Origin of the sequence: Methylotuvimicrobium buryatense 5G, assembly GCF_000341735.1 — a bacterium.
Taxonomy (GTDB): Bacteria; Pseudomonadota; Gammaproteobacteria; order Methylococcales; family Methylomonadaceae; genus Methylotuvimicrobium; species Methylotuvimicrobium buryatense.
The window spans coordinates 2922891-3153576 of record NZ_KB455575.1; the positions used below are offsets into that span (position 1 = coordinate 2922891).

At 50.1% G+C, this 230686-nt stretch carries 199 protein-coding genes, 2 tRNA genes, 2 pseudogenes and 1 riboswitch (2 of these 204 only partly in view); of the genes and pseudogenes, 90 read left to right on the forward strand and 113 right to left on the reverse strand.

Annotation, left to right across the window (positions count from 1 at the left end):
- The 4 genes in view from METBU_RS0113125 to mnmG are tightly spaced (at most 7 nt apart) and all read right to left on the reverse strand, a layout consistent with a single transcriptional unit that may run on beyond the window.
- Positions 1–835, reverse strand: the 5' portion of a protein-coding gene (locus METBU_RS0113125) for a ParB/RepB/Spo0J family partition protein (protein WP_017841062.1). It extends 38 nt beyond the left edge of the window; 835 of the gene's 873 nt are visible here — the first part of the coding sequence; its start codon is at positions 833–835; the stop codon falls past the left edge of the window.
- 7 nt (positions 836–842) lie between these two features.
- Complete coding sequence (locus METBU_RS0113130; protein ID WP_026130214.1) at positions 843–1610, reverse strand: ParA family protein; 768 nt, start codon at positions 1608–1610, stop codon at positions 843–845.
- Positions 1611–1614: 4 nt separating this feature from the next.
- The gene (rsmG, locus tag METBU_RS0113135; protein ID WP_017841064.1) at positions 1615–2244 is read right to left on the reverse strand and encodes a 16S rRNA (guanine(527)-N(7))-methyltransferase RsmG; all 630 of its coding nucleotides are present in this window, start codon (positions 2242–2244) and stop codon (positions 1615–1617) included.
- Positions 2244–4112 carry a tRNA uridine-5-carboxymethylaminomethyl(34) synthesis enzyme MnmG gene (gene mnmG, locus METBU_RS0113140; RefSeq protein ID WP_017841065.1) on the reverse strand — a complete coding sequence of 623 codons (1869 nt, stop codon included), beginning with the start codon at positions 4110–4112 and terminating at the stop codon, positions 2244–2246. Before mnmG ends, rsmG begins: the two co-directional genes overlap by 1 nt.
- 76 nt (positions 4113–4188) lie before the next feature.
- Between mnmG and METBU_RS24085 the strand changes: the two genes are divergently transcribed.
- Positions 4189–4404 carry a DUF7230 family protein gene (locus METBU_RS24085; protein WP_017841066.1) on the forward strand — a complete coding sequence of 72 codons (216 nt, stop codon included), beginning with the start codon at positions 4189–4191 and terminating at the stop codon, positions 4402–4404.
- A 144-nt stretch (positions 4405–4548) separates the two neighbouring features.
- Here the strand turns inward: METBU_RS24085 and METBU_RS0113150 are convergent, their stop codons facing one another.
- A complete protein-coding gene (locus METBU_RS0113150) occupies positions 4549–4890 on the reverse strand; it encodes a TraR/DksA family transcriptional regulator (protein WP_017841067.1) in 342 nt (113 codons plus the stop codon).
- Between the two features lie 197 nt (positions 4891–5087).
- Between METBU_RS0113150 and METBU_RS0113155 the strand changes: the two genes are divergently transcribed.
- The 4 genes from METBU_RS0113155 to METBU_RS25305 all read left to right on the forward strand — a co-directional run bounded on the left by METBU_RS0113155 (position 5088) and on the right by METBU_RS25305 (position 9430).
- Positions 5088–5993, forward strand: a complete 906-nt coding sequence (locus METBU_RS0113155) for an AAA family ATPase (RefSeq protein WP_017841068.1) — start codon at positions 5088–5090, stop codon at positions 5991–5993.
- Positions 5990–6934: a DUF58 domain-containing protein gene (locus METBU_RS0113160; protein ID WP_017841069.1), complete on the forward strand. Its 945-nt coding sequence runs from the start codon at positions 5990–5992 to the stop codon at positions 6932–6934. Before METBU_RS0113155 ends, METBU_RS0113160 begins: the two co-directional genes overlap by 4 nt.
- A 3-nt stretch (positions 6935–6937) precedes the next feature.
- Positions 6938–8899: a transglutaminase TgpA family protein gene (locus METBU_RS0113165; RefSeq protein WP_017841070.1), complete on the forward strand. Its 1962-nt coding sequence runs from the start codon at positions 6938–6940 to the stop codon at positions 8897–8899.
- Between the two features lie 147 nt (positions 8900–9046).
- Complete coding sequence (locus METBU_RS25305; RefSeq protein ID WP_051056245.1) at positions 9047–9430, forward strand: hypothetical protein; 384 nt, start codon at positions 9047–9049, stop codon at positions 9428–9430.
- 522 nt (positions 9431–9952) lie between these two features.
- On the opposite strand, the gene METBU_RS24095 is transcribed toward METBU_RS25305, so the two are convergent.
- On the reverse strand, positions 9953–10237 hold the full coding sequence (locus METBU_RS24095; RefSeq protein WP_017841072.1) for a LapA family protein: 285 nt from the start codon (positions 10235–10237) through the stop codon (positions 9953–9955).
- A 182-nt stretch (positions 10238–10419) separates the two neighbouring features.
- Here METBU_RS24095 and METBU_RS0113180 point away from each other — a divergent pair, with 182 nt between their 5' ends.
- Entirely contained in the window at positions 10420–11379 is a 960-nt protein-coding gene (locus tag METBU_RS0113180; RefSeq protein WP_017841073.1) for a GNAT family N-acetyltransferase, read from the forward strand.
- A gap of 357 nt (positions 11380–11736) precedes the next feature.
- Here METBU_RS0113180 and METBU_RS0113185 read toward each other — a convergent pair whose 3' ends face one another.
- The 15 genes and pseudogenes from METBU_RS0113185 to METBU_RS29030 all read right to left on the reverse strand — a co-directional run.
- Complete coding sequence (locus METBU_RS0113185) at positions 11737–11955, reverse strand: hypothetical protein (protein ID WP_017841074.1); 219 nt, start codon at positions 11953–11955, stop codon at positions 11737–11739.
- 51 nt (positions 11956–12006) lie between these two features.
- Entirely contained in the window at positions 12007–12693 is a 687-nt protein-coding gene (locus METBU_RS0113190; protein WP_017841075.1) for an endonuclease/exonuclease/phosphatase family protein, read from the reverse strand.
- A gap of 21 nt (positions 12694–12714) precedes the next feature.
- On the reverse strand, positions 12715–14934 hold the full coding sequence (locus METBU_RS0113195) for a Piwi domain-containing protein (protein WP_017841076.1): 2220 nt from the start codon (positions 14932–14934) through the stop codon (positions 12715–12717).
- A gap of 148 nt (positions 14935–15082) precedes the next feature.
- Positions 15083–15346: a PDDEXK nuclease domain-containing protein gene (locus METBU_RS29025; RefSeq protein WP_201764899.1), complete on the reverse strand. Its 264-nt coding sequence runs from the start codon at positions 15344–15346 to the stop codon at positions 15083–15085.
- On the reverse strand, positions 15343–16017 hold the full coding sequence (locus METBU_RS28430) for a PDDEXK nuclease domain-containing protein (RefSeq protein WP_017841078.1): 675 nt from the start codon (positions 16015–16017) through the stop codon (positions 15343–15345). The genes METBU_RS29025 and METBU_RS28430 overlap by 4 nt, the downstream gene beginning before the upstream one ends.
- Positions 16018–16234: 217 nt before the next feature.
- Positions 16235–16423, reverse strand: a complete 189-nt coding sequence (locus METBU_RS0113205) for a UPF0175 family protein (RefSeq protein ID WP_017841080.1) — start codon at positions 16421–16423, stop codon at positions 16235–16237.
- 198 nt (positions 16424–16621) lie between these two features.
- The gene (locus METBU_RS0113210; RefSeq protein ID WP_017841081.1) at positions 16622–18088 is read right to left on the reverse strand and encodes an ATP-binding protein; all 1467 of its coding nucleotides are present in this window, start codon (positions 18086–18088) and stop codon (positions 16622–16624) included.
- The gene (locus tag METBU_RS28435) at positions 18088–19284 is read right to left on the reverse strand and encodes a restriction endonuclease subunit S (RefSeq protein WP_017841082.1); all 1197 of its coding nucleotides are present in this window, start codon (positions 19282–19284) and stop codon (positions 18088–18090) included. Before METBU_RS28435 ends, METBU_RS0113210 begins: the two co-directional genes overlap by 1 nt.
- Complete coding sequence (locus METBU_RS0113220; protein WP_017841083.1) at positions 19281–20855, reverse strand: type I restriction-modification system subunit M; 1575 nt, start codon at positions 20853–20855, stop codon at positions 19281–19283. The genes METBU_RS28435 and METBU_RS0113220 overlap by 4 nt, the downstream gene beginning before the upstream one ends.
- 165 nt (positions 20856–21020) lie before the next feature.
- A complete protein-coding gene (locus METBU_RS0113225) occupies positions 21021–24410 on the reverse strand; it encodes a DEAD/DEAH box helicase family protein (protein WP_040575674.1) in 3390 nt (1129 codons plus the stop codon).
- Positions 24411–24456: 46 nt separating this feature from the next.
- Positions 24457–25971, reverse strand: a complete 1515-nt coding sequence (locus tag METBU_RS0113230; RefSeq protein ID WP_017841085.1) for a sigma-54 interaction domain-containing protein — start codon at positions 25969–25971, stop codon at positions 24457–24459.
- Between the two features lie 281 nt (positions 25972–26252).
- Positions 26253–26329 (reverse strand) — tRNA-Arg (locus METBU_RS0113235).
- Positions 26330–26367: 38 nt separating this feature from the next.
- A complete protein-coding gene (gene rep / locus METBU_RS0113240) occupies positions 26368–28371 on the reverse strand; it encodes a DNA helicase Rep (protein ID WP_017841086.1) in 2004 nt (667 codons plus the stop codon).
- Between the two features lie 436 nt (positions 28372–28807).
- Positions 28808–29038, reverse strand: coding sequence for a type II toxin-antitoxin system HicB family antitoxin (locus METBU_RS0113245; RefSeq protein ID WP_017841087.1), 231 nt, complete (start codon positions 29036–29038; stop codon positions 28808–28810).
- Positions 29016–29159 (reverse strand): annotated as a pseudogene (locus METBU_RS29030) (type II toxin-antitoxin system HicA family toxin); the annotation flags it as partial. The gene METBU_RS0113245 and the pseudogene METBU_RS29030, both read right to left, overlap by 23 nt.
- A gap of 258 nt (positions 29160–29417) precedes the next feature.
- Between METBU_RS29030 and METBU_RS28770 the strand changes: the two are divergent.
- Positions 29418–29575: pseudogene (locus tag METBU_RS28770) on the forward strand (ISNCY family transposase); the annotation flags it as partial.
- Between the two features lie 99 nt (positions 29576–29674).
- Here the strand turns inward: METBU_RS28770 and METBU_RS28135 are convergent.
- Positions 29675–29836: a hypothetical protein gene (locus METBU_RS28135; protein WP_017841088.1), complete on the reverse strand. Its 162-nt coding sequence runs from the start codon at positions 29834–29836 to the stop codon at positions 29675–29677.
- A 193-nt stretch (positions 29837–30029) separates the two neighbouring features.
- On the opposite strand from METBU_RS28135, the gene METBU_RS24110 reads away from it, so the two are divergent.
- Positions 30030–30935: a transposase gene (locus METBU_RS24110; protein WP_083877721.1), complete on the forward strand. Its 906-nt coding sequence runs from the start codon at positions 30030–30032 to the stop codon at positions 30933–30935.
- A gap of 112 nt (positions 30936–31047) precedes the next feature.
- Here the strand turns inward: METBU_RS24110 and METBU_RS24115 are convergent, their stop codons facing one another.
- Positions 31048–32883, reverse strand: a complete 1836-nt coding sequence (locus METBU_RS24115) for a S8 family serine peptidase (protein WP_017841089.1) — start codon at positions 32881–32883, stop codon at positions 31048–31050.
- 84 nt (positions 32884–32967) lie between these two features.
- Positions 32968–33053: riboswitch (cyclic di-GMP riboswitch) on the reverse strand.
- A gap of 792 nt (positions 33054–33845) precedes the next feature.
- On the opposite strand from METBU_RS24115, the gene METBU_RS0113265 reads away from it, so the two are divergent.
- Entirely contained in the window at positions 33846–34799 is a 954-nt protein-coding gene (locus METBU_RS0113265; RefSeq protein ID WP_017841091.1) for a bile acid:sodium symporter family protein, read from the forward strand.
- A 588-nt stretch (positions 34800–35387) separates the two neighbouring features.
- On the opposite strand, the gene METBU_RS0113270 is transcribed toward METBU_RS0113265, so the two are convergent.
- Positions 35388–36206, reverse strand: coding sequence for an MlaA family lipoprotein (locus METBU_RS0113270; protein ID WP_017841092.1), 819 nt, complete (start codon positions 36204–36206; stop codon positions 35388–35390).
- 1006 nt (positions 36207–37212) lie between these two features.
- On the opposite strand from METBU_RS0113270, the gene METBU_RS0113275 reads away from it, so the two are divergent.
- The gene (locus METBU_RS0113275; RefSeq protein ID WP_017841093.1) at positions 37213–38583 is read left to right on the forward strand and encodes a cation:proton antiporter; all 1371 of its coding nucleotides are present in this window, start codon (positions 37213–37215) and stop codon (positions 38581–38583) included.
- Between the two features lie 373 nt (positions 38584–38956).
- A complete protein-coding gene (locus METBU_RS28140; protein ID WP_017841094.1) occupies positions 38957–39112 on the forward strand; it encodes a hypothetical protein in 156 nt (51 codons plus the stop codon).
- A 203-nt stretch (positions 39113–39315) separates the two neighbouring features.
- Here METBU_RS28140 and METBU_RS0113285 read toward each other — a convergent pair whose 3' ends face one another.
- The 4 genes from METBU_RS0113285 to METBU_RS0113300 form a co-directional block, all read right to left on the reverse strand.
- Positions 39316–39804 carry a PepSY domain-containing protein gene (locus METBU_RS0113285; protein WP_017841095.1) on the reverse strand — a complete coding sequence of 163 codons (489 nt, stop codon included), beginning with the start codon at positions 39802–39804 and terminating at the stop codon, positions 39316–39318.
- Positions 39805–40322: 518 nt separating this feature from the next.
- On the reverse strand, positions 40323–42521 hold the full coding sequence (locus METBU_RS0113290; RefSeq protein ID WP_235726409.1) for a TonB-dependent receptor family protein: 2199 nt from the start codon (positions 42519–42521) through the stop codon (positions 40323–40325).
- Between the two features lie 450 nt (positions 42522–42971).
- Complete coding sequence (gene hemH / locus METBU_RS0113295; RefSeq protein ID WP_017841097.1) at positions 42972–44051, reverse strand: ferrochelatase; 1080 nt, start codon at positions 44049–44051, stop codon at positions 42972–42974.
- 65 nt (positions 44052–44116) lie between these two features.
- The gene (locus METBU_RS0113300; RefSeq protein ID WP_040575679.1) at positions 44117–44896 is read right to left on the reverse strand and encodes a pentapeptide repeat-containing protein; all 780 of its coding nucleotides are present in this window, start codon (positions 44894–44896) and stop codon (positions 44117–44119) included.
- 385 nt (positions 44897–45281) lie between these two features.
- Between METBU_RS0113300 and METBU_RS0113305 the strand changes: the two genes are divergently transcribed.
- The gene (locus tag METBU_RS0113305; RefSeq protein WP_017841099.1) at positions 45282–46586 is read left to right on the forward strand and encodes a hypothetical protein; all 1305 of its coding nucleotides are present in this window, start codon (positions 45282–45284) and stop codon (positions 46584–46586) included.
- A 293-nt stretch (positions 46587–46879) separates the two neighbouring features.
- Here METBU_RS0113305 and rdgB read toward each other — a convergent pair whose 3' ends face one another.
- The 3 genes from rdgB to METBU_RS0113320 form a co-directional block, all read right to left on the reverse strand.
- On the reverse strand, positions 46880–47473 hold the full coding sequence (gene rdgB, locus METBU_RS0113310; protein WP_017841100.1) for an RdgB/HAM1 family non-canonical purine NTP pyrophosphatase: 594 nt from the start codon (positions 47471–47473) through the stop codon (positions 46880–46882).
- Positions 47474–48193 (reverse strand): ribonuclease PH, encoded by a 720-nt coding sequence (gene rph, locus METBU_RS0113315; protein ID WP_026130216.1) that lies wholly within the window; start codon positions 48191–48193, stop codon positions 47474–47476.
- Positions 48194–48265: 72 nt separating this feature from the next.
- Complete coding sequence (locus METBU_RS0113320) at positions 48266–49165, reverse strand: serine/threonine protein kinase (protein ID WP_017841102.1); 900 nt, start codon at positions 49163–49165, stop codon at positions 48266–48268.
- Between the two features lie 54 nt (positions 49166–49219).
- Between METBU_RS0113320 and METBU_RS0113325 the strand changes: the two genes are divergently transcribed.
- From METBU_RS0113325 to METBU_RS0113370, 10 genes are all read left to right on the forward strand, one after another.
- The gene (locus METBU_RS0113325; protein ID WP_017841103.1) at positions 49220–50077 is read left to right on the forward strand and encodes a YicC/YloC family endoribonuclease; all 858 of its coding nucleotides are present in this window, start codon (positions 49220–49222) and stop codon (positions 50075–50077) included.
- A gap of 17 nt (positions 50078–50094) precedes the next feature.
- Positions 50095–50787, forward strand: coding sequence for a beta-ketoacyl synthase chain length factor (locus METBU_RS25315; protein WP_017841104.1), 693 nt, complete (start codon positions 50095–50097; stop codon positions 50785–50787).
- 54 nt (positions 50788–50841) lie between these two features.
- Positions 50842–51105, forward strand: a complete 264-nt coding sequence (locus METBU_RS0113335) for a phosphopantetheine-binding protein (protein WP_017841105.1) — start codon at positions 50842–50844, stop codon at positions 51103–51105.
- Positions 51102–51350, forward strand: coding sequence for an acyl carrier protein (locus METBU_RS0113340; RefSeq protein ID WP_017841106.1), 249 nt, complete (start codon positions 51102–51104; stop codon positions 51348–51350). The genes METBU_RS0113335 and METBU_RS0113340 overlap by 4 nt, the downstream gene beginning before the upstream one ends.
- Complete coding sequence (locus METBU_RS0113345; protein WP_017841107.1) at positions 51350–51901, forward strand: COG4648 family protein; 552 nt, start codon at positions 51350–51352, stop codon at positions 51899–51901. Before METBU_RS0113340 ends, METBU_RS0113345 begins: the two co-directional genes overlap by 1 nt.
- Positions 51891–53585, forward strand: coding sequence for an AMP-binding protein (locus METBU_RS0113350; RefSeq protein WP_017841108.1), 1695 nt, complete (start codon positions 51891–51893; stop codon positions 53583–53585). Before METBU_RS0113345 ends, METBU_RS0113350 begins: the two co-directional genes overlap by 11 nt.
- The gene (locus tag METBU_RS0113355) at positions 53582–54316 is read left to right on the forward strand and encodes a glycosyltransferase family 2 protein (protein WP_017841109.1); all 735 of its coding nucleotides are present in this window, start codon (positions 53582–53584) and stop codon (positions 54314–54316) included. Before METBU_RS0113350 ends, METBU_RS0113355 begins: the two co-directional genes overlap by 4 nt.
- A complete protein-coding gene (locus tag METBU_RS0113360; protein ID WP_017841110.1) occupies positions 54313–55236 on the forward strand; it encodes an LpxL/LpxP family acyltransferase in 924 nt (307 codons plus the stop codon). Before METBU_RS0113355 ends, METBU_RS0113360 begins: the two co-directional genes overlap by 4 nt.
- Positions 55229–56758: an HAL/PAL/TAL family ammonia-lyase gene (locus METBU_RS0113365; protein ID WP_017841111.1), complete on the forward strand. Its 1530-nt coding sequence runs from the start codon at positions 55229–55231 to the stop codon at positions 56756–56758. The genes METBU_RS0113360 and METBU_RS0113365 overlap by 8 nt, the downstream gene beginning before the upstream one ends.
- Positions 56759–56929: 171 nt before the next feature.
- Positions 56930–57358, forward strand: a complete 429-nt coding sequence (locus METBU_RS0113370; RefSeq protein ID WP_017841112.1) for an acyl-CoA thioesterase — start codon at positions 56930–56932, stop codon at positions 57356–57358.
- Positions 57359–57883: 525 nt separating this feature from the next.
- On the opposite strand, the gene METBU_RS0113380 is transcribed toward METBU_RS0113370, so the two are convergent.
- From METBU_RS0113380 to METBU_RS0113440, 12 genes are all read right to left on the reverse strand, one after another.
- The gene (locus METBU_RS0113380; RefSeq protein WP_017841114.1) at positions 57884–59131 is read right to left on the reverse strand and encodes a tetratricopeptide repeat protein; all 1248 of its coding nucleotides are present in this window, start codon (positions 59129–59131) and stop codon (positions 57884–57886) included.
- A gap of 2 nt (positions 59132–59133) precedes the next feature.
- Positions 59134–59763, reverse strand: coding sequence for an energy transducer TonB (locus METBU_RS0113385; protein ID WP_017841115.1), 630 nt, complete (start codon positions 59761–59763; stop codon positions 59134–59136).
- Positions 59760–60164: an ExbD/TolR family protein gene (locus tag METBU_RS0113390; protein ID WP_017841116.1), complete on the reverse strand. Its 405-nt coding sequence runs from the start codon at positions 60162–60164 to the stop codon at positions 59760–59762. The genes METBU_RS0113385 and METBU_RS0113390 overlap by 4 nt, the downstream gene beginning before the upstream one ends.
- Before the next feature lie 116 nt (positions 60165–60280).
- Positions 60281–60799: a MotA/TolQ/ExbB proton channel family protein gene (locus tag METBU_RS0113395; RefSeq protein WP_017841117.1), complete on the reverse strand. Its 519-nt coding sequence runs from the start codon at positions 60797–60799 to the stop codon at positions 60281–60283.
- Positions 60783–62165 (reverse strand): MotA/TolQ/ExbB proton channel family protein, encoded by a 1383-nt coding sequence (locus METBU_RS0113400; RefSeq protein ID WP_017841118.1) that lies wholly within the window; start codon positions 62163–62165, stop codon positions 60783–60785. The genes METBU_RS0113395 and METBU_RS0113400 overlap by 17 nt, the downstream gene beginning before the upstream one ends.
- Entirely contained in the window at positions 62162–62941 is a 780-nt protein-coding gene (locus METBU_RS0113405) for a DUF3450 domain-containing protein (RefSeq protein ID WP_017841119.1), read from the reverse strand. Before METBU_RS0113405 ends, METBU_RS0113400 begins: the two co-directional genes overlap by 4 nt.
- A 374-nt stretch (positions 62942–63315) precedes the next feature.
- Positions 63316–63591 (reverse strand): hypothetical protein, encoded by a 276-nt coding sequence (locus tag METBU_RS24125; RefSeq protein ID WP_017841120.1) that lies wholly within the window; start codon positions 63589–63591, stop codon positions 63316–63318.
- A gap of 503 nt (positions 63592–64094) precedes the next feature.
- Positions 64095–64508 carry a type II toxin-antitoxin system VapC family toxin gene (locus METBU_RS0113420; RefSeq protein WP_017841122.1) on the reverse strand — a complete coding sequence of 138 codons (414 nt, stop codon included), beginning with the start codon at positions 64506–64508 and terminating at the stop codon, positions 64095–64097.
- Positions 64505–64756: a type II toxin-antitoxin system Phd/YefM family antitoxin gene (locus METBU_RS0113425; RefSeq protein WP_017841123.1), complete on the reverse strand. Its 252-nt coding sequence runs from the start codon at positions 64754–64756 to the stop codon at positions 64505–64507. Before METBU_RS0113425 ends, METBU_RS0113420 begins: the two co-directional genes overlap by 4 nt.
- A 240-nt stretch (positions 64757–64996) precedes the next feature.
- Positions 64997–66271, reverse strand: coding sequence for a PepSY-associated TM helix domain-containing protein (locus METBU_RS0113430; protein WP_017841124.1), 1275 nt, complete (start codon positions 66269–66271; stop codon positions 64997–64999).
- A 134-nt stretch (positions 66272–66405) separates the two neighbouring features.
- Positions 66406–67620 carry a PepSY-associated TM helix domain-containing protein gene (locus tag METBU_RS0113435; RefSeq protein WP_017841125.1) on the reverse strand — a complete coding sequence of 405 codons (1215 nt, stop codon included), beginning with the start codon at positions 67618–67620 and terminating at the stop codon, positions 66406–66408.
- A 124-nt stretch (positions 67621–67744) separates the two neighbouring features.
- Entirely contained in the window at positions 67745–69973 is a 2229-nt protein-coding gene (locus tag METBU_RS0113440; protein ID WP_235726410.1) for a TonB-dependent receptor domain-containing protein, read from the reverse strand.
- A gap of 12 nt (positions 69974–69985) precedes the next feature.
- Here METBU_RS0113440 and METBU_RS28775 point away from each other — a divergent pair, with 12 nt between their 5' ends.
- A complete protein-coding gene (locus tag METBU_RS28775; protein ID WP_235726411.1) occupies positions 69986–70135 on the forward strand; it encodes a hypothetical protein in 150 nt (49 codons plus the stop codon).
- Between the two features lie 380 nt (positions 70136–70515).
- Here METBU_RS28775 and METBU_RS0113445 read toward each other — a convergent pair whose 3' ends face one another.
- The 3 genes from METBU_RS0113445 to METBU_RS0113455 form a co-directional block, all read right to left on the reverse strand.
- Complete coding sequence (locus METBU_RS0113445; protein WP_017841127.1) at positions 70516–71043, reverse strand: REP-associated tyrosine transposase; 528 nt, start codon at positions 71041–71043, stop codon at positions 70516–70518.
- A 121-nt stretch (positions 71044–71164) separates the two neighbouring features.
- On the reverse strand, positions 71165–72184 hold the full coding sequence (locus tag METBU_RS24130) for a FecR family protein (protein ID WP_017841128.1): 1020 nt from the start codon (positions 72182–72184) through the stop codon (positions 71165–71167).
- Positions 72185–72416: 232 nt separating this feature from the next.
- On the reverse strand, positions 72417–72920 hold the full coding sequence (locus tag METBU_RS0113455; RefSeq protein ID WP_017841129.1) for an RNA polymerase sigma factor: 504 nt from the start codon (positions 72918–72920) through the stop codon (positions 72417–72419).
- Between the two features lie 392 nt (positions 72921–73312).
- On the opposite strand from METBU_RS0113455, the gene METBU_RS0113460 reads away from it, so the two are divergent.
- On the forward strand, positions 73313–73819 hold the full coding sequence (locus METBU_RS0113460) for a sigma-70 family RNA polymerase sigma factor (RefSeq protein WP_017841130.1): 507 nt from the start codon (positions 73313–73315) through the stop codon (positions 73817–73819).
- Here METBU_RS0113460 and METBU_RS29035 read toward each other — a convergent pair.
- On the reverse strand, positions 73810–73938 hold the full coding sequence (locus METBU_RS29035) for a hypothetical protein (protein WP_017841131.1): 129 nt from the start codon (positions 73936–73938) through the stop codon (positions 73810–73812). The two genes, METBU_RS0113460 and METBU_RS29035, sit on opposite strands and share 10 nt — an antisense overlap.
- Before the next feature lie 29 nt (positions 73939–73967).
- Between METBU_RS29035 and METBU_RS0113470 the strand changes: the two genes are divergently transcribed.
- The 5 genes from METBU_RS0113470 (at position 73968) to METBU_RS0113490 (ending at position 80692) form a co-directional block, all read left to right on the forward strand.
- On the forward strand, positions 73968–74912 hold the full coding sequence (locus METBU_RS0113470) for a FecR family protein (protein ID WP_017841132.1): 945 nt from the start codon (positions 73968–73970) through the stop codon (positions 74910–74912).
- A gap of 316 nt (positions 74913–75228) precedes the next feature.
- A complete protein-coding gene (locus METBU_RS0113475) occupies positions 75229–76239 on the forward strand; it encodes a DUF4351 domain-containing protein (RefSeq protein ID WP_017841133.1) in 1011 nt (336 codons plus the stop codon).
- A gap of 203 nt (positions 76240–76442) precedes the next feature.
- Entirely contained in the window at positions 76443–79025 is a 2583-nt protein-coding gene (locus METBU_RS0113480) for a TonB-dependent siderophore receptor (RefSeq protein ID WP_017841134.1), read from the forward strand.
- A 141-nt stretch (positions 79026–79166) separates the two neighbouring features.
- Positions 79167–79448 carry a hypothetical protein gene (locus tag METBU_RS28145; protein WP_017841135.1) on the forward strand — a complete coding sequence of 94 codons (282 nt, stop codon included), beginning with the start codon at positions 79167–79169 and terminating at the stop codon, positions 79446–79448.
- Entirely contained in the window at positions 79448–80692 is a 1245-nt protein-coding gene (locus METBU_RS0113490) for a PepSY-associated TM helix domain-containing protein (protein ID WP_017841136.1), read from the forward strand. Before METBU_RS28145 ends, METBU_RS0113490 begins: the two co-directional genes overlap by 1 nt.
- A gap of 247 nt (positions 80693–80939) precedes the next feature.
- On the opposite strand, the gene METBU_RS29040 is transcribed toward METBU_RS0113490, so the two are convergent.
- Positions 80940–81143, reverse strand: a complete 204-nt coding sequence (locus METBU_RS29040; RefSeq protein WP_201764900.1) for a BrnA antitoxin family protein — start codon at positions 81141–81143, stop codon at positions 80940–80942.
- 40 nt (positions 81144–81183) lie between these two features.
- Here METBU_RS29040 and METBU_RS27575 point away from each other — a divergent pair, with 40 nt between their 5' ends.
- The 4 genes from METBU_RS27575 to METBU_RS0113510 all read left to right on the forward strand — a co-directional run bounded on the left by METBU_RS27575 (position 81184) and on the right by METBU_RS0113510 (position 83623).
- A complete protein-coding gene (locus tag METBU_RS27575; RefSeq protein WP_138767064.1) occupies positions 81184–81393 on the forward strand; it encodes a hypothetical protein in 210 nt (69 codons plus the stop codon).
- A 103-nt stretch (positions 81394–81496) separates the two neighbouring features.
- Positions 81497–81751 carry a type II toxin-antitoxin system ParD family antitoxin gene (locus METBU_RS0113505; RefSeq protein WP_017841139.1) on the forward strand — a complete coding sequence of 85 codons (255 nt, stop codon included), beginning with the start codon at positions 81497–81499 and terminating at the stop codon, positions 81749–81751.
- Positions 81748–82113, forward strand: coding sequence for a type II toxin-antitoxin system RelE/ParE family toxin (locus tag METBU_RS29225; protein WP_201764861.1), 366 nt, complete (start codon positions 81748–81750; stop codon positions 82111–82113). Before METBU_RS0113505 ends, METBU_RS29225 begins: the two co-directional genes overlap by 4 nt.
- A complete protein-coding gene (locus tag METBU_RS0113510) occupies positions 82100–83623 on the forward strand; it encodes a phytoene desaturase family protein (protein WP_017841140.1) in 1524 nt (507 codons plus the stop codon). Before METBU_RS29225 ends, METBU_RS0113510 begins: the two co-directional genes overlap by 14 nt.
- Positions 83624–83648: 25 nt before the next feature.
- Here the strand turns inward: METBU_RS0113510 and yfbR are convergent, their stop codons facing one another.
- The 5 genes from yfbR to METBU_RS0113540 all read right to left on the reverse strand — a co-directional run bounded on the left by yfbR (position 83649) and on the right by METBU_RS0113540 (position 90318).
- Positions 83649–84233, reverse strand: a complete 585-nt coding sequence (gene yfbR / locus METBU_RS0113515; RefSeq protein ID WP_017841141.1) for a 5'-deoxynucleotidase — start codon at positions 84231–84233, stop codon at positions 83649–83651.
- A gap of 276 nt (positions 84234–84509) precedes the next feature.
- On the reverse strand, positions 84510–84662 hold the full coding sequence (locus METBU_RS28150; RefSeq protein WP_017841142.1) for a hypothetical protein: 153 nt from the start codon (positions 84660–84662) through the stop codon (positions 84510–84512).
- A 431-nt stretch (positions 84663–85093) separates the two neighbouring features.
- Positions 85094–85498: a large-conductance mechanosensitive channel protein MscL gene (mscL, locus tag METBU_RS0113525; RefSeq protein WP_017841143.1), complete on the reverse strand. Its 405-nt coding sequence runs from the start codon at positions 85496–85498 to the stop codon at positions 85094–85096.
- Positions 85499–85700: 202 nt separating this feature from the next.
- Positions 85701–87575, reverse strand: coding sequence for an ATP-dependent zinc metalloprotease FtsH (gene ftsH, locus METBU_RS0113530; RefSeq protein WP_412768468.1), 1875 nt, complete (start codon positions 87573–87575; stop codon positions 85701–85703).
- 1093 nt (positions 87576–88668) lie between these two features.
- Positions 88669–90318: an alpha/beta hydrolase gene (locus METBU_RS0113540; RefSeq protein ID WP_017841146.1), complete on the reverse strand. Its 1650-nt coding sequence runs from the start codon at positions 90316–90318 to the stop codon at positions 88669–88671.
- A 312-nt stretch (positions 90319–90630) separates the two neighbouring features.
- Between METBU_RS0113540 and METBU_RS0113545 the strand changes: the two genes are divergently transcribed.
- The 5 genes from METBU_RS0113545 to METBU_RS0113565 all read left to right on the forward strand — a co-directional run bounded on the left by METBU_RS0113545 (position 90631) and on the right by METBU_RS0113565 (position 95263).
- Complete coding sequence (locus METBU_RS0113545) at positions 90631–91527, forward strand: DNA/RNA non-specific endonuclease (protein WP_026130221.1); 897 nt, start codon at positions 90631–90633, stop codon at positions 91525–91527.
- A 607-nt stretch (positions 91528–92134) separates the two neighbouring features.
- Positions 92135–92578 (forward strand): ferritin-like domain-containing protein, encoded by a 444-nt coding sequence (locus METBU_RS0113550; protein WP_014146791.1) that lies wholly within the window; start codon positions 92135–92137, stop codon positions 92576–92578.
- Between the two features lie 32 nt (positions 92579–92610).
- Entirely contained in the window at positions 92611–94014 is a 1404-nt protein-coding gene (fumC, locus tag METBU_RS0113555) for a class II fumarate hydratase (RefSeq protein ID WP_017841148.1), read from the forward strand.
- A 40-nt stretch (positions 94015–94054) separates the two neighbouring features.
- Complete coding sequence (locus METBU_RS0113560) at positions 94055–94489, forward strand: GlcG/HbpS family heme-binding protein (protein ID WP_017841149.1); 435 nt, start codon at positions 94055–94057, stop codon at positions 94487–94489.
- 39 nt (positions 94490–94528) lie between these two features.
- Complete coding sequence (locus tag METBU_RS0113565) at positions 94529–95263, forward strand: MBL fold metallo-hydrolase (protein ID WP_017841150.1); 735 nt, start codon at positions 94529–94531, stop codon at positions 95261–95263.
- 681 nt (positions 95264–95944) lie between these two features.
- Here the strand turns inward: METBU_RS0113565 and METBU_RS0113570 are convergent.
- The 3 genes from METBU_RS0113570 to METBU_RS0113580 form a co-directional block, all read right to left on the reverse strand.
- Positions 95945–97408, reverse strand: a complete 1464-nt coding sequence (locus METBU_RS0113570) for a helicase HerA-like domain-containing protein (protein ID WP_017841151.1) — start codon at positions 97406–97408, stop codon at positions 95945–95947.
- Positions 97409–97498: 90 nt separating this feature from the next.
- Complete coding sequence (locus tag METBU_RS0113575) at positions 97499–100657, reverse strand: HD domain-containing phosphohydrolase (protein ID WP_017841152.1); 3159 nt, start codon at positions 100655–100657, stop codon at positions 97499–97501.
- Between the two features lie 319 nt (positions 100658–100976).
- Positions 100977–101618, reverse strand: coding sequence for a SagB/ThcOx family dehydrogenase (locus METBU_RS0113580; protein WP_138767061.1), 642 nt, complete (start codon positions 101616–101618; stop codon positions 100977–100979).
- Between the two features lie 75 nt (positions 101619–101693).
- Between METBU_RS0113580 and METBU_RS0113585 the strand changes: the two genes are divergently transcribed.
- Positions 101694–101948, forward strand: coding sequence for a DUF504 domain-containing protein (locus tag METBU_RS0113585; protein ID WP_017841154.1), 255 nt, complete (start codon positions 101694–101696; stop codon positions 101946–101948).
- Between the two features lie 409 nt (positions 101949–102357).
- Here the strand turns inward: METBU_RS0113585 and cydX are convergent, their stop codons facing one another.
- Positions 102358–102501 (reverse strand): cytochrome bd-I oxidase subunit CydX, encoded by a 144-nt coding sequence (cydX, locus tag METBU_RS26435; protein ID WP_017841155.1) that lies wholly within the window; start codon positions 102499–102501, stop codon positions 102358–102360.
- Between the two features lie 191 nt (positions 102502–102692).
- On the opposite strand from cydX, the gene METBU_RS0113595 reads away from it, so the two are divergent.
- From METBU_RS0113595 to METBU_RS0113610, 4 genes are all read left to right on the forward strand, one after another.
- Positions 102693–103127, forward strand: a complete 435-nt coding sequence (locus METBU_RS0113595) for an archease (protein WP_017841156.1) — start codon at positions 102693–102695, stop codon at positions 103125–103127.
- A 43-nt stretch (positions 103128–103170) separates the two neighbouring features.
- Positions 103171–104601, forward strand: coding sequence for an RtcB family protein (locus METBU_RS0113600; protein WP_017841157.1), 1431 nt, complete (start codon positions 103171–103173; stop codon positions 104599–104601).
- Positions 104586–104975 (forward strand): DUF72 domain-containing protein, encoded by a 390-nt coding sequence (locus METBU_RS0113605; protein ID WP_017841158.1) that lies wholly within the window; start codon positions 104586–104588, stop codon positions 104973–104975. The genes METBU_RS0113600 and METBU_RS0113605 overlap by 16 nt, the downstream gene beginning before the upstream one ends.
- Before the next feature lie 355 nt (positions 104976–105330).
- Entirely contained in the window at positions 105331–106605 is a 1275-nt protein-coding gene (locus METBU_RS0113610; RefSeq protein WP_017841159.1) for a diguanylate cyclase, read from the forward strand.
- A 397-nt stretch (positions 106606–107002) separates the two neighbouring features.
- Here the strand turns inward: METBU_RS0113610 and METBU_RS0113615 are convergent, their stop codons facing one another.
- The 9 genes from METBU_RS0113615 to METBU_RS0113655 form a co-directional block, all read right to left on the reverse strand.
- On the reverse strand, positions 107003–108217 hold the full coding sequence (locus METBU_RS0113615; protein ID WP_017841160.1) for an IS1096 element passenger TnpR family protein: 1215 nt from the start codon (positions 108215–108217) through the stop codon (positions 107003–107005).
- A gap of 111 nt (positions 108218–108328) precedes the next feature.
- Positions 108329–108802, reverse strand: a complete 474-nt coding sequence (locus METBU_RS0113620; RefSeq protein WP_017841161.1) for an RES family NAD+ phosphorylase — start codon at positions 108800–108802, stop codon at positions 108329–108331.
- Positions 108799–109248, reverse strand: coding sequence for a type II RES/Xre toxin-antitoxin system antitoxin (parS, locus tag METBU_RS0113625; RefSeq protein WP_017841162.1), 450 nt, complete (start codon positions 109246–109248; stop codon positions 108799–108801). The genes METBU_RS0113620 and parS overlap by 4 nt, the downstream gene beginning before the upstream one ends.
- A gap of 129 nt (positions 109249–109377) precedes the next feature.
- Positions 109378–110367, reverse strand: a complete 990-nt coding sequence (locus METBU_RS0113630) for a 1-phosphofructokinase family hexose kinase (protein ID WP_138767060.1) — start codon at positions 110365–110367, stop codon at positions 109378–109380.
- 10 nt (positions 110368–110377) lie between these two features.
- Complete coding sequence (locus METBU_RS0113635) at positions 110378–111604, reverse strand: beta-ketoacyl-ACP synthase (RefSeq protein WP_017841164.1); 1227 nt, start codon at positions 111602–111604, stop codon at positions 110378–110380.
- On the reverse strand, positions 111598–112323 hold the full coding sequence (gene fabG, locus METBU_RS0113640; protein ID WP_017841165.1) for a 3-oxoacyl-ACP reductase FabG: 726 nt from the start codon (positions 112321–112323) through the stop codon (positions 111598–111600). The genes METBU_RS0113635 and fabG overlap by 7 nt, the downstream gene beginning before the upstream one ends.
- 182 nt (positions 112324–112505) lie before the next feature.
- Entirely contained in the window at positions 112506–112946 is a 441-nt protein-coding gene (locus tag METBU_RS0113645; protein ID WP_017841166.1) for an ApeP family dehydratase, read from the reverse strand.
- On the reverse strand, positions 112943–114124 hold the full coding sequence (locus METBU_RS0113650; protein ID WP_017841167.1) for a beta-ketoacyl-ACP synthase: 1182 nt from the start codon (positions 114122–114124) through the stop codon (positions 112943–112945). Before METBU_RS0113650 ends, METBU_RS0113645 begins: the two co-directional genes overlap by 4 nt.
- A gap of 4 nt (positions 114125–114128) precedes the next feature.
- Positions 114129–115364: an NAD(P)/FAD-dependent oxidoreductase gene (locus tag METBU_RS0113655; protein WP_017841168.1), complete on the reverse strand. Its 1236-nt coding sequence runs from the start codon at positions 115362–115364 to the stop codon at positions 114129–114131.
- A 1039-nt stretch (positions 115365–116403) separates the two neighbouring features.
- Between METBU_RS0113655 and METBU_RS0113660 the strand changes: the two genes are divergently transcribed.
- From METBU_RS0113660 to METBU_RS0113705, 10 genes are all read left to right on the forward strand, one after another.
- Complete coding sequence (locus METBU_RS0113660) at positions 116404–116643, forward strand: acyl carrier protein (RefSeq protein WP_017841169.1); 240 nt, start codon at positions 116404–116406, stop codon at positions 116641–116643.
- A complete protein-coding gene (locus tag METBU_RS0113665) occupies positions 116640–117971 on the forward strand; it encodes a hypothetical protein (protein ID WP_017841170.1) in 1332 nt (443 codons plus the stop codon). The genes METBU_RS0113660 and METBU_RS0113665 overlap by 4 nt, the downstream gene beginning before the upstream one ends.
- 202 nt (positions 117972–118173) lie before the next feature.
- Entirely contained in the window at positions 118174–119619 is a 1446-nt protein-coding gene (locus tag METBU_RS0113670) for an amino acid adenylation domain-containing protein (RefSeq protein ID WP_017841171.1), read from the forward strand.
- The gene (locus METBU_RS0113675; RefSeq protein ID WP_017841172.1) at positions 119620–120696 is read left to right on the forward strand and encodes an acyl-CoA dehydrogenase family protein; all 1077 of its coding nucleotides are present in this window, start codon (positions 119620–119622) and stop codon (positions 120694–120696) included.
- A gap of 601 nt (positions 120697–121297) precedes the next feature.
- Positions 121298–121471, forward strand: coding sequence for a YezD family protein (locus METBU_RS26440; RefSeq protein WP_014146765.1), 174 nt, complete (start codon positions 121298–121300; stop codon positions 121469–121471).
- Positions 121472–121574: 103 nt separating this feature from the next.
- Positions 121575–123047, forward strand: coding sequence for an alginate export family protein (locus tag METBU_RS0113685; protein ID WP_017841173.1), 1473 nt, complete (start codon positions 121575–121577; stop codon positions 123045–123047).
- 21 nt (positions 123048–123068) lie between these two features.
- A complete protein-coding gene (locus METBU_RS0113690; protein ID WP_017841174.1) occupies positions 123069–124073 on the forward strand; it encodes a sulfate ABC transporter substrate-binding protein in 1005 nt (334 codons plus the stop codon).
- 558 nt (positions 124074–124631) lie between these two features.
- Positions 124632–125459 carry a sulfate ABC transporter permease subunit CysT gene (cysT, locus tag METBU_RS0113695; RefSeq protein WP_017841175.1) on the forward strand — a complete coding sequence of 276 codons (828 nt, stop codon included), beginning with the start codon at positions 124632–124634 and terminating at the stop codon, positions 125457–125459.
- Positions 125460–125470: 11 nt separating this feature from the next.
- Positions 125471–126337 (forward strand): sulfate ABC transporter permease subunit CysW, encoded by an 867-nt coding sequence (gene cysW, locus METBU_RS0113700; protein WP_017841176.1) that lies wholly within the window; start codon positions 125471–125473, stop codon positions 126335–126337.
- Between the two features lie 264 nt (positions 126338–126601).
- A complete protein-coding gene (locus METBU_RS0113705) occupies positions 126602–127645 on the forward strand; it encodes a sulfate/molybdate ABC transporter ATP-binding protein (RefSeq protein WP_017841177.1) in 1044 nt (347 codons plus the stop codon).
- A gap of 312 nt (positions 127646–127957) precedes the next feature.
- Here METBU_RS0113705 and METBU_RS0113710 read toward each other — a convergent pair whose 3' ends face one another.
- Together METBU_RS0113710 and METBU_RS24150 are read right to left on the reverse strand one after the other, a co-directional pair.
- The gene (locus METBU_RS0113710) at positions 127958–128590 is read right to left on the reverse strand and encodes an RBBP9/YdeN family alpha/beta hydrolase (protein ID WP_186005682.1); all 633 of its coding nucleotides are present in this window, start codon (positions 128588–128590) and stop codon (positions 127958–127960) included.
- A complete protein-coding gene (locus METBU_RS24150) occupies positions 128590–129459 on the reverse strand; it encodes an EAL domain-containing protein (protein WP_017841179.1) in 870 nt (289 codons plus the stop codon). The genes METBU_RS0113710 and METBU_RS24150 overlap by 1 nt, the downstream gene beginning before the upstream one ends.
- A 257-nt stretch (positions 129460–129716) precedes the next feature.
- On the opposite strand from METBU_RS24150, the gene METBU_RS0113720 reads away from it, so the two are divergent.
- The gene (locus METBU_RS0113720; protein WP_017841180.1) at positions 129717–130616 is read left to right on the forward strand and encodes a LysR substrate-binding domain-containing protein; all 900 of its coding nucleotides are present in this window, start codon (positions 129717–129719) and stop codon (positions 130614–130616) included.
- Between the two features lie 184 nt (positions 130617–130800).
- Here METBU_RS0113720 and METBU_RS0113725 read toward each other — a convergent pair whose 3' ends face one another.
- The 5 genes from METBU_RS0113725 to METBU_RS24160 form a co-directional block, all read right to left on the reverse strand.
- Positions 130801–132336 (reverse strand): hypothetical protein, encoded by a 1536-nt coding sequence (locus tag METBU_RS0113725; RefSeq protein ID WP_014146756.1) that lies wholly within the window; start codon positions 132334–132336, stop codon positions 130801–130803.
- A 454-nt stretch (positions 132337–132790) separates the two neighbouring features.
- Positions 132791–134554, reverse strand: coding sequence for a 5-bromo-4-chloroindolyl phosphate hydrolysis family protein (locus tag METBU_RS25320; RefSeq protein WP_017841181.1), 1764 nt, complete (start codon positions 134552–134554; stop codon positions 132791–132793).
- Between the two features lie 172 nt (positions 134555–134726).
- On the reverse strand, positions 134727–135674 hold the full coding sequence (locus tag METBU_RS0113735) for an SPFH domain-containing protein (RefSeq protein WP_017841182.1): 948 nt from the start codon (positions 135672–135674) through the stop codon (positions 134727–134729).
- Positions 135671–136594: an SPFH domain-containing protein gene (locus METBU_RS0113740; protein ID WP_014146752.1), complete on the reverse strand. Its 924-nt coding sequence runs from the start codon at positions 136592–136594 to the stop codon at positions 135671–135673. Before METBU_RS0113740 ends, METBU_RS0113735 begins: the two co-directional genes overlap by 4 nt.
- 9 nt (positions 136595–136603) lie before the next feature.
- Positions 136604–137107 carry an NfeD family protein gene (locus METBU_RS24160; protein WP_014146751.1) on the reverse strand — a complete coding sequence of 168 codons (504 nt, stop codon included), beginning with the start codon at positions 137105–137107 and terminating at the stop codon, positions 136604–136606.
- A gap of 497 nt (positions 137108–137604) precedes the next feature.
- Between METBU_RS24160 and METBU_RS0113755 the strand changes: the two genes are divergently transcribed.
- Positions 137605–137991, forward strand: a complete 387-nt coding sequence (locus METBU_RS0113755) for a hypothetical protein (RefSeq protein WP_014146750.1) — start codon at positions 137605–137607, stop codon at positions 137989–137991.
- Positions 137992–138246: 255 nt separating this feature from the next.
- A complete protein-coding gene (locus tag METBU_RS0113760; protein ID WP_017841184.1) occupies positions 138247–138432 on the forward strand; it encodes a putative motility protein in 186 nt (61 codons plus the stop codon).
- Positions 138433–138726: 294 nt separating this feature from the next.
- Here the strand turns inward: METBU_RS0113760 and METBU_RS0113765 are convergent, their stop codons facing one another.
- The 4 genes from METBU_RS0113765 to METBU_RS27580 all read right to left on the reverse strand — a co-directional run bounded on the left by METBU_RS0113765 (position 138727) and on the right by METBU_RS27580 (position 141903).
- On the reverse strand, positions 138727–139536 hold the full coding sequence (locus METBU_RS0113765; protein WP_017841185.1) for an alpha/beta fold hydrolase: 810 nt from the start codon (positions 139534–139536) through the stop codon (positions 138727–138729).
- Complete coding sequence (locus tag METBU_RS0113770) at positions 139529–140545, reverse strand: M14 family zinc carboxypeptidase (RefSeq protein WP_026130224.1); 1017 nt, start codon at positions 140543–140545, stop codon at positions 139529–139531. The genes METBU_RS0113765 and METBU_RS0113770 overlap by 8 nt, the downstream gene beginning before the upstream one ends.
- Before the next feature lie 350 nt (positions 140546–140895).
- On the reverse strand, positions 140896–141309 hold the full coding sequence (locus tag METBU_RS0113775) for a hypothetical protein (RefSeq protein ID WP_014146746.1): 414 nt from the start codon (positions 141307–141309) through the stop codon (positions 140896–140898).
- Between the two features lie 396 nt (positions 141310–141705).
- Positions 141706–141903: a hypothetical protein gene (locus METBU_RS27580; RefSeq protein ID WP_138767059.1), complete on the reverse strand. Its 198-nt coding sequence runs from the start codon at positions 141901–141903 to the stop codon at positions 141706–141708.
- 16 nt (positions 141904–141919) lie between these two features.
- Between METBU_RS27580 and METBU_RS0113780 the strand changes: the two genes are divergently transcribed.
- Entirely contained in the window at positions 141920–143308 is a 1389-nt protein-coding gene (locus METBU_RS0113780) for an esterase-like activity of phytase family protein (protein WP_017841187.1), read from the forward strand.
- Between the two features lie 687 nt (positions 143309–143995).
- Here the strand turns inward: METBU_RS0113780 and METBU_RS0113785 are convergent.
- The gene (locus METBU_RS0113785) at positions 143996–144634 is read right to left on the reverse strand and encodes a DUF47 domain-containing protein (RefSeq protein WP_175421651.1); all 639 of its coding nucleotides are present in this window, start codon (positions 144632–144634) and stop codon (positions 143996–143998) included.
- Positions 144635–145006: 372 nt separating this feature from the next.
- Between METBU_RS0113785 and pssA the strand changes: the two genes are divergently transcribed.
- Both pssA and METBU_RS0113795 read left to right on the forward strand, forming a co-directional pair.
- Positions 145007–145519: a CDP-diacylglycerol--serine O-phosphatidyltransferase gene (pssA, locus tag METBU_RS0113790; RefSeq protein ID WP_026130226.1), complete on the forward strand. Its 513-nt coding sequence runs from the start codon at positions 145007–145009 to the stop codon at positions 145517–145519.
- Positions 145520–145528: 9 nt separating this feature from the next.
- Positions 145529–146197: a TVP38/TMEM64 family protein gene (locus tag METBU_RS0113795; protein ID WP_017841190.1), complete on the forward strand. Its 669-nt coding sequence runs from the start codon at positions 145529–145531 to the stop codon at positions 146195–146197.
- Positions 146198–147647: 1450 nt separating this feature from the next.
- On the opposite strand, the gene METBU_RS0113805 is transcribed toward METBU_RS0113795, so the two are convergent.
- The 3 genes from METBU_RS0113805 to METBU_RS0113815 form a co-directional block, all read right to left on the reverse strand.
- A complete protein-coding gene (locus tag METBU_RS0113805; protein ID WP_017841192.1) occupies positions 147648–148265 on the reverse strand; it encodes an inorganic pyrophosphatase in 618 nt (205 codons plus the stop codon).
- Positions 148266–149016: 751 nt separating this feature from the next.
- On the reverse strand, positions 149017–150708 hold the full coding sequence (locus METBU_RS0113810) for a choice-of-anchor I family protein (protein WP_017841193.1): 1692 nt from the start codon (positions 150706–150708) through the stop codon (positions 149017–149019).
- 540 nt (positions 150709–151248) lie between these two features.
- Positions 151249–153033 carry a GspE/PulE family protein gene (locus tag METBU_RS0113815; RefSeq protein WP_017841194.1) on the reverse strand — a complete coding sequence of 595 codons (1785 nt, stop codon included), beginning with the start codon at positions 153031–153033 and terminating at the stop codon, positions 151249–151251.
- Positions 153034–153694: 661 nt separating this feature from the next.
- Here METBU_RS0113815 and METBU_RS24165 point away from each other — a divergent pair.
- The 3 genes from METBU_RS24165 to METBU_RS0113830 are packed head-to-tail and all read left to right on the forward strand — an operon-like array spanning position 153695 to position 158911.
- Positions 153695–155764: a peptidase domain-containing ABC transporter gene (locus METBU_RS24165; RefSeq protein ID WP_017841195.1), complete on the forward strand. Its 2070-nt coding sequence runs from the start codon at positions 153695–153697 to the stop codon at positions 155762–155764.
- A gap of 13 nt (positions 155765–155777) precedes the next feature.
- Positions 155778–157109 (forward strand): HlyD family secretion protein, encoded by a 1332-nt coding sequence (locus tag METBU_RS24170; RefSeq protein WP_017841196.1) that lies wholly within the window; start codon positions 155778–155780, stop codon positions 157107–157109.
- 26 nt (positions 157110–157135) lie between these two features.
- A complete protein-coding gene (locus tag METBU_RS0113830) occupies positions 157136–158911 on the forward strand; it encodes a TolC family protein (protein ID WP_017841197.1) in 1776 nt (591 codons plus the stop codon).
- Between the two features lie 61 nt (positions 158912–158972).
- Here the strand turns inward: METBU_RS0113830 and METBU_RS0113835 are convergent, their stop codons facing one another.
- The gene (locus tag METBU_RS0113835) at positions 158973–159824 is read right to left on the reverse strand and encodes a hypothetical protein (protein ID WP_017841198.1); all 852 of its coding nucleotides are present in this window, start codon (positions 159822–159824) and stop codon (positions 158973–158975) included.
- 1178 nt (positions 159825–161002) lie between these two features.
- On the opposite strand from METBU_RS0113835, the gene METBU_RS0113840 reads away from it, so the two are divergent.
- Entirely contained in the window at positions 161003–162322 is a 1320-nt protein-coding gene (locus METBU_RS0113840) for a saccharopine dehydrogenase NADP-binding domain-containing protein (RefSeq protein ID WP_138767058.1), read from the forward strand.
- Positions 162323–163077: 755 nt separating this feature from the next.
- On the opposite strand, the gene METBU_RS0113850 is transcribed toward METBU_RS0113840, so the two are convergent.
- From METBU_RS0113850 to METBU_RS0113860, 3 genes are all read right to left on the reverse strand, one after another.
- Positions 163078–163554, reverse strand: coding sequence for a DUF3368 domain-containing protein (locus METBU_RS0113850; RefSeq protein WP_017841201.1), 477 nt, complete (start codon positions 163552–163554; stop codon positions 163078–163080).
- Positions 163539–163877, reverse strand: a complete 339-nt coding sequence (locus METBU_RS0113855; RefSeq protein ID WP_017841202.1) for a UPF0175 family protein — start codon at positions 163875–163877, stop codon at positions 163539–163541. Before METBU_RS0113855 ends, METBU_RS0113850 begins: the two co-directional genes overlap by 16 nt.
- A 120-nt stretch (positions 163878–163997) precedes the next feature.
- Positions 163998–164873 (reverse strand): helix-turn-helix transcriptional regulator, encoded by an 876-nt coding sequence (locus METBU_RS0113860; RefSeq protein ID WP_017841203.1) that lies wholly within the window; start codon positions 164871–164873, stop codon positions 163998–164000.
- A gap of 317 nt (positions 164874–165190) precedes the next feature.
- Between METBU_RS0113860 and METBU_RS0113865 the strand changes: the two genes are divergently transcribed.
- The 7 genes from METBU_RS0113865 (at position 165191) to METBU_RS28445 (ending at position 173316) form a co-directional block, all read left to right on the forward strand.
- Positions 165191–165667, forward strand: coding sequence for a formate dehydrogenase subunit gamma (locus METBU_RS0113865; RefSeq protein WP_017841204.1), 477 nt, complete (start codon positions 165191–165193; stop codon positions 165665–165667).
- Complete coding sequence (locus METBU_RS0113870) at positions 165664–167217, forward strand: formate dehydrogenase beta subunit (protein WP_017841205.1); 1554 nt, start codon at positions 165664–165666, stop codon at positions 167215–167217. The genes METBU_RS0113865 and METBU_RS0113870 overlap by 4 nt, the downstream gene beginning before the upstream one ends.
- Before the next feature lie 19 nt (positions 167218–167236).
- The gene (gene fdhF, locus METBU_RS0113875; RefSeq protein WP_017841206.1) at positions 167237–170092 is read left to right on the forward strand and encodes a formate dehydrogenase subunit alpha; all 2856 of its coding nucleotides are present in this window, start codon (positions 167237–167239) and stop codon (positions 170090–170092) included.
- On the forward strand, positions 170085–170942 hold the full coding sequence (gene fdhD / locus METBU_RS0113880) for a formate dehydrogenase accessory sulfurtransferase FdhD (protein WP_017841207.1): 858 nt from the start codon (positions 170085–170087) through the stop codon (positions 170940–170942). Before fdhF ends, fdhD begins: the two co-directional genes overlap by 8 nt.
- Before the next feature lie 187 nt (positions 170943–171129).
- On the forward strand, positions 171130–171342 hold the full coding sequence (locus METBU_RS0113885; protein WP_014146724.1) for a formate dehydrogenase subunit delta: 213 nt from the start codon (positions 171130–171132) through the stop codon (positions 171340–171342).
- A gap of 160 nt (positions 171343–171502) precedes the next feature.
- On the forward strand, positions 171503–172588 hold the full coding sequence (locus METBU_RS28440) for a Druantia anti-phage system protein DruA (protein WP_051056247.1): 1086 nt from the start codon (positions 171503–171505) through the stop codon (positions 172586–172588).
- Positions 172579–173316 carry an ISAs1 family transposase gene (locus tag METBU_RS28445; RefSeq protein WP_138767055.1) on the forward strand — a complete coding sequence of 246 codons (738 nt, stop codon included), beginning with the start codon at positions 172579–172581 and terminating at the stop codon, positions 173314–173316. The genes METBU_RS28440 and METBU_RS28445 overlap by 10 nt, the downstream gene beginning before the upstream one ends.
- A gap of 789 nt (positions 173317–174105) precedes the next feature.
- On the opposite strand, the gene METBU_RS0113900 is transcribed toward METBU_RS28445, so the two are convergent.
- On the reverse strand, positions 174106–176274 hold the full coding sequence (locus METBU_RS0113900; RefSeq protein WP_017841210.1) for a sodium-translocating pyrophosphatase: 2169 nt from the start codon (positions 176272–176274) through the stop codon (positions 174106–174108).
- Positions 176275–176490: 216 nt separating this feature from the next.
- Here METBU_RS0113900 and METBU_RS24185 point away from each other — a divergent pair, with 216 nt between their 5' ends.
- On the forward strand, positions 176491–177207 hold the full coding sequence (locus METBU_RS24185; protein WP_017841211.1) for a retropepsin-like aspartic protease family protein: 717 nt from the start codon (positions 176491–176493) through the stop codon (positions 177205–177207).
- A 185-nt stretch (positions 177208–177392) separates the two neighbouring features.
- On the opposite strand, the gene METBU_RS0113910 is transcribed toward METBU_RS24185, so the two are convergent.
- Positions 177393–178214 carry an alpha/beta hydrolase gene (locus tag METBU_RS0113910; protein WP_017841212.1) on the reverse strand — a complete coding sequence of 274 codons (822 nt, stop codon included), beginning with the start codon at positions 178212–178214 and terminating at the stop codon, positions 177393–177395.
- A gap of 750 nt (positions 178215–178964) precedes the next feature.
- On the opposite strand from METBU_RS0113910, the gene METBU_RS0113920 reads away from it, so the two are divergent.
- From METBU_RS0113920 to METBU_RS0113930, 3 genes are all read left to right on the forward strand, one after another.
- The gene (locus tag METBU_RS0113920) at positions 178965–179477 is read left to right on the forward strand and encodes a hypothetical protein (protein WP_014146719.1); all 513 of its coding nucleotides are present in this window, start codon (positions 178965–178967) and stop codon (positions 179475–179477) included.
- Between the two features lie 637 nt (positions 179478–180114).
- On the forward strand, positions 180115–180357 hold the full coding sequence (locus METBU_RS0113925; RefSeq protein ID WP_014146718.1) for a DUF6868 family protein: 243 nt from the start codon (positions 180115–180117) through the stop codon (positions 180355–180357).
- Between the two features lie 42 nt (positions 180358–180399).
- Complete coding sequence (locus METBU_RS0113930) at positions 180400–183315, forward strand: UvrD-helicase domain-containing protein (RefSeq protein WP_235726413.1); 2916 nt, start codon at positions 180400–180402, stop codon at positions 183313–183315.
- A gap of 48 nt (positions 183316–183363) precedes the next feature.
- On the opposite strand, the gene METBU_RS28575 is transcribed toward METBU_RS0113930, so the two are convergent.
- Positions 183364–183510, reverse strand: a complete 147-nt coding sequence (locus tag METBU_RS28575; protein WP_017841216.1) for a hypothetical protein — start codon at positions 183508–183510, stop codon at positions 183364–183366.
- 517 nt (positions 183511–184027) lie between these two features.
- Positions 184028–184300 carry a PBPRA1643 family SWIM/SEC-C metal-binding motif protein gene (locus METBU_RS24190; protein WP_083877729.1) on the reverse strand — a complete coding sequence of 91 codons (273 nt, stop codon included), beginning with the start codon at positions 184298–184300 and terminating at the stop codon, positions 184028–184030.
- Between the two features lie 312 nt (positions 184301–184612).
- Between METBU_RS24190 and METBU_RS0113945 the strand changes: the two genes are divergently transcribed.
- Positions 184613–185086 carry a hypothetical protein gene (locus METBU_RS0113945; RefSeq protein WP_017841218.1) on the forward strand — a complete coding sequence of 158 codons (474 nt, stop codon included), beginning with the start codon at positions 184613–184615 and terminating at the stop codon, positions 185084–185086.
- A 43-nt stretch (positions 185087–185129) separates the two neighbouring features.
- Here the strand turns inward: METBU_RS0113945 and METBU_RS28160 are convergent, their stop codons facing one another.
- Together METBU_RS28160 and lexA are read right to left on the reverse strand one after the other, a co-directional pair.
- A complete protein-coding gene (locus tag METBU_RS28160) occupies positions 185130–185273 on the reverse strand; it encodes a hypothetical protein (protein WP_017841219.1) in 144 nt (47 codons plus the stop codon).
- A gap of 29 nt (positions 185274–185302) precedes the next feature.
- Complete coding sequence (lexA, locus tag METBU_RS0113955; protein ID WP_017841220.1) at positions 185303–185929, reverse strand: transcriptional repressor LexA; 627 nt, start codon at positions 185927–185929, stop codon at positions 185303–185305.
- A gap of 125 nt (positions 185930–186054) precedes the next feature.
- On the opposite strand from lexA, the gene METBU_RS24195 reads away from it, so the two are divergent.
- The 3 genes from METBU_RS24195 (at position 186055) to METBU_RS0113970 (ending at position 187555) form a co-directional block, all read left to right on the forward strand.
- Complete coding sequence (locus tag METBU_RS24195; protein WP_459560736.1) at positions 186055–186558, forward strand: LexA family protein; 504 nt, start codon at positions 186055–186057, stop codon at positions 186556–186558.
- A 172-nt stretch (positions 186559–186730) separates the two neighbouring features.
- Positions 186731–187177, forward strand: a complete 447-nt coding sequence (locus tag METBU_RS0113965) for a hypothetical protein (RefSeq protein WP_017841222.1) — start codon at positions 186731–186733, stop codon at positions 187175–187177.
- Positions 187178–187479: 302 nt separating this feature from the next.
- Positions 187480–187555, forward strand: a tRNA-Thr gene (locus METBU_RS0113970).
- 317 nt (positions 187556–187872) lie between these two features.
- On the opposite strand, the gene METBU_RS0113975 is transcribed toward METBU_RS0113970, so the two are convergent.
- From METBU_RS0113975 to METBU_RS0113985, 3 genes are all read right to left on the reverse strand, one after another.
- The gene (locus tag METBU_RS0113975) at positions 187873–188577 is read right to left on the reverse strand and encodes a hypothetical protein (protein WP_017841223.1); all 705 of its coding nucleotides are present in this window, start codon (positions 188575–188577) and stop codon (positions 187873–187875) included.
- 67 nt (positions 188578–188644) lie between these two features.
- Positions 188645–189919: an AAA family ATPase gene (locus METBU_RS25335; protein WP_017841224.1), complete on the reverse strand. Its 1275-nt coding sequence runs from the start codon at positions 189917–189919 to the stop codon at positions 188645–188647.
- Between the two features lie 468 nt (positions 189920–190387).
- On the reverse strand, positions 190388–190735 hold the full coding sequence (locus METBU_RS0113985; RefSeq protein WP_017841225.1) for a hypothetical protein: 348 nt from the start codon (positions 190733–190735) through the stop codon (positions 190388–190390).
- A gap of 520 nt (positions 190736–191255) precedes the next feature.
- On the opposite strand from METBU_RS0113985, the gene METBU_RS0113995 reads away from it, so the two are divergent.
- Both METBU_RS0113995 and METBU_RS0114000 read left to right on the forward strand, forming a co-directional pair.
- On the forward strand, positions 191256–191594 hold the full coding sequence (locus tag METBU_RS0113995; protein WP_017841227.1) for a helix-turn-helix transcriptional regulator: 339 nt from the start codon (positions 191256–191258) through the stop codon (positions 191592–191594).
- Positions 191584–192849: a type II toxin-antitoxin system HipA family toxin gene (locus METBU_RS0114000; RefSeq protein ID WP_017841228.1), complete on the forward strand. Its 1266-nt coding sequence runs from the start codon at positions 191584–191586 to the stop codon at positions 192847–192849. Before METBU_RS0113995 ends, METBU_RS0114000 begins: the two co-directional genes overlap by 11 nt.
- A gap of 230 nt (positions 192850–193079) precedes the next feature.
- On the opposite strand, the gene METBU_RS0114005 is transcribed toward METBU_RS0114000, so the two are convergent.
- The 17 genes from METBU_RS0114005 to METBU_RS0114090 all read right to left on the reverse strand — a co-directional run bounded on the left by METBU_RS0114005 (position 193080) and on the right by METBU_RS0114090 (position 219003).
- Positions 193080–193733 carry a metallophosphatase domain-containing protein gene (locus METBU_RS0114005; RefSeq protein WP_017841229.1) on the reverse strand — a complete coding sequence of 218 codons (654 nt, stop codon included), beginning with the start codon at positions 193731–193733 and terminating at the stop codon, positions 193080–193082.
- A gap of 76 nt (positions 193734–193809) precedes the next feature.
- Positions 193810–194700, reverse strand: coding sequence for a hypothetical protein (locus tag METBU_RS0114010; RefSeq protein ID WP_017841230.1), 891 nt, complete (start codon positions 194698–194700; stop codon positions 193810–193812).
- A gap of 139 nt (positions 194701–194839) precedes the next feature.
- Positions 194840–195595: a DISARM system phospholipase D-like protein DrmC gene (gene drmC / locus METBU_RS0114015; RefSeq protein WP_026130229.1), complete on the reverse strand. Its 756-nt coding sequence runs from the start codon at positions 195593–195595 to the stop codon at positions 194840–194842.
- Between the two features lies 1 nt (position 195596).
- Complete coding sequence (gene drmB, locus METBU_RS0114020; protein WP_017841232.1) at positions 195597–197447, reverse strand: DUF1998 domain-containing protein; 1851 nt, start codon at positions 197445–197447, stop codon at positions 195597–195599.
- Entirely contained in the window at positions 197444–201487 is a 4044-nt protein-coding gene (gene drmA / locus METBU_RS0114025; protein WP_017841233.1) for a DISARM system helicase DrmA, read from the reverse strand. The genes drmB and drmA overlap by 4 nt, the downstream gene beginning before the upstream one ends.
- 61 nt (positions 201488–201548) lie before the next feature.
- Complete coding sequence (locus METBU_RS0114030; RefSeq protein ID WP_186005683.1) at positions 201549–204719, reverse strand: RNA-directed DNA polymerase; 3171 nt, start codon at positions 204717–204719, stop codon at positions 201549–201551.
- Between the two features lie 27 nt (positions 204720–204746).
- Complete coding sequence (locus tag METBU_RS0114035; RefSeq protein ID WP_017841235.1) at positions 204747–206030, reverse strand: type IIL restriction-modification enzyme MmeI; 1284 nt, start codon at positions 206028–206030, stop codon at positions 204747–204749.
- Between the two features lie 252 nt (positions 206031–206282).
- Positions 206283–207863: an IS66 family transposase gene (gene tnpC, locus METBU_RS0114040; RefSeq protein WP_040575328.1), complete on the reverse strand. Its 1581-nt coding sequence runs from the start codon at positions 207861–207863 to the stop codon at positions 206283–206285.
- Positions 207864–207918: 55 nt separating this feature from the next.
- Positions 207919–210702, reverse strand: a complete 2784-nt coding sequence (locus METBU_RS24205) for an Eco57I restriction-modification methylase domain-containing protein (RefSeq protein ID WP_017841237.1) — start codon at positions 210700–210702, stop codon at positions 207919–207921.
- Entirely contained in the window at positions 210699–213842 is a 3144-nt protein-coding gene (gene drmD, locus METBU_RS0114050) for a DISARM system SNF2-like helicase DrmD (RefSeq protein WP_138767051.1), read from the reverse strand. The genes METBU_RS24205 and drmD overlap by 4 nt, the downstream gene beginning before the upstream one ends.
- Entirely contained in the window at positions 213823–214317 is a 495-nt protein-coding gene (locus METBU_RS0114055; RefSeq protein WP_201764862.1) for a very short patch repair endonuclease, read from the reverse strand. The genes drmD and METBU_RS0114055 overlap by 20 nt, the downstream gene beginning before the upstream one ends.
- Positions 214318–214335: 18 nt before the next feature.
- The gene (locus METBU_RS0114060) at positions 214336–215394 is read right to left on the reverse strand and encodes a DNA cytosine methyltransferase (RefSeq protein WP_017841240.1); all 1059 of its coding nucleotides are present in this window, start codon (positions 215392–215394) and stop codon (positions 214336–214338) included.
- Positions 215395–215715: 321 nt separating this feature from the next.
- Entirely contained in the window at positions 215716–215976 is a 261-nt protein-coding gene (locus METBU_RS0114065; protein WP_017841241.1) for a CopG family ribbon-helix-helix protein, read from the reverse strand.
- A 75-nt stretch (positions 215977–216051) separates the two neighbouring features.
- Positions 216052–216261: a WGR domain-containing protein gene (locus METBU_RS24210; protein ID WP_017841242.1), complete on the reverse strand. Its 210-nt coding sequence runs from the start codon at positions 216259–216261 to the stop codon at positions 216052–216054.
- A gap of 855 nt (positions 216262–217116) precedes the next feature.
- Positions 217117–217719, reverse strand: coding sequence for a hypothetical protein (locus tag METBU_RS25340; RefSeq protein ID WP_017841244.1), 603 nt, complete (start codon positions 217717–217719; stop codon positions 217117–217119).
- A gap of 43 nt (positions 217720–217762) precedes the next feature.
- Positions 217763–218512 (reverse strand): P-loop NTPase family protein, encoded by a 750-nt coding sequence (locus METBU_RS24220; protein ID WP_017841245.1) that lies wholly within the window; start codon positions 218510–218512, stop codon positions 217763–217765.
- A complete protein-coding gene (locus tag METBU_RS0114090; RefSeq protein WP_017841246.1) occupies positions 218512–219003 on the reverse strand; it encodes a hypothetical protein in 492 nt (163 codons plus the stop codon). The genes METBU_RS24220 and METBU_RS0114090 overlap by 1 nt, the downstream gene beginning before the upstream one ends.
- A gap of 383 nt (positions 219004–219386) precedes the next feature.
- On the opposite strand from METBU_RS0114090, the gene METBU_RS0114095 reads away from it, so the two are divergent.
- The 10 genes from METBU_RS0114095 (at position 219387) to METBU_RS0114150 (ending at position 230037) form a co-directional block, all read left to right on the forward strand.
- Positions 219387–219803 (forward strand): hypothetical protein, encoded by a 417-nt coding sequence (locus METBU_RS0114095; RefSeq protein WP_017841247.1) that lies wholly within the window; start codon positions 219387–219389, stop codon positions 219801–219803.
- Positions 219800–220846, forward strand: a complete 1047-nt coding sequence (locus METBU_RS0114100) for a hypothetical protein (RefSeq protein ID WP_017841248.1) — start codon at positions 219800–219802, stop codon at positions 220844–220846. The genes METBU_RS0114095 and METBU_RS0114100 overlap by 4 nt, the downstream gene beginning before the upstream one ends.
- A gap of 319 nt (positions 220847–221165) precedes the next feature.
- The gene (locus METBU_RS0114105; protein WP_040575718.1) at positions 221166–221366 is read left to right on the forward strand and encodes a helix-turn-helix domain-containing protein; all 201 of its coding nucleotides are present in this window, start codon (positions 221166–221168) and stop codon (positions 221364–221366) included.
- Positions 221363–224038 (forward strand): hypothetical protein, encoded by a 2676-nt coding sequence (locus tag METBU_RS0114110; protein ID WP_017841250.1) that lies wholly within the window; start codon positions 221363–221365, stop codon positions 224036–224038. Before METBU_RS0114105 ends, METBU_RS0114110 begins: the two co-directional genes overlap by 4 nt.
- Positions 224039–224521: 483 nt before the next feature.
- On the forward strand, positions 224522–225271 hold the full coding sequence (locus METBU_RS25345; RefSeq protein WP_017841251.1) for a hypothetical protein: 750 nt from the start codon (positions 224522–224524) through the stop codon (positions 225269–225271).
- Positions 225261–225743: a hypothetical protein gene (locus METBU_RS0114120; protein ID WP_017841252.1), complete on the forward strand. Its 483-nt coding sequence runs from the start codon at positions 225261–225263 to the stop codon at positions 225741–225743. Before METBU_RS25345 ends, METBU_RS0114120 begins: the two co-directional genes overlap by 11 nt.
- On the forward strand, positions 225740–226567 hold the full coding sequence (locus METBU_RS24230; protein ID WP_017841253.1) for a hypothetical protein: 828 nt from the start codon (positions 225740–225742) through the stop codon (positions 226565–226567). Before METBU_RS0114120 ends, METBU_RS24230 begins: the two co-directional genes overlap by 4 nt.
- Before the next feature lie 142 nt (positions 226568–226709).
- A complete protein-coding gene (locus tag METBU_RS0114130; protein WP_017841254.1) occupies positions 226710–226982 on the forward strand; it encodes a hypothetical protein in 273 nt (90 codons plus the stop codon).
- Positions 226983–227366: 384 nt separating this feature from the next.
- Positions 227367–228917 carry an IS66 family transposase gene (gene tnpC, locus METBU_RS0114140; RefSeq protein WP_017841256.1) on the forward strand — a complete coding sequence of 517 codons (1551 nt, stop codon included), beginning with the start codon at positions 227367–227369 and terminating at the stop codon, positions 228915–228917.
- A 559-nt stretch (positions 228918–229476) separates the two neighbouring features.
- Positions 229477–230037, forward strand: coding sequence for a recombinase family protein (locus tag METBU_RS0114150; protein WP_017841257.1), 561 nt, complete (start codon positions 229477–229479; stop codon positions 230035–230037).
- A 5-nt stretch (positions 230038–230042) separates the two neighbouring features.
- Here the strand turns inward: METBU_RS0114150 and METBU_RS0114155 are convergent, their stop codons facing one another.
- Positions 230043–230513: a hypothetical protein gene (locus METBU_RS0114155; RefSeq protein ID WP_017841258.1), complete on the reverse strand. Its 471-nt coding sequence runs from the start codon at positions 230511–230513 to the stop codon at positions 230043–230045.
- 8 nt (positions 230514–230521) lie between these two features.
- Positions 230522–230686, reverse strand: partial view of a hypothetical protein gene (locus tag METBU_RS0114160; RefSeq protein WP_017841259.1) — the 3' portion only. Its footprint extends 873 nt past the window's final position; 165 of the gene's 1038 nt are visible here — the last part of the coding sequence; its start codon lies beyond the right edge, outside the window; it ends in the stop codon at positions 230522–230524.

Here is a 230686-nt window from a genome sequence, read left to right on the forward strand (position 1 = left end):
CGATAATCCCGTCCAATTGTTCCAAACTCGAATAAGCCACCACCAGTTTGCCGGAGCCGTTTTTCTTATGATTGATCGAGACTTTCGCGCCGAGTTTCGACGTTAAATCGTCCTGCAGTCGAAGGGTATCGCGGTCGACTTCAACCGGTTCGTTTTTCTGCGGCTCGGTCTGCAAATCCCTGATCAGTTTTTCCACCGCCCGAACCGAAAGGTTTTGTTTCGCAATTTTCTGCGCCGCCTGAATCTGCAAGTCGCGGCTCAGCGGCAATAAGGCCCGGGCATGTCCCATTTCGATTTGTTTATCGATTAAAAGCTGCTTGACTTCCGGCTGTAATTCCATCAAACGAAGCAAGTTGGTCACTGTCGCGCGGGATTTGCCGATCGCATCGGCGATTTGCTGATGCGTCAGCTCAAATTCCTCAAGTAGCCTTTTTAAGGCTTCGGCCTCTTCAAGCGGATTCAAATCTTCGCGTTGAATATTTTCGATCAACGCGATAGCCATCGCGCCTTTGTCGTCGATATCGCGCACGACTACCGGCACTTCTTGCAAACCTGCCAATTGCGCTGCGCGCCATCGCCTCTCACCGGCAACAATCTCATAACGCTCATCGCCGATCTTACGCAAAACAATCGGTTGGATGATGCCCTGTGCCTTGATCGAATCGGCTAATTCCTTAATTTTTTCCGGATCGATATCTTTTCTGGGCTGAAATTTTCCGCGCTGCAACCATTCGATCGGCAGTTTTTGCAATTCGTTTTTTTTCTCTGTCGCAGGTGGCGCATCGCCCAATAACGCATCAAGCCCCCGGCCTAAACCTCTTTTTTGTACCGCCATAATTATCTTATTTTTTCTCTTTTCTAATCATTTCACCGGCCAATGCAATATAAGCCAACGCGCCACGCGACGACTTATCGTATTGCATCACCGGCAAGCCATGACTCGGCGCCTCGGCCAAGCGAATATTGCGCGGAATCGTAGTGCGAAAAACCTTATCGCCGAAATATTCAACCAATTGATCGGAGACGTCTTTGGTCAAGCGACTTCTATTGTCGAACATCGTTCTTAAAATACCTTCGAGATGCAACCCGGGATTCACCGAACCTTGGATGTTTCTCAATGTCGACATCAGCGCCGACAAGCCTTCCAACGCGTAATATTCGCATTGCATCGGTATCAGCACGCTATCGGCCGCGACCATCGCATTCAAGGTCAACATATTCAATGACGGAGGACAATCGACCAAGATATAGTCGTACTGATCCTTGATCGGCTGCAAGGCTTCGGCCAAGCGACGCTCCTTACGATCGACCTGCAGCATATTAACTTCGGCCGCAGTTAAGTCCGAATTGGCCGGAATGATCGAAAAGCCGCAAGACTCCTGCTTAACGACGGTCTCGGCCGCCGGCACATCCTCCAACAACAGGTCGTAACTGGAATATTGCACCTCGTCTTTATCGACGCCGCACCCCATCGCCGCATTACCTTGCGGGTCGAGATCCACCAGCAATACTTTCCGTTTCGCGCCCGCCAAAGCCGCGGACAGATTAACACTGGTCGTCGTTTTACCGACCCCGCCTTTTTGATTGGTAACTGCTATCACCTTTCCCACTCGTTCACTCCCGCTGCGTAGGCTTGTTAATTTGAATCAGGCATCGCTGCGCTTCTATTCCCGGAACCCGTATCGGTATCACTGTCGCGTCACCTCCGATTTGCTGCAACTCCTGCTCGGGATACTGACCTTTCATCGCCAACAATACGCCGCCCGGCGCGATCAAATGCCCGGTCATTTTCAGCATGTCGGGCAAATTAGTAAACGCTCGCGTAATGACCGTATCGAACAAATGTTCAGACGTAAAACTCTCAACTCGGCCATGACAAACCTGAACATTGGCCAATTTCAACTCCAAAACGGCCTGCTGCACGAAACGGGTTTTTTTGCTATTGCTATCCAATAACGTGAAAGTTTTATCCGGCCGGCAAACGGCCAACGGAATGCCTGGTAATCCTGCGCCCGTCCCGATATCGATGACCGTTTGCCCGGTAACATAAGGTAAAACCGCAAGACTATCGAGCAGATGCAGACTTACCATCGCTTCTTGGTCACGGATCGAGGTTAGATTGAATGCTTTATTCCATTTATCGATCAGTCCGATGAACCTCAACAAGCGGTCGGTCTGTTCGTCGCTAAGCGTTAAGTTTAATTCATCGAGACCGGCCTGAAGTCGTTTCCGGCAAGTATCCATCAGGCGCTTTTCTTCTTTAAATGGACCAGCAACAAGGATATCGCCGCCGGCGTCACGCCGGGAATTCGCGAAGCCTGTCCCAGCGTTTCCGGCTGTTGTTTTCTGAGTTTTTCACAAACTTCGTTTGAAAGCCCCGAGACGTTCCGGTAATCGATCGTTTCCGGCAAACGTAAATGATCGTAACGCTTGGTCTTGTCGATTTCAGTCTGCTGCCTGTCGATGTAACCCGAATATTTGGCCTGTATCGCGACTTGCTCGGACACCTGCCCCGGAGTTTCATCCCGCTCGATAAAGGTCAACAGCCTCTCGATATCCACTTCGGGACGGCGCAGCAAATCCATCAAGTTGACTTCGCGCTGCAACGGCTTGCCCCAAAACGCTTCAGCTTGTTTGGCTTCTTCCGTTTCGGCCCGAAGCCATTTTTTCGACAGTTCTGTTCGCAAAGCACCAATTTGTTCACGCTTATGTTCGAAAGTGCGCCAACGCTCGTCGCCGACCAAGCCTAACTCGCGGCCGATTTCGGTCAAGCGTAGATCGGCGTTATCTTCGCGCAGCAACAGCCGGTATTCGGCACGACTGGTAAACATCCGGTACGGCTCTTGCGTGCCGCGCGTGATCAAATCGTCGATCATAACGCCGATGTATGCCTCGTCGCGAGCCGGACACCAACTTTCCTGGTCGCGAACCAAGCGCGCAGCATTGAGCCCTGCGATCAAGCCTTGCGCGGCAGCTTCTTCATAGCCGGTCGTGCCGTTGATTTGCCCGGCAAAAAACAAACCCGGCATATGCTTGGTTTCCAATGACGACTTAAGATCCCGCGGGTCGAAAAAGTCGTATTCGATCGCATAGCCCGGACGAATGATTTCGGCGTTTTCGAAACCGAGCATCGATCTTACGAATTCGTATTGCACATCAAACGGCAAACTGGTTGAAATACCGTTCGGATAAATCTCGTTCGTATTCAAGCCTTCCGGTTCAATGAAAATCTGATGCGAATCGCGATCGGCGAAACGTACGATCTTATCTTCGATAGACGGACAATAGCGCGGCCCGATGCCTTCGATCACACCGGTGTACATCGGCGAACGGTCCAGACCGGACCGAATGATGTCATGCGTTCGGCTATTGGTTCGCGTGATAAAGCAAGGGATTTGACGCGGGTGCTGCTCGCGTTTGCCCAAAAACGAAAAAACCGGAACCGGATCGTCGCCGAATTGTTTTTCCAATCGACTGTAATCGATCGTGCGACCGTCGATGCGCGGCGGCGTGCCGGTTTTCAATCGGTCCACTCGGAATGGCAACTCGCGCAAACGCTCGGCCAACTCGACCGAAGCCGGGTCGCCGGCACGCCCGCCGGTATAATTTTCCAGTCCGATATGAATACGTCCGGCTAAAAACGTCCCGGCGGTCAAGACTACGGCGCGCGCGCGAAATTCGAGCCCCATTTGGGTTTTAACACCGGCAACCCGACCGCCTTCGACGATCAAATCGGCAACCGTTTGCTGAAACAAGGCCAAATTCGCTTGATTTTCCAATGCACTACGCACGTATTGCTTATAAAGACTACGGTCGGCTTGCGCGCGAGTCGCTCTGACCGCAGGACCTTTACTGGCGTTTAGAATACGAAACTGAATGCCGGCATGATCGATCGCCTCGGCCATGATGCCGCCGAGCGCGTCGATTTCCTTGACGAGATGCCCTTTCCCGATACCTCCGATCGCCGGATTACAGCTCATCTGCCCCAAGGTATCGATATTTTGGGTGAGTAATAAGGTTTGCGCGCCGCTTCGGGCGGCCGCCAATGCGGCCTCGGTTCCGGCATGACCGCCGCCGATCACGATGACGTCAAAATTTTTTTTGAATTTCACAGGCTTTTAATGCTCAAATAAAGCGCTATTTTAAATAGTAAAGAGGCGTTGTCCAAAATTATTCAGGAGTTTATTTATGAAAAAGCCTAAAAAACCGGCACCCAACGCGCAAAACAACTTGGTTGCCAAGCACGCACATCAGTTTAACAAAGCCCAAATATTCCGCGACAAAACCCAATACCGCCGCAAAGCCAAACACCAAGGCAGGGAGCCTTTACCGATAATGTCCATGGACGCTATCGGTAAAGGCTTCTCCATCGAAAATACCTTTTTATACTCAAAAATTGGTTAAATTTATGAAGGTATGGGGTGTGGCTAGCGAGGATGTCGGCAGCAAGGCAGATTTTTGCTTCTCGGTAATTACTGAGTTACATGGATGTAGAGAAGTTATTTACGACCAAATCCGTAGACAGTTTTTTCAATCAAAAGGATTTAGCTATCGTTTTTCCGCTTTTTCCGCGCATTGAATGCACAAATTGGCAAAAGGTAAAACCTTCAGCCGCTCCTTGTTAATCTTCACCCCGCAGTTTTCGCAAGAACCGTATTCGCCATCGTCTATCCGATCAATCGCATGCCTGACTTTAAACATCTCCGCCCGGGTCGTATTGCCTAAATAATCCAATACTTCATCATTCTCGGTTTGTACGGCCTGTTCACCGAAATCTTGCGATAACGGCTCATCGGTATGTTTGACGTCCTCGGTAATTTTGCTCAGCCGCTCATCAAGTTCCTCGAGCATTTCGATCAAATTTTCGCGGACTTCCTCGTATTCACTCACAGCTCTACCCTGACATTAATTTTAAACTATAGTTGTAAATAGCATAGTACCATTAACTTCGGCATTCATTCTCATGAGACTTTATCTTATCAACAATTCCCAGTTTGAGCAGTTTCGCCGATCTTAGGGAGTGGGGTATGTCTATCGAGGTACGCCGAAAAAATTAATAATCCACTTCGCACAACAATCATCTCCTCATGCAAAACCCAATCGCTCCTTTACTGGACTCCGCCAATCGAATCATTCTCGGGAAACAACATCAAATCCGTTTAGCCTTATGTTGCCTGTTGGCTCGAGGCCATCTACTGATCGAAGACATACCCGGCGTCGGGAAAACCACACTGGCGCATACGCTGGCTAAATTGCTGGGATTGAATTATCAACGCATTCAATTTACCAGCGATATTCTGCCGTCCGATATTATCGGCGCCTCGATCTTCGACCCTGAAGATCGCAGCTTCAAGTTTCATCCGGGACCGATCTTCAATCAAATGATTCTGGCCGATGAAATCAACCGCTCGACGCCTAAAGCACAAAGCGCCTTACTGGAAGCCATGGAGGAACAACAAGTCACGGTCGAAGGCAAAACCTATCGCCTGCCCTCGCCGTTTTTCGTGATCGCAACGCAAAACCCCGCTCATCAAATCGGCACATTTCCCTTACCCGAGTCGCAACTGGACCGTTTTTTGATGCGCATCGAACTGGGTTATCCGGACCGCAACGCGGAACGAGAATTATTGAGCGGACAGTCGCGGTATCATTTGATTGAAAATCTTAAAACCGAATTACCGCCCGAACCGCTCAAAAACATCCAACAGCAGGTCAACACCGTACATGTTTCAAGTGCACTACTGGATTATATGCAGAATATCATCACATTTACCCGCGAATTCCCCGACTACCCTTGCGGTCTGTCGCCGCGTGCCGGCTTATCCCTGCTCAATGCCGCTAAAGCCTGGGCGTTCATGGACAGCCGCGATGCAGTGTTACCCGAAGATGTACAGGCGGTACTTCCGGCTGTCGCCGGCCACCGCCTGCGTTCCGCCAGCCAGGATTCCGCCGCGGTCGTCGCACCGATACTCGAACGCGTGAACGTGCTTTGAATACTCTGTCGCTCAAGGACCGTTTCCGGTTAAGCCGTTTTTTTGCCGGCGAAAAACCGTCCGATGAGGCCATTTTACTGAACCAGCGCCGAATCTTTATTTTGCCGTCCAAGCGCGGCCTGAGCTTTGTCGTATTAATCCTACTGTTGCTGCTGATCGCGTTCGTCTATAACAACAACCTCGCCTATTTTCTCACTTTCTTGCTGGCCAGCGTATTTTTTATCGGCATCCTACATAGTTACAAAGCCTTAGCCGGCCTGCTGATTCGAAAAGGACAATGCAAGCCGGTATTCGCCGGCGAACGCGCCGTATTCCAAATTCATATCGACAATCCGACCCCTGTTCCACGGCCAAGCCTCGAAATCGATTTGTATGACAAAACCCAAACGACCCTTGAGCCCTACGAGAAAAAAACCGCCAGACTGTATGCTCCGACCGAACATCGAGGCCATCAAACCTGCGGAACGATTACCCTATCGAGCGGTTATCCGCTCGGCCTCTTCCGCGCCTGGTCGCCATTGCGTTTTAATCTATCGGTGTTGGTTTACCCGAAACCCTGGCCGCAGGAAATTCCCTTTCCCGAAACCGGCGGCGGCTCATCGGATCAAGGTAAAACCGAAAAAGGAACCGACGACTTTTACGGCCTCCAAGAATATCAACGCGGCGATTCGATCAAACGCATCCACTGGAAAGCTTACGCCAAAGGCCAGGGGCTTTTCAGCAAGCAATACAGCGGCGAGCAAGGCGATGAACTGTGGCTCCATTACGAAGCCAGCGCAGGTTACGGCAACGAGGAACGCCTGAGCCGGCTGTGCCGCTGGGTTCTCGATGCGGAAAAAGCGGGGCTTCGTTACGGCCTTAAACTACCCGGCCAAAAAATCGGCCTCGGCATCGGTCCTGCTCACCTGACTCAATGCCTCGAAGCTCTCGCCCTGTTTTAGATTATGCCCGTCGATATCGAAAAAAATATCTTATTGTTTCTACTGATTTCGGTCGGATTGATTGCGCTACCGCATATCTATCACATTCCGGCTTCGACTTTCGGATTCTTCGCATTACTGTTGGCCTGGCGCTTCATCGGCATTTGGAAGCCAAGCTGCTTGCCCGGCAAATTCTTGCTGTTTTTGTTGACCGTAGGCGGCCTCGTCCTGCTTTATTCGCAGCATCAAGGCCTCTTCGGCCGTGATGCCGGAACCCGGCTGTTCATGACCGCACTGGCATTGAAACTTCTCGAAATCAAACAAGAACGCGATCTATATTTGATTGTTTTTCTGGCATTCATCGTTGCCGCTTCGCAATTTTTATACGAACAAAGCATCGCAATGGCGGGCTATATTCTGTTCGTTTGCTGCGTGCTACTGGGCACGCTGGTCGCAATCAACAGCCGCCGGCAAAACACCTTAAACGCACTGAAAACAGCAGCCGTCATCCTGGCGCAAGCTTTGCCTCTTGCGATCGTGCTGTTCGTTTTTTTTCCGAGAGTCGAAGCGCCTCGCTGGATGCTTTTCGAAGATAAAAGCCGCGCCAAAACAGGGCTCAGCGACAGCATGGAGCCCGGCTCGATCAGCGACCTCAGCTTTTCGGACGAACTGGTGTTCCGCGTCCGTTTTCAAGGTCAGATACCGCCGAATAGACTGCGCTATTGGCGCGGCCCGGTGTTTTCCGTCACCGACGGCAAACGCTGGACCGCAGCGAAACACTATACCTATACGGCCGCCGCCGAACCGGATTTCAGCGAACCGGCTTATCGCTATACGTTATTACTCGAACCTCAAAATAACAACTGGGTATTCGCGCTGGAAATGGCCGGAGACTACCCGCCGCAACTGCGCATGAATTCGGAATATCTGCTAACTCGAAGCGGCAACCCCGACAAGCGCGCCGAATACCCCATCACATCTTATCCCAGCTACCGCACCGGAACGCTCGAAGCCCATAAGTTACGCACCAATACACAACTACCGGGACCGACATCTCAAAAAATAACCTCGCTAGTCAAACGACTCGGCGGTTTCGATAAACGGCCCGAACAATTCGTCGACCGTGTCCTACAACATTTCAATCAAGAAAATTTCAGCTACACGCTGACGCCGCCGTTAATGGAAAACAACCCGATCGAAACTTTTTTATTCGAGACCCGAAGCGGGTTTTGCAGCCATTATGCAGCCGCCTTCACCTACCTGATGCGTGTTGCGAACATTCCTGCACGCGTCGTCACGGGCTATCACGGCGGGGTCTTGAACCCGGTCGGCAATTTTTTGGAAATAAGACAAGCCGACGCCCACGCCTGGACAGAAGTCTGGTTGAAAAACCGAGGCTGGGTGCGCGTCGACCCGACGGCCGCAGTGGCCCCGGAAAGAATCGAACAAAACGTCAATATCGAACAACAAATTGCCAGCCGAAACATCAGCTTTTTCTCTGCCGACAGCGATTTGGCTCGGCAGCTCGACTGGCTTAAACAAGCCCGGCAATTATGGAGCAGCGTCGATTACAACTGGCAGCGCTGGGTCATCAATTATCATTCCGCCAATCAGACCCAATTTTTAGCCTCGCTCGGAATAGAATCGTTAAAACAAATGCTATTTTGGCTGATCGGACTTGGCGCTTTATTCACCGCGATACTCAGCTGGCTATTGTTATCGCGTAAAGAAAAAACCGCCGACAAAGTATTGCGCTGCTATCGCCGGTTCTGCGCCCGGCTCGGCAAGGCCGGCCTAAAAAGAAAAGCTGGCGAAGGACCTATCGATTTCGCTAAACGGAGCAAGGAAGCGTATCCGGATCAAGCTGCGGCGATAGACGAAATCACCGGTTTATTCATTAAATTGCGCTATCAAAAAGAATCGTCGCAAGCAGACTTGAATCGGCTAAGCGAACGAGTCGACCGACTTAAGATTCGCCGAAGATAACCAGAAAATAAATTTTTCCCGTTGTCGACATGACAATTTCCATAAAGCTTTGAAACGATTAAAATGCATCGCCAGTATTGCAATAAGTCGCGAAGATGATATTAATGCATTTTTATTAAATAGTTAGCTAAGCGGGAAGAACACACGATGGACACGCTAGACATGTTGATATTTTATTCCTTTAATTTAGGAATTTTTACGCTCATTTTTTTTATCGCCGGCCTAATTAAACCGAAATGGCCACTGTTTTTTATGAAAGAACCGACTCGGTTTACAGTTGTTATTATTACAACCGTCATGATCATGGTAGTCATGACCATGTACGGAGAAGGCAATCGTAAAATTCGTGCGGAACAAGCCAGGCTTGAACGATCCAAGATGGTAGGAACGAGCCAAGAACCCGAAACGCCGAGCCCATCGGAAGTAAAACCCAAAAAAACCAAGCCGAAAAAACAGGCTGCCCCAGAGGATGAAATTCCTCAGTTTGATTCGGTGCAAGATGCTATCAAGGCCTTTGAAGAACGACAATGATCGCATCGGTCGCTCTGCCACTAAGTTAACGTAAATCCGTCATTCCGGCAGGGATTACCGCCGCCAAGCCTACACGGCACTGCCATTAAGTTAAGGACTTTTCCGTTCGCCCTGAGCCCTTCGGTTGCGCTCAGGAGAGCCTTGTCGAAGGGTGAATGGAGAAGTCCGAGTCGATAAGTTAAGCCGTCCATGGCTCGACAGGCTCACCACGAACGGCTTAACTTAGTGGCATTGAAGCCTACACGGACATACTCACCCAGCCCCTAACTTCCATAGCCCATTGGCTATGGATACCTTTCGCACTTCAAATTTCGGCAGTGCCGGAGGGAGCCTCGGGTGCTCGGCCCCTCACCTAACGCTAGGCGAGGGACCGGCATGGAGCTGGCATAGCGCCTACAGGGACGTATTCACGGTGTCCTTTGACGGGCTCCCCGGAGCCGAATTTTGATCTCCGATGGGTATACTTTAGTTAGGTGATTTCAAATTCAATGAAACTCACCTGCCCAACCAAACCGCAATCCTCTAATCTTCGCCGGCTTTCTGATCAGCTTTTTCACCATCTTTATCCCCCTCCTTATCCTTCTCTTCGTTCTCCGATTTAGCTCCCTGTATCAATACCCGCAGCAGCGACAACAAAGATCCCCCCGTCACCATGCCCAGAAAATAGATCACGATAACCATCAATGACACCGGCATCGTAACGCTAACCGACAACAAAGAAACCGTCACGACTTCCAGGTTTTGTATTTTGAACAACAAAACAGTCAAACTCACCAACACAATCAAGCCAATATAAACATATCTCATACCTTACCCTCCTTACACAGAAACGATTCATCAAGTTTTTATTTTTAGCAGCTTAATCGAATTTAGCCCATTTGAAAAAAACAATAGCTCAACGCCATCGATTTTGGCAGCATAGACCATTCAAGCAGATGATCTCTTTAAATGACTCAACAACTCAATGACCCAACAAGCTCCGGTGATTTATGAAACTGTCCGACTACCGCATCGAACCCGCCGATTATAAAGCCGATTTCAAGGATCTTCGCGCCGTGCGCGACTCGGTTTTTATAATCGAACAACACATCCCCGCCGACCTCGAACAAGACGACAAAGACCCGCATAGCCATCACGTCATCGCCCGCGACAATCATCATAATCCGGTCGGCACAGGTCGACTGACGCCGGAAGGACACATCGGCCGAATCGCCGTGTTACATCAATGGCGTAATCAGGACGTTGGCCAATCGCTATTAAGAGCGCTCATCGAAAGAGCGCAAAAGCAAGGACTCACACAAGTAACCCTAGATACACCAACGAGCGCTAGCGGATTTTTTCAAAAGTTCGGATTTGTCGGCGAAGGTAAAGTATTTAGCGTAGCCGGCAACGAATTTCAGCGCATGAGCATGACGCTTACGCCGCTTGCCAAAAGAACACGGCCGTCAGCCAAGCCGCGCAAGCCATCGGTTCCGACAGAAAAACTTGACAACCTGGAAGCCCACCTCGAGTCGGCCATTCGACTCATAGCCGAAGCACGACGCCAAATCTGCATTTATACCCGCGATCTGGAACATGTTTTATACGGACACAACGACGTCGTTGAAGCGTTTAGACAATTCGCGATCAACAGCCGTGACGGTTGCGTACAAATCATCGTGCAAGACACGTTTACCGCACGCGGCAAACCCCACCCGTTAATCGACTTGGCGCAAAGACTGCCTTCGTCGTTTCAATTCCGAACACCGGTCGAGCGAGAAGACCTGCAATACTCGTCGACATTTCTAATCAACGACCGAGACGGTTACTTATTCCGTCTAAGTGCAGAACGCTACCAAGGCGAATGGAGCCCCAATCATCCCGCCCGAAAAAGACAGCTCTACGAAGAGTTCGACCGCATCTGGCAACGCAGCCGACCCTGCACCGAATTTCGGGCGCTCGGAATATGAAGATTAAACCGCAGATTAGATCTCAGCTTTTTTGACTATATCATGCACAGCGAGCATCTTCCGACAAAAACCCGGGTTCGGTTCCTTATTCCAGAGATTCCCAGTTTGAGAAATTTCGCCCTATCCAGGGTGGGAGGTATGCCCATAGGCGCCAACATAAGGAAAAACGCGTCATTCCGCCAGGGATTGGCGGAATCCAGGGCCAGGGATGGCAATGCTTATCTTCACAATCATGTCACCTGGATATCGGCAATCCATGTCGATATGACGAATAAAGCCACAAATGCGCCATAGAGTAGGCACTAAGTTGGCACCTATGGGGTAAAGGTCGAAACCTTTAACTGACCTCAATCGATTTTAAGGCTCTTCCGGATTTCCCATCACGATGCCAATAAATGTTCCTAAAATACCCAACGAGGTTAACAAAGTCGCTGAATAATTAACGAACACATGTCCTTTACCTATTTTGCGAAAATAAACCGCGACAAATAAGCACAACACTATAAGCCAGAAAAAAATCTCTGTGATAATGCTAGGCTCAGCACCTTGTAGTAACGACTCCAAGTATTTGGACATTAGTTTTCCTTATCTTTTTATTTTTTTTAAAATTTTGTTACTAAAAATAGATTAATTTAGGTCGACAATCAGCGGCATATGATCACTAAGTTGAATCCAGTCAGAAAAGTTACCGACCGTAACGACGGGGTTTTTTGTCAAATTCTGAAAAAGATAATCAATGTGATAGCCTTTGTTTGAATTCTTCGTATGAAAGAATGTTGAGAGGCTTTCCTGGCCGGTTGATTCATCGCTGAAAAGGTGATAACTGCTCATCAAGCCTTGGTTAACCAGGCAGCTCTCGATTTCAGCAAATTTATTGTTACTTCTTGGCGTATCCCATATTTTGGAATGATTGAAATCCCCGCCGACAATAACGTTTTCCGCATCAAGCCAAGGTTGATAATGATTAAGAGCTGGTAATAGATAACCTTGATATTCATCACCAAACTGTTTACTGGCGCGATGATTGTATGCCCATGTTGCCAAGATTTTTAACCGACCACCATCGATATTCACTGGCAGGCAATAGATAAATTTATCGCTGAAAATATTATCAATCTCGGCTTGATGGTTAAACATGATAACCCCCATACCCTTTTTTGGATTGCGCCCAGTCCATAAATAAGTGGCGGCTGGGAAGTGATTACGGTCAAGTTGCTCACATTCCTGAATAATTGCAATATCCGGTGCTAGTGCTTCAATCGAGTCGAATTTAGCATTTAATTTCAAATTACAGTTCCATGTAATAATTCGCATGTTTTCCTGTTGGGGATGGGATTACAGATATACCGGACACAACCTGTCCATTTTTGAAAGGGCGTCGATACAAGTTTCTTGTCGTAGCGTTGCAAAGCGGTCGGCATGATGCGTCGTAACCGGCAAGCGAGGGTGGCGGTAGAGTGATGCGCCATGAATGCGGCTTAAGACCAAGACTTGATGGGCGAGAGTCTCTAAGGACACGTCTCCGTAGCGTTTGCGTAACCGTAGTGGTCTAACGCTGACTTTGTCACCCCAGATCTTGCCTAACTCTTCACCGCTATATGTCGATAAAATCATTTCATGATCCGATAGGTAAATTGCATCGCCCACATTGGGGTTGCTGAATTCTTTTGTGCCATCGGCCATCCGGCTTCGCCGATAAAGCACGGGCGCACCGGATTTTAAAACCTCCAATACATCGACTTTTACTCCATGCTTTTGCTCAAATTGTTCGATGACTTCGATAGACTCGTAGAATTTGCCGTCCCTGTGCAAAGTGATGCGTTTAGGCAGTTCACCTGAGCATGAACGCAGATAAGTCGTCAGGCTTTTATCCAGTAAACTCATTAATGCTTCGTCCTGCATCCTTTCGCCTTGCTGTTTATCGGCCAATTGCCAGCCCAACTGAGCGCCCGATCTCAGAAACAAAAACGCAAAACCGGGTGCGCGGACACTGATACCGCCCATGTCAAGTCCGATAAACAAATCGGTTTCTCCCGGCATGTCATCGATTGCGCATAACTGGCCGCCGCCTTTGCTGAATAATCCTGCGGCGACATTATTGAAATATGAAGGACTATATACATTCGGCCTATGATCGAGCCGCATGAACTGAGTTGCCAAGCCATAACTGAACGCAGTATCGCGTATTGCCACCTTGTCGGATTTGTCGATTAAGCCGATCAACAAGATGGCATTTGGGGGACATCTTTCGTTCAGCCGGGCATCCAGTTCAGCGGCGTTTTCAACAGGATTGGGAAATTTCGTAAAGGGGGGGAGTTCCGTAGTGGTTAATTGTTGCAAAGCTTGATAGGCATTGCAGAGCAATTGTTTATTCTGTTCAGTATTGTTTTTTTCGCCGGCAATTAACGGTATTACTTGAGTTCGGGTCATATTGCCAAATGCCTTGTGTCTCAAGACATCTTGTTCCCGACTAGATTTTGCGCCATTGGCGAACTGCAGCATCTGTTGATGATTCAAACGCTGTCTATGCAGAATTTGGTAATCCACTTGCTCCAGCTTACAGTTGAAATTGGGCAAATAAAGTCCTTTCACCATTTTTGCACTAGTTCTGATACGGTCATTCAGCGACCATTTCAAGTCCTTAGCCAATTTATTCAAAAAGATAGAGTCGATTTTGCTTAGGGTATCAAAATCGAACATAGGCTCGACTAGGCTTGCAATATGGTCGGCTTCGTTCTTACCGTATTTGACTTTAATCAGTACCGATTTAGTCGCTTCAGCCAATTGGCGCTCTGATAATAATCCTTTTGCCTGATGGTAACTGACCAATGATTGGCCCATATGAGGTAACACGCTATTGCCATTGAGCGAATCTTCTACTCTCAAGAATTCGGCAACCAACGGCGCTTTACCCGGATCGAAGTACCGGTGACGCACTTTTTTAATCGATTGCAGCCAGTCAGGCCTTTTGTCGATGATCCATTGCAACGAAATATCAGACTTGGCTACCAGATTGTGTTTAAGATGCAAACCAATTAAAACGGTGCCATTGGCTAAAACTTCCGGGCTAAGTTGCAGCGAACAAAAGGCGTCCAGATAGGTGGCGCGTGCATTAATCCGTGTGGAATGGATCGGTTCAAAAATTTCCGTATTGCCGCTGGCGGCTTTTTTATAATCTAATTTGCCTTGGCTGGATTTCTTTAGTTTCCAGGCTGCTTTGTTGATATCCTGGTTGACTAGCCTTTGCAATGCTTGTTGATGTTGCTCGATGCTGCAATCGAGTTCCAAGTCGCCGTCTTCTATCAAATTAGCCTGCAAATGAGTGGATTCGATGCCGCGTTGTGAAATTGGTTTTAAGGAAACGATGTGCTGATTACCCAGATTAGTCAGCAACGCAAAATCATTGGCTTTCTGTATTTCATAAGCCGCCTTCCGGGCTAACTGTTCTCCAGGTATGGTTTCATCGCGCTTTTGATAAACAATCCGGTAACGGCAAACTATATAACGATCGAGTTTTGAATCCAACTGTAGGGCGCTTAACGCTAAATTCTCCATTAATCGGTCCTTGTGTCCTGAAATTTAAGAAAACTTGTCAACAAAATATTTCTTATAACTCCAAACGGTTATAAAAATATCGGTGTAAAAATGCACTATCTACGCAAGCAATCAATGCCATTAAGTTAAGCCCTTATATCGGCATGGATTACCGACATCCAGACTGCATGGATGTATTCAATGCTTGCCATCCGTGGCACTGGATTTCGCCGATACTGGGCAACTGATTTTCCAGGTCCGCCGGCAATACTTGGGCTAACTGGTATTCGGCGACGCCGATCGGCTTATTGTTATCTCGCAAGGCGTATTCCGCGACCAGCTTGTTTCGTGTTTTACATAACAGCAAACCGATGCTTGGAGCATCCTGTTCGCTTTTTACCTGCGCATCTACCGCGCTTAAATAAAAGCTCAGTGCCCTGCGTGTTCCGGTTTAAAATCGCCGGTTTTGAGTTCCACGACGACATAGCAGCGTAATTTTAGATGGTAAAACAATAAGTCCAGATAAAAATCGTCGCCGCCCACATTCAATTCCACCTGTCTGCCGACAAAGGCAAAGCCGGCGCCCAATTCCAGCAAAAATTGGGTAATATGCCGGGTCAGCGCTTGCTCTATGTCGCGTTCATGAGCTTCCGAGCCTAGGCTTAAAAAATCGAAAATATAGGGATCTTTCAACGTGGCTTGAGCCAGTTCAGATTGCGGATTGGGTAAGTTTTGGTCGAAATTACTGATCGCCCGACCCTCTCGCTGCATTAGTCCGCTTTCAATCTGATGCACCAGCACATTGCGCGACCAGCCATGCTCTATCGTTTTGCGGGCATACCATAGCCGCTGCTCCGATGTTTTCAGCTTGCTTAACAGCACCAGATTATGGCCCCAGGGAATTTGTGCAACAGGCTGTTGCACAATTGAAGGTGATCCGGATGTTATGGGCCAGGCTTCCGCGAAAGCGCGCATATATTTGATATTTCGCGCTGAAAATCCTTTTAAATCAGGAAAGGCTTGCGACAAGTCTTTGGCCAGCCGCTCAATCACTTTACTCCCCCAACCTTGTTCGGCCTGGCACTGTAAAATGTCTGAGCCCATTTGCCAGTACAACTAAATCAGCTCTTGATTAACGGCCAAGGCGGCGCGCTGCTGGGCGGAGGCAATCTGTTGTTTCAGCGACGCCAACCATTGAGGGTAGATATCGGGGAGCTCGGTTTTATTCATGCTGGTTATTGTTGATTATTGAATCCGCGTCCAGAATAATCAGGCCACTTGTGTTTGAAATCATCTCAGGCATTCGAAATCCTGCAGGATGTCATCGGCGTACTGATACCTGATAACGCCCTAATAGCTCCATGAAGGCACGTATGGAGAACCCCGCCATTTGCGCCGCCTGGTCTACTGATAACACACCTTTTTCATACAGCTTGCTGGCAAGTAGCATTTGGATTTCCTGGGCATCTATATTGATAGTGTCAGGAAGTTGTATTTGTAGGTTTTGCATAGCCTTTCCTTTAGTGGTTTGTTTTTGTAGTTCGGGTTACGCTAACCCGAACTACGCGGCTAATCCATCTGGCTAGACCGAATTCAATCAAGCAACAGTCAAGCATGTCACACTCTTTTTTTCTATATTCGTCATGTAGTTACTGGTAACCGCTTGCAAATTCCCTTTAACCCAGTCAAGCAACAGTCAAGCAAATGTTTAAGCCCAAAAGGGTACATAACGCATCGCTTTAGTTCCTGCATCAGCATCGTAAGGCCTGATGACCCCGGCATCGGTAGCCTGCTTGATAATCCGACTGACCATTGCACTGTTTTTTACATCAACGCCTAAACGATCCCTAAACGATGTGTTATTCATTGACTCACGATTTACATATTTAAGGCAGCAATGCAGATAGCATGCACGAATGCGGTCTTCCTTATCCATATCCTTGAAATCCTTATGCCCGAATAATATTGCCCTGGTGTGTTCTGTCGTCACTTCGAACGCAGGGGCCGGCAATTGGTAAAACTCCGTTAGGGATACTACCTTGTCTATGCCGCTACCGCGCTCTTCGCAAATACCAATTCGACGCAGAAATGAAGCCAATGCTTCATTGCGGCTGCGTGGTGGGCTATCCAGAAAACGTTGCGTGTCTACCAATGGAATGCCAGGGTTGGTGATTTCCATTCGATCATTAAATATCTCGATCATCGGGCCAGTGCCAGTTAAGGCAAAATCCTGATGAATAAGAGCATTGGCCACCAACTCACGAATCGCAAGTTCTGGAAACATCGGCACAGACTTGCGTAGCGCCTGACCTATCACTTCGTTTTCGGGGAGCAAATTGTTGATAAAACCGATCAATCCTTCAAATCCGGTGGCATAGCCTTTGGTGCCGGGAATTTCACGGATGGTTTCCACACGGCTATTGCCCCGGTACAAAACTACTCTGACGGCCTTACGGCTTAAATGCGAAAAATACTCTAATTTGCGGGCAAACAAGACCGCGCCCAAATTAGCAATATGCCATTGGCCACTGTCACTTTTGACGATTAATCCATCTGCTTCCAAGCCACTTAAAATACCGGCACGGTTATCGGGCAGCGGTAACTTAACTAAATCGAAATATGCTGGGTAATCAAGAAGATTTAAAATCTGCTCGCTGCTTTGATTATCTGCAGCTATTTGACGCTCAAAAGGCACCCGATCGAACATGCGCCATAGCTCACGTTCCTTAGCTGAATGATCTTTAAGCTTTTTAGTGTAAGAACCCACCCGGATATATTCCACCCCATCAAATTGCACGGGTGTATGGTTAGCGGCTGCTATTTCCAGAATCACAAATGCTAGCTCTTCGACGCTAAATTCCAGAAATTGAAAATGAATCTTCGGTGTGATTTTTTGCAGCAACCAGCTTTCCAATTCCTGCTGTTTATGGCGGGCTGTTGAAGGCTTAAAGTCCGTGCCATGCAAGGCATGATCAGCATCAGCTACACCCCAAACCACATAAGCAGATTGCTTGCCCAACAACGCAGCTGAATTAGCTAATGCAGAAATGTATTCGCCGATCATTTGCGGATCGTCGTTATTTAACTTGAACTCGATCCACTCGGTTTCTTTGGGGAGTTTGCACAATTCGCGCAGCAGATTGGCAAGTTGCTCGGTAGATAACTGAATAGACATTACAGTTCACCGCTGAAGGCTTTTTGGCTGAGTGATTTAAAAAGAGATTCCGAAAATTGCAATGATTCTTGTTTATAGTTAATTGAAAAAGTTACTTTTTTATATAGTTCTTCATATTTATTTTGTAGTTCAATCGGCGGCAACAAAATATTCAATGTTCTAATGTCAGTAAAATTCAATCCAGCCTTTACCGCAGACTTATTTTTTGCTTTAAACTGTGTAACACCTGCCTCAGAAGAAAGATATGCAGCAAGATATCTTGGATTCAATTTATTTTGCTTAACCCTTAATAAAGCTAAATGTTGATTTATATAACTACCTGCAATTTCCTCAATAACAACAGCTGCTCTTCCTAAATCAGCAGTTATAGAAAGTAAAACATCACCAATTTGAGTTTTAGTTCTATTAGCTTCAGCTCCATCTGGAGCATTTACGTAGGCTAAATCATTTAATAACAGCTTGTTCTTTGAAACATTTTGTATCCGGATGAATTTATCTCCGGAGCCGCTGTAATGTTTAGCCCAACCGCGCGCTCCACTAGTTAAAAAAATTAAGCAATAATCTAATTCTTTGACATCCCACCCCTTCGGATTAGTCACCGGATCGCCGAACATGTCCAAAAACACCGCGCGGAGAAATTTGTCGGCGAGTTGGATGGCTTGCTGGTTTTTACGGCGCAGGCTGTCGGCTTTGTCGAGTATCGCGGCGATGCGTTTTTGCTCGGGTAGTGGGGGGAGTGGAATTTCTAATTTTGCCAAATTACCTCTGGATATTCGCTGCCTAGTTGTCCCAGTTACAAAATTAAGAATGTGGTTATTGAATTTCTTTGAATTGATTGTATGCATAAGCCATCTTGAATCAACATCGCTAGATAACGGACGCATAATACATACATCAACAACTGTTACACAGGGCTTATTTGATCCAGGAAAGATGCAAGCTCTGCCAATTGGGTCGGGCATCCGAGCAATTAAAATATCGCCCGGCTCAAGAAAAGTGCAGCGTAACAACTTCGCTTTATCCATAGTCATAAATCGGTTTGATTTGTCTACGAATTCTCCTGTACCTATGTCTGCGAGCTGGATAAGTCGAACTTCGCCATTGGGATCTTGGTCTTTACTTTCTACCCAATCGCCATCGGCGAAAAGGCCATTTTGTGAAATCAGAGATTGAAGTTTTCGAATCTGTAAACTCACAACATCCCCTCTAATTCCTTCAATTCATCCTGAATCTCATCCACCAAACTCATCCACTGCTGGAGTATTTCCTTGGGATCTTCGTATTCTTCTTCCTGATGCACGGTTTCCTTGTAACGGTTCACTGACAAGTCATATTTATTGGCGACAATCTCGGCTTTACTGATCCAGAAACAGGCTTGGGTTTTGTCGTTGGCAGCGGTGTCGGCGATGGCTTTGTCCCGCTTTTGATAAGCTTCCAACACTTTGGGCAAGTCACCGGCGAAACCCAATGGATTGCCCTGTTCGTCCTGATACAGCGGGTCGCGCTTGTCGTCGAGAGAGAAGCCGTCGTCCTGCACGTCGTAAAACCAGACGTGATCGGTCGCGCCGCCTTTGACGAAGATTAGAATCGCGGTGGCAACGCCGGCATAGGGTTTGAATACGCCGCTGGGCAGATTGATCACCGCTTCGAGCTGGTTGTTTTCGATCAGCAGTTGACGCACGGTTTGGTGCGCCTTGGACGAGCCGAACAACACGCCTTGCGGCACGACGGTGGCGCTACGGCCGCCGATTTTCAGCATTCTAAGGATTTGGGCGATGAACAGCAGCTCGGTCTTTTTGGTTTTGACCAGGCGCAGAATCGGCGGATTGATGGTGTCTTCGTCCAGGCTGCCTTTGAACGGCGGATTGGCCAGGATAACGTTGAAGGCGTTTTGTTCCAACGCCGGAAACTTGTCGGCAAAGCTTTGCGCCAGAGAATCCTGATAATGAATGTCCGGGTCTTCGACGCCGTGCATGTAAAGGTTCATCGCGGCGATGCGCAGCATGGTGCTGTCGAAGTCGAAGCCGTGGAACATTTGCGTTTTGATATGACGCCATTGGGTTTGGTCCAGCAAATCGCCGGTATAGGTTTTTTGGACGACGGCTTTGCCTTTGTCGTCGGTGATGCTTTCCACCAAGACGCCCTGCTCGCTGCTGTAGGTTTCCAGCAGATGTTCCATGACCGCGACCAAGAAGCCGGCAGTGCCGCAGGCCGGGTCGGCGATGATTTCGTCCGGTTGCGGATCGAGCAGACGCACCATCAGTTTGATGATATGGCGCGGCGTGCGGAACTGGCCGTTGATGCCGGCGGTAGTTAGTTTGCTGAGCAGATATTCGTACAAGTCGCCTTTGGTATCGCCGGCTTCCAGCGGCAGCGCGTCGATCATTTCGATGGCTTTGACCAACAAGCTGGGTTTGTCGATGGCCAGACGAGCGTCCTTCATGTAATCGCCGAAACGACTGTCGCCGGTATGGGTGCGGAAATGTAAGAAGACTTCATCACGCACCACTTTAATCAGCCGTTCGGCGTCTTCGATATGGCTGAACTGGCTCCAGCGCAGGTGCTGTTCGTTGTCTTTAAAGCGCCTGGTAAAACCGCGGCTGGTACGGTCGGCACGTTTTTCGTCTCGGCTTTCGTTGATGTCCAACAGTTTGGCAAACATCAGGAACGTAATTTGCTCGATGACGGTCAACGGATTGGCGATGCCGCCTTGCCAGAATTCCAGCCAGAGTTTGTCGATTTTGTTTTTCAGTTCGCCGGTGATCATTTAATTGTTTTTAAAGTTTATCTAATGGTTGTACGTGTTTCTAGTTCCAACGGTTTCCGTGGGAATCTATTTATAAATGCTGCGCGTTCCGTGACGCAGAGCATCACTGTATGCATTCCAACGCAGGAGCATTGGAACGAGAAAAAACGCGAAGCTATCGTTGCGTTAAGTTTCGTTTGCTTGCCTGGTTGATTGTTGTTGCGGCTGTTTACCGAAGCTTTCAACGATCGCCAGCAAGTCGTCTATTTGCTCTGCGTTGCTGAATACGCTGTCCGGTTCGCCGATAGCGGCAAACGGCATTTCGTATAGATTATCGATTTCGATCGCGCCGCTTTGGGCGATTTGCCGTTTCAATAGACTTAAAAACTGTACTTGCCGAGCGCTCAAGCTTGGGTATTGTTGAATGAAAGCGGCAAAGCGTTGATTGACCGTATTGCCGTCCATGCCGACGATGGTGCGCAGGATTTGGTCCATTGGTGCGGCAGTACCGTAGAATTTTTTCAACGTGTTCAAGTCGATATCCGGGTGCTGGGTATGTACCAGCGCATTGAGGTTTTCCAGTTCCCGCTCACTGACCGCCTCGCCGTTACGGATTTTCTGCAAGATAGGGTTCCGTTCGAACAATTCCTGCAAGGCTTGCTCGACTTTGACCCGATAGGCAACCATATCTACTGAATTCAGATAGGAGCTTTGTTTTTCCCGCACTTCTTCGCTGTCGGTGATGTCGATGATTGGCGCTTCAGTTTTGGGGATATCGCCTTTGTTGCGGTATTGCATGATACCGCGCAATTCCTGCCGCATCTGCTCCAACTCATCGAGCGAAGCCTTTTGCCACCATTCCGTCTCTCGGCATTGTTTGATCCATTCGGATTTGGCTTTGACCTGATTCAAATTCATTTGCAGTTGCCAGAGCTGATTGATGGCGCGTCCAGCCAGATCATCGAAAGCTGCGGCTTGTTTCAGTTTTTGTTGCTGAATCTGACTGACCAACAAATCCCACTGATAGGCATCGCTGTGGCCGCGCACATCCAGCCATTGCATCAGCGGCGCGATTTCACTTTCCAACAGGGTAACGGTGTTGGCGCCGAATTGGCGCAAGGTTTCCAAGTCGCTCATTTGCTGTTTGGTTTTCCATTTGTCGCAGACCGCGATGGTTCTGTCGTCCAGGCTGTTGATGGTTTTGTGCAGCCACCCCGCCATCGTTTCGAAAAAATCCGCTTCGGCGTGATGCAGGGCGGTTTTCGCCAACTCCAGACGATTTTCAAACAATTGCTGCATCAACGATTTGGATTGGCTGACTGTTACCTCGCGTTGCTTCATGCCGTGATATTCAACGACGCCCCAATGATCGAAAATCAGAAAATGCGTTTTGTGTTTGCCGGGACCGAACAGGTTTTTACACAGGCGGGTTCCCCGTCCGACCATTTGCCAGAACTTGACCGGCGATTTGACCGGGCGGGCAAACACCAGATTAACGATTTCCGGCACGTCGATGCCGGTGTCGAGCATGTCCACTGAAATCGCGATGGTGAGCTGCTCGTTGCTGCCTTCGCCTTTGAAGTCGTCGATCAGCTCTTCGGCACGCGGGTCGTAGTTGTCGATGACCTGGCAGAATTTGCCGCCGTATTGCGGATAAAGTTCGTCGAACAGTTGTTCGAGCAGTTTGGCGTGTTTGTGATTGCGGGCGAAGACGAGGGTTTTACCCAAGGTTTGCCCGTCGGCCTGACGGATGCCGTTTTCCATCAGGTTTTGCAAAATCTTGCGATTGGTGTCTTTGTTATAAATCGCGCGGTCAATTTGTTCGGCGTCGAAATCCAAGGTGTTGGGGTCAATGCCTTTGTCTTCCAGTTCGGCAAGTTCTTCGGCACTCAAGGCATGGCCCTTGATGCCGTCACGCAGGAATTTGGTGGTGTGTTTGACCACTTGATACGGTACCAGATAGCCTTCTTCGACGGCCGTTTCCAGCGTGTAGTTGCTGGTCGGTTGTTTGAAGTCGCAGCCGAATAATTGGCAAGTGGAGCGGCTGACCATTTCCACCGGCGTTGCTGTCAGACCGACTTGCAAGGCATCGAAGTAACGAAATAGGTCGCCGTAAATGTTGTATATGCTGCGATGGGATTCATCGGCAATGATCAGGTCGAAAAAACCGGTATCGAGTTGTTCGTAGACTTTCATCATCGCCGGATAGGTCGCGACAAAGATGCGGTTATGAGTGTCTTGGGCGCTTTTCGTCGTTAACACGCTGATCGGCGCAGACAGAAATTCGCTGAAGGCGTTCTTGGCTTGCTTGCGCAATTCACGGCGGTCGCACAGAAACAGCACCCGCTTGACCCAGCCGGCTTTCATGCAAGAATCGGTAAGGGCAATCGACAAGCGAGTTTTACCGGTGCCGGTGGCTTGTACCGCCAGGGCTTTGCGTTGTTTGGTTTCAAAGCGTTCGCAAATGCGTTTTAAGGCTTCATGCTGATACAGCCGTTCGCCTAAAATATCGGTTTTGGAGGACACGGTGTTTAACGCTTTGCGCTCGCTACGTTGCCGGATCAGGTATTGCAGACTGGATTTGGCATAAAAGCCGTATAATCGGCGCGGCGGATAATGTTGCGCCGGGTGATCGTCCCAGATCCAGATATCATGACCGTTGGTGTAAAAAATCACGGGGCGTTGACCGTGCATTTTCTCTAGGCCATCGGCATAATGTTTGGCTTGATGCCGGCCTTTTTCGGCATCGACAGCGGTTTTCTTGGCTTCGATGACGGCGAGGGGTTTGCCGTTATCATCCTTCAAAACATAATCGGCAAAGCCCTCGCCACTCGCCGTGGGTTGATAAAGCACTTTTTCTTCCAATGCGACTTGTTCGCCATTGCTCAGGCCCCAACCGACTTGCGCCAGTTGCAGGTCGATCAACTGTTTGCGGGTGGCGGCTTCGTCGAAATGCAAATCGTTGGCGACTTGCTGTCCTTTGCTGGCCGCTTGTTGCTGCAATTTGCTCAGTTCCTCGGTCGTTCGTTTCAACTGCGCGGCTTTTTCCCGTTCCGCTTCCAGCTCGGCCAGCATCGCCTGCATGCGGGCTTCTTGCTTGGCGTATTGCTCTAGCAGGGCCTTGCGTTCTCTTTTGTATTCGGCTTTAGCGGAGTGAGTAATTTTGGGAGTTTCGAAGTCTTTGACGCTCGCGAGGTCGCCATTGGCGTAGGTGGCAAACAGCCAGCGGCCGATATCGAACGCTTCTTTTAGCAGCCATTGCGCGTTTTCTGCGCTAATTTTATCGCCATGCGCGGCTTTGTTGCCGTGAATGCGTAGAGCATGCAATTTATCGAGCACGACTTGAGGTGTCACCGATTCGAAGGCATCATTACTGAGCATTTCCATGAATTTCGCCATCGGCGGCTTGGGTAAACCCAGTTGGCGATAAACGGCGTCGACAGTACGCTCGGCGAAATTACGCAGCTTGGTCAAGGCGCTTTGCGGGTCATCAAGGGCGTAATGTTCCGCAAACCCTGCCAATGCGGACAATTCCGGCCAGCTGGTCTTTAGAAACTCAAAATTTTGTGATTGCATATTGTCGATTCTTTCCATGCTTTCTTCATAGCGATGAGCGTGCCATTTATTCTATCGTTAATTTTTCCATCCAGTTGGACAGCGTCTGATAATTCGGCAAATTTAAAAGCTCCGCTGCTTTTTTCTTATTGCCAGCCGCCTGATTCAAGGCTTGTGACACATATTTTCTTCGTATATCGTCCAAAATTTCTTGTATATCAATGCCGGTTCCCAGTTCCGGCAATTCGCCGGAGTTATTGGTAGAAGGCCTTATCAACATGGCTTCTCTAATATCTATTTCATCGATTTGTTCACCTTCCGCCCAGATGGAAGCTCGAAGTAGTGTGCCATAAAGTTCCCGTATATTACCCGGCCAACCGTGCGATAAGACAATATTTCTTGCTTTTACAGAAATTTTTTTATTGATATAGCCGGGTTGATTCGAAGCTTCCTGATTGATTTTGTCCATTAGGTGATCGGCCAGCAGGGAAATGTCTCCGCTTCTTTCCCGTAACGGCGGTAAAGTAATCAAGCCGACAGTGACCCGATAAAATAAGTCTTCGCGAAAACGGCCATTGGCAATTTCAGTCGACAAGTTGCGATTGGCGGCGGCGATTATCCTAATATCTACATGGCGGGTTTTGCTGTCCCCGACTTTGCTGATTTCTCCGGATTGCAGAACCCGCAGCAATCGAACTTGGGCGTCAGCCGGTAATTCGCCAAATTCATCCAGAAACAGCGTACCGCCATCGGCGGCTTCGAAATAGCCGGTTTTGTTGGTGATCGCACCGGTAAAAGCGCCTTTCACATGCCCAAATAATTCCGAATCAATCAAATCCTTGGGGATCGCTCCGCAATTGACCGTAATAAAAGGCTTTCCTGCACGAAGACTGGCCGTGTGGATGGCTTTGGCAAACAGTTCCTTGCCGGTGCCTGATTCGCCCAGTATCAATGCCGGCACATCACGAAGCGCGATTTTTTCGGCTTTGCGAATGAGCCGCAACATTTCCGGGTTTTGGGTAATGATATCGGAAAAAGCAGCCGATGCAGGTGCGTCTGAAACGGAGAGTTGCGTGAGTTTTTTATCGGCTTGTTTGACTAATTGCGGAATATACTCGGCGGAGATATCGAACGGAATGCTGACAAATTCACCGCCTTTGTCCTTGGTCGATTGAACGAAGCGGGTGTTGTATTTGGTTTTGCCCAACAGGATCGAGACGGCGGCCATCGAGGGAGTGCCGGGAGAAAGGTGCAAGCTAATATCGGGAGAGGAACTGTTGTGGGTTAAGCTTTGTAAATGCTTGTTCAGCCCATGGTAGATATCGCCGAAATCGATTGGGCTGCGTAGTTTTGTTTTAACGAGTACCGTTTTTATTGAATGCTTAGTATTAAGCCATTGCGAATAGGCTTCCGCGGTTACCAACTCTTGATCGAACAGCAAATGTAATTCGTCAAAACGCAAGGTTTTCAATGCGCCGAGGACCGGACCGTGGCCGATAGATTCCGTCGGTTTTGAATCCTGCAACTTGGCCGCTTTCAAGTCTGTAATGCCCAACCAGGATACGAGTATTTTCTTGCTCATTTATTGATGAGGTTTAATTCAATAAAGCAAGAGTATAGCGGGAATCGGGTCAGGACAACGGACCCATAACGTTTTTTATGGGAATAAAATTAATGGCTCATTATCAATTCAAAAAACTAACTTCAAAACCGTGCTGATTTATTTTGATATGGACGAAATGCGTAATCGAGGGTAAAGGTCGAAATCTTTAACTGACCTCAATCGATTTTAAAGGGCATGGCACAGATAGGGCGCATACAGAGCACGGAGCAAAAATGGCCGTTTTGGGGTAGATGTCAAAATGGCGCGCCCGAGAGGATTCGAACCTCTGACCTCGGCCTCCGGAGGGCCGCGCTCTATCCAGCTGAGCTACGGGCGCTTGTTTGGGATGCGTATTCTAACCGATCGCGGCGATAATTACGATAGCATTGTTTTCAAATGCGCAAGACTGGCCTTGCCACGTTCTTTGATCACGGCCGGATCAAGCTGTTTTTTGTTGGCCCACTCCAAATCGTCGGACGGCAATTCGCCCAAAAACCGGCTCGGTTCACATTCGGAAATTTCGCCATAGCGCTTTCTGTGCGTGCAATAACTGAAGGTCAGCGAACGCTGCGCGCGCGTGATGCCGACATACGCAAGGCGGCGCTCTTCCTCGATATTATCGGTTTCGATGCTGTTTTGATGCGGCAACAGGTTTTCTTCCATGCCGATTAAGAAAACATGTGGAAATTCGAGACCCTTGGCCGCATGCAGCGTCATCAGGCTGACCTGGTCGCCGGCCTCTTCTTCCTGATTGCGCTCGAGTATGTCCATCAGCATGATTTTCGAGACGATTTCAGACAATGATTTCTCGCTGCCTTGGTCTTTGTCGGCGATGCGCTTCAACCAGTCGATCAGTTCGTAAACATTTTGCATTTTGCGTTCGGCCGATTGCGGCGTTTTCGCATTTTCACGCAGCCAGGCTTCGTAACCGATTTGGCTTATCATCTGTTCGATCACTGCGAAAGTATCGCCTCGCTCCATGCGATCGGCGGTATCGTTCACCCAGTCGGTAAATTTTTGTAACCGCTGTCGCGCCTTGTCGGACAGCCGCTGCATTAGACCCATTTCGGTGCTGGCCTTAAACAAACTGACATGCCGCTCGTTCGCATAGGCGCCGAGGTTTTCCAGCGTGGTCGGACCGATTTCGCGGCGCGGCGTGTTGATAATGCGTAAAAACGCGGCATCATCGTCCGGATTCACGAACAAGCGCAGATAACTGAGCATGTCTTTGATTTCGGCGTATGCGAAAAACGACGTGCTGCCGCTGATGAAATACGGCACATTGTTTTCGCGTAGCGCGCGTTCGAACAGCCTCGATTGGTGATTGCCGCGGTACAGAATCGCGTAATCCTTGTAGCTACTGCCGGTTTTGAATTTGTGATGAATGATTTCCGAAACGACCTGCTTCGCTTCGATGGTTTCGTCCTTATGACTCAACACGCGAAGCGGATCGCCGAAGCCCAAATCGCTCCACAAGCGCTTTTCGAAGGTATGCGGATTGTTTGCGATCAATTGGTTCGCGACTTTCAAAATCCGTCCGGCCGAGCGGTAATTTTGCTCAAGCTTGATCACTTTTAGGCGCGAGAAGTCTTTTTGCAATTGCGCCAGATTTTCCGGTTGCGCGCCGCGCCAGGCGTAAATCGACTGATCGTCGTCGCCGACCACGGTGAAACGCCCGAGGTTGCCGGCCAACAGTTTCACCAATTGATATTGCGTGATATTGGTATCCTGATATTCGTCGACCAGTAGGTAGCGAATCTTGTTCTGCCATTTTTCGAGAGCCTCGGCATGCTGTTGGAACAACAGCACCGGCATCAGGATCAGGTCGTCGAAATCGACCGCATTGTAGGCTTTTAAGCTGCGCGTGTAATCGGTATATAGATGCGCAGCTGGAGCTTGCTCTTGCGTCGCATTAGATAAGGCCTGTTCCGGCGTCACGAATGCGTTTTTCCATTGGCCGATCTGCCAAGCGTAATGATCGGCCTTATCGATATCGCATTCCTTCCCGTTGTGCATGATCAGGTTTTTAAGCAACGTTTGCTTGTCCTGCTCGTCGAACAGCGTCAACGCGGCCTTGTAACCGAGCGTCTTGTGTTCCTTGCGGAGAATATCCAATCCGAGTGAATGAAAAGTCGACACGGTCAAGCCGCGAATGTCTTTGTCGTTCAGCAGTTTCGAAACGCGCGATTTCATCTCGCGCGAGGCCTTGTTCGTGAACGTTACGGCAGCGATATGCCGAGCCGGCGTGCCTTGCTTAACCAGATAAGCGATCTTTTCGGTGATCACGCGCGTCTTGCCGCTGCCGGCGCCGGCCAGCACGAGCAAAGGCACATCGACGGTGCGCACCGCGGCGAGTTGTTGGGGATTGAGTTCGGCCATGTTGTTTAACGCAATGAGATGAAAAGCTTTCGAGGATTACTGTTTGGAATAGGAATAGACTGGTTCTTACGGCCATCCGTTCATCGTTATACACATCATTATGTTAGTCACGTCTGCCGGCAGGGATTGCCGGAATCTTGGCTACATGGATGTATTTGGCTTGCCGTCCTTGGTACTAAATAACCGCGTCCCGGCAGGTATGATGGCACTTGTGTATAACGACGAGCTATCATCCGTGGGAAGCCATATGCGTATTTTAAGCTCTGCATGCATTCCCTAGCAGGAGAGACCGTGAAAGCATTGGCGAATACATCATAAAAAAATTTATTCACCATGAAGAACATGAAGGCAATGAAGAAAAAGAATATAAAATCAACAGCCTAATTCTTCATGTTACTTCATGCTCTTCATGGTTATTTCGCAGTATTGAATACATTCACAGCATCAGGAGAGTGGGAACGAGTAAAACCCGTTCAGCAATAGTTCTGCTTGGCAGAGGGATTGCGTCGCCATCTTGAAGCGTTCCTTCTATATGAAATTCGATAGCTTCCCGAATTTGCTCTTCAACTTCCTGAATGCTAGATCCTGTAGCGACACAACCAGGAAGATCAAGAACAAAAGCAGAGAAATTCGATTCGGCTTTTTCAATAACGACGGCATATTTCATAGAATACCCACCTCCAACCGGCTTGTTTAAAAATACTGTTCAATGTTCCAGGAGCTAAATCATCACCCGGCTTACCTGGAACTGTCACTCGTCCGGGTTTATTCGGGTGTTTAAATTGACGGTGGCTTCCGCATGTTGCCTATAAATACCACCCATCCTTTTGTAGTTTGAGGAGAATATCAGAAACTTTCATCCGGTAAATTATTCCCTGGCTTCATTGCCCGAAATTATAGCATTCTTGCCAAACCGTTTGTGAAACAGGGCGAAACGTTACATAAAAAGGTAAAAAGTCAGCAATTCCCAATTTAAAACCCTGATTAAATAAGGGGCACTTAAAACTAATCAATCGCAACATTAATAAAGCCATCGGTAGATACAAATGGACTTGGAAATAATTGACTTGATACGTCGCACCTTCGAAGACTTACCGGACTCCCGTAAACCCGGCAACAATCGGAAATACAGGATAGAAGATGCCGTTCTGACGCCTTCTCGGTGTTCTTCACGCAAAGCCCGTCTTTTCTGGATTATCAGCAACGGATAGAAAAACTCCACAATCGAAATATACCCGTCTTAGATCAAAATTCGGCGCCAGGGTGTCCGCTAAAGGACACCGTGAATACGTCCATGTAGTCTCTATGCCAGCTCCATGCTGGCAAAGCCTTTATGAACGCCATGGATGGCGTGAATGTCGATTTTGCAGGAGCGAATATCGACCGGACACCCAGGCGCCTCCTCGGGCACTGCCGAATTTTGAAGTGCGAAAGGTATAACGCACAATCGATTTTTGGTGTTCATCAAATTCCTTCGACCAGCAAATCGGCAACTTGCTGGATCCCATTGCATCGGAAACACTCTATCCGGTGTTGGCCGAAGTAGGTGACAGATTGTACACACAAGGTTGCCTGAAGCCGTTCGTGAGTGTTGGCGGTACCCTATTGGTAGCGCTGGACGGCACCGATTCCTTCAGTTCGGAAAAAATTTCCTGTCCATGCTGTACCCAACAAACGCTGAAAAACGGTCAGATCTTATACCGTCACACGCGGGTGACACCGGTCATTGTGGCTCCCGGACAAAGTCAGGTAGTACCTTTGCCGCCGGAATTTGTTCGCGTCCAAGACGGCGTGGACAAACAGGATTGCGAACTGGCGGCGGCCAAGCGTTGGCTGACGAATTGGGGGCTCATTACGCGCCGCGCGGCATCACTGTGCTGGGTGACGATTTATATTGTCACCAGTCGTTTTGTGAGGCCGTGCGTGCGCAGCACATGGATTTTCTGTTCGTCTGCAAGCCCGATTCCCATGAGCTATTGTACGAATGGCTCGACGATTTTACCCGAACCGGTGAGATTCAAACGCTCGAGAAAAGCCGTTGGAACGGTAAACAACGAATGACCGAACGCTATCGGTATTTCAACCAAGTCCAAGTCCAAGTTCCACTCCGCAACAGCGACGATGCGTTAATGGTCAATTGGTGCGAAGTGACGACCCTCAATGCCAAACAAGAAGCGGTCTACCGCAATGCCTGGACAACGTCACACACTCTCGACGAACACAATGTGATCGAGATGGTCGCCGCGGGCCGCGCCCGTTGGAAAATAGAGAACGAAAACAACAATGTCCTCAAGAACCATGGCTATCATTTCGAGCATAACTTTGCCCACGGGAAGCAGCAGTTGTCCAACTTCTTGGCCACCCTTAACTTATTGGCTTTTCTCACCCATACCGCTCTTGAATGGCTGGACGAGGCTTACCGTGCCGTCCGCAATGACGCGCCTTCCAGGCGGACATTCTTCGAACAATTCCGAACCTTGCTTCAATTTATGCCTTTTGATAATTGGCAGCATCTGATGCGGTTCATGCTCTATGGTGAAAATCAAATACCTAGGAAAACGTAAGGTTTTAAATTGGGAATTGCTGCTAGGATTACTGAATACAGAACCTTATAAAAATCCAGCCAAAAAAACGCCGACTGACGCCGGCGTTTTTGGTTGCAGATTTTAGTTTTGCTTATTTGAAAACTGTAATGGTATGTTTAGCCGTTTTATTTGAAGTATCGGTCGCGATCGCTTCAATGATATAGGTACCTCGGCTTTCTCGATTGGTATTCCAATTGTGGGATAAACTACCGCCATCAACTGAACTTACCATTCTGCCGTTAATGAATAACCGGATATTGGCAACCGCTACGTCGTCTTCGGCTGAAACGTCTATTTTAACTACCTTCGTTACTCGGCTGCCGTCGGCTGGATTACTGATAGCTACGGTTGGAGCTGCAATATCTTCAATTACTTCTTCGACAGGTTCATCAACAACCTCTTCGACTTGTTCGATCGCATTTTTGACCGTTACATTAACATCGCTTGAAACCCCTTCATTACCCGCCGCATCGATCGCGGTTGCACTCAAGGTTACAGAACCATCTGCGATTTGGCTTGAATCCCAGCTAAATTGGTAAGGTGCGGTCGTATCGGTACCGACATAGAGACCATTGGCATACAGCGTCACTTCGCTTACACCGACATTATCGGTGGCGTTGACCTCGACTTCAACCAAGCCGCTGACGGTACTTCCCCCTGTTGGTGAGAAAATATTGACTGAGGGTGCCTCTTTATCGACAGTGACATTCACCATGCTTTGCGCCATTTCAACCCCTACGGCGGCATTCACCCGCCCATGACCGTAATAGGGATGAAAATCACCGGCAATTTTATCGGCAGAAGCTTTCAAGATTTGTTCGACTTCATCGGGCGTCAGCGTTGGATTCGCGCCTTTAATCAGGGCAACCACACCGGCAGTTACCGGAGATGAGAACGATGTGCCGTTCCAATTACCATAACCGCCGCCCCGCGAAGTGGTTTGAATCGATGCGCCCGGCGCCGCAACATCGATGAACGCGCCGTAATTCGACCAAGAAGCTTTAGCATCCGAGCTGGTAGTCGCAGAAACGCTGATCATATAAGGATTGTCGGCAAAGCCAGGATCGATGCCGTCGTTACCTGCCGCCACCACGACCAAGCCGTTTTTGCTGCGCATGTATTGCGCCGCATTGGTAACCGCAGAGCTGTTGGAAACGCCATAACTGATGTTCGCGACATCGGCACCTTGATTTGCCGCCCAGTTCAAGCCGCGAGCAATATCGCTGAAATAAGCGGCACCGTCGCTACGATTGGATATTCTTACCGGCAATATTTGGGCATTCCATGCGACACCCGCAACGCCGTTGGCGTTATCGGTTGCGGCGCCTGCAACCCCCGCTACCGCTGTACCATGACCGTTAATATCGGATGTATCGCCGCTGCCATCGACCGAATTCCAGCCCGGAATTAGCTTGCCGGACAAATCTGAGTGCGAACTATCGACACCAGTGTCTAAAATCGCAATGACGGTATTGTCGGCCTTGGAAGAGCTCCAAGAAGTGGGCGCTTGAATTTTCGGTAAATGCCATTGATTTCCATATCTTGGATCGTTAGGTGTAACGAAACTCAATTCGACCGCCATATCGAGTTCGGCAAACTCAATATGAGGATTTCTGGAAAGCGCCCGTACGACGGCTTGTTCTGCTTGAGCAGGCACGCTGACAATGTGAACGTTTAAGTTACCGATGGCGCCTTTGCCTTGCCCATTGTTTCGTTTTAATATTCTGTCAAACTCGATGTCCGATAATCCGGCTTTCGGTTTGACCAGAATTTGACCTTCTTTCCAAGGTTTATCGGGTGCTGCATACGTTGTTCCGCTTGCGCCGCCGAATACGCCAGCAATCAATACCGCCGCTAAGGCCTTGGAAAGTTGAGTTGGTTTGAATGTGTTTTGATTTTTTTGACTTCTTCGGCTGTTAGAGTTCATGACCCCACTCCTTAATTTTAATAAAGGTCCGAAGGAGTTCCTTGAAGTTGAATATAAATTGGCGTAGGTTTTGCGTTATGCCAATTTAGCAATCCCACTGTCATAGGAGTAACTCCGTTAGACTGGAAACTTTGCGTCACCACCTTTCGATGGTTTTGCCCTGTTATGATTTTCGATTGACTGAAGCCTCTAAAAGCACTTTGAAAGCTTTTTTCGTTCCGGTTGGGTTACAGTGTATAAATTTCAGAAATAATTGATGTGATTTGCTTAGCAAAAATTTATTTAGAGAAATCATCTTGTTATTGTTAATATCGATTTCAGTGAATTGCTAAGCACTTTTCGCGTTGCCCATGTCGACTCGCCCACAAAAACCTTTTGAGTTTTTGGCCATTCGTTCATCTTTATTACGCGCAATGGCCGAAGGTTCGTATGATTAAACCGCCTAAGAAAGAAATTTCTTTTTAGGCGGTTTTTTGTCAGCAATAGATTACATAAGTAAGCTTATTTTGACCTTAATTCAGATAAGCGCTTGACCTAAATTCGCTAGTTATCTCTATCGTAAACGGAGTTCACAGTCATAGGCGCCAACTTAAGAAAAAAACACGTCATTCCGCCATGAATTGGCGGAATCCAATGTCAGGGGTGGCAATGCCTAGCTTCACATCCATGTAACCTGGATATCGGCAATCTATGCCGATATGACGAATAAAGCCGCAAATGCACCATAGAATAGGCATTAGGCTGGCGCTTATGGGCTTAAAACCTCGCACTTAAGGTTTCGTTCAGGGCCAAATCAATTCGAAACGTTCGGGGCGGATTGAATAACCCGCCCCGCGCTACACCATCGCTAGAATGGTATGCCGGAATTTTTATAATCAATTTATAAGCTCTGGTTTGATCAACAGCAAATACGCCCATTTGAAGTATACTTGTCGCCATTCATTTATTCGGTTTAAAACGACGTGCTTCGCTTACTTAATTTGCTCGCCAATCTTTTTCCTTTTTGGGTCATTACCTGTAGCGGCTTAGCATTATTTTTTCCTGCTTGGTTTACTTGGTTCAGCGGTCCGATGATCGTTTGGGGCTTGGCTATTATCATGATCGGCATGGGCATTACCCTAAGCTTCGAGGACTTCCGCCGGGTAACGCGCACGACTCGACCGGTTTTAATCGGTGTCGTTGCACAATTTCTCGTAATGCCCCTTTTGGGTTGTGCCATAGCTTATGGATTTTCTCTCGATCCGCAATTGGCGGTCGGCCTGATACTGGTGGCATGCTGTCCCGGCGGCACCGCATCTAACGTGGTCAGCTACATTGCTCATGCCGATGTCGCGCTATCGGTATTGATGACGATGTGCTCTACATTCGCCGCCGTTGTCATGACACCGCTATTGACTCACTGGCTAGCCGGAGCCTATGTGCCAGTGGATGCTTGGAGCTTATTCTTCAATACTCTACAAGTGGTGATTCTGCCGGTTTTGTCGGGTATGTTGTTGAATCGTTATACGCCGCGATTGGTTCAGGCTGTAACACCTGTCGCACCGCTCGTTTCGGTGATCGTCATCGCTTTGATTTGCGCAAGCATCATTGGTGCAAATGCAGGCACGATAAAGGATTCTGCTTTACCGTTATTGAGCTCGGTTGCTTTGTTGCATTTAGGCGGGTTTACAATCGGCTATGCAATGGCGCGTTTGATGAGGCTTGAAGAAAACGCAGCCCGCACAATTTCAATCGAGGTGGGCATGCAAAACTCCGGTTTAGGCGCGGTACTTGCTCAATCCAGCTTTGCACAAATGGCCCTGGCACCAATACCCTCGGCCATTTCGGCAAGTTTTCATTCGATTATCGGCAGTGTACTGGCGGCCTGGTGGCGTATAAGACGAATTAAGAAGATAGATGAGAATAATGCCGAATGAATTATTTGCTTTTTGCTCCTCGGCAATTTCCGAGTTACAAAAATGGTGCGAATGCAGAAAATGCATTACGTCACGGATGGCGCGTATTAGGGCATACCCTTTGCTTGTCAAATTTCGGTGCCGGGGTGTCCGTCAAAGGACGCCGTAAATACGTCCATGTAGCATCCATGCTATCAAAGCCTTTGCCGAGCAGCATTCCCCATAAGCGCCAAATTAGTGCCTTTACTATGGTGTATTTGTTGCTTTATTCGTCATATCGGCATGGATTGCCGATATTCAGGTTACATGAGTGTGAACTAAGCATTGCCACCCTGACCCTGGATTCCGCCAATCCCTGGCGGAATGACGCGTTTTTCCTTAAGTTGGCTTTATTTTGGCAGCCCCCAACATCATCGTCTAAGAGCCCTTTACTACACGCCATCTTTGGCGTTATGCAAACCCAACACCTAAATTCCATAGTCCATTGGCTATGAATAACAATCTTGGTAATTTAGGACTGGGTCTTTGCGGGCATACAGGCAATGAAATTTGACTGCAAAATGTATCTCAACAATCGCCTGCTTATGTAATTTTAATCAGCCTGTCGTACTATTTATCGGCGGGACTATCCAATTGCAAGTGATGACTGGTATCTTCATCGTCAAAATAGCCGTCCAGATCATCGAACAAATCATCATGATCGTCCGGCGACATAACACCGTCCCTAACCAAGTATTCGCGGCGTTGGAAATAAGCGGTCTTGATGAACTCGTAACGATCGACTGCGGCTTCATCTAAAATCTTCTCCGAAGACAACAATCCTGCACGCTTATCGACACCCTCTATCGCATTGGCCGCAGTACTCGCTGCGCTAATCGCTGCTCCGGCAAACATTGTATAAGTCAACGGATCCATCAATGCATCGCCAACCAGACCGACTACACCTCTCGGAGAACCGGGGCCGATGAACGGCAGCACCAAATATGGACCGGTTGGTACTCCCCAATAACCGAGGGTCTGATCAAAATCTTCAATATTTTTGGGCAATTCGACTTCGCTTGCTACGTCGAAAAAGCCTCCCAAGCCTAATGTAGTATTAAGAAAGAAACGTCCGGTATCTTTTCCAGCCTGAGCCAATTTCAATTGAAAAATATCGTTGAGAACCACGCCAATATCGTCGATATTGCTAAAGAAATTGGTGATCCCTTGACTGACCGGCTCAGGCGTCACGTACTCATAGCCCTTGGCGATTGGCTTCATGATGTAATGATCGAGATCTTCATTAAACGAATGTACGCTACGATTCCAACCCTCCCATGGATCGTCCGGGTTGGCGGGAGTCGCAGCACAGCCGCTCAACAGGACCGTACATAACAAGCCTGCTGTTGTAAAAGTATGAGGCCCGGAGGCAAGTAGTTTAAGGCGCATAGTCTTCTTATTTAGTTATTCATTAAATAAATCGGCGTCATTTTAGCAGTAATTCCTAATTGTTATGAGTTCTTATTGCTGATTCTGCCAACTGCTGACGATAAAAAAGAATAAATCCTGCTGTACCCCCCCGGATTGTCCAGTAAACAATGTTAATCAAGACCCGAAAGGCTGCGGCGTTAATCATCGAATATAGCGTTACGCAATCAATATTCAGTGCCGTTTCGCGCCTGAAATGATTCGGCAAAAACCATTACTCACTTTATATTCGAAAAATTTATACCCATCGCACTTCAAATTTCGGCATTGACGCATGGAGGCGCCGGGGTGTTCGGCAAAGGCTTTGACAGCAGGGATGCTGTCACAGAGCCTACATTGACGTATTCACCGCGTCTTTTGACGGACCCCCCGGCGCCGAAATTTGACCAGCAAAGGGTATACTAACTTTTTCGATCAAATAAAGAGTCAATCCCAAATCGATGAGCACTAGCATAGCAGACTGAACTTACTATGAGCTTTCAATTTAACAAAGGTCATTATTCACCCCGTTTTAACAGTAATTCCCAGTTTGAGCAGTTTCGCCGATTTTAGGGTGTGGGGTATGCCTGTCGAGGAGCGCCGTAAACCCATCCATGGGGGCTTGGCGGCAGCTAAGCGCCAAGGATGGTGTGAATGCAGATTTTGCAGGAGCAAAAATCTGCCCCTGCTGCCGACATCCTCGCCAAGCATACCCCACCCCCTTTTTGATCTCCAAATTGGGAATTGCTGCCGTTTTAAATTCATAATCTAAACGACAACTTAGAATAACTTATACTTCACACAATCACATTTACGGTTTTTAGCACGCTCTATTCACTCTTGTTAACAATACTCCTCTCGTGCACATAGCTTGGTTACAACGTTAATCACAAAAGCAAAATAAAAGATACCTTATTCAATTATTTGACTCTAAAAGTGTTATGGACATAAGGTATAAATAAAATCACCAAAATTAGGAGATACACGAATGAATCGACAATGGCTTTGGTCTTTTATCTTTATTGCACTGCTCGCAGGCCCTGCTTTTGGCGCATCGCCGACGATAGACGGCAGCGATCCGATCGATGCCCGCAGTTTTTTATTCATCGCTATCTTACTTATCGGCGCAAAAACCTGCAGCCTAATCGAAAAAGTCGGGCAACCGGCTATTTTGGGCGAGTTGCTTTTAGGCCTTGCGCTCGGCAATCTAGGACTCATCGGCATCGAATTTTTCGAAGCAGTAAAGCTCGATCAGCACATTTTGTTTTTCGCCGAACTGGGCGTGGTTATTCTCTTGTTTCAAATTGGTTTGGAATCCAATATCAGCGAGATGATGAAAGTCGGCCCCCGCGCTTTGCTGGTGGCGTTGATCGGTGTTGTCGTCCCGTTCGTGCTGGGCGCCTTCGTCGCGGGACCTTTGCTGATGCCGGGACTTGAACATCATGTTTATTTGATGATCGGCGGTGCTCTGACGGCAACGTCAGTGGCTATCGCAGCCAGTATTTTCCGAGACATGAAGATGCTCGACTCTCAGGAGGCCAAAATTATTTTGGGCGCTGCGGTATTCGACGATGTCCTTGCATTGATCGCATTTTCGATCGTCATGGCGATCGGTACGGTCGGCAGCATCAGCTCGGGAGAAATCGCCGGCATTTTCGGCGAATCCTTCTTGTTTTTATTCGGCGCTGTGATTCTCGGTCACTATACGGCATCTCCGATCGGACATGCATTGTCCAAAATCAGTTCCGGCGTCGGTATGAAATTCGGCTTAGCAGTCACTTTCTGCTTATGTTTCGCTTATTTCGCGCATGTTGCAGGACTTTCACCAATTATCGGGGCATTTGCAGCAGGCTTGGTGCTCGATCAAGTACATTTTCGTTTTTTCCATGACCCTGAAATCGTCACCGACTTAAAAGCTTGCGTGCAACACGAAACGGGAGAAATTAGAGACAATGTCATGAAAGTCGTCGACATGCATGCCGAAAAGCATGTCGAGGATTTAATGAACCCGCTATATCACTTTTTTACGCCGATTTTCTTCGTGTTGACCGGTATGAGTGTAAAACTCGATACTTTATTCGACACGCAAACTTTATTGACCGCATTAATTCTGACCGTGGTAGCGGTCGTCGGTAAACTGGTTGCGGGTTTGGGTGCGGGCTCCGCTAAAAAAATGGTCGTCGGCATAGGCATGGTACCGCGCGGCGAGGTTGGATTAGTGTTTGCTATGGCCGGCCACACCGCCGGCATCTTACCTGCCGAAGTCTTTTCGGTGATCGTGCTGATGGTAATCATCACCACACTGATGACGCCGCCCTTGTTGTCTTATTTACTGAAAAAACACGTTGATAGTAATTGATGGCACAGAGGCGCAGGGTAGGCTGTCGAAAAAAAAGCAAAATATCTTGGAAATTGTTGATGATCATAAGTTATAAAGCGCCAGTTATTTTCTCAAAATCCATAAAACAGTCATTTTTGCTGATCTGAAAATCGGTAAATTTCGACAGCCTAGGCGCCACTGCCATTAAGTTAAGCCATCACAGAAATAAGTAATGCTTGCATCAGGCTCTAATGTACCTCAAAAGCTTGCCATCCATGGCACTGGATTCCGCCAGTCCATGGCGGAATGACGGGTTTCCGTTAACTTAAGGCAGTGCAGGGTCGCGGAAATTAAAAGAGCAGGATAGCAATGATGCAGGAATGCGGGTGTCTCGTTTACTACGAGAGAAGTCATGATGTCCGAGCTCTCGGGAAAGTCGGGCATAGGACTTGTGCAACAAGCTGCTGAATGTGGCTGTCACCCATTGAAAGCCACGTTGTATGAGTCGTTTTATAAATTCTCCGCGCCCCTGCGCGATATTGCTTTTAATCCTAAAAAGAACAACTGAGCGCCTCAAACTACCGTTCGCCCTGAGCCCTTCGGCTGAGCCTTGTCGAAGGGTGAACGGTAGTTTGAGGCTTCACCAAGCCGGTGAAAGTGTTGTAGACCCTTCATGCTTCGACTTGGCTCAGCACGAACGGTCTACAACACATGCCAACTGCTCTTTTTAGGTTAATTGACCGCCCGGCGCGCTGGTGCTATCTATAAAAATCAATCATCCTCGGCCTTGATGATTTTACCGGTTCCTGCGTCGACTTCGACTTCCATTTCGCGTCCATCCGCCATTTTTATTTCGAATTCATAGACCGCAAAACCGTCGGTATTGATTTCATATTCCACTTCGCTGATCGTGCCCGGATAGGCTTCTAGCGCTATTTTTCGGGCCTGCGCTTCGTCGATTTTCTTCAAGGCCGCAAAAGCCGGATGATCGGCGCTCGACAATTCTTGTTCTTTTTCGAAAATATTGCCGGTTTTATCGCATTTAAACTCCCACTTAGCGCCGTCAGCCGATTTTGCCTTGATCTTGTAATACTCGACGCCTTTTTTGTTTTTAAACTTCATTTTGACAATCGGGTCTTGCGTTACTTCGCCGACAGCTTTCCGACAGGCGTCGAAGCCCGTATTGTCTTGTGCAACGGCTGCTGTGCCGAATAAACCCAGCAAGGCACTCAAACAAATAATTTTATAATTATGGTTCATGATAGATAGACCTCATTAATTAACATAAAAAGTTGAAGGGGCATCAACCGTAGAGGGTACGTACCTGATAGCATAGTCTAGGCTTTCCGCTATACCCCAAGCCTCAAAAAAGGTACGCGATGCATACCTACCTGGCTATCGAAGCCGCTAACGCTCAAGCAACAATGGCCTTTCTGCTGTTTCCCAAGCTCCTGCTTGGGAAACCAATACGTGAAGCTCTAGCTTCGCGATACCAGTGAAAAAGAAGCTAATATTCTTTCGCTTGCAGCAATTACAGCGAAGAAAAGCCCAATCGCTCCAGTAGGTTTCGGGAAGCCAGTGCTTCCGGCTTTTACTTCCCAAGTTAGGGCTTGGGAAGTAGCGAAATTAAAAGTTTCCGTTAACTTAATGACAGTGACGGCACGGAGCGTGGGAACAATGACAAAGTCATTGTGTTTTCGGCATTAGTTAGGCGGCCTTATCGGCCGTCTTTATCTTACACAGTCAATCTTAGCTGTCGCAACTTTAAAAAATCACCGTTAGAAAGTCCACTTCACACCGCCCATCATTTGAAACCCCTGGCCCGGGTGAATACCATCTACACGGCTGGCTATAAATTTTTTGTCGCTCAGATTATAGCCGTTCATAAATACATTGACGTTTTTGACAACTTGATAATTTGCCGAGACATTGAAAACCGTATAACCGGGAATAATGCCTTCTTGTCCGTTCGCATTCTCTTCTCGGGTATTTTCAATGTCGACATATTGCTGACTAACGCTTTGAATACCAAAACGTATATCTAGACCCCAAGGCGTTTCGACACCGACATTGGCGTTGATTAAATGCTCCGGTGCATAAGGTAAACGATTATCTCTAACGATCCCCGCCCTGGCTTCGTTACTGGCAAAATATGCATCGAGATAGGTGTAAGACGTTGTTAAATAATAATTATAATCGGTACCAAATAATTGATTGGAATCCAAACGAAAACCGGTTTCCACCCCTTGGTGTACAGTTTCGCCGACATTGACAAATCGAGTATCTTCGACCGTTATGTCTTCCACAATTTGATTTTCAAAATCGATTCGGAAATAGGTCATTTCCAGATTAACACCCGGTGTAGGCGAGGTTCGAACACCGGCTTCGTAATTCAAACTTAATTCGGGCTCTACTTGGCTAAGGATATTTTTCGTCGGATCGACGAAATCACCGATTCTGCCTGGCGCGAAACCTCGATGAACCCCGGCAAATAGCGTGGTGTTATCTATGCCATTATAGGTCACGCCAACGCCAGGAAGGGCTTCCGTCCTAACTAAACTTTCCGTGGCTCCGTCGATATTGTTGATATTGTCTTGATAATAATGCTCGACACGAACCCCCGGCGTTACGGTAAAGTCGCCGAGAAAGAAGCGATTTTGTGCGAAAAATGATAGCGCTTGGGTTTCTAATGAATTGTCTTGGTAACGATTTCGTCCGTGATTGTTGTTTTCCCTGCCTTGAGTGGTATCTCTCGGCCCGGCATTACCGACATAACGTTCGCGGTCGGCCCATTCAAAATGCCCGCGTATACCCAGCGTGGTTTCGCTCTGTAGGCCGAATGCGTCATGCATGAACACCAGCTTGGGTTCTATGCCAAACACATTGTAGGTCCTGGGCCGCTGTTCATTCCCGCAGGTCGGCGCCACATCGGCGGAGATCGGTTCGCGTCGATTAGCACAGTTATTCATTTGCGAGGAATCGTTAGCCTGCCGAATCGACTCCCGGAACATATGATTTCCGTAGATATTGGTGCTGAATTGCATCGTATCGGAAATATCGAATTCATAGAGCGCTTGCCCTGCATAACGGCGCACTTCGAAACTATCGTTCCGTAACGGATTGGTGCGCTGGTTGCGTCGGTACATTTCGCTGGTTAGGCCGGCCTCGCCCATATCCGCATCTTCATGAGTCAATATCCCTTTTAGCATCAGACGTTGACGGTCATCGATTTTAATCAAGGCTTTGAGCGCCAAATCATCCACTTCTTGATGTTGGCCACTGCGGTTGCCGTCCGATTCCTGCCGAATGTAATCCAAAGACAGGCCGACATTATCGAGCGTGCCGCCCAATCTTAAGTGAGTATCGTAATAGCCGTTATTGCCGCCGGCCGCCGAAATCGATCCGCCAAACTCCTCAGGAATCGGCGCACTAACAAAATTGACCGCGCCGCCGACAGTTTGCGGCCCGTACATGATTTGTCCGGAACCTTTCAAGACTTCGATACGATCAATACGTTTATTGGTTGGGATGTAGTGATTACTGGGATCGCTATAAGGCGCCAATTGTATCGGCGCACCATCTTCCAGTAATTGCGTGCGAACCGATCGCCTTGGATCCAATCCTCGTATGCCTAAATTAAAACGCCGTCCCAACACGTCCTCGTCAACGATGTGAATACCCGGAATGGTGCGCAATGCATCCTTCGTCGACAATGGACCTTGCCGATCGAGTGTCGTTTTATCGATGACGAAGCCGGAGCCAGGAATATGCTCTAATTGCGAAGGTTCTTCACCGATAATTTCCAGAGGAGGCAGTTTTACGGCCGGTGGACGATCATCTACTTTAGCCGCATTAGCATTCACGGCGGCCAACACGGCTACCGTCATTAAGCACATGCGGAACGGCGCTATTTGGCCTTGCCCGCTACCCGTCGCATTCTGATTAGATTCGATTTTTATTATAGAAGTTAAAGACATTGCGCTACCACTCATAAGCCACTTTTTTGAAAGCGGCCATTTTAGTGAGCGTTATCCCTTTTACCTATAGGAAAAACTCCTGAATTTTTTTGTTGGGGAACTTTTGTGCAGTGAGCGGTTAGCGGTTAGCGGTTAGCGGTTAGCGGTTAGCGGTTAGCGGTTAGCGGTTAGCGGTTAGCGGTTAGCGGTTAGCGGTTAGCGGTTAGCGGTTAGCTGGATTGTGAGGCATGTTATACGCTTGTCTAGCACTATTTTCTACTTCACAGCCATCAAGTTAAGCCATCATAGAAATAAGGAATGTTTGCATTCAGGCTCTAATGTAGCTCAAAAGCTTGCCATCCATGGCACTGGATTCCGCCAGTCCATGGCGGAATGACGGGTTTCCGTTAACTTAATGGCAGTGAACATGTGCTTACTGCTCACTGCTTACCATTAACCGCTAACTAAACCCTAAACCTTCGCCCCCAACGCTTTCGCCAAACGATCGCGCTTCTCTGTATCGTGTTCGATTTCCCAGCCTTGAAGGTGTTGCCGAATCAATTGACCCAGCGCGTCGATATGCCCTGGCTCGGCATTAAGCGCATCAATGTATTCGTAATGATCGCCACCGCTGCTCAAAAAATACGCCCGATTTTCGACGCCGATTTCTTCGATCGTTTCGAGACAATCGGCGGCAAAGCCCGGACAGAAAATTTGAACCGACTTACAGCCTTGTCCCGGCAGAGCCTTCAGCGTCTCGTCGGTATAAGGTTTAAGCCATTCCTCCCGGCCGAAACGAGACTGAAACGTTGTCATGTATTCGTCCGGAGCCAGTTCTAGCGCTTCGGCGATCAATCGAGACGTTTTGTAGCATTCGCAGTGATACGGATCGCCGTTATGTAGATAGCGCAGCGGAATGCCGTGATAAGAAAAAATCAATTTATCGGTACGGCCATGTGCATGCCAATGATGCCGGATATGATCGGCCGCGGCTTGAATGAATGGGTCGAAATCGTGATAGTGATTGATGAAGCGCAATTCCGGCAACCAACGGCGCTTTTTGAATTGATCCGCCAAGGCGTCGAAAGTCGAGGCGGTCGTCGATGCAGAATATTGGGGATATAGCGGTAGCACCAATAATTTTCGGACGCCTTGTTGCAATAGTTTATCCAATACCGATGCGATCGACGGAGTCCCATAGCGCATCGCGAAATCGAGCACCAGATCGCCCCCCCAATCCGTCTGTAGATTTTTTTGCAAGGCTTCGGCTTGATGTCGGGTGTGAAACATCAAGGGCGATCCTTTGTCGGTCCATACCGACTTATAGGATTTTGCCGAACGCCTGGGCCGAATTCGCAGAATGATAAAGTTCAAGACGAACCACCAGATGAACCGGGGAACCTCGACGACCCGAGGGTCGGACAAGAACTCCTTAAGATAAACGCGCAACTCCTTCGCGGTCGGCGCTTTCGGCGTACCGAGATTGGTAATCAAAACACCGACTTTATCGTTTTGTTTATGCGTAAATTCGGGACTGCCTTTAAATTTCATACTTTTTCGCTTTGGAATATTGTTTTATTGAAGTTTGTTAACTCAGCCTTATTGACAAAGCAGAATCAATCGAACAGCGCTTGATCTAAATTTTTACTCTTTTCTAAACCTTTAAGTTCCGCTTTATCTTTAATGCCATGAAATTTCGTGCCGGCAAGGTTGGCTTGTGAAAAATCGGTATCCAGCAGTTTGGCTTCGGACAAATCGGCACCCGACAAATCGGCGCCGGTGAGGTCTGCACCGGCCATGTCGGCGACCATTAAATTAGCGTTTTGCAGATTGGCTCCCTTCAATTTGGCCAAACGCAACATTGCCCGACTCAAATTGGCGCCGGCTAAATTGGCATCGGTCAAATCGGCGCCCTTCAAATTGGCTCTCATCAAACCCATCGGCTGATTTTTCATATCCGCGCCCCAATTGGCTTCTCTCAGATCGGCCCCTTTTAAATTTGCGCCGTCCATCACGGCAATGAAACGGCTGCCTCTTAGATTAGCCTTGCTCAAATTGGCCTTGACTAAACTGACGCCGAACACGCTGCTATTCGAAAGATCGGCGCCGGATAGATTGATGCCGGTCATCACGGTCAAATCCAATACCAAACCGGACAAATTACTATTGCTAAAGTCGGCCTTTCTCAAATCGGCACCCCATAAATCGGCATGGCGAAAATCCAAGCCGGATAAATCGACTCCGCGTAAGTCCTTCCGGCGCAAATCGGCCGGTTTCTCTTTTGTGGCCGTGCTTAGCAATTGTTCGATTTGCGCACGGTCGAGATCGGCCGCTAGCGTCGAGGAAGTATTGAGTGCCAATAAAAACAACGAGGTAAATAGGGTAGGTATTTTCATCGTATCATCTCCTAATGCGTTGGCTTGATCAAAACGCATTATATACTCTGAGCAAGGGCATGTTCCGTTTTCTAAAGCGCCCATTACAAACGAAATGCTTTGTTTCTGACGTTCCGATATTTCTGAGTTAAACTACACCTTTAGAACTTCAAATTTCGGCAGTGCCTAAAGAGGCGCCGGGGTGCTAGGTCGATTTTTGCTCCTGCAAAATCGACATTCACGCCATCCATGGCGCAAGCAAAGGCTATGCCAGCATGGATCTGGCATAGATCCTACATGGACGTATTCAGGGCGTCCTTTGACGGGCACCCCGGTGCCGATTTTTGATTTACGATGAGTATAATCTCCTTTTCTACTCTCCCTGCATTTGTCTCAAAACGCACTCATGACTTCTTGTAACGATCCGGCATGCGCCAAAAAAGTCGAATTACTAAATAGCGAATGCCGCTGCGTGTCGCTCGACCGTCATGCTTTGCGGGATGAATTGCTGGCTCTTAACGACCTCAATCTATTCCGCATGCTCACCGAGGAGCGGCCACATTTATTCGCGGAATCGGCCGTGTTTGTCGATGAGCCCTGCTTACGGCGGCAATGGGAGATTATCGCGGCATTGGAAAAAGTGATCGATTTACCGGCTTATCAACAGCGGGTATTGGCTTATGCGCCTGAAACCGCCCTTTTTACGCCGAAAGCCCGAGGCGTTTTTTTGGGTTACGATTTTCATATTGGGCCCAGCGGGCCGCAATTAATCGAAATCAATACGAATGCCGGCGGCGCCCTGGTCAATGCGATCCTGGCACGCGCCCAAATCGCTTGTTGCGATCAGGCAGGCGACAGGCGTCCGGGTCAATTGCCCGGGGTTGAAATACAACAATCGCTTGAACAAGTTTTCATCGATATGTTCCTCGAAGAATGGCGGCAGGAGCGGGGCGAGCAGACATTAAAAACGGTTGCCATCGTCGATGAGCAACCGGCCGAGCAATATATGTATCCGGAGTTTTTACTATTCGAAAAACTCTTCGAGCGGCACGGTATCGAAGCGGTCATTTGCGATCCGTCGGAGTTGACCTTCAGCAACGGCAAGCTGTTATGTCGAGAGCTTCACATCGACCTCGTTTATAACCGTCTGACCGATTTCAGTTTGGAAGAAATTGCCTCGCAAGCTTTGCGCAATGCCTATTTAGACAATGCCGTAGTCGTGACGCCTTATCCCAGAAATCACGCATTATATGCCGATAAACGCAATTTGGCCGTGTTAACCGACACAGCGGCTTTAGAAGAAATCGGCGTGGATGCTGCCACTCGCGAGATTTTGCTGTCCGGAATTGCGCAAACCGTCGTTGTGCGAGAACAAGACGCGGAAAAACTTTGGTCCGACCGAAAACGTTTATTTTTCAAACCGGCCAAAGGTTACGGCAGTAAGGCTGCTTATCGCGGCGATAAACTCACTCGGCGAGTATTCGGAGAAATCCTACAAGGCGATTATGTCGCGCAACAATGGGTAGCGCCAAGCGAAAGGCACTTGGAAGTCGACGACACGGTGATGGGTTTTAAATTGGATTTGCGTAATTATGTTTACAACGGTCAAGTGCAGTTAGTCAGCGCAAGATTGTATCAAGGCCAAACGACTAACTTCCGTACACCCGGCGGAGGATTCGCGCAGGTTGCCGTCGTCGATCCGGGCGGATAGCGCTCGACTTTAAGGCTACTCACTTAACGCGGAACAGTTTAAGGTCAATCCGTTCGTGGCGAGCCCTTCGGCTGCGCTCAGGGCGAACGGTTATACCTTTCGCACTTCAAATTTCGGCGATGCTTAAGGAGGCGCCGGGGTGCTCGGCAAAGGCTTTGCCAGCATGGATGCTGGCATAGAGCCTACATGGACGTATTCACGGCGTCCTTTGACGGGCACCCCGGTGCCGAATTTTGATCTACGATGGGTATAATTCTTAGTGCTTTTGTCCCGCCTTAAGTGGGAAGCCGACTTTAAAGAGCCGATGCCAAAATGCTTAGCGCCTTGCCTCGATGACTGATCGCATTTTTGACTTCAGACGCTAACTGCGCCGAAGCGCATTCGTACTCGGGTACCCAAAATACAGGATCGTAACCGAAACCGTTGTCTCCGACCGGCTCATCCAAGATACGGCCTTCCCAAATCCCTTGCGCGATGACGGGACAGGGATCTTCGGCATGCTCGATGAACACGATCACGCAGATGAAGCGCGCGGTTCGCTGTTCAAACGGCACGCCGGCCAATTCCTTCAACAACTTATCGACATTATCTTGATCGTTGGCATCCGAACCCGCATAACGCGCCGAGATCACTCCCGGAGCGCCGTGCAAATAATCCACCGCCAACCCGGAATCGTCGGCGATTGCAGGCAATCCCGAATGGAATGCCGCATTACGAGCTTTCAAGAGCGCGTTTTCGACGAAGGTCTTGCCGGTTTCATCGGCTTCCGCGATTTGAAATTGCGACTGCGGCACAATCGGATGGCCGGCCAAAATCGCCTGAATTTCCCGGATCTTACCGGGATTACCGCTGGCCAGAACGATCGGTTGGGATGGATTCGATAACATTTAAAAGTTTTCCAGGGCTTTGGCTTGTTTTTCCAGCAATTGTTTGATGCCATGCTCGGCCAGGCTCAGCATCGCATCGAGCTCGTCCTTACGAAACGCGTGACCTTCTGCAGTACCTTGCACTTCAATGAATGCCGAAGCGTCATTCATGACGACATTCATGTCGGTTTCGGCATTGCTGTCTTCGGCATAATCCAAGTCCAAAACCGGCACGCCTTTGAAAATCCCGACTGAAACCGATGCGACTTGACCGTGCAGCGGGTTTTTCTTGATTTGTTTTTTAGCGAGCATTTTTTGTACCGCCAACGACAAGGCAACAAAGCCGCCGGTGATCGATGCCGTTCGCGTTCCGCCATCGGCTTGCAGCACATCGCAGTCGATCGTGATGGTGTTTTCACCCAGCGCCTTCATATCGACCGCGGCTCTCAGCGAGCGCCCGATCAAACGTTGAATTTCCTGAGTACGTCCGCCTTGTTTGCCGCGACTCGCTTCGCGCCCCATTCGGTCGTGCGTGGATCGGGGCAACATGCCGTATTCGGCGGTAATCCAGCCTTCGCCCTTACCCTTGAGAAATCGCGGCACGTTAGTCTCGACACTGGCCGTGCATAATACACGCGTGTCGCCAAACTCTACCAGCACGGAACCTTCCGCATGCTTGGTGTATCCACAGGTAAACTTAATCTCTCTCAATTGCTCAGGGTTGCGTCCGCTTGGTCTCATAGTGTTACTCATGATTTAAATAGCGAAACAGTATAACCGAAAGCATCCACTTTAAAGAGGGCTTTTGAGCATTCAACTCGCGGTCAGCTCTTTTAGATAATCGGCCACCGATTGCGGACGATCGGACGGCTTAACCGCCATCGCCCAATCGATAGCCGCCAACAGTTTTTTGGAATATTTTTTTTTGTGCGCCTTCACGGCAGGAGTCAGCGAGTCATTCTGAGCGCGCTCAGTTGCTTGAGGCGGCGACTTATAGTCGAGGCAAGCCCGCATGCTCGCGCCGATCGCATACAGATCGGTCCAAGGCCCGAGCGGTTTATTGCTTAAATATTGCTCGACTGGAGAAAACCCGTTAGTCAATACCTTGCTTTGTTTGTGCCGAGCCGGATTAGGAAAAGTTTGAATCGCGCCGAAATCCAGTAATACAGGATCGTTTCCGGGCCGAATTAAAATATTGGCCGGCTTAATATCCAAATGCACGAGATTATGCTGATGAATAAACCCAACGCCATCTAAGAGTGCAACGAAAACTTGCACTAAAAACTCCTCGCTAATATCCAGCAATCTTTTTTGCAGGATTTTTTCCAAGGTAAGCCCGTAGTCGTAAGTCATCACCATATACACTGTCGAATTTTCTTGAAAAAAATTGATGACTTCAACAATATTCGGGTGTTTTAACTTCGCCAATACCATCGCTTCTTCGAAAAATAGCGCCCTACCTCGCTTAAACAAAGCTTTGGTTTCCTCGCTGTTAGCCACGACTTGATTATTCCAGGTTCTATGAGCTAGTTTTCTAGGCAGATACTCCTTGATCGCGAATTGAACCTGATCCAATCGCCGGCGGGCCAAGTAAACGGAACTAAAGCCGCCGCGCGCCAATTCCCGCTCGATCATATAGTCGTCTATAATGGTGCCGGATTGGAGATAATTCCATTGCTTAGGATAGTTATCCGGATCGTAGTATTCAGCCACTGAGTCGCGTCATTGGGTTAATTCGTGTAAAAACACGGCAATTATAGGTGAAAAATGATCAGAAGTATGACGGCATTTGCCGGAGATGAGGCAGTCATCGAAAATTTAACCGTTCTTTGCGAACTGCGTTCGGTTAATCATCGCTATTGCGACATCACTGTCAAGCTACCCGAGCGTCTACGTTTTGCCGAAGCGCCGATACGTAGCGCGATTGCCGCAAAAATCAAACGCGGCAAAGTAGAATGCGCATTAAATTATAAAAAGCTTTCGCAAAACTTTAACGTCGACCTACAGGCGGCTGAAGCACTTTTAAACGCAGCCCGCGCTATCGAATCTCTAATGCCCGAGCACCGAACTTTTTCGGCTCTCGACATTTTAGCTTATCCCGGCATTCAACAAGAAATCGGCACCGATAACGCCGCACTCAGCCAAGGTATTTTTGATTTAGTCGACCGAACTCTCGATCAAATGCTCGAGGTCAGAAACAGGGAAGGCGAGCAATTGGCAAGTATCATTGATGAACGTTGCCGAAAGATGCACGAATTAGTCATTGCAGCACGCAACAGAATGCCTGAAGTATTGAGTCATCTGCGGGAAAAACTGAAACTACGAATTCACGATTTAGTTATCGAACCCGATTTCGACCGACTGGAACAGGAATTAGTATTTTTGACCCAAAAACTGGATGTCGAAGAAGAATTAGACCGTCTCGAAACTCATGTCAACGAGGTGTTACGAACCCTAAAAGACCAAGAGCCTGTCGGCCGCAGACTGGATTTTTTAATGCAAGAAATGAACCGCGAAGCCAATACCTTAGGCTCTAAGTCCGCCGATAAGGAAATGACCGGCATTGCGATAGACTTGAAAGTGTTAATCGAACAAATGCGCGAACAAATTCAGAATATCGAGTGAATCTAAAGAGAGCTCGAATGCAATCGGATTTCATCTTATCCAAATGGTCGGTTTGGCCGCCTTTGCCTCTCCAACCGGCCAACCCCGCCCAATGGCTTGCCAACGTTCCGCCGATGCTGAAAAGGCGCTTGACACCGCTGGCCAAGACCGTATTCTGTGCCGTTGCTCAATGTCTTGACGAAGACGTTATGGTGCCTGCAGTATTCAGTTCCGCTCACGGAGAATTGACTAAATCCTTGTCGATGATGGAAATGCTCGAAGCCGGCGAGGAAATTTCGCCGACCGGGTTTAGCCTGTCGGTTCACAATGCCATTGCCGGTTTATTTTCGATGGCCTGGAAAAACAAACTTCAATGCACCGTACTCGCCCCCGGAGAGGAAGGCATGGCGCCGGCATTTATTGAAGGATTAGGTTTGCTTCAGGAAGGCGCGGAACGGGTGTTGCTGGTGTTTTACGATGAGCCGTTGCCAGCCTTTTATCCTTCTTCCCCTTATCGCTTGTCTTCGGATACGAGTTGCGCGCTGGCATTGATGATTGCAAAAAGCGGCGCGGGACAAGCGCTGACAGTGTCTTCTTCAGCATCAACCGGAAATGACGGCGAACAACCGGTACAATTGCCGGCCTTTATTCGCTTTTTGACCGAGCCGCAGACTCGGCTGACCTTCTGCATGCCGCGCCGGAATTGGAGTTGGGAAAAACGTCCCGACTAAGCGAAGCCTGAATTTCGGCGGCGACCGCTATTGATATAATTTTTAGAGAAATGTATGAGCAGTTTGGAAAATGAATTAAAAAAATTGATTATCGAGTCGCTCGATTTGGAGGATATCGGCGTTGACGATATCGATAGTCACGAAGCCCTGTTTAACGAAGGCTTAGGGCTGGACTCGATCGACGCTTTGGAACTGGGACTCGCGATCCGAAAGAAATACAATATCCGGATCGATTCGGAAAAAGACGACGTGGTAAATATTTTCGCCTCAGTTGCCGCGCTGGCTGAATTCATTGATTCCGAGCAGAGGGCAGCATGAACGATCGCGATGACATTCTGCAAATGATCAGGGACATCATGCAGGAGATGTTCGAGATAGACGCGGACGACGTGACGCCGGAAGCCCGTCTTTATGAAGACCTCGATTTCGACAGCATCGATGCGGTCGACATGATCGTCAAACTGAAGGAACTGACCGGGAAGGCGGTGAAGCCGGAAGATTTCAAGAACGCACGCACCGTAGGCGATGTCGTCGAAGCCGTCGATAAACTCATCAATACCTGATGCGCAAATGGCTTAACGGCGTCATCGCTGTCTTGACGCTGTTATATCCGCTGGCCGTTTATTTCGGCATTCGATCGGTGCAGCCCTGGCAAATTGCCATGGCCTTGGCCTCGCTGTTGCTCGTGCGCTTGGTTTGCGGACGAACTACCGGAGCGGCCAATCAAGGCTTGATCATCGCCGCGCTGCTGTTTTGCGGCCTGGCCGTCTGGAATAACAACGAAATCACGCTGCGTTTTTATCCTGCTTTGATGAATCTGGGCTTGCTACTGGTGTTTGCGTCGAGCCTGTATTTTCCGCCGCCGGTGATCGAACGGCTGGCGCGTCTTCAGCATCCCGATTTGCCGCCGCAAGGCGTGCTTTACACCAGACGAGTCACCCAAGTCTGGTGCGTGTTTTTTTTGCTGAACGGCCTGATCGCCGCCGCGACCGCGCTCTGGTGCAGTTTTGCCTGCTGGAGCCTGTATAATGGCCTGCTGGCTTATGCATTGATGGGTTTATTGATGGTGATCGAATATTGGGTGCGAATCAGGACGCAGGATCATGTGCGCTGAACCGATTCCGCTGAGCCGCTGCGCATTACCCGCGCACCCCGAACGGACTGTTGCCGTGCATACCGGGCAAATGTTGGACCGGCAACGCTTCTGCGCCGATGTCGCGGCCGTGGCCTCGGCATTACAGCATCAGGCACAGCCTTGCTATGCCCTGTATCATGAAGACTGCTATCCGTTCGCGGTACTGCTGTTTGCCTTGTGGCATGCCGGCAAAAAGGTCGTCATTCCCGGCAATAACTGTCCCGCGACCGCCGATGAACTGGCCGGGCAGGGCTGCGCATTGATCGGCGCCTGGCATGGGCGCGAATCGATATTGGCCAGCCCTGCCGAAGTAAATATCGAATTGCATGCGCTAAACCCGGCCGATACGTCTGTGACTCTTTTTACTTCCGGCTCGAACGGCAGACCTAAGGCCATCGTCAAGACCTTGCCGCAATTGCAACGCGAGGTCGATGCCCTGGAAGCCCAGTGGGGCCTATTGTTGGGAGTGTCGGCGGCGGCCGCGACCGTCAGTCATCAGCATATTTACGGATTGTTGTTCAGATTGTTATGGCCGCTGGCGTCGGGGCGCTGTTTTCACAGCCAGCTATTTTTGAGTCCAGAGCCGATGTTGAAAGCCTTGGCCGGCCAGCCCGCCTATTGGGTCGCAAGCCCCGCGCAATTGAAAAGACTCGATGAACTGACCGATTGGGCTCAAATAGCCAAGTTCAGCGCCATTTTTAGTTCGGGCGGGCCGCTTCCGCCCGATGCCGCAGCGCAAATCGAGCGGCTTTGCGGGCAGAGGGTCATCGAAGTCTACGGCAGCTCCGAAACCGGCGGCATTGCGTGGCGCCGCTCCGCTCAAGATACGCGATGGACGCCCTTTGCCGGTATCGGACTCAGTCGGAGCGAGGATGGCCGCTGTTTGCTGACATCACCGTACTTGCCCGACGCTAGCGCCTACCCGATGGATGACCGGATTGAGCTGCACAACGACGGACGCTTTAGCTTGTTGGGCCGGCTCGACCGCATCGTCAAGGTGGAGGAAAAACGCTTATCGTTGGATGCATTGGAAAACGCCTTGAGTCAATCCGATTGGGTCGAACAGTCGCATTGTTTGCTGCTCAGCAACCGGCGGGACCGTGTGGCAGCCGCTATCGTGCTGACTGAAAGCGGCTTGGCGGCTTTACGCTACCAAGGCCGCGCGGCCATATTCAAGTCATTACGGCGCCAATTGCAACGGGCTTTCGAATCGGTGGTGTTACCGCGCAAATGGCTGTTCTTCGACAGCTTGCCGATGACCCGACAGGGTAAACTCGATCATGCCTTACTTCGGCAATTGTTCGCGTTGGACTCGGCCAAATATCCGCAATTGCTATACTGCCGGATCGCGATCAACAGCGCCGAACTGGAGTTTCGCATTCAACCCGAACTGGTCTATTTCAACGGCCATTTTCCGGGCATGCCGATTCTGCCGGGCGTGACGCAATTGGCTTGGGCCGAACATTACGGCAAATTGTTTTTTTCGATCGAACAGCCTTTTCTGACGATGGAAGCGGTCAAATTTAAAAAAATCATTCTACCGGATGCCTTAATCAAGATGGCGCTGGAATGGCGAGACGAGGCCGGCAAGCTCTATTTCGATCTGAGTTCGGTCAGCGAATCGCACAGTTCCGGACGAATGTTGTACGGAGCACGCCCATGAAGGCTTGCGTCATTATCCCGGTTTACAATCACGAAGACGCGGTCGGCACGGTCGTCGAACAATTGAAACCCTACGGCCTGCCTTGCTATTTGATCAACGATGGCAGCGCGCCGTCCTGCAGTTCGGTGTTGAAGCGATTGGCCGAACGTGAACAGGATTGGGTCGTGTTATACGAACGCGCAGAAAACGGCGGCAAAGGCGCGGCGGTCATCGACGGTTTGCGCCTAGCGATAGCCGATGGCTTCAGCCATGCGCTGCAGGTCGATGCCGACGGACAGCACCGGCTCGAGGACATCGATCGCCTGCTTAAGGCGACCGAACGACACCCAAACCGGCTGATTCTCGGCAAGCCTCGTTTCGATGACACCGTGCCCAAGGGGCGCTTGTACGGGCGTCAATTCACGAACCTGTGGATTTGGATCAATACGCTGTCGTTTTCGATCGCCGACGGCATGTGCGGTTTTCGCTGCTATCCGCTCGTAGCGGTCGATCCCTTGCTGAAATCGACCCGAATGGGCCTGCGCATGGACTTCGACATCGAAATCGCCGTGCGCCTTTATTGGCAAGGCGTCGATGTGGTCAATGTCGAAACCGAAGTGCGTTACCCGCTGGACGGCATATCGCATTTCGACATGTTGCGCGATAACCTGTTGATTTCGAGAAAACATGCGCATTTGTTTTTCGGCATGTTAGTGCGCTTGCCGCGCTTGCTGATGAGGCATTGGCGATGAAACATTGGGCCAACATGGAAGAACGCGGCGTCATCTGGGGCATGCAATTGCTGCTCAAGGTCTATCTGTTGTTCGGACGCAGGGTATTGCAAGTGTTTTTATATCCGGTAGTCAGTTATTACTGGCTAATCAACGGCAAGGCACGCGCTGCCAGCATCGATTATTTGCGGCGCGTGTCGGCGTTTTGGCCTGCGGGAACGATCCGAACCGAGCGCTACGGCAGTTATCTGCATTTCATCGCTTTCGCGAATGCGATCATCGATAAACTGGCGGCCTGGAGCGGCGCGATCTCGTTGAACGATGTCGAATACCATGGCCGAGACGCTATCGTCAGCCATCTCGAACACGGGCAAGGTGTTTTGATCCTGGGCTCTCACCTGGGCAACATGGAAGTGTGCCGGGTCATCGCGAAGCTGCGCAAAAACTTAACGGTCAATGTTTTGGTGCACACCAAGCATGCCGAAAAATTCAATGCACTGCTAAACCGTTATGCCGAATCCGGGCGCATGAATCTAGTTCAAGTCACCGAAATGAACGCCGCGACGGCAATGCTGCTGCAAGACAAAATCGAAGCCGGCGAACTGGTCGTGATCGCAGCCGACAGAATTCCGGTCACAGGCCAAGGGCGTGTCGCCAAGGCGCGCTTTCTCGGCGCAACGGCGCTGTTTCCGCAAGGACCGTATATTTTGGCGTCGCTGCTGAAATGTCCGGTCTATACCTTGTTTTGCTTAAAACGACTCGACAAACAAATTATTTATTTCGATCATTTCAGCGACGGATTGAACCTACCCAGAAAACAGCGCGACGAGCGTGTTCAGCACTATGCTCAGAGCTATGCCGACCGCTTGCAGCACTATTGTCAGCTGGAGCCGCTGCAATGGTTCAATTTTTACGATTTTTGGCAAGATGGAAATGACTAAATCAAGGGTAATCGTCGACGGACAAGACTTGACGATCGAAGACATTGCCGCGCTTGCGAACCGCTCGCATCGACTCGAATTGAGCGATGCGCCGGCCTTTGTTGCGCGGATCGACAAGGGCGCTGAATTCATCGAAACCTTGCTGCGGGAAGAAGGCTTTGTCTACGGCGTCACGACCGGTTACGGCGACTCCTGCACCGTGTCGATCCCGCTGGACAAAACCGGCGACTTGTCACGCCATCTTTATACTTTCCACGGCTGCGGTCTCGGCGCGCATTTCGACGAACAACAAACCCGCGCGATTATGGCAGTGCGCCTGAACAGTTTGGCGCGCGGCTTTTCCGGCGTTCGTTACCGCTTGCTGCAACAAATTGCCGAATTACTGAAACATGATGTGCTGCCGTTGATTCCGCAGGAAGGCTCGGTCGGCGCCAGCGGCGATTTGACTCCGCTGTCTTATCTCGCGGCGGTGCTAGCCGGCGAGCGCGAAGTGCTCTATCGCGGCGAGAAGCAGGACGCCGCGAAAGTGCTGGCGACATTGGGCATCGCTCCGTTGACGCTGAAACCGAAGGAAGGCCTTGCGATCATGAACGGTACCGCGGCGATGACGGCAGTAGCCTGTCTGGCCTATCAACGCGCGGCTTATCTGTCGCAATTGTGTACGCGCATCACCGCGCTGGCTTCGGTCGCGCTGAACGGCAATGCCTATCATTTCGACGAAAAACTGTTTTCGGTCAAGCCGCATACAGGGCAAATCCGGGTCGCCGCGCGCATCCGAGACGACCTACATGTCACCGAACAGACGCCGCGCAACGATACGCGCCTGCAGGACCGCTATTCGCTGCGCTGCGCGCCTCATGTGATCGGCGTGCTCGAAGACGCGCTGCCGTGGCTGCGGCAATTCATCGAAAACGAATTGAACAGCGCTAACGACAATCCGATTATCGACGCCGAAGGCGAGCATGTATTGCACGGCGGACATTTTTACGGCGGCCATATCGCGTTCGCGATGGACAGCCTGAAAACGGCGGTCGCGAATCTGGCCGATCTGATGGACCGGCAGATGGCGCAATTGATGGACACCAAGTTCAATCACGGCTTGCCGGCCAATTTATCCGGCGCGAGAGGCGACGAGGCGATGCTGAATCACGGTTTCAAAGCCTTACAAATCGCCGTGTCGGCCTGGACCGCCGAAGCGCTTAAATTGACGATGCCGGCCAGCGTGTTTTCGCGTTCGACCGAATGCCACAATCAAGACAAAGTCAGCATGGGCACGATTGCCGCGAGAGACTGCGTGCGCATCATCGAATTGACCGAGCAGGTCGCGGCGGCCGTTTTGATCGCGGTCGTGCAGGGCGTCGAATTGCGTGGGGGACGGTCGGGTTTGAGCGCAGGCCTCAAGCATACGCTGCAACAGGTGAGGGCCAAGATCGGCTTTCTCGACGCCGACCGGGCATTGGAGCGGGAATTGCGCCTCTGCTTGCAACTGATCCGCGACCGGCATTGGAATCTATATGACTAAGAAAGATGCACAAAATAACTGCTACCAGTAGTCGGCTTTGCAGCGATTCGGTGACTCGCTTGACAGGACGCCGTGAATACGTCCATGTAGGCTTGACGGCGGCTATCCCTGCCGCCGACACCTGTCAATCGAGCCACCGAACCCCCTTCCAACAATTGTCGAAGTTATTTCATGCTCGTTCCTAAGGCCATCGTCTCCTGCGAAGTCGAAATCGAAGTGCCGTTTTTCGATGTCGATCTGATGGAAATCGTCTGGCACGGCCATTATCTGAAATATTTCGAAATCGCCCGCTGCGCTCTGCTCGACAAGATTGGCTACGGTTACATGCAAATGCGCGAATCCGGCTATGCCTGGCCGGTCGTCGATGTGCGCGTCCGCTATGCGAAGCCTGCGAAATTCCGCCAAAAAATCATCGTGCATGCCGAATTGACCGAGTGGGAAAACCGCATGAAAATCAATTACCTGATTCTCGATAAACAAACCGGCGCGCGCTTGACGCGCGGTTATACCTATCAAGTCGCGGTCGAGATCGCCACAGGAGAAATGTGTTACGAGTCACCGCCGGTTTTGTTTGAAAAATTGGGGCTATCTGATTTCTGAAGTTTTTATACCCTTTGCTAGTCAACTTTCGGGCCAGGTTGCCCCGTCAAAGGTCTAGCACCTAAATTATCCAAGATAGTTAACCATAGCCAATGGGCTATGAAATTCTGGTGCTGGATTAATACGTCCATGTAGGCTTGACGGCGGAATCTGATTGCCATGGATGGAGTGTAGTAGAGCAATGCAAGAGCAATTGCTGAGAAGCAAAAATCTGCCCTGCCGCCGGCACCTGTCAATCGATCCACAACAGTCGTCAACATTATTTCATGCTCGTTCCCTAGCTTTGTAGCTTGAATGCTACGAAGTGTAATCCGGGATAATCGAGGCCACGCCCTTCCCGTATTCCGCTGCTCTGCATAGGGGCTACATCTATTTGCCGGGCATTTTATACCCTTTGCTGGTCAAAGGACGCCGTGAATCCGTCCCTGTAGGCTCTGTGACAGCATCCCTGCTGTCAAAGCCTTTGCCGAACACCCCGGCGCCTCCAAGCGTCAATGCCGAAATTTCAAGTGCGATGGGTATATTCTATGAATCCACTTTTTGCTGACTTTTGATTTGCATCAGCCAGCGCTGCGCCTGGCCTTTGGTCTGATGGTGCTTGCAGGCGCGCGTGAAGGCGCTCTCGGCGTAGTCCATGCGGCCGCTGTTGTAGTAGACGATGCCGAGCATCAATTGCGCTTGCTGTCGGTTTTTCAGATTATTGGTCGCCAGGGCTTTATTCAGCATCCCGGCCGATTCGTTCCATTTTTCCCGACTCAATAAAATGTGGGCGCAGCGCAGATACAGATTGCCGTCGTTGCGCATTGCCGCCAACTGTTTCAGTATCGTGAATTCCTTGTCGTGTTCACGCGCCATCGCCCAACTATTGGCTAGTAATTCCATATTGGCCGCGTTGCGCTCGATGCGTCCGCGCTCCATCTCGCGGGTCAGTAATTTTGCCGCAAGATAAGGCGTGTTTTTATGCATATACAACTGCGCAAGCCGGACGATCTGGTCTTTCGGCAAGTCGAATTTCCGATGCGCCAACTCCAATACCGACAGCGCTTTTCCGTAATCCTTCAACATCAAATGCACGTCGGTCAAGTTCAGCCACCAACTTTGTTCGTTCGGCGCTTGCGCGATCAATTTGTTCAACAACGGCACCGCTTCCCGGTATTTATTCTGTTCCAGGACGATACTCAGCAATAAGATTTGCCAATCTTGCCTTTCCGATATGGCCAAGGCCTTTTTCAGATAATCCGCCGAACGATCGAATCGTTTGATTTTATGATGTGTCAAAGCCCGCAAGTACCAGGCTTCGGCCGACGGGCGCGGCTCGCTGGCGAACCAAAGATCCAACTGTTTGATCGCTTGTTCGAAACGTTCGGCCTGTACCGCGGCCTGCGCCAGGTTGTAGCGTAAATTGTGGACCGTATCCGGCGGCAGCGTATCGGCGCCGCGTAACGTTTCTTCAAGGGCGATGACGGCCTGAAGATAGTCGTGCCGTTCGAGATGGGTATAGGCCAGATGCTGATGGATCAAGGCGCGTTCGTAGTGGTTGTCGGCCACTTTCGGCAATTGCGCTTGCAACAGCGATAAGGCTTTGCTGAAGCGCGATTGATCGCTCAATTCGCGGGACTGATTCAGCACCTTATAGGTTTCGGGCGAAACGGCATATTTTTTGGACTCGTCCGTTTCGGTCTCCGCCCTACCCTGCAAACTCAATAGTGCAAGTAGCACGCCAGTGATTAATCGCCGATTGACATTCCCGATGCGTGTTCTGTTCCAGTGCATGATTATCTTTCCAGGTTGAAATAGATCGTCTGAACGCTTTGCCAGCGGACGGCCTGACCGTCCACTTTCTTTTTCTGGAATTTCCAGTGACGAATCGCGCGTAACGCGGTGCTGTCGAAAACGCCTTTCGGCTCGGAAACGATGACTTGCGGATCGACGACCGTGCCCTCCTCGGTGACCGTGAACAGGATTTTCACTTTGCCTTCGATGCGTTTGGCCAACGCGCTGGGCGGATACAGCGGCGCGGTTCGAATCAACGGCATCGCTTCCTGAATCGAACCGAGTCCGCCGCCGCCCATTTCGCCTTTGAACGGTTGACCGGCGATGTTCAACGCCAGATCCATTTTCGGCACATTCATCGCCACCGGATTGACTTTGACCGGTTTGGGGCTCGGCACCGAGAGCTCCGGCACTGTCAGCGGTTCGTTTTTCGGTTGCTTGGGCTTCACTCGCTCTTTCAATTGCGGCACCGTCGGTTCGCGTTTGAGTCTGACGAAATCGATCACCAAAGTTTCGGTCGGCATTTTCAATAAAACCGGTTGTTGCGTTGCCATGCGCTCCATGACGGCAAACAGCAGCACATTAATAAAGACGGCACCCAATCCGATGACGGTATGACGTTTCGCGATCATTCGGAAAACGCCGCGATCGAGACGTTGGATACGCCTGCCAAACGCGATTGATCCAGCGCCTGTACCAATAGTTCGGTGCGTGCGTCACGGTCGGCGGCTATGACGACAGAGCCTTCCGGATTTTCGGCATGCAGGCGTTCGACGTTTGCGCGTAGCGCATTGACGTCGACTTTGCGCCGGTCTATCCAGATTTCACCGGCCTTAGTCACTGAAATAATGATATTGCCTTTTTCCTGACGCTCAGCCGTTTTCGCCGAGGGCCGGTTGACCTCCATGCCGGACTCCTTGACGAACGACGAGGTCACGATAAAAAAGATCAATAAGATAAAAACCATGTCGATCAATGGGGTCAGATCAATGCCGTTGCCGTTGAATTCTTCGTCTTCGCTGTGTATTTTCATAGAAATAATGTTGCTTCGTTATTTTGTTTGCGTAGCCCGTATGCAGCGTAGCGGAATACGGGACTTCGCGGCTTCGGCCTTCCCGGATTGCGCTGCGCTCCATCCGGGCTACGATGCTATTCCAACTCGTCCGCAGCGAGGTCCAACAAGGTTCGGATGCGTTCGTGCAGGTCGCTGCTGAAATACAGGCCGGACAACGCGGTAACCAGTCCCGCCATCGTCGTCAATAAGGCTTCGGAAATACCGCCGGCCAAGCCGCGCGCATTGCCGTTGCCGAACACCGCGATCACGTCGAAGGTGTCGATCATGCCGAATACGGTACCCAGCAAGCCGAGCAACGGCAACACCTTCGACGCACTGCGTATGCCTCCGAGACTGGCGTCGGCGGACAGGCTCAACTGCTCCAAAAGACGGCCGCGCAGGCGTTTGGCTACCTTGGCGGGCCGGCGCTTGTAGTGCTGCCATTCGCGTTTGATCGCTGCCAATTGCCGAGGATAAGCGCAGTACAGATACCAATAGCGTTCCAGAATCATCGCCCACATCGCCAGTGATACGACGAAAATCGCCCATAGCGCGGGACCGCCTTTGTCCATGAAGGCACGGGCGATGTCGATCGTTTCAGCCGGTGACAACACGAACTTGTCCTCCACGGCTCGCCACCAACGCCGCGCTTTCCTCGTCCAACAAATAGATCAGTTTTCGGGTATTACCGTTCAACCAACTATGCAGCAATAACAAGGGAATCGCGACAACCAAGCCCATTTCCGTCGTCACCAACGCGCCGGATATACCGCCCGACATCAATTTCGGATCGCCGGTGCCGAATAGCGTAATGGCTTGAAAGGTCTCGATCATGCCGGTGACGGTACCCAGCAGACCCAACAACGGCGCCACCGATGCGAAGATCGCGATGGTTGGGAGAAAGCGTTTGATTTTCGGGCGTTCGCCGAGTATCGCCTGATCCAATTTGAGCCCCAACGCGTCGGCATCCAGTTTCGGATGTTCCTGAGCGACTTCGCGCAAACGACGGATCGCCGTATCGATTTCGGCTTCGGAATCGCTCCTCTGTTCTTGCATCTTCCGGTGCAGACGCGTCAGCGAAAACGTACGCTCGGCGGCCAGCAACAAACCGATGAGTCCCAATCCGATAATCAAATAACCGATCACGCCGCCCTGTTCGATATGTTCCGACCAATCCGGCTTTTGCACCATCAACGACAAGATCGCGCCGCGCGACGGATCCAACGCGACAGGGCTAATGCCGTCTTTGCTCTCTTCCAAGGTTTTCGCCAGAGTTAAGAAACGCGCTTGAGGTTGACGGCCCAGTTCGACCAAACGTCCGGTTTCCGGTAGATAACGCAGATATAAGCCGTCGGAAACCGCATTGAACGCACCGATACGCACCACTTCGCGCCGGCTTTCCTGACCGTCGGCGGTGATCACCGGTGCTACGAAACGAGCGACTTTGCCGGCTTGCACCATTTCATCCAGCAACAAATGCCAGAATTTCTCCAACTCCTGGATGTTCGGATTGCTTTTCCGCTCGGCCAGCAATTTCGCGGTCTCTTTGCGGTCGGGTAATTGCGCGGATATGATCGACGCGCTGAACAGGCTCAGCATGTCTTTCGACGTTTGCCGGACAATGCCGAACAATTCGCCCAATGCGCCCATGCGCTCGTGCAAGCGTTCGGTCTTGTCCTTGATTGCCGGCTCGTTGGTTTCGTAACGGTTTTTAAGTTCCGCGCCCCGCTGCCGTTCGGCCGCCAATTTAGTCTTGACCGACTGCAACAAAGCCGCCTGCCGGTCGCGCGCATTGCGAAATTCGCGCTCGCGTTCGGCTAATTCCCGGCTTTCCAGGACGCTATCGGAGCGCACTTGCTTGATCAATTCATCCAGCGTTTTCGGACTATCGGCCATGACGGCCGGTACAGCGGCAAAGCACAGGCATAATACCCATAGCGCTTGTCTGATGGAATTCAGGTTTCGAATCGTCGATTTCATCGTGCCGTCTCCGGTGCCGATACCGGCAATTTGAGCAATTCGGGTGCCGCCTGTTTTTTCGCGACACGCAAGGATTGTCCGATCGGAGTGCGGTATTCGCTCGGCAGAATTCGCCATTCTTTGTTTTCCTTGTCCCAATAGCCGCATTCGTTGCCGTCCAATGTCAAATAATACAGACCGACGCGGCCGAAGCGCAGAAACTCGACGGTACGATTGCCGCCGCCCTTCGGCAGTTCGCCGCTGTAGGCTTCGATCGTGCGCCCGTAATCGGTTTCGACCAAATAGGCATCGATCAAACGATGAAATTTCTCGGCCAGACCGACGTCGGAACGGTCCAACAAATGCTCCAGCTCCTCGACTCGCAATGTGCGTTCCTGCTCGAGAAACGGCGCATCCAATTCGACGAATTTGCGCAGCACCGCTTGCATGCGCTGCATTAGCGGAATGATATTGCGCTGGGTTTCGTCGATCTCGTCCATTTGCCGGTCCAGCTCGGCGATTTCCCGGTCTTGGCTATCGACGATCTTGGCCAATTGCGTATGATAACTTTTCAAGTTTTCGAGCTCCCGAATCGCTTCGCGGTACTCGGCGAGCATCTTTTGCTGTTGGTCGTCCAGTTTTTCCACGGTAACCTGCGAACGACGGGCGCTTTCCAGCCGCTCCTGTTGAACTTGTACCGCGCTGTCCAGTTGCGCGCCCGTTACCGCTGCCGGCATCAAAGCCGGCAATAACAACCCGATACTCAGCGCGCGGAGGCGGGACCGATTACATATCATTACGTTTATCCTCTGAAATTTTATTTTATTGTAACTATTCAGTCCCCCGGCAATTTTCGTTCCCACGCTCTGCGTCACTGCCATTAAGTTAAGGTAAGCCCGTCATTCCGCCATGGACTGGCGGAATCCAGTGCCATGGATGGCACGCTTTTGAGGCACATTAGAGCCTGAATGCAAGCATTACTTATCTCTGTGACGGCTTAACTTAATGGCAGCGACGCTCTGCGTGGGAACGCCTGAGTACCGCGCCAGCGGTACGAGACGCCAGAGCGTCTCGGTCTTCATTCCCACGCCGGAGCGGGAACGATTGGGGGGTGTGAAAAATTACAGTTATTCGCTTTAATGAATTTTTTAGACCCGAAATCCGCGACCGATCAACCGGCCGACATTTCGGAAGCCGTTAGACTATTCAATAAGTCCAACGCCTTATCGAGCTTTTCCTCCAACTGAACGGCATACAGCCTAAGCTGAATGATTTCTTTTTGCATCGTTTCGACATTACTGTGAACATGCTCGAAATGCACTTGAAAATAGCGCGGCATCGGAAACGATTCGATTAATTGGCCGCTGAATTTTTTTAGTTCGGACTCAGTAGCCGTTCGATCTGTTATTGACGAAGAAAAATACTGTTGTTTGTCTAGATCTATCATGGCGAATTCCTTACTCGGGCGTCGAACCCGGGTTGTTTAATTCCAACACTCATTGCTAATCATGCCCCAAGCTGATCGACATAAGGCTTTACGATCGAATAAAAATCCGTCCCTGGAGTTGTCGCTTCCATTGTCTTCATAACACTCATACAGGAAACAAAATCCGAATTGCGGGAGGATGTTAAATAACATTGACCGGTTTTTTTTGCTTCCGCTTATTAAGACGTTTCAATCGCCAAAAAACCTCACCGTTATTTTGAATTTTTTTCGATGAATGATCATTCGGCACAATCTACAACGCCGAGGTGGGCTTTTTTTTGATAGTTCGTGCGGAGTAATTTAGTTTCATTAATATATCGGCGAGGCAAATTCGAGATAAATTTCGTAGTTTCGTAGCCCGTATGCAGCGCAGCGGAATACGGGAATGGCGCGGCTTCGAACGTCCCGGATTGCGCTATGCTCCATCCGGGCTACGGGGCTGGTAAATCGGATAGTTCGAAAACTCAATCTCGCCAGGGATTGATGACATCGAGCTCAGGGTAACTGAAGTCGCGAACATTGCGGGTAACCAGCTTCAATCCATGCCTAAGCGCTGTAGCCGCAATCAGGCTGTCGATCGCTGGAATGGGACGCCCTATTTGAGCAATCAATCGTCCCCAGCGGTCAGCTACATCAGCATCCACGCTCAAAATCCGACCGGAAAAAAACTGGGGCAGTTCTACTTCCAGCCAATCCAGTAGTTTGAGCTGTCGATCGTCATTGTTCAGCAAATCGATACCTTTACGGATTTCTCCCAAGGTTAGTACGCTGAGGTAAAGCGTGCCGGCTGGACGTTGTTCGAACCATTCGATGACGCCCTGATTGGGTTCACGGCGACGCAATTCCGATAACACGTTGGTATCGACCAGATAACTCATAGTTCGAATTCACGGGTCAGACTGGCATCGCGTTCTATGATGAGATCGTCCTGATCATAAAGTGGCGAACGACGCATGAATTCAACCAGCGACTGCCGATTACCCGTCAGTCGGTCGTAATCGGCGCGTGAGAGCAGTACCGCAACAGAACGACCGTGATGGGTGATGTCCTGAGGCCCATCCTGTTCGGCGCTGCGTAATACGGTGGAAAGACGCGCTTTCGCCTCCTGAATTTGCCATTTATGCATAATCAACCTCTAATTCTAACCAGTCTGGTCAGATTATAAGCGGTATTTGTTTTAAACGCACTTCACGCCACTAACTGCGCCCGGATCCATACTGCCATTGATCAGACTAAGCCAACGGGGTCAAGACTTGACCCCGTAGCCGGAAAGGCGTTTCGTAGCTTCGTAGCCCGTATGCAGCGCAGCGGAATACGGGAAAGGCGCGGCCTCGAATTTCCCGGATTGCACTACGTTCCATCCGGGCTACGGTGCTATTGAACCTCCGTGTTTTGTCCGCTTCGCCCGGCGTTTTTGCAGCCAACGGATGACACCGGTGACGAACAACAGCGAGCAAGCCAGGCCGGAAAGCAACACCAAAATGCGGCCCGGCCAGCCAAAAGCATGACCGCTGTGCAGCGGCCATTGCCAATCCAAAAAAACATCGCCGGCGCTGCCGGTGCCGGAGTCGTAGACCTTGACGATGGCGCCGGTGTATTGATCGACCGCCACATCACGGTAACCGATGAACCGGTTTAGCTCAGTGACATCGCGCTTCGAGATTTTATATACGTCTGCCTCGCCCTGAGGCGCGTTCAAGCCCCAAAGCCGTCCGGAAGGATAAAAGCGCTGCACGATCGCTTCGGCCTCGCCGGGACTGATCGGTTTATTGCCGGCCCAAGGATCGGACCGGTATTTTTCCGATGCAATGCCGGTCCAAGGATCGGACCGTTCCAACTCGGAGACTTGGCCGACTAAGGTGTCGACTTCATCGGGCAGGTTGAAATAAACCCCGGAAAACAAAACCGGCAGCAACACGACGGTCGAATAAATCCCGACGGTTTTATGCAAATCGTAATTCAGTCTGGTTCTGCCAGCATGGCGTTTTAGGGTAAGCGCTTGCTTGAATTTTCCGGTCAACGGCCACCAGACGATCACGCCGGTCAAGACTAAAATAATCGATACGATGCCTAAAATGCCGACGATGATCCCGCCCGTTTCGCCTAGCAGCAAACACCAATGCAATTGCATGATGAAACTGACCAGCGGCCGGCCCCAATAGCGTTCCTTGGGATGCCAAAGTTGCCGGCCTTTGAACTGGACCGTATACGGATCGACGAATAGGTAATATCCGTCTCCGTCGTTGGCTTGTTCGGCTGCTCTGATGTAATAAAGCAATTTGTAAGCTACATCTACGTTTCGAGGGTAATAGACTTTATGAAGGCGGCTGCCTTCGGGTTTACTGCGCTCTGCTGCAGCGATGATGTCATCCAGCGACCGGTAAGCCGCCGCCCCTTCCGGCGGCGCCGAAACAACCGACAGCTCGGGGTTCACGACTTCTTGCAATTCCTGATAAAAAACCAGAATGCTGCCTGTGACCCCGACCACCGCCAGAATCAAGCCGGCGAACAAGCCCAAATAAAGATGTACGCTCAGCCAAAGCTTGCGGCGTGACTTGAGCCGAGCCAAACGGTCGGCATTCCGTTTGGCGGCGCTCGGCATCCGTTCGCCGGGCGCTGGGTCATCAATAAGTCGTTTCATGATAATCGGCTACTCAATTGCGGTGCGGTTTTGATTGCCGTTAAAGCACGTATCATGTAGCCCGCATGCAGCGCAGCGGAATACGGGAATGGCGCGGCTTCGAACGTCCCGGATTGCGCTATGCTCCATCCGGGCTACCTGGCTATCTTGTTTCTCAATGCCATTTGAGTGGCTTTATGACTTGCTCTGCACTTATGCCTCCAGCGCACAACTCCCGTTACAAACAACAATGGACAAAGCAACCCCGACAGGCATACCAATATACGTCCAGTCATTCCGAATGCTTGACCGGAGTGCAACGGCCATTGCCAATGACTTAGCACCTCGCCAGCCGATCCAATAGTCGGATCATCAATATCCAGAATTTCGCCGCTGTAGCGGTCTATGACTACGCAACGACGACGCAAGAGACTACCGGCTTGTTTAACACCGTCCTTACAAACGGTAAAGGTTGAATCAGGTTTCGTCGCACCGTAAATGACTTGCAAACGCCCGCTTGGATACTCGCGCTCAGCAATTTTTACAGCATCTGCCATTCCCAAAGATGCTAAGTTGATGTTTGGATTGGAATGAAACCAATAGCGATAAGTCGCTGGCGAAAACAACTCGACGACCGGCACCACGTATTTCGGCACGGTAATGTAGATGCCGGAAAACAATACCGGTAACAGTACAGCAGCCGAATAAATTCCACTGGTTTTGTGTAGATCGAAAATTAAACGTTCGGCGCTGGCCTTGCGCTTAATGGTCAAAGCTTGACGCCATTTACCGGTTAAAGGCCACCAGACGATCAGTCCGGTCAATACCGAAATAATCGTCAATGCGCTAATGACGCTGACTGCCAGCTCACCGTATTCACCCAGAAGCAGCGAATAATGCAGGATAAAAATAAAATCGATAAACGTTGTTGGAAAGAGTTGATGACTAGACCAACGTAAACGTTTACCTATCACCTCAGCAGTGTACGGATCGACCGATACCTCCCAAAATTCGGTGGCGCCATGGGCAATCGGAACGGCATAACGAATCCTGCACGCGGCTTCGGCATTCTGCGGATATTGCATATGCGCTTGTTTAGCTTCTCCAGGCATCTCAGGGACACTGGCGGCAATAATATCAACCAATGGTTTATAAGTGGCATCCGCGAACGGTGGTTTAACCGTCAATAATCCCGGTGCCAGCCATTCGTCAATTTCGGGATAAAACGCCAGGATGCTGCCGGTTAGGCCGATCACGGCAATAAATGTACCGAAAAGCAAGCCGAGCCAAAGATGAATGCTTAACCAGAGTTTTCGACGGCGCTTTAGCCGAGCCAAGCGGATTTCGCTAAGTATTCTTGTCGAAGTCATTGTGAGAATTTAGGGGCTTCTTCTCCCCTCAAGCTCCATAAGTTGTGAAAATGATTCTGCAAATCAGTCTAAAAGCCCTGCAAGCTGGGTTAGGCTGTAGCCGTTACCCAACCCGCAATTCCTGCTAAAAACGATATTCAACTCCGCCAATCACTGAGCGGGTACCACCCGGATTAAACGCTGGTACATCAACACCACCGGCATTACCTCTTACCCAAACCGAAGAAGCATAATGTTCGTTGGTCAAATTACGCGCATCAATAAATAGATTCCAATGTTTGCCGTCATCCCAACCGGCACGAGCGCCAAGTAATGCATAAGGCTTAGCAGACAAGGTGTTGGAAAAATCCACCCAATTAGAGCTGACAATTTGTGCATTCGGTCCGATATAAAAACCGCCGGGGTGTTTATAAAGCGCTTCTAATCTGGCGTTATGCTCAGGTATTCCGGGTATTCGGTTATCACCTAGATTCTGATCGTTATCAAAACGAAAGTTATTCCAGGTATAGTTGCCGCTAAGACGCAGTTCATCGCCGGTTGTAACAAGGTTTAAAGATAAGTTAGACTCCAATCCGAGCTCAATACCCGTGTGTAAAGTAGTGCTATCCGCATTTGTCGCGGTAAAGGCGCTACGATCAGTTGGACTGCTAACGATCAAATACTCGTTATTAACCCAAGAGTGATAAAATGCTAAATCCCAATTAAAGAAATCTGTTTGCCCACGGGTACCAATTTCTACTGTGCTCGCAGTTTGAATATCACGGGGTGGCTTCAAAAAAACATGGGCTAAATTTGCTAGCGGCGGCGGTTCCGAACTGCGACTTAAGTTGCCAAAGACCTGAGCTTCTTTGGTCGCTTGCCAAGTAAAACCAAGTTTAGGATTAGGGGCAAAGAAATCCTTATGCGCTTTGTTGTAAGGTGTTGCAACACTGGGAGAGAAACCAAATGTGCGTTCATATTTGACACTGCGATAGTTTATCTGAATACCAGCTACCAGTGTAAATGTGTCGGTTAAGCTGAGTTGGTCTTCCAAATAGACTTCGATATTCTTCCATTCGTCGCGCTCTTGCGCTAATAGCGGTCCCCGTCGCCTATTAACGGTCGCATAATCAAGATCATCGATGAACATCCACTGCATCAAACCGCCCCATACCACCCGGTTTTTCAGACCTAATAGATCGCCATTGATTTCGTGCCGCCAGTTGAATCCTGTGTCTTGCCAAATATCTTCCGGGGTGGCGCGAATCCATTGAAAGTTAAATTTTTTATACCCGTAATAAGCGCCCACTTCGAAGGAGTCTCCATTGTCCATCTGTATTGAATGCTTCAAATCCACCCGATACAACGGAAAGTCATTTGGAAATGCCCAGTTAGGTCCAAACAAACTCTGAGTGTTTTGTTGTGGATTGTCCTTAACTTGCTGTTTTGTTAAGGGATCCAACCCAGTGAAATTGTGTTTTTGAATGTCGAAATACAAACGAGTTTCGTGATTTTCGTTCCAACGGTAACCAACATTACCGTGGCCATAGAACTGTTCCTGTTTATTGTTATCACGGGTGGTGTCGGTGCTTAGATAGGAGAACGATCCGTAAACATCGAAACCGTTGTCGAACACTTTGCCAACGCTAAACGTTGGATTGACGTAATCATAAGTACCCCATTTCATACCGACTCGCATGCCTTCGGCTGTGTAGCCGGTGGGGGTTATCAGATTGATTGCTCCTCCGAGATTGCTGCCACCATATTCAAGCGCATTGGCTCCACGGTACACCTGGACGTGGTCAATGGCATACAAGTTGAACGTTTGAGTATCGGAAGCACCATTTGCACTGGTAAAAGGCATGCCGTTACGGAGTATTTTCAGTCCGCGAATAGGGGAAATAATCGAATTGGCGTCGGAACCGCGAATGGAGATGCGCGATCCACCTGCCGATCCGACGCTGGAATCGCCGACATAGACACCTGGCGCATTGGTAAATACGTCGTTCACCGACAATACCGCGCCCTCATTTATTCGCGCCCCATCAATTACCGTTGTCCCACCGGGAACGCGATTAAGTTTAGTTTGAGATTCTGTAATTGATGGCGATGTCAAATTTAGATCCCCGCCAAGCACTTTCATATCCAACTGCTCCACCGGCCCGGTCCAGGGCTTCTCTTCCGGCTCGGCCTTGACCAGCTCGAATTCTCCGGCCGCCGCCAACAAGGTTTCGGTGCTTAGGCTCCCGGTTTTGGGTATTTCCAGCGTGATCACATTACCGTCGACGGTGCGATAGCTTATTCCGCTGCCTTCGAGCAGGCGTTCGAGCGCTTGTTGCGGCGTGTAGCGTCCTTTGAGGGCGTTAGCGGTCAAGGATTCGGCCAGTTGCGCGCTGTACAGCAGTTGTACGCCGGTTTGCCGCGCGTATTCGGTCAAAGCCGGCACGAGGTCTTGTTTCGGGATATCGAATGCGAAGGTTTGTTCGGTCGAAGGCTCGGCATGGAGCGGGGCGGGAAATACGAGCGAGCCCGATAGGGCGGCCGCGAACAGCGGCGCGGCAGTAAATTGAAGCCGGTGTCGTTTATGCATGGTTTCTCCTGAAGCTTATCGAAAAATGAACGGTGTCTTTGATAAGACGGAGAAGTGATAAAGTACCGCACTGTTTTTTTTATTTTTTTATTGGGAAGGGTTTCGTAGCCCGTATGAAGCGTAGGGAAATACGGGGAGTTCGTGGCCCCGATTGTCCCGGATTGCGCGTTGCTCCATCCGGGCTACGAAGTCGCTTGGGTAGCCCGTATGCAGCGTCAGCGGAATACGGGGAGTTCGTGGCTTCGATTGCCCCGGATTGCGTTGCACTCCATCCGAGCTACGAGGTCGCTTGGGTAGCCCGTATGAAGCGTAAGCGGAATACGGGATTATTCGCCGTAGTCGCCGTCATAATGTTGTGATTCATCGCCCCAATCGACCGGATAAACTCCCGCTTTGACATATCGGTGGAATGTCGAATAGGGCCAGTCCCGGACGCGAGTTACCAACCCGTGTTTGACGGGGTTGTAATGGATGTAATCGAAATGCCGGGTAAAGTCGGATTCATTCCTGATCGTATGTTCCCAGAACCGGTTTTGCCATAGATCGTATTCGCCCCTGCGGTTCTTTTTCACGGCTACGCCGGCTTCGACGAGCCGGTTGGTAAATTGCCTCTTGATCCGTTTCCAACGCATTGAATAGTCTGTATCTTCAGGCGGCAGGATCCAAATGGCGTGCAAATGTTCGGGCAGCACGACCCAAGCTTCGATATGAAACGAGTGTTCGCGCCGCACATCCCGAACCGATTCCCGTAAGACTTCGATGTAATCGACAAGCAGCGAGCGGTTCCGGTTTTGCAAGGTCACGGTAAAGAAATAGGTGCCGCCTGCCACGCGGTTGCGGCGATATGAAGCCATTGATTACCTCGATCGATAGAGTGTCGTTTCGTCGTTCCGTGGCCCGTATGAAGCGTAGCGGAATACGGGGCGTTCGTGGCTCCGATTATCCCGGATTGCGCTACGCTCCATCCAGGCTACTCTAGTACAGCATCACATAGTTGCCGATGCCGGCCGATTTGACCGGCAGAGTTTGGCTAATGACCGCTAAAATCCGGTCGATTCGGTCGATATCGAATACGCCGCTGACCCGGTGCGCAGCCAAGGTTTTGTCGACCAGAATCACTCGGCCGGGACGGTAGCGGTTGATTTCTTCGACGACTTTGTCCAAGGGTTCCGATTCGAACACCAGACGATTGTCTCGCCAGGCCCGTACTTTTTCGAGTTTTACCGGCACCACCGCACCGGGCCGTTGCCCGGCTACCGCCCTAACCTGCTCGCCCGGATGCAACACTACGGCGCCGAAGGGATAATCGGGCTGTGCGACTTGCACGGCGCTTTCGACGACCGTGACGCTGATTTCGCGGCTTTGCTTGCGGACAATAAACTCGGTACCGAGCGCTTGGATTTCATGGCCGCCGGCCGTGACGATAAACGGCCGACCGGGATTTTTGCCGACCACGAATTCGGCTTCGCCGGAAATCAGTTCGACCCGGCGCGTCTCGGGTGTGTACAGGGTATTCAAGGCGCTGCCGGAGTTGAGATAGATCCGGCTACCGTCCGCCAGCTTCACGGTTTCCCGCGCCCCGATCGCGGTACGGTAATCGGCCAGCCAAGGCTGAATACCGGCGTATGGATTTAACCAGCCGACCAGTACAATCAGGCAGGCCGCTACAGCAAGCGACGCCCATCGCGAGGTCCTTTTTTTTCCGGCAGGCTTCGGCTGTTTCGGACCGGCTTTCAACGTGGCCGGGAGGTTTTTGCTATCGGCACCGGCCTCATCGTTTTTATCCAAATAGCGGGCGATAACTTTGCTGTCCTGTAAGCGGCCAAGGGCTTGCCACAAATCGAACGCCTCGGCGAGCGCCCGCCGCCGGTTTTCGCCTTGCGCCAGCCAGCGCTCCAGTTCGCGCTCTTGCGTTAAACCGAATTCGCCCGAGGTCATGCGCGCCAACCAGACCAGCGCTTCGTCTTCCAGTGTTTCGTTGTTATCTGGCAGCATATCGGATGGGCGGATGAATAATGAAGCGGTAAAAAAACATGTCCTTTTAATATTAAGACGAATGGGCGTTAGTTTACCGTATTATTGATGTGCTTATTTCGAGAAATTCCCGGATTAAAAATCGCCGCCGTCAAATTATGAGCAAGTTGCCCGGATGGAGCGTAGCGCAATCCGGGACGATCGAAGCCGCACCTTTCCCGTATTCCGCCGCGCTGCATACGAACTTACGGAATTACGCATCGCTTAGGGCTTTTTTACATTGCTTCAATGCGAGAATGATGTTTTTTTCGACCCAACTCACCGAAATATTCAGTTCTTCGGCGATTTGTTTGTGACTGTAGCCTTCGAAGCGACTCATCGTGAAGATTTTAAGGCATAACGGCGACAATTCTTCTAGCGCCTGTTCGCATAGCTCGAGTTGCTGCCGGCCGAAAACGATTCGTTCGGGACCGGCCGTATCGTCGGGCAATTGTGTGTATTCATCGGCATCGATGTCGTCGGTTTCGCGTTGTTTGCGTAAATGATCGATCGCCAAATTGGCCGCGATGCGGTAAGCGAAAGCACGCGGATTGCCGATCGGTTCGGCGCTATGAAGATTGATCAAGCGCAAAAAAATATCTTGCAGCAAGTCGTTCGCGGTATCCGCGCAAGCTATTCGCCGCACCAAAAACCGGTGCAACTCCTCTCTGTGCCGTTCGATCAAGGCTTGCGCTTCGCTGGGAGTGAATTCCAACATTTAGACTAGAAAATTATTGATTGACGAGGTTCAACCGCATTCATACGGTTAAAGCTTACAGCAATTAACAAGCCATTCGCAGCGCAATGGGTAAACCGTTCGAAAACAGGCTTGTTATTAAACGACAATTTGCCTTGCGCTTCTTCCTAAAACCTATGACGGAATGTTCCGTCAAGCATTAAAAATAGGTTATTTCACACACTCAAATGCGCGATATGCCGCATTTTTTCGAATAAATAAAGACCTAAATGCAGCTTCGGAAAGACCAAAAAACCGGGAACAGCAAGAAAATACACGCAGCCGAATCAAACGCCCAACCTCAGGCACAAGAAATGCTTAGTAAATCGATAGGAAATTCCATGACCATATAATTTTCACCTCCTCCACTCTCAATGCTGAAACCAAGCGCTCAACATATTGCCGAATTGATCACCGAACACCGGGACGAGTTGGACCGTTTCATCATGCGTAAATTGGGATCGCAAGATATCGCCGCCGATATTCTGCAAGACGCTTTTTTACGGATGACCCATCAATCCGGCAATGAATGCATCGAAAACCCTCGCGCTTTCATCTTCCGTATCGTCGCCAATCTGGTAATCGACCATAAACGGCGCAGCGTCAACCGGTTGCCGCATGAAGCCGATGAAGAAACCCTACATGCCATACCTGACAATTTGGCGTCGCCCGAAGTCTGCTGGGAATCCCGGCAGCGTCTTGAAATCCTGCAGCAAGCGTTAAGCGAATTACCGGACAAATGCCGCCAGGCTTTTTATCTGAACCGGGTCGAAGGTTATACGCATGCTCAGATCGCGCAAGCGTTGAACCTGTCGGAAAGCATGGTTGCCAAGCATTTGCTAAGAGCGATGAAACATTGCCGCGGCCGCGTTCAAAATTGACCTTTTTCTCGCTGGGCATGCACTTTGCCGGCCGCCCTGCCGATAATGGCGTACTTTTCCCGAATCCCGGCTAGAATCGGGTAAAATCCGTTGCCGATAATCCTCTCGTGATACGTCATAGTATTTAAACCACTCTCGAAACGTTTTGATGTCCAAAAAACCCGTATCGAAAATCCATGCCTTATCGGACCGAGCTTTGGAATGGCTGATTTTACTGCATTCCGGCAATGCGACCGAATGGGACCGGCAAAACGCCCACGAATGGCGCGCGCGCAGTCCCGCGCACGAAAAAGCCTTTGCGGAAGCCGAGCGGCTATGGTTCGACATGGGCGAAGCGCTGGCCGGCAAACCGCTGGAAACCGTCAAACCCCGGTTTTCGACGGCCAAACTCTCGGGACTGGCCGCACTGTTTTTGTTGGCGGCGGTTTTACCATTTTTGGGCCTCCACGACTACTTTTTCAGCGATTACCGGACCGGCGTCGGCGAACGGCGCACGATCATTTTGGCCGACGGCAGTCAAGTGCTGTTGAATACCGATACAGCGATAGCGCTGAATTGGAACGAACAAGAACGGTCGATAACGCTGCGGCGGGGGCAAGCGCTATTCACCGTCGAGCCCGACCCGAACCGGCCGTTTTCGGTCGAGACCGATGACTGCACCGTCACCGCGCTCGGCACCGTGTTCGAAGTCCGCACGGAGCGAGAGGCCACCCGCGTAACCGTATTGGAACATGCCGTCGAGATCGAGCCAGTTTTAAGCGGCAAACCAGCATTGCGCCTGGAGGAAGGCCACCAAACCCGCTTCGGTACAGCGCAAGGATTCGAGCCGGTGAACGCCGCCGATATCGATCAAGTCAAGGCCTGGCAACGCGGCAAGCTGATCGTCAAAGACCGTCCGTTGTCCGAAGTCGTGGCCGAACTCGACCGTTATTACCGGGGAGCTATGATCGTCGCAGGCAACCATCTACCGAATTTACGGGTCACCGGCGTCTTCCCGACCGGCGACCGGGACGGCGTGATCGCAATGATCGAAACAGCGCTGCCGGTCCGTGTAACCCGGTTAACGCCGTGGTTGACGATATTGCACGAGTGATGGCGATGGTAGCCCGGATGAAACGCAGTGCAATCCGGGAAAGCCGAAGCCACGCCCTTCCCGTATTCCGCTCCGCTGCATACGGGCTACGAAACGGCTTTTGCTCCAACGTACACCGAAGTGACCGACTTGACACAATGGACCTCGCATTCCCAAAGACCGTGACGGTCGGCATACCGAAACCGTAGACCCCGTAGCCCGGATGGAACGCAGTGCAATCCGGGAAGGCCGAAGCCACGCAGTTCCCGTATTCCGCTCCGCTGCATACGGGCTACATGCTACACTTTTTCAATCCGATAAAATTATCCGTTAGCCCATGACTCAACCATCCGATCCATCGAACGACTTCGATTCGCCCTGGAAAGAGGCGCTCGAATATTATTTTCCCCAGTTCATGGCGTTGTTGTTTCCCGGCGCCCATGCCGAAATCGATTGGTCCAGGCCGCATGAGTTTCTCGATACCGAACTGCAAAAAATCGTCCGGGATGCCGAATCCGGGCGCAGGCATACCGACAAGCTGGTCAAGGTATTTACGCTCGGCGGCGTCGAAACCTGGGTTCTGATCCATGTCGAAATTCAAGGCAAAGCCGACCGGCACTTCAATCGCCGCATGTACCGCTATCATTATCGGCTGCAAGACCGTCACCCGAATCGGCGCATCGCGAGTTTCGCAATTCTGACCGACCGGAATTCGGCCCGGCAGCTTGGACATTACCGACAAACCTTGTGGCAGACCGAAATCGATTTTAAATTTCCGGTCATCCGCTTACAGGATTGGCACGACCGTCGAACCGACCTGGAAAACAGTCCGAATCCGTTTGCGCTAGTGGTGTTGGCGCAATTGGACGCGCATCGCACCCGGCAAGACGATACCGCGAGGAAAGTCAGTAAATTCGGTTTGATACGGCTATTGTTGTCGCGCGATTACGCGCGGCAGGATATTATGGAGCTGTTACGGGTCATAGATTGGCTGATGCAGCTCCCGGATGAGTTAGAACGGCAATTAACCGATGAAATCAAACAACTGGAGGCGGAAACAATGACTTATGTGATGTCGATAGAGCGCTTGGCTCTGGAGCAAGGTAAATTGGAAGGTAGATTGGAAGGGAAATTAGAAGGGAAATTAGAAGGGAAAGCCGAAGGGAAGGCGGAAGGAAAAATAGAAGGCAAAGCCGGACTACTTCAGCGCCTATTGATCAAACGCTTCGGCCCATTACCGGACGCGATTCAACGGCGTCTCGATCAAGCCACGTCGGAACAACTCGAAATCTGGGCCGAGCGCGTTCTGGATGCGCCGAACTTACCGGCGGTGTTTGACGATCATTGAGCACCGTAGCCCGGATGAAACGCAGTGCAATCCGGGAATGCCGAAGCCACGCCCTTCCCGTATTCCGCTTGCGCTGCATACGGGCTACGAAAAGATAAATTCATTTCGACAAAATTTTTTTGCGATTGCCGTTACAAGATTTTCCCTCCTGATCCGTCTTAAGCAATAGGCCGCTTTAGGCCGTGACCTTATCAGGAGAAAACATGGAAAATAATGAAGATCATTTAGGCTCCCGCGCCAAGTTTGCGTTCGGCCTCTGTTCCGTCGCGGCCGGACTATTGGCCGGGAGCATCGCAGCGCCGGCCGTGGCAAGCGAAACACCCGCCTTCGCCTCGCCGCAATCCTTCGATATCCCCTCGCAACCGCTGGACAGCGCACTCACCGAACTGGCCGACCGCGCCGGACTCAAACTGCTGTACCACGCGGACACGGCCCGGCAAGCCCGCTCCCACAAAGTCACCGGCAATTACACGCCGCAACAAGCACTCGACATCATGTTGCACGACACCGGCTTGAGCTACCGCTTGACCGATGACGGCGCGCTCACCATCGAAAAACCTCGCACCGAATTCAGCACCGAAAGTCTTCTAGCTGAAGCCGGCGAGTTCGAGCTGGTCAAGGCCGAGCCGGAGGAAAAGCCCTGGACCGGGCCGGTGGAGCAGTTGGATATGAAAGTGCTCGGCGGGGCTTTGGACGGGTACGCGGCGGTGACGGCCAGTACCGCGATGAAGACCGATACGCCGATTATGGAAACACCGGTTTCGGTGCAGGTGGTGCCGAGGACCGTAATGGACGATCAAAAAGTAACCCGGATAACGGAGGCATTGGAAAACGTTAGTGGCGTTCGCCCCCAATCCTCGATGGGAACCGGTACCGGATTTATCGTACGCGGCTTTAGAAATCCTTCCGTTTATCGCAACGGACTATTGGCAGTACCGGGTGGATTTCGTACCGAATTCGATAGCGCTAATATTGAAAGCGTGGAAGTGCTCAAAGGGCCTGCTTCGATCTTATACGGGCGCATCGAGCCGGGCGGATTGATCAATGTCAACATCAAAAAACCGTTGGATACACCGCATTATTCATTGGAACAGCGCTTCGGCTCTTATAATTTTTATCGAACCGAATGGGATGCGACCGGATCGATTACCGACGATAAGTCTCTGCTCTACCGTTTTACCGGCTCTTATCAAAATAATGAATCTTTTCGTGATTTCGTATCGAACGATCGAATCTTGATTTCACCTAGCATTACTTGGCGCCCTACCGACGCAACAGACATTACCCTCAATGTCGAGGGTGTCACTCAGGATTATCAGGCGGATTATGGTATACCGGCGCTTGGCAAGCGCCCGGCTAATATACCGATCGAACGTTCGTTTGGCGATCCGAACGATCCGTTCGACAGCTTACACAAAGTTTTGGTTAGTACGGAGCTGAATCACCGATTTAATGAGGATTGGGCGGTGCATAGCCGTTTTCTAGCAAATTTCAGTGAGCAAAAAGAAACGTTTCTCAATCCGACGCCAGCATTCGGCAATGCATTGAATCCGAACACAGGGATACTTCAACGCAACGTTTTTTCTCAACATAACGATAACGAAACCTACTCCACCAATCTCGATTTGACCGGCAAGTTTTTTATCGGCGGCACACAGCACGATATTTTAGTGGGTTATGACTATTTCAGAGGCTTCTCGAAATACAATACACAAGGATTTTATAACAACGCCAATCCGGCACTGGATATCAACATCTATAACCCGGGACCCAGTTACGGCATCGATCCTTCGGTCTTTAGTAATGCCGTCTCCACGACCGAACTAAGCGGAAGGAATTTTTCTCTGTTCAAAAACGAATGGCATGGCGTGTATTTCCATGATCACATCACGCTTTGGGATAAGCTGCACATTCTGGGCGGTGGACGTTACGACTGGGCGCAAACCGGAAGAGGTAGTGCCGGTTCGTTCGAAGCGGCCGAAAACGCTTTACCGGCCGCGATCCGCAAAGACGAAGGTTTTAGCCCGAGAGTAGGCGTTCTCTATCAACCCTGGGAATGGGTCAGCCTGTTCGGTAACTGGACGACATCGTTCGGTGCTAATAACGGTATTTCAGCGACCGGCGAATCGTTCGACCCCCAAATCGGCGAACAATTCGAAGCTGGAATCAAAACTCAACTGTTTGATCAACGGTTAACGGCTACGCTGGCTTATTATCATTTGACCTTGGAAAACATTTTGACGCCCGATTTGACCGCATCCGATCCGAATGCCCGAGTTGCCATCGGCGAACAACGCAGTCAAGGCATCGAGCTGGATGTGCTCGGCCAGATTACAGACGAACTGAGTGTAATCGGCAGTTATGCATTTACCGATGCGCGGATCACGAAGGATAACCGGACTTTAAACGGCGTAGTTCAAGGCTACGAGGGCAACCGTTTAACCAATGTGCCCGAGCATTCAGGCAGTCTTTGGTTGAGATACGATGTCAAGCGGTATGCTCCATTGGATGGTTTGAGTTTCGGGATCGGAACATTTGCCGCCGGACAACGGCAAGGCGATAACGAAAACAGTTTTCAATTGCCGGGATATGTGCGTTTGGACGCGTTTACTGCCTATCAGTGGAAAGTGGGCGATTCAAAATTGACCGCGCAATTCAATATACGCAATCTGTTGAACAAAACCTACTATGAGTCGACCGATCCGGATGCCAACGTCGCTCCACGCAATGGCATCTATCCCGGTGCGCCTTTGACGGCAATGGGGTCGATCCGCTTGGAGTATTAATTCGCGTCTGTTATTTCATTCTATCAGCACCGTAGCCCGGATGGAGCGCAGCGCAATCCGGGAAGTTCGAAGCCGCGCCTTTCCCGTATTCCGCTTCGCTGCATACGGGCTACAACCGTTCATTCATACATCCGATAGAACATGATGAGACAAAACGAAAACGACCGTCCCGGCGGCGAATTCGCCGCTTCGGCAAAAAGACCCATCAAGACCCGCCTGCATCGACTCAAAAGCCGGCGCAAAGTCTGGCTCGACGTGCATTTATGGCTGGGTTTGGCGTTAGGGTTTTTGCCGGCGATTTATGGCGCCGTAGCCCGGATGAAGCGTAGCGCAATCCGGGAAGTTCGAAGCCGCGCCATTCCCGTATTCCGCTTCGCTGCATACGGGCTACGTCCGTTCATTCACACAACCGATAGAAGATGATGAGACAAAACGAAAACGACCGTCCCGGCGGCGAATTCGCCGCTTCGGCAAGAAGACCCATCAATACCCGTCTGAATCGGCTCAAAAACCGGCGCAAACTCTGGCTCGACGTGCATTTGTGGTTGGGTTTGACGTTAGGCTTTTTGCTGGCGATTTACGGTTTGACCGGCAGTATTTTGGTGTTCCATGCCGAAATCGACGAATGGCTGAATCCGAAGTTGTTGACGGTCGAACCGCCCGAACGGACGGCTGCTTACCGACCGCTCGCGGAGATTTTCGCCGCCGGCCGATCCGCCATGCCGAACAATGCAAACCATACCTTCGCGACCTATCCGCGCAACGATGAAGCGGCCTTTCGACTGTCCTATTCGGTACCGTCCGGCATAGACGCCAATAAAAGCTGGCAGGTTTATGTCGATCCTTACACGTCCGAAGTAATCGGAAAACGCTTGATGGTGTCATCAGGCCGCTGGCTGCCGCATACTTTCATTGGATTCGTTTTCAGGCTGCATTACGATTTATTGTTGCCGGAGGACATCAGTCCGGTTATCGTCGGCCTATCGTCCGCGTTATTGATCATTTCGGTCCTGACCGGCTTGATCGTTTGGTGGCCTTTGACCGGCAAATGGCGCAACGCGCTGACGATCAAACGCCGTGCGAGCGGCGAGCGCTTGAATTACGACCTGCACAAGACTTCCGGTTTTTATACGGCTTTGATCATGCTGCCGGTGCTGTTTTCCGGTATTTACATGGTTTTACCGCATAATGTCGTGCCGGTGCTGGAGCTGTTTTCGCCGGTGACTTACCGTTACTGGTTTAAATCCGTACCGGTCGACGGCCTGGAGCCGATTGCGATGGATCGGGCTATCGCAATCGCAGATGAGCGCTACCCGAACGGGCGGCCGCATTGGATTTACGGCGCGCCCGGCGCGGAAGACACCTATACGGTTTGCAAGGACGATGTCGATCGGCCGGGCAGTTGGATACAACGGGTTTGTGTCGTGATCGACCGGTATTCCGGCCGGGTGCTCGATGTCGACGATCCGGCGATCGGCACGGCCGGCGAAGTGTTCACGCATTGGCAATGGCCGTTGCACTCGGGCCAGGCTTTCGGCATAACCGGACGCATTCTGGTCTTTCTGACCGGCTTGGCTTGTCCGCTGTTGTTCGTCACCGGCGTTATCCGCTGGCTGCAAAAACGGCGGGGCGCGAATTCCAAAACGCGTAGCCCGGATGGAGTGTAGCGTAATCCGGGACGGCCGAAGCCGCGCCTGCTCCGTATTCCGCTTCGCTGCATAGGGCTCTACAGCGCTCAAGGCTTTCGATGTTCCGAATTAGCCTTGAAGTTTGTATAAATAATTTAAGCTAGGGTATGATCGAATCACCACTGAGTCACACCACTTCACATTTTAGGTTCTTTGATTCCCTGGCTGCGTTTTACGGTTGCATTATGCCGCCCGCAATTCCTCATGCAATATTTTCCGTAACATTTCAGCGATGAGGGGACGGCTCCGGAGACAGGCTGATACGCAACGTTTCGTTGATCAAAGTTTGATAGCCTTTACCGGTTTGAGCGGCACGCTCACGGAATACCGCGAGAATGTCATCATCCAGAAACATAGTGATGCGGTTTTTGCCGGACTGCTCAACGACTGCCTCGCGTTTGCCAACGGTAAAAACGTACTCGTCTTTTATTGTCTAGCCCTCATAAACGCGCCGCTCGTGAGGCTGGACGGTGCGCGCGGAAATAATCCGGATTCATCTGGCTTGGCAGGCGTCGAACACCATGGAATGGCTCTGGTCTTTGCGACGTTCCTGGTTGCGGCCTTATCAAGGTATCACTCAAGAATATCTACTGCTCTACCTGGGCTTTTTTGAAGTTATTCATGACAAAAAAACGCGGCAAAGCGTTTTACAATGTCTGGTTGAATTGTTGGTGGCTTGAATTAGCTCCCAGGATTCCACTATGAGCCAATGCGAATTGTACAGATAGCATAAAATAAGTAGTATTTAATACTACTTATTTCATCGACTCCTAAAGGTACGCCATGCAAATAGCCGAAAAAATATCCATCCCGCTTCCTTCTGAAGTGGTGAAGATCATTCGTGAAAAGGTCGGTAGCGGAATATACAGCTCAAACAGCGAAGTTATCCGCGAAGCACTGCGTAACTGGATTGAATGCAACCAAAGCTTCACCACTCTCGATACCGCGATAGCCAGAGGCCTTTCCGACGCAAAAAACGGACGGAAACAAGACATTGAGACTGTCCGGCAAGAACTGCACGGCCGATTTGGCTCGTGAAAGTCGTCATCACGCATGCAGCCAAAAACGATTTGATTGAGATAGGTGGGTTTATTCGTTCTCATAACCCCACGCGGGCGGCTTCATTTGTCGATGAATTGTTGGGCCGTTTCGCCGCACTATTCGACATGCCAAAAGCTTACCTGCTAATACCCCGCTATGAGCAACATGGAATCAGACGCTGCTTACACAGGGATTATTTGATTTTTATAGGCTCGATAAAAACCTCATTGAGGTCATCCATATCCTGCATGGCGCCAGAAATTATGAAGCTATTTTGTTTCCACGCTAACCGGCTTCGGGTATTGGCCTACTGTATAAACACATGCTTAGGAGTCGGCACTCATTGTGAAGAACTATGATGTCATTGTGATCGGCAGCGGTATCGGAGGCTTAACTGCGGCCGGTTTGCTCGCGAAATCCGGTAAGTCGGTGTTGGTACTCGAAAGCCATGACCGGCCCGGCGGTTATGCGCACGGTTTCAAGCGCAAAAAATACCGTTTCGATTCCGGCGTGCATTTGATCAGCGGCTGCGGTCCTGACGGTTACCGGGGCGGACAAATCATCTACAAGGTGTTACAGGCGCTCGATGTCGAACACCGTATCGAGTTCATCAACATAGACCCGTTCAGCCATGCCCGTTATCCGGGTTTGGTCGCCGCCTTGCCGCAATCGGTCGAGGCGTTTTGCGAACGGCTGGGGCGGCTGTTTCCGGAAGAACGGCAGGGTTTACGCGACTTGACCCGTTTATGTCTGCAGGTGGCTGAAGAAATCACCGTCGCCGATGAAATCATGGCCTGCACTAATTTCGCCGAGGCGCATCGCTTGATGCCGGCCTTATGCAAATACCGCAAAGCAACCCTGGCCGAAGTGGCAAGAGAATTCATCATCAACCCGAAATTACTGGGGCTCTTCGCAAGCAATTGGCCTTATCTTGGCTTGCCGCCTTCGGAAGTCTCTTTTGTCTATTGGTCGACGATGTTGATCGGCTACATGGTCGACGGCGCTTATTACTGCAAGGGCGGTTTCCAGCATTTGGCCGATACGCTGGTCGACGGGCTCGCACGGCACGACGGCGAGATCCGCTTCAAAGCGCCGGTCGATAAAATTCTGATCGAAAACGGAAGGATTGCCGGTGTCGAGGTAAAAAATGAAAAGTTTGCCGCGCCGGTCGTGATCGCCAATGCCGACATCCGGCATACGATTTGCGAGATGATCGGCGAAGAGCATTTTCCGCCGCGTTATATTCAACGCATCAAAAAAATGCAGCATTCTTTGTCGATTTTCGCAGTTTATATCGCGACCGATATCGATCTCATCGAGCATAAATTGGCTCACGAGTCGTTTTGTTTCCAAGACTTCGATCATGAGAAGAATTTTGCCGCGACCTGCAACGGCGAGATTACTTGGCTCAGTATTACCGCGCCGACGCTGGTCGACCCGAACCTGGCCCCGCCCGGACATCACTTGTTGATGCTGACCACCTTGCTGCCTTTTCAAGCAGCCGAGTCCTGGCAACAGGCCAAACCGGGCTATATGGATGCGATGCTAAAACTGGCCGGAAAGTATATTCCCGGACTTGAGGATCATATCTTGTTCATTGAAGGCGGGTCACCGGCGACAATGCGCCGCTACACGCAAAATTTTCAAGGCGCAGCCTACGGCTGGGACGTCTCGCCGAGTCAAGTCGGCCCCACTCGTATCCCCAATCAATCGCCGCTGCCGGGGCTGTATTTCGCCGGCCATTGGACTTCGCCGGGCGGCGGCGTCTACGGCGTCAGCGTATCCGGCGTGCAGGCCGCGCAAAAAGTGTTGGGAATTAGGCAACAGGCCGAATTCTGGCGATTGATCGAAACGATTGGACAAACATAGAATCGCTGCTAACCGCTAACCGACATTATTCTCCTTGATATAGCTGATCCACCGTTAAATGCACGGCCGGCAGAAAGTGCTCCCGAAAATAATCGACCTCCGGTAAATCGATCTTGTTGAGCCGTATTTCAATGTCGTCCATGGCATCCTTAAATTCGAAATTGCCGGCCCGAGTCTCTTCGACGCATTTGACATAGGCGCTGATCGTATCGGCAGCCTTGACCAATTCGGCAATCGACTCCTCGCAGGACTCGGTGACATAGTTATACAGATCGTCTTTTAACGCATCGGGCAAGGTATCGACTAAGGCCTGCGAGGCGACCGACTCGATGTCCTTATAATGATTTAATATTCCGGGATTGAATTTTTTGATCGGCGTCGGCAGATCTCCGGTAATGCTTTCGTGCGCGTCATGATAAAGTGAGGCCAAGACGACCTCGCCGGGGTCGATCGCCCCGCCGAATAGCTCGTTTTTGATGATGCATAATAAATGCGCGATCACGCAGACATCGAATGAATGTTCCTTGACGTTTTCATTGATCGAATTACGTTTAAGCCCCCAGCGTTGAATATATTTCAAACGGTTGATGGTAGCGAAAAATCCCGACATGATTGTGGCTCCGTAGCGAAAAATGCGTAACTTATTTTAACGATAAAATATCACGGATATTAATATACTTCGCACGGCCACATTCGCGCGAAGTATAACCATCGTAGATCAAAATCCGACGCCTTGAATACGAACAAAAATCGAGGCGTCGGTTGCCTAACTTAATTCATGCCCGTTCCTTAAACCGCTTTGCAGGTTCCGGCGGACAAAAAAAAGCCGGAGCATAAAGCTCCGGCAAAACAACACACGAGGTAAAAAAGGTAACGAGAGGGAGAATCAATCGCGAATACGGCGATTGGAGAACATGATGCTAAACATCGCGGCCGAGGCAAATGTCATTGCTGAAACGATAAAAGCTCCGGAAATGAATCCGAAAATTCCGATGATAAACATCAGACCGAGCGCGATATCTTTCTGAAAATCAGTCATTTCGCAATATCCTAGTGAAAGAGTATGGATTAAATGGGATTGAGGGCAACTATACCGAGTTGTTTTATTGTTAACAATAGGATTAATTATTGATAGATTATTTCTTATTGCGTAACAAAAGATCTTTTAGCTCACTCTTCGGTTAATTTGAGACTCCCTTTTGCGCTTCTGACCGTCATTTTGCCATGGATTCACTCCGGGCTATCCTGCCCGGAGCCCTTCGGGTAAATGCAAATCCGTTCCATACGGATTTGTGGCGGAGTCCAGCGCCGTGGATGGCAAGCTTTTGACACTCATTTAGAGCCTGAATGCAAGTATTACTTATTTCTGTGACGGCTTAACTTAATGGCAACGACGTTAGAGCTGAGTTAACCTCAAACAAAAAAAGGGGATTGAATATCCCCTTTTCGATTTAAAGATTTATGCGTTTTTTATTTTTTCTCTTTGAGCAAATCTCTGATCTCGGTTAATAGTTGTTCTTCTTTGGAAGGTTCCGGCTCAACTTCCGGCGCTGGCGCCTCTTGCCTCTTGAGCTTGTTAATAAATTTGACGGCAATGAAAATCGCAAAAGCGACGATAGTAAAGTCGATCAATGTTTGAATGAATTTACCGTAGCTTAATGTGACGGCTTCCGCACCTTCCGTGGCTTCCTTTAACACAATAGCCAGATCGGAAAAATCGACGCCCCCGATCAAAATACCGATTGGCGGCATGATCACGTCACCGACAAATGACGAAACGATTTTACCGAATGCCGCGCCAATAATAATACCAACCGCCATGTCGATTACGTTGCCCTTGACCGCGAATTCCTTGAATTCTTTTATAATACTCATAGTAAAACTCCCAGAAAGATAGAATTGTTATTGTTGTTCTTGCCATAGAAATCCACTCCAATACCATCCCTTGTAAATGAGCTCGGGGTTACGTTCGTCTCACCGATGCTCCAAGTCCGCCCTGAGCCCCCCCCTTTTGGGAGAACAGTTTTTTTCGTCGATAAATGCCTTTTGGCCTTGCCTATTTCCGTTTTGGCTCTCCTTAACCCAAAAGCACATCGATATCCTCTCCGTGGATTACTTCTTTTTCCTGAAGAATTTCGGCAAGCTGATCCAAAACGTGCCGTTTAGCAGTCAAAATATCCATCGCGCGCTCGATTCCCTCATCGACCAGCGCCTTGACTTCGGTATCGATCAGCTTAGCGGTTTCCTCGCTGTAATTGCGATATTCGGTGCCTTCGGTTTCGAGAAATTGCAGTTGTTGACGTTTGCCGTAAGTCAACGCACCGAGTTTGGCGCTCATGCCCAAATAACACACCATGGCCCGTGCGATTTCACTGGCTTTTTCCAAGTCGTTTTGCGCGCCGGTCGATACATTGCCCAATGCGATCGCCTCCGCCATGCGCCCGCCCATCAAAATCGCGATTTGATCTTTTAGTTCGGCATCGGTGGACAGAAACTTTTCCTCGACCGGAAGCTGCAGTGTAAAGCCCAAAGCCGAAACGCCGCGCGGAATGATCGAAACCTTATGTATCGGCTGACCGGTGGGAACATGCTTGGCGACCAATGCATGACCTGCCTCGTGGTAAGCAACGCGGCGTTTTTCCTCTGGCCCCAGCGCCCGCGATTTTTTCTCGGGACCGGCCAAAATGCGGTCGATCGCCGCTTCGAAGTCGTCCATGCGTACATTGTCGCGATCGACGCGCGCAGCTAGAATAGCGGCTTCGTTCGCGATATTCGACAAATCGGCGCCAACCAGTCCCGGTGTTCGCTTGCCGACGACGGTCAAGTCGACGTCGGAAGCGAGCCGCATTTTAGCACTATGCAGTTTGAGAATTTTGACGCGGTCTTCGAGGTCCGGTTTGTCGACAATAATCTGCCGGTCGAAGCGTCCGGCGCGCAGCAAGGCTTTGTCGAGAATTTCCGGGCGATTGGTCGCGGCCAATACGACCACGCCCGACGACGGGTCGAATCCATCCATTTCGGTCAGCAATTGATTGAGCGTTTGTTCGCGTTCGTCATGGCCGCCCATCACCATCGGCCCGCCGCGAGAGCGGCCGATGGCATCGAGTTCGTCGATAAAGATAATACAGGGGGCTTTTTGGCGGGCCTGTTCGAATAAATCGCGAACTCGCGCGGCACCGACACCGACGAACAGTTCGATAAATTCAGAGCCGCTGATGTTGAAAAACGGCACGCCGGCTTCGCCCGACACAGCCCTCGCCAGCAAGGTTTTACCGGTTCCGGGCGGACCGACCAACAATGCACCTTTCGGCATGCGCCCGCCGAGTTTTTGAATTTTTTCCGGGGCTTTAAGAAATTCGATCGATTCTTTCAGCTCCTGTTTCGCACTCTCGCTACCGGCAACATCGTCGAACGTGATTTTCGGTTGCGTTTCCGGATGTATCTTGATTTTGTTACCGATATTCAAAAAGCCGCGCCCGGCCGGTCCGCCGCCGGCCATGCGCCGAAATAGCCAGGACCAGATCGCGACTAAAATCAACATCGGAATGATCCAATTGAATAGGATATTGCCAAGCCAACTTTCTCCGCTTCTAACGATGTAGTCGACGTTATGCTCGGCGAGCGTCTCGGCGAGATGTTCATCCCACAGAGGAATGGTCATGAAGTGTTGGGGAGAATCTGACGGGGTGTCGGGTTTGATCAGGCCGGTAATCGTTTTCTCAGTGACCACGGCACGTTGAATTTTGTTATTCTTAACCAATTCGAGAAATTGGTTGTAGGGTAGTTCGTCTTTTTGCAGTTCGTTAGCCTGATTGAAGATCGACAAAATCATTAACACGCCCAGGCCGATCAACAAATAGCGTGTCAATTTATCGTTCTTATCGGGCTTTTCCGGCGCATTGATTTCTTTTTCCGGCTCGAGCTTAAATAATGATCGATAAAGACCGGTCATCGTTGTTTTGAGCGACTTCAGTAATTGAACCAGAAACCCGGTCAATATTTGCAGGAAATTATCGGAATTTTGCTTGTCCATAGTGATGACCTCGAATAACGGACGAAATGGTTCAACTGTCTATTTCCACATAGTACCACTCAAATTATTACGCTCAACTTTTAAAAATTAGCGTTTATTATGTATAACCGATGAGGATGTCGGTGTATACCTTTCGCACTTCAAATTTCGGCAGTGCTAGAGTAGGCGCCTGGGTGTCCGACAAAGGCTTTGCCAGCATGGATCTGGCATAGCGCCAATATTATCAATGGCGCCCCAGCATCATACTCGCTGGAAGAAATTTTGAAGAAGCTAAAGAATTAATCGATAGAGGTATCGCCGCCGATTATACGCATCCGAAAGGATCGGCCTATTTGCTGCAAACAAAGGATAAGGCACGCAGTTCGCACGCTGCATTATTTCCGGGGATAAGCGAGAATTTTAACGGCATATGGCCGGTTCATTTCCTTACCTGATTAGCAAGTTTCTTCAGCTAAAGCCCAAAAACCGGCATATCCCTAGCAGGACGGGGTTTGCAACCCCGTCCTAAACGTTTTGACTTTGGCCGAAGTTAGCCGAAATGTTTAGGGCAAACCGAAACGTTGGGGACGGGTTAAATAACCCGTCCCGCAGAAGTGGCTACGACTGGCCACTGCTCGGACAATTGGCTTCAGCAAGCTGAAGCATCTTGCTAATCAGGTTTCCTTAAGAGCGAATTTATACCCTTTGCTGGTCAAATTTCGGCGCCGAAGAGTCAGCGTCCATGTAGGCTCTGTGACAGCATCCCTGCTGTCACAGCCTTTGCCGAACACCCCGGCGCCTCCATGTGTCAATGCCGAAATTTGAAGTGCGATGGGTATATCAAGGATAAGTCCGATGTGATGTTTTATTTTACCGGCCTGCCCTACGTTCCTCGCATACAAGGCTCTATGCCATATCCATGCTAGTCCGATGGCTCCTCGGGCACTACCGAAACTGGCAATACGATAGTCATAACTCGAACCATTGAACGACAAATCGACAGGCCTTCACATTTGTAAAATTATTCGATGCCTTATCGTCCTTCGAACAAGGCCCGCAGACGATTCAATTGCTCTTCGCTCCAACCTTTAGGTTCGGTCAAGGCCAGCCATGCATCGATGTAATGTTTAGCGGCAAAAACATGACCGAACCCCGGCGGCGTAGACCCGACCGCCATGTCGGCCGCCAATTGCAGCATCGTGACAACCGGATACCATCTTAGATACGGCGAGACGTCCGGCCCTCTGGGAGCTTGCATCCATTCCGGCTCTCGAAAGAACGCATGGCTATCGAAAAACGTTATCGGGTCGCTGGCATATTGCAGATAAGCGATTCTAAAAGGTCCCCACGGCGTACTATCGTCATTTAATCCCGTATATTGATTCATGAATCTAATCACCGCGCCATCTCGAAAACGAGGTAGCCATACCGGAGAGTCGGGATCCCTTTCTTGCGTCACTTTGCGCCAGGTTTCGCTACGAAATGGCGGACCGCTCCATAATGCTCCATCGAATGGGTCTTGAATGATGTCGTACACATCGAAAGAACGATCGGAATTCAGCGCGCCCAAGCTCAGCCCGTGTAAATACAATTTCGGTCGGTGGTCGCTAGGCAAGTTCGTCCAATAGACATAAACTTTTTCGAACAGCGCTCTAGCCATTTCCGCACCGTACTCCCCTTCGGTTATCAACGACAAGGCGCTGGGCAAATACGAATATTGCGCGGTGACCGTCGCGATGTCGCCTCGATGTAAATATTCGACGGTATCCAGTGCGGCCGGGTCTATCCAACCGGTACCCGTGGGCGTCACCAACAACAAAACCGAACGGTCGAAGGCATTGACGCGTTTCAGCTCTTGCAAAGCCAATTCGGCTCTTTCTTCCGGCGTATTCGCCGCATTCAACCCGACATAGATGCGCACGGGCTCAGGCACCGGCTCACCGAAAAAATCGCTCAACGCTTGAGCTGTCGGGCCTGAAGACATAAATTTACGCCCTTGCCTTCCCAAGTCCGACCAAGCGATCAAGGAGGCTTCGCTACCGGTCTTCATCGGATCGTCGGGACGCTCCAAATCATCCTGAATCAGCGCGTCTAATTGTTGATAAGAATTGTTCGTCGCGCGTAAGAACAAAGAAACAACCACGCCATCGATAACCGACCAAAACAACATTCCAGCTGCCAGTATGCTTATCGCATGCGCGACATGATCGGATATGTAGCGCGCTAGCCTTAGAGACAAAAATTGAAACGTCCTCCGAAACAATCGAGCAAACTGTATTAATACGCCAAAAACGAGTAAGGTCATCAAGGCAATACCATAAGAAGGCATCGCACCCTCCGGCATCATCCCCATCATTGAGCGCAAATCGTCTTGCCATTGCGAAGCCTGCCAAAGAAAGGCGATTGCAACGATCGAACAGACGCCCGATGCAACAATCCTAAAAATTCTGATTGCATCGCGACCAGGCAACGGCAACTCGACATAATCCCAAAACCATCGACCGAAAACACCAAGCGCGTATCCCGCCGTAAAAGACAAACCGGAAATCACCCCTTGAAACAAAAAAGAACGAGGCACTAGACTTGGTGTAAGCGAAAATGCGAAAAAAAGCGTCGCCAGCAATAAGCCGGGTATGGAAAAGCCGAAGCTTAATTTGGTAATCAATTCGTCAATCTTGCGCATAGTAAAATCTTGAGCCGGAAAAAGTTATCATTTCGAAAAAATACGTCATCATTGAGGTTCGATTATAAAGCACTCACCTCAGCCTTCAATTCAACCTTGGTTTCAACTATTGGGAGCACGCTCTTACTCCTATTTGCGAGCGAAAAAGCGTCTAATAATCTGAAAGCTATAGTTACCCATCGGCTTTTAATCCACTCCGGCCAACAATACCCGATTAATTACCGTATAATCATACAGTTACAATAATCACTTAATAAAAATCCGCAGCACCCTATTTGATGCGGCATTTTTGAACATCGTTAGCTAATCGACATGGCAAGAAGAAGACAGAAAAAACATCGCTTTTTACTCGCTACATTCATCACGTTTTTTAGAGTTGGTAAAAAATATCCGCGCATTAGCGTACTGACCCTACTCCCTCTAATTGGCGGCTACAGTTATGAAGTCATGCTGGCTAGGCCCGACATGGCATTTCAAGGCGTCCCGCAAACTCAAGTCTGGTATCAGCCGCTGACTTGGTCGAGGGTATTTCGCAATGATGGATTCATGGTCGGATACTCAGACATTCGTGGCAATCCACTTTGGGTAATCTATCAAGTCACCACGATTAAAAACAATGCGACACCCCATAAACGGCCGCAAACATTCAGCACCGATTGGCGCAGCCTGACGCGTATCAGCCATCAAGACTATACCCGAAGCGGTTTCGACCGAGGCCACATGGCGCCTAACTATGCCATCAGCAGGCTCTATGGCAAACAAGCGCAATTAGATACGTTTTTAATGACCAACATTACCCCTCAAAGACCCAATCTAAATCAAAAAGTTTGGCAGCGATTGGAAGCCGTTGAAGTCGACTACTTTACCAAATTGCATCGACGCGTCTGGGTAATAACCGGCCCCGTATTTTCGAATCCTCTGAATCGATTGAAGAGCAGCTGGAAAGTGGAAATACCGGATGCTTTTTATAAAATTTATGCCGCGGAAACAAGTTCCGGAATCAAAATGTTGGCGTTCCTGGTCCCGCAAACGGTGCGAGGCAATGAGCCTTTAACCGATTTTATCGTCTCCGTTGACACTATCGAAGAATTAACCGGCTTGGACTTTTTTCATGAGTTAGACGACCCATTGGAAGATAAGTTAGAGGCAGCCATCAATCCGAAACCCTGGAAATTAAATTCGGTTGCTCGCTTGCCGTCACGCTATTAAGGATTTGGGCATCAATAAACCCATCGTATACCTATCGTAGATCAAAATTCGGCACCGGGGTGCCCGTCAAAGGACGCCGTGAATACATCCATGTAGGCTCTATGCCAGCTCCATGCTGGCAAAGCCTTAGCCGAGCACCCCGGCGCCTCCTAAGAAACTGCCGAAAATTGAAGTGCGAAAGGTATAGATCAAAATTAGGCGCCGAAGTGGACGAAAGCTCTATACAAGCGCTTAACAAGTTATTGAATTAACTTCTTATCCTTCACGACCTTCATGGTGAAATGCTTTTTCTAGGATTAAAGTTCCTGATTAGCAAGTTTCTTCAGCTAAAGCCCAAAAACCAGCATATCCCTAGCAGGACGGGGTTTGCAACCGCGTCCTAAACGTTTTGACTTTGGCCGAAGTCAGCCGAAATGTTTAGGGCAAACCGAAAAGTTGGGGACGGGTTAAATAACCCGTCCCGCAGAAGTGGCTAAGACTGGCCACTGCTTGGACAGTTGGCCTCAGCAAGCTGAAGCATCTTGCTAATCAGGTTAAAGTTTACTATCTCAACGATCAAAAAAGCGCTATAGTCAGACTCTCCCCATTCTGACTTCAGGAGACACTCATGACAAACACCGAAATCGATAACGACGCCGTGATCAAAGTGCTGAATAACATTCTGGAAGCGGAACTGGCGGGCGTGGTTCGTTATACGCATTATGCCTTGATGGTTGTCGGCTACAATCGAATTCCCATCGTTTCCTGGATGCGCGGCCAAGCGAATGAATCGTTACTCCATGCCAACGAAGCCGGAGAAATGATTACCCATTTGGACGGGCATCCCTCTTTGGGAATCGGCCCGTTACTGGAAACGCATCGCCACGATATCGGCGCCATTCTCCGGGAATCGTTGGATCATGAAGCATCGGCACTGGCCGAATATCATCGTTTATTGGAGTTGGTCGACGGCCGTAGCGTTCTGCTCGAGGAATATGCGCGCCGAATGATCGCCCAGGAAGAAATTCATGTGGGCGAGGTGCGAAAAATGCTAAGTAAACCAAGCGAATAATCCATCGCTGTTAGCTCATTTGCATAATAACCATGACAATCGGAAGTTCGGCCGGGCGAATTGAAAGCGACGCACTGGGCTCCATTGAAGTCCCCGCCGACAAATACTGGGGAGCGCAAACACAGCGATCCCTACGCTATTTCGCGATCGGCGACGAACGATTACCGCGACCGTTGATCCGCGCCCTCGGGATCGTCAAACGTTGTGCGGCTTTGAGCAATATCGCCCAAAACAAGCTGGATGTAAATCTCGGCCGCGCGATCGTCGATGCGGCACATGAAGTCATCGACGGCGCACTGGATGAACACTTTCCGCTGGCGATCTGGCAAACCGGCTCCGGCACGCAATCCAATATGAATGCCAACGAAGTGATCGCCAACCGGGTCAACGAACGCCTGGGCGGCGCGCTCGGTTCGAAATCGCCGGTTCACCCCAACGATCACTGCAACCTCAGCCAGTCTTCGAACGATGTGTTTCCAAGCGCGATGCATATCGCAGCGGTCGAACAACTCCAATGTCTACTGATCCCGTCATTGCAGCGCTTGCAAAAAACGCTGTCCGATAAATCTCAGGCATGGGCCGACATCATTAAGATCGGACGCACGCATCTGCAAGATGCGACGCCGCTGTCATTGGGCCAGGAGTTTTCCGGTTACGCGACCCAAGTTCAACTCAGCATCGAACGGCTACAGGACAGTCTCAAACGCCTGTATCCTCTCGCGCAAGGCGGTACCGCAGTCGGAACGGGCTTGAATTCGAGCCAGGGTTTTGCCGAACTATTCGCCGACGAAGTCGCTAAATTCACCGGGCATCCTTTCACATCCGCCGCCAACAAATTCGAAGCGATGGCCGCGCACGACGCACTGGTGGAACTATCCGGCGTGTTGAACTGCATCGCGGTCAGCCTTAATAAAATCGCTAACGACATTCGCCTCTTGAGTTCCGGTCCGCGCTCGGGACTCGGTGAACTGATTTTGCCGGCAAACGAACCCGGCTCGTCGATCATGCCGGGCAAAATCAATCCGACCCAATGCGAGGCATTGACGATGGTTTGCGCACAAGTCATCGGCAACCATACGACGGTAACCTTGGCCGGCGCGCAAGGTCATCTGGAACTCAATACCTTCAAGCCGGTGATGATTTATAACGTGCTGCAATCGATACGCCTTCTCCGCGATGCGGCGCATAGTTTTACCGAACATTGTGTGGCAGGCATACAACCGAATGCCGAGCGGATAGCGGAGTTAATGGAGCAATCGCTGATGCTGGTCACCGCACTGGTTCCGCAGATCGGCTACGACAAGGCCGCACAAATTGCCAAAACGGCTTTGCAAAACGGCACGACGCTTCGCGAAGAGGCCATTGCCGGCGGTCTGGTGAGTGCCGAACAGTTCGATGCGATCGTCCGGCCGGAACAGATGATCGCCCCCAAATGAATCATCCTTTTTAATATCTATAACAAGCGGGAGAAAAACCATGCATGTAACCTACGAACAAGCAGAGAAAGCGATTGCGGCAGCCATCGCAGAGGCCAACAAAATCGGCACGCAAATGTGTATCGCCGTGGTCGATTCAGGCGCCGATTTGAAAGCGTTCACCAGAATGAACGGCGCGTGGGTCGGCAGCATCGACATTGCCCTCAAAAAAGCCAAGACCGCCTGTTTCTTCGGCATGAACACCGGACAAATCGGTCAGCTATCGCAACCGGGCGGACCGCTTTACGGAATCGAACACTCCAACGACGGCTTAATCACCTTTCCCGGCGGCGTCCCGATTGTCGATGAAGATGGTGTTTTGATCGGCGCGATCGGCGTCAGCGGCAGTTCGGTGGAGAACGATCATCAAGTTGCCAAAGCCGGCGTCGATGTGATCGGCCTCGCCGATTTACCGTCGCACCCTTGGCGGACCTGAAGCCCATCGATTATAAAAAAAGTATCGGCAGACAATTCCATGCCTAACGAACCAAAACTCTTCGACGACACGCCGCAATGGGTTTGCCTCGAATGCGGTTATAACATGATCGGCGAAATGCCCGAGGTTTGTCCGTTCTGCGGAGCCCGGCATGATCGCTTTTTATCATGGGTTGAGGCCGAAAAAACCTATCGAGTGACCGCACGACCGGTCAACGAATATGTCGGTCAACTACTTTCGGTGCCGAAATTGGGCCTGGAACATGCGGCCTATCGAATCGAAACCGACCAAGGCGCGGTCTGGATCGACGCACCCTCGGCTTTCAACCGGGATTTGTCGCCGGTGCGCGCCATCTTGTTCACGCATCATCATTTCATGGGCGCGTCGAATCAATACCGAAAGCTCTGGAATGCCGAAGTGCGCATGCACGACTTGGACGCGCGGCATCCGTTGGCGGCCTCGTTCGATGTCGATCTGCGCTTTACCGGCGACTCTATCGCCTACGGCATCGAAGCCTTCCATACCGGCGGACACACGCCCGGATTCACTTTTTATATTTACCGTGACGTACTGTTCATCTGCGACTATGTCTTTTTGACCGATGCGGGGATGCGTTTCAATCCGTTCGGGCCCGAGCAGGAAACTCTACTGCGCGCGCGCCGCATTTTTGAAGTCGTCGAAACCAGAAAGTTAGAAACGGTCTGCGGCTATAACTCTGTGATGAAATTTGCCGAATGGTTACCTCGATTCGAAAAGCTTGCTAACAGTTCGTAAATGAGAGTATTGATAAAGAATCCCGAAAGAGCGCGAATCTGTTGCCGGTAATTTTTGATAAAGGTACACGATGCAGACGAAGAATGCGGCCGATACATGCCGTGAAATTAAAAATAGCGATCGACGAGATGGACTAATCCGTAATTACTGTGAAAGTTCGTAGATATAGACCCTTTATCTAATTTTTCGATATACGGCGCTCGACAGAGCAAATGCCGGTTCCGGAGAGGGTGCGGTTGCTCGACCGACAGGCGTCGGCGGCAGGGAAATCCGCCGTCGAGCCTACATGGATGTATTCACGGCGTCCTGTCGGGCGAGTGACCGTACCCTCCCCACCAGAGAACTTTCATTTGCCGGGGCGATGGCTAGACCTTCATGGACGTTACTGTGAAAGTTCGCAGATTCTACTCCCTTTTGATCGAAAAACCGTCTAAGAATAAAAGGTATGGGATGTGTCCATCGAGGACCGCCATGAATCTTCGTTCCTACGCTCTGCGCTCATCGTTATCCACAAATATCGGCAAACTTGCTAAACAGAGGTCGTCGTATACCTGGAAACGGTACTGTTTGATAAATCTGCGAATATTGCACATCAGTGGCTTCGAAATCGGGATCTGGGTATCGCGCGCTCCCAAGGAGCATCCAGTTCCCTTGTGAGAGCGACGCCTTGTGCGTCCGCGTTCAGCGCTTCCCGCCGAGCAACGAGCCCATGATGCCGCGTACGATTTGGCGGCCGAGCTGCGAGCCGATGGTTCTCGCGGTGCTCTTGATCAGCGCCTCGCCGACGCTTTGCCGATTCGATGTGCCGGTCCGTCTCGTTGCCGACGCCTTGAGATCGCGCGCGGCCTGCGCCTGAAATGCCTGCTGTTCGGCTTTGTGCTTCAGCATTTCGTAAGCCGATTCGCGATCGACCATTTGATCGTAACGTCCTTTGAACGGCGAGCGACCGATCAGTTCGTTGCGTTGATCTTCGGTGAGCGGGCCTATTTTCGACTCGGGCGGCCGGATCAACGTGCGCTCGACCGGGGTCGGGCTGCCGTCCTTGTTCAGCACCGACACCAAGGCTTCGCCGGTCTTCAGCTCTTGCAACACGGTTTCGGTATCGAAGCCAGGATTGGCCCTGAACGTTTGCGCGACACTTTTCAGTACCTTGCGATCGGCCGGCGTAAATGCTCGTAGCGCATGCTGGATTTTCAGCCCCATCTGACCGAGTATCGGCGCCGGAATATCTAGCGGACTTTGACTAATGAAATAGACGCCGACGCCTTTAGAACGGATTAAGCGAACGATTTGTTCGATCTTGTCGAGCAAGACTTTCGGTGCCTGATTGAACAACAGATGCGCTTCGTCGAAAAACAACACCAGCTTCGGCCTATCGCCATCGCCCACTTCGGGTAAGGTTTCGAACAGTTCCGACAACATCCACAGCAGAAAGGTCGCATACAGCCGCGGCGATTTCGTCGTCAACTCGGTCGCGTCGAGAATGCTAATCACACCGTTGCCGGAAAAATCGGTCCTGCGAAAATCATCGAGCTCGACCGCTGGTTCGGCAAAGAAATGTTCTGCGCCTTGTTCCTCGAGCACCAACAGCCGTCGCTGTATCGCACCGATGCTTGCCGATGTGATGTTCCCGTATTGTTTGGACAGTGCCGCTGAGTTTTCGCCCATCCAATTCAACATCGCGCGCAAATCTTTAAGGTCCAGTAATAACAACCCTTCGTCGTCGGCGATTTTAAAGCCGCTATAAATCACGCCGGTTTGCGTGTCGTTCAATTCCAACAGATTGCTGAGCAGCAAAGGGCCTAAATCGGACATCGTCGTACGCACCGGATGCCCGTTTCGGCCGAACAAATCCCAAAAGACCGAGGGATTTCCCCGGAATTGGAAGTCGGCAATCCCGATTCCCGTCACGCGTTCGGTAATTTTTTCGTGTGCTTGCCCTGCCGTCCCGATTCCCGACAAGTCTCCTTTGATATCGGCCAAGAATACCGGAACGCCCAGTCTCGAAAAACCTTCCGCCAAAACTTGCAGGGTTACGGTCTTGCCCGTCCCAGTTGCCCCGGAAATGACGCCGTGACGATTCGCCATCGCGGCATCCATCAAGAGCTGGCCGTTGGCCGTTCCTCCGATCAACACTGTTTTCATTGTAAACTCCTTAACCGACTCAAGTTGCGGTCATGCTACCACACGCGCTGAATCAGCCATAAGCGGGCAATGGCCGGAATGTCAAATCGCTCATTGGCCGAGATAGCGCCGAATATCCACTGCATCGACCTGCTCAGTGCGCAGGTAACGTTTTGCGTACTCCAAATAGGCGCCGCTACGCAAGAAAAGCTCGAAAACATCACGGTCCACATGCTGTTCTTGCACCATTCGATGTAGTATATCGAGCGCGGCGCTGATCGGCTTTGCATCTTTATACGGTCGATCGGCCGCTGTCAATGCTTCGAAAATGTCGGCCAACACCATAATACGCTCCGGAATTGAAAGATCTTTGGCGATCAGCATGCGCGGATAACCGCGCCCATCTAGCGTTTCATGATGAGTAGAAGCATAGCGCGGCACCTGGAGCAAATCTTCGGGCAACGGCAATTTATCGAGCATTTTGATCGTGCTGATCATGTGCTCGTTAATCTTGAAGCGATCTTCTTCGGTCAAGGTACCTCGTGATACAGTGAGATTGTGCAATTCGCCCAGATTGTAAAGATGTTCCGGTATCGCCATCTTTATGCCCAAGCGCTCATCATGGATGTTGTTGCGCAGGCGCTTGATGATGTGCCAAGGCTTATCCGCCAATAGTGGCTCCGTGACCGGCAGCGGTGTTTGCTCCTCGGGATAGCGTGCAACTTCGATCGGAGATAAGCCTAATCGGTCGTCGAAATGCCGCCGCCAAGTGATGCGAGCCAATTGATTCAGCCTATCGATATCGGCCTCGCTCATGCTTTCACCGCCCAAATTGCAGTTGGCAACAAAGGCAAAATCCTCTTGTAATTGTCGTTGGCGTTGCTCTAATTCATGACGATTTCGTTTCTCATCACTCGGCGCGTTCAAGTACTGCTTCCAATAGTCGATTTCGGCATCGCGCCACAACACTTCGAAGCGCATGCGGATTTCGTGAATGCGGTTATAAATCGTCTCAAGCTTGGTGCTTTTATCGATGATGTGCTCAGGCGTCGTAATCTTGCCGCAGTCGTGCAGCCAAGCTCCGATACGGAATTCGCGCCAGGCATCTTCGTTACCGAAACCGAATGTATCGAATGGCGGTCGACGACTCTCTTCGGCTTTTTGCGCCAACAAGATTGCCAGCTCCGGAACCCTCGCACAGTGCCCCGCCGTATAGGCCGACTTGTCATCGATGGCTTGGGCGATCAATTGGATGAACGATTCCATCAATTCTTCCCGTTCTTTGGCATGCTGCCGTATCGAATGCGCCATAGTCATCATCGAACCCGATAACTCATCGATTTCGATAATATGGCTTTCCATCGGATCGAGTTCGCCGTATCGGCGCCGTTTAATCTTTTCGTTTTCCAGAGCGAGATGCTTGATCGGCTTAACAATCAACGAGGCCAGCCAAAATGCAAGCGGCAACAATAACAAAAGGCAGCCGCTGGTAATCAATAACACGGCATTGACTTGAGCAACGGCAGGGGCTAGCACGGCGGATTCCGGCGTAATCACGGCAAAAAAGTCGGCCGCCCGATGATTTTGGCCAATGGCCTGCACATAGACGAAGTGAGGCTCGCCATCGAGCTCCATTTTATGCAGTTGATTGAGGTCGGTCGACTTCGAAGCCAAACTGATGAGTTCTTGGAATGGGACCATGGCATCCTGAGCAATGTCCCTTTCCGCATCGACCAGCCAGCGCGCATTTAACCAACTGTGCTGCTGTTCGCCTAAATTATCCAGAGCCAAGTTAATCAACTCGATAACTTCTTTTAGTTGCGGCCGCACTACAAAGTGCAGACTGTTGGGAATGCTTGATTCCCCCCAATCCAACTCCTCATAGATCGCGACATCATCGAAGAAAAATTGCCGTGTCGTATAATGCAGGATTGCGGCAGTATCGAGCCCGGCATCGACCTCGCCTCGCCGCACCGCATCGAATAATCCCCGAACGCCATCGACTTCGACAATGTCGATGTCCGGAAACATTTGCTTGAAAGAAGCGATGATGGACCACCCGGCCGGTATTGCAAGCCGTTTTCCCTGCAATTGTCGGATTGATGTAACAGGCGTTTGATCCTTGCGCATCAGAATACCATCCGATGGCTCGGCAAAGGCCTTGCTCAATATACCTAAAGCGGCGTTTTGTTCGGTACCGACCACCGGCTGCAAAATATCGATCTGACCGGTACGATACATCGCGACCAGCTGAGGCCAGCTATAACCGTTGACATAGTCGAACTGCAAGCCGGTCATTTGCTCGATCATCGATAATACGTCGATAGCATAGCCGAATGGTTCGCCGGCGATGACAAAATCGAACGGCGGCCAATCGAGCTCGTTCGATACCGTCAATATGGGATTTTTCTCTACCAATTGCCGCTGTTCATCGTTAAGTACGAGGGGCTCGACTTTCGGCATCACAGTCGGCGGCATTCGACTTTCACTAGAGGCAATGATTTCGCCACTGCCTTGATAGAGATAAATGCGGCTATCTTTGCTCAACATTTGTTCATTGAGCTTATCGGACATAGCAGACAACGCAATATCGACCGCCAGAACCGCATCCTGACCGGCAATCCGCATCGAATAAGTCTGGCCTGGCGCTTGAAGATGTTGAAATTGATAGGGAGCGGTTTTATGGACTTTGCCCAATTTGGCTTGTATATACCACGGTCGCTTGCTGGCTAAATAGTCGCTCCGCTCTGTTCGGCTGGTTCGGAGATTAAATTGCTCGTCATAATAGAGAAATTCCCGAGTTCGCCGATCGCCTTTGCCCAAGACCGTGATAACGACCCACCTGTCCTGCGGCAATGCCCGTAATTGCATGCGCACGGCTTCGCTCGTATTCAGATTGATCAGCTCGTAAAAGTCGCCATCGCCAAAACCGATATAAGCGGCATAGAACAAAGGGTTTTCATCGAGCACTTCGGCAAAGATGTCGCGTGTTCGCTCCGTAACTCGGCCTTCGCTCAGAATATCGGGATTACCGGCCAGTATGCGCGTGGCATCAAGCGCGCGTCGATCCATGGCCGTCAAATATTCACTCGTACTCGCTGCGGATTGGCGATAGGTTATCAGAGTCGATTCGACCGCCAATGAGCTCGTAAAATAAAATTGCAAGCTAATGGCGACAATCACGGTCAGCGATGTCATCAATAAAAACAGACTGACAACAGTGATTTTGATAGAAAACTTAAACTGCTTGTTTTTCTGCGATATTGTCATTATTCCCTTCGTGAACCGTTGGTATTGCTTTCATCAAAAACGCCGTCATCATGTATCGACAAAGGTATACCTTTCGTGGATCAAAATTCGGCGCAGGGGTGTCCGTCAAAGGACGCCGTGAATACATCCATGTAGGCTCTATGCCAGCATCCATGCTGGCAAAGCCTTTGTCGCACACCCCAGCGCCTCCTTAGACACTGCCGAAATTTGATTAGCAAAGGGTATATCAGCGCGGAGTAAAACAGTCTAGGAACGCCAGTCAGTATCGGAAGAATAATGAAAAATTTGCCGGCCGCCGAAATTCTTTTTTACGCCTGCGTTATTGAACCGGATAACCCAACGGCAACAGATACAATGGACGTTGATCTTTGGGCAGTTTAAGGGCTTCCGCTACACGCTTATCGTTGAACGCACCAATCGGCACGCCGGCCAGCCCTTGAGCAGTTGCTTGCAGCAATAGATTCTGTGCCGCATGACCAACTTCGATCGGGACATAAAGATTCGCGCGCTCTCGATATTTGATGGAGGTCCTTTCGAAAACGGCGGTAAAAACAAAAACGGCCGGCGCCGAGCCGACTGAGTCTTGATCCAGCGCGGCTTTTTGCAATTCCGATCGACGGTCACCTTCGACAGTGCGTTTGAGCTCATGACGCTCAGGAATATAGCGATAAATTCCGGCCGGCAGTACGACATAAGTTTCTAGCGGATACAACGCACCGGCCGAAGGCGCCGCACGTAGGCCGCCCTTTGTATCGGTAATGCCTTGCGCCGCCCAAAGCAATTGCCCGATCTGCTCGATCGATAAAGTTTTTGCCGCAAACGCCCGTATTGAGCGTCGTGCGGCGATGCTTTGTTCCAGCGACATCGAACCGACAACTTTCGCTTGCGGCAGATGTATCGTTTCGTCAAAAGCGATCGCTTGCGAGAAAAGCACCATCGGGATCAATCCTATCGAGTTCACGGCTTGCACCTCAGTAGTCGTCTAGATCCAATTTAGTGTAGCATTTCGGCAAGTTTTCAATGCGGATTTAGACCCATGCAACCGGTACAAGACATACTGAACCGCATCCGATGGGACGAACATTGGAAGGGCGACGAATTCAAGATCGGCTATTACGACCGGATCGAAGACAGACTGATCGTTGTAGCGTTCAACGAAATCCGTTTCCCGAAGGGCGATCATTTTACATTCGAGGTTATCGACCAAGACGGCGAATTGCATTCGGTGCCCTATCACCGCGTCAAGGCGATCTTCCGCAACGGCGACCTGATTTGGCATCGCAAACATTAGAATTCCAGATCGGGTCAGCGATAGCATCACCCGATTTTTTTTAGGCTATGTTCGCGTTAGCAGTTGAAACGGTTTTCCTTCCTACTAAATAAACCATTTAGGAACTAGTCAATGATTGCTTTCCAATACACTGAGCGTGGAAGATGGTACGATTACTCGCTTGACAGGACGCCGTGAATACGTCCGTGTAGGCGTGACGGCGGCTTTCCCTACCGCCGACACCTGTCAATCGAGCAACCGTACCCTCCTTTCAACCATTAGCGTCATATTGAAAAAAGGAAAGTTATTCAGAGTTGTATCCTGGAGTTTCATGTTGGCTTTAAGTTCAAAAGTATCAACTATTAACGCGAACATAGCCTTTTTTTACGGGATGTGTCGGGTTATGGCTATTACCTAACCCGACCTACGCCTAACTCTCGTCGCACTTTTCGCCCGGCATCGCTTTAAACATATCGCAGTGATCGAAATCGCATTCGGCTTCGAGCCACATTGCGTTAATGATGCCAAATGCGCAAGCGAAGCCGACGCCCAATATCCAACTGAAATACCACATAATAAATTCCTCGATTCGGTTTTAAAGCAAGCACCGTTTGTCTGTCACATCCGATGCGCCCCGCAAAATGTGCGCAATGCCGTAATCTACATTTAATTTTTTCGGGCAACTAAAGTTAAATACGATCTTGACGGAATGTTCATAGTTTTGCGAAATTGTTCTCAATCCAGTACTCAGCAAGTCATTTTGCCATGATCGATAAAACTCTGATTCCGCATTGGGAACACTTCGAACATAAAGCCGATATCGGTATTCGCGGTATTGCGCCTGCGCTCGCCGCAGCTTTCGAGCAGGCCGCGCTGGCGATGACCTCGGTCATCTGCGATCCCGACTTGATTCTAGAACATCAATCGGTCGAAGTATCCTGTCAAGCGGACGATATCGAATTCTTATTTCTGGATTGGATCAATGAATTGATTTATCTGATGGCTGTCAAAGGCTTATTGTTCAAGCGGTTTCAGGTCGAGATCAATGGCAACTTTCTAATTGCGACGGCTTCCGGCGAACCGGCCGATCCCGCCAAACACCAACCCGCCGTCGAAATCAAGGGCGCGACCTTGACCGAACTTGCCGTGCGCCAAACCGAAGACGGGCTTTGGCTGGCTCAGTGCGTGGTGGATGTATGAATACGGCAATTTACTTCCACATTCTGCATAAAAGGTAAAATCGATGGACCTCAAACAATTCATTCAACGCGATGAAACTTGCTGGGAAATCCCGGCGAAAGGCGCGATGCGAGTGCCGGCAATTATTTATGCCGATGCCTCGCTGTTGCAAGCGATGGACCAGAAAGTCCATGAACAGATCTGCAATGTCGCGGCGCTACCGGGCATCGTCGAGGCGGCCTATGCGATGCCCGACGCGCATTGGGGCTACGGTTTTCCTATCGGCGGCGTCGGGGCGTTCGATGCGGACCAAGGCGGTGTGATTTCTGCCGGCGGCGTCGGCTTCGACATCTCCTGCGGCGTTCGCACATTGCATACCGGCCTGACGATGAACGACTTGCAAGGCGTCAAAAAAGACCTAGCCGACGAACTCTACCGCACCGTGCCGGCCGGGGTCGGCAGCCGAGGCCGCATTCATTTGAATCACGACGAAATGCGCGCGATGCTGACCGGCGGCGCGCAATGGGCCGTCGATCAGGGCTTCGGCGAAGCACGCGATCTCGAATTCACCGAGGAACGCGGCCGCGTCGACGGCGCCGAACCGCGCGATGTATCGCCGCGCGCTCGCGAACGGCAAAAAGACGAAATGGGCACGCTCGGCTCCGGCAACCATTATCTCGAAGTACAGCGTGTCGTCGAAATTTTCGATCAGGAGGTCGCCGAAGCCTACCGGCTCAAGATCGATGCGATCGTGATCAGCATTCATTGCGGTTCCCGAGGACTGGGGCATCAAATCGGCACCGAGTTCTTGAAAGACATGGCGCTCGCGGCGTCCCAATACCATATTGCTCTACCCGACCGCGAACTGGCCTGCGCGCCGCTGAATTCGCCGCTGGGCAAGCGCTATCTCGGCGCGATGCGCGCCGGCATCAATTGCGCGCTCGCGAACCGACAAATCATCACGCATTTGACGCGCCAAGCGATGAACGAAATTTTTCCGGGCATTTCAATCGACCTGCTCTACGACGTCTCGCATAATACCTGCAAACAGGAACGCCATATCGTCGGAGGTGTGACGCAGACAGTCTTCGTCCATCGCAAAGGCGCGACGCGTGCCTTCGGTCCCGGCCATCCCGACTTGCCTACCGAATACCAATCTGTCGGCCAACCGGTCTTGATAGGCGGCTCGATGGGCACGAGTTCCTATATTTTGTGCGGCACCAAACAGGCCGAGCAACGCTCGTTCAGTTCGGCCTGCCACGGCGCGGGACGAGCGATGAGCCGCCGCCAGGCCACAAAACAGTGGCACGGACGGGCGTTGGTCGATCAATTGGCCGAACAAGGCATTCTGATTCGCAGCCCATCATTACGAGGCGTCGCCGAAGAGGCGCCGGCCGCTTACAAAGACGTCAGTGCGGTCGTCGACTCCGCCGATAAGGCTGGTCTTGCGAAAAAAGTCGCGCGCCTCGAGCCTGTCATTTGCATCAAGGGCTGACCAAGCTTTATATCGGCACCAGCGGTTGGTGCTACAGACACTGGCGCGACTGTTTCTATCAAAAGACAACACAAAAAGCTTGGCTCAAGTTTTATTCCGAACGATTCAACGCCATCGAAATCAACGGCACCTTCTATCGGCTGCAAAAAACGTCGACATTCGAAAAATGGTATGCCTTGCCGCTGGCCGAAAAACTGTCGGCCATACTTTGGCAATTGCCTCAGCCGTTAAAAAAGACCTCGACCGATTGTACGGTTTTGTTGAGGCATCGAAACAATCGGCGAAAACGATTGCCGAATACTGACAACAAGGCCGAACCGTACACGTTTATTTCAACAATGATGCCGAGTGCGCCTCGCCATTCAATGCATTGACTCTGCAAGCCCTATTGCAGCATCGGTCCTGGATTTATACCTTTCGCACTTAAAATTTCGGCGATGCTTAAAGAGGCACCGGGGTGATCGACAAAGGCTTTGCCAGCACGGATGCTGGCATAGAGTCTACATGGACGTATTCACCCAACACCTAAATTCCATAGCCCATTGGCTATGGTTAACTATCTTGGATAATTTAGGTGCTGGGTTCACGGCGTTCTTTGACGGTCACCCCGGCGCCGAATTTTGATCTACGGGGTATAACTCAATTCAATAACTCCGCGCTCTATTTTTTCAACCGAAAACTGTTCGCTCGGTTATCATATTCCGCCATAGTTGTTGATGTTGGTTTTGCATGAAAACGAGGTTTTTTATTTTTTTTGTGTTGCTCTGGTTGGGACTTAACGGTATTTCGCTATTACTTCAAGTCTATAATGCTCAAGATACCGCCAAAAAAATTGCTTTCTCGCAAGGCAAGCTGTTTTTTCAACACATCGTCACGATGCGGCATTGGAATGCCCGACACGGCGGTGTCTACGTAACGGTTACCGAAGATACGCCACCTAATCCTTACTTGGATATTCCCGAACGCGATATCGTTACTCTCGACGGACGTCGGCTAACGTTGATCAACCCGGCTTATATGACGCGTCAATTGGCTGAACTGGAACACGACAAATCTCGGATTCAATTTCATATAACCAGCCTTCATCCGAAACGCCCGGAAAATAAAGCGGACGATTGGGAAACGAGTGCGCTATTGGCATTTGAAGAAGGCGAATCCGTTGTTATGGATATCGCAACCTTGCATGACGAACCGTTTTACCGCTATATGGAGCCGCTGAAAATTACCGAATCTTGTTTACGCTGCCATCGGAATTATCAAATCGGCGACATCCGTGGCGGCATCAGCGTTAGCATCCCCAAGACCAAGATTATCCCTTATGTCGAAAACCAGTTAAGTCATATCTATTTGCTGCATGCCGTAATCGCTTCACTCGGAGTGATGTTGTTGATTGTTTTTCACTACACCGAGCGACTGACCCAAAAACAGCTTATTCGCGCCAAATCCAAATTACACCTGGCTTATATCGATTCGTTGACCGGTTTGCCGAACCGGCGCTATTACGACCAGTATGTGCAAAAAGAATGGCAACGTGCATTGCGTCATCAATATCCATTATCGATAATCATGCTCGATATCGATTATTTCAAGAATTATAACGATACCGAAGGCCATCCTGCCGGCGACCAATGTCTGATCGAATTAGCCAAAGTACTTAAATTATTTTCAAAGCGCTCGGACGATTTCGTTTGCCGTTACGGCGGTGAAGAGTTTTGCGTGGTTACGGCTTGTAATGCAGAGCAAAGCTTATCGTTGGCCGAGAAGCTGAGAGACGCCGTCGAAAAAAGACGATTAAGGCACCCGAATTCGCCCGTGTCTCATTATGTGACATTGAGCCTGGGAGTTGCCACGGTCGTTCCAAAAGACACGCTAAGCTCAACCCGTTTGCTCGGTTTTGCCGACAAGGCGTTATATCTAGCTAAACAAAACGGCAGAAATCGCGTTGAACAATTCGATCAGAAACAAATCGACGATGCGGAAATGGCAACGATTGCCGAAATCTAGGCTAAAGCGGGAAACGACCAACCCACATCACGCTCTTTCCCAAGCTCCAGCTTGGGAAAGACACCCCGGAAGCTCCAGCTTCCTGAGACCGACACAACCTCCGCACATTCTCAATCAACCCCGACTCGCTCGTTCAATCTTTCTTGATTGTCGGGAAGCTAGAGCTTCCTGAACAGGTTACCCAAGCTGGAGCTTGGGTAACAGCATATTTTAGTTTTTGCGACTACGACTGGCCCCTGCTCGGACACTTGGCTTCGGCAAGCAGAAGCATCTTGATAATCAGGAAAACACATAAGAAGCTATTGAGTTAACTTCTTATTCTTCATGATCTTCATGGTGAATGCTTTTTCTAGGATAAAATTTCGGCTGGAGTAACTGGCTGATTCAGCCAAATTTTTTAATAGTAATACTGCTTCGGCGCTCTACCCTTTTTTTCGATGACTTTCGGTTCCTTATATTTCCCTGCCTCCTTGATAAGCGACTCGATTTGACACTCAAACCGCCAGTCGTCGCCGAAGTCGTAATGAAAAACAAAGGTCATGCCTTCGTGTATCGGCATTTCTCCGAGTGTCATATCATCGGCCCAATAATCGCCGTCATCGGAAAAAGGATGCATCACCGTCTCGTTTTTCCCAAGTTCGTTTTTATAAACGAACTCGTACAAATGATCGTCATCGAAGTTGAATGCATCCAGAATGCTCATCGCAAAATCGTGGAGAACCGCGTCGTGAGGGACCGCCAGTTTTCGCACAGCGTCACGCACTTTAACGGCGATCACCGAATAACCTTCCGTCAAAACCTCTCTCTCCTTTATCAATAAACGGTTTTGCCAATGCGGAAACAGCGGCATCAAATCCTTGGCGCAAAAGCCGTAGAAACCATCCGACAACTCATCGTCGTTTTCATCCATATACAGCGTAGTAGCCGTGTCAAAATAGGCTAGCAAGGTGCGGCCGAAATCCGATAACTCGACACCCTCAACCGATCCGTCGGCATTGATTTTCGGTTTCCCGGTCAAGAAACCGAATAACGTCATTAGCGCGATATTATGCAAACCGGCGAAAGTCAAGCCTATCATATACCTCGCTTCGCTTTCCTCCTTCGAGTCCAATTGCTTCGTGAATTGATAAATCTGCAAACAACGAAGAAAACCCTGAATCCTCCAACTTCTGGGTTCACCGAGAATTTCCTCATCGCCGCGTAGGATCCAACAAAACAACAACGAAAAATAACGCTCCACGGCATTGAGCTGCTGCCAGGAAGCCAATACATCCGGATCGAGTTTTAACAGTGTTTTGTTCTTATCCTTGACCAAACGCGCCAGACCGGACACTCGCAGCAACAAATAAAGCCCGTGAAGATTGGGAAACGCCTTTTGTTGAGGCCGCTTCAGTTCGGTTTCAACAGGCCGAGTCATCCGCTCATTGAGTTCAAACAAGTATTTCATGCCGATATGCTGGGTTGTTTTGGTCACTTCGATGCCATCGCTCCCAATGAAATCCAGCAGCGCCTGAAAATCTTTCAGCAAAGTACCCGGCAGGGTATCACTGAACGCCTGATTTTTTATGATCTCGGCATCTTCGGGCGATAAATGTTGGTTTTTGTTGCTCATAATCTATGCTCTGTTAGTCTTGCCTTCGGCAGGGTAATTATAGCTAAAATCTTTGACAAGCAATTGCTCAAATCGGTGCTCTGTCAAGCTTCGTAAAAGGGTTTTCGCCAATCATGACGAGAAAAGTCGTCGGTCGGGCTCAAAATCGAGCAGGCGCGCGTGCTTAACGACATCGGCAAAGGCACGATGTTTCGTGTTGACGATGAAGTTCCATTCCCGGGGTACAATGACGCTCGGCATCGCTAAAGCCAGCCCGCCGCCTTCGATCAACCACGCATCGCCGATCGCGGCGGTTTCCGGCGGCGCCGGCTCGTCGCGCCAACAGGTCGGTAATTTTTCGGCGTCGAGATAGTGGACGTCCTGTTTCGGCAATTGCAGCTCGAACAGCGCGTAATACGTCAAAAATTGCTGCTTGTCGAGATGAACCAGTATTTCCAGTATCGCAAGCGATTCGGAGCCGGCCAGATAGACGCAAGGCTTGCCTCGGCTGTTCCACCGCCCCCCGTAACGTTTCGCGCCCTCGCCGTCGAAAGCGCTGTCGATCCATTTTTGTTTGACGATTCGATAGGCTTTGATGCCGCTCAAACGAGCACTCCATGTTCGAGCCGGCCGATCAAATCCATGGCCGCCTCAGTCTCGGCGGTCGTCGCCAACATGTCGACCGGCCGGCGCCCGCCCAATCCGAGCGCGGGTTTATGTAGCCATTCGCGCGCCGCATCCAGATCGCCTTCGAACAATTCGGCCGCCGCACCCAAGAGCTCTACCAGACGATAAAGCCGATCGCTCTCCTGTTGATTGAAACGACCCGCTTTGGCGCGCCGCTGTAATGTCGACGGCGCTATCGAAGCACATTTGGCTAAATCTTTTTTGTCCAGTCCGGTAAGCTCCGCGAGTTTTCCGTAAACGCTGAACGACAACCCTTTGTGCAAAGCATCGTGAAGTTTCGCGCCGCGCGCAGGCATCCCGATCAAATGCCATACATCGCGCCGTTCATTGAATTCAGACTCGTAAATCTTCAAGGCTTCCGACATCTCGGCTTCTCCTATTGCATAATGAGTTTCATGGGTTACGTAAAGCTTTCAGGCTATATAAAGCATTTTGTCCACGAAAAACACAAAAATCACGAAAACATTCAATCACTGCACCTTACAAACCATTGGTTAATTTGGGATATTTCGTGATTTTAGTGGACTAAATACTGAATTTAGAGTCAGTATATCCTCAACCACGACACGCGAGGCAATTGAGTTAAGCCGGGCCGACTCGAACCGCCCCGGTTCCGGCGCAAACAAATTGGATGTACCGCAAGCCACGCCCAGTTTCAACGCGGCCTCCGCATCCAGACCTTGCTCCGCCGCGACCGCCAAACCGGCCACCAGCGCATCGCCGCAGCCGACGCGACTGACGATTCGTTCCGGCGCTGTATTCAGATAAGCCGATACCGCCATGTTCTCGCCGACGGCAATGCAGCCGTGCTCGCCCCTTGAGACATAAACCCGTTGAATGCCTTGACCGACCAGTTCCTTGGCAGCTTCGGCGATACTGCGTTCGTCCGGCAAGGACTTACCGAGCAAGGCTTCGAGCTCTTGTTGATTCGGTTTGATCGCATCAGGCTTGGCTTCGATGCCGAGACTCAAGCCGGAGCCGCTGGCATCCAAAAACGTCGTCACCCCGCGCTCGCGACAGACCTTGATGAGGCTACGATAGAAATCGTTTGGCGCTCCGGGCGGCAGACTGCCGGAAATGATAACGATAGCGCCGGGCTCGGCATGAGATTCGACGGTTTCGCATAAGCGGCGGCAATCATCTTCCGTAACGCTAAACCCTGCGGTTCGTATATGGGTTTCCCGGCCGCTCGCCGAATCATGCAGCGTAATGTTGGTGCGCGTCTTGCCGGAGACCACTGTCAAATCGGTTGTGAGCCGCTCGGTTTGCAAGGCATGAAACGCGTCGACCGACCGGGCTCCCGCAAAGCCCAGACATAAAACCTCACTACCCTGCGACTCGATAGCCTTCGCGACATTGATGCCTTTTCCGCAGGCGAATTCGGCGCTACGACTGGCCGACAGCGTTTCGCCAAGCGCAAAACTTTCGACTTCGAGCAATAAATCGATCGCCGTATTGGCGGTCACGGTCATGAGTTTCGCCATGGCCTGCCACTCAAACCCGCTTGAAAATTAATGAGGTATTGATGCCGCCGAAGGCGAAATTATTACTCATCAAATAGTCGCATTCCAGCTTACGCATAGCCCCTTGAATATAATCGAGCTCCGCGCATTTAGGGTCTATAGCGTCCAAATTTGCGGTTGGATGAAACCAGCCTTCGTTCATCATCCGGACCGCCGCCCAGGCTTCGATCGAGCCGCAAGCGCCGAGGGTATGGCCGGTATAACTTTTCATTGAGCTGATCGGGATCTTGCTGCCCAATACGGCTGCCGTAGCATGACTTTCGGCGATGTCGCCCAACTCGGTCGCGGTGCCGTGCGCGCTGACATAACCGATTGCCGCAGGATCCAGACCCGAGTCTTGCAGCGCCAATTGCATTGCGACCTGCATGCTCGCGCTGTCCGGTTGCGTGACATGCAAACCGTCGCAATTGGTGCCGAAACCGACGATCTCGGCATGAATCGTCGCCCCGCGGCTTAAGGCATGTTCGCGCTCTTCCAGAATGAAGGTGCCGCCGCCTTCGCCGATGACCAGGCCGTCGCGGTCACGGTCGAACGGGCGCGGCGATTTATCCGGTTCGTCGTTGCGCAGACTGGTCGCGAACAAGGTATCGAATACCGCCGCTTGCGAGGCGGACAATTCGTCGCTGCCGCCGGCGATCATCACGGTTTGCTGTCCGTGTTTAATCGCTTCGTAGGCATAACCGATGCCCTGGCTGCTCGATGTGCAGGCGCTCGAGGTCGGAATGATGCGGCCGTTGACGCCGAAATGCAGACTGATATTGACCGGGCAGGTATGCCCCATCATGCGGATATAGGATGTCGCGTTCAAGCCGCCCTTGTCGAAATTCAGCAGCATCTTGGTAAAGTCGATCAAGCCGTCGAAACTACCGGACGAACTGCCGTAAGAAACTCCGGTACGGCCGCTTTTCAAAACCGGATCATTCAGCAAACCGGCATCCTGCAAGGCCAGTTCGGTGGCATAGGTCGCCAGCATCGCGACCCGGCCCATGCCGCGCACTTGTTTGCGCGAATAATGCGCGGGCCGCGTGAAATCGACCGGCCCGCCGAGCCGGGTATTCAAGCCGTTGTATTTATCCCAATCGTCCATACGGCGAATGCCGGTGTTTTGCGCTTTCAGATTAACCGCGACCGTCGCCCAATCGTTGCCGATAGGCGTGATCGCGGCCATGCCCGTTACCACGACGCGTTTCATCAGCATAGCCCTCCGTTAACCGAAATCACCTGCCTGGTGATATATGCGGCTTCCTCTGACATTAAAAAACCGACCGTGGCCGCGACTTCATCGGCCGAACCGACCCGACGCATCGGAATCATTTTTTTGATTTCCTCGAGCGGCAACTCGTCGAGCATTTCGGTATCGATCAAGCCCGGCGCGACGCAATTGACCGTGATATTGCGTTTAGCCAGTTCCAACGCCAACGCCTTGGTCGCGCCGATGATGCCGGCCTTCGCGGCGCTGTAGTTGACCTGGCCGCGATTGCCGATCAGGCCCGAAACCGACGACAGCGTGACGATACGGCCGGGTTTGCGCCGCCTGATCATCGGCATAATCAGAGGATTCAGTACGTTATAAAAACCGTCCAGATTGGTATGCACGACACTGTCCCATTCCTCGCCGGTCAAAGCCGGAAAGGCATTGTCGCAAGTCACGCCGGCATTACAGACCACGCCGTAATAAGCGCCGTGTTCGTCGATATCTTGCTCGATCGCCGCACTGCATTGCTTGCGGTCCGCCAAATCGAATTGCAAAATGCGGGCTGCCCGACCGATGGCCTTAATTTCCTGCGCAACTTGCTCGGCCTCGCTTCGGCGGCTGCGGCAATGCACGACTACATCGTAACCCTTGCGCGCCAGATACAAAGCGATCGCCTTGCCGATGCCCCGGCTGGAGCCCGTCACTAAAACTGTTTCATTCATGCTGTTTCTTTAGTAAGTGTCCAAAATTTATTTCCCGATTTGGCTAGTATCAGGTAACGCTGGAAGAAGTGTGCGCGGCATGGACGCCGCGCCCAAGCCTATAGGGATATATTCACGGCGTCTTCTGGAAGCGTTACCTGATACTGGCCGATAAAACCGGGTAATTATTTTGAAACAATTACTTAGTTTGTGATGACCCGATTGATTGCCGTATCGGGTTGATAAACACTCAGTTTGGCCGAAATTTCCACGCCGTCGCCGGTCACTCGGCAATCGAACACGCCCAAGCCTTGATCCTGTATAAGGCGCTTGACCGTCACGACCAGCACCGCCCCGGCGTTAAGCCGGCTCACATTGCAATGATAACGCCGCGTACCCAATAAAAAGCCGGGATTGAGCGGTTTTCCGGCCAAACGGCACATCAAGCCGCCATGTGCCGCCACCGTTTGCGCCATGTATTCGATACCCAACCAAGCCGGAACGCCGGTGTTGTCGCCGAACAGACCGTCGCCGCGCACGGTTACTTGCGCACTCATCGACTCGTCGTCGTAGGTCAACACATGATCCAACAACATCATCTTGCCGGCATGCGGCAATAATTGCTCTATCGAATAAGCAATCATACACGCGACACGACAATCGAAATATTATTGCCGCCGAAAGCGAAAGAATTGCTCTGGCAATGTTCGATACGCCTGCCTAAAACTTGCCCCGCCTGCACTAAATTCAAGGACGGCAACGAGTCGTCCAACGCATCGCCGTTGACGTTCGGCGGCAATGCGCCCTCTTCATCATCGCTATTCAGCAGCAGCCAACACAGACCCAGCTCGAGTGCGCCGGCCGCGCCTAAGGCGTGCCCGGTCATGCCTTTGGTCGAACTGGCCGCGACCGAACGGCCGAAAACTTCGACGACCGCCGCGCTTTCCATCGCATCGTTCAACGGCGTGGCCGTGCCATGTAGATTAATATAGTCTATTTGCTCGGCGGTCATCCGGGCTTCGATCAATGCCGTTTGCATCGCCGTCACCACGGCCGCGCCGCCGGGGTCGGGCGCGGAAAAATGATACGCATCGCTGCTGGCACCGATTCCGCCGAGTCGCACGGGGCCTTCGTCCCGGCTCAAGATGAACAAGGCTGCGGCTTCCGATAAATTGATGCCGTCCCGGTGCCGTCCGAAAGGCTTGCACAAACCCGCCGATACCGACTCCAATGCAGCGAAACCGTTCACGGTGAAGCGGCACAGACTATCCGCGCCGCCGACGATGACGGCATCGCAAATATCCAACTCGATCAATCTTCGGGCCGAAGCGAAAGCCCGGCCGCTGGAAGAACAAGCCGTCGATACCGAATAGGCCGGTCCTTTCAAATCGAGCCGATGCGCCAAAAAATCGGCTCCGCCGGCCAATTGCTGTTGCTTGTAATGAAATCCGGACGGCTTTTCGAGACCGCCGGCGACCGCGGCAATCGCCAGCTCGGTAGTTCTTACGCCGGAAGTGCTGGTGCCGATCACCACGCCGATTCGATCCGTGCGGTATTTCCGTTTGATGCGGTCAACGCCCGCTTGAATTTGATTCAAGGCCGCGAGTAACAATCGATTGTTTTTGCAATCATAAACGCTGTATCGTTTTTCGATTTCAGGTAGTTCGGCACGAATCTCGCCGACATAAAACGGCTTACTCGGCGAATATTCATCGGTCTCGATCAAGCCGGAACGGTCTCCCGCCAGCAGTCTCGACAACATTTCGGCGCCATTGCCGCCGGCCGCCGATAGGATGCCGAGATCATTGAGATACAGCGTCATTTTCTCAAGGCTCGCGACACAATTCGACCAGGGTCTTCAACCGAGGTTCGGAGTTTTTGACATACGGATTGTTTTCATCCCAAACATAGCCGGCCAGAATCGAACAAATCATCGCTTTGATATTGGGCTGCTGCTGTTGATAAAGCACCACATCCTGTAAACCGCCGTCATACCATGAGCTGACAAAGGCGCGGAAGGTGTCGACGCCTTTTTGCAAGGGCTCGGCAAACTCCTTTTGCCAATCGACCGCAATGCCGCCGAGTTGCCGGTCCACTACCTCGGCGGCGAGACTTGCCGATTTCATCGCGATCGTGACGCCCGAGGAAAAAACCGGATCGAGAAACTCGCCGGCATTACCCAATAGCGCGTAGCCTTTGCCGTGCAGCCGCTTGACGTTGGCGCTGTAACCGCCGATGCTGTTGACCGGCGTGTCGAACACGGCATTATGCAGCAGCGCCGACAAGCCCGGCTCGGCGTCGACGAATTGCTTCAGCACCGCTTGCGGGTCGCGCTCCGGAACCTTGAGAATCTTCGCTTCGCCGACCACGCCGAGACTGCAACGCCCATTGCTGAACGGAATCAGCCAATACCAGACATCGGTCAATTCGGGATGCACGATGATGCGAATTTTGTTGCGATCGTAGCGCGGATCGTCGATTCTGTCTTCGATATGCGTGAACACGGCCTGTCGCACCGGAAAACCGGACGGTTTTTCCAAATCCAACAAACGCGGCAACACCCGCCCGAAACCGCTGGCATCGAGCACGAAATCGGCGGTCATGCGGTAGCGGTCTTCGCTGTCCCTATCCTTGACCGTCAACACCGGCTGCTCGCCGCTGAAGTCGGCCTCGACGACTTCCTGACGCCAGCGGATGTCCACGCCCATACGTTGCGCCTCGGCGGCTAGCAGCGCATCGAAGCGGTCGCGCTGAACTTGATAGGTCGAATCGAAGCCGGACGTGAATTTGTCGGCGAACCAGAATTCGCAGTGCTTGCCTTGAAATAAAAACGCCGCACCGTCCTTCAATTGAAAACCGGCATTGCGCACGGCATCGAGCATGCCGGCCTGTTCGATGAACTCCATGCATTGCGGCAGTAGGCTTTCGCCGATGCTGAAGCGCGGAAAAGCATCCCGCTCCAAGATCACAGCCCGGTATCCTTTGTTATTGAGCAATGCCGCGGCGATGCTGCCCGCAGGGCCCGCTCCGATAATAACGATATTGCCTTTTTCAGCCCTCATGCGAACCCGCCTGTTTTGCCATTGCTAACCTGTTTAAATGTTTCTCGAAATATTCATGCGCGAACTTTGTCCGCACGCTAATCGGTCATTGAATTAAAGCGGGCCACCCCTAAGCCGGACAAGGGTTGTAACCCATATACATCAAGCTAAACGCTGCTCCCCACCTCTGCTAAATCGCTATTGTTCGGAACGGATGAGAACCATTGTAATAAATCGCTGCTTTAGTTAATGGCTTCGCTATCACAATCGTACCTGCGCTCAAACAAAGCGATGGGTTTCCGCTTCGCTGCTACCCTACGGAGCACTGCCATTAAGTTAAGGTAAGCCCGTCATTCCGCCATGGACTGGCGGAATCCAGTGCCATGGATGGCAGGCTTTTGAGGCACATTCGAGCCTGAATGCCAACATTACTTATTCTGTTGAGGCTTAACTTAGGATTTAGCCGTAAATAACATCCCTATTTTAAGGAGGTTTCGGTTGCTCGATTGGCAGGTGTCGGCGCCAGGGATAGCCGCCGTCAAGCCTACACGGACGTATTCACGGCGTGCTGCCAAGCGAGTGACCGAACCTTCAACAAGGCTAATAGTTCCAGGACGTTATTTATCACGAAATCCTTAATGGCAGTGATCCTACGGCGTCGTAAGTTTGATAGGCCGCTAATGTAGGATGGGTAGAGCGGAGCGAAACCCAATCATGGAACTATGACCAAGGCAAATCAAAACGTTTGGGGCGGGTTAAATAACCCGCCCCGCGTGATTTCTAACACTCAATCCTAAAAGCTATCGCCCTTTTCCGTGACTCTACTTGCCTTAATCGGCTATCATTTAACCAACGAATTATACCTTAGAAACGAACATGAAATAACTTATTCAAATGTTGGAAGGGGGCTCAGTGGCCCGATTGACAGGTGTCGGCGACAAGGATAGCCGCCGTCAAGCCTACATGGACGTATTCACGGCGTCCTGTCAGGCGAGCCACCGAACCTCCTCAAAACATCCTGTTTCGAGAAGTTATTTTGTGCATATTCCTTACCACAGTCATGAAAAAAAAATTGCGCGACTTTATCTTTCAAGAGCTCGTTTTCGTCGCCGAGCCGAATCAATTCGGCGACGACGACGATTTGCTCGAAGCGGGCCTGGACAGCATGGGCATCATGCGCTTGATTATGTACATCGAAAACGAATTCGGCGTCACCTTGCCCGATACCGAAATCGAACCGGACAATGTGCAATCCTTTAATGCATTGGAACGTTGGATCTTAAGGCATAAAAACGCATGAGCATCGATAAGTCCGCCATTTTGGAAAGGCTGAATCCGGCCGACAGCTTCACGCTGGCGATGGACGAGGAAATCCGCCGAGACGGCTTGGCCGGCAGTTTGGCGTGTTACGGATTGGAACTCGCCAATATTCCGGATATCGACGCATTACAACAGCGAATCGACGAATTCGGTCGGCGTTTTCCGGTAGCCCGCGCCAGCCTGAGTCAAATCGGCAAACGTTTCTATTGGTGCAAGCGCTCCGATCCGCCCGACTTGTTTTTTCAGCATCATTGCCCGACCGGCGCGGATGAAGCAGAATTCCGGCACGCCACGCTCGACCGGATCATGAACGAAAAGCAGCCTCGGGAAAGCGTCGCTCCGCTCGAGTTTCATCTCTTAACCGGCCCGTCCGAAAACGTTTTTCTGATGCGTTGGCTGCATCCTTTCTGCGATGCGCGCGGCGCGGATCTGATCATCAAATATCTGTGTACCGCCGATGCCGAACAACGTCAACGCTTCGGCCATCCCGAAACCAGTCCGCTGGTATTCGAACAGTTACGTAAATACCGCTGGTGGCAAAAAATTTCGCTATTGCTGAAAGGCAAACGCTATATCGACAGGCTGGATAGACTGAGCAGCATTCAACCGTTGCGCCACGAACAACCGCCGCAACGCCTCGAGTTCGCGGTTCGCAGGCTCAGCGAGGAACAAACCGAACGGATCGTCAAACTGGCCAGGCAACAGGTCGGCTTAACCGGCACCAGTCTTTATTACATCGGCTGTCTGATGCGCGCCCTCGAAAAATGGCGTCCCGACAGTCCAGGCGAGGCTTATTGCGTGCCTTATGCATTCAATTTGCGCAAACAGCGCGCCTTATCGCCGGTCAACGGTAATCATCTCAGCGCGTTGTTCGCACAGGCGCCTCGGGAAGTCGTCAAGGACCGGCAAAAACTGTTCGAACATCTGAAACAACAAAACGCCCAAGTGATTCGTCAACAAGAAGACTATGCCTTTCTGCCGCTGATGTGGGCCGGCAGTTGGCTGTCGCTGGCCGAATACGGCAAGGTCTTGCGCCTTTCTTACGGTTCCGGTCGGGAGCGCAGTTCATTCTGGTTTTCCGATATCGGCCGTCTGGATCTTCCGGCGGACAGTTTCCCCGGCGCCGAAATCACCGACGTGTTCCATGCCTGCCAAGTCACGTCACCGCCGTCGCTGGCTTTTCTGAACTGTATTTTCCGCAATCGTTTGACCTTGAGCTATAACTATATCGAACCGATAGCCGATGCCGAAGCCATTGATGCATTGCACCGGCTGATGCTGGCGGAACTGCTGGGAGAGACGGATTGAATCGTTTTAAGGATTTGGTCGTAAATAACCTCCTTATTTTAGGGAGGGTTCGGTTGCTCGATTGGCAGGTGTCGGCGGCAGGGAAAGCCGCCGTCAAGCCTACAAGGACGTATTCACGGCGTCCTGCCAAGCGAATTAGCGTACCCTCAACAAAGCTCATAGTTCCAGGTCGTTATTTATTACGAAATCCTAATTCTCGATCATGCCCCTACTGACAGCATTCGACCGGCAATGCCGAAACGCACCGGATCGCCCGGCGTTGATTGAAGGCGAACGTCGACTGAGTTACCGCGAAGTCATGCTTAACTCTGAGCGCCTTGCCGCCCATTTAGCCGCGCGGATCGAGCCCGGCGCTCGCGTCGCGCTAGCCTTGGACCGAGGTATCGATGCGATCATAGCGATTCTGTCGGTCCTGCGTTGCGGCGCGTGCTACATCCCGCTGGACATCAAAAATCCGGCTCGACGCTTGCGCTTCATCGTCAACGACGCGGTTGTTCACTGCATCATCGGCCGCGGAAACCCGCCCGATTGGCTCGACACGCCGGCGCTTTGGCTCGATATCGACCGACTGCCCGAGTCTGCCCAATCGTTCTATCCTCCCGCTGCCATCGACCCCGAAGCCTTGGCGGCGATTCTGTATACCTCCGGGTCGACCGGCACGCCGAAGGGCGTCGCGCTGAGTCATCGCGCGTTGCATAATTTCGCCGATTGGGCGACACTCACGTTCAAGCTCAAAGCCGACGACCGTATCGCTTCGTTGGCGCCTTTTTATTTCGATTTGTCCGTATTCGATATATTCAGCAGCCTGAGCGCCGGCGCTAGCGTTAATTTCGTGCCGGCCGGCCTGACCTTGTCGCCCAGCCGCCTGACGGCCTGGCTGCTTGAGCAGCGCATCACCGTGTTTTACACGGTGCCCTCTTTGCTCGGCTTCATCGCGCTAAAGGGCGGATTGACCGAACAGCCGTTGCCGGATTTAACTACGCTACTGTTCGCCGGAGAAGTATTTCCGACGCCGCAATTGAAAAAACTCTGCGAACTTTTGCCCGAAACCGATTTTTACAATCTCTACGGCCCGACCGAAACCAATGTCTGTTGTTATTGGCCGGTCGATCGGGCTCGACTCGACGGCGATCAACCGATACCGATCGGCCATCCTGCTTGCGCTTCGGAATTGAAGATTGACGCGGAATCCTCCGAATTGCTGGTAAATAGCGTGAACAATCTGTCCGGTTATTGGCGTCAAGGCCGGCTGACCGAAGCCCTGGAAGACGGCGGCTATTACCGGACCGGCGACAAAGTCTCGTTGAACAAGCGCGGCGAATACTGCTATCACGGCCGCCTCGACCGCATGCTCAAATGTTCCGGTTACCGGGTGGAACCTGCCGAAATCGAAGCGCTGATCCTGCAATGTCCGGAAGTCGCCGGTTGCGCCGTAGTCGGCATCGAAGACAGCACTAGCGGCCAACGCCCCGCCGCCGCGCTGGTGCTACATCCCGACGGCCAATTGAACGGCATTGTCAAGACTATCAAGCAAGCGCTGCCGGCCTACATGCAGCCGTGCCGGCTCAGCGTGATGGATGCCTTGCCTCTACTGGACAACGGCAAGACCGATTATCAAACCTTGCAACGCCAACTGGAGCGACACTGAATGGATATCGGCAATCTACCCGCCGCCGGCGGAAGCCAAGCCGCACGGGCGCGTTTTCGTCATTGCGCCGGTTTCGGCCTATTGAAACATGCCGTGCCGCAAAACCGCGGCGGTCACGGCAACCATTTCGCCGATCTCGTGCAGGCCCATGAACAACTTGGCAAAGCCTGCCAGGACCCTGGCTTGTTGTTATCGATCAACGCCCATCTGTGGGGCACGGTTTTTCCGCTGTTGAACTACGGCAATACCGAGCAACAGGCGACTTATCTAAATGACCTGCTCGAAGGCAAACGCATCGGCGGTCATGCGATTACAGAACCCCAGGCCGGCTCCGACCTCACTGCGTTGACAATGACTGCGGAGCAGACCGATGCCGGATTCACATTGAACGGACATAAACGCTTCATCACCAATACGCCGATCGCAGACTTACTGGTCGTTTATGCGAGATCCGGCACGCGATTGTCCGCCTTCATCGTGCACGCCGACGACCCCGGCGCCGCCTTTCTCGACACGCCGCAAGTCTCCGGCTGCAAAAACGCCACGATGGGCGATGTTCGTCTTGACGATTGCCGGATTCCTCTCGACCGGCAACTGGGCAAGACCGGTGCCGGCAACATGATGATTCAGCAAGCGCTGGAGTTGGAACGGGCCTTCATTTTTGCCGGCATCCGCGGCGTGATGGAGCGGCAATTGGAAGGCGTGATTCGGTTCAGCCGGGAACGCAGAGTCAACGGCGCGCATCTAGGCAAAAACCAGGCGATCGGTCATAAAATCGCAGATATGAAAACCCGACTGGATACGATTCGGCTTTGGGTAAACGAGTGCGCGCGCCTGAAAGATCGAAAGCAACGCATCACGCTGGCCAGCGCGCAGACCAAGTTATTCGCCGCCGAAGCCTTTCTGCAATCGAGCCTGGACGCGGCGCATATTTTCGGCGCAAACGGCTTGCTCGAAGGCGGTCAACAGCTCGAACGAATCCAGGATGCCCTTGCTAGCCGGCTATTCTCCGGCTCGTCCGAAATTCAGAAAAACATCATCGCTGCTTTATTAGGTACGGGTGACGGTTATCAATAAATCTGTCATTCCGCAGATCCCAAGGGTCATATATTAGTTCGGCTACTCATTAACGCGGGACAGTTTAAGGTTAATCCGTTCGTGTTGAGCCCTTCGGCAGCGCCCCCTGCTGCCGACATCCTCGCTAGCCACACCCCATACCTTCATTAAAATTTGCTAACTTTTGAATATAAAGGGAGTAGTGCTTTTGTCCCACCTTAAGTGGGAAGCCTATGAGCTCCATTTATCCAAAAAAACATTTCACTATGAAGAATATATAGTTAATTCAACAACTTGTTATGTTTTTGCATAGAACTTTCACTCGCCCAAGAGGTTAACGAGAACGCCTAGGTAATATCTTGAAAATCTTCAGGAACTTCATATGCTTCATGGTTAAACTACCGAATTTAGGTTTATCGATGACTCATTTCCAACTATCTCTCCTCCTTCGTTAGCCTTGTATCAACTTGCCGAATAATGGCGTCGCCTCTATATTCAAATATCTAATAATTAGATATAAAAATCTAATTATATCGTTTCATTTGTTTCTGCTATTTCATTAACATTCGCACAACACCAATTCAGCACATCAACACAGAATTAAGTGAAGCGCGGAAATTGTATGAATAAACCATTAGATCTTGATTTATTAAAACTGGATAACCATCAGGAAATCGCTGCACACATCATATCGATTTTGCAGACGATTCGTTTCGGCTCGATTGAGATTGTGGTGCACGACGGCCGCATCGTGCAAATCGACCGGCACGAAAAATTTCGGATCAAAACTAGATAAAACAAACGCTTAATCCACCGAGCCATCGGCGATAGATCATAAAATTTAGCGGTTGCCTGACCGGAACACCGGAAGTGGCTGTATTTTCAAGGGGGAATAAACCATGTCGATTTATAGAAAGACTGCCGGATGGCTCGTGGCCGGCAGTTTATTGATTCATCCGGCTCAGCATGCTGTGGCCAAAACGGACGAGCAGCCAAGCAGCTATTATATAGAACCGGGGAGCTACGGAACCAAACGCGAAACCGACCCGCCCGACTATGTCCGCAATCTCAGTAAAACCGGAATAAAAGGTACGGAAGATATCACTTGGCTGGATGTCGGTCTCGATTACCGGATGCGCTATGAACGCCGTGAAAACGACGTGCGCCGCCGTCCTAGCCGCAGTTTGGACGAGCCTATTTTACTCCGAACCCGCGCCTATCTCGGGATCAAAGAAATTCTGGACCCGTTGCGCGCCGTCGCCGAATTCGAAGATGCGCGCCGCTATAACAGCCAGTTTGACCGCGATAACCGCGACATCAACGAATTCGAACTGATTCAAGGCTATATGGAGCTGCATTTCAAGGATGCACTGGGTTACGACGATCGCGGCAATGCCAGACCCGCCTTCATTCGTGCGGGGCGCATGGCGTTCGAATTTTTGGACAGGCGCTTGATCGGCTTGAACAAATGGCGCAACACCACCAATACTTTTCAAGGTTTTCGCGCCAGTCTGGGAGAAGACGCCAACGATTGGGCACTCGATTTACTGGCCCTGCAACCGTTGACCCGACTGATGACCGATTTCGACAAACCGAACCAAGATCAGTGGTTTTCTGCGGCGATCGGTCACTGGCGCAAATGGTCCGATATCGTGACTATCGAGCCTTATTACATGGCGCTTAGACAAGATGCGAGTCCCGGCAACCGCAACCGCGCGCGGGATATTCACGCCACAGGGTTGCGCTTGTCCGGCTGGGTAAGCGATACCGGCATCGATTACGATCTGACCGGCACCTATCAATTCGGCCGCGACGACGGACGGCAACATGATGCCTATATGGTCACCGCAGAAGTCGGTTACACCTTCTTGGAGCACCCATGGAAACCTCGGATCAGCGCATTTTACGGTCATGTCACTGGGGACAAAGACCCCAACGACAACAAAAACAACCGTTTCGAACGCTTCTTCGGCTTCGCCAGACCCTGGTCATCGGATGATTACATGATCCCTGAAAACGTGATCGCACCCAAGGTCAAAATCGAATTCGAGCCTATCAAGGGGCTAAAACTCGACGGCGGTTACAGCGCCTTCTGGCTGGAGAGTAATACCGACCGTTTTAACAACCTGTTAGACGGCAGCAGTTTCAATCGCGACCCGACCGGCAATAGCGGCGACTTTTTAGGCCACGGTCTCGATTTCCGCGCCCGCTACAACATAACGCCTTATATTGCCGCCAACGTCGGTTATACCCATTTCACGAACGGTGAATTTACCAAAAACCGACAAGTGGCCGCCAATGGCACGAAATCGAACCAATCGGACTTTATCTATGTGGAATTGTCGTTCAACGCACTCGATATTTTCAAATAACCCTCGAAACCAGGAACACTTATGAAACCTCAAAAATGGCTCAAAACCGCCCTGCTCGCGGCAGGATTATTAAGCGCTACCGGCGCATTTGCCGACCGAACGTTGCTGAACATCTCCTACGACCCGACCCGAGAGCTGTATCAGGCGTTCAATAAAGCATTCATCGCCGATTGGAAAACCAAGACCGGCGAGACGGTGACGATACAACAGTCGCACGGCGGCGCAGGCAAACAGGCGCGCGCGGTCATCGACGGTTTGGAAGGCGATGTGTTGACGCTGGCCTTGTCGTACGACATCGACCAGATTGCCGAAATTTCCGGGAAGCTCGATAAAGACTGGCAAAAGCGCCTGCCGAACAATAGCGCGCCCTATACCTCGACGATCGTATTTCTGGTGCGCAAGGGCAACCCCAAAGGCATCAAGGATTGGGACGATTTAATCAAGGACGGCGTTGCCGTGATTACGCCGAACCCGAAAACTTCCGGCGGCGCCCGTTACAACTATCTAGCCGCCTGGGCCTTCGCTGAAAAAAAATACGGTAACCCGGAGGCCGCCAAGGATTTCGTCAACAAACTGTTTAAAAACGTACCGATTCTGGATTCCGGCGCGCGCGGCTCGACGACCACCTTCGTACAACGCCGCATCGGCGATGTCTTGCTGGCCTGGGAAAACGAAGCCTTTCTGGCTATCGATCAATACGGCACCGATCAATTCGAAATCGTCGTGCCGCCGATCAGCATTTTGGCTGAAACACCGGTCACGGTCGTGGACAAGACCGTCGAGAAACGCGGTACCCGTGACTTGGCTGAAGCTTATTTGAATTACTTGTACTCGCCGGTCGGGCAAAAACTGGCGGCCCGATATTATTACCGCCCATTCCAACCGGAACACGCCGACCCAAAAGATTTGGAGCGCTTCCCGAAATTGGAACGGCTTTCCGTGGATGAATTCTTCGGCGGCTGGCATAAGGCACAGGCCGAGCACTTCGATGACGGCGGCACCTTCGATCAAATCTATGCACCGTAATATCCACATCGCTCACACGGAGGATCTTGGAGACCAGAAAGTTCTCGCACGGAGGCGCAGAGTTTTTCCTCATCCCCTCCGCTCCAGCCTGGGAATGCATACCGCTATTACCTCGACAACCAAATTATGGATTCCCACGGGGAGACCGTGGGAACCAGAAACAAACGTGCTGAACAAAGATTATCGAATATCTGGGGATAGTGCTGTTTGATAAATCTGCGGATATTGAAAGTCAGTGGCTTCGATAATCGCGACGAAGGCGTCGCTCCCACAAGGGTTCCGAATGTTCTGTGGGAGCGATCCCCTGATCGCGATTTCGAAGCCGGGAAAGTTAGGAGACTATAAATGGTATCGAGCCCACATTAGCTATGATGGCATGACGGTAATACACGATTTATGTCTAACGATGAGTGTTCTGCGTGGGAATGCTAGAGCTTGCGGAAATGGTTTCCCAAACCGGAGTTTGGGAAACAGCAATACCCGACCGCTTTATCGTCACAAAGAACGGATGAGAGATATCACACCGCTGTTTTTTGCAATTTATTAAAGGCTACCGAAATGCCACAAAGCCATATTATGCCGGGGTTTCGCCCCACACTCGGGTTTACGCTGTTTTATCTGGCGTTGATCGTGCTGATTCCCTTGAGTGCACTGGTGTTCAAAAGTATGCAGCTCAGCCTGGATCAATACGGGGACATACTGACCAATGCCCGGGTTCAGGCTTCGTTCCGGGTCAGTTTTGTTTCAGCGTTGATTGCGGCCGGTATCGCCGCGCTGTTCGGCTTTATCATCGCCTGGACCCTGGTGCGCTATCCGTTTCCCGGCAAGCGCCTATTCGACGCCTTGATCGATCTGCCGTTCGCGCTGCCCACCGCCGTTGCCGGCATCGTGTTGGCGGCGATCTACGAGCCTAATGGCTGGATCGGTCGTATCGTCATGGACACGCTGGGCGTGCAAATCGCCTATAAGCCCCTTGGTATCGTGTTTGCGCTGATTTTTATCGGACTACCGTTTGTCGTGCGTACAGTCGAACCGGTGCTGCAGGAATTCGACACGGCAATGGAGGAAGCGGCCGCGAGCCTAGGCGCCAATCGTCTGCAGACTTTCATCCGAATCATTCTGCCCAATATCCTGCCGGCAACACTGACCGGTTTCGCACTGGCCTTCGCGCGCGGAGTCGGCGAGTACGGCTCGGTCATTTTCATCGCCGGCAACATGCCTTATGTGTCCGAAATCGTGCCGCTGCTGATCATCACGAAGCTGGAGCAATACGACTATGCCGGCGCGACCGCGATCGGACTGACCATGCTGGTCATTTCGTTTTTATTGTTATTACTGGTCAACGCGCTGCAATGGTGGGTACGCCGCCGCAGCGGCCAACTCTGAGAGACGCTCAAATGAATACAGTGACTGCAACTCATGCATACCAACCTAAACCGATCGCGCTAAACGATCCGGGCTGGGTTCGCTTTGGACTGATAGGCGTAACCTTGGCGATTATCGGGCTGTTCTTGATCCTGCCGCTGGCGACCGTACTGATCGAAGCCTTCAGCAAAGGCTGGACGGCATACAGCGACAGCCTGGCTCACCCCGACACCCTAGCGGCAATACGGCTGACACTGTTGACCGCCGCAGTGACCGTGCCGCTAACAACTTTTTTCGGCATTTGCGCGGCGTGGGCCATCGCCCGTTTCGAGTTTCGCGGTAAAAGTTTATTGATCACGCTGATCGACCTGCCGTTCTCGGTGTCGCCGGTCATCGCCGGTTTGATCTTCGTGCTGGTATTCGGCGCTCAAGGCTGGCTAGGCCCATGGCTGTCCGAATACGATATCAAGGTCATCTTCGCGGTGCCCGGCATCATTCTAGCGACTTTGTTCGTGACCTTTCCGTTCGTCGCCCGCGAGTTGATCCCATTGATGCAGGAAATGGGGCATGAAGAGGAAGAAGCCGCTTTATCGCTGGGCGCCAGCGGTTGGCAAACTTTTTTTAAAGTTACCCTTCCCAATATCAAATGGGGGCTGCTGTACGGCGTACTACTCTGTAATGCCCGGGCGATGGGCGAGTTCGGCGCGGTGTCGGTGGTTTCCGGCCATATTCGAGGGCTGACCAATACTCTGCCGCTGCATGTCGAAATTACCTACAACGAATACGACTTCGTCGGCTCGTTCGCCAGCGCCTCGCTGCTGGCAGGCTTGGCGGTGGTTACCTTGATTGTGAAAACCTATTTGGAATGGCGGCAAAAGCAGGATAGGAAGGCGGTATAAACTGCTTTCATCACTCCCAAGCTCCGCGTCACTGCCATTAAGTGAAGCCGTCACAGAGAGAAGTAATGCTTGCATTCAGGCTCTACTGTGCCTCAAAAGCTTGCCATCCATGGCACTGGATTCCGGCAGTCCATGGCGGAATGACGGACTTACCTTAACTTAATGCCAGTGACACAGAGCGTGGGAACCATTTGAAAAACCATTAAGCTGGGTTTCACGTTGTTCAACCCCACCTACATAAACAAATTGAACGAGAGCATCACTATGAGCATTACTTTAAACAATATCGGCAAACGCTTCGGCAATTTCGCTGCTCTGGACAATATCAACCTGGAAATCCCCGAAGGCGAATTGGTCGCCTTACTGGGGCCGTCCGGCTGTGGCAAGACCACCTTACTACGCATCATCGCCGGACTGGAACAAGCGGATCGAGGACAGGTTTTATTGAACGGCAGCGATGTCACCGACCAACCGGTCAAAAACCGGCAAATCGGCTTTGTTTTTCAACATTACGCGCTATTCCGGCACATGACGGTATTCGACAATATCGCCTTCGGTCTCAGGGTCAAACCGAGAAAGGAACGTCCTAGCGAAACCAAAATCCAGGAAAAAGTGCATGCGCTTCTCAATCTGGTGCAATTGGACTGGTTGGCCGACCGTTTTCCCGATCAACTATCCGGCGGTCAACGCCAACGCATCGCATTGGCCCGCGCCTTGGCGGTCGAACCGTCGGTGTTGTTGCTGGACGAGCCGTTCGGCGCGCTCGACGCCAGTGTGCGCAAGGACTTGCGCCTGTGGCTGCGGCATTTGCATCATGAGCTGAACGTCACCAGCATTTTCGTGACGCACGACCAGGAAGAAGCAATGGAAGTCGCAAGCCAGATTGTCGTGCTCAATCACGGCAAGATCGAACAAAAAGGCTCGCCCAGCGAGATTTACGACAGTCCGAACAACGATTTCGTGTCTCGCTTCATCGGTCATACCAATGTTTTTCAGCTGGAGAAAGACGACAGTTCATGGCTCGCCGGTGCCGGAATCATCATAGACGACCCGAAAGGAATCGTCGCCCACGTGCGTCCACACAATATCCAAGTCGAAAAACCGCAAGATCCCGCCAATTCCCCCGTTTACCTAAAAGATTGGCAACACCTAGGAGCTATCATCCGACTGGAATTGAGCAAGGACGGAACTAACGGTAAGGCAACGACAATCTTTGCGGAAATGCCGAACGAGCAATTTCGCGAACTGGCTTTGCAAAAAGGCGACCGGCTGTCGTTGCATATTAAACATGCGCATTGGTTTAACTGAACGAATAGATGGCGAGTTCAACTATTCGATCCTAGAAAAAGCATTTCACCATGAAGATCATGAAGAATAAGAAGTTAACTCAATAGCTTATTCTGTCTATGCAAATCATTTTTGCCCCCTAAAAGGTTATTCGAAATTTTAGGACAAGCCGTTGAAAGACTTCATGCGCTTCATGGTTAAACTGCCGAATTTAGAATAAACGCCATTGAGGAAACATGGCTAAGATAGTAAGCATGGCAGGGTTTGCATCGCAATCCTTTGTCAAAGGATTGCTCCGGTTGGAAGCTTTATTGAGAAAGAAGCAGCCTTTCCTTAGGCGGAATAGGGCGATGATGAAAACATCAGTTTTTTCGGTAGTTGAATCGATAAATTGACCATAGCGCTTTCAAGCAAAACTTGCAGTGACGTGACCCATTCCACTATCAACGGCCACTCGCCATAGCCGGCCTCGCTGTTGATGTGGCCCGCATTGCCAGCGTCATAAAGCGTCAAACCCCATTGACGACTGAATTGTTCGGCCTGACTGAATTGCATCCAGGGATCGTTTTGACTGGCTACCAACAAGCCCAATGTATCGAGTCGTCGATTCGGCAAAAAACCGGAAATATCGTTTTGAGGTCTCGAGTCGACAGCTATCGGCCCCGTCATAGAAAAGCGCTGCGGCGACGCCGGCGCGACCAAGATCAAACCGGCTACTTTTTCAGGAAGACGTGATGCTACCAAAGCGCTAGCCAGACAGCCGAAACTGTGCGCGACCAGAATCACTCGGTTGGGCGTCGCATCGATATGCTTTTCGATAGCGTTGGCCCACGTCAAAATTTGCGGCAGTTCCCAATCGATACCGCCAACGCGCTCGCTGTTAGGCAGCTGCCGTTCCAACCAGCTCTGCCAATGCTTATCGTCACTACCATGAAAGCCCGGTATGGTTACTATTTTAATTTTCATCATGCAACTCCCGAAAGGCGAGAAAATGTGTCTTTGTTCAAAGAAACCGATTGTTCGTAATAAGCGCCTTGCACCCAATTGAATCCAATCGTACGAGCCAAAGCCTTGATATTGGCATCCTCGATATCAAGCAACGCTGTTTGCCCACCGACCGAATCCGTCAGTTTGTGCAAGCGATGCAGTTTGTGCGGTAATTGATTGTCTTGAATCCTGCCAAGATCCTTGGCCGACAGACCGACATTATCTGGCGATAAGGCCGTAATCAGCTCTAAAGCCGAACCACTCAAACCGTTGTAATCAAATTTAAGGGCCACTCGATAACCGCGCTGCCGGTAGTTTTCAAGCCCCTTCAGCAAGACTTCGTAATAATTGGCATAGACGCTGCTTACACTCAAAGTAATTACGATGTTATTGGGCTCCAAACCGCATTTCCCGATAACTTCTTGAAAATACGCTCCATGATCTTTCTTGACGCCGAGAATATGCCTAGGATCGACCTCTAGTTGCAAAAAAAACGGCTCATGGGAAATCGGCAAAAAATTGAGCATATGAACGGTACGAGCTAAACGATCAAAATCGACTATGGAATCGGGACAAATTGATTGCCGTGCAGGCAGCGATATAATCAAATCCAATTCATGGCTTTGCAGATGCGGAATTTCGGAAGTGCTGACATTAAGCTTGGCAATATAGCCTGCTATCGTTGAGGGTTTCCGCGTTTCGCGCAGAGGCGCCAGTTCAGTAGTGATATGAATGGGACCGAATAAACCATGCACGACTCCTTCTTTTAAAAAGAAGGGACGGAAATTGGTATGATGCTCCCATTCAAGGCGGTCATTGAAGTGTTCGACGAGTTGTTCTAATGGCATTATCCTGCTCCTTGTTGTACTTAGGCTTTGCTCTGTTCAGGTAGCGAAAAAAACAGGCGGAGATGTTTTTCCGCCTGACAAATATCCCTATGATTTAAGGAGGAGTTCAATACGAATCCGTTCAATCGCGCTAACGAAACGGCTCTGGCCATTTGTTGGGTTCAGAATAGCGGGATTTCTTTGATTATTAAAACGATATAATTCGATTTATACTTCTAAAAATTAGATATTAAAAACGCTTCAGGCCATCGCATCTCATGAATCTCAGCCAGATTGAATTACTTCGCACTCTGCATGAAAACGGTTTCAACCTCTCCAAGGCCGCCGACAGCATGCATATCGTCCAGTCTGCGGTTAGCCGGCAATTACATTTATTCGAGGAGGAATTGGGCTCGCCTTTATTGACAAGAAACGGCAAAAAACTGACCGGTCTGACCGAACTGGGACAAAAGGTATTGGCGCAGGCATCAACCATTCAACAAGCCAAAAAAAATATCAAATCGCTCGCCTCGGAATACCGCAATGGCGACAGCGGAATTTTGCATGTCGCGACGACGCATACCCAGGCAAAATACTTTTTACCGAAGCCGATACAACGCTTCCGCGCCAAATATCCCGGCGTCAAGGTTTATATCGTGCAGTCCTCGCCCGACCACCTGATCGACTTTCTGCATAACGATCAGGCCGATCTGGCCATTTGCACCGAAAAGGTCGCCGAAGATGAAACCTTGATCATCAATCCCTGTTACGAATGGCACCATGCCGTCGTCATCCCGAAAGAACATCCGCTGGCTAGCGGGGACTTGACCTTGGAACGCTTGGCCTCGTTTCCCATTCTCACCTACTCGCTCGGCTTTACAGGCCGTTCCAATATCGAGAAGGCCTTTAACGACCGGGAATTGCAAATGGATGTGGTGCTGGCGGCAGCCGATACCGATATCATTAAAACTTATGTGCGTTTGGGATTGGGTGTCGGCTTGATCGCCAGTATGGCCTATGATCCGATAGCCGATACTGATTTGGTCGTCCGAAATTTGCCCGGACTCATACCCAGCTCGATGACCAAAATTGCTTACTTGCGACAGAATTATTTACCCGCCTACAGCCGGCATTTTATTGAAGAACTATTGGACGCCGCCCAAGAAATGAACGCCTGAGACAACCAGTCCCTTTATACTCAAAAAATGGATAACCATATGAAGTTATGGGGAGTGGCTAGCGAGGATGTCGGCAGCAGGGCAGATTTTGCAGGAGCAAAAATCCGCCTAACACCCCGACACCCCGACACCCCTTTCACTAATACTGAAATTTAAGTACTATCGGTCTATTTACGGTAATCGCCTAATCGTCGATACGCGCGGTTTTAAAACGGGCCGTGGCTCCAAGCAGACCAACTACGAAGAAAGCCGTACCGACTACAGTAAAACGCAGATTCGACTCTTGCATGCCCAAGTCGTCGGTCGCATAAAGCATGATTATAACGGCGACCGCCCCCCATCCTAGAAATCGCAACGTCGCGTCTAGTAGGCATTTACCTAGCGTTTCCGATTCGGTCACCGGAGTGTCCATGCGATAAGCCACAAAGCCGCATATCAGCGCCGGCAGGATTCCCCAACGCATATGATCAAAAAAGCTTTCCCAAAAAAAGAAATACTCTCTGCGGTAGAAGGTTAACTCGAGTACCAGTGTCGAGACCGTGGTACTAACAACGAAGCCCATGATCATCATCGTCATATAAAACCCGTAATAGCGATCGTATTGCTCCCGCTGGCGGCTGAAGACAAGCGTCCGCAAAACGAAGATCAACGCTAAAGGAAGGACATACATCGGCATGACATAAGCCATCCAACGAAGCGTTGTATAGCTAAAATGGGCCAAAGGCTTATCCGGAAACAGGAAAGCATTATGTAACGAAACCGAAATTTCTCGGCCTAATATGACTCCGATAGCGGAGGCCGCCATGAAAATCAGAATATACTTATAGGTGTGTTTCAAGCGGGCTTCGTGAACATTTCCACCGAGTTGCTTCACGGTTGTCCAAATATCGTTTTCGCTAGCGCTACCGAACACAATCAAGGAGGCAAGCATGCGGCACAATAAACCGGTGAGTTGATCCAACTCTTTGATCAAATTGACTGTCTTGGTGTAATGCGGCTCCGCTTCCTTCCAAACTGCCACTTTTTCCGACATGGCGTTATAGGAGATACAAATTTCCCCCCATTTCAGAGACGGTTCGTTGAACAGTCGACGAAAAGACGACTGATTCGCATAATATTGTATCCGATCAAACAGCAGGCAATTATGAGCCCATTTATATTCGACCGTGGCACTGGACATGTCAAAGTCCCCGGGGTCGATGCTCGACACTAACAATCGATTGGCAATTTGCTCTTTCAGTTTCTCGTCAACCGCCGACAATCTTGAGGTGACTAGAGCGTTATAAACTTCTACCGCCTTAGTTGGGATGGCAAAAGCATCATGTATGCTATCTCTCAAAATCAGCAAAGGATTAATTTTGCTTTCCCAAGCGATAAAAAATAGAAATAGCCCAGCGGCAATCAACGGTACGATCGTAGTACCGTCCAAGCCATTCAGAAGATCCACTAACTCTCGAGAACGAAGGTTCTTAACGATAAGTGTTACCAAAGGCTCCAATGGCAACCACTGGAAAGTCAGTAATAAATATAGAGCCGCCATGAACGCGCAGTACGACGCAACCCCTAACCAATAGGTGCTTCTGCGGATAAAATATTGCGGAAGCGTCGGTTCTGCGCCTAATTGAATCCGACGTTTTTGGAAGGAACGATAGGCCAGGAATACTACTGCCACGGTTCCAAGAAACTGCACCGCAAAGTTAATCATAAGTTCAACAGTCATCGTGCGCCTGCTCCTACGTGCTTTTTATAAGGTTCGAAAGGGTTGTCATCATAGTCAAAAGACAATGATATATCCGTGTCGGCTCTATGGCAGGTCCATCCGTTAATGCCGTAATTTGAATTACGATAGGTATAACCAGCCGAGCGTCCGTTGCGGTATCCAGTGGAATTATTATACTTGACGGATTATTATACTTGACATAGAGCGACAAGGTCTCTTACTGGTTTCAGAATAAACCGAAACATATTGTCGTTCAATTATCCCATCAATCTTGGGATGGAGAGGACCAAGATATTTTTCTTGGATGGCGATGAGAGGAATTAATGATGAAAACCTTTTTACGTACTCTGTTAGAGAGAAAACCAGGGGTAATGAATGCTGTCGAAATTGTAACCATTCAGTCCCCCGGCAATTGTTGTTCCCACGCTGGAGCGCGGAAACGATAGGATCGGCATCAACGAATACCTTCCCGCTTAAGTTGCGCGGTTAATACTTCAATTTTGACATCAAGATCGAATAGGTCATCTTCAAATAATTTTTGTTGCTGTTCCAGGAAGGTCGCTTCAATTGTTTCGAGTACATTACGAAAATTCTGTGTCAATTGCCCGGATTGGATATGGCTGTGCGTTTTGGCATAGCCTTCGGTGACTTGCATCGCTCCATCGAGATAAACGTTCAGAAATTTTCGAGCTTTGCGAATATCTCGCGGGTCGGCTTCGATTTCGCTCAAAATACTGTCGGCAATCATACAAATACGCTCTATCCGATTTTTGAATTCGTGATTATGAATTCGATTGCCGGCCTGTTCGATTCGCCGAATCATGCTACGGGACTCGGCGACCGTCTGCTTGACTTCATTGTCCGATTCGTCTGTCGTGCGGGGCAAATTTTGCTGTGCTTTTTTAACCAGCAAGCGGTCGTTCCGATCAATTTTAACAACCTCGATCCGATCGCCGTGACGCAGCGGTTCGAGCGTATCGGCAGAGAATCGTTGTTGATCGATCAGCACATAGCCGTTGCTATCGAAATCGACCATTGCTTCCCCGATTTTGCCTTTCAAGCCCTTTTGGCGCGAACCGAAAATAAAGCTGCCGGTAATAAGCAACGTAGCGAGCAGCATTGCTGCACTCACAGCGATACTCACCGACAATATCGTGTTGCTCTGATCGGCCGGGATGGGGCCGTCGAATAGATTCAAACTACCCAGCACGAAGGCGATCGCTCCGCCGATACCCAGCACGCCGAAGCCGGCAACGAAATATTCGGCGATCATCAACGCAATACCGAACAATAACAGCACTAGAAAACCAAGATTAACGGGTAAGGCTTGCATGCCGACCAAGCCCAGAACTAGCGCGATCGTGCCAAGGATACCGGGAAGAGTTAGGCCCGGAGCGAGCATTTCGATAAAAATCGCGAGTAGGCCCACAGAAATCAACATGTGCGCGATCTGCGGATGCGCGACTAGCCCCAAAATATGATCGATAAACCGCGGCGTAATCTGGCGAATTTCTTTATCCGAGAGAGCCAGTTTAAGCAATTGGCCTTGAAATTGAATTTCACCTCCGTCAACGGCTTTTATCAGATCAGAAAATCCCGGCACCACCAGATCGACCACATTGGCTTCCAAGGCTTCGTCGGCGGATAGGCTTTCGGCTTCGGAAACGAAACGTTCGGCAATATCCGCATTGCGATTGCGATGCTTGGCGATACCCCGCATGAAAGCCCGGGTATCGCTCATGATTTTCTTTGCCATGGTACCTTGTATCTCGCCGCCATCGCCCGCAACCGGCGATGCGGCCCCGACATTCGTACCGGAATTCATCACCGCAAGGTGCGTGGACAGCAAAATAAATGCACCGGCCGATGTCGCGCTGGCGCCGGCAGGACCCACGTAACCGATGACCGGCACCTTAGACTCCGAAATTGCGCGAACCATGTCTCGCGTGCTACTCAGTAAGCCGCCCGGGGTATTGATTCGTAGAATCAACGCAGCTGCGGAATAAGCTTCTGCTGTTTCGATTGCATGCTCGAGCAGGGCGGCCGTACCCGGATTGATTACGGCATCTATGTTTACCAGGTATACGGGAGCCGCTGAGTCATTCGGTTTTTTTCCGTGCGCCAAGCCGCCTATACCGACAAACAGCGATAACAACAGGCAAGCGCCGACGAGCATTCGCAACGACTTGATTGAGGGGAGTACACGAAACAAGTTCATCTAAGAAGTCAACCCGCCATCCTAAAAGTGCAATTGAATGCCTTAAGCTTTGGCAGGACGCGGTTTGCAACCGTGTCCGAAGCAAGCCGAAACGCTTAGGCCAAACCGAAACGTTAGGGACGGGTTAAATAACCCGTCCCGCAGGTGTAAGTTCATCTAAGAAGTCAACCCATCATACACTTGCCTTACGATCAATATGTAAATCGAGCGCTTCCAACAGTTGGTTCAAATTAGTCAAATCGGCAGGAAAGATCACCGAAGTCTCAGCATCGGCCAAATGCGCGATATTATTGATAAATTTTTCCGATAAATTGAGTTTAATGGCTTCCTCGCCGCCGGGCTGGACGACTGCATTACCGATTTTCTCGATGGATTCGGCCGTCGCGGTCGCCAAGGCCAAAATTTCGGACGCCCTACCTTCGGCTTCGTTGACCAAGCGTTGGCGTTCGCCTTCCGACAAATTGATCAGTTCGCGCATCGTACCTTCGGACGTGTTGATTCGGCTTTGCTTGTCGCCTTCGGCTCTGGCCAAAATAGCCCGCTTTTCCCGCTCGGCGGTCACTTGTTTTTCCATCGCACACTGAACCGTGCTCGGCGGTTTGATATTCTTAATTTCGTAACGATGCACATGCACGCCCCAGGTTTCACCCGCGGCATTGAGCGTATCCACCACCGCTTGACTGATCATGTCGCGCTCTTCGAAAGTTTTGTCCAACTCCAACGTACCGATCACCGAACGGGTTGTGGTCTGCGCCAACTGCATCGCGGCAAACCGATAATCGGTCACGCCATAAGTCGCTTTGATAGGGTCGGAAACCGACATATAGATAACGCCGTCGACTTCGACCTGCACCTCGTCCTTGGAAAAACATTCTTGCGGCGGAACATCGATGGTTTCTTCACGCAAGTCCTGTATCGCGGTCACGACATCGATAAACGGGATCAACACATGAAAACCGGGCCCCAATGTAGCCTTATACTTGCCTAAACGCTCTACAATCAGAGCGGTGCGCGTGGAAACGATGCGTATGGAGCGAAATAACTGTGTAATGATGACAAGAAAAATGATGCCCCATACGGCAAAATTAAACAAATCGATTGGACTAACTTCGTTATTCATTTGTTTGCTCCCATTTTAGCGACCGGCAGGTTTTGATTAAGCGCCGACAGCAGACCTTTGATGTGAGCAAGATCGGTAGGCAACACAGATACGTTGGCCCCTTTCATGACCTCGCCTGTTCGATCGATAAAATCCTCGACCAAACGCATTTTTACCGCCATATCGCCGCCCGGCTTCTTGATGGCTGCCGCGACTTTCTGCAAGCCCTCGGCGGAGGCTTCAGCTAGTATCCCAATTTCACTCGCGCGCCCTAAGGCCTCATTGATGCGTTTTTGTTTCTGGCCTTCGGAAATATTGATCGCCTCCTGACGATGACCTTCCGATATCAGAATTTTCGATTCTTTTTCCGCCATGGCCAAAGTGATTTCCGCACGCTTTTCGCGTTCGGCCTCCATTTGCTTTTCCAAGGTATGCACCACTTGTGCAGAAGGTGAAATATTTTTGATTTCGTAACGCATAACCTTGATGCCCCAAGGGTCCGAGGCTTTGTCGATTTCTCGTACAATCGCTTCATTCAATTTATCGCGCTCATAAAAGGTATCGCCGAGCGTCAGCTTACCGATTTCGGAACGCATCGTCGTTTGCGCCAAATTAACGCTGGCCATCTGATAATCGCCGATTCCGTAACTGGCCCGTTTGGCATCCATGACTTTCAAATAGACGATACCGTCGACCGCAACCTGGATATTGTCTCGGGTGATGCAGCTTTGCGCCGGAATATCGAACACTTGCTCACGAATCTCATGACGATAGGCTACCTTGTCCAAAAAGGGCACGACAACATGATAACCGGGCTCCAGAACGCATCGAAAATTGCCTAATCGCTCCAAGACACAAGATTGCCGCATCGGAACGATAATCAACAGCTTCCAAAAAATGATACCGGCCAATATGACGAATATCGTAAGGGTAGTAAGCATAACGTACTCCTATTTTATTGAGTTATTATTCGAGTCGGTTTCGTTCATGGTTTTATTGGTTTCGATGGCATCAACCACCCACACCAGATTTTCGCGAAAAATAATGCGCACCTCGGCCCCAACGTCCAAATTTTGGTCATTACGATAGCTTCTTGCTTTCCAAGTACTTCCGCGAAACGCAATGCGCCCCTCGCCGCCTGCGGGTATAGCCTCGCAGACTTTAGCAATTGCATCGTAGGCGTCCAGATCTTCATCGGTCTTGCCCTGTTCGACTTGTGCGGGAATGAATTTTTGGGCGACCCCACGCAATCCGAAGACCAACGTTAGGGAGCCGATAAACCAAACGGTAAAAGCTTGTAACCAGCCTTCTATCAAACCGGCGTATAGCAAAGCGGAAACCAGAACGGCGCCGAGACCTAGAAAAAATACTATCCCGCCGGGCAACAAAATTTCCAGCAGCATGAGAATAATGCCGCCGATAAGCCAGATATTTACAATTTCATATCCCTGCATTGATTATCCAAAATAAGGAACGAGCATGAAATAACTTCGACAAATGCTGAGAGGGGGTTCGGTGGCTCGATTGAAGGGCGTCGGCGGCAGAAATAGCCGCCGAGCTTACATGGATGTATTCACGGCGTCCTATCAAACGAGTCGCCGAACCATCACAATGCCTAAAACTTGTAGAAGTAAATTTCTGCATATTCCTAAGACGGTTTATATCGGTATCGGAGCACAGATATGCCGGCTCCTGATAAGAAAAAAAAGCGCGTGAGACTATTTACATTAAACCCCACCTTCGCCTCTTTAATCGAAAAGGAGGCATGCGTGGAATTGATTGTAGTTAAATTTATTCAAAATGGTAGCTTGTAAATGAATTCGCGGATTTAACCAACCATTGCTTTTTTGGCGGGCCTATTCGAAAGCATATCGCATTCGAAATATTTCGAGATACTTTCCTTCTGCACGCGCGTACAATGAATCCGCTTATTTAACACAGAGGTAAAACTATGAAAATTATAAAATTTGCAGCTTTATTAGGTTTAATGGCTATTACAGGCCATGCGTGGGCTGAAGCCGCCTTCGAATCGATACAAGACGTTCAAGGAAAATGGAGATTGGAATACACTAAAAAGTCACTCGATACCAAAGAAACGATAAAACGCGAAGATACTTGGGCTTTTAATGACGGAAAAGTCACTATAACGAATATCCCTCGAGAGGGCTCATACTATGACCAATTGCCGGTAAAGTATGAAATAGAGGACGGCAAACTCAAAATTGCCCTATTAGGCCGCTCCGATCGCTTCGATACTTTTTCCCTGATCGAAAAAGATGAAAAAAGCATGACTCTCAAAGGTAAATACGGCGACATTTATTATTTCCAAAAAAAATAGCTTTTTAACTAAGTAGCATCGTTATATCGGATAACAATTCCAACGTTTCTCTCCCTTTTCAGCGCCGCTTTATAGGGGCCCCTTTTAATGCTCCTTGCGATAGAAATGCGGCGCTACCATTCCGGTTTTCAATACATACCTGAGAGCCATAACCATAATTAGTCCTTCTCATAAAATCGAAACACGCCGCATCTCAAGTAACGTGAGGTCTTGCCGATAACCCGTTTGCGATTAAATAAAAAAGAGGAGTATGTCATGGTAGATTCCGTCTCGGGCTTAGCCAATCTAGCCACCCGAATGTCCGTACAGCAAACCGCACTCGATGCCAATGTCGCGGTACTCAATAAAATTCAAGATCAACAAGAAGCGGAAGGCGAAGCCGTAGTAAAGTTGATCGAGTCGACGTCCGCAGCCAAGGACGGCATCGATGTCTATGCCTAGTCATTGCTCATGATCCTAAATTTGGCAGCTTAACCATCAAGAAATCGAGGTTCCTGAAGAATTTCAAGACATTACCTAATCGTTCTCGCTAACCTCTTGGGTGAGTGAATGCTCTATACATGCTCATAGCACATAGCAAGTTATTGAACTATGCCTTTCGTACTTCAAATTTCGGCAGCGCCTGAGGAGGCACCGGGGTGTGCGGCAAAGGCTTTGCCAGCAAGGCGCTGGCATAGAGCCTACATGGACGTATTCACGGCGTCCTTTGACGAACACCCGGTGACGAATTTTGATCTACGATGAGTATAGTTGCTCGGGATCTCTGTCGATGCACGACGTTCTTTGAGACACCCAATCCTGTATTTGCGTCGCCACCCATCCGCCGTCATCGAGAGTCAAATCATGGCCTGCCCAGGGATGGGCACGCAGTTCAATACGCCATTTTTTATGAATAGCTTCAGAGCATGCCGGCGATACCAGACGATCGCCCTGCCCGTTCAATAACAAAACCGGCTGTTGCGGCTTGCTATGACTCGGCTTATAAGTGGCTGCCGCAACAATCTGCCGTAAAGCATTTTTAGTAGATACAGGCCGTGCTTTTTGTATCCGCGACCATTCCTCGATTGTCGCCTCATACCGATCTTTACGATTACTAACCAAACGAACAATGCGGGATTCTCGTCGAAAAATATCGCGCGTCATCGCCAATTCTGCAAAATCGCGATAACTTTGCCGACGTAAGCGCATATAAAATGGACTTAGATCGGCAAAGCTGGTATTCATCAAAACCTCGCCCGCAATGTCTTCAGGATGACGACTCAACCATTCCCAGGCAACCATCGCGCCGAGTGAAAGTCCCAGAATTGAGACAGGCTTTTCCAGCCAGCCTTTCGCGAGTGCATCACCACGAACACTTTCTACTATCGCTCGTATCGAACATGGACTGGCCTTTCGATAATAGCAACCTGTGCCCGGCAAATCGATCAAGCTGATCCGGGATGCCGGAAATGCATCTTGCAATAGCGGTACAAAATCGCCCCAATGCGCGGACTCCCTAGCCAAGCCTCTAAGCAGAATCCAATGTTTTCCGAGCACCTCATCCATACCAAAGACCTAATGCCTTATTTTGATTATGTTGTTTTTGTTGCTGATCGAGCTTTGCCCAATGTTCCGGATACAATAAACTCCGTTGTAGAAAGTCGAACAGCATAAAGTGCCGCCTTAGAATTCTCTCCCGGCGATGCGGTAAGATCGGATGAAACAAACCGTGTTTCTGAAAGAGATGCATCGGGTTTTTGCGTAACCAAATCCAAGACCCCATCTCCAACGTAAACGGAAGAAATAGCCGTTCGGTACCAAACCGTTCAACGAACTCATCGAATAAGTAATCCCACAAATCGCCATTGATAACGTATTCTTTGCAAGTCGGCTCAATCGTGTAAATATGATGCGGATAACAACGGTCATAGCGTTCCTTTAAGCCCACGGTTTCCGCAATAAAAGTAAAAGGCGTTTTTTTTGATGCGTACGGAAACCACAAGCGATCCCGAACACCGAAACCCGAGTGTAAATCAAGCGCAATCGATAAGGGCGAGTTGAAAAGGTGGCGCTCAACGACGTTACACAAAGCTTGCGCTTCCAGCTCCATTTTCACTTTATTACCTCGATACCATGGCAGTCGGGCCGAGATTCGATGCCCGCTATATAATCGGCGTTTGCCCGGACCCTCGACGGGTGAGTTGCGCATTAAATCGACGCCGTTGCCATTACAACGAGTACCGAGATAAACTCCGACCGGATTTACGATGGGCACGAATACCAATCGCAATTGCTCGAGGCGGGTCAGCAACTCACGATCCCAATCCAGCAATTGAACGACGGTTTGAAGGTAGGACAAGATCACCTCGGAACCGATTTTTTCGAGTCCATGCACACCGCCGAAAAAACCCAGAACGGGCACATCGGGCCCTGCCGCTCCGATGCTGATGCAATGTATCGGAAATTCAAGCTCCCGGCATTGAATCCGCGAAATCACCTCGGTTTGAGCCCGTGTACCGAGTTGATCGATAATGCGTTCTAATTGGTCAAGTTCAGGAAATTTAACTCCGGTCATGACAGCCAATGGCATTGTTTTTTATTCAGCATCCCAAAACTCTAGCATGAAAAAAAGACAATTCAGTTAAAACCAATTACTCCCTCTATACTCAAAAATTGTCTAACTTTATACCCGTCGTAGATCAAAATTCGGCGCCTGGGTGTCCGCTAAAAGACGCCGTGAATACGTCCATGTAGTCTCTATGCCAGCGCCATGGATGGCGTGAATGTCGATTTTGCAGGAGCGAAAATCGACCGGACACCCAGGTGCCTCCTCTGGCACTGCCGAAATTTGAAGTGTGAAAGGTATATGAAGATGAGGGGTATGGCTAACGAAGACGCCCAAAACCATCCGATAGATCTTATCGGCTAAGATTCAGAAGCGTTTGGCCGGCCGGTTTTGACTTTTTCGACTTGCTCCACAGCCTGTTTTAGACCATCAATGTCCAATTTCGTTAATAAATGTAGTCCGGCACGAAGAATTTCACCTTTTTTGACATGAACGCCGGCCGTTAGGCAGGTTTTCTTCAACTCCGAAATTTTCTGGTAATCCTCTTCAGGAAACGAAAAACTGTCGCGGATCACTTTGGACTTGGCGGCTTTTTTCTTTTTGAGCGGCTTTTTAGCTTCGCTTTCAGCTTTTTTAACGTTAATTTCCGGCTCGGCAAATTCGGCTGATTTAGCAGCAGCCTGTTTTTTAGGCGCTTTTTTTGCCGGAAGCGGGGTTTCGGTTTCAATTGATTCTATTGCCGAATTTTTTGATTTTGGCTTGGTTGTATTCATGACGCCTCCTTAAGACAAGTTCATTAACAGTATATACCGTTTATACTGTTTTTCATGTTTTTTTTACCCGCCTTAAAATGCCCCCCCCGATACCGTCATTAATTACGTGCAAGGTTTGATCGACTACTTACAACAAACGCTAGACGGTGAACCGGTTAAACTTCCAGCGCCGTCCGAATTTTCAACGCAGTCGATCACCACACCATTACCATAAGCAAGCAAACCACTCTATCCTCACTGCCGGAATTCTATGTACAGGGATGTATATTTTTTCGTGATCGTAGCCTGCTTATTCAGAACCGCGCAATCCCCATACATTTTTCGAAAACCTTCGGCATGCTTCATGGCTTGTATCTATTGCGTATTACTTTTCATCAAAATGCCTTTGAACCGTCATCATTTTATAACGATTCGAGAGCAGACTCTGCTTGCGTTAGCATCGACAACAATGACGGTTGCGTAACGCTGGCGGATTATCGTCAGTGGTATAAACACTTTCGCACTTACATAACCAGTTGCAGTAAAAGAAAGCGTCCGTCTGGCTGCAATCGAGCGGTTGAGTTTGACTGCAGTCAGCCCGATCAAATCAACCATAACAATTGAGGACAAAATGAAAAAAATGATTCGATCACTAATCGGTGCGGGCCTCCTGGTTCAGGTTGCCGGCGTATCGGCCCTTGAAATCAAGGCCTCTTTCGAGCCCGCAATCGACGATCCATCGCTCGATTTGGGTTACTACACCCATCCGGCGGGAGGACAAACTCTTTCGTTGTTCGGCGGTGCCGGCAGCGGCAGTTACCGAGGACCGGGCGATGCCCCCAACATCATTTGGACGGTCGGCGACCGGGGACCGAATTTTACCTGCGATGCCGCGCCTTCGGTATTGGGATTGACCGCAGCAGTTGCATGTCCAGCCGATCCGCAGCGGGGAGTCGCTGCCGGCGTCGGGCGTATCTACCCACGTCCGGATTACGCCCCCAGTATCTATCAACTGCGCATGGAAAAAAGCGGGTTGTTGAAAGTGCTTAAAGTCATTCCATTACGCAATATTGACGGCACGCCGATCAGCGGTTTGTTGAACCCGCAAATCACCGGCACGACCGAGATACCGCGCGACGGCGCCGGTAACGTGCTCGATCAAGATGCAGGCGCAATCGATGCCGAAGGCTTGGTTCGCTTACCTCATTTCGGCGGGCGGTTTTTCATCGGCGAAGAGAACGCTACCGGTTTTGTCGAAGTCGCATCGGACGGACGCATTCTGAAACGTTTCGTGCCGGCCGGTACCGAGAACGAGTACACACATCCGATTGAAGGCTTGCCTGCCGGCTACCCGGTCGAAGGCTCGTTGCCGGAGTTGTTGGCCAAGCGCCGCATCAATCGCGGCATCGAATCAATGGCGGTCTCGCCGGATTTCCGGTTTCTGTATTTCATCGTACAAAGCCCGCTCGACAACCCGAATACATCAGTGCGTGATACGCCGAACATTCGCCTCTATAAAGCGCGTCTGAAAGCACATCCTAAAGGTTCGAAGATCGAGGTCATCGGCGAATGGGTCTATCAGCTCGATCCGGTCAGTATCTTACAAAATGTCGGTGTGACTGATGCCAACCGGATACGCGATCTGCGCATCAGCGAAATGATGTGGCTCGATAAAGAGCGTTTTCTGGTGATCGAACGCACCGACCAAGCAACCGCGTTGTACGAGATCGATCTGAAAGACGCGACCAACATTGCGGGTTCCGAATGGGACGACCCTCTGACCATTCCAACGCTTGAACAATATCCGGATTTGTCGGCGGTAGGCGTTAAACCGGTCGAAAAAAAACTCCGCTTCATTGCTTCTTCGCTTGACGGCGCCGAGCCGCAATTCGCCGAGAAGCTGGAAGGACTGGGCTTGACCAATCAAAAAGAATTGATTCTTATCAATGACGACGATTTCGGTATCACCGGCCAGCGAATCCGCGTCGATATCGTCAAAGGCGCCGGTTTCGGTCGCTAGATCAGCGATCTTAAGACAAGGCGCATCGCGCTGATGCCGATGCGCCTTTTTCGTACATCGTCACACGGAGTATACCCATCGTAGATCAAAATTCGGCAGCAATCAATGGCGCTTACCTTCGACTGGAAACAATCCGCAAACTGGATTTAACCAAACCGACAGTGAACTGGGTGGATTAAAATCTAGCCCTACCCTTGACACCAATACCTTCATTAACGAGCAAGCCTTAACGTAGCGGTCGGATACTGAATGCGGACCATCTCCTGGTAACGCATGGCACTTCGATACCCTCAGCGGCCTTCAGCTCCACTTCATCAAGTCTTCTCAGTACTTCGCTGGGGGCAGTCAGTCCCGGGCAAGTAGCCGAGGTGCCTGTACCGAGCCCAGTGTGGCTGATAGGCAGCGGCCTGATGGGATTGCTGTGCTTGAAAAAGCGCTTGAACGCTTGCTAATTCGGTCTGATCGGCACTTCGAGATAAGCTAACTCGTCGAGAGACTAATACCGATAATTACTTTACACGCTTGGGGACAAGCCAATAATTTCGACTGTAGAAGGCTTGCAAAACCCGGAATGATCGGTTTCCGGCTTTTTGTCTTGTTTTATTATCAAATCATCTTTTTCTCTGCGAATAGTGAATAGCTCTATATCGTCAGTAAAACTCCTCATGAACAACGATCCAACCCGGCTCAAGCTCTCTGGCGATAACGGATAATGCGCTCGAATAACAGCGCTGCATGATAGGCAGCATCAGTCGTTTCCTCGAGCACACCTAGAATTTCGGTCCAATTGCTCTCGTCGATCAAAGACATTACGAGAAGACTGCGTTGTTTCTTACGCCAGTCGTGATAGATGCTATCGGCGCTAGATTCATGGTGTTTGAGTTCCTTGGAGCACGCTCTGACGTTAGCCAATTCATTGTTAGGATACTCGCCGATTTCGATTCTGAGCCGGTCGATCATCGATAGTATTACCTTGAGCATGGCATGCGCGGCGTCTTCGATTTGTTTGGGGTGACAGATATCAATCAGGCGTGCGGTATTGTTGAGGCCATCGACGATGTCATCGAGGCGTTTGATCAATTCCTCGGTGATGCGAATGTACTCCGAGTAGGTCAAATGCTCGAGCGCGCGAAACGCTTCCTCGGTCAATTTGTCTCCCTTTTCCTCCAGAATCTTTGCTTGAGCGATGTGGAGACCGCGTTCGTCCAAATTCGAAAACAGCAGGCCCAATGCCTGTGCACAGTCGAGGGAATTATCGAGATGTTCTTTGAATATTGTGTCCAGCGGACGGGAGTTTAGATGATGCTCGAGATTATTGTTGGTCATAGCACAAATTTTAAAGTTGGAAAATTCGTATCGGTGTTGCCAGCAATTCCCAGTTTGAGCAGTTTCGCCGATTTTAGGGTGTGGGGTATGCCTGTCGAGGAACGCCGTAAACCCATCCATGGGGCTTGGCGGCAGCTCCCTGCTGCCGACATCCTCGCCAAGCATACCCCACACCCTTTTTGATCTCCAAATTGGGAATTGCTGCGGTGTTGCGATTCCGAAATCTTATATTGGCTCGATAATATGACAAATCGATGACTGTTCTCGATTTAACTGGGATCGGCCGGCGATGACTAAATGGTTATCGCTTCATCATCCTGTCACAATATCTTTTTACGATCGCGTATCGGGGTTAATTTCAGCGGGGCGGTCATGTATCTAATCAAATATCTGAAACTAGCGGACATTTTCACGGTAGCGAATCTGTCCTGCGGCATTCTTTCGATCATCATGTCGATCGAAGGAAATTTAGTGCTCGGTGCGACTTTATTATTCATCGCGGTGATTTTCGACATCTTGGACGGTAAAGTTGCCGGCTTGATGCATCAGAAGAATTCGTTCGGCAAACAAATCGATTCAATGTCAGATTTAATATCGTTCGGCGTCGCGCCGATGTTTCTCTTTTACGCCTTGCAAACGCCGGCACCCTGGGTATCGGTTTTGTTGTTATTTTTCATCACCTGCGGCATGTTCAGATTGGCCCGATACAACGTTTCGGAAGCGCAAGGTTTCGAAGGCGTACCGATTACGGTCAATGGCGTACTGTTTCCGGTTCTTTTTTTGATCTACAGCAATTTTCCGGCAAGCCTGAATATATGGCCGTTCATTATTATCATACAAGGCTTGCTGATGGTTTCGACACTAAAAATATCGCGAATCTTTTGAGGCTCGCCTATGAAAAACGTTAAGTTATGGTTGGCCATTATATGCCTGATCATCCTGATGTCTTTTTACATGGCCGGTATCCTGACGCTCGACAATATCAAGACCAATGAAGCCTACCTGCGCGTTTTCATCGAAGACCATTATGGTTTGTCGGTGCTGTTGTTTTTTGTCGCCTGCACGCTTTTTATCAATTCGCCGATTCCGCTGGCCGCCCCGCTGAAAGTGTTGGGCGGCTTCTTTTTCGGATTCTATTGGGGGGCGTTTTACAACATCGGAGCAACCCTTTTGGCGTGCCTGGTTGGCTTCGGAATCAGCCGTTACACATTCAAGGATCTATTTGAAAAACGTTATTACGATAAATTGCAAACGATTGAGAATGAAATTGAGACAAACGGGTTTTATTATTTCTTGTCGTTGCGGTTAGTTATGGTCGTACCCTATTTTCTGATCAATATTTTGGCCGGCCTGTCCCGAATTTCCTTCAGGAAATATGCGACGAGCACGCTAGCCGGCATTACGCCGGCTTCGTTCATTTATGCGAACGGCGGCGACAAGCTCGAACAGATTACTTCACTACAGGAAATATTCCGATTCGACATCATCCTGTCATTGACTGTAGTGGCCGCGATTTCGCTGTTTCCGGTGATCGTCAAGAAATACCGTTACAAAAGCTCGTAAAAAATGCAGGACGAGAAAGATGAATGCATAAAGCCTAAAGCCCGTCGCCCTGGGTGTAATGGCATTACTAACGTCATTCTAACAATCGTAAATTAAGCATCGTCCGAAACCAAAAGCTCTGCGTTGAGCTCGATGCGTTCATAGTTGCTGATGACTGTGCTTCTCAACGGATAATCAGAAATGGGGCCGTCCCGATTCAAACGCTCAATCTCCCGCTTTGCCATAATTTAGATACTCGGTTCGATGTAAGAAACCATTGGAGCCTTGGCCAATTCAAGCGGATTCATCAAAAGTTCTACCAGTCGCTAATAACGAACGGGGCACCCGATGCCCAAATTAGGTAGCAAAAACTTACCTGATTAACAAGATGCTTCCGCTTGCGGAAGCCAAGTGTCCGCGCAGGGGCCGGTCGTAGTCGCAAAAACTTCATTATGCTGTTACCCAAGCTCCAGCTCTCGTCTTTATACATAAGTATAAATATATCTAATTGTGCAAAAAGTAGCGACCGAGCGCTAAATTACAGCAATTCCCAATTTGGAGATCAAAAAGGGTGTGGGGTATGCTTGGCGAGGATGTCGGCAGCAGGGCAGATTTTTGCTCCTCGGCAATTGCTGAGTTACATGGATGTAATGAATGCAGAAAATGCAGGAGCATTTTTCTGCCCTGCATTGCCCTACTACACGCCATCCTTGGCGTTCGAGCTGCCGCCAAGCCCCCATGGATGGGTTTACGGCGTTCCTCGACAGGCATACCCCACACCCTAAAATCGGCGAAACTGCTCAAACTGGGAATTGCTGGCTAAATTGTTGTGTTGTCCGGAAAGGCTATTGGTGTTTGAGCGTTACTGGCTTCGATAGTCGCGACGAAGGCGTCGCTCCCACAGAGAGCGGAGGACGCTCTGTGGGAGCGATCCCCTGATCGCGATCTCGAAATCGAAAGTGTTAAGTAACAATAAATGGTATCGAGGTCTCATTGGTTAAGGTTGCAAAAGGGTAATTTTTGACTTATGTATAACGATGAGAGCTCCAGCTTGGGTGTAACCTGTTCAGGAAGCTCTAGTTTCCACTGCCATTAAGTTAAGCCGTCACAGAATAAGTAATGTTGGCATTCAGGCTCGAATGTGCCTCAAAAGCCTGCCATCCATGGCACTGGATTCCACCAATCCATGGCGGAATGACGGGTTTCCCTGAACTTAATGGCAGTGAGCTCTAGCTTCCCGACAATCAAGGACGATTGAACGAGCGAATCGGGGCTGATTATGAATAAGCGAATGTTGCGCCGGTCTCAGGAAGCTAGAGCTTCCGGAGTGTCTTTCCCAAGCTGGAGCTTGGGAAAGAGCGTGATGTGGGTTGGCCGTTTTTCGCTTGACTCGCTGGCTTACGAACCCCGTCCTGCTAGGGATATGCTGATCTTTGGGCTTTAGCTGAAGAAACTTGCTAATCAGGAAAATTTATGAGTCGCAACCGAAATGGCTTTGATAATCCGCTAATGATCTTCTGATTACTTCGTGAGCTTCCTCTCGACCGTAGACTTGTGTGATTTCGCAAATACTGGCTTCGTCAGGGAGATGTTTATAGGTCAGAAAATAATGCTTCAAGCGATCAATATAGGATACCGGACAATCCGACACGTCATTCCACTGCCGGTAAAACGTGTCTCCTTTCATGACGGCAATAATTTTATCGTCAGCTTCTCCGCCGTCTAACATACGAAATCCTCCGATGGGTATCGCTTGTAAAAGAATGTCGCCATGCGATACGTTGCGCTCACTCAACACACAAATATCCAGTGGGTCGCCATCACCTCCGATTACCTCTCTACTCGATTTCTGTTCGGCAAATTCGGCTACTTGTTCCGCACAAAAGGTTTGTGGTATGAATCCGTAAAGCGTCGGAATCATATTGGAAAATTTTTGCGGCCTATCGATTTTAAGGAATCCGCTCACTTTATCGATCTCGTACTTGACTGTGTCCGAAGGGACGATTTCGATAAAGGCGGTAACGATATTCGGTGCTTCGTCGCCCGGGTGTATGCCGTGCCAGGGGTGTGCTCTATGTTTGGTATTCATTTACAAATATGTTCTGAAGTTAAAATTAAAAACGAAAAGGCTGCGCTGCGGGAGGACTTGTGTGCTCCATTTCTATTAATGTATCAATCTAATAGAACTTGTCGAGTACGTCGAGGAATTGTTTATAAATTTTCTTAAACGGTTTGTTTCTATAACACTATAAAAACATTTTAACCACGGAACACACGAAATTCACTAAAGAAAGAGCGCAAAATAACTTCTTATACCTTTCTCACTTCAAATTTCGGCAGTGCCTGAGGAGGCACCGGGGTGTGCGGCAAAGGCTTTGCCAGCATGGAGCTGGCATAGAGCCTACAGGGATCTATTCACGGCGTCTTTTGACGGACACCTCGGTGCCGAATTTTGATCTACGATGAGTATAAATGATTACAACGCTCTAAGTTTTTGTCATTAAGAAGCCATCACCCAAATAAGTAATGCTGGCTTGAGGCTCTCATGTAACTCAAAAGCCAGTCATCCATTGCGCAATGACGGGTTTTCGATAACATAATGATAATTAGACTCTGCGTTGGATGAGGGGAATCAAAACCGAAATTTGAAGAACGAAGACTATGATCGAATATTTCCGTGTTTTTCGTGTATTCCGTGGTCGAAATTCTATGTAGGTTAATCGCCTCGGCCCAAATAGACAAGCTGCCTCTTTGCCGCAAAAAAAAGAGGCAGCTTGGATTTACAGTATAACGAATCGTTTAGTTATTTTTGCAACGTGTTAAAACAGAAGGCGATTAAACTATTTACGGAATCCTTTGATTGCCTTCGAACCGACCAAACGCTCCCGATCGATGCGGAAAACCGTCGTCGTACCGCTGACTTCGTTTGCAACGACCAGTAATGGTACGCCCGGAATCGGACTTTTCGAAGCTTCGATTACGATCAAGCCCTCTGCGCCTAAATCGCCGGCTTCCGGAGTTCCTGGTGCAAAATTGAAGTCGCGGTTATTGATGTATTGAACGAATGACGGTTGATAAGGGTTACTGATATCGTAAACCATTACGCCGCCAATACGCTCCAAACCGATAAAGGCGTAAGTGCTGCCCCACAATTTAGCGACTACCACACCTTCAGGTTCAGGCCCTTTGTCGTCACTGCGGGTTTCGAAACTGTTTTCGCGGTGATTGGAATTAAAATTTTCAGGGTAAACTTTAGCAGTGATGCGTTCGAAATCCGAACCACTGTCGTAGACTTGCTTCATGCTATCGGCGGCATAAATGGAAAACGAGCGGGCACCGAAGGCATAGATATCTTCGTAACACGAACCATCCGCACGTAAACCGTTTGCAGTCGTCACGTTCAAGCGACCGAGATTGGTATTGTCACGCAATTGAGAGAAAGTGCTGATACCCATTTCATTGTTGGCAAAGAAATCCAGAAAACGCGGCGAGTCGGCGCAAACGGGGATATCGCCCGACAGAGCGCGAAACCGGGAGGCTTCGACATAACCCGGATTGCCCAACCATTCACGCGCATCCCCTTCGTTGGCCGTTACGATGAACGATTTTCCCCGGTATTCGTAATTGGCGATTGTGTCCGGCATGTAGATGCCCCAGATAGGCCAATTAGTGATATTGATCTTGCCATCCCGATCGCTGACGTCGAGCTCGTTACCGGGCAGCATGTGATCTTTGAATCCCAAGCCATTGACTGCAGTGAACTTGCCGGCTTTGATGTCTAGCGTCCCGATCGCGTTGTTTTCTTGTAACGACACCCATGCGGTTTTCGAATCTTTGGAAACGGTTATCCATTCGGGCTCCATGTTTCTTGCGACACGTTTGCCGTCGCCAGGATTGACATCAGGTCCGAAAATTCGAACGGAAGCATCGAGATCGCTTTCTTTCAAACCTTCAAAGCCCGCCGTACGAACATGGCTTTGCGTCAATTTAGCGATTTGCTTGGGTAAATCGATGATGCTGACCGAACCTTCCGGATCGATTGTATAATCGTCGTTCGGTTCGCCTTCGTTGGCGACCAATACACGTTTGCCGTCCGGAGTAAAGGTTATAGCATCAGGCAACGCGCCGATTTGCACGCTAGCCAAAACATTACCCTCGATATCGAGGAAAACGGCCTTGCCCGGATCGGTCTTGACTGCCGCTTCAACGGCTGCTGCAACCAAACCTTTATGAACGGCAACACTATTTACTACCGCGCCGTAACCGGATAAATCGATATTGAATAGTAAGGTCGGTTTAGACGGATCTTTAATATCTAATACATCGATCTGACCGCTTTCGGCATTGACGACAAACAGGCGTTGCGATTCCGGATCGTGTGCGACGATCTCAGCAGAGGACTTGTCAAAAGTTCCCGTCGCATAAGTGCCGAGAGGGCTTAACTCAAGTTTAAACGGTTTACCGGCTTCAGCCTGACCATTGAGGACAAGACACAATCCGAAGACACTGCTTGCAAGGATAGTATTTTTCACTTTTTCTCCTAGCCTGGCGGGTTGAAAGGAAGTTCGCATAAGGTTAATGAGTCGATGCCAGACCTTTTTAATCCTAAATAAGCAAGGTTACATTTTGATGACTTTGAAATTTGCTTAGAACGACTAAAACGAGGAAAGAACGCTTTTCCTAATCGTTTTTCAATATGAGTTTTATACCTTTCACACTTCAAATTTCGGCAGTGTCTAAGGAGGCATTGGGGTGATCAGCAAAGGCTATGCCAGCATGAATGCTGGCGTAGCGCCTACATGGACGTATTCACGGCGTCCTTTGGCGGACAACCCGGTGCCGAATTTTGATCTACGGGTACTATGCAACCCATAAGCGCCAACTTAAAAGGGGCTCGTCATTCCGCCAGGGATTGGCGGAATCCAGAGCCACGGATGGCAATGCGCAGCACCACATTCATGCAACATGGATATCGACAACCTATACCGATATGACGAATAAAGCCATAAACGCACCATAGAATAGGCACTAATTTGGGGCTCAATGACTATGCAACCGCCTTCGACCTGAGTTTAATAGTCGATTCTCTCCGGCGCCACACGCAGCACTTCCTCTATTGTCGTCAGGCCCGACGCGACTTTTTCGGCGCCACTTAGCCGAAGCGGCTTCATGCCTTCCTTAATCGCTTGATGTTGCAATGCGGTTAAATCGCAGCCTTCGGTAATGAGCGGCTGGATACCGAGACTGTTTTCGAAAATCTCATAAATTCCGATTCGCCCGGCATAGCCGGTGTTGTGGCATTCCTTACAACCGACGGCCTGATAGATTTGCTTAGGGGGTGCGACCTTAAACGGTGAGACCAAGTTTTGCCATTGCCGGCTATCGACCGGCGCGACCGCTTTGCAATGCCGACATAACACTCGAATCAATCGCTGCGCCATGATACCCAATACCGTCTGTTGTATCAGATAGCTCGGCACACCTAAGTTGAGCAAACGAATGACCGCAGCCGGCGCATTGTTCGTGTGCAGCGTCGAAATGACCAAATGCCCGGTTAATGCGGCCTGCACGGCCATTTCGGCGGTTTCCAGATCGCGAATCTCGCCGATCATGATGATATCGGGATCTTGTCGCATCAACGTGCGTATGCCGCTCGCAAAATCGAGTCCGATATTGTGTTGAACTTGCATCTGATTGAATAACGGCTCGATTTGCTCGATTGGATCTTCGACCGTACATAGATTAATTTCCGGTGTCGCAAGCCGCTTTAGGGTTGAATACAAAGTGGTCGTTTTTCCGGAACCGGTCGGCCCTGTGACCAAAATGATGCCGTGGGTTTGCGAAGTCATCCGGTTCCATATCGCCAATTCCTGCTTGTTGAAACCCAGTTGCCGGTAGTCGCGCAACAAGACTTCGGGATCGAAAATACGCATCACCAGTTTTTCACCGAACGCTGTCGGCATCGTCGATAATCTGAGTTCAATTTCCTTACCGTTGACATTTTGGGTTTTGACTCTACCGTCTTGCGGCAGTCGCTTTTCGGCTATATTCATTCGCCCCAAAATCTTGAGTCGACTCAAAACCGCATTCATAATCGGCATCGGCAACTGATAAACATGGTGCAAAATGCCGTCGATGCGAAAACGGACGTTGCCTTGGAGGCGGCGCGGTTCGATGTGGATATCGCTGGCGCGTTGGTCGAAGGCGTATTGGAACAGCCAATTGACCAAATTGACGATATGCTGGTTATTGACATCGAAATCGGATTGCTTGCTTAGCTCGACTAATTGTTCGAAATTTTGGCCTCCGGCACGGCCATCGCTATTGGTTTGGACCCCGGCGCCTTTGAGCGAGCGCGAGAAATTATAAAATTCTTCGGTATAACGCTTGATTTCATCCGGGTTAGCGAATACCAAGCTAATATTGCCGCTATGCATCTTGGCAAGATCGATTTGCCAAGAACCGATATCGGGTTCAGCCGTTGCAATCAAGACTTCGTCATCAGTGACTTTGATCGGCAGTATGTTGTAATGAGTGGCGTAGGCCTTACTAAAGATAGCAGTGACGCTCGGCACGTCGATTCGCAAGGGATCGAAATAGTAATAAGTCATCCCTAATTTGTCGGCAAGCCATTGCGTTAGTTCTTCCTGAGTCAACAATTTGCCGAGCCGGGTCTTGTCGCCGATTTCGCATTCGGTCAGTATTTTTAGCGGGTGTTTGTGCTTATTGACCGAGGCATTAGCGTATTGCCGGCATTTTTCGAGGTCCTTGGCCGACAGCATACCGTCCCGATCGAGCCAATCGATAACCCGGCCGATATCCAGTTTTTTGTCGTCAGTATTGAATTCTACCCGCATAAGCCTTATTTAATTCAGGGATTGTCTATACAGCTTAGCTAAAATTTTAGAGTCAGGTTCGCATCACAATCGATTTCTAACAAATCATATGCATCGCAAAAATCGTCTTATTGCATTCTTTTAGCTGTTACTATACTTCGCGCAGTCATGATTGCGACTTTTATGGCACTGCCGAAATTTGAAGTGCGAAAGGTATATAAGCGCAAACTTGGCGCGTAGTCTATGGTGTGTTTTAGGCATTATTCGTCATATCGGCATGTGAATTGCCGATATCCAGATTACATGAATGTAAAGCTACGCATTCTATCCCTGGGACTCTGGATTCCGCCAATCCCTGGCGGTATGACGTGTAATTTCCTTAAGTTAGCGCCTAAGGGTTAAGCGGTAGACTGCCTGAGCGGGACGGAGCATGTACCCCGTCCCTAACGCTTAGACTGCGACTGAAACCCATGAAAACGTTTAGAATGGGTTTAATAAACAGCCCGGCAAGGTCCGATGGGCTCCGGTTACCCATACCGAGGCGACGCCAACTATTAATGCAAACATAGCCCAATTTAAACACACGAATTCAGTAAGAATTCTGTAAGCAGATTTTAATAAGCTATTAAAGTTTTGGCGTTACACTTTCCATTTTCAGCTCACTTATTTAATTTTCTTCGCAATGACGCAAAAAGCATTCAGTCAAACCGTACTCAGAACATTGTTTGATTACCTGCTGTCGGAAATGGGCAGTTCGGCACATGATAAAGGCCTGCATCAACATGAAGTTCCGTCCAGCGCCGTTTCGGAGAACTTTCATATAACGGCCAACAACCTTGGATTGATCAGCCATGAGCTGATGCTGACGATCGATCAAGCCGCTATCGCCTCCGGGCATTTAACGCAGCTACTCAAACCCCTCGATGACGGACGCTGGTTGGTATTGTCGGGCTTTAGCCGAGGCCGGATCAAAGGCACATTGATCGATGGTCACGTAGTCACGGCGCATGTTTTCAAACTCAATGAGCTCATGGAATTGCTCAACTGTCCTTGCGACCGGTTACTCGAATGGCATTTAATCGAGTTGAAAGCGCCGATGGATGCTTCGTCCCATCATGAACACGACCACGAGCATATGCCGCCCCTGCAACGGCTGTTTGAAATGATTAAAGTCGAGAAAAAAGACCTGTGGCACGTCATTGTTTTGGCCATTGCTTCCGGATTGTTGAGCCTTGCAACACCCGCCGCGGTTCAGTCGCTCGTCAACACTGTGGCCTTGGGCGGAATGATGCAGCCGTTGACGGTATTATCGACGCTATTATTTATCTTTTTGGTGTTTTACGGCGCCATTTCGATAATCCAGTCTTACTTGGTCGAATTGATTCAGCGCCGCGTCTTTGTCCGCATGGCGGCCGATCTCGGCAATCGGCTACCGAATGTCGAATGGTCGAAATACGACGATAAAAACGGTCAGGAATTGGTTAACCGTTTTTTCGATATCCTCACGGTACAAAAAGCCGGCGCCTTTTTGTTACTGGACGGCTTTGCCATCGCCATGCAGGGCGCAATCGGTTTACTGGTATTGGCCGCCTATCATCCGTTGTTGTTACTGTTCGGTTTGATTGTTGTCTTATGGATTTCATTCGTCATTTTTGTACAGGGCCGCAAAGGCGTTGAAACCTCGATAGATGAATCCTATGCCAAATACGCAGTGGTCGCCTGGCTGGAAACTTTGGCGCGCAACGGCCAAACTTTTAAGTTTTCAGGCGGCCCGGAACTGGCGCGAGAGCGCACCGATGAATTGGCTTATGAATACTTAAATACCCGTAAACGCCATTACCGCATTCTATTGAACCAACAATACAGTCTTTACGCCTTATATGCCGTGGCCAGTACGACATTATTGGCCGTTGGAGGGATATTAGTCATGGAAGGACAGCTTAGTCTCGGGCAGTTGGTCGCGGCCGAGCTGATCGTTTCCGGCGTACTGGCTTCGTTTGCCCAATTAAAAAAGAAATTGGAAAGTTATTACGATTTAATGGCGGGGGTCGACAAACTGGGACATTTACTCGACCTGACGGTCGAACGAGAAACCGGAGACGTGTTAAAGCTGTCGGAACCGGCGCATGTCGGCGTTTATGATTTGACGTTGACCTATCATAATCGCTATACAGCGTTTAAAAATATGACCTTCGAAATCATGCCCGGCGAAAAGGTTGCTCTATTCGGAGGCCCAGGCACCGGCAAATCATCGATTGCTGAATTGTTGACCGGACTGCGCGTACCCAGTCACGGCCATGTTGAAATCAATCATATCGATATGCGCGAAATTCGCTTGGAAAGTCTGCGGCAATCGGTCGCGGTGGCAGGGCGCACTGAAATCATCGAGGATACGATCATCGAAAATGTCCGGCTGGGCCGGCCCGACATTAGTGTGCATCAAGTTAGGGATATAGCGAATCGTTTAGGCATCTTTCCCGATCAAAAACAATTACCGGAAGGTCTTTATACCGTGCTTAACTCGGCCGGTTCTCCGTTATCCTCCAGCCAGACCCGAAAATTGTTACTCGCCCGCGCAATCATCGGCAATCCGCGCGTATTGATTCTCGATGAACTGCTTGACGACTGGAAACATTTCGCCGACAGCCCGGCCCGCGATGTATTATTCGCGGACGATGCGCCATGGACCTTGTTGGTGCTGACCGGGTCGAAAACAATCGCACAACTTTGTCAACGAACCATCGATTTATAGATTCATTGGCCTTATGCAGACACAAGATCATCATCCATTATTATCGGTATTGAGTGCCTCACAGACCCCTCGTTTTGTGGGACAGATCGTGACGATATTCGCCTGGTTGTTCATTCTGATACCGATATTCGCACTGTTTTTACCCTGGCAGCAAAACGTCAACGGTACAGGATATGTCTCGGCATTTGCACCCCTTGAGCGACAACAAACCGTCGATTCGCCGGTTTCCGGTCGAATCTTGCAATGGCATGCCAAGGAAGGCGCGAAGGTGAAAGAAGGCGATTTATTAGTTGAAGTCGTCGATATCGACCCGTTATTGCCGGAACGCTTGAAACGTCAACAGGAAGCCAATATCGCCAAACTGGACGCCAAGCAACGAGAGCTCGACTCTTACGAAATCCAAATCGACAGCTTGCTGACCGTGCGCGACATGAGAGTCGCCGCCGCGCAGTATAAACTGAACATGGCGCAGCAAAAAGTGGCAGCGGCTTCCGAAGCTTTGGTTTCGGCTCAAGCGTCATACGAAACGGCGCAACTGCAGCAAAAACGATTTTCACGCCTGCTGGGCGACGGGCTGGTTTCGCGGCGCGATTTCGAAGTTGCCGAACGGGACGCAATTGTCGGAATTCGCTCGCTAAACAGCGCAAAAGCCACGCTGCAATCGGCAAAGGCCGAACAAAATGCCGCAGAGGCCGATATCAATCAAATTCGTGCCGATGCGCAAGCTAGAATCGATTCGACGACCGCCTCGAAGAACAAAATACTTGGCGAAATCGAGGATATCCGTAATAGTCTCGTCAGTAATGAAGTCAGTATTGCCCGACAACAATCACAAAGCATTACCGCGCCACGAAGTGGTACCGTATTGCGATTGTTGTTAAACCCGCAAGGACAGATGGTTAAGCAAGGCGATCCCTTGCTGATTCTGATACCGGATATCGATGCTCGCGCGGTCGAAGTTTGGGTATCCGGCAACGATGCGCCATTAATTTTACCTGGGCATCATGCACGTTTGATGTTCGAAGGCTGGCCTGCCATTCAATTCGTCGGTTGGCCGGAAGTCGCGGTCGGCACCTTTGGCGGAACCGTCGCTTTTGTCGATTCCAGCGACAATGGCCAAGGTAAATTCCGTGTAATGATCGTACCCGACGAAAGCGATCATCTATGGCCCTCTGAGCGCTTTTTACGCCAAGGCGGCGCAGTCAAGGCTTGGATTCTGCTCGAACAAGTCAGTATCGGCTTCGAAATATGGCGGCAGTTGAACGGCTTCCCGCCGATGTTGACGCCGGAACATCCATATCGCGATCTGGACCGTATACAAACACACAGAAAATCCGATAAATAGCGCGTTTTAACGAGAACAAACGATTTATGTTGAAAACTCATTTCCCGATTGCACGCCTTCACCGGAATTTGACGGTTTCCGGTGCATTCGCTTTATTGTCGGGTTGTTCTTTCTATTTCGATACCGGGCCAAAGCCCGAGCTGGCGCAAAAAGTCGAAGAGCGTATGCAACGTGACGAAGACCTTGCCCTGCCGGATCTGTCGAGAGCCGAGCCGAAAACACTCGACACCGCGATTGCCGAATTCAGAGCCGATCCGAAAAAGCTGGATTTGACCGCACCTCCCATTGTGCTCGAAGAAAAAGACACAACCGAAGCCGTGGATGAAAGCCATGCACTGACGATCGCCGATGCGCGCGCAATGGCGTTGACCAACAATCTTGACTTAAAAATTGCGCTGATCGACCCGAGCATCGCCGCCACGGTCGTCAGCGAAGAAGAGGCCCGGTTTGACGATCTGATTTTCGCGCGCGCCAAGTATTCGAATAAAGACACGCCTTTTCTCGACGGCGATGTCGTAAACTTCAAGGCTGTCGACAAAAACTCGCCGTTGAATGACGAAATCGCCAAGCTAGGCTACATGCCGCAAAGCGCCGAACAATGGGATGTCGAGGCCGGCATCATGATTCCGCTACGAACCGGCGGAACAGTGACACTCAGTACCCCGCTCGAAAACAAAAGCAAAAGCCGCTTCGTGGCCTCCGACCAATACCGAAGCGCGCTGCGTTTCTCGATGAGCCAACCGTTATTGCGCGATGCCGGTATATCGACTAATGTCGCCGGCATTCGGATCGCACGCTACGAACAACAAATCGTCGACCTCAAAACTCGGCTGCAATCGATCCGCGTATTGGCCACGGTCGACAAGGCCTATTGGGCGCTTTATGCCGCCTGGGGGGAATTGGACATCCGCCGTCAACAATACGAAATCGCACAGCAAAATCTAACGATGGTCAAACGCCGCGTCGAAGAAGGCTTGACCGCCGCGATCGAAATCAACCGAGCCGAAATCGGCGTGGCCGAACGCATGGAGTCTTTGATCGTCGCAAATACCCGCCTCAAACTTAGCCAACGCCAATTATTGCAGTTTCTCAACGACAAGCGTTACGGCATCGATACATCCACGATTATGATTCCCGAAACCTCGCCGATGCTGGTCAGTTTCGATTTCGACCGCGAAGCGCTGGCCCGAAAAGCATTAGACGGCCGCTTGGAACTGTTGGAATTGGAATTAAAACTCGCTGCCGACGCGACCAAGATCGACTATTTGGAAAATCAAACCTTGCCGATGTTCATGTTGGACTACAGCTACGGAACGCAAGGCCGCGATTACGACGATTTCGGGGGGGCCTACGGCGATACATTTACCGGACGCTACGACGACTGGTCGGTCGGTTTGAGACTGGAAATTCCGTTGACCAACGAACTGCGCAAATCGCGCCTGTCGCGCGCCGTGCAGCAAAGATTGCAACGCTTGACGACGCGCGATTTAAAAGAACTAACCGTGCGCAGAGAAATATATGATGCCCTAGACACAGTTTCGCAGAATTGGCAGCGCATCATCGCGGCCCGGCAAAACGTCGTATTGGCCGGAGCCAACTACGACGCGGAACTCAAGCAATTTGAAGAAGGTTTGCGGACGATGACCGAAGTATTGGAAATGCTCACCAAACTCGGCGACTCGCAAATGAAGGAAGTCAGGGCTATTGCTGATTATCAAGTTGGGTTGATCGACCTGGCCTATGCAACCGGCACCCTTCTCGGTTACAGCAAAGTCGATCTGGCGGGATTGATTTCGAAATGACGGAACTCGAGACTCATTCGAAGTACCGCGTGTTTATGAAAATTATCCGGGCAATCTAGGATCATTCGTTGCCCGTATCCGCATACTTATCGCCGTCGAAACGATACACGGCGTTTTCGGCCGAGTTAATCGGGTGTTGCTCATCCCCGCTTTGGGTGCCGGCTCGCGCGACCAATAAATCCGGATAGCCGTGATGAATATCGCTTAATACCGAAATAGTGCCGGTATAAGACCAACAAGGAATCGTAATCCCGGAAGGCAGCGGCTCATCATCGCAGGCCCCGGCATTATTGCCCCCGGTCTGCACAAAACCCAAATCGGCCCAAGTCGTGCCGTCGAAACCGAACAGCACTTTGCCGTCATCGAAATAACCGCCCATGCCGTAGCCGAAGTCGAGCATGAACGCGATCCGCTTGGACGATAAAATCAAAATTTCCGACTGCTTAATATCGGGCGCTTCGCCCCAGGAACCGATTTCGCCGATTCCGGTTTGCATGCCGATTGCGCGCCAGCCGTCCGAATCCAACCGGTAAATCGCCGCACCGACCTTGACGCCTTGCACATGACTATCCAATGGCGATCCCGTTTCCGGGTCGATTTTCTGAGCCTTGCCGAATATCACATGATAATCGCGATCGCCGATCGAAAAACCTTGCTCGAACCAAAAACCGGCTAATTCCCCGGATTCGGTTTTAATCGATTCGCCGGAGAATTCGCTACCGTATAATTCTTGCAATGCAGCGAAAGCATCCGGTTTCGAAAAACGGCGACTCGTTTCGGTTACGGTTTCTTGTTCCGGACCGACAGCTTCCCGATCCATCGAAAAATAGACGGCTAAGCCGATCCCCGCTAACGTAGCGATCAAGCCGATGAGTAGTGTTTTTCTGGATTTTGGACGATTGTCAGTTTGCATAATAGTGCTAGAGGGAAAGCTTACCAATGAATGAGGACTCACTAACGATAAAATGAAAATTTTTCCGTTTAGGAACGAGCATGAAATAACTTCGACAACTTCTGGGAGGGGGCTCGATTGACAGGTGTCGGCGGCAGGGCAGATTTTTGCTCCTCGGCAATTGCTCCTGCATTGCCCTAATACACGCCATCCATGGCGTAATGCAAAATCTGCATTCATGCCATCCATGGCAATCAGATTCCGCCGTCAAGCCTACATGGAAGTATTCACGGCGTCCTGTCAAGCGAGTCACCGAATCGCCGCAAAGCCTACTACTTGTAGCAGTTATTTTGTGCATATTCCTTACTTTCTATTAGTCGTAGCCGCAATGCGATTGAAAAAGCCCGAGGCATTTGAGTTATGGATGGAATCCTACAACAAGCCTGCATGTATTCCAACCTGTGTCTCAAAAAGTCAATCAACGAGAAAGACAATAGAACACAAGGCACATTCACATAGCCAACAATTACGCCTGAATTACCGTTTTTTTCCAACGATGTCCGAACACTTACCAATGACTGTTTTATCCTAAAAAGAGCAGTTGACATGTGTTGTAGGCCGTTCGTGCTGAGCAAAGTAAGCGCCCTTCGGTCGCATGGCGTTACTATGAAACAGTCGCTGTTTTACGTATTTTTTTGTATTCTTACATATTGTCAAGTTATTGATTTTAAATATATAAAAAGCCGTTTCTTGAAAGCCGAGTCAAAACATGAAGGATTTACAACACTTTCACCGGCTTGGTGAAGCCTCAAACTACCGTTCGTCCTGAGCCCTTCGGCTGCGCTCAGGAGAGCCCTGTCGAAGGGCGAACGGTAGTTTGAGGCTCTCAACTGCTCTTTTTAGGTTTATGGATTTTGAGAGAATACCTGGCGCTTTATAACCTATGATTATCAACAGTTTCCAGGATATCATGAGCGCCGTAGGGTGCGCGATGCGCAGCCTACACGCTACCTCCTTCTACGTGTTAGTTTCCTGCCCTGACATATAAGGCGCACCGTTTGAATTAAATTCGTGAAGCCCTCATTCGTATTTGACAAGCGCCTGCGCTTTCAGTACTTTCAGCTCTCCAAAATCGCCTAGTCGACAGGATTTCAAACATGGAAATCAATCACCCGCTCGTGATAACGGATGAGAATACTATGACGCCGATTAAAATTGTGTTCTTCGGACTCGGTGCGGTGGGTTCGGCAATGCTGATTTGTTTTTCGGAATTGGCCGAGCGGGACGGCGCAGCCATCCGTTTTGTCGTTTATGTTCGCAATCCGGATGAGGCCCGGGATGCGCTTTTTCATGCCGAGCAATTGTTTGAACATATCGATTTCATCAAGCTTTCGGATTTCAGTTCGGTCTTCGCGTTGGAGCCTGCGCACGAGCAAGAACTGACCGGCGCCACATTTTTGGTAAACGCGGCGCTGCCGGAGTTCAACGGGGCCATGCTTGAACTCGCGCTTCGAATCGGCGCACACACCGTGGATCTGGCTTCGGATATTTATGGCGCGAAAACCGAGCGCACGCTGACTTTCGCGCAATATGCTTACGATACGGCACTTCGCGAGCGCGGAATCGCCGCGCTGATCAACATGGGCGTGTCGCCGGGCGTCACCAATTTTCTCATCGGCCGCCGGATGCACGACCTGTTGGCGACCGACCGGAAAGATCTCGAAGTGGAAAGTATCGATCTTTATTTACTCGAAGATATCGATTCGGATTCGATCGTCTTTTCCTGGTCGCCGGTCGTGGCACTGGAAGAGTTGGCGCAACACCCGCGAATCTTACGTGACGGCCGCATGTTGGTGCTCGATCCGTTCAGCGAGGCGCGCGAATATCATTTTCCTCACGAAGCCAGTTCGAGCCGGCAGTATCCGCTATATCAGGAAGAGTTGTTGTCCCTGCACCGTTCGTTTCCCGAGATCGAATCGATCGGTGTCTACACTGGCGGCTCGGAAGTTGAGTTGGTCAAAGCGCTGTTTCAACTCAATCTATTGTCGAAACGCAGTCTGCCGGACCGACCGGAAATGACGATCGAGGCGATGGTCCGCGCAATTCTGCCGGGCATGAACAAGCCTCGGCGTATCGAGGAATATTTGCGCAGCGGTACGATTCGGCGAGCGCATTTTGCTGCGGCGGCTGAAATTCGCGTATCCGAAACGGTGCGTAACGAACGTCAAACCGCCATCGAAACGGTTGGTCTGAGCTATTTACGCTACCCGGAATTATTGAACTCGCCCTATGCCGGCGCGACCTACATCGCCTATCCAACCGCGGCTAGTGCTGCGATTCTGGCTTGGCATGCCTTGGATTATCTCCGCACAAAGTCAGCGCAGACGCTATCCGGCGTGATAACCGGGGAGGATCTCGCACGTATACTGCCGAGGCCGCGAGCCGATGCCATACGCCGCGATTTGGTCGCTTGGGATATCGATTTGTTTGAAAGCGTGCGCGATGCTTCCGAAACCTAAAATCTCACCTGATTAGCAAGTTTCTTCAGCTAAAGCCCAAAAACCAGCATATCCCTAGCAGGACGGGGTTTGCAACCCCGTCCTAAACGTTTTGACTTTGGCCGAAGTTAGCCGAAATGTTAAGGGCAAACCGAAACGTTGGGGACGGGTTAAATAACCCGTCCCGCAGAAGTGGCCACGACTGGCCACTGCTCGGACAATTGGCTTCAGCAAGCTGAAGCATCTTGCTAATCAGGAAATCTCATACCCCCCAGCAATTCCCAGTTTGAGCATTTTCGCCGATCTTAGGGTATGGGGTATGCCTGTCGAGGAACGCCGTAAACCCATCCATGGGGGCTTGGCGACAGCTCGAACGCCAAGGATGGCGTGAATGCAGATTTTGCATGCAGCAAAAATCTGCCCTGCTACCGACATCCTCGCCAAGCACACCCCAAACCCTTTTTGATCCCCAAATTGGGAATTGCTGATACCACCCCCGGCCATCACCGCAAAGAACCCGCCGCAGACACTTGTCAATCGAGCAACCGCGACCGCTTAAAATCGTGCACTTTCGAAATAACAAATGGCGTCCTAAAAACTTCCATCAGAAGCAGTCATATCGTAGTTTTTGCAGATTATGCCTTTCATGTGTTTCGTGGACTAATTGCCGGATTGATGAAGCGGGGGTCTTGCAAAGCGGAATAAGTCGGCTTAGCGTCGACGCAACCCGGCAAGATACCGGCGAGATCGGTTTTCTAGTTGCTGGAACTGGTAGCTCAACCCTCCTTCAATTGGGCAATCACAGCATCTGAAATTCGATACCCCATCTGTCTGAGTTCGGCGATTAAAGCCTCGGCATCGGGAATCAAGGTTTTTCGTTGTGCGGCAAACAATAATGCTGCCGTGCCGACTATCAGTAATTGCTTGCGCAAAGCTTGTTTTCGCGCCAATGCATCATCCAAGATCAACAATGCGTTACCGTTTGTTTGCAAGGCATACTCAATGCTGGATTGCTCGCCCAATCCCAAACTTCTCGATAAAGGGTGTTTAAAGTCCGGATTGTCCACACATTGCAACCACTCCGAAGTCAAAGCCTGTTCGATCAAGAGGGTATCGGCGGATTGCCCCCGTAAACATTCATCGGCAACGGCTTGAGTCATCAATACCTTGCCAAAAAGTGCGGGCAGCAATTGAAGCTGATTTATTTTAGCCAGCGCTATGAGCGGTCCGGCATCGGCTATGACGATAGCCATGAATCCAATGTTTCCAGTTCCTTGGCGGTTTGTTTGTCGGCCACGACAACATCGATATCCAACTGGGTCAAATGGTCGATAAATTCGGATAGGCTCAAACCGCTGATTTGCGCGGCTGCTCCCAATGACAACACTCGGTCTTTAAATAAACTGGCTGCCAAAGCGGGCTTGAGTTGATCATTCAACTCCCCTAGAGAGCTTTTTAAATTTAACAGCAGAGCATTCGGTTTATTGCCTTTTAAGATCAATACCGGTTCTTTTTCGGCATGTCTTAGGGCCTCCGAAGGATTGCGTTTTAAATTCCTGACATTGGTTGCGTACATGGTCGACCCGCTCGGCTAAAAAACTAGAGTGTAGTCCACGCCAGGGGCGAACACAATCGCTTTTTTACGGGATGACTGTGGCAGATGGAGTAGTGTCGGCATAATCTCGGACGTAAGGATTTACCTGAGATTCAATACCACCTTCCCGGCACCGGACAAATCGTAACCGCCCAGCTCTTCGGCTTTTTCGATGAAGGCGGGAGAACGGGTCAGTTCCAGTAGATTCTGGATCGGCGGCTCAAAATAGTCGAAGCGGCGCATCACCAGATCGAATCGTTCTTTCGTCAGCGGAATGAAATCGAGGCGTAGTTGCCGGGCGACCGACTCGACTGCGATGCCGACATCGGCCTTGCCGTTCGAGATCGTCAGGCCGACGTCGATTTCGGTACGCGCAGGTTTATCAGCAATCTTGATAAGCGACTTGTCGACTCCAGCCTTTTCGAACAAATGATCGAGCAAAATCCGGCTGCCGGCACCGCTTTGCCGGTCGATCAACAGCGCTTTTTTTTCGGCGATGTCTTCGAGCGAATGCAACTCTAGCGGATTGCCCGGCGCGACGATCAACCCCTGTTGCCGCCAGGCCCATTCGATCGCTACGACGCCGTGATCCGGAAGTGCATTCTTGATAGCCGGCGTGTTGAATTCGCCGCTGGCGGTGTCGAGCACATGCATGCCGCAGATCAACGCCTCGCCGGACGCGAAGCGGCTTAAGCCTTCCATGCTGCCGGTCGTTTGCATTGCTATCGGCCGACCGCTTTCCCTGAGCGCCCATTCCAGTAGCGGGTCGTGACTGCCTACGACGATCTCGGGAGCGCTTCTCAGCAATGCGTCTTGCGAAACTGATTCGCTGTTTTGCATCAGCCACATGTCGATCAGATAACGCGGAAAAAGCCATTTTCCGGTCACGCGCGTGCACGGAATCTGCTTTTGGTTGATCAGATCGTAAATTTTGCGCTCCTTGACGCGCAAATAATCGGCGACCTCGTGCACGGTCATCATCTCGGACAAAGGGAGAGCCTCGCTGGAAAACTAAAGGGTTCAACAATATAGCGAGCTTAACGGCGTTCCGCAATGAAGGTCTAAGCGGATGAGGTTGGACCGGGATGTATCAGAAAATCTGATTTAACGTCAAAAAAATGTGATTTTTACGTTAAAGATTTTAGGCCTATAATTAATAAGCAAACAATTTATGCATAAATATGTTTATTTATGTGTTTTTTGATATTTAAAAATTACGTGATATTCTCTCAGAACGATCAAACCTATATTCGATATAGCCGTCTAGCGGCTTTCGAACCGGAAAGCGAGGCACCATGACCGAAACCGTTTCCACGCAAAGCACCGTTAAGGAAATCACCCGCGCACTGAAGCATAAGCCGGGCGCGCTGCTGCCGATTTTGCACGATATTCAGCACGCATTGGGCTATATCCCCGCGGACAGTATTCCCGTCATCGCTTCTGAATTGCAGCTATCCCGCGCCGAAGTGCACGGCGTAATCAGTTTTTATCATTACTTCCGTGAAACACCGCCGGGTAAACAGACGATTCATTTGTGTCGAGCCGAATCCTGTCAGGCGATGGGTTCTAAGAAACTCGAAGAACATGTCAAGGCCAAACTAAGCATCGACTATCATGAAACGACACCGGACGGTAAATTTTCGCTAGAACCCGTGTATTGTCTAGGGATGTGCTCCTGCTCTCCGTCTATGCAGATCGGCAACGATGTTTACGGGCGCGTATCCAATGAATCATTCGACAGCGTGATCGACGAGAGGGAGGCTTTGTCATGACTGTGACCGTTTATGTACCGAACGACTCCGGCGCGTTGGCATTAGGCGCAGGCCGAATTGCCGCGGCGATCGATAAGGAAGCGCAGAAACGCGGGTTGGACATCAAGCTGGTCCGCAATGGATCTCGAGGCATGTTTTGGCTGGAACCCTTGGTCGAGGTCGAGACCTCCGAAGGCCGCATCGGCTATGGGCCGGTGCAATCAAAAGACATTTCCGGCCTGTTCGATGCCGATTTCTTGAACGGCGGCACGCATGCGCTCGAAGTCGGCCCGATCGACGAAATCCCTTATTTCAAGAATCAACAACGGCTGACCTTCGCGCGTATCGGTCTCACCGATCCGATCAGTCTCGACGATTATCTGGCCTATGACGGCTATCGCGGCCTGAAAAACGCCCTGGCGATGAGCGGCGCCGACATCGTCCGGCATGTGACCGATTCGGGATTGCGCGGCCGGGGCGGCGCGGCGTTTCCGACCGGTATCAAATGGAACACCGTACTCAATACGCCGAGCGAGCAAAAATACATCATCTGCAATGCCGATGAAGGCGACTCGGGCACGTTCTCCGACCGCATGGTCATGGAAGGCGACCCGTTCGTATTGATCGAAGGCATGACGATCGCAGGGCTAGCGGTCGGCGCGACACAGGGTTATATCTACTTGCGCGTCGAGTATCCGCATGCGCATCGGGCGTTGAATACGGCAATTGCGAAAGCCTATGCGGCCGGCTATCTCGGCGACAACATTCAAGGCAGCGGTAAAAAATTCGATCTCGAAGTGCGTTTGGGCGCCGGCGCCTATATTTGCGGCGAGGAGACTTCGCTGATGGAGAGTCTCGAAGGCAAGCGAGGCCTGGTCCGCTTCAAGCCGCCGTTGCCGGCGATCAGCGGCTTGTTCGGCAAGCCGACCATCGTCAACAACGTGATTTCGCTGGCCTCGGTGCCGATCATTCTCGACAAGGGCGGCGAGTATTACCGCGATTTCGGCATGGGCCGTTCGCGCGGCACGCTGCCGATTCAATTGGCCGGCAACATCAAATATCCGGGCCTCGTCGAACTGGCATTCGGTTTGACCCTGCGCGAGCTGCTCTACGAGTACGGCCGCGGCTCGGCATCGGGTCGGCCGATCAAGGCGGTGCAGGTCGGGGGCCCGCTGGGCGCGTACCTGCCCGAATCGCAATTCGATACGCCGCTCGATTACGAAGCCTTTGCGGCGATTTGGGCCGTCGTCGGTCATGGCGGCATCGTCGTCTTCGACGACACCGTCGACATGGCCGAAATGGCGCGCTACAGCATGGAGTTCTGCGCGATCGAATCCTGCGGCAAATGCACGCCGTGCCGGATCGGATCGACGCGCGGCGAAGAGGTCATCAAAGACATCATCGCCGGCCGCGATCTCCATAAAAACATTCCGCTGCTGCGCGACTTATGCGACACCTTGTTGAACGGTTCGTTATGCGCGCTCGGCGGCATGACGCCCTACCCCGTACTGAGCGCATTGAATCACTTTCCCGAAGACTTCGGGATAACAGAACAAGCCAGCGCAGCTTGACCCCACCGGAGGTACTAACATGTCCCTGAATAAAGAAAAAGACTTTGGAACCCCCGCCAGGGAGGCAGACACACTGGTCACACTGGAAATCGACGGATTTCAGGTGACCGCGCCGGCCGGCACTTCGGTGATGCGCGCTGCGGCCGGCATCGGCATCGACATTCCGAAATTGTGCGCGACCGACAGCATCGAACCGTTCGGCTCGTGCCGCTTGTGTGTCGTGCAAATCGAGGGCGCGCGCGGCATGCCGGCATCCTGCACGACGCCGGTCGCCGAAGGCATGAAGATCGTCACTCAGAACAAGCGCCTGGCCCATGTACGCCGCGGCATCATGGAGCTCTATATTTCCGACCATCCGCTTGATTGCTTGACCTGTTCCGCGAACGGCGACTGCGAACTGCAGGACATGGCCGGCGCGGTGGGCCTCCGCGAAATACGCTACAACCCGCAAGGCAAAAATCATTTGCAAGCGATCAAGGACGAGAGCAATCCGTATTTCAGTTTCGATCCGTCCAAATGTATCGTTTGTTCGCGTTGCGTCAGAGCCTGTGAAGAAACGCAAGGCACCTTCGCCTTGACGATCGACGGACGCGGTTTCGATTCCAAAGTTTCGCCCGGTCAAAACGAGGCGTTCATGGACTCCGAATGTGTTTCCTGCGGCGCTTGCGTGCAAGCCTGCCCGACCGCGGCCCTGATGGAAAAATCGGTGATCGAACATGGCACGCCCGAGCATGCCACCGTGACGACCTGCGCGTATTGCGGCGTCGGCTGTTCGTTCCGCGCCGAAATGAAAGGCGATCAATTGATTCGCATGGTGCCGCACAAGGACGGCAAGGCCAATCACGGTCATTCCTGCGTTAAAGGCCGTTTCGCGTTCGGCTACGCAACGCACAAGGATCGCATCACGACGCCGATGATTCGCAAAAGCATCACGGACCCGTGGCAGGAAGTCGGCTGGGAAGAGGCGATCAATTATGCCGCTTCCGAGTTGAAACGGATACAAGCCCAATACGGCAAGGATTCGATCGGCGGCATCACGTCGTCGCGCTGCACGAACGAAGAGACTTATCTGGTGCAAAAACTGGTTCGCGCCGGCTTCGGCAACAACAATGTCGACACTTGCGCGCGCGTCTGTCATTCGCCGACCGGTTACGGTCTGAAGCAGACCTTCGGCGAATCGTCCGGCACGCAGAACTTCGACTCGGTCATGAAGTCCGACGTGATCATGGTCATCGGCGCGAATCCGACCGACGGCCATCCGGTGTTCGGCTCGTTAATGAAAAAGCGTCTGCGTCAAGGCGCCAAACTGATCGTCGTCGACCCGCGCGAAATCGATCTGGTCAAAAACTCGCCGCATGTCAAAGCCGATTATCATTTGAAACTGCGCCCGGGCACCAACGTCGCGCTGATCAATGCGCTCGGCCATGTCGTCGTGACCGAAAACCTGCTCGACGAAGTCTTCATTGAAGAGCGCTGCGACACGGCGGCATTCGCCAAATGGAAAATCTTCATCGCCGATCCTCGTCATGCACCCGAGCAAGCCGAAGCGGTCACCGGCGTTCCGGCCGCCGATGTCCGCGCCGCGGCGCGTCTTTATGCCACCGCCGGTAATGGCGCGATTTACTACGGCTTGGGTGTTACCGAGCACAGCCAAGGTTCGACGACCGTGATCGGCATCGCGAATCTGGCGATGGCGACCGGTAATCTCGGACGCGAAGGCGTCGGCGTCAATCCGTTGCGAGGTCAAAACAATGTGCAAGGTTCGTGCGACATGGGCTCGTTCCCGCACGAATTTCCGGGCTACCGTCATGTCTCCGACGACGACACGCGCCGTCTGTTCGAGAATGACTGGAACGTGATTCTCGAATCCGAGCCGGGCCTGCGCATTCCGAACATGTTCGATGCCGCATCCGACGGCACTTTCATGGGGCTCTACGTCGAAGGCGAGGATATTGCGCAATCGGACCCCGACATCCAACACGTCCATCACGCTTTGAGATCGATGGAATGCGTGATCGTACAGGATCTATTCCTGAACGAAACGGCCAAGTTCGCGCATGTTTTCCTGCCCGGGTCGTCGTTCCTCGAGAAAAACGGCACGTTCACGAACGCCGAACGACGTATCTCGCCGGTGCGCAAGGTCATGAAGCCATTGGCCGGTTACGAAGACTGGCAGGTCACGCAGTTGCTCGCGAATGCTATGGGCTATCCGATGAATTACAGCCATCCGTCCCAAATCATGGACGAGATCGCTAGGCTGACGCCGACATTCGCCGGCGTCAGCTACGAAAAAATCGATCGCCTCGGCAGCATCCAATGGCCGTGCAACGAAGAAAATCCTGCGGGTACTCCTACGATGCATGCCCATGAGTTCATGCGTCCGAACGGCAAGGGCCTGTTCATGCTGACCGAATATGTCGCGACCGAAGAACGCACGACGCGGATGTTCCCGCTGATTTTGACGACCGGCCGCATCCTGTCTCAATACAATGTCGGCGCGCAAACACGCCGAACCGAAAATGTCGCGTGGCATGCCGAGGACAGGCTGGAAATTCATCCGCACGATGCGGAGGATCGCGGCATCATCGACGGCGATTGGGTGGGCATCAAGAGCCGTTCCGGAGAAACGGTATTACGCGCATTGATCAGCGAACGCGTACAGCCGGGCGTCGTCTATACGACTTTCCATTTCCCGGAATCGGGCGCGAACGTGATCACGACCGACAATTCCGACTGGGCGACCAATTGTCCGGAATACAAAGTCACCCCGGTGCAAGTATCGAAAGTCACGCAGCCTTCCGAATGGCAAAAACAGTACAGCGACTTTTCGAAGCAGCAATTGGAATTGTTGGAGCAAGGCACGCATCATGCTTGATCTTGCGGCACCCGAATCATCTGCGTGGGAACTGGGCTGGCCGAGTTATCGGCAATGCCCGGTAGAGCGCTGGCAGGGCGGACGGCATAGCGTGCAACAGGATTACATCGCCGAGGAAGTGCCGGTGTCGCTGGTCTATAACGGCGTGCCGCATGTCGTGATGCTGGCGACGCCGACTAATTTGGAAGAGTTCGCGCTCGGCTTCAGCATCACCGAAGATATTGTCCGTCATCCGGCCGAGATTCTGAGCACGCGGGTTTACAACCGCAAGGACGGCATCGAAGTACGTCTTAAAATCCCCGAACAGCGCAGGCAAGGTATGGCCGATAAAGGCCACAACTTGACCGGGCGGACCGGTTGCGGCTTGTGCGGGGCTAGCACCTTGCAACAAGCCGTCCGTCATCCCGAACCGGTATCGGGCGGTGCTTCGGTAACGTCTGCCGAATTGTTATCGGCATTGGACGAGTTGACGCAGCATCAGCAACTCAACCGATTGACCGGCGCCGTGCATGCGGCCGCATGGGTCTTGCCTGGCCGGGGCATTCAAACCATACGCGAGGATGTCGGGCGCCACAATGCCTTGGATAAACTGATCGGGGCATTATTGAGGACAGGACGAAATCCGGCCGACGGTTTTGTGATCGTCACGAGCCGGGCCAGTTACGAAATGGTCCAAAAAACCGCCGTGGCCGGCATTGGCTTGTTGGCCGCGATTTCCGCGCCGACAGGACTTGCGATACGGTTGGCCGAGGAGACCGGCCTGACGCTGGTCGGCTTCGCCCGAGAAGACCGGCATGTCGTCTACAGCCATTCGCATCGGCTGATCCACCGAGAAGCCGATTTGGTTTGAAATTAGCCCTGTAATGGTTTCACGAAAAGCACGAAAGAATCGGACGTAGGAAAGGAGTGCAAAAGCTTCAGCTTTTGCCTAAAAAAGCTAAAGCTTTTTTACTCCACCATGGTTGAAACGGGTAGCCAATAAATCCTATGAATCATATCCTTTAAGAAAATTTTGTCGCGTACAAAGGCAGACAATCATGCAGATAGAAAAACTCATCAAAATGGCCAATGCAATCGGCGAATTCTTCAATGCGGACCCTGATAAGGAGGCCGCCGTCGAGAGCATAAAAAATCATCTACTACGCGCCTGGGAACCCCGGATGCGCCGCGAAATCATCGATTATTGCCGAAAAGACGGAAACGGCCTGGCCGAGCCGGTCAAGCAGGCCGTTCTGAAATTAGAAGTCTAACTCTAAGGATTTCGTGATAAATAATGCCCAGGAACTATGAGCGTTGTTCAGGGTTCGGCACGGCGGAACAGTTCTCTATAACTTTACATGATAAATCAATGAAATATAACTAATCCTGGACAAACCTACATTTTTCAGATATAAAGCATCCTGACATTCTATGTTTGGGATACCCGCTTTGAACCTTCAAGAGATCATCGTACAACCAGTTCAGTCGGAAGAGCAGGAACGTTTTCAGTCATTAATGAAGGCACACCACTATCTGGGTGCTTTACCAAAGATCGGACATACCTTGTGGTATGTCGCCAGCTATCATAATCAATGGCTGGCACTCATCAGCTTTTCCGCCGCCGCCTGGAAATGTGCAGCGCGTGATCAGTGGATCGGTTGGAGCTATCGGGTTCAATATGATCGCCTTCACCTGATTGCTAACAATAGTCGCTTTNTGATTCTCCCCGAGCACCATTATCCTAACCTTGCGTCCCGGGTTCTTTCCTTATGTGAACGGCGAATTTCTCAGGATTGGCAGCAACGCTTCGGTTACCCCTTATTATTGCTAGAAACTTTCGTTGATCCTCAGTTGTTTCATGGCACGATTTATCGTGCTTCTAACTGGGTGCATGTCGGCGATACCCGTGGTTACCGTCGGATTCGCCAAGGCTATAGCCCTAGCGCTCAACAGCCCAAGCAGGTTTTTGTTAGACCCTTGGAAAAGCGCGCTCAAACTCACTTGTCGCAACCTATGCTTAGCCCCTGTTATGGCTATGGAGCACCAAAAATCATGCTAACCGCCGATCAAATGCGCACTTTACCAGAGTTCTTTCTTGATATTCCTGACCCGCGGCGTAAGCAGGGACAGCGTCATTCTCTGCCGTGTATTCTGGCTCTTGCCACAGCTGCCGTGCTCTGTGGAATGGAAGGCTATAAAGCGATTGGCAGCTGGGCGGATGACTTAGGCCAAAAAGCGCGAGCCCGTTTTGGCTGTCGCAAACGCAATGGGCGTTATCAGGTACCCAGTCGCACCACCTTTAGAGAAACCTTAATTAGCGTCGATCCCGCACAACTCGATCTTGCGCTGCAAGGCTGGAACGAACAATTCGCCGAAGCCGACGAAGGCTTGGCCGTCGACGGTAAAACCCTGCGTAACGCGATTGATGAAGACGGTCGTCAAACACACATCCTGGGCGTCGTCGGGCATCAGACGGGACGCTGCCACACTCAAAAAAAGTCGGTGCTTTGCCTGTAGAGGGAAGCGATGAACTTAAACAGACCAACGAAATCGGGATGTTCATCCCGGTTATGGATGCCCTGGCAAATATTGCCGATAAAACGATCACCGGCGACGCTCTTTTAACACAGCGTAAACTGGCGCACTATCTGGTCGAAGACCGGCAGGCCCATTATGTATTTACCGCCAAAGACAACCAACCCACAGTCGCCCAGGATATTCGCCTGGCCTTTGAAAATCGCCAAGCGCCTGACTATAGCGAGCCCTACACCTTAACGCATGGTCGTATTGAGTCACGCTCTATTTGGACGTCTACGCTCCTGAACAACTACCTTGATTTCCCTTTCGTCGGGCAAATATTTGCCATACAACGCCATACCATCGACAAAAAAAGCGGCCAAGAAACCTTTGAGATGGCTTACGGCCTGACCAGTCATTCGCCGATGAGCGCCAACGCTGAACAAGTGCTCAAGTTCAATAGAGATCATTGGGGCGTTGAGAGTCATCATTACCTACTGGATTGGAATTGGAATGAAGATCGTTGCAGGATAAGCAAAGGCCATGGACCTGAAAACATAACCTGTCTGCGCAGATTTGCCGCAGGGTTGATTAAGTCCATGAGTAAAGACAGTGTGGCAGCCACTACCGAAAAGCTGGCGCGTAATGTACGACGGGTATTCGATTACCTACGCATGACAGAGAATTCGAGAAAGGTTATATTGCGATACCAAAGTCAAGAAGTTTAGAACGGTTTCGCCGTGCAGGGTTCGGTAACTCGCTTGACAGGACGCCATGAATACGTCCGTGTAGGCTTGACGGCGGCGACTAATTGCCATGGATGGCATGAATGCAGATTTTGCAGGAGCAAAAATCTGCCCTGCCTCCGACATCTGCCAATCGAGCAACCGAACCCTCCGTAACGTTCATGAAGGCCTGGCCATCGCCCCGGCAAATGAAAGTTCTCTGGTGGGGAGGGTACGGTCACTCGCCCGACAGGACGCCGTGAATACGTCCCTGTAGGCTCGACGGCGGCTTTCCCTGCCGCCGACGCCTGTCGGTCGAGCAACCGCACCCTCTCCGGAACCGGCATTTGCTCTGTCGAGCGCCGTATATCGAAAAATTAGATAAAGGGTCTATATCTACGAACTTTCACAGTAAAATAGAGGGGTATTTACGACCAAATCCTAAATAGGCTTGAGCCTGGTAATAGCAGCAATTCCCAATTTGGAGATCAAAAAGGGTGTGGGGTATGCTTGGCGAGGATGTCGGCAGCAGGGCAGATTTTTGCTCCATGCAAAATCCGCATTCACGCCATCCTTGGCGTTCGAGCTGCCGCCAAGCCCCCATGGATAGGTTTACGGCGTTCCTCGACAGGCATACCCCACACCCTAAAATCGGCGAAACTGCTCAAACTGGGAATTGCTGTGGTAATAGACCGCGTTCGCCTAAGATCTGTTGTAGGCTGAACGGTCTTTTACGGCATCAACAAGACACTTAGAACGGAATATTTTTTGCCTGAAATCGTCTTAGGCCCATCACAACATCGGCGCAATTACCAATGCCACCACAGACATCAATTTCAACAGGATATTCAGCGAAGGCCCCGAAGTATCTTTGAACGGATCGCCGACCGTGTCGCCGACTACCGCCGCTTTATGGGGTTCCGAACCTTTACGATAGGTGCGCCCTTGAATTTCCACACCGGCTTCGATCATTTTCTTGGCATTGTCCCAAGCGCCGCCGGCATTGGATTGAAAAATCGCCATCAACACCCCGCTTACCGTTACGCCGGCCAGTAAACCGCCCAACATTTCAGCGCCGCCGCCGAATCCCACGACAACCGGCGAAACAACGGCCAATAAGCCCGGAGCCACCATTTCCCGAAGCGAGGCCCGTGTTGAAATCGCGACGCATTGACTGTATTCCGCTTTGCCGTCCGCATTATTGAAAACCAGCTGATCGGCCTCGCTCCATTGATCCAATTCCTTCCCTTCGTTGCGACGCATGACTTCGAGCGCCGCTTTCAACTCGGGGATAGAGGCAAACTGTCGTCTCACTTCTTGAATCATATCCATCGCCGCTCTTCCGACAGCCGCCATCGCTAACGATGAAAATAGAAACGGCAACATGCCGCCCAAAAATAAACCGCCCATGACATACGGTTTGGAAATATCGATACTGGAAATGTTGGCGGTGGTCATGAAAGCGGCAAACAATGCCAGCGCGGTCAATGCGGCCGAACCGATCGCAAATCCCTTACCGATTGCCGCGGTCGTATTACCGACTGCGTCAAGCTTATCGGTCCGCTCTCTCACGTCTTTCGGTAAGGCCGCCATTTCGGCGATGCCGCCGGCATTATCGGAGATGGGCCCATAAGCATCGACCGCCAATTGAATGCCGGTATTGGACAACATCCCCACCGCCGCTATGGCAATGCCGTATAAACCGGCGAATTCATAAGCTCCAATAATGGCGGCGGCAATAATAATAATCGGTACTGCGGTCGACTGCATGCCTACTCCGACCCCGGCAATAATATTGGTCGCGGACCCGGTCAGCGATTGCTCGACGATGCCTCTTACCGGGCGGGTTCCGGTTCCGGTATAAAATTCGGTAATCGCGCCTATTGCCAGCCCTGATGCCAAGCCAATAATAATAGCGATGAAAACGCCCATCGAAGTGTAAACACCCGAGCCGGTTTGCCAGGATTCCGGCAACATCCATTGAGTGATCCCATAAGTTGCTAAAAGCATGAATAATGCCGACACCAGTTCGCCGCGATTCAAAGCTTTTTGCGGATTGCCGCCCTCTTTGATACGCACAAACCATGTACCGATAATCGATGTCACGATACCTACAGCGGCTAGCACCAAAGGCAACAACACGGCATTCAATCCGCCGAATTCGTTGTCTGCTTCAAATCCGACTGTCCCGATCAATACCGCGCCCAGCACCATGGTGCCGATAATGGAGCCGACATAGGATTCGAAAAGATCGGCACCCATTCCGGCAACATCGCCGACATTATCGCCGACATTATCGGCGATCGTCGCCGGATTCAGTGGATGGTCCTCGGGAATCCCGGCTTCGACCTTTCCCACCAAGTCCGCGCCGACATCGGCCGCTTTGGTGTATATGCCGCCGCCGACCCTGGCAAACAAAGCAATCGAAGACGCGCCGAACGAAAAGCCGGTAATCACCGTGACGATGCGGCCAATTTCCCATCCCATCGAAGAAAACACGATTAGCAGCAAACTGAGTCCTAACACGCCGAGGCCGACCACGCACATGCCCATCACCGAACCGCCGGCAAAGGCCACCCGCAATGCGCTACCGATATTCGTTCTGGCCGCTTGCGTCGTTCTGACATTGGCCTTGGTGGCAATGCGCATGCCTAAAAAACCGGCAAATCCGGAACAAAACGCGCCTAATATGAATGATAATGCAATCATCCAGGATGAATCGTCAGACAAAGAGCCCATCCAACCCAACAAAATAGCGACTAGAACGACAAAAATAGATAAAACCCGGTATTCCGCCTTGAGAAAGGCCATGGCGCCATCTTCGATGAAGCCTGCGATCCGTGTCATTCGTTCATTACCGGCATCCTGTTTGCTAACCCATGCCGAACGTTTAATGATAAAAAATAGCGCTAATAACCCGAAAACCGGGGTGAAATAAGTAATCAACTGTCCTGTATTCATCGATGTTTGCCTTGTTTTAGTTATTAATGGTTTATGACATCGACGCTTTTTGATAGGGCATAAAAAGCGACTTAATGATTTTTTTGAGACGAACCCTTACAATCCAACGTTGTTTTGCCGCGCCTGTCAACACTTGTCTTATTAAAATTGGTTATTTGTGAAACCCGGACGCGGATTTTAGGCTCAAATTTTTTTAGCACCTTATGGCGGCACGCTATGTCCGGAAAAAACTCGATCATTGCCACCCTGTTAGCGTTGATGTTAACGCTCGGCATCGCACAAGCCGATAGCCTTAAAACTCAACTCGAACAAATCATTCATGCGCAGAGCATAACAATAAAGAATTTACACTTAGTCCAAGACGGCCCTCCCCTTCGTCTTAGCGGCACACCGGATCAACAATTAAAACGATTGCTAAGTGATTATAACTTTGTTCAATTATTTAACAATCAAGGAGATATCGAAAAAATCATCATCACCAGCATCAAGCGCTATGACAACACGCCGCCTCCTGCAGTTGTTGAAAAACCCAAGACCGACGCCAGTTATGCCATCAAAACCACCCGCAGCGGTTCGCATCATTTGGTAAAGGCCGAGTTATCGGGGCCTTACGGCACCAAACTGAAAGCCAATATGCTGATCGATACCGGCGCGACCACCCTTGTCTTACCCGCCTCGCTTCAATCCGCATTGGGTTTTACCGACAGAAATTTACAACCTGGATTCAGCGAAACTGCGAACGGCAGAGTCGAAATTATGCAAGGCAAGCTTAAATCGGTCGTTATCGGCAAAGCTCAAGCCGATAACGTGGATGTGAGTTTCATTGCGGACGATAAATTACAATCGAGCGGCTTGCTGGGTATGAGCTTTTTAGGACGCTTCCAAATGACGTTCGACGATGCGCGCAATCAAATCATTTTAAAACCCTACTAACCTTAGGATTTCGTAATAAATAACGTCCTGGAACTATGCGCTTTGTTGAGGATTCGGTAACTCGCTTGGCAGGACGCCGTGAATACGTCCGTGTAGGCTTGACGGCGGCTTTCCCTGCCGCCGACACCTGCCAATCGAGCAACCGAACCCTCCGTAAAATAGGGAAGTTATTTACGACTAAATCCTTACTCGCTAATCACTTGTTCAGCTTCATCGATAAAGTGCATCACTTCCCGCCACCACGGCAGTTCCGGAGCCAGCGGCAAGCTGTTGTGATCGGCATTTTTGAACGACCACAGCCGTTTATGGCATTGAAGAGAGTCATATAAATTCAAGCTATAGCGATTCGGAATGATTTGGTCGTCTTCGGCAATCACCATGGCCGTATTGCCGCTGTAGCCGTGCAGGTACTTGAGATTATCGAAGCGGTCGCGAATCAGCCATTTAGCCAGAAACAACCAATAATGGTGTTGCGCAACGTTAGCCATGCTGTCGAATGGCGTCATCAGGACAATGCCTTTAATCGGGACTTTTCCGGAATGCACGATTCCCCCGACCACACCGCTACCCAGCGACTCGCCCCAAAGAAAAATGGGGTCGCCGAAATCGTCCCTCGCTTGTGTTGCGATGGCAATACCGTCGCTGATCAATCCCGATTCCGATGGCGATCCCGATCTTGCGCCGTAACCCGGATATTCCGCAACAATAACCCGGTATCCCAGCCTTTCCAATGCATTGAAGTAATAACCCCGATTGATCGCGCTTCCCGCATTACCGTGAAACACGATAACCGTTCCTTTACTGCCCTTCATAGTCGATTTAGACATCAAGCCAAGATAGCTTTCCTTTGCCGGCCAAAGTTCCAGATTTAGCCGTTGCGCCAGCTCTTGTTGCCTAGCTAACGACTGCTTTCCGGGAAAATAAATCAGGTTTCGTTGCCATATAAATAAAGCCAGAAGAAACAACAAATAAGGCAACAGTATCGAAAGCATTCGTTTAATGACCATAATAAAGCCGCATCGTTAAAATAAACCATTTGTCGCTCATCCCAAAAAGAGCAGTTGGCATGTGTTGTAGACCGTTCGTGCTGAGCCAAGTCGAAGCATGAAGGGTCTACAACACTTTCACCGGCTTGGTGAAGCCCAAATTACCCCTCACACCCTTCGACAGGGCTCCCCTGAGCGCAGCCGAAGGGCTCAGGGCGAACGGTAGCTTGAGGTACTCATCTGCTTTTTTTAGACTTATATCTTATCCATATCCTTCGCGCGGCCACATTTTCGGTTTTCTGAAACAAATTGTTCACACGCCCTGCATCTAAAACAAGATGGAACTTTGCCCCCTTTGAAAAAAGGGGGGACTGAATATTTACGCGCTAAGCATAATCCATATTTATTTACTGTAATCCGTGGGAAAATACCTTTTTTTTCGCTCGGTAAGCAAGAGCTTACATAAAGAGGTTCCCAAACCGTAGAGACTGTGAAAATTATCGGCGAATACATCATAAAACAATTTATTCACCATGAAGAACATGAAAACAATGAAGAAAAAGACGATAAAATCAACAATCTAATTATTCATATGACTATGAATTCATGTTCTTCATGGTTATTTCGCAATATTGAATATTCTCACAGTCTCCGTAATTTCGGAAACAGCAGGGAGGATCTGAATACTTACAAAAAGCAAAACGTCAAAAATAAAAAAAATCGGTTATTTTTAGCTGGCCTGCCCTATTTTTTAACCTTAATAAACCCTCGATGAACTTATTACTCAACTATCTTTCGCTTTGTTTGTTCCGACAAAACCCTATAAATTTAATCCCCGGACCATCATTCGTAATGAAGAACTTGGCGTTCTATCTTGTTTCGGGCATGATCGTCGAGGGGCTTATTTCCGATCCGGTCAGCGGTACATTGGAAGTATTGATGAGGACCATAATGGCTTTCTCATTTATCACTGTTTTTTTGCTGACGATGAAGAAATGGCAATTTTTTAAACAAGTCTTCACTGCCATTTTTGTCTGCGAAAACTTTATCATCACCCTGGCGATTGCCGCTGAAGTGCTGGATGTTGTTATGGTAATGAGGCATGTTGAATATCAAGAAGAAATATCAATCGGGATCAGCGTGTTTTTAGTCATTTGGTATATTGCAGTTATCAGTTATATTTTCCGTCAAGTCTTTTTGTACACGGCAACGCCAAGCGTTATTTCAGCGATTGCCTACTTTATTGCCAGTTACGGCATACCGATGCTAGTTATGGAGCTCTAAAATCATCTCAAGATTCGGGCATCTTCATGCTTTCATCGATTATCCTAGACAAAGCATTTCCTGATTAGCAAGATGCTTCAGCTTGCCGAGGCCAAGTATCCGAGCAAGGACCAGTCGTAGTCGCAAAAACTAAAATATGCTGTTACCCAAGCTCCAGCTTGGGTAACCTGTTCAGGAAGCTCTAGCTTCCCGAAAATCAAGAAAGATTGAACGAGCGAGCGAGTCGGGTTTGATTCAGAATGTGCGGAGGTTGTGTCGGTCTCAGGAAGCTGGAGCTTCCGGGGTGTCTTTCCCAAGCTGGAGCTTGGGAAATAGCGTGATGTGGGTTGGCCGTTTTTAGCTTGACGCGCATGGCTTGCAAACCCCGTCCTGCTAGGGGATATGCTGATCTTTGGGCTTTAGCTGAAGAAACTTGCTAATCAGGAAGCATTTTGTCCACGAAAATCACGAAAATATTTAATTAGTTATACCTTTCGCACTTCAAATTTCGGCAGTACCCTAGGAGGCGCCGGGGTGCTCTTCAAAGGCTTTGCCAGCATGGACGTATTCACGGCGTCCTTTGACGGCCCCCCGGTGCCGAATTTTGATCTACGATAGGTATATTATTTTCCCCTTAACCATCACAGGAGACCCGCTCATGAACATTGAACTAATACGTGACGTCCTTTTATGGTGCTCCATAATCAACTTCAGCGTGCTGCTTTTGTGGGGACTGCTCTTTATCTCCGCTCACGATTGGATGTATCGATTACACGGGCACTGGTTTCGCTTGCCGGTCGAACAATTCGACGCCATACATTACGCAGGCATGGCGCTTTACAAAATCGGCATCATTCTGTTTAATCTCGTGCCTTATATTGCCTTGCATATCGTCGCATAAGAGCACGAAAGCACAGGCAAAGGATTGTCCTTGAATACTTCGTTGAAAACATCATTCCTCTACCGAATCAGCCGCTTGGCCGCATTATTCGCCTCGCATGCCAATCATGACCAGTTGTCTTTAGCCGAAGACGGCATAATCTTGCATAAAGGCGAAACACAGCTCCGAATTGCTCATCTGGCGATCGGCAGCGGCATCGTCTTGGAGCCGGGCTACTTCTGGGATGTACTGGCATTTCATCAGGAGAACAGCGAGACCGTGCGCATGGGCGGCATCGCTAAAAAACGATCGAAACGCTTGCAAACCGACTTGCAGCAAGCCAACCGCCAATATCTCCACGATTTTTATCAACGCCTGGTTCCGGAAATAGAAAGCGCTTATCAACAGGCGCGCCCATGGTTTTCCGGAGATCGCTATATCCGCCGAATTGCCGTACGGCAATGGCTGAAGACGCATCGAGACTTGGTCAAAGGCATTCAGCGCAAAAATATACAACGCTTTTTACCGACCGATACGGCACAAGCCCTGCAATTCATCCGCCCTTTGTTAAACCACGGATACGACGCGGTCGAGCGCTTGAATGAAACTTATATCGAACGTCAAATCGAGGCATTTAAATCCTTTTTCGACGACGTGGAGAGCAATCCGTTAACGACCCATCAGCGCCGCGCCTGCGTGATCGACGAACAGCACAATCTGGTATTGGCCGGCGCCGGTACCGGCAAAACCAGTACGATGATCGGCCGTGCCGGATATTTAATCAACGCAGGACTAGCAAAGCCGGAACAAATCCTGATGTTGGCATTCGCCCGCAAAGCGGCCGAGGAAATGGAGCAGCGAATACAAGCAAAACTTCGCATCGATACGCTGACCGTAAAAACCTTTCACAGCCTCGGCAAACATATCATTGCCCAGGTTGAAGGCACTGCGCCGACCATTGACAAAATGGCTGAGGACGAGCATCTTCGCACCCGGTTTGTCGACGAACAAATCCAAAGGTTGCTGCAAGACGATCAATACAAGTCTCGACTGGTAACTTATTTCTTGCACTTCAGCCATCCCTATCGAAGCGCCTTCAAATTCAAAAGTCTCGGCGAATATAACCGTTATATTCTCGAAAACGACATCCGCACGCTGCAGGGCGAATTGGTCAAAAGCTACGAAGAATGCGAAATCGCCAACTTTCTTTATCGGCAGCGTATCGCCTACCGCTATGAGGCTAATTATCAGATCAACACCTCGGGACCGGATTATCGCGTTTATCAGCCCGATTTTTACTTGCCCGATTACGGTATTTATATCGAACATTTCGCCGTCGACGAACATCAGCAAACGCCGCCGTTTATCGACCGGCAAAGCTATTTGGAGGCAATGGCGTGGAAACGGGCCTTGCATCGAAAACATCGGACCACCCTGATCGAAACCTACAGTTATCAGAAGCAACAAGGCATTTTGACGCAATCGCTGGAACTGCAACTGAAACAAGCCGGTGTGGTTTTCGACCCGCTGCCCAACAATGAACTGCTTCAGCAATTGCATCAATTCGGCCTTATTTCGCAACTGGGTCAATTGCTGGCTCAGATGCTGGCGCTGTTTAAAGCCGCCTATTTGAATATCAAAAGCCTGGTCGCGCTGACTAAGCAACATGAAGATCATGAACGCATGCACGCGGCGGCTTTTTTGTTTGAGCCCATTTTCGAAGCCTATCAACAGTATTTGCGCGACACCGATACGATTGATTTCGAAGACATGATCGGGCGGGCGATCGACTATGTCGAAGCCGGACGCTTCCGTTCGCCGTACACGCATATTCTGGTCGATGAATTTCAAGACATATCGGCCAGCCGCGCCCGACTGATCAAGGCTTTGCTAACTCATAACCCGAACCACAGCCTGTTTTGCGTCGGCGACGACTGGCAATCGATTTACCGTTTTACCGGCAGCGATGTCACGATCACCCAGGAATTCGAGGAACATTTCGGCGATACGGCCTTGAGCATTCTGGATCAAACCTTTCGTTTCAATAACCAAATCGGTGCGGTAGCGTCCCGTTTTGTCATGCAAAACCCAACGCAAATCGCCAAGCGAATCGAAAGCCATACCGTCATCGCACAAGCAGCCGTCTCGCTCATCCGGACTCGGCTCGATCCGGTCGGCCTGAATGCGGCATTATCGGCAATTAATGCCAAAACCGCCGTTCAGGCTAGTGTATTGATCTTGGCCCGGTTCAATTTTAGAAAACCGGATTTGTCGAGCTTAAAACGGCAGTATCCCAAACTTGCCATTCAATTCATGACGGTCCATGCCTCGAAAGGCAAAGAAGCCGATTATGTGATCGTACTTGGACTGGAAAAAGGCAAAAACGGTTTTCCGTCGGAAAAAAAGACCCATCCGTTAGTGGAGCTATTACTACCGAAAGCCGAAGCATTCGACCATGCGGAGGAAAGACGCTTATTTTATGTCGCGATGACCCGCGCTCGGCATCATGTTTACCTGATCGGAGATGCCGACAAGGCTTCCGATTTTATCCGCGAACTGGTTGATCAACGCTATGAAATTCGCATTGACGAATTTACCGGCGAGGGTTTTCAGGAGAAAGTGGCCGATATTTCCTGCCGCGAATGCGAAACCGGTTACCTAGTGCCGAAAGATAGCCGGCATGGCAGCTTTTTCGGATGCAACCAATATCCGCTATGCACGCATACCGAACCGGCCTGCCCCGAATGCGGCGGCGGTTTACGCCAAGAAGGCCGGTTTCGGGTCTGCGAAAACCGGCGCTGCGATCATGTCGAACCGGTTTGTCCTGAGTGCTGCGGCAAACTCAGCTTGAGAAAAGGCCCTTACGGGCAGTTCTGGGGCTGCTCGCATTTCCGCAAGAACTCTGAATTTTCCTGTAATCATACCGAGCAATTTATCGATCTGAAGGACGCGAAGATTGCACTGTTCCTGGAGGCGTAGCCCATGGTAGAGGCTGGGCGGCGAGAATCGCCCGGTCACGTTGTCCTTTTATCGTTTCTTCCGGGGTGCTTCTAATAATTGTCTGGCCTGATCGTTGCTCAAGGCCGGGGTTTTGCCTTCATTGTTATTCGCGGCCGGCTGCTTGACGCCTTTGACCGGATTGTGATTCACAGCGTTTTGTTCACATATACCCATCGTAGATCAAAATTCGGCACCGGGGTGCACGTCAAAGGACGCCGTGAATACGTCCCTGTAGGCTCTATGCCAGCTCCATGCTGGCAAAGCCTTTGCCGAGCACCCCGGCGCCTCCTCAGGCACTGCCGAAATTTGAATTGCGAAAGGTATAAATACTCAAATAGGGAAGACAGGGCCGAGAGCTTGCGGCGGATGGTGGCGTCGGAGAATTTTTTCTCTTCAATGGTTTTTCGCAAGGCAATGACATGGGAGCGGGTGACGATATGAAACTCGGCCGGGCGGCTCCCCTATCATTGTTTTGTCCTTCCCAGTCTAGACATGAACAACCGGCATTCTCTATACCCTTTGCTGGTCAAATTTCGGCGCCGGGGTGTCCGTCAAAGGACGCCGTGAATACGTCCATGTAGGCTCTGTGACAGCATCCCTGCTGTCAAAGCCTTTGCCGAACACCCCGGTGCCTCCATACGTCAATGCCGAGATTTGAAGTGCGATAGGTATATTCATGCTGCCGTTAGCGTTAAGCCAGAATACCCGCGGCACCGCAGCATTTCTTGTATTTTTTGCCGCTACCGCAGGGGCAAGGATCATTCCTACCGACTTTGTCGGACTTGGCCGGTTCCGGTGGATTTAAGGCGCGCTCCAGGTCTGTAATATCTTCCGGCTTATCCGGCTCGATACCAATGATGTAATGCCAACCCTGCGAAGCACAGGTTTCTGCCACGTATTCGCCACGTTTACTGTTTTGCACACAAACGATAATGGGGTTCTTTTCTGAGCCCAGTCTTGCCATAGTCTTAAATTATTAAGTGAATAAAAAGGAATGATTTTAACCGATTTTCGATTGCTGTAGATGAATGTTTTATCCAACGAGAAGCAATCCAGTCGTCGGCAATGCTGATTTACATGCTTGTTCAGCGGCCAGAGATGTTGTTGTTCTCCAAACTGCAACAGAAAGGCACAGGATCGGTAATTTGAATGTGCCAGTTCCCGATTCCGAGTCTTGTTGGGAACGATAACTTCACGCTGCCCGTCTCATACGGCAATATTCGCGACGAAAGTTTATAATCCTGTTAAGACTAACGATTAAAACTTTGCGCCCATCATGAAAATAAACTTCACGAAAAAAGAATACCGGATATTGCTCGATTTGATCCATATCGCCGATTGGGTCTTGCACGCACATAGCACAGATGATCGCGCCGATACCAAAGACTACAGAAATTTGATGCAAAAATTGATGTCGTACGCCAAGGAGATGGGCTTCGAGGCTCTTGTCGATTTCGATAAAGAACGAGGGGAGTACGTCACTTCAGGTGAATTCGCAGGTGAATCCGTGGCTGAAGATTATATTGAAGAGTTCGAAGATAACACTTTTTGGAGTCAGTTAATTGGAAGGTTATCGGACCGCGACGCGATGAGACAAACCGGGGTCAATCATTTGAGCGAGATTGAAATGAGCGAACGATTTAAAGCTATCGGGGAGGCCGAGGAAAAATGGATAACGGAAATCGATAACTACGGCCTGAGCAGAATCCGTATCGATGACGACGAAACGAAACCCAATGTAGTCCATTAAAACATCCTTTCCAACTCCACCGCCACATGCCCATACTTGCCCATCACCAAACCACCCCAACCAACATAATCGCCGACACCACCAGAACCTTCATACCCCAAGCAATTACGCAATCCGACCGGCGATCCTCCATAATCTCGGCCACCCTGTTCCTGACCTGATCCTGCATGTGAATTTTGCGTTGCATAGCGGCTCTCCTCGTTTAAAGGTTTGTTGCTAATGTACCCGGTAACTGCGCATTTGTCCGACCAAAATACCTTGAATTTGAACTTGTTCGGGCGCATAAATTTGGGTTGTCATCGCTGAATTAGCCGGTATCAACAGCACTTTGCCCGGCGATTGTTCGATATATTTCAACGTCGCTTCGTGATTGTCGATCAACGCCACGACAATTTCCCCGTTGCGTGCGTAATCGCGCTGCTCGATCACCACCCAATCCCCGTCGAAAATGCCGGCTTCTTTCATCGAATCCCCTTTGACTTGCAAGACATAACACGGCTTGTCGCTTTTCAGCAGCGCCGGGACCGGCAGGTAATGCACATCGGCCAATGCTTCGATCGGTTTGCCGGCGGCGATTTTACCGACATAGGGCAAGGCATGTTCGCACGCGGCATAATCCCGCTGCGCCTGGGCCGTCAAACGAATGCCTGTTTGTTTGCTGCCCGAGAACGGTTCGATCAGTCCGGCATCGATCAAGGCGCTGATGTGCTTGTGCAACGATCCACGCGAAGCCATGCCCAACGATTCGCAGAGCTCATCGAGCGTCGGCGGATAGGCAAAGCGTTCGTAGTTATCGCGCAAAAACTCGAAGATTTGTCGTTGTCGGCGGGTTAATTCAGTCATTGTGTCAACATCATTTGCTTTTGGGATGTTTGGCAGTTTAGCAAAAAGCGCCTAAAATGAGAACAAAAAGAGAACATAATAAGCGCCTTTCGACTTCGCCTCGCTCTCAACCTGCTATGCTCATTATGCCAACGAATTTTTATTCCGCTGCTTCAAACCCGAAAACTGTGAACCTGCCGCTGTTTGCCGGCAAAGTCTCGGCCGGTTTCCCCTCGCCGGCCGACGATTACATCGAGAAAACGCTGGATCTGAACGAGCTGCTGGTGCAAAAGCCCGCCGCGACGTTCTTCGTCCGCGCGCAAGGCGAATCGATGCTCGGCGCCGGCATTCATCCGAACGATATTCTGGTCGTCGATCGGTCGCTGGAACCGGTACCGGGCAGGATCGTGATTTGCGCGCTGAATGGGGAGCTGGTCGTCAAGCGCTTGAAGCGCCGGGGCGGTAAGTGGGTGTTAGGCTCGGTCAAGCCGGAGAGACGTTCAATATGGGATGAAGCGTCAATAATAGGTGAAATTGTCTATGGCTGGTTAAGCCGAATTCCCGAGCTTATCCACTATAGCCAGGCAATTCTACCGGAATTGGCACCGATACTCGAAACGTTCCAAAAAGACGACCTTAGTCTTTTGTAATCGAATATAAGCACTGGCCGTGAAATTTCTTGCTAACGACCGTTTAACTGATAAGTTGATTTTGCAGTGTGATTAATTAAAAGTTAACGTCAACATGATTTTTAATCATTAAAAATCAATAGGCTACATCATTGATACTGCATCATTAACCTGCCACAGGAGTCCGTTCCAAATGAAAAAAACAACCTCAAACCGCATGATAGCTGCTTGGTTAAGTCTCTTGTTTTCTAGTTTTTTTATGAGCCAAATTGGCTTCGCAGCTGACTATGAAGACCAATGTTTCAACGAAGTTCAAGGAAAAATTCCCTGGAATGATGAAAAAAACATGAATTGGCGTGATGATAATATAAAGCAGTTATGCAAAGGCACTACTAAGCCGCTTGAGCCCGGTAAATGTTTCTCGAAAGTAAGATCAGAACGGGTGAATTGGGGTAAGGGTAGCCAATGGGAATGGAAAAACATCATCAACTTGTGCGCTGGCACCAATGACGCGGAGAAGACCGTTGAATGCTTTAACAAAGGGATTGCTAGCGGCGCAGACTGGAGGGATGCCATCTTAACCTGTCAACGAAACTTAAGCAGCCAAGGAAAAAGTAATAAACTAGATTGGAATCAATAATTCTTTTTTTTCTGATATGACGCCTGTATTTAACTAAGCAGCGAGAAAAAGGGGTCAGGTTGAATTAATAACTTAAGCTACCCCCTTTTTTGGTATTAAGCATTTCAAATCTGAACAATTGGTTCTTAGTAAGGTCTCAGCTGCATTCGATAAATGCGACAACGCCGAAAATTTTATTCGATAGTTTCAAAGATATGCTTACATTCCAAGCAAATACTTAGTCGATATATCCGGGTGATTTTTAAATAAATTCAGTTCCTTGCCAGAAGATCATGAAATTGATTAAAATCCGCCGCGAAATCGCCGATGTAGCTCAGCTGGTAGAGCAACTGATTCGTAATCAGTAGGTAGCGGGTTCGAATCCCGCCATTGGCTCCAATAAATTCATAGGCTTGCATAAATGCAGGCCTTTTTTGTTTGTGCCTGGGTTAGGTATGGGTTAGGATTCAGGGAGAACTTCGCGGAATAGGCGAGGTGCTTTTTTCTCTTATACCTTGATACCGTCCAGAATTTTTTCTTCTCGAATTCTCCAATTGCGTTATGGCTTTTAATTACGCTTAATGCAATTTCATTTCAAATTGTTCTCGCCTTTTGCTCTATGAATCCTGCGCGCTGCATACTGAGCGTCGGACAAAATGAACAAACGAGTTTTTTCGAAGCGCGTTTTTTCGTAGGGATTTTGGGTTCAGAGAAATTTATTGCTCGACCGGTTTAGCGTCTCCACTAGTCTCATCCACTCGTTGTGCATAACGCATGACCATGTCGATTTGACCCATTACCCATTTGTGGTCGCCAGTATAGTCGATCAGTAAATCGCCCTCGGTCGATTCGATTCGTTCGAAATGGATCGTTTGTCCCTGTTGATACAGGCGCGGGCCATGATCGGCCAGCGATTCAAACAAAGCTTCCAAAAGAGGCGCCCAACCGTAATCGATCCAATATTTATCCGGCAGTTCCAGAATGTCGCCAGTTCTATTATTTATATTTTGATCGACGCCATGAGGCGAACGCCAAGGCATCATGCCTTGAATCAGGCCATGTCGTTCGCATAGCGTTTTGACGCCGATGCGTTTGTGCAGCGTCCCTAAATTGCCGCAAATTTCGCAGGTTCGATACGACAGGGATTCGGCCATGACGCGAATGCCGTTGACATAATGACTTTTCTCGGGGCCGCTGAGATACACTCGAAGCCCGCCCATTTTCTGTTTAACCTCGACGATTTCGGCTCTCAAGTCATGGGCCTCGATCAATTCAGACATCACGTCGATCAGGTGAAACCAACCATTGTCGCAGCTCAAGCCCCAACGGAGCAGGGAATTGCTTTCGTCATGTATCAGGTTGTGCCGGCGATAGAGGGTAGGATATTTGTCAAACAGGTACTGTTCTAGAAATTTGTTCATGATCAATTTGGTATTGAGTCGTTCGGTTCTTCTTTTGCGGCTGCGAAAATGATGCTTGGAGCTTGTGTCACCATATGTAACCCATCGGTTTGTCTCGTTGTGCATCGTTCGGTTTGACCAGATCGTCGTTTTGAATGGCAACTCGATCATCAGGGTTACGGTAACGACTGGCTGCAGCCGCTACCGATCGCATTAGCGCGATCTTGGTTTGCCGAGGACTAAAATCGGTTAGGGTATCTATTACCTCATCCGCCAGTTCTACATCGAAATGTTCTACAACACAGAGATGCCCAAGAACTGCCCGATAAATTGATCGGATGACGGTCGCCCGGTGCTCACTGGTAATTGCCTCGATATGGAGAACCACGAACCGCGATAGCAGCGGTGCGGAAATCCGGCCCAGATCATTAGCGGTTGCGATGACCAACAGCTGGCTCGCGTCACACGGCATATCCAATGCTTCGTCGATGAAGTTTTTTGCCGCATCCGGTTCAAGCAGCGTATATAGGGCTCCAAGTGGATTGAATTTCGAGGAGGTGCTCGCCTTATCGATTTCATCCAACACCAACATCGGATTCGCTGTTTTTCCATCCCGCAGTAGGTCTACGATACAGCCAGTTTTGGCCTCGCTCCATGAGGAACTCATGCCAGATAAAACAAAACCTGCGGTCGTACTAGCCATGTCTAAAACGCGGCATTGGACATCCAACAATTTTGCCACCTCACGCACCACTGCCGTTTTGCCGACGCCGGGCGGTCCCGCCAACAAAACCGGAGGGAATCGCAGATGCGGTTCGCCATGGCGAAGGCGGGCTAGATGGGCAAAATGCCCTACAAAGTCCAAAAACTCGACACAATTAGGGAAGCGGCATTTCAGATCGTTAATCTGCGTACCGAAGTTTTTCGGAATTGCTGCCAATGTGCGACGACCGTCGTCGCCGGACAGATCGAACTTTTTCAAAATGCCGCGTAGGCTCTTTTCGGAATTTTCCAGTTTGTCATAACGCGCACGGAGCGCCGTGATATCGAATATAACAATGGAAGGTTCGGTACGCGAATTGGGGGCAGTTGGTGTGGACATGCCAGAAGGAAACGAGTTTAGGGACTTTTTTGGCAAAGCGGCCTCCAATTCCTTCGCAAAACGGTCGAAAACCGACTCTTCGGAATCGTCACTGGAAGCAACACGGTGTTTTAATAAATCATCATCCTGAAGCGGGTCCGATGTTGAGCCATAACGAATATCCTGTAGTCGCTCGAAGAAGCGATCCGATTTCGATATTAATTGCAAATGGGGCCGAAAAAATTTAAGTCCTCGTTGGCGATGCATGTTGAAAGGATGCATAAAATCTCTCTTAAATGGTCTATTTGCTAGACATATTATCGCGACGAATAACCTCTGTAAATAGTGGCTATAAAATTTCATCAAAACAAATTTTTGAATTCGGTTTGTGCAGTAAAGTTGACTGTGGTTTTGTTAGTTCAGCTCAAATTTTAGTTTGGGCGCCTATCGGATGGCTATACCTTGAAAGCAGTCATTCACTGTTATTGTAAGCTTGCAATATTTGTCGATTTATTTGAAGTTTTTCTATTTCAGATGGTTCGTCTTTAGCTGACTCTATCAATGACGCTATATTTCGTTTTCCAATTCAAGCATTGATTTCTTTTTGTTGGTTGTAAATGTAATTTTTAACTCCCCATTTTCTCGGCAAATAACTTAATTTTCATGATGTTCAAAGGTAGAACAGTCTAATGACAATACTCACTGGTGGTTGTCCGGTAGTAGGTAACTTTACGGAATCTGGTTCGACCCTCATTTCAAATCCCCATCCTTGTTGTACCTTGCGCGTTCCCCCAGATGGTCGTTCTCGATCATCTCTCTAATTTCCGCGTCGTCTTTGAATACCTTCATCGTTGGAACCTTGAACTTCGTCTTCTTCCATCGTTTCATTTTCTCAAAGTTCATCAGAATCCGTTGCCCGGTGGTGTCGTCATCGACGATGAAGATGGGGCGTCCTTCCCACTTGATTCCGGGGATTATCTCATGCGTCTGTATCTCATGATTCGGGGGAAAAGCCTCCTGTATCTGGGCAATAATCTCGTCCGCATATTCGATCCAGATCACGACCCAAGGCCATTTTATTTCTAGAGTATCTTTCATTTCTCTTCCCGAACAAATCATTGTTTGACAAAAATGAATATTTGCAATTCGGATTATTTCATAAAATGTAATTCTATTCTGCAATCAGCGTGCCTTTTTACTAGGATGGCGCCAATCTCCAGAACAAATTGACCGCCTTCAACGACCTGGCTTTCCAACTCAACGATACAAAGAATTTTCCGTACCTGCATGATGTTGTAGCCAGGCTAATAGCTGGGCAATATCCTCGGTTGACGCAGTGTGATGAATTCGCCTCCACAGACAAATTCTCATGTCCGTTAATCCCCAAAAGCGCAGACCTGTTTCCATAATGTGGACCATAAGCGGCTTTGTGTTGCTTTGCTAAAAACGTGTGTCCTCGCAAAATAAAGATAATGATCCATATATAAAACATAAAGCATCATTATGAGTCATATATAAACCTTTTCTCACTTGCCGAAGCGTTTGGGAACTGCTAATGTGATTCGCATGTCGATCACAAGGTAGCCCTGCGATCCATTTATAAACCAACAGTTAAACTATGGCCAAAGTATCGGCACGCACCTATTCCCGCTATAGCCGTGAAGCGATGACGCTTCTGGGCAAGCTCATCCGCGCCGCACGAATAGAGCGTAAGATGACCGCACAAGAGGTTGCCGAACGCGCCGGTATCTCGCGCGGGCTTTTGCAGCGCATAGAAAAAGGGGATCCCAAGTGTGAACTAGGGGCAACTTTTGAAGTGGCCGCCCTAGTCGGCGTCAAACTTTTTGATATCGAAGCGACGACGCTCAATGGGCATATTCGCCAAACCGAGGACAAGCTCGCGCTTCTCCCGAAGTCTGTGCGGAAAAAAGTAAAAGTCGTTGACGATGACTTCTAACAACGCCGATAAAGAAGCCTATGTCTGGATATGGTTGCCTGAGGCAACCGAGCCGGTCGTCGCGGGCAAGCTTGAAGCCGACGATCAGGGCAATATTCATTTCAACTACGGCAAAAGCTATCTGGAGCGCGTCAAGGATACGCCTCCGGCTATTCCCATCTACCTGCCGGAGCTACCGCTCAAGAAGGGAGTATTGGCACTACCGGATGGGCTGAGCATGCCCGGCTGTATCCGTGATGCCGCTCCGGACGCATGGGGACGGCGCGTCATCATCAATAAAAAGCTTGGACGGAAAGGCAAAGATACGGATACCGATGCGCTTGGCGAACTGACCTATTTACTGGAATCGGGCTCTGATCGTATCGGCGCTCTGGATTTCCAGCGCTCGCCAAGTGAATACCTCCCCCGCTCCGCAAGAAATGTCCAGCTGGAAGAATTGCTTAAATCCGCCGAACGAGTCGAGCAAGGTATTCCGCTCACGCCGGAGCTGGATCAAGCGCTCTTCCATGGAAGCTCTATCGGTGGCGCACGCCCCAAGGCCTTGATCGAAGACCAAGGCACAAAATACATCGCAAAATTTTCATCGAGCTCCGACCTCTACAGTGTCGTAAAGGCTGAATTCATCGCCATGCGGCTAGCGGTCGCAGCCGGGGTGAAAGCCGCCCCCGTAAAGCTTGTTCAAGCCGCAAACAAAGACATCCTTCTAATCGAACGGTTTGATCGCGAAAAAACCGCCGATGGTTGGACGCGCAAAGCCATGGTGTCCGCCTTAACGCTGTTTGGCCTTGATGACATGATGGCCCGTTACGCAAGCTATGAAACGTTTGCAGAAATCATACGACATCGCTTCGACAACCCCAAAAAAACGCTCGAAGAGCTGTTTTCTCGTCTCGTCTTTAACATCTTGTGCGGCAATACCGATGACCACGCACGCAATCACGCGGCCTTTTGGAACGGCAAAACACTCAGCCTTACACCTGCTTACGATATTTGCCCGCAAAACCGTACCGGTAATGAAGCCTCACAAGCCATGCTCATTTCCGGGAACAACAATCTGAGCAAACTCAAGTCGTGCCTTACGGCAGCACCCCACTTTCAACTCCCGCAGGATGAAGCGAAAGCCATTTTCGATAGGCATCGCGAAGCCATTGAAGCAAATTGGAACAACGTGTGCGATGAGGCCAAGCTCAGTGAGATTGATCGAAAACTGTTTTGGAAACGGCAGTTTCTGAACCCTTCAGTGTTTGAAGAGTAATGCTCATTCATTCGTCGGTTTTTGATGCTAAATCCTTTGACAACCGCATGGGTAGCAACACTTGGAATATTGCTCGTCAAACAAACCGATCATTTTGTGGCTCATATTTTTAAATTGATGAGCCACAAGTCTTGTTGTATTGAATCTGTGAGCATCAAACCCACTCCCCCAACTGTTCCAGTTGCTGCAGGCCGGCCGCGATCATAAAACGCTTGATTGAATCATTGGTCCTACAAGTCGAGGACGATCGGTTGATGCCTGAGACAAAATCTTTCATCATGCAGGCTGGCGTTGACATAGGTCGTTTCACCTTGCTTTAACACGCCATGACATTCATGTATGTGGCCAAAGACATGAATTTTCGGCCGGACGAGTTGAACTGCATCGGCCAATGCTTCGCAGCCGACATGTTCACCAAACACCTCATCCAAAATACCATAGGGCGGCGTATGCGTTATCAATACGTCGGTATTACTCGGAATGCCATCCCAAATCTCGGCTAATCGAGGACCGCGCGGTAGATTGAACGCCCAATCACAAAACTCCGGCTGCCAGGGCGATCCCCAAAAGTTCACGCCATTGATTTCAATGCCTGCGTCTTCAAGATAAATGGCGTTTTTGAGCAGATTTATTGCCGCGCCCTTCCCCACTATTTCAAACGGCCAGTCATGATTTCCGGCAATCACGAGTTTGCACCGATGCGGCAGCGTACCTAACCAATCGTCGAAACGTTTGACCTCGGCTAGCCTTCCTTCTAAACAGATATCGCCGGCGACGATCAGTACATCGCCGTCCGGCACCGACACTGTTTGTTGCGCATCGTGCAGGTCTGACAGGCAAACCAGGCGTAAAGCGGGTTTATTTTGATTGTCGATCAGTGCCATTGCCGCTCCTTATGTCTTGTTGCTAGACATATTAACCTAAAAACGATCTTCCGCAAACATTTTTGAACTGCCCTTGTCATTTCATGAAATCTAGCAGCAACTCGCTGACAGAAAATGCGATTGGCGCTGAATTTTGAGGTGGTTTCTGTTCGATGCGCAATTCGTTCGCCGTCGCAACCATGACGCCCCATGGATCGGGGTAGCTTTTTCGAGAACCATTGGCCGCTTTGATCAAGGTCGATTCTTGGGCGATCAGCCAAACTCTTTCATTCGAAAGGTGGTCTTCTTGTTCTCGATCAACCGCATCTTCTACCTGAATTACAATAAACGCCACATCGACGATCCGATGCTCATTGAATACGACCATGATGGCATCGTAACCATAGCTCTTTTGTCGATCGCTGAGTGGATTAAAAATCCGCAGGACCGCTCCACTTTCATAGCCCAAGCTAACAGGATCGATCGCTTCAAGACGTCGCAAAACATTGTGTTTGAATGATAATTCTTGCTTATGCAGATTCTTTTCGTCTAAAACAGGACGCTGGGTACCCCGCCCTCTGGCGGTTTGACCTTCCGGCATGGCCTCACGGTAAATCTGCCAGGTCTTGAGGAGTTGCGGCCGTTTGATTTTTTTTTGGTACAGCGCTTCAGCCAAGGCGTTGAAATCGCTCTCGGTCGCAACTCGATTGATTTTTTCCAACAATTCGAGAGAGTCTGCGTTAATGCCTTCCGGAATATCCAGCGGCGTCTTTGCGTTTGCCCATCCGCCCGTTTGCAATTCGACGGCAAAACGCCCAACCCTTAAGTAACGCCAAAGCACTGAAATCCGCACACCCTCCTTCTCGGCACGGGTCTTCAGCCAGTCGCTAAAACTCTTGGCCTTTTGTTCTCGCCAAGACTGCTTGTCCTGGGTCTCAATCAGATCTTGGGCTTCTTGACGCCAGTTGAAGTTGCGGAGCTTAGACATATTTTGTCATTTAATCAGTCGGTAGCCTTCGCTGCCTGTTATCTTGGCCATGGAAAAAATTGAATCGTTGCCGATTTAGGATGTATTGGCGGCCTTTAAAACAAGCCCTTAGAATAAAACCTAACCAAAACATTATAATTCAAATTAGATCAATCACTTTTAATTGGACGAGAGCATTCAAATGTCGATTCAATAAAACCGGTATACGTCCGCCGCTGATCAAAATACCCGCTTCAATGTTTTTCTCCATCGCAAAACCGGTCAAATTGGCACTAGTGATAAAACAAAATCGATCGTCAGCCAAAGCAATCTTGGCATGAACTCGCCCACCCAAATAATTTTCTGTTTTATTGATCCATGCGTAAATCAAGGCCTCGGGAACCAATTTGAGCATTTTGCCAATCACGTCGATGATCACACTACCTCCATGATCATTCGATGATTCCAGCAACATCGAAACCACCACGCCACGAGCAATGGCTGCATTAAGGGCATTGATAATCGATGACACATCATAGGCAACGAAACTTGTGATGAAAAGGGACTTTCTGGCCGACTCAATGACCTGCAACAATGCTTGTTCGGTACGGCGAGCCGAAACGAATGGCGTCGATGGCCCTGTCCATACGAGCTCCAAGGATTGTTCCGTGTTCACTTTGTCTATCGTGTGAGATGCGGCGACCAACATTGCGGCCAACTCGCTGCCAGTGACCTCACTAGCCTGCCATGTTGTTTTCAGCCTGTCGATCGCAGATGCCACTTGGTGCGTGCTTTCGAAGTCGGTCAACGATACTGCTTTGGATTTGGCGTTTCGAATTCTATTGGCAATTGCGCCAACTTTCTCCCGAGGAACTAGGACCACTAAATTCGTGATGGCATCTAGTAATATTTCCATATCAAAAACCTTTGAAGAAGCCAGCTTCGGCATGTTCGAAGGTCGGGATCAACAGTGACCTGTCCAAATATCGATTACCGCGTTCACACGAAGTCTCGGCCACGAAAGAGCAGGCATGGCAAGCCGCGGCATGCAGGGTTCTGTCTTTGGCCGGATCATGCTCTGAGCACAACGGATCGGAAGAACAGACTTTGGCTCGTTCCAAAGCTTGCCTCAGCAGTCGCCCTAGATTCTCGGGTTTACCAAGCTCGACCAAACCACCCAGCGTCCCATCGGAATCGGCTGCAGCCGTGTAGATCAAAATGCCCGCTTGCGGCATGTCATCGATCATGTCGGCATAGACCCGCTCACGAATACTTGCCGCGTTGTAACCGCACTCCAAAGCCAATTCCCGGATCAGAATATGCGCAAGGGTATGCAACATCGCGTAGCGAATGCCTGGGTAGTCGCCATCAGGACTCAAATGCCTGGCATTACGCCACCCTCGGTGACCACCCAATAATATTTGATCGATGCCGGCAACGGCTTTCTTGCCTTCCCATTCCTTCAATGCCGATTCGTTGAATTGGATGAAGATTCCCTCACCATGAACCTCGCAAGCAGGCACCCATTCTGGATTAGATCGAGAAAGCGGTGCCATAGACGAATGTTCCTGTCCAATCGATTCATCAGGGGATTCGACGCGAGTGAAACCAATCAGTGCATTGACTTCGCGCAAACGTTCCAACAGTAACACTCGACTGATTCTATCCTTGAATCCTTCCGGCACGTCAGTCGGCGTACTCATGAAATGTGGATAATCGGTAGGTGGATTGGGTGACGACAAGACTTCCCATTCTGGTCCTTTGATGTCTGCTTGTTCGACGACCTGATCGGTACCGTCACGGTGGTGTTGAATGGCAACCCATACCGTTTCGACTTCATATTTCTCTATGCCTTGCGCCTCGCCACGTTTCTTCAATGCCTTGATCGTACCTTTCAACTCCGACAGGTCTTCCGTATCGGCAAAGTCTTCCCAATAATCGGTGATGATTTGCTGCAAAGGTGAACCATTCTGCTGAGGAATCGCCAATGCCGACAAGGTCATGGGGAACCAGCTGTTGGTGGCACCCAACAAGACTGCTCGAGGAGCTTCCGTGCAGTCATGATCGAACCAATCCAAATGCGGATGTCGTCCACGACAGCCAGGTAAATTTTCTCTGCCGGCTTGTCCAAAGGCATGAGCCATGCTTCGAGATGCCGAACAAGTATCGCACTTGACCCAAAGATTTTCGGTTTGTAGTGATGCACCGCTTTCGAAAAATCGCAGTGTGCCTTTGCATTCGCTGGGACCACCATGCACGAAGTAATGCCAGGGGAAGTCGTCCAAGTGACCGCCGCGACAAGCCAACAGGAAACGCGCCGGTACAGCATCGGCGTCTTTGGCCTTGTCACTGCCTTTCGAACCAGTGCATCCCTTATGTACGAATTTCGTCAACTCAGGTCGATAGCGATTTTCCTTGAGGCCGAACAGGCCGAGATCGTAAGGCGAGAGCAAGCCGCACTTCACGCAACGCAACCATCGTGGAAAAGGACGTACTGGAACTCCGATGTTGGCCTCGGCCGACCACACGTCGGCGAGTTCACTTTTCGAAAAGGGCGGCATGCGCAGACTCTCGACCTGGTCGCCCAACACCTGCCGTACGGCATTCAATAAGCGAGCTTCATGGATGGGCTGACATCTGTCTCGCTCCCAACGGTCGATACCGGACGTTACGACCGATAGATTCGGTAAATCGATCAGGGCACCTGGACCATAGGTCCACAACAATTGGCTCGGTCGCACCTCACCAACGGGAGTTTTTTCGCTCATCCTTCATCCTCTTCATCTCGTTCCGTAACAGTCGAACGTGGTCTCCACTCGTACTCGTCTTCCAAGCGAGACGTGTTCATGATCAACCGCACGCCTGGCTCGACTTCCCGCATCGACATTGGCACCGTCCAATTATCCCAGGCACGAAGACCGGGCGATTTGATCAAGGCCACCGTCGTATCTTTTTGTTGACCACGCTTCTCATAAGCCAAGGTTCGGCCACCCAAACTAGCTTCCTTGGCCCAATCGTCAGCCCTTGCCTTCAAGCCATCGATCGCGAGCTGTTTCTTGGTGTTGTCCTCGACGTTACCGGCGCGAGCGGCCAATACTTCGATGACCTTGGTGACCTCAGACTGATTGGCCTGCTCCAAATGACCAGCCCCTACATTGGGACTGAAGGCTTCATGACTCAAACGCATGACACTGAGCATGGCTCCGGTTAGTCCACGATCCATGGCTCGTGGCGAAAATGGTGTGACCGATTGTGCTTCGACGTGCTTGTAGAATGTCGCGTGATAATGCTCGAAGGTCTCGTAGTGTGAGAGGTCTCTAGGACGAGCCCAGGTCAGAACAGTACAGACCAGGCCCGGCGATGCCCGTCCGACGCGGCTGGTAGCCTGAATGTACTCTGCCGTACCTTTTGGCTGACCATTGACGGCCATCAACCCCAATCGATTGACGTCGACTCCGACCGACAGCATATTGGTGGCCAATACCACGTCGATGGCTCTGACGTCACCGTCTTGCCAACGACAGACGTACTTACCCTTTTCCGCATCATATTCGGTGTTGAATTTGACTTCCAACTGATCAAGATACTTGGGAATGTCCTGGCTGGAAACACGCGAGGTCAATTCCCGGATGTTGTTGACGCCACGTTGCCCCAATCCTGGCCGTTTTACCAGACTCATCTGAACACGATAGGATCGAGTCTGCACGTCGTCCTCGGCCAAACGTTTCATACCACCTAGCTCACGTAAGGAATTGAAATAACCGACCATGGTCATGTAAGGATCGGCAGCCGAACCAAATCGTTCGAACAATGTCTGACCAGCCGTCAAGAATGCGGTATAGACGCGTATCAACATGGCCGGTCGAGAACTGCCCGGCGAGCAAACGCCCAAATAGCGGCGTCCCGGACGGTCTTGGATTGGACGTTGTATCGAGAAAAAATTGTCCTCCACATCCAAACCATGAGGCGGAAACACGGCAACCTGTCGCATGAACACGTTGTTGACTTGTTCTCGTGCCTTGCGCACCGTCGCCGTCGACGCAATGATCTTGGGTCGAACGGTCAAACCATCCAATTGCCAGGCGCTCAATTCGTCGACTGCCGTTTCGTATAAGCCGACCATGGTCCCTAGTGGGCCGCTGATCAAATGAAACTCGTCCTGAATGATCAGATCCGGTGGACGTATGGGCGAAATCGTTTTGACTTTTACCGCAGGCAGGCTTTTTTTGGCCTGGTGAGAGCCATGACAATCCGCATCGGGTAACACCAGGCCATGTCTCGGGCATTCCCGATCGGCACGACCAAAAAGAGTTCGCACTTCGCCACGCCAAGCCATCATCGCGAATTTGTCGACCGTACTGATCATCATCGTCGGTGGGCGATGATAGATTTCTTCGTCGACGACCAGTACCGGAATACCAGGATGGGTTCGTTTACTGGATTTTCCTTTGGAGAATTCGCATTGACCTTTCTTGTCGCCACAGTAGATCACGGTCCGCAATGTATCCCGATCCACTTCGATGTCACGACCGGGTGCGATTTCCGATCCGCACCAGGGGCAACTGGTCAACTGCGCCGGCGACGCTAGTCCAGTCGTATTTTGACCAGGGTTTCGTCTCGCCTCGATGGCACGATGGCTGTCCTGGGTGGTGCCTGGCGTAACCTTGTTGCCAACCCATAGACCAATGGTAAAGGGTTCCTTGCCCAACGATTCGTCACCCTTGTCCAACGCTTCCCGCCGTAATACGTCCATCGCACAAATCAGCGTCGTGGCACGTTGGAATTGCTGCAAAGTCAACAAACGCAAGGTATAACGCATGATCACAGCCAAACCGCGCGAACTATCATAACCACCCAAATTGGGTTGCATGCGGCGTATGGCCATGGTGAAAGCAGCCACTCCCAAATAGGCCTCGGTCTTACCGCCACCGGTCGGAAACCACAGCAAGTCGGCGTAGGCTTCGACGGGACGGGTTCGACCCTGATGCTTGGGGTCGGTCAGTGACGGTATGGACAACAACAAGAAGGCGAGCTGAAATGGCCGCCAACTTCGATTCCCAGATATGTCGGTACTTGCCAAGGAAAGGTCTTCCTTACGCCGCATGGCCAGGGAATAAATACTCCGCACCCTTTGCGTCGCCATCGCCCGATTGGCAAACCGAAACGCAGCCAACGCCTTGTCATTGGTTTCCAAAGTGTCGATACCCTGTCTAAGGCGAACCAACACCTCGTGGCACCGATCCAATGTTTGATGGGCTTGATGGTCATGCCCGATTACATCCTGACCGATACGGACACGCTGTTCGTGAATCCATTCAGCATAATCGTCGGTCAACACACGCAAAGCGAGCGACAATTCCGATTTTTCGAGGGTGGCCAGAGTGTGCATGTCCAGCCAACCGTTTTCCAGCATTTTTCGCATTGCTGAACGATCGGCGGGATCTTCTCCTGGTGTTTCCGTCACTGCTACCTCGTATTGGGGCATGATCACGGTGCGAATCTCGGTGGCCAGCGTCACGTCGTCACTCAGATTGGCATGGACAGCGACACCATGGCCTACGCTAAATTCGACCCGATTTCGGTAGATCATTTCCAATGCCTCGCGCTCGGGATCCATGCCGTTGGCATCCAACATGGGGCGGCGACGAAAGATAGCTCGATTGGAAGACTTGGGGGCGGCACGGATGATCATTTCAGGCTGAAACAGCCAAGCCGAATCGCGATTGGTTTCTGGTTCCACTTGAGCATTGACCAGAAACAGTGTCACCAAACGATCGCCATTGGCATTGGGTGCGCGAATCGAGCCCTGAATCCTGACCTCCGGTTGCTCCGGGTCGGGAGCCTGATGGGCAATGGTTCCCGTGGTCAACGGTAGTATCAACTTGCCACCACAGGGTATGCGCTGCCAGACTTTGGCTCTGACTTCTTCTTGTTCCACCCGCACGACGTTGCCGTCCGCATCACGCACCTTGCGGTTGATGACTTTTGTTTGCCCACCATCTTCGCCGGACAAACGTTCGTAACGTCCGAAACCGACATCGACCTCTATGGCCGACGCATCGCCCGTGACGCAAAACGTGAAGCCCATGCTGGAAGGTATCAACGACTGATTGCTGCTGGCATCGATTTCATCGGTGGAATCCGATTCGGGTTCGACACGCCCCGTCGTACCAGCAAACTCGGCGCCGGGTTCGTGTTGGCCGGGTAGCGATGTATCTACAGACTCTTCCTCGTCTTCATCGACGAGTGATCCTTCCCAGTTTTCAGTGTCAGTCGGCGCTTGTCTGGGGGCCAATTTGCCGACCAGATAACGATCACGAACACTCATGTCGACGATTTTTTCATGTGGTCCATCTGCCGGTCCCAGAAGATCGTCCATTACCGCCAGTTGCAGTAATTCCCGGATATAAGCGCGTTCCCGAGCGCCTTCACCGCTGCCGATGACAGGGATGTCTTCCAGACGGGTTTTCAAGACATTCGTCATTCCTTCGATGAAATCGGTCCATTGCAAACGTCCTACCGTGCCCGACCCAGGTAAGGAAAAGGACGTATCGGTCAACGGTATCTTTTCATCTAGTACCAACGATCTATCGAAATACAAGGTCGTGGTCTCGAGGTCGGAACGAATCCGCATGATCCTGGCTACTTTCGTGATGACCTGCGAATCGTCGACGATCAACAGCCAATCGTCTTCATAGATGGATCGATACAGGGATCGTTCGCCATCAAGAAGTAGAACGTAGGGTGCCAAGATCGGGTCGACGGCAAGTCCTTTGTCTACTGCGATCCACGCGTTTATTTCAGTCATTCAATTTTTCCATTTAAAGTCGTGATTTTTGAAGAAGTGCATCCAATATGGTCCGAGTCATTCACTTAGGCGTAGTACGTCTCGCCGGAGACAAATCGAATCCTTCCGGCACTGGTTTATAAGGGTCATCTTCACATGGCCAGCGTTTCTCACGGCTTTGAAACGCTCTCAAGTTCTCAATGTCGAGCTCGACGACGACTAGATGCTCGTTTTTGCCACCTCGCAATCGGCACAGATCTCTTTCATGATGAACTTTGGCTGGAACTCGAACCCTGCTATCGCCATACTTCCTGTTATTTACCAACGCAATGTGAGCATGAACATCCAAGCTGGCAGATTCGACGAGTGCCGAAAACGTTTCCAAATCCTGATTCCAAGAAAGAACCATCATGCAATCGACATAACCCTGAAAATATTTGCGATAAGAAATGTTTTGCAGCTCCGAGCAAACCAACACCCCGAAATGAAAGCCAGCGTGGTCGTATATCGGTTTTGGTCGATAGCGGAGTCCCTCGGTCCATTTTCGACCAAATAGCTTCAACAACATTTGATCTTCTCCGGGTGCAGGCAAGCATTTGGGCTGACGTATCTGTACCGAAGTGGGAAAGCCCAATCGATCATCCATCAAAACCAAAACGGCCTCGCTATGAATCGAGTCCAAAGCCCCGATTTGATAGTCCAGTCCTGCAATCAGACTGATGTTCGCGTCTCGTAGCATCCCCGAAACGGTATCTATCCATCTTTCGGGTAGAGAAAGCTCTGGAAGTAACAAATGGGTAGGCTTTGGATAGGCAGAAATGGTCGCATTGACGATTCTTTCGATGCGGGCATATCTCTGAGGAGAAATGTCAGGGCGTCCCTTGGCTGCGGCGATATAGCTGTCGTCATTGGTCAATAAGCTACTGATACCCAATTTGATGAGGGGCTTACTTTTCGTCCCGAGCTTCGCAAACCTTTTTTCCTGATTGGTATTTTCACTTTCAGAAATGGTGGGTGGATGGACATCGAATCCGAGTAGATTGCCCCATACCCATATACCACGCATGGCTCGGGTATATTTGGCCCAAGCCTTGGCTGGGTTTTGGACACCGTCGCCAAAGATAGTTTGTTCAGGAAGAAACAGCGGTATCTCTTGGGTAGAATAAGGCCGAGTTGGAAACAAGTATGGTAATAAAGAGACGTCTTTCCCTGGTTTTCCTCTCCCGGAACAGCGACCGTTGACTCTATTGACCCCTGAAGCACTTGGAATGGATGATTCATCAAGGAAATCACGTAAATCATCTTCGAAATCATACAGTCCATGTAACTGGGTTTCGTCGACAACCGACGGGCGTTGTCTCGTCGCGTCTCGGCGTAAGTGATCTTTATAGGCCGTTTTTGCCCAATCCGCTTCTCTCAACGAAATCGACAACCTTTCGATTTGTTTAGTATCAGTACCCAAGCCAACTTTTTCACATACGGATAGCGCTGTTTCCGAAAGAGGTCTGATTCCTCCTTTTCGTTGGCTCCATCGCAGTGACCGAGTCAAGGCATCGGCACTCAGTTTTCGTACGGCATCCTCTAAACCTTCCCATATTTGTTCGATATTTCCGGAGGCCTTATGACCATTGATCTTTATTGGAACCTCTTGAGTATGCTTCCTGAGCGTTCGAAGAGACGTAAAAACGGCATCCAATAATTTCGAAGCCTCTACCCAATCCATCAAGGCAACGGCCAAAGACAAAAGTCTTGGCAAATAATCAATGTGGTCAAGGATCTTATCTGGGCGCAGAATGTGACTATGAGCGAACTCATAGAATTTGATGCGTTCGTCTTTCCAATCGTCGGATCGCAAATCTCTAGCAAACATTTCCACGGCACGAAGTTGGATGGACCAACCCAAGCGACGAACCGACAAACCATCGGCACGACGCAATGTATCGGCTTCTTCGGATGGATGCGCGGCGGCCGTCAATATCTTGGCAGAAGACATGGATTCCAATCCTTTCAAAGATGGCATCAATCGTCGCTCGCTGGATACACTACGAATCTGTGTTTCGATGTTGTCGAGTAAATCCAGTCCCGCTTGCCCTTGTAAGAAAAAGGCTTTTTGTTTGTTCTTCTGTAACGTTAGTTTCGTTGCGCCTTGAAAACCGCCAGGCAGTTTCAGCTCGATTTCTTCCGTATTACTGGCATCTTCCGGAAAACACTCGGTTCGTTTTGAAATGAAGTCCAAAAGAGCACTGGTACTTCTAAGATGGCCTGGGTCACGAAGTACCAAAAAAATATCATCGACGTATCGTCCGTAGTAAATGGGGGTCAATCCCTGTTCTATATCGCGATCCAATGAGATCAACAATGCATTCGAAACGATCCGGGATATGGACAATCCTATTGGTAAGCCACCAATTTCGATGTCTTCAGATGAACACCCCATTTCGATGAGTTTTTGAGCCGTAAGTTTTGACCAGCCAATAAGGGCTTTGACGAATGCCTTGGTAAAGTCCAATTCCCAAGCATCGAGTTCGATGCCTGCCGATGCTAGAAAACGCTTCTTGCTGATGAAAGAAGGATCGATTTGATGATAGTAACTGGTGAAATCCATTGAGATGGCCACGACCGATCGATCTCCTTCCAATTCCTCACGGATCGCATTCATTCCTCGTTCGCGCCACTTTCTATACAACCCGAAATACGGCATGAATGAGCCGATAGTCTCCAGGTGATAACGGCCTACATTGGTTTCAATTTCTTTGGGATCAGGTCGGTAACGGCGAAGTCTCGCACCATACGTGGATTTGGACAAAACAGTGTCATATTTGTGACCGATCAGATTGATCCAAAGCGCCGACATCACATGCATTTCGACCGGGAATTCGCCAACGAGCCTGAATTCTGGTGTGATTTCTTTGGCATTGCGAAGAAACTCAAAAGCCCTCGTCGAATCAGAAAAAAAGCAGTGTCCGCCCAATTCCGCCTTCTTATCTTCCCTGCCTTCCTTGTCTTTTTTGGGTTCGATTCCCAGTTTTTTGGCGGTAACACCAGGTGTCCCGATGTTTTCGATCAAAATGCTTTTGGCTTTCCCTGCGTGCAAGCGATCTAACAACTTGGACAAGTTTTCAGGCAGGTTGGACTCGTATTCGGCAAATTGACTGGCAATACAAATGGATCGTTCGAAATAGCAATCAGCCTTGGCTTTTCGATAGGCATAGAACAGGTCTTTCAATTCGATATCTAACCACGATTCCCGCATTTTCATTTCCATGGGCGTCTATCCATATCAGGGTTTGGCTCTATAACGAATGGCATCAGACTCACCTTGAGATTCGACGTATTCGTCTTTCAATAGCTCATCGATCGCAAAAGCCCACTCATTAGGATCGGCGCCACAACCATTCAGAATGGCTGATTTGTTGAACCAGCCTTTGTGGGCTTCGAGCCAGGCAAGCATTTGATCTGAAGCGATTTTCCCCCATTGATTGCCCACTTTGACAGAGGTTGGTTCTAGAATTTGATTGTCGTTTTGATCCTCAAAGACTAGTTCTGTTTGATAAAAAGACTTACTTGTTGAAGGATGTTTGGCACGAGCAGTAATTTTTTTATCTTTTAATTGTGATCCATTCGTTGATTCAAGTTCATTCTGAAGTTTGTTTAAATTTAGCAACCTCGTTATGATTAATGATCTATTTTCTTCGGAAATAGTGAAACGTATTCCTTGTTTAGTTAAGTTGAAATTATGATTTATTTCAGTTACTGGAATTGAATACATTTCGCAAACAGCTAAATCAAGCTGTATATGCATTTCTCGCATTTTTTCTATTGCAGGTATATTGCAATTAGGATTATGAAAGCTCTGATAAATTGATGTGAGCCCGTTATCTAGCTCCTTCATGGTAGAAATTCTAAACTGATGGTAATCTTTAGAAATTTTTAATACTTTATCTGAGTTTTTTTCAAAAATTAATGGAAATGTTTCGAAGCATGTTGAAGGTATATAACGAATATCTGTTTTCATTCGAGTAGCAAAATTAGCTGCATACTCTTCATGGATTGTAGAGTTTAAGACACCCCAGCTACAATAATCATCCAATAAAACCACCACAACTGCGTTTGTATATAACCAATCTATTGAACCAAATTCAAACCATGACATGTTCGATGTATATGGCCTTATAAGCACTCGTGAAAGATTTTTCATGCCGTCATAAAGTTTTACTCGAGGCCTATGAAATTGCCACCAATTCTTTCTTCTTGGACGTTTTGCATCTGGCTGAGAAAAACGCTCTTTTAATATTTCTGTGGCCGTATGAAATTCTGACTCTGCTCTTGCTAGGGGCAGATCGGATAGAAAAATCACCCAGCGTTCAGGTTTAATTATTGAAGTAGACGTCAATTCTTTTCCACCAAGTATAGGCTTGAAAACCACGGAATATTTTTCTTCTTCTTTAATACAGGAGCGAGCTGTCTCTTTGGATATAAAGAAATCACCAAGCAATTCCGATCCTTTGTAACAAATGGACTGGTTCTTTAAAAGTGGTTTTGGCTCAGAATTGACATCATCCAATAATCGAGGAGATATGTTTCCAACCAAAATATTATTGATATATAAGCAGCCATTCCAATCGCCTTTAATTAAAAAAGCTACCGAAACATAAACCGAAGCAGTGCCAGGCCACTTTATATCTGTCAGAGCCGAATAAATCTTACCTGAGTCCTCTGTAATCGGAATTAGAGATGCTTTGAGGTTTTCGCCTTCTGATATGCTATTTGTTACTAATAAGCCAATACGTAATCGTTTAGCCCCCCCCTGTTCCTATCACGCCAAAACCGGCATAGGCAAACGAGGGACGGGTTGGTTTTTACGGCGTTCGGCCAGTGTTTGAGCAATAAACTCCCAAGGATTCAGGTCTCTCAAACGCGCGGTATCAATCACGCTCGCCAGCAAGGCAACCACGCGACTGCCTTGTGCCGTCCGCGAACCGAAGGTGATTTTGCGCAGCAATACCCAGTGCCGCAAACTGCGTTCCGCCACGTTGTTGGTCAATGGATGCGCCGGCGTTTCGACCACGCGCACGATGGCCTCCCAATCGTTGAGAAATTCGCCGGCTAATTGTCGGCTGTCAACATGCGCGATGTCTCGGTGCGTCTCGCAGAGCGAGCGCAGCAAGGTCAGCAACTGTTGATTCTGCGCCCATAAGGATTCGGCATCCGGCGGCGATTCGCGGAGTCGGTGGATGTTGCGCATCAACAGGATCATGGCCAATAACAAGGCTTCGCCGAAAGCTTGTCCTTCGCTATCCAAGCACTGATACAGTGCTCGGGCCTTGCGCACCAAGTGCGCCCAACAGCGCAAGCGCCTAGGAAAGATGCGATAGACGCTGTAGCCGTCGGTCATCAGTAAGCCGCAAAACGCTTCCCCTAAGAGCTGGTTCACGACGAGACGATGGCGTTTGCCCACTTGATAAATCACCGTCTGTGCGCTGACAAAGACCCAGAGCCAAAATAACTGCCCGGCTTCTTTCCAGGGTGTTTCATCGATATGTAAGAGGCCGGCGGCCTTGAGTTCCGCGATCAACTGCTCGTCGACGACCGGCGCAACGGCACGTCCCGCTTCATGAATGCATTGATTGATGGTGCTGGTGCTGAGGTCGATCCCCAGCCAATCGCGCAAATAGGCTTGGATTCTGCTGCGCGATGCCCGTAGGGACAATGAGAGATAAACCAAAAAGCTAACCAACCGAGGGCCGCACAGATGCCATTCGCTCAGGGCTACGCTCCAGCCATCTTCGTCGGCGCCTCGCCCGGGCTCGGCNNGGGNTTGATGACCGCAGGGACAGGTCGCCGAGAAGTAGTCATGTCGGCTATGTTCGATTTGTAATTTCGGCGATTCGGCGTTGCCGATTTCAAGCTCCAGTTCGAACCGGGCGTTCCAGGGTCGGTAGTCGGTGTTGTCGGCAAACGATTGCCTACACGCGGCGCAGCAATCCGGGCGATGCTCAATTGTCCGTGTCACCGGTAAGGTCAGGTTGCGGCTATAGCCTGGGNTACCGACTTGGCGCCCGGCTTTTTTAGGCTTTNCGCTATNACCGGTCGCCGCCGGAGGTGTTGCCGAGTCCTGGCTAGGTAAGTCATCTGACGAAGACTCAGACGAATCCAGTGCCGACAAGTCGTCCGTTGCCGGCGCTTCTTCCGACGGTTCGGCGCTGGATTGATTCGATTGCCAAGGCTCCCGGGATGACGGCGGACGCGAACTCGTATCCGGGGATTGTTTGAGTCGTTCTCGGGCTTCTTTGAGATCCGCCAACAGTTGCTTACTCAATGGACGCAACTCACCCTCCGGCAAATCATCCAGATAGTCCGTGTCCATTTGGCTAAGGTCTCGGTCGCTCAACGTCATGTCCTATAGCTTTTCATGTTTTAACGGGAGATGCTACTTTTTTAGTGATGGGGGGCTAAACGATTACGCCAATACAGCCATCTTTTCGAATTAACGAAAACCCTTTTCTAAGGAAATAGGTGCAAAGATCAGCCTTTCCAAGTGATTTCTCATACACTGATAATAATGTTTTTAAATATCGATTACCAAATATACTAGATATTCTACTTCCGTGGTGGTATGGCGGGTTTCCTATAATTGCATCAAAACCATTCTTGATAGAAAAAACTTCGGGAAACTCTAAGGCCCAATGAAAAGGCTTTAGTCGTTCATTTTTTGTTGACAAATCCTTCGATAGACTAAGGAATGCGCGGTCCGAAATATGTTTATGAGTTTTAATATCTCCAAGCAAATATTGCTCAGCCTCAATCGATAATACTGTAAGCGTTGGAACAAGGGCATTTATATTTCCCTCGGTACGAAAAACTTCACCGATAAATGTATCCGCTATCAGTTCCGGAGCTTCGAGTTTTGCTTTGGCTTCGGTATCTAGCCTGGCCATCGCCTCCACGTCATGAATGTCCCGAATCGGCATTTGGCGTAAGCGTTTGCGTAATTCGATGGCTTCGGCGACGGCCTGTTCGATGTTCCGGCCGAAGATGCGCATCTGCGTATTCTTCTGACCCGGCGTCATGCTCAATTCGGTGAGCTGATCCAATCGGTGTATGCCCAGTAGACTGTCGCCACAGCGCAGATTGTGGTCCAGAAAACCGAACGGCCGTCCTTTTGCAAGCGTCACCAACCAGATCGAAAGTTTGGCCAGTTCCACCGCCAATGGATTCAAGTCCACACCGTACAAGCAGCGCTCGGCGATCAAGCGGCGGGCGATGACGATGCGTTCTTCGTCGTCTCTCGGCAAGGTCTCCTCGCCGGTCACGGCGTCGCGAACCTCGCCGTCGACCGTGACGTATTTGCCAGACGATTCCGCTTGGCTCCAGGCCTCGACCAAACGTTCCGCCAACCAGCGGCAGACTTGCACCAAGAACGCGCCGGAGCCCATGGCCGGATCGCAGATCTTTAGATCCAACAATTCGGCGGCCGATTTGAGCTGCCACTCCTCGCGCGGTTTGCCTTCCGCCGGGCCGACATAGACCACGGGCGTGAGGGTCTCGGTGACGATGGCTTCGGTCAGGGATTTGGGGGTGTAATGGGTGCCGGTCTCGCGCCGGTCGGAACCGGTGGTGACCATGAATGAGTCTTTAGGATAGACAAGCGGATACCCCCAAGGATCGACACGCAGTAGATTGGCGAATGGCTTGACGCGATCGCGCAACGCAACGTCGGCGTGACATGCCGTCAGCAGTTTGTCGGCCAGTAAATCGTCGACTACTTTGGCCAGGTCGTTACGGATACGACTGGCCGAACTGCCGGAACGCTCGCGAAGCAATTCAGCCAGTTTTTCGGCGCCGGCTGTTCGCGCCGTTTCCAACTCAGTCAAGGTCACCCAAGGTGATTTGGCGCTCTTGGTAGCGTCCAATTCCAAAGTGACGTCCTTGGCACGTTTGACGGTGCGTTCTAGCAAACCTTCATAGACGTAGCCGATCTGTTCTACGTCCAGTGCCCGATAAGACAAGGTGCGGCCCTGGAATTGCTGGATCGCGTCCAACAGCAATAGGACGGTGCGGTTGTCGATGGGTAGTGGTTTGGCGGGATCAATGCGCCACTGGCTGTGTTTGTCACGTCCTTCCAGGAAAGGAAACCGGTCCGGATCGAACAATGAGCCACCCAAGGCTGGCATGCGCAGGTTCTCGTGTTCGATGCCGCCGAAGACAGCACGGAACAAGGCCAATAGTCGTGACCAGGCATCCCAACGACGTTCGAGGATTTCCGCGCTGTCGGCACGCAGCTGCATTCGCAACGTGGATAGCGCATAGTGGGATTCGTAACGTCCGTCACCCAACAGCAACAAACCGCGTTCCTCGGCGGACAACAGGAACACCAAGCGCATCATCACCGTCAATGAGGCTTCGTAGATCTCGGCGGTCGAGACATCCGCCAACAAGGTGCGGTCACGGTCCAGGTCGGCTTTGTCCAAGGACTGGATCAATACCTCCACAGCACGACGCACCTGTTCGCCGAGGGCTTCGGTGACTTCGTCTTGGTGTTTCAGTGACCGATCGAACAATGCCGGCAATCGTTCCGACTCGTCGACGAAGAAACGGCGAATACCGAGCAAATGCACGAAGGCTTGCAGCGTAATCGGTTCTTGTCCCCACAAGCGGGCATACCAACTGGCGAAGGTGGTAACGGCACCGACGGGGGCATCCACCAACATCCAGCGTTCGCCATTGGTCAGCAATCCCAATCGGCATCCGGTTCGGCGGCAGAGGTTCACCATCCTTTCCGCCGGATTCGTGGCCCAGCCATCACGCTTACTGGTGGCTTCCAGATCGGTGTGGACCGGAAAGGTTTGGATCAACATCAGGGCATTGCCGCTCTGTTCGTCGATCACGGCGGCATCCGGCGCCAGTTTCACGCCGTATTCGGGCAAATCTATGATCAGTTTGTCGGGAATGGCCGTACCACGTTTCAACACGTCTCCGCGCCCGTCCTCGTCCAATTCCAAACCACGGTCCAGCACTTCGGCTATCCAGGCCTGATGTAATTCGGAAAAGCGTGGATCGTCGTTTTCCAACGCTTCTCGCCATTCCTCGTAGGCTTGGCGCAGACGTTTGCGCTTGTTGGCATCCAGTTGCTCGAGGCCTTGCGGGAATACCTCTTTTAGTACCGGCACCGCCAGGAACGGGCCGGATATTTCGATCAGCGACAACCATTCCGCATGCGATTCATTGAAACTCATGTTCGTACACCAACTTCCATGCCTGTGGGGATCAGAAAGACGACAGCGACCGGGAAGGTTCGGTCAGTGAAGTCGGCATAGCGAGCCTCGATGGCTTGGATTTCTCGCTGGCGTTCCTCGGGGATGCGATCCAAGCGCGCTTGCAACGCACCGATGTCGCGCTTTAGTTGGGTTTTCTCGTCATCGCTGAACATGTCGAATTGTTGTGGCTGTTCGTCTTTGTGCAATTCGGCCTGGATGGCTTTTTCGAGTTCCGATAGGACGTTGGTGATGTCTTCGATTTCTTGGGCCTTTCTAGTGTTCAGGGTGTTGATCAAATGCTTGAGTCTATCCTTGGAACGGACATCGACGGTTTGCAGTAATGCGTTTTCGCTTTGTTCGAAGCGAAAACGCAACGTTTGAAAATTGGCCTCGTCGGCCATTGCCGGTTTGGCCTGGTCCAACCAGTGTTGGATGCGCGTGACGCCATCTTCCCGTTTGAAGCCTTGCTCGCGGAGATAACCACCGGCAAAGGTCAATTCCTCGTGCAAACGGTGATGGTTTCCGCCGGTGATGAGCAAACGAGAAATCACCACCACGGCCATTTCGTTCAGTTCGGAATCCGATACGCTTCGTACCGTTACACGATGTAACTTCTTGACGTCGTCCTGTGCCCAGATCTCGGCCCTCAGCAGTCTCAGACACATCTGCACCAAACGATGATTGAGATGGATCAGCACCACGTCGTCACGGCCATTGGCGACGGCATGATCGAATGTGATCGGGCGAGTGACTTGGGTATGAGGGTGTCGCAAGCCTTCCAGGCAGCGTGCCCAAGATCCTGCAAGTGCTGGCATCTTGAACACGGAATCATCTGGCGTGGATGGTATGCGAATGCTTTGCAACTGTGGTTTGCCGGCGAGTTTCAGCGCGGTTTGCACGGCCATTTCGATGTGTTGGGGCGTGAGGTGAAAATCGTGACGGGTCTCTAGTAACCGTTCGTGCAATTTGGCGACACGAGCCTTGAGTTCTCGCTCTGCTTTGACGTATTTTCGGGCGCCGGCGATTTTGGCTTCGGCAAGGCGGGTATCCAGGTCCGTGAGCGAACCTTCGATCAATCCTGCCATCTGCGGAGCGATGACCGGATTGACGCTGCCCATGTCGGCGCGCATCGAGTCCAGTTTGCGTAAGGCTCGAATGATGTCTTCGCCGTGGCCACCGACCTTGTCCTTTCCTGAATCACCACCGTCGACGGGATGCCAGATCAACACTTCTGAATGCCGCTGACCATGCCGGTCGACACGACCGTTGCGTTGCTCCATGACATTGGGATTGTAGGGAATTTCCAGGTGGATCAAGCAATGACAGTGGTTCTGCAAGTCGATACCTTCGGAAGCCGCATCGGTGGCAAGCAGGATACGCACTGCGGAGTCGCGCGGCGAGGTTTGGAATGCAGCCTTGACTCTCTCGCGCTCATCGTGATCCATGCCGCCGTGCAAAATCTCCAGACGCTCACCGCCAAAACCATGGCTGGCCAGGATTTCATGTAGCCATTGATGGGTAGTACGGTACTCGGTGAAAAGAATGACACGGTTGTCGTTCCAATCGCCATGGGTCTTGAGATGTTCTTTACACCATTCGAGTACGCTATTGGCTTTGGAATCGGCTTGATTCTTGACCCGTTGCGCCCAAGACCTGAGTTCATCCAATAGTATACGTTGCTCTGGAGTCAGCTCGGGCGCTCGCCGAGAAGCTTCTTCGACGGCTTCGGCTTGTGCAGTCTCGTAGTCTTGGTCATTGGCGTAATCTTCCTCGACCTTGAGTATCGCCTTATACAAGATGCGCTCGGCCATGACATCGCGTTTTTGCCGAGTACCCGCGCCCGAAAGACTGGCAATGTGTTTTTCCAAAGTCGAAGCGAATGCCGCTGGTGATGAAAACAGACGTTTCTTCAACAAGCGGTTGGTGAAGGCCGTGCCGAATGCATCATTATTTTGAGCAGCCGATTTTTCTCGGCTGGAACAATATTCGTCGAGCTTCTGATGAATGGCCCGTTCTTCGTCGGTATAGGCCACCAACAAGGGTTGTAATACCCGCTTGGGGTAGATTGGATTACCATCGCCATCGACCAGATCACTCTTCAAACGGCGGATCATGACTTGCGAGAGGCGTTTTTCGTCCGGTAGGATGTTGCGTGCGAAGCGCTGGTCGTCGAGGAGTTCCAGTAGTGAGGTGAAGGATTCGGTGTAACCGTTGTGCGGCGTAGCCGTCAGGAACAACCGATGCTGGAAGTGCGGGCCAATGGCACGGATGAAACGAGTGCGTTGGCTTTCCAGGGCATAATGCGCTCCGGCCGAAGGAGCGACATTGTGTGCTTCGTCGACGACCAAGATGTCGAATTTACGGGGAAAACCGATGTGGGGAGGCAGAACGTCACGCATCAGCCTGAGACCTTCACCCGTCTTTGCCCAGTCCATGGATGTGATGAGTCTTGGATGTGACGTCCAGGGATTGGCGTGAATGCCCCGTTCACGGCGCAACTGCTTGATATAGGCCGTATCGACTATCTGGAATTCGAGACCAAATTTCTCCAGCATCTCGACACGCCATTTTTCTTGTAGAGAGGCTGGACAAACGATCAAGACGGTGCGCGCCCGATGTCTGAGCAGTAATTCCTGAATGACCAAACCAGCCTCGATGGTCTTACCCAAACCCACGTCATCGGCGATCAACAAGTTGACACGGGCCATGTCGATGGCTCTGACCAGCGGATCTAGCTGGAAGTCTTCGATGCTGACGCCGCTACGGAAGGGTGCTTGCAGGAAACCGCGATCGGCGTTGGTTGCGGCTCCCCAACGTACTGCATCGAGAAAGGCTTCCAACGTATCGGGATCGTCCTGACCAGAAATCGAAGGCAAACCAGCTCGCTCTATGGTGTGAGCGCCGGGTTCGATTTCCCAAATGACTTCCAATTCCTCGCCGAGACCATCTTCGTCGATGGAGGACAAGGTCACCAGATTCTGTCGAGCGTGGTTGGTCGCCAATTGCGATGATACGACGTCGGCTACGACCCATTGCCGGCGTCTGACTTCTACCAACTGGCCTGGTTCCGGCGGTGTAGCATAATAAATTCTCGTGTTTTCATCGACCGCTTGATTCATGAGTTCCATCTGTGTTCTCTTCACTATTATTATTTTGGTCGAGACTTACTTTGGCCTCGCTCCGTTTCACATCGATGACTGCATTGATTTTATCGGCAGCCATTTCTGGGCATTCGTGTTCCCAAACACGAATCACGGTCCAGCCGATTTCTTTCAACTTGGCATCGGTATCGGCATCTCGAGCCCGATTGGCTTCGATCTTATGCTGCCAAAACTCCGCATTACTCTTAGGCCAACTCGCATGTTCCGGGCAACCATGCCAGAAACATCCGTCGACGAAAATCGCAATTTTGAGCTTGGTAAAGGCCACGTCTGCAATACGTCGTGGCTTCTTCAGCACTTGGTAATTTACTCGATAGCGTAGTCCAGAGCGCTGCAAAGCTTTTCTCAAAGCCATTTCGGCTTTGGTACCAGTCTGCCTGATCTTCTTCATTCGATGACTGGCTTGTGGTGACGAGGCTTGGATTCGTCTCACCGAGAATGACTGAATTTATTAGCTGGAAACGGCTATCGACAAATGGTTGGTGATGCTCCTCGCAATGGCTCTACCTAATTCAACGGGCACTGCATTACCTATCATCCGACCCAAAGCCTTGAAGCTTACTTCGGCCTCTTCTGGTAAAAATACGTAGTCTTTTGGGAAACTTTGAAGGATGGCGGCTTCTCTCAAGGAAATGGCACGATCTTGTTCAGGGTGACCAAAGCGTCCGTTTCCGAAACCATAGCATTGTGTGGTCATCGTCGGAGCGGGCTTGTCCCATTCCATTCGACCATAGACACTTGGATAGGTTTTACCTGTCTTGGATTTATGGCAATCGGCTATCAGATGCTCCGGCCAATCTCGCCAAGTGCCACCAGGTTTGGAAATCCGAATCCGTTGAAGATTTTTATCTGAAAGTGTCGATGCAATGTGTAATTTGTCATCAGGATTAGACTCTCCAGCCTCGATGATAGGCATATTCCCGATGGCCTCTTCGACGGTCATTGGTTTTGAATGAGTAGGTTCGATCATTCGAATCTCGCCGAATCTGGAAGCCAAAAGAACCATACGGCGCCGAGATTGCGGAACACCGTATAGTGAACTATCCACGACGCCATACCAGACGTGGTATTCTAAATTCTTCAATTCCGTCACGAAATCATGGAAGACCTGATGTCTGACGACTGTCGGTACGTTTTCCATCGTGATTACATCCGGGTTGGTTTCCCTTACCAATCGAACAAATTGATAGAGCAACCCCCATTTACCATCTATTCCGTCGGTTTCGTACCGTTGCGCGTAAGTAGAAAATGGTTGACAAGGTGCACAGCCGGCCAATATTTTCAGCTCAGAATCGCCAAACAATTCATTGATTTCATCGCCAGTGACTTGGCTTATGTCACGCTCCAAAAACCTGACAGTGTTGTTAGTCTCGTAAGGAAAACGGCAAGCGGGGTCTAAGTCGATACCTGCTACAACGGGTATGCCCTCTTGCGTGAATCCGTGTGTTAGGCCACCAGCGCCACAAAAGAGATCCACGCAAGAAAAACTCACATCAAATCCAAAGTTCATTATGCAACCAAAGTCATTTAAGTCTATTAAATTAAGTTAAATATTTTTCAAATATACAGTAAAGCCAAGCGGTTATACAAAATTAACCTGGTATTTTGAGCAAGATTCATAATTGTCAAAAATATCTTAATGAGTATTCCAGATAGTTTGAAAATTAGCATAAACCACCCACGGTAACCGTACGCATTTGATTTTCTATCATATACCAACGCAATCTTTGATCTCGGCCAATAAAGCACAGGCAACTCTGGGGTATTCTTCGGCAATGTAGCTTAAAATTGACCCTTAAACCCTGTCGGGCGGGTTCAGTCCAAACGATTTTCACGCGCGGTCTTTCGCTTTTTCTTCGATCAGGTCTTCCAGCTCCCGCATCATGTCATCGTGATCGGCAATTTCGCCACGATCGGCGACGGCAATCTCTTGATTGATTTTCTCGCTCTGCCAGGCCTGATGTTGCAGATATTCTTTCAGGGCTTGATTTACAATGTAATTTCGCGATCGATCCAGCGATTCGGCAATGTTGTCGAGTTGACACATGATATCTTGTTCGGTTCTGACGGTGAATGCTTCTGTAGTGGCCATGATCGTGATTCGATTCGGTGTGGTGTGGTTCGATTGTAATCTTAGACCATGCTTTGTATAGGTGCTATCAGATTTTCAATGAGGACCCGGTAGCCCTTTTTTCTTCTTGGCATCAAAAACTTTTTCAGCGGCTTCCAATACTTCCGGCTCGGTATCGAACCAATCTTTCCGCATGGCTCCCGGTGATGCTGCTCGGCCCCATTCCCGGACCACCGACCAATCACCCAATATGCCCCGCGTAACGAACAGCTGATAAAACCGGTTGTAGGTTTTTCTCGGTATCATGGCGTTCGAGGTAGATGCGATTCATGACTCGCATTGAATTAGATCGGCTATCCATTTCCGGTAGCGTTGATGTCACCGTTATATTGTACTTTGTGCCTGTCTGAGTTATCGCATAATCGACGACCACCCGATTATCGTTCGGGTATAACTCGTCTTTGCGTTGAATCAACCGCTCAACACTTGGAAAAAAACAACAGAATCCGGAGGATTCTTGGAGTTTGGATTGCTCATATACTCATTAATTCTGATTCTTTGAAATCGGAAAGTTGATAGAGGCATAAGCGCGCGGATAGCCCGAAGGTTCAACAAACTCCTTTAATAAGCCGAATATTTGGCGGCAATCTCGATTTCTGTTGGAACATTATTTTGAGAGCTCTTGGCTTGCAATGGAGGAGTCCATATAAGAATAAAGTTACTCACAAACCCCGCCCCAAAGCTGCACTCATATCCCCCTAAAAAAGAGATTCCTTTTTTTCAGTCATCACGACACTCCATGTGTATGTTACTGCCATCTCAAAAACGGCATGTCAGTAACACGACCTGTCGACCGGAATTTCCGAAAAAAAATTTCACCTGCTTGTTCCATTAGCCACAAGCGCAGTTTCGGTTCCCGGTCAAAAATATAGAGATTCTTGATTACGTAAACGCATCAGCCAAATTAGGAGTCGAATGGATTAGCTGAGACTATGAAATAGAAGGAGACTGAGATGAGCAAAAACAAAGTCCAATTCCAAAAAGGCATGAGCTTGACAGAATTCCAAGCCTTGTACGGGAGCGAGGAGCGCTGCCGAGCGATCGTTCGGGCAATGCTTTAATTTTCAGACAAACTCTACTTTACCAGGCATCCCCCTTCGACTACCTTGTTTTAGGAACTGCCCAACCGTGAATGAATCCATCCGAATCCTGCTGCGGAAAACAGATTGTTCGGTCCTTATTTAGCACCCATCCTGCCCCAGGTTTATTGCAGGCGGCTAATTGCGCTATATCTGTTACCTGGCTGAGCGCAAAAGCTGTTTTTCCGGTTTGGGTATTGGCCCAATTGGCCCGCGCCGTTTCATCGTGGGCGATTTGGTAGGCGTCGTTTAACGCTTTTTTGTAAATCGTGGATTCTAGGTATTGGTAGGTGAGGAGCGAGATTCCTATATAAAAAGAAGCACCAATAACGGCGGCGCCGACTAGCCAACTGGTTGTTATCCGTAATTCACGTTTTCGAAATAAATTTTGCGCGTTCACCGCCAATGTCTCACTGATTTTTTGCAGCGCTTCGTGAGCGGCCTTATCCATACTTTTTTCGGCCAACAACCGGGCCTTATCCTCGAATGCCTTGATTTCACGGCTATGAACGCCATTCAATTCGTTAATTGCCTTTTCCATGGCCATCAATCCGGATTGGTTGACAGCCAATATCACCCAGGCCGGATCGTCAGGACTCAAACCATAGGCCATCGCGGTTTTCATGACTCGCTCTCGCTCAGCTGCTGAAAAAGATCTCAGGAGAAGGTCAAACGCTTGCTGGCTCATGCTGATGCTCCGGCAAATTTTCGGTCAATTGCAATCGGTCCAGTTGGACATCAAGGTCTTTGAGCCATTGATTGACGCGGCAGCGGTAGGCTAGTTTTAGCTGGACATCATCGATGGCCCGCCAAAACGGAATATTTTTGGCGTCCAATTCGGCCAATACACCGGTGCTGATTTTCGGCATATTGATTTCCAGTCCGCCATGTTGAGCCAGAGCCTTTTTCCCCTGCCCAGACTCGTACAGATGGAATTCGCCATCATCCCCGAAAAATCGATTTTTCACGACGACATAGTCTGCGTGACCTCCGGCCAATTCGATCATCGCTTTGACGGACCGCACCGAGGCTTTAAAGGGACTAATGACATTGCAAAAAATGAGTTGATAACCGTAATCGCCTACCACGCGAAAAAAATCGATTTCGTCGTTTAGCCGTCGTAGATGCGTAATCGATGCAGCCGGAAGATCGGCGACGATAAGAGCTTTTTGCGACTCTAAAATCTCAACGAATTGGTCACGTTTTTCCTCATCGGTGATCTGTGCGCTGATCGCGCCGTCAGATTTGTAAAATTGCAGCAGCTGGCCAACTTCGCCATCGCCGTCTACGAGCAATGTTTGTGATTGTAGTTGCCTTCGTATCAGATAATCTGCAACCCCTCGCGTGAAAAGACTTTTCCCCGTACCCCCTTTATCCGACAGATTCAAAATCAGTTTTTTGGTCGGTTGATTGTTCATTAATAATCCTCCAATGCGTTGAATATCTTGTTTGTTTGTTCGGTAATTTGGTTTTTTACATCGGTAGCGGTTGAATGGGATCGAATCGCATCACTTAATTGACCAGTTCCTCGTTCATCAGTTATCGATTGGGTTTTTCCAGATCCCGACTGAGTTCCTTGCCCAGTTGCTTGTGAAGTTCGTTTTAGAGTTTTTTTAGCGATTGATTTCCCAGTTTCCCTTTTGCCAAATCCCAATTCCTGTTGGCAATGGTCTCGCAGCGTTTGTTGGCTGACATACAGCCCAATTTTGTCTGCCAGAAGCGCGCAAATGATTCGGTATGAGATCCCAGTATCTTTGAATTTGATCAACTCATCATTCACCAGCCTCAATTTGTCCCGAACCGTGATTTTGGCGGTTTTCCGGTGGCTGTTGAGCGCCAGGTCAACCGATTCGGCAAACGCCGACTTGTTTTGTGAAATTTCGTGATCAGGGGGAAGTTTTGTCTTCATGCTGAGGTCATCTCTATTGCATTTTTCTCAAAATATAGCACAATAGAAATTAGTTATAAACTATTGTTTTTGTTAAAAGTTTTAGAGATTACAACAGGGAACGATAGAGCACACCAGGGAATAAAAACCAAAAGTTCACCCAGCAATCCAATTTGTTGAATTGATGCGCCGGCTATCCCAAAGGAGATTTTTTGCCGTTGTAGAGAAAAAGGAGGCGTGACAGAAATCACATATTAAATAATTTTTTCCGAAGGCTGATTTGAACCTTTTTGTCTAGAAAAGCGCATTTCATACCTATGAGGGACGTTAGCAAATGTTTACATACCTACATTGTTTGAATATTTAGCGTCCAACTTAATTCGAAACTTATTGAGATAAAACTTATGACACAGAACACGCAATCAACTAAACAATCAAAAAAACAGGTAAAAGCACCAACACGCACACGCACAATCAGTTTTCGCGTCACTGAGGAAGAGTATAAAAACCTCGTTAACCGGTGCACTAATAAACACGGTGAGCGCCTAATGACACCAAGCGATTTTGCACGATACTCGACGCTTAATTACACTACCTCGACAGTAAAGCACGAGGATCCGCTTGAGCGTTATCGGATCGCCATTGCCGCGCAGCTCACAACGAAATTAAGTGAGTTGATTATATCTGTTGATTCCCGCAACTATCTCGGCTCTGAGGGACACTTTAAGATTCTTGCTGAATTGAGTCAGAACGTTGTCGACCTGCGGGAACAGATTTATCAATTACTCAATACAAACAATATAGTCGGGGGAGCATCATGATTATTCGGATTTCAGAACACGAGAGCGGCATCGAAAAATATCTAAACGAGGGCAACAAATCAGGTCGGTCGTTACACCGTGACGAGCTTGATCGACGTATGCCGATTTATGGAGACCTCGGGGTTTTCAGTGCGGCTCACCGGTATGTAAAAAAACATAAAAAATGGAAAAAATCGTATTGGCACATTACCGTTTCACCGGCTTTTGCTCAGCACGATTTAACGCGCGCACGCTGGCAGGAAATAACACTCCAACTGCTCGAGCATTTTTTTCATCTTTATGACCGCAATCGATTGGCGGCTTATGCTGAAATACATTACCCCATCATGCAATCAGTCACCGATCCAGTAACCCAGACCCCCAAACAACGCATCCCGCACATTCACCTGATCATCAGCAAATTGGATCTTTTGAGCGACAATCAGCTGCGGATTTTACCGTATAAAAAATCCGTGGCCGCCGCATTCCAAAAATGGCTGGGATCACAATATTCAACAAATTATAACCTGCAAAAAGAGGCGGATTCGGCGCTGAAATCAGTTCAACAATATCGGGAATGGCATCGGGAAAACAATCGGGTCGACTTGAATAGAACGCCCTATTCCCCTCAAAAAATAACCCCGGTTCTCGCTGATCAGCATGGGTGGATATCCAATACAAACCTTTCCGAAAACTCTCGAAAACACCCTCATTATCCCGGCTTTAGTGCTGAGCAGCAGCGGCTCGATGCGCTCGATGGCTTCAGTTGGTGGGTGTCCGATGCACAGTGCTGGTTCGCTGAAAAACCAGAAATTAACCGACTGAATGCCGATATTTCGATGGCAGCACTTTTAGAGAAGGCCGAACGCGATTACGGTCTATTGACCGAACATTATCGCATTGATGACAGGAAACTGGTGGACAACCGTACCGGTGACAGGGTCAATGCCATTGATTTTGCCTACCTATGGCTAAATTTACCAATGGATCAGGCTATTTCATGGGTGCGGAGTGCCGAGGCACCAATTGAGGAGGAGAGCAACGATCCGGCGGCTCGTTTTTGAGGAATTTCCCACCTAAAGGGGTCGAAATTGGATAATTAAAAAATCTGTTAAAATGTTTTTATGACGTTTTTTACAGACCTAACGGAGGGGGGGGGTAACCAGGGATAAATTTGAAACATGATAAAATAAATTTGGAGTTGACAAACCGCGAATTTGCCAACTCCTTAACTAATATTTTTTCTATGCACATTAAAAAATGCTCTTCCATTGTATTTAAATTTAAATAAAAATTCATTATTTTTTATTTAAAATTTGTATTACGCCTGAATTACATTCGGGTGGAATGAGCATTTTTGTGCCCAAAATTTGGGAACAATCAATGAACAATTTAAATCACGAACGCCTTTTTTCACGCTCCGAGGCCGCGATATATTTGGGCGTATCAACGAAAACACTCGCCATTTGGGCATCGACACGTCGATATGATTTGCCGATGGTTAAAATTGGACGACTGGCCAAATACAAAAAAGCGGATCTCGACGCGTTCATCACCCGCCGCACCCAGGGAGGCGCGGTATGAAAACTTTATCCCCTGATTCAAAAATTTCATTCACCGTTTTTCACAGCGAAAACTCTCCATTATCAAAAACCTATTCACTCGACGAAAACGATCAAATCATCAAACGCCCCGCAGCTCAGATGAGCCGGGGCATTGCCGAACGAAAAACCATTTCTTTTGCCGATTTTTGTGCGTCATTTGATGAGACCGACGAAAAAACGGCGTATGGTTATGGCGTTTTTGGTCGAAATTTGGGCGATTCCGTGAAAATCGTGACTGCAAAACGTGTTCAATCGACACCCAACGCGATCGCGCGAACGCGCGAGTTTTTTGCGTTTGAAAAAGGCCCCGGTATTTTGATGCTTGACCATGATCCGGGCAAAAATGGCCGCAATTTAGAATCCCCGGCTGAGCTAGTGGACATTTTAGCCGGCATAGATCCGGTATTCAGCCGATCCGCGTATTTTGCGCGGGGATCGGTTTCCAGCGCTGTTGAACGTACCGGTGAACACAACGGCGCCAAATCAGCGCCCCGGGGATTCCATCTTTATATCCCCGTGCAGGAGGCATCTCAAATCCCGCGAATTGGTGAATTTCTGTATAAAAAATTATGGCTCGCCGGTTTTGGACACATTGAAATTGCAACATCTGGAGCAATTCTGCTACGCACCCTGATCGATGCACTTGTTTTTACGCCGGAGCGTTTGGATTTCGTGGGAAAACCGATAATCGATGGTGCCGGCCTAACATGGCGACCACCCGAGGCGGTGTTTCGAGATGGCGAATTTTTAACGCCACACCTGCTAACCGATCTGAGTGCCAATGACGAAAAAATATTTCAGAATCTCATTGATGCAGCGAAATCTGAGGCTCGATCAGAATCGAACCGGGTTTCCGAAAAATGGCAACGCATTCACATAGAACGCCTAATCGATAATGGCGTTTCAGCCGTACAGGCCGAAAAGCAAATTCGTGAGCTCGCGGCGGGCGCTCACGAACTCCCCGACAATTTTGAGCTGCATTTTGCCAATTTAGGGGTGGCCACGGTTCGAGATGTACGAGCGGATCCTGAGCATTACAATGATCAGGCGCTGGCGGATCCGATCGAGGGCCCAGATTATGGCCGGACCACCGCGAAATTTTGGCACAATGCACCGCATGGACGACCGCTCATCCATTCAATGGCCCATGGTGGATGCCGATATTTTTTTGCCTCGGATGCGAATTCAAAACCCGAAATCAAAATTAGATCCGGTAACAAACCTGAGGTTGTCGACGCCTGCGAGCGGATTTTAAAAAACGCCGGCGGTATTTATCAATCCAGTGACGTTTTGGTCGCGGTTTTGCCAACGCAAAAAAATGCGATTTCGAAAATCATTCCGGTGGATGCGTCGTTTTTGGCCGATTTTTTAATGAAAAATGCGCGGTTTACAAAATATAGTTCGACCAAGCAAGACTGGGTCGAAACCAATTTACCAATTGATTTCGCTGCGACGCTCCTGGCACGCCGGCACTGGCCAATCCCACATTTGACCGGCATCGTCTATGCGCCTACGCTGCGTCCGGATGGATCGGTTATCAATCATCCGGGTTACGATATTGAAACCGGCCTGTATTCCGATTTTAATGCCGCAGATTTTGCCCCGATCCCCGATAATCCGACATGGGATGACGCGCTCGAGGCCATCGAGGTCCTGAAAAAGCCTCTATCAGGGTTTCCATTCGTCGAACAATCCGATTTATCGACCGCAATCGCCGCGATTTTAACGGCATTAACACGTCATACCGTCGACAATGCCCCGCTTTTTCTATGTACATCCCCCAAAATGGGCAGTGGCAAGGGGCTTTTGGTCAATGCGATCGCGCAAATCGCTACGGGGCGTGGAATACGGTCCATGACCCAATCAACGAATGCGGATGAGGACCGAAAGCGCCTGATGGCGTTGTTAATATCAGGTACACCATTGATTTGCATGGATAATATTGAAAATTATTTTCAGAGCGAGACACTGTGCACCGTTTTGACGATGCCGGAACTGACCGATCGGCTCCTCGGAAAAACGCAAATGGTGTCTGCCCCGACCCGGGCGACGTTTTTTGCGACGGGAAACAATGTTACGGTTGTCGGCGATTTAACGCGTCGGGTTTTGCCGATCGTCATCGATGCCGGCATCGAACGACCGCACGAGCGAATTTTTGATGTCCATATTCCATCATATATCGAAAAAAACCGTGCAAATCTGGTTGTTGCGGCGCTAACCGTATTACGCGCATACGATATCGCGGGACGTCCCCGACAAAATTTAATGCCATTTGGATCGTTTGAATCGTGGTCGGATTGGATACGCAACGCAATTGTTTGGGCCGGTCTAGATGATCCATGCGCCGGTCTATGCCGGTGGGATACCATCGATCCCATCCGATCCGAATTGGCGGGGGTTCTGGAATGTTGGCACGCCGCGATTGGCACGGAGTGCGTAACGGTCAACCAACTGGTCAAACATGCAACCACATCATGCGAACCACTTTTTCAAGCGCTATTTGATGTGGCCGATAGCTCTAGCGGCATTAACCGGCCGCGCCTGGGCAAATTTCTAATGAGGCACATTGACAGGATTGAGTCCGGATATCGATTGACAATCGCCGGCTCATCCGGGACGAGAAAAAAATACCGGGTTGAAAAAATAATTTAATCACCGCTTTGCAGGGTGTGCAGGTTGTGCAGTGTTTTTTACCATAATTCATTTTTTATATTTTTTTATGGATGTATAAAAATAAACTGCGAATCCTGCGCAAACTGCGCAGCAGTTTCATCGATAAATCGTTTTCCGTTATCGACCCACAAGAGACATTTGGGTGAGGATTTATGCTTCCCGATACCTGTCATTGGCAAAGTAGTGTTAACACCGATTGAAAACTGACCATCTGGAGTGGTTAGGAATGGTGTTGAATATTCCCTTAGTGTTTTAATATTTCTGCAATAAAAGTTTTATTGTGAAATTAAAAACTAAAGTATAAGCTGTAAGGTTAAATTTGGATGAAAAATGTAAGGGGTTATCGGGTTTTTAACCTTCTAAATCTAGCTGGGCATGTTTGATTACAAGACCGGCTCCCTTAGTTTGTGCCATAAATATTGTTGAAAAAATATTTATTCGAAAATAAGAAGGAAAAATAATATGGCAGAAATTTACCATTGGGATAAATATGCATTTGTAGTGTTGGCGATGTCACAAGAGTACCTGAGTAAAAATGCGGGAGTTTTTGTTTTTGCAGGTGAAAAAACGCAACTATGGTCCCCTCCCTCGTTCATCCCTTATTTTATAGGGGAAACTAATAATTTTCAGGCATTGAAAACTAATCCGTTATGGACTACAGCCACAAAGATGGGAGCAACGCATTTACATACATTAACCGTAGGTGAGCTGGAAAGAAAATCCATAGCAGAAAAACTCCTTAAAATTTATAACCCCCGCCTAAATCAACTTGAACACTTTACGCAACCTACGCCAATGGAGGCAACCATGTCAAACGATGTCCACATTTCTGAACAATTAAGCGAAACAAAATCTAAGCTAGAACTGCTTTATCAATATGAAAAGCATTATCTTGGTCTTATTAAAGAATACAAAGAAGAAATTAAATTCGCTAATACTCTTCAGGAAGATTTGCGAAGAGAACGGACACAATTTTTTACGCAAACTCTTAAGGATGTCATTCAGACTATGAACGTAGCCCAAGTTGATAATGCTGTTTCAGCACAATGGATTCAAGAGTTAGTTGGCAGTTATACCAAAAGCATTGATTTGAGTGGCGATCTCGCAAAAACGCACGTCATAGAAATATTAAGTATTTTGACAGGAGAATCTAAGCGAGAAGCTACAAGCGCCCAACTTGATAACATTAGCAAAAAGGCCGATGTTAAATAAAAAAGCAGCATTTGTCACGCTGCAAACATTGAAGCAATGTAGGGCTGATATGGTGCAAGATTTTTTGAGCCATAATACGGAAATATATAAGCCATCTTATAAGTATGAAAACAGTCCTGTGATGTTGAAATTAGCTAGAGAAAAATACTTTATAACATGGTTAAGTAGTCACTGGCAGGTTTTTAATCATATCGTGGCACATTTACCAGGGGAGGAACGGTCTATTATTGATACGTTTTTTACACCTGTTTTTCTCGAATTACTGAGCAAGTGGGCTATTGTAAAAACAACTGATTCCTCTCAACTAAATTTAGGAGTTGAATTGGTCAAAGATATGCAAACAGCTTTGAGTCAATTTATGAAAGCAGGTGAGAATGCAGATACGATGCGTAATATATTGGAAGTTACCTTAGAAAAAAATCGTGTTGTATTTGACAGGATAATCAAACAATTTAGCGAGGAGAAGTTATGAGTATTGGTATTGGTGGGGCTATAGGTGGAATTGCAATTGGTACGGGTACTGCCTTATCTAAATTAGGAGATATTTTACTATCACCTGTAAATATGATGTGCAACTGGGCAGAAGAACCTTTAAAACGCAATGATTATATCCGACAAGAAGAAGCGAAGGACAACGACGTTAAACGGGAAATAGAACGCCAGATAGGCGTTGAAACAGGGCTATCCGATCAAAAAATGAAGGAACAGGAATTAAATACAAACTTGAAAATTCAGCGGGAAACTGAAATTGTCCGCATTATTACAGAAATAGAACAGCTTAAAAAAGATAAAGAATTTGAGCGTATGAAAATGGTTTCCGATGCAATGATGGAATATCAAAAAGAATTAACTCGCATTAATGTAGAAACTGTTGAAACCATTGGCTCTATGCGTATCGACTTGCAACGCAAAGCCTATGATTTAATTCATGAAAAATCTCAGCAATATGCAGAATTACAAGATAGAGCCCTTCAACAAGCAGAAGATCAACTTGCTCGTATTGATAATAATACCGACATGCGAGAAAGTAGCAAAAATATTTTGAGCAACGCTGTAGAAGCAAAATTAGCAGGTATCATAACCAATGCGACTCGATTTATTGAGCAACTTAATGACGACATGCAACTTATCAGTAAAGATATAAACCTGATTACATCAAGTGGACAGAAATTTATTGAACGTCACCTCGAACAATTTCAACTAATAGGTTTTTCTGAACAAACAACGGCATTGTTAGGTAACGAAGATTTAACTCACAAGAGTGAGTCATTACTCTTCTCAGAGGCTAAATATTGAAGTTGAAGATATTTTTCTGACTGATGCTACGATGATTTTGGTACGAGCAGGTTATAAATATGCACGATACTCATTTATTTATCACGCTTAAAAACCCCTTCATTAGGGTTTTTGTTTGTTTAAATCTGACTAATGAATCATCATGAAACTATCACTTAAAGTAACATTCTTTTGGTTATTCAGTCTTTGTGCCCAAGCCGACGAGGAGCGAATATACCAAACCAATTCAATCGGTAACATTCAATACAACAAATCTTCACACACCATCCAAGAAAATGGTCGGATAATCGTAACTGATCCGATTGGTAATAAACAGTATGATAAGCAACAATATCAAATCAAAGGTGACAAGGTCTACCAAACGGATTCGGTTGGAGATATCCAGTACAATAAGCCTCAACAAAAAATCAAGTAATCAATATCTACAACTCAACCGCCCCTTTGGCCTTCTTGGTCATTAAGTGCAATATTCATCGCCATAAAGCAGCCAGTTGCGACCGGCAGGTTTTGGCCGTTATGCATAGCTATGCATAACGGCCATTATGTGAAGTTTCCTTTTATGGATAGTAATTTGGCTCCGAATGGTTTATAGCTTGTAATCGGCAGGTTTAGCAAGGCACTTCGTCCTAAAGGCTAAACATAAATTCCGCAGTTATCTGGAATGGAAATTCCTTAGGCTTTTTTCTGGAGACTGTTATGAACGTAATCGTTTAGCCCCCCATCACTAAAAAAGTAGCATCTCCCGTTAAAACATGAAAAGCTATAGGACATGACGTTGAGCGACCGAGACCTTAGCCAAATGGACACGGACTATCTGGATGATTTGCCGGAGGGTGAGTTGCGTCCATTGAGTAAGCAACTGTTGGCGGATCTCAAAGAAGCCCGAGAACGACTCAAACAATCCCCGGATACGAGTTCGCGTCCGCCGTCATCCCGGGAGCCTTGGCAATCGAATCAATCCAGCGCCGAACCGTCGGAAGAAGCGCCGGCAACGGACGACTTGTCGGCACTGGATTCGTCTGAGTCTTCGTCAGATGACTTACCTAGCCAGGACTCGGCAACACCTCCGGCGGCGACCGGTGATAGCGGAAAGCCTAAAAAAGCCGGGCGCCAAGTCGGTAGCCCAGGCTATAGCCGCAACCTGACCTTACCGGTGACACGGACAATTGAGCATCGCCCGGATTGCTGCGCCGCGTGTAGGCAATCGTTTGCCGACAACACCGACTACCGACCCTGGAACGCCCGGTTCGAACTGGAGCTTGAAATCGGCAACGCCGAATCGCCGAAATTACAAATCGAACATAGCCGACATGACTACTTCTCGGCGACCTGTCCCTGCGGTCATCAAACCCGCGCCGAGCCCGGGCGAGGCGCCGACGAAGATGGCTGGAGCGTAGCCCTGAGCGAATGGCATCTGTGCGGCCCTCGGTTGGTTAGCTTTTTGGTTTATCTCTCATTGTCCCTACGGGCATCGCGCAGCAGAATCCAAGCCTATTTGCGCGATTGGCTGGGAATCTACCTCAGCACCAGCACCATTAATCAATGCATTCATGAAGCGGGACGTGCCGTTGCGCCGGTCGTCGACGAGCAGTTGATCGCGGAACTCAAGGCCGCCGGCCTCTTACATATCGATGAAACACCCTGGAAAGAAGCCGGGCAGTTATTTTGGCTCTGGGTCTTTGTCAGCGCACAGACGGTGATTTATCAAGTGGGCAAACGCCATCGTCTCGTCGTGAACCAGCTCTTAGGGGAAGCGTTTTGCGGCTTACTGATGACCGACGGCTACAGCGTCTATCGCATCTTTCCTAGGCGCTTGCGCTGTTGGGCGCACTTGGTGCGCAAGGCCCGAGCACTGTATCAGTGCCTGGATAGCGAAGGACAAGCTTTCGGCGAAGCCTTGTTATTGGCCATGATCCTGTTGATGCGCAACATCCACCGACTCCGCGAATCGCCGCCGGATGCCGAATCCTTATGGGCGCAGAATCAACAGTTGCTGACCTTGCTGCGCTCGCTCTGCGAGACGCACCGAGACATCGCGCATGTTGACAGCCGACAATTAGCCGGCGAATTTCTCAACGATTGGGAGGCCATCGTGCGCGTGGTCGAAACGCCGGCGCATCCATTGACCAACAACGTGGCGGAACGCAGTTTGCGGCACTGGGTATTGCTGCGCAAAATCACCTTCGGTTCGCGGACGGCACAAGGCAGTCGCGTGGTTGCCTTGCTGGCGAGCGTGATTGATACCGCGCGTTTGAGAGACCTGAATCCTTGGGAGTTTATTGCTCAAACACTGGCCGAACGCCGTAAAAACCAACCCGTCCCTCGTTTGCCTATGCCGGTTTTGGCGTGATAGGAACAGGGGGGGGCTAAACGATTACGTTATGAACTCATTAAATCATCTCTTCTGCTACCAAGTGCTGGTCGAGCACACACCATTACTCCTTGAAGTAAGCCGAATTGATGCTATAAAAATGGCGATTAGATGATTTTTCGATATGAGTACATGTCAGAAATGGGGTTCGGAGATTTTGCTGCCTATCTTGAAATCGTGGAAATTATGTAAAGTTTGTGGCGTGATAAAGGCTTCCAAGCCAGATCGCACCTCGTTTGCGGCAACACCGCTATACATAAAAGGAAGCTTCACATAATGGCCGATCCAAGGCGTTCAAAATCTAGCTGGTTTCGGATCGAACTTAGTGGACATTTTTCGAATGGAATGCCCGATAGTTTTGAAGGCAGAATCAGCGGCTGATTTTTCCAAATTCTACTCCCCATTCATACCTCTACACTATCAATAGGCCTTGATCTAATGATAGAGTCACAACCCCGCCAAAAATCCTATCAATAGACCTTTAATTGCATTATGATAGATACTCTATCACAGCACTTAAAACTCTATTGAGAGAAACATGATTATCGGTTACGCTAGAACGTCGACGACTGAACAAATCGCAGGGCTTGAAGCACAACTTCGAGAGCTCGAAGCGGCTCAGTGCAAAAAAATTTTCCAGGAGCAAGTTTCCTCGGTCGCCGTCCGGGCTCAGTTAGAAGCGGCCTTGGAGTTTACCCGGGAAGGCGATGTCTTGGTCGTGACAAAGTTGGACCGTTTGGCTCGATCGGTTGCGGATCTCATGGCCATTATTCAGACGTTGGAACAAAAGCAGGCCGGCCTGCGCATTCTTAACCTGGGCATGGATACGCAAACGCCCACCGGCAAGTTGATGCTGACCGTCTTGGGCGGTGTCGCTCAATTCGAACGGGAAATCATGTTGGAGAGGCAGCGCGAAGGCGTCGCCAAGGCAAAAGCCGCGGGCAAGTATAAAGGCCGAAAACCCTTGCCCACCGAACTGCGCCAGGAAGTCGTTGAGCTCGCGGCCAATGGCGTAACAAAAACGCAGATTGCCCGGCAGCTTAATATCGGTGAGGCCAGTGTTTATCGAATTTTAGCGGATAATAAAAAGGTAACTTGAAAAGGCTATGGTGATACCTTGAAACGACTAATCTTATAAACCGAATAGATTAGCAAGAAGAAACCGATTGCTAACACAACTCCCCATTGCCATGTTTCATAAACAGGGGCAACATGTGTGATGGTAGTTGTGACCGTATCCACTGAAGTCGTGTCACCTGTAGCGGCACCTGCAACCGCACCGGCACCTGCACCAAGGCCTGCCGCAAGTGAAATCAAACCTATACCTGCTGGCAAGCCAACACCGGTACCCGCAACAACAATACCGATTCCACCAACAATCGTGGCCGTGACCCCGCCTCCGACTGCGCCGACACCTGCACCGATAGCCGCATTTCTAACTTTGGTGCCAGGCTTTATGATTTGGTCAGTCTTTTTCTCATCCCACATATTTTGGGCTTTAGACATATTGATGCCAATAATGATGAGAAAAATGCCCAAAGTTAGACTGATTAGCGGTGTGATGTATTTTTTCATATTTTTAATCACCTAGGTTCGTAGGTATAAAAGATGCCATTTACCGCAAAACGATGAGCATTAAAATAAGTTAAATCGTTTACCCTGTTTTTTAATATTACAAAGTGACGACATTCTTTCTTTTTTGAAATATTAAAAATTTCAATAGTCTCATTGATAAATTTTCCTTTGGA

Excerpts from the sequence above, each read along its gene's own strand:
- rsmG (WP_017841064.1), bottom strand. The coding sequence starts at position 2,244 with ATGGATACTTGCCGGAAACGACTTCAGGCCGGTCTCGATGAATTAAAC.
- METBU_RS24085 (WP_017841066.1), top strand. The coding sequence starts at position 4,189 with ATGAAAAAGCCTAAAAAACCGGCACCCAACGCGCAAAACAACTTGGTT.
- METBU_RS0113155 (WP_017841068.1), top strand. The coding sequence starts at position 5,088 with ATGCAAAACCCAATCGCTCCTTTACTGGACTCCGCCAATCGAATCATT.
- METBU_RS0113165 (WP_017841070.1), top strand. The coding sequence starts at position 6,938 with ATGCCCGTCGATATCGAAAAAAATATCTTATTGTTTCTACTGATTTCG.
- METBU_RS25305 (WP_051056245.1), top strand. The coding sequence starts at position 9,047 with ATGGACACGCTAGACATGTTGATATTTTATTCCTTTAATTTAGGAATT.
- METBU_RS24095 (WP_017841072.1), bottom strand. The coding sequence starts at position 10,237 with ATGAGATATGTTTATATTGGCTTGATTGTGTTGGTGAGTTTGACTGTT.
- METBU_RS0113180 (WP_017841073.1), top strand. The coding sequence starts at position 10,420 with ATGAAACTGTCCGACTACCGCATCGAACCCGCCGATTATAAAGCCGAT.
- METBU_RS0113185 (WP_017841074.1), bottom strand. The coding sequence starts at position 11,955 with ATGTCCAAATACTTGGAGTCGTTACTACAAGGTGCTGAGCCTAGCATT.
- METBU_RS0113190 (WP_017841075.1), bottom strand. The coding sequence starts at position 12,693 with ATGCGAATTATTACATGGAACTGTAATTTGAAATTAAATGCTAAATTC.
- METBU_RS0113195 (WP_017841076.1), bottom strand. The coding sequence starts at position 14,934 with ATGGAGAATTTAGCGTTAAGCGCCCTACAGTTGGATTCAAAACTCGAT.
- METBU_RS28430 (WP_017841078.1), bottom strand. The coding sequence starts at position 16,017 with ATGGGCTCAGACATTTTACAGTGCCAGGCCGAACAAGGTTGGGGGAGT.
- METBU_RS0113205 (WP_017841080.1), bottom strand. The coding sequence starts at position 16,423 with ATGCAAAACCTACAAATACAACTTCCTGACACTATCAATATAGATGCC.
- METBU_RS0113210 (WP_017841081.1), bottom strand. The coding sequence starts at position 18,088 with ATGTCTATTCAGTTATCTACCGAGCAACTTGCCAATCTGCTGCGCGAA.
- METBU_RS0113220 (WP_017841083.1), bottom strand. The coding sequence starts at position 20,855 with ATGATCACCGGCGAACTGAAAAACAAAATCGACAAACTCTGGCTGGAA.
- METBU_RS0113225 (WP_040575674.1), bottom strand. The coding sequence starts at position 24,410 with ATGCAATCACAAAATTTTGAGTTTCTAAAGACCAGCTGGCCGGAATTG.
- METBU_RS0113230 (WP_017841085.1), bottom strand. The coding sequence starts at position 25,971 with ATGAGCAAGAAAATACTCGTATCCTGGTTGGGCATTACAGACTTGAAA.
- rep (WP_017841086.1), bottom strand. The coding sequence starts at position 28,371 with ATGGCCGAACTCAATCCCCAACAACTCGCCGCGGTGCGCACCGTCGAT.
- METBU_RS0113245 (WP_017841087.1), bottom strand. The coding sequence starts at position 29,038 with ATGAAATATGCCGTCGTTATTGAAAAAGCCGAATCGAATTTCTCTGCT.
- METBU_RS28135 (WP_017841088.1), bottom strand. The coding sequence starts at position 29,836 with ATGAACACCAAAAATCGATTGTGCGTTATACCTTTCGCACTTCAAAAT.
- METBU_RS24110 (WP_083877721.1), top strand. The coding sequence starts at position 30,030 with ATGCTGTACCCAACAAACGCTGAAAAACGGTCAGATCTTATACCGTCA.
- METBU_RS24115 (WP_017841089.1), bottom strand. The coding sequence starts at position 32,883 with ATGAACTCTAACAGCCGAAGAAGTCAAAAAAATCAAAACACATTCAAA.
- METBU_RS0113270 (WP_017841092.1), bottom strand. The coding sequence starts at position 36,206 with ATGCGCCTTAAACTACTTGCCTCCGGGCCTCATACTTTTACAACAGCA.
- METBU_RS0113275 (WP_017841093.1), top strand. The coding sequence starts at position 37,213 with ATGAATCGACAATGGCTTTGGTCTTTTATCTTTATTGCACTGCTCGCA.
- METBU_RS28140 (WP_017841094.1), top strand. The coding sequence starts at position 38,957 with ATGATGTCCGAGCTCTCGGGAAAGTCGGGCATAGGACTTGTGCAACAA.
- METBU_RS0113285 (WP_017841095.1), bottom strand. The coding sequence starts at position 39,804 with ATGAACCATAATTATAAAATTATTTGTTTGAGTGCCTTGCTGGGTTTA.
- METBU_RS0113290 (WP_235726409.1), bottom strand. The coding sequence starts at position 42,521 with ATGTCTTTAACTTCTATAATAAAAATCGAATCTAATCAGAATGCGACG.
- hemH (WP_017841097.1), bottom strand. The coding sequence starts at position 44,051 with ATGAAATTTAAAGGCAGTCCCGAATTTACGCATAAACAAAACGATAAA.
- METBU_RS0113300 (WP_040575679.1), bottom strand. The coding sequence starts at position 44,896 with ATGAAAATACCTACCCTATTTACCTCGTTGTTTTTATTGGCACTCAAT.
- METBU_RS0113305 (WP_017841099.1), top strand. The coding sequence starts at position 45,282 with ATGACTTCTTGTAACGATCCGGCATGCGCCAAAAAAGTCGAATTACTA.
- rdgB (WP_017841100.1), bottom strand. The coding sequence starts at position 47,473 with ATGTTATCGAATCCATCCCAACCGATCGTTCTGGCCAGCGGTAATCCC.
- rph (WP_026130216.1), bottom strand. The coding sequence starts at position 48,193 with ATGAGACCAAGCGGACGCAACCCTGAGCAATTGAGAGAGATTAAGTTT.
- METBU_RS0113325 (WP_017841103.1), top strand. The coding sequence starts at position 49,220 with ATGATCAGAAGTATGACGGCATTTGCCGGAGATGAGGCAGTCATCGAA.
- METBU_RS25315 (WP_017841104.1), top strand. The coding sequence starts at position 50,095 with ATGCAATCGGATTTCATCTTATCCAAATGGTCGGTTTGGCCGCCTTTG.
- METBU_RS0113335 (WP_017841105.1), top strand. The coding sequence starts at position 50,842 with ATGAGCAGTTTGGAAAATGAATTAAAAAAATTGATTATCGAGTCGCTC.
- METBU_RS0113340 (WP_017841106.1), top strand. The coding sequence starts at position 51,102 with ATGAACGATCGCGATGACATTCTGCAAATGATCAGGGACATCATGCAG.
- METBU_RS0113345 (WP_017841107.1), top strand. The coding sequence starts at position 51,350 with ATGCGCAAATGGCTTAACGGCGTCATCGCTGTCTTGACGCTGTTATAT.
- METBU_RS0113350 (WP_017841108.1), top strand. The coding sequence starts at position 51,891 with ATGTGCGCTGAACCGATTCCGCTGAGCCGCTGCGCATTACCCGCGCAC.
- METBU_RS0113355 (WP_017841109.1), top strand. The coding sequence starts at position 53,582 with ATGAAGGCTTGCGTCATTATCCCGGTTTACAATCACGAAGACGCGGTC.
- METBU_RS0113360 (WP_017841110.1), top strand. The coding sequence starts at position 54,313 with ATGAAACATTGGGCCAACATGGAAGAACGCGGCGTCATCTGGGGCATG.
- METBU_RS0113365 (WP_017841111.1), top strand. The coding sequence starts at position 55,229 with ATGACTAAATCAAGGGTAATCGTCGACGGACAAGACTTGACGATCGAA.
- METBU_RS0113370 (WP_017841112.1), top strand. The coding sequence starts at position 56,930 with ATGCTCGTTCCTAAGGCCATCGTCTCCTGCGAAGTCGAAATCGAAGTG.
- METBU_RS0113380 (WP_017841114.1), bottom strand. The coding sequence starts at position 59,131 with ATGCACTGGAACAGAACACGCATCGGGAATGTCAATCGGCGATTAATC.
- METBU_RS0113385 (WP_017841115.1), bottom strand. The coding sequence starts at position 59,763 with ATGATCGCGAAACGTCATACCGTCATCGGATTGGGTGCCGTCTTTATT.
- METBU_RS0113390 (WP_017841116.1), bottom strand. The coding sequence starts at position 60,164 with ATGAAAATACACAGCGAAGACGAAGAATTCAACGGCAACGGCATTGAT.
- METBU_RS0113400 (WP_017841118.1), bottom strand. The coding sequence starts at position 62,165 with ATGAAATCGACGATTCGAAACCTGAATTCCATCAGACAAGCGCTATGG.
- METBU_RS0113405 (WP_017841119.1), bottom strand. The coding sequence starts at position 62,941 with ATGATATGTAATCGGTCCCGCCTCCGCGCGCTGAGTATCGGGTTGTTA.
- METBU_RS24125 (WP_017841120.1), bottom strand. The coding sequence starts at position 63,591 with ATGATAGATCTAGACAAACAACAGTATTTTTCTTCGTCAATAACAGAT.
- METBU_RS0113420 (WP_017841122.1), bottom strand. The coding sequence starts at position 64,508 with ATGAGTTATCTGGTCGATACCAACGTGTTATCGGAATTGCGTCGCCGT.
- METBU_RS0113425 (WP_017841123.1), bottom strand. The coding sequence starts at position 64,756 with ATGCATAAATGGCAAATTCAGGAGGCGAAAGCGCGTCTTTCCACCGTA.
- METBU_RS0113430 (WP_017841124.1), bottom strand. The coding sequence starts at position 66,271 with ATGAAACGACTTATTGATGACCCAGCGCCCGGCGAACGGATGCCGAGC.
- METBU_RS0113435 (WP_017841125.1), bottom strand. The coding sequence starts at position 67,620 with ATGACTTCGACAAGAATACTTAGCGAAATCCGCTTGGCTCGGCTAAAG.
- METBU_RS0113445 (WP_017841127.1), bottom strand. The coding sequence starts at position 71,043 with ATGGCTTCATATCGCCGCAACCGCGTGGCAGGCGGCACCTATTTCTTT.
- METBU_RS24130 (WP_017841128.1), bottom strand. The coding sequence starts at position 72,184 with ATGCTGCCAGATAACAACGAAACACTGGAAGACGAAGCGCTGGTCTGG.
- METBU_RS0113455 (WP_017841129.1), bottom strand. The coding sequence starts at position 72,920 with ATGTTGGAATTCACTCCCAGCGAAGCGCAAGCCTTGATCGAACGGCAC.
- METBU_RS0113460 (WP_017841130.1), top strand. The coding sequence starts at position 73,313 with ATGCTGAAACCAAGCGCTCAACATATTGCCGAATTGATCACCGAACAC.
- METBU_RS29035 (WP_017841131.1), bottom strand. The coding sequence starts at position 73,938 with ATGACGTATCACGAGAGGATTATCGGCAACGGATTTTACCCGATTCTA.
- METBU_RS0113470 (WP_017841132.1), top strand. The coding sequence starts at position 73,968 with ATGTCCAAAAAACCCGTATCGAAAATCCATGCCTTATCGGACCGAGCT.
- METBU_RS0113475 (WP_017841133.1), top strand. The coding sequence starts at position 75,229 with ATGACTCAACCATCCGATCCATCGAACGACTTCGATTCGCCCTGGAAA.
- METBU_RS0113480 (WP_017841134.1), top strand. The coding sequence starts at position 76,443 with ATGGAAAATAATGAAGATCATTTAGGCTCCCGCGCCAAGTTTGCGTTC.
- METBU_RS28145 (WP_017841135.1), top strand. The coding sequence starts at position 79,167 with ATGATGAGACAAAACGAAAACGACCGTCCCGGCGGCGAATTCGCCGCT.
- METBU_RS0113490 (WP_017841136.1), top strand. The coding sequence starts at position 79,448 with ATGAGACAAAACGAAAACGACCGTCCCGGCGGCGAATTCGCCGCTTCG.
- METBU_RS0113505 (WP_017841139.1), top strand. The coding sequence starts at position 81,497 with ATGCAAATAGCCGAAAAAATATCCATCCCGCTTCCTTCTGAAGTGGTG.
- yfbR (WP_017841141.1), bottom strand. The coding sequence starts at position 84,233 with ATGTCGGGATTTTTCGCTACCATCAACCGTTTGAAATATATTCAACGC.
- METBU_RS28150 (WP_017841142.1), bottom strand. The coding sequence starts at position 84,662 with ATGACTGATTTTCAGAAAGATATCGCGCTCGGTCTGATGTTTATCATC.
- mscL (WP_017841143.1), bottom strand. The coding sequence starts at position 85,498 with ATGAGTATTATAAAAGAATTCAAGGAATTCGCGGTCAAGGGCAACGTA.
- ftsH (WP_412768468.1), bottom strand. The coding sequence starts at position 87,575 with ATGACCGGTCTTTATCGATCATTATTTAAGCTCGAGCCGGAAAAAGAA.
- METBU_RS0113540 (WP_017841146.1), bottom strand. The coding sequence starts at position 90,318 with ATGCGCAAGATTGACGAATTGATTACCAAATTAAGCTTCGGCTTTTCC.
- METBU_RS0113545 (WP_026130221.1), top strand. The coding sequence starts at position 90,631 with ATGGCAAGAAGAAGACAGAAAAAACATCGCTTTTTACTCGCTACATTC.
- METBU_RS0113550 (WP_014146791.1), top strand. The coding sequence starts at position 92,135 with ATGACAAACACCGAAATCGATAACGACGCCGTGATCAAAGTGCTGAAT.
- fumC (WP_017841148.1), top strand. The coding sequence starts at position 92,611 with ATGACAATCGGAAGTTCGGCCGGGCGAATTGAAAGCGACGCACTGGGC.
- METBU_RS0113560 (WP_017841149.1), top strand. The coding sequence starts at position 94,055 with ATGCATGTAACCTACGAACAAGCAGAGAAAGCGATTGCGGCAGCCATC.
- METBU_RS0113565 (WP_017841150.1), top strand. The coding sequence starts at position 94,529 with ATGCCTAACGAACCAAAACTCTTCGACGACACGCCGCAATGGGTTTGC.
- METBU_RS0113570 (WP_017841151.1), bottom strand. The coding sequence starts at position 97,408 with ATGAAAACAGTGTTGATCGGAGGAACGGCCAACGGCCAGCTCTTGATG.
- METBU_RS0113575 (WP_017841152.1), bottom strand. The coding sequence starts at position 100,657 with ATGACAATATCGCAGAAAAACAAGCAGTTTAAGTTTTCTATCAAAATC.
- METBU_RS0113585 (WP_017841154.1), top strand. The coding sequence starts at position 101,694 with ATGCAACCGGTACAAGACATACTGAACCGCATCCGATGGGACGAACAT.
- cydX (WP_017841155.1), bottom strand. The coding sequence starts at position 102,501 with ATGTGGTATTTCAGTTGGATATTGGGCGTCGGCTTCGCTTGCGCATTT.
- METBU_RS0113595 (WP_017841156.1), top strand. The coding sequence starts at position 102,693 with ATGATCGATAAAACTCTGATTCCGCATTGGGAACACTTCGAACATAAA.
- METBU_RS0113600 (WP_017841157.1), top strand. The coding sequence starts at position 103,171 with ATGGACCTCAAACAATTCATTCAACGCGATGAAACTTGCTGGGAAATC.
- METBU_RS0113610 (WP_017841159.1), top strand. The coding sequence starts at position 105,331 with ATGAAAACGAGGTTTTTTATTTTTTTTGTGTTGCTCTGGTTGGGACTT.
- METBU_RS0113615 (WP_017841160.1), bottom strand. The coding sequence starts at position 108,217 with ATGAGCAACAAAAACCAACATTTATCGCCCGAAGATGCCGAGATCATA.
- parS (WP_017841162.1), bottom strand. The coding sequence starts at position 109,248 with ATGTCGGAAGCCTTGAAGATTTACGAGTCTGAATTCAATGAACGGCGC.
- METBU_RS0113630 (WP_138767060.1), bottom strand. The coding sequence starts at position 110,367 with ATGGCGAAACTCATGACCGTGACCGCCAATACGGCGATCGATTTATTG.
- METBU_RS0113635 (WP_017841164.1), bottom strand. The coding sequence starts at position 111,604 with ATGCTGATGAAACGCGTCGTGGTAACGGGCATGGCCGCGATCACGCCT.
- fabG (WP_017841165.1), bottom strand. The coding sequence starts at position 112,323 with ATGAATGAAACAGTTTTAGTGACGGGCTCCAGCCGGGGCATCGGCAAG.
- METBU_RS0113645 (WP_017841166.1), bottom strand. The coding sequence starts at position 112,946 with ATGATTGCTTATTCGATAGAGCAATTATTGCCGCATGCCGGCAAGATG.
- METBU_RS0113650 (WP_017841167.1), bottom strand. The coding sequence starts at position 114,124 with ATGACGCTGTATCTCAATGATCTCGGCATCCTATCGGCGGCCGGCGGC.
- METBU_RS0113655 (WP_017841168.1), bottom strand. The coding sequence starts at position 115,364 with ATGAGGGCTGAAAAAGGCAATATCGTTATTATCGGAGCGGGCCCTGCG.
- METBU_RS0113660 (WP_017841169.1), top strand. The coding sequence starts at position 116,404 with ATGAAAAAAAAATTGCGCGACTTTATCTTTCAAGAGCTCGTTTTCGTC.
- METBU_RS0113665 (WP_017841170.1), top strand. The coding sequence starts at position 116,640 with ATGAGCATCGATAAGTCCGCCATTTTGGAAAGGCTGAATCCGGCCGAC.
- METBU_RS0113670 (WP_017841171.1), top strand. The coding sequence starts at position 118,174 with ATGCCCCTACTGACAGCATTCGACCGGCAATGCCGAAACGCACCGGAT.
- METBU_RS0113675 (WP_017841172.1), top strand. The coding sequence starts at position 119,620 with ATGGATATCGGCAATCTACCCGCCGCCGGCGGAAGCCAAGCCGCACGG.
- METBU_RS26440 (WP_014146765.1), top strand. The coding sequence starts at position 121,298 with ATGAATAAACCATTAGATCTTGATTTATTAAAACTGGATAACCATCAG.
- METBU_RS0113685 (WP_017841173.1), top strand. The coding sequence starts at position 121,575 with ATGTCGATTTATAGAAAGACTGCCGGATGGCTCGTGGCCGGCAGTTTA.
- METBU_RS0113690 (WP_017841174.1), top strand. The coding sequence starts at position 123,069 with ATGAAACCTCAAAAATGGCTCAAAACCGCCCTGCTCGCGGCAGGATTA.
- cysT (WP_017841175.1), top strand. The coding sequence starts at position 124,632 with ATGCCACAAAGCCATATTATGCCGGGGTTTCGCCCCACACTCGGGTTT.
- cysW (WP_017841176.1), top strand. The coding sequence starts at position 125,471 with ATGAATACAGTGACTGCAACTCATGCATACCAACCTAAACCGATCGCG.
- METBU_RS0113705 (WP_017841177.1), top strand. The coding sequence starts at position 126,602 with ATGAGCATTACTTTAAACAATATCGGCAAACGCTTCGGCAATTTCGCT.
- METBU_RS0113710 (WP_186005682.1), bottom strand. The coding sequence starts at position 128,590 with ATGAAAATTAAAATAGTAACCATACCGGGCTTTCATGGTAGTGACGAT.
- METBU_RS24150 (WP_017841179.1), bottom strand. The coding sequence starts at position 129,459 with ATGCCATTAGAACAACTCGTCGAACACTTCAATGACCGCCTTGAATGG.
- METBU_RS0113720 (WP_017841180.1), top strand. The coding sequence starts at position 129,717 with ATGAATCTCAGCCAGATTGAATTACTTCGCACTCTGCATGAAAACGGT.
- METBU_RS0113725 (WP_014146756.1), bottom strand. The coding sequence starts at position 132,336 with ATGACTGTTGAACTTATGATTAACTTTGCGGTGCAGTTTCTTGGAACC.
- METBU_RS25320 (WP_017841181.1), bottom strand. The coding sequence starts at position 134,554 with ATGAACTTGTTTCGTGTACTCCCCTCAATCAAGTCGTTGCGAATGCTC.
- METBU_RS0113735 (WP_017841182.1), bottom strand. The coding sequence starts at position 135,674 with ATGAATAACGAAGTTAGTCCAATCGATTTGTTTAATTTTGCCGTATGG.
- METBU_RS0113740 (WP_014146752.1), bottom strand. The coding sequence starts at position 136,594 with ATGCTTACTACCCTTACGATATTCGTCATATTGGCCGGTATCATTTTT.
- METBU_RS24160 (WP_014146751.1), bottom strand. The coding sequence starts at position 137,107 with ATGCAGGGATATGAAATTGTAAATATCTGGCTTATCGGCGGCATTATT.
- METBU_RS0113755 (WP_014146750.1), top strand. The coding sequence starts at position 137,605 with ATGAAAATTATAAAATTTGCAGCTTTATTAGGTTTAATGGCTATTACA.
- METBU_RS0113760 (WP_017841184.1), top strand. The coding sequence starts at position 138,247 with ATGGTAGATTCCGTCTCGGGCTTAGCCAATCTAGCCACCCGAATGTCC.
- METBU_RS0113765 (WP_017841185.1), bottom strand. The coding sequence starts at position 139,536 with ATGGATGAGGTGCTCGGAAAACATTGGATTCTGCTTAGAGGCTTGGCT.
- METBU_RS0113770 (WP_026130224.1), bottom strand. The coding sequence starts at position 140,545 with ATGACCGGAGTTAAATTTCCTGAACTTGACCAATTAGAACGCATTATC.
- METBU_RS0113775 (WP_014146746.1), bottom strand. The coding sequence starts at position 141,309 with ATGAATACAACCAAGCCAAAATCAAAAAATTCGGCAATAGAATCAATT.
- METBU_RS27580 (WP_138767059.1), bottom strand. The coding sequence starts at position 141,903 with ATGGTTGATTTGATCGGGCTGACTGCAGTCAAACTCAACCGCTCGATT.
- METBU_RS0113780 (WP_017841187.1), top strand. The coding sequence starts at position 141,920 with ATGAAAAAAATGATTCGATCACTAATCGGTGCGGGCCTCCTGGTTCAG.
- METBU_RS0113785 (WP_175421651.1), bottom strand. The coding sequence starts at position 144,634 with ATGACCAACAATAATCTCGAGCATCATCTAAACTCCCGTCCGCTGGAC.
- pssA (WP_026130226.1), top strand. The coding sequence starts at position 145,007 with ATGTATCTAATCAAATATCTGAAACTAGCGGACATTTTCACGGTAGCG.
- METBU_RS0113795 (WP_017841190.1), top strand. The coding sequence starts at position 145,529 with ATGAAAAACGTTAAGTTATGGTTGGCCATTATATGCCTGATCATCCTG.
- METBU_RS0113805 (WP_017841192.1), bottom strand. The coding sequence starts at position 148,265 with ATGAATACCAAACATAGAGCACACCCCTGGCACGGCATACACCCGGGC.
- METBU_RS0113815 (WP_017841194.1), bottom strand. The coding sequence starts at position 153,033 with ATGCGGGTAGAATTCAATACTGACGACAAAAAACTGGATATCGGCCGG.
- METBU_RS24165 (WP_017841195.1), top strand. The coding sequence starts at position 153,695 with ATGACGCAAAAAGCATTCAGTCAAACCGTACTCAGAACATTGTTTGAT.
- METBU_RS24170 (WP_017841196.1), top strand. The coding sequence starts at position 155,778 with ATGCAGACACAAGATCATCATCCATTATTATCGGTATTGAGTGCCTCA.
- METBU_RS0113830 (WP_017841197.1), top strand. The coding sequence starts at position 157,136 with ATGTTGAAAACTCATTTCCCGATTGCACGCCTTCACCGGAATTTGACG.
- METBU_RS0113835 (WP_017841198.1), bottom strand. The coding sequence starts at position 159,824 with ATGCAAACTGACAATCGTCCAAAATCCAGAAAAACACTACTCATCGGC.
- METBU_RS0113840 (WP_138767058.1), top strand. The coding sequence starts at position 161,003 with ATGACGCCGATTAAAATTGTGTTCTTCGGACTCGGTGCGGTGGGTTCG.
- METBU_RS0113850 (WP_017841201.1), bottom strand. The coding sequence starts at position 163,554 with ATGGCTATCGTCATAGCCGATGCCGGACCGCTCATAGCGCTGGCTAAA.
- METBU_RS0113855 (WP_017841202.1), bottom strand. The coding sequence starts at position 163,877 with ATGTACGCAACCAATGTCAGGAATTTAAAACGCAATCCTTCGGAGGCC.
- METBU_RS0113860 (WP_017841203.1), bottom strand. The coding sequence starts at position 164,873 with ATGACCGTGCACGAGGTCGCCGATTATTTGCGCGTCAAGGAGCGCAAA.
- METBU_RS0113865 (WP_017841204.1), top strand. The coding sequence starts at position 165,191 with ATGACCGAAACCGTTTCCACGCAAAGCACCGTTAAGGAAATCACCCGC.
- METBU_RS0113870 (WP_017841205.1), top strand. The coding sequence starts at position 165,664 with ATGACTGTGACCGTTTATGTACCGAACGACTCCGGCGCGTTGGCATTA.
- fdhF (WP_017841206.1), top strand. The coding sequence starts at position 167,237 with ATGTCCCTGAATAAAGAAAAAGACTTTGGAACCCCCGCCAGGGAGGCA.
- fdhD (WP_017841207.1), top strand. The coding sequence starts at position 170,085 with ATGCTTGATCTTGCGGCACCCGAATCATCTGCGTGGGAACTGGGCTGG.
- METBU_RS0113885 (WP_014146724.1), top strand. The coding sequence starts at position 171,130 with ATGCAGATAGAAAAACTCATCAAAATGGCCAATGCAATCGGCGAATTC.
- METBU_RS0113900 (WP_017841210.1), bottom strand. The coding sequence starts at position 176,274 with ATGAATACAGGACAGTTGATTACTTATTTCACCCCGGTTTTCGGGTTA.
- METBU_RS24185 (WP_017841211.1), top strand. The coding sequence starts at position 176,491 with ATGTCCGGAAAAAACTCGATCATTGCCACCCTGTTAGCGTTGATGTTA.
- METBU_RS0113910 (WP_017841212.1), bottom strand. The coding sequence starts at position 178,214 with ATGGTCATTAAACGAATGCTTTCGATACTGTTGCCTTATTTGTTGTTT.
- METBU_RS0113920 (WP_014146719.1), top strand. The coding sequence starts at position 178,965 with ATGAACTTATTACTCAACTATCTTTCGCTTTGTTTGTTCCGACAAAAC.
- METBU_RS0113925 (WP_014146718.1), top strand. The coding sequence starts at position 180,115 with ATGAACATTGAACTAATACGTGACGTCCTTTTATGGTGCTCCATAATC.
- METBU_RS28575 (WP_017841216.1), bottom strand. The coding sequence starts at position 183,510 with ATGGGTATATGTGAACAAAACGCTGTGAATCACAATCCGGTCAAAGGC.
- METBU_RS24190 (WP_083877729.1), bottom strand. The coding sequence starts at position 184,300 with ATGGCAAGACTGGGCTCAGAAAAGAACCCCATTATCGTTTGTGTGCAA.
- METBU_RS0113945 (WP_017841218.1), top strand. The coding sequence starts at position 184,613 with ATGAAAATAAACTTCACGAAAAAAGAATACCGGATATTGCTCGATTTG.
- METBU_RS28160 (WP_017841219.1), bottom strand. The coding sequence starts at position 185,273 with ATGCAACGCAAAATTCACATGCAGGATCAGGTCAGGAACAGGGTGGCC.
- lexA (WP_017841220.1), bottom strand. The coding sequence starts at position 185,929 with ATGACTGAATTAACCCGCCGACAACGACAAATCTTCGAGTTTTTGCGC.
- METBU_RS24195 (WP_459560736.1), top strand. The coding sequence starts at position 186,055 with ATGCCAACGAATTTTTATTCCGCTGCTTCAAACCCGAAAACTGTGAAC.
- METBU_RS0113965 (WP_017841222.1), top strand. The coding sequence starts at position 186,731 with ATGAAAAAAACAACCTCAAACCGCATGATAGCTGCTTGGTTAAGTCTC.
- METBU_RS0113975 (WP_017841223.1), bottom strand. The coding sequence starts at position 188,577 with ATGAACAAATTTCTAGAACAGTACCTGTTTGACAAATATCCTACCCTC.
- METBU_RS25335 (WP_017841224.1), bottom strand. The coding sequence starts at position 189,919 with ATGCATCCTTTCAACATGCATCGCCAACGAGGACTTAAATTTTTTCGG.
- METBU_RS0113985 (WP_017841225.1), bottom strand. The coding sequence starts at position 190,735 with ATGAAAGATACTCTAGAAATAAAATGGCCTTGGGTCGTGATCTGGATC.
- METBU_RS0113995 (WP_017841227.1), top strand. The coding sequence starts at position 191,256 with ATGGCCAAAGTATCGGCACGCACCTATTCCCGCTATAGCCGTGAAGCG.
- METBU_RS0114000 (WP_017841228.1), top strand. The coding sequence starts at position 191,584 with ATGACTTCTAACAACGCCGATAAAGAAGCCTATGTCTGGATATGGTTG.
- METBU_RS0114005 (WP_017841229.1), bottom strand. The coding sequence starts at position 193,733 with ATGGCACTGATCGACAATCAAAATAAACCCGCTTTACGCCTGGTTTGC.
- METBU_RS0114010 (WP_017841230.1), bottom strand. The coding sequence starts at position 194,700 with ATGTCTAAGCTCCGCAACTTCAACTGGCGTCAAGAAGCCCAAGATCTG.
- drmC (WP_026130229.1), bottom strand. The coding sequence starts at position 195,595 with ATGGAAATATTACTAGATGCCATCACGAATTTAGTGGTCCTAGTTCCT.
- drmB (WP_017841232.1), bottom strand. The coding sequence starts at position 197,447 with ATGAGCGAAAAAACTCCCGTTGGTGAGGTGCGACCGAGCCAATTGTTG.
- drmA (WP_017841233.1), bottom strand. The coding sequence starts at position 201,487 with ATGACTGAAATAAACGCGTGGATCGCAGTAGACAAAGGACTTGCCGTC.
- METBU_RS0114030 (WP_186005683.1), bottom strand. The coding sequence starts at position 204,719 with ATGCGGGAATCGTGGTTAGATATCGAATTGAAAGACCTGTTCTATGCC.
- METBU_RS24205 (WP_017841237.1), bottom strand. The coding sequence starts at position 210,702 with ATGAGTTTCAATGAATCGCATGCGGAATGGTTGTCGCTGATCGAAATA.
- drmD (WP_138767051.1), bottom strand. The coding sequence starts at position 213,842 with ATGAATCAAGCGGTCGATGAAAACACGAGAATTTATTATGCTACACCG.
- METBU_RS0114060 (WP_017841240.1), bottom strand. The coding sequence starts at position 215,394 with ATGAACTTTGGATTTGATGTGAGTTTTTCTTGCGTGGATCTCTTTTGT.
- METBU_RS0114065 (WP_017841241.1), bottom strand. The coding sequence starts at position 215,976 with ATGGCCACTACAGAAGCATTCACCGTCAGAACCGAACAAGATATCATG.
- METBU_RS24210 (WP_017841242.1), bottom strand. The coding sequence starts at position 216,261 with ATGATACCGAGAAAAACCTACAACCGGTTTTATCAGCTGTTCGTTACG.
- METBU_RS25340 (WP_017841244.1), bottom strand. The coding sequence starts at position 217,719 with ATGAAAACCGCGATGGCCTATGGTTTGAGTCCTGACGATCCGGCCTGG.
- METBU_RS24220 (WP_017841245.1), bottom strand. The coding sequence starts at position 218,512 with ATGAACAATCAACCGACCAAAAAACTGATTTTGAATCTGTCGGATAAA.
- METBU_RS0114090 (WP_017841246.1), bottom strand. The coding sequence starts at position 219,003 with ATGAAGACAAAACTTCCCCCTGATCACGAAATTTCACAAAACAAGTCG.
- METBU_RS0114095 (WP_017841247.1), top strand. The coding sequence starts at position 219,387 with ATGACACAGAACACGCAATCAACTAAACAATCAAAAAAACAGGTAAAA.
- METBU_RS0114100 (WP_017841248.1), top strand. The coding sequence starts at position 219,800 with ATGATTATTCGGATTTCAGAACACGAGAGCGGCATCGAAAAATATCTA.
- METBU_RS0114105 (WP_040575718.1), top strand. The coding sequence starts at position 221,166 with ATGAACAATTTAAATCACGAACGCCTTTTTTCACGCTCCGAGGCCGCG.
- METBU_RS0114110 (WP_017841250.1), top strand. The coding sequence starts at position 221,363 with ATGAAAACTTTATCCCCTGATTCAAAAATTTCATTCACCGTTTTTCAC.
- METBU_RS25345 (WP_017841251.1), top strand. The coding sequence starts at position 224,522 with ATGGCAGAAATTTACCATTGGGATAAATATGCATTTGTAGTGTTGGCG.
- METBU_RS0114120 (WP_017841252.1), top strand. The coding sequence starts at position 225,261 with ATGTTAAATAAAAAAGCAGCATTTGTCACGCTGCAAACATTGAAGCAA.
- METBU_RS24230 (WP_017841253.1), top strand. The coding sequence starts at position 225,740 with ATGAGTATTGGTATTGGTGGGGCTATAGGTGGAATTGCAATTGGTACG.
- METBU_RS0114130 (WP_017841254.1), top strand. The coding sequence starts at position 226,710 with ATGAAACTATCACTTAAAGTAACATTCTTTTGGTTATTCAGTCTTTGT.
- tnpC (WP_017841256.1), top strand. The coding sequence starts at position 227,367 with ATGGACACGGACTATCTGGATGATTTGCCGGAGGGTGAGTTGCGTCCA.
- METBU_RS0114150 (WP_017841257.1), top strand. The coding sequence starts at position 229,477 with ATGATTATCGGTTACGCTAGAACGTCGACGACTGAACAAATCGCAGGG.
- METBU_RS0114155 (WP_017841258.1), bottom strand. The coding sequence starts at position 230,513 with ATGAAAAAATACATCACACCGCTAATCAGTCTAACTTTGGGCATTTTT.